The sequence below is a fragment of the Burkholderia sp. MS455 genome (assembly GCF_016899445.1).
GTDB lineage: Bacteria > Pseudomonadota > Gammaproteobacteria > Burkholderiales > Burkholderiaceae > Burkholderia > Burkholderia pyrrocinia_C.
In genome coordinates, this window is sequence record NZ_CP041778.1 from 2,391,352 (window position 1) to 2,622,037 (window position 230,686).

Here is a 230,686-nt window from a genome sequence, read left to right on the forward strand (position 1 = left end):
GGTCCGATTGCCGTGACAACGTCTCGCTCAGGCAGATAGCCGTTGCGCACGATCGCCCGCCGGCCGTCCAGCGTCTTCACGTTCGAATATTGCTCGAGCAATGCCTTCAATTCCGCCTCGATCGCTTGCTGGATAATCTGCCGCGCGCCTTGCTGGATCAACTCGTCCAGGCCGACGGGCCCCTTGAATTCTGTTTCCGTTGCTTGACTGTCGTTCGCTTCCCGATTACGTTTCGCCATGGTGGTGGATTGGTTGCTGGGTTCGTTACCTTGGAAAGCAACATTCTCCTGCAATCGCCACCGCCTCCCGCCGATTCCGCTCCACACCGCCGTACACCACTTCCGACATTAGCTCTTCGAGGCCGTCGTGGTTGGCTAGACCTTCAACGCATGACTCTTTCATTCACACACAACACCTTGCCGGTTTTGACCGGCGCACGGACGCGTTCATTTCATTTCGACTGGGGGCGAGAATTATGCCGGACCTGGCTGGCCAAAGCCCCAATTATCGGGACGTGAAGATAGTATCGAGGGCGAAGCGACAGGTCCCAAGCCGACGGATCGGGCAAGCTCGGGAGCAAACGACACCTTGTCGTAAACGCTCGTGGCATTGCGCTGGCGATCACGGTCACAGGCGCCAATCAGCATGACTCGATGACGTTCGAAGCAACGCTCGATGCCATTCCGGCGGTGCCGGGCCTGGATGGCCGACCGCGCAAGCGTCCCGATAAGCTGCATGCGGACAAAGGATATGGCTGCCGCCGGTGCCGGCGTTACCTGAAGAAGCGCGGCATCACGGCAAGAATTGCCCACAAAGGTATTGAGAGCAAAGAACGTCTGGGGCGTCATCGATGGGTTGTCGAGCGCACGCATTCCTGGTTTGCCGGCTTCGGCAAGCTTCGTATCCGCGTCGAGCATCGACTCGACATTCATCCGCGGTCCTTTCACTGGCCGCATCCATCATCTGTTCTCGCTTCGTTGAAGACGGCTCTTATTGACGGATACGGCTCAGGATCTGCCGATAGATCCCGGGCGCATTCCGATTCGTTGCACGTGCAGCCATAGCGAGTTGCTCCCCCAGGAACCGCCACCCTTGGCCGGGAATCCGTGCATCCCATGGCGCGCCCCAGCCATCGAGATTGGCGATTCCCGTCGAGGCCTCCACATAGCCGGCGTGAAAATCGCCGGCCTCCAGCCGCAAGGCAGCTAACAGTAACCTCGGCTCCGCGCATTCGGGCACGAGCTGAATGCAGGCCCTGAGCGCTTGCGGCGCGTGGCTGGAGGGCGCGGTGAGCGCCTGCTCATACAGCGTGGATAACCGCCGCTCCTGTACGTCGCCGATGTTGGGAGCGCGGATGAACGAGCGGGGCACGAAGCCAATGCTTCGAAAGCCTTCGCACATTCCAGACAACCAAGGCGTGTCGATCCGGAACAGGCTTCTTCGCTGCTCGGCTTCGTTGGCGAGATCGAGCAGCCGCAATGCCCGGCACTGCGCGACCGACACACGCATTTCTCCGTCGCCCGTGTGCGTCCGTATGCGCAAGGGTCTGCGCACCGGCTCGAGGTCGAGGCGTGCGGACACCCGACGAAGGGCGTCCCGATTGAGGGCGCAAAATGCATGGGCGAGTGCTTCGACGCGTTGGCCGACCACGAGCGCAACCCTGACGCGTTCGCCCAGCGCCACGACGCGATGGCGGAAGTACTGGGTCGAGTAGATGCTGTGAATCAGGCCGGCGAGACGGGTGTCGGGATCGGCGCCCCATCCCGACAGCACCTCGTAAGTTCCCAGCAGGTGATCCCAGAGCGTCGAGCCGGAATGCGCAATGCGTATCGCATCCGCGACGAGCGAAAGCGTGGCGTTCAGACGATCGGGTTCGATGGGCGCGTCGCGCATCGCGGGTCACTCGCTCAGGTACGTCCGGTCTTGTCCGCGACGCTTGCCAGGCGCGACGCGACGTGCTTGCCGTCGAGCGATGCCAGCGTGTCTTGCAGCGCGGCGATACAGGTTGCGATATGCGGTTCCAGCTCGGCAGCGCCGGTACGGCTCGCGCCGATGACGAACGGCCGCATGGCGTCGGGCATGCCGGCCAGTGACGCTTTCAGCGCATCCACCAGGACGTCGCCAATCGTCGCGCCACTGTGATTGAATGCCATGTTCAGCGCGAGCGATCCACCGTCGCCCGCCCGCGCCTTGTGCCAGACACCGGGTGGCAGGCAGAGCAGGTCGCCAGGATAAAGCGTGACCTTTCGGGTTGCCTGCCGCGCGACGGCTCGGTGCACGGCGGCCATGTCGGTGCGTGCCGAATTCTCGATCGGAAACTGCGTATGAGGTGACGTGGCGTACCACCAGGTCTTCTCCCCATCGAGTTGCAACGTGGTGGCGGTCCTCGCGTCGTAATGAAAGTCGAAGCCCGAGGACGGCGGCGAAAGATACGCGCGGAAATCCACCCGCCCGGCGAAGCCGATTTCCCGCCGGACGTTGCGGGCCGCCGTCCGCAGCGAACGGTGCGCGAGCTGAATGTCCGTCACGCAGATAGTGGCGCCAGCCTCGTACATCTCCCGGATATCGGCGGGGTCGATGGTCGCCTGCTTCAAGCCGCCGAACACGCAGCGTATCTCGGTGACCTTGTCCAATCCGAAGATCATGCGTGACGGTTTCATCAGGAAATCGAATTTCCCCGGTTGCCCGCGAATCAGGAGCGGGCGCTTGCCGAACGACTCGCGCAGGAATGCATCGACCGATATGGGATCGAGAATTTTCGCGAGGGTCCCACGCGGATTCGCTTGTGCTTTCACGTCATGTATTCCTTGATTCGGCGCACGAGCGCACCGGTGTCCAGGCCATGCGCGCGTCTCAGGTCGGCGATCGCGCCCGATTCGCCATGCCATCCCGACGGCCACGACAGCGCGTGCACGGTCACGCCCGACGGTGCGATCCTGCGAACGGTGTCGGCCAGGCCGCCGGCCGGCCCATGGTCTTCGAGAACCACGATGCGCTGCAGGCGCGGCTCGCTCGTGATCCACCGGGCGAGCACGGCTTCGCACACATGCGCGACGTGCCGCCATGGAATCGGTACGCCGTCGGCCGCCAGCGCCTGCGCGGCCTCCTGCGCCCAGTGCGATGCGTATCCGCAGGAGAGCAGCACGGTCTCGCCGGCCACGCCGTTGCCGCGGACGATGCCCGGCGGCAGCCGCAGTTCACCGACCGGTTCCCGGCTCGTTCTCACGTAGGCCGGCCGCGGTGAAGCGACCAGTGTTCCGACGATCAGTTCGATGTCGGCGGCATCTGCGGGCGCCCAGAGATCGACGCCGCCGATCGATGCGAGGACACCGAGGTCCGACACGCTGGCATGGCTTGCGCCGTTGGTGCCGCTCGCCGCGCCCGCATGCGAGCCGATCATCACGACGGGCAACCCCTGCGATGCGACGCAGGTGCGGATCTGATCCGCGCCCCGATGGCACAGGAATGCGCTGAACGAGAACACCCAGGGCCATTGGCCGCTCGCGGCCAGGCCGGCCGCGACACCGATGAGCGCCTGTTCCGCGATGCCGGCCTGAACGAAGCGGGAGAACACGGGCCGCCCCTGTGCATCGTACAAGCCGTAGGAGTCGCCCAGGTCGCCGTCGAGCACCCAGAGACGGTCGCGCTGTTCCGCCCTCCTTCGCAGCGCGTCGACAATCGAAATCGCCAGTCGTTTCATGCTGCAAGCCTCTCATCGATCCGGACCGTGGCCGGAGCCCGCGATGCGCGCCCACTCGTCCCCGGACAATTGGGTGCAGTGTCGACGAAACCGATCGAGCTGGAGCGCGAGGCCGTGGCCCTTGATGGTACGCGCCAGCAGGACGGTCGGCCCATGCCGTGGCCCTTCGGCATGGGCATGCACGAAGTCGATCAATGCGTCGATGTCGTGCCCGTCCACCTCATCCGCGCGCCAGCCGAATGCGCGCCACTTGGCGAGGGCATCGGGCAACGGCGTGGAATCCAGTCGAGCATCGTGCGCCCAGCCGCATTCCTGTTCGCCGTTGAGATCCACGATCACGTGCAGATTCGGCACGCCGTAGCGTGCCGCCAACATCGCCGCTTCCCACACCATGCCTTCCTGGCATTCCCCATCGCCCACCACCACCCACACGTGGCGTGCGTCGCTCGCGAGCGCCATGCCGAGCCCGACGGCGACGCCCTGCCCCAGCGCGCCCGACGAGAAGTCGATGCAGGCCAGCCGCGTACGATCGGGATGACCCTGCAACGGCGAGCCGGCGGTACCGAACCTGCCGAGTGGACCGAGGTCGACGCCGGCCTGCTGCAACACGGCGTAGAGCGCCATGCTCGCATGACCTTTCGACAGCAACAGGGCATCGCCTGTCGCATCGAGCGCGGACATTGCACGAACGGCGAACAGCGCGAGCAGGATGTCGACGCAGCTCAAGGTGCCGCCCAGGTGGCCGCCGCCGTTGGCGCGCAATCCCGCCAATATCGCATCCCGCACCCGCGGTGCTACACTGGGATCGGCCAGTTCTGGCCGCACCAGCTGTTTGTTGAACGTCGCACGCTTGCCGGTAGTGTTATTCATTTCGGATGCGATTCCCTTTGCCGGATGGGGATCGAGACTGCCCTGACATTAAGGATTCTCAAGGAAAGCCAATATGTCAACTCTCGAGCCGCTTAGCCTGGATATCGTCGTCACCTGGAGAGGGCGGCACGAGCTGCAACGGGCGCTTCCCTCCTTGTGCCAACTCGCCGCCCGGCATGAGGGCGGTGTCACCGTAGTCAATTACGGCGGAGACGCCGATCAACTCCACGACCTGATGGCCGCACACGCGGCGAACGTCCAGGTGGTCCATGTGGACGAATCCGGCTGGTTCAACAAGGCCCGCGCCCAGAATATCGGCGCCGCGCACACACGTCGTCCGCTCCTGTTCTTCTGCGATTGCGACATCGTCGTTCCGGACGGGCAACTCGACGCACTGGTCCGACAGCTGGAAGCCGAACCCGGCGCCTTCGGAACTGTCGCGGGCGTGACGGAGACCGTACGCAACGCGCGCAAGGCCGGTCAGGTCGCGATGTTCGGCTATCAGCTGAAGCTGCGGCTGGCCAACGGACGTGCACTCGAGATCATCGACAACGAAGAGGATGCAGCGGATGGCACACGCCAGGCGCCCGGCTTGCTGATGGTGCGTCGCGTCGGCTTCGAATGCATCGGCGGCTACAACGGATACCTGGTGGGCTGGGGTTGGGAGGACCAGGACATGATCGCGCGGCTGACGCTGAGCGCCGGGCTCACGCGGCGCCAGAGCGGCGCCGTGCTGCATGTATCCCACGACGACGACGCGCGCATTCGTCACTATCCACCCGTTCAGGATCGTTGGGAAAGCCGCGACCGTATGTTCCGGCAAGCCCTGGCCAACTACGATCGCGGGGATTGGCTCGGGACCTATGAGGAAGACGCCCTGCGTGCGACCACGCGCAGCCCGGTGTCAGCCAACTGAGACTTCCGTTGCATCGATGATCGCGCGCAAGCGCACCAGCAACGCGACCTGTTCGTCGAGTGCGTCGGCCCGCCACGCAGCAAGCGCCGCCGGCAAGCGGATCTCCAGCGCGCGTTCCGCATCGTCGAGCGAGCGGGTCAATACGTAGCGTCCGTCCTCGACGGTCACGCCGTCGTGCAACGCATACGAGCTGTTCAATTGCTCTGCCCGCTCGGGCGTCATACCGGGCGGCAGCGCGAGATGGAGGTCGATGGCGTCCGCACGCACCGGATAGCCGCCGGGCCGTCCGTGCAGTCCCGGTACGTGACCCTGCCATGCGTTGCCGCGACCTGACAGGGCGAGCAGCATCGGCGCGGCGAGCGCACCTGTGAGGCGATTCAGCGTGTCGTCGGCGGGCAGGCGCACGGGCGTGGTCAATGCGGCGGCTTCATGTTCCGGCAGACGACGGCCCTCCAGCCATACCGCCGGCGCGGGCAGTCCGTCCCATGCGCCGCGGATCATTGCGCTGACGTGTGCGTGATGCGCGAGCAACGAGAGAGGCGTGTGACCGGTGCGAATGCGCAACATCGACGCGACAATGGCGATATTGCCAATCCCTCCCGCGACCGGAATGCCGCGCGCGGCCAGCACGTGATTGGTCAGGTCCGGATAGCAGCCGTTCAAGAGATGGGCGCCGGGATGCGCGGCCGTCGCTGCCCGCATGACCCGGTCCGCGAGCGCGGCCTGCAACGGCAGCGTGCAGCCGTAGCCCAGCCGCGCGACAAGTTCTCGCCACCGGCGCGTCATCGCCCACGGCGACTGCATCGACGCCAGGGTCAACACGATGCGCGGTCGATACGCGTCGAACAGGCGCCCCATCGATTCGGCCGAATAGTCGCAGACGACGGGAGTCGCGACGAGGCGGCCCGTGCTTGCGCCGCCAAGCGCATTGGCGAGCGTCGCCATGTGACGCACGGCCGTCTCGTTGCGCGCTGCGACAATCACGTCCATCGGCGTGTCGCCGCATCCGGCGAGACTCATCAACACCGCGTGAGCCAGCGAGCCGGAGCCCACCATGATCAGATCGACGTCGCGCATGACGGATTCACTCCCCTATCTCGATGCCGAATAGCGATTGATCCAGCCACACAGAACCAGGATCGCCCATAGCTGTTCGTGCCACCGGCCGTCGTCTCCGACATGGTCATAGGTGCGCAGCCTCGACAGCAAGGTGGTCCGGAATCGCGTGGTCAGCGGTGCGATTCTCCACAGATCGGAGTCGGCGACCTCATCGAGGACCCGGGTGCGAAACCGCACGTCCAGCAGCCAATGCGCGATCGGCGCGAGCAGGACTTGCCGCTTGCGCATCACGAGCTCCGGCGGCAAGTAACGGGCGGCGACCTGACGCAGCAGGCGCTTGGCCCACCAGGCATCCGCCTCGTACCAGTAGCTCAGGCCGGGATCGATCGCCGACGCCCAGCCGTAGACATCCTCGCGCAGGAACGGGAAATCGAGGTGCGTGCCGTGCATGAGCGCATTGTCCGCGAGCGCCGGCAGCAGCAACTCGCCGATCCGGAACACATACTCGTGCGCGGACATCGCCTCCGTCGGCAGCGCCCCGGGTTTGACCGCGAGCAACTGCCGATAGAACGCGACGTCGTCCGCGAGCAACCCGTCGACGGCCTGCGGATCCCGGCTCAGGCGCCGCATCTCGTCGAGGGAAAAGAATTCCGCAATGCCGAGGAACAACACGTCGTCGAGACCAAGCAGGCGCGCGGTCGGCAGGTTGTACAAACCGGGAAGGTCGACACCGAGCCGGCGCTGATGATGCATCTGCGCCGCGAGACACGTCAGGGGCTTGTGGTAGCCGCCGAAGCATTCGTCCGCGCCCAGGCCGGAAACCGCAACGGCGTGTCCGTCCGCGACGGTCGCCTCGATCAGCGCCGCATGGGTCACGGCGGCGGGCGCCGTGAGCGGCAACGGGGCGGCCAGGACGCGATCCAGCAGTTGCCGGGCATGATCGACGTCAAGATGGACGATCCGGTGGCGGATGCCGGTGATGCGCGCCACCCCAGCCGCGTAGTCGGTTTCGTTGAGACCGTAGTCGTCGTCGAAGGCGATCGTATAGCCGGTGACGGCATGGCGCTCGCGCAGGAGCGCAGCAAGCAATCCCGAGTCGAGGCCGCCGGAAAGGAACAGCGCGATGTCGCGCGCCGCGTCGGCGACGCGATCGACGGACGCGCGAAGACGCGACAGCACCTCTTCCTGAACGCAGGACGGATCGTGCGATACCGAAGCGATTTGAAGGGGCCACGCGAAGCGCCGGACGACAGGCGGCGCACCCGGTGCGCAGATCAGTGCCTCGCCGACCTGCAGCGCCCGGATGCCGTTCAGGAGCGCATGCCCCGCCCTCGGCCGGCCGCGCCACAGTAGGTGCAGCAGCGAGCCGGCGTCGGGTTCGCACTCGATCCCGAGCGTCCGGACCAGCCTCAGCGGATCCTGATCCCATTCGACCCTGTCGCGCTCCACGCAAAAATAGAGCGGGCGACGCGCGCGCAATCCGCGCCGGACGATCAGCGCATCTTGTTCGTCACGCGAGACGTCGACGTCTTCGTCGACCGGCAATGCCGCCCCCCAGGCGATGCGTTCATCACGCGAGTCGAGGCGCCAGTCGGTCTGCCCGCAGCCGATCGGCGCAGTGTCCCGTGCACGCGCACGCAGCGCGGCGCAGCCCGCGTCGGTTAACGCCGCAACGCCTTGCATCGACAGGAGGTGCTTGCGCGCGCCGGGTCAGGTCTTGGCTTTCGCGGAACGCTTCTTCGCAGCGGTTTTTTTCGCCGCGGCCTTTTTCGCAGCTGTCTTGATGCGCTCCTCACCGGGCCGGATGATGATGCCGCCTTTCGTATCGCCGTCGGCGCGCCGGATCGATCCGCCTTTCGTGTCTCCACCATCCAGCGTGATTTCATAGCGCCGCTTGTAGAGCTGTTCAAGCGCCTCGAGATCGATGGAAATGGTTAGTGCCCTTTTGCCGCGCTTGGCGGCGGGCCCGGTGGATTTAACGGCGGAAACTTTGTTGGATTTCTTGGTAGTTGCCACGTCTGCTCCTTTCCATGACGATGTGGAGGGAACCCCGGTCAACACACGACGCGCCGCAATATCAAGGTAATCATCGCACGATGACTGCGTGCAACGATTATAGGAGATATAACTTGAAATTACGTTATTTCGCATAACTCAAGCAATGCTGACCGCCTGCCTGATCGTCCACAACGAAGCCCGCGTATTGGCGCGGTGCCTGACGTCCCTGACGCCATGGGTCGATGCATGCAGCGTCGTCGATAGCGGTTCCACCGACGAGACAGTCGATCTCGCGCGGCAATTCGGCGCCCGCGTACAGGTGATGCCGTCTCTCGCGGACGCGCACGGCAGATTGATCGACTTTGCCGCCGCGCGCAACGCGGCGCTGGCGATGGTGCGCGATGGCTGGGTCCTGTCGATCGATGCTGACGAGGTGCTTTCGATACACGATCGCGTCGAGTGGCGGCGCTTGATCCGCAGGCGCGATTTGCAGGCGATCGAGCTGGTGATCCTGTCGGGCGGCACGCGCTGGTATTTACCGAGAGTGTTCCGGAAGCAGCCGTGGTCGATGTGGCACGGGATCGTGCACGAATGGATCGCGCTGCGGGAACCAACCTGCCGGACGGACTGCGCCACGCTCACCAACCAGCCAGACAAGACGGGTAAGGAATCGGCGGTCGAGCGCGATCTACGTCTTTGCGCGTTGGCATTGCGAGACGATCCCGACGATTTGCGCGCAGTGTTCTATCACGCGCGCGCCCTGAGGCTCGCAATGCGCCACGCCGAGGCCATTCCCCTCTATCTGCGCTATTGGCGGCAGGCGGAGTTCCAGGGGGGGCGCTACGCAGCCGTGCTGGGTGCCGCCGCCTGTGCGCTGTTGATGCGCGACCTCGAGGCATCCCGCCGCTATGCGATGGCCGCATATCGCCTCGATCCCGCCCTTGCCGACGCGTGCTGCGTGCTGGGTGACGTCGCGCTCGGCATGGGGCGCGCCGATCTTGCCATCGGCTGGTTCGAAAAAGCGCTGAACAAGCGGCTGCCCGGGATCGCGCAGGCGCTGTTCGTCGACGAGAGCTGTTACGGGCCCTATCCGCGCGAGCGTCTGCGCTGGATCCGCGAGCGGATGCAGGCACGGTAGCGTGCGTTCATGCCTGCACGATATCGAGTCGCCCCGCAAATTCAATCCACTCATCGAAGGTCGTTCGACGCCAACACTCGGCCCAGAGAGATGGCCTCGCAAACTCGGACAGTCGGATAAGTAAAACGGCCGGGGCCTGAGCCAGCGAGAATGCGGCGTGACGAAAAATCATGGCGAACAGGTGAAGCTTTCATGTCGTGGTTTCACCACCCGGATTGCGAGTGCTAGCTTCTTGCTGGAAACGACATTTTTCAACTATAACTGGACAACATTCCTCGAACACAATCCGTTGCCCGTTTGCCTTTAACGAGGATATAACCAAGTCGCACGTATCGCCGATGGCCTTAGCGCCACAAAAACATCGACGATCGTAAAGGTGGGATCGTGGCCAATCTTCAGGGGCACAGTGAAGACGATCGGCGTGCGACAGCCAATACCCGCGGTGTCGGCACGCCTACAATAACGCTTCCCAAAGGCGGCGGCGCCATCCGCGGCATTGGCGAGAAGTTCGCCGCCAATCCGGTGACCGGCACGGGATCGATGTCGGTGCCGATCGCCACCAGCCCAGGCCGTTCCGGTTTCGGACCTCAACTGTCACTCTCTTACGACTCCGGCGCCGGGAACGGCCCGTTCGGTTTCGGCTGGAGCCTTTCCCTGCCGTCGGTCACGCGCAAGACCGACAAGGGTTTGCCGCAGTATTGCGACGCGGTCGATTCGGACGTTTTCATCGTTTCCGGCGCGGAAGACCTGGTGCCTGTCCTGGTGCAGGATTCCAATGGACAATGGGGGCGAGAAGAGCTTCCCCCCAGAACGGTAAATGGCCAGATCTTTCGCATCCGTCGCTATCGACCGCGCATCGAGGGCCTGTTTGCGCACATCGAGCGATGGACAAACACGACTGACGCGACCGATGTGTTCTGGCGGTCCATCACGCATGACAACATCACCGCTTGGTACGGGAAGACGGCCGATAGCCGTATTGCGGATCCTGCAGACCCAAGCCGCATCTTCAGTTGGCTGATCTGCCAAAGTCACGATGACAAGGGCAACGTCGTCGTCTACGGCTACAAGGCGGAGGACTCGGCGAACGTTTTCGGGGATTCGGCCGGGACCAACCTGCCCAAGGCCCACGAACGTAACCGCACCCATCAGTCCCGTTCAGCGCAGCGTTATCTGAAGCGCATTCGTTACGGCAATCGCTCGCCCTACTTTCCAGAATTGAAGGCCGACGCGGCCTGGCCGGAACCTCCGGATGCCGGCGCGCCTGACGGCAGCGATGCGTGGCACTTCGAGGTGGTCTTCGACTACGGCGAACACGACGCCAAAGCGCCGGCCCCCTACAACGCAGCGCATTGGCCCTCGCGACCGGATCCGTTCTCCTCTTATCGCGCCGGGTTTGAGGTTCGTACCTATCGGCTCTGCCAACACGTCCTGATGTTCCACCATTTTCCAGGCGAAGTCGGCGTCGAGCGCAATTGCCTCGTGCGCTCGACCGACTTCACTTACCCGGACGAAGTCGACCTCACCGATGCCCTCGATCCCGTCTACACTTTTTTGGAAGCCGTCGCGCAGACCGGCTATCGCCGCCACAATGGCAGCTACGACAGTCGCAGCCTGCCGCCGGTACAGTTCGAATACAGCAAGCCCACCGTGCAGGAGACCGTCGAGGAAGTCGATCCGTCGAGTCTCGACAATCTTCCCATTGGCGTAGACGGCAGCGCCTACCGTTGGACTGATCTGCACGGCGAAGGTATCCCCGGCATCCTCACCGAGCAGGCCGATGCCTGGTTTTACAAGCGCAACTTGAGCCCGCTGACCAGCACGGCAGCGTTCGCGCCGCTCGAAAACGTCGCGCTCAAGCCCAATGTGGCCCTGAGCAGCGGGGCGGATTTCATGGACCTCGCGGGCGACGGCCAGCCCGACGTCGTCGTCATGGACGGCCCCGTCCCCGGCTTGTACGAGCATGACGACGCAGAGGGCTGGCAGCCCTTCCGCCCGTTCACCTCGCACCCGAACTTCGACCCGCGCGACCCGAACCTCAAGTTCGTCGATCTGGACGGCGATGGCCGCGCCGACGTGCTCATCACCGAAGACGACGCCTTCGTCTGGCATGCGTCACTCGCCGACGAGGGCTTCAGCCCCGCCCGCCGCGTTGCACAGGAATGGGACGAGGAAAGAGGCCCGCGCATCGTCTTTGCCGACGGCACCCAGTCCATCTACCTGGCCGACCTCTCCGGCGACGGCCTCACCGACCTCTGCCGCATTCGCAACGGCGAAGCCTGCTACTGGCCCAACCTGGGCTATGGCCGTTTCGGCGCCAAGGTCACGATGGACAACGCGCCCTGGTTCGACAACCCGGACCAGTTCGACCACGCGCGTATTCTCCTGGCCGACATCGACGGCAGTGGCACCACCGACATCATCTATCTCCACCGCGACGGCGTGCGCCTGTACTTCAACCAGTCCGGCAACGGCTGGAGCCAGCCGCACACGCTGAAGGTGTTTCCACGCATCGATGACCTCGCAAGCATCGTCCCGACCGACCTGCTCGGCAACGGCACTGCCTGCCTGGTCTGGTCCTCCCCGTTGCCGGGCGAGGCGCGACGGCCGATGCGCTATGTCAACCTGATGGGTGGCCTCAAGGCCCATCTGCTGGTCAAGATCGTCAACAACCTTGGCGCGCAAACGCACGTCGCTTACGCCCCCTCGACCCAGTTCTACCTGCAGGACAAGCGCGACGGCAAACCGTGGATCACCCGGCTGCCCTTCCCGGTGCACGTGGTCGAGCGCGTGGATACCTACGACCACATCAGCCGTAACCACTTCGCCACGCGCTACGCCTACCACCATGGCTATTTCGACGGCGAGGAGCGCGAGTTCCGCGGCTTCGGCATGGTGGAGCAATGGGACACGGAACAGTTCGCCGCCGTCGCCGACGGCAGCGCCCTGGCAGACAACGTCGCCGCTGCATCGCATGTGCCGCCAGTGCACACCAAGACCTGGTTCCATACCGGCGTCTCCCTCGGTTGCGAACGCCTCTCGCGCCACCTCGAAAGCGAGTATTTCCGGGAGCCCGGACTGACCGTCGAAGCCGCGCGGCCGCTCTTGCTCGATGACTCCACTGTCCCGGCGGACCTGACGCCGGACGAAGCGCGCGAGGCTTGCCGTGCCCTCAAAGGCTCCATGCTGCGCCAGGAGGTCTACGCCGACGACGCGGATCACCCTGGCGCGACGCCACAACAGATCCAGCGCGCCCGCACGCCCTACACCGTCACCGAGCAGAACTTCACCATCCGCGCCCTGCAGAAACGCGGCGCGAACCTCCACGCGGTCTTTTTCAGCCACGTGAACGAGGCGCTAAGTTATCACTACGAGCGCAATCCAGCAGATCCGCGCATCCAGCACGCGCTGACTCTGGAAGTCGACGACTTCGGCAACGTACTCAAGCAGGCCGCAATCGGCTATGGACGCCGGATCTCGCCGCTGGGGACGCAATGGGATCGCGACCGCCAGACAACGGCGCTGCTCACCTACACGGAGAACTGCGTCACCAACGCCATCGGATCGTCCGACGCCCATCGCAATCCGTTGTCCTGCGAGGCGATCACTTTCGAGCTGACGGGCTACACGGCCACCGGCCCGGCCGGTCGCTACCGGGCCGCCGATTTCGTCGAGCCCGATCCCGCCGCTCCCGGCCGCCTGCGTCACAAGTTCACCGCCCCGGAAGTCGGTTACGAGGCCACTGCCGCCGGGAGCCGGCGCCGTCGCCCTATCGAAGCGCGACGCACGCTTTATCGGCGCGACGACCTCAGCGGCCTCCTGCCGCTTGGCGAGCTGCAACCGCGTGCCTTGCCCGGCGAAAGCTACAAGCTTTCCTGCACCGACGGCTTGCTCAACCAGGTCTTCCGGCGTCCCCGCCAGGGGCAGGCCGACGAGCCCCTGCTTCCCGATCCCGAGGCGGTGCTGGGTGGCCAGGCCGGCAACCGGGGCGGTTACCTGCGAAGCCGGATGCTCAAGGCGGATGGCCGCTTCCCGGCGAGCGATGCGGATGATCGCTGGTGGGTGCCCTCGGGGCAATCCTTCTACAGCGCGAATCCCGCCGACAGCGCCTCTACCGAACTGGCGCACGCCCGGGACCACTTCTTCTTGGCGCGCCGCTACCGCGACCCGTTCGGCCAGCACGCTTTCGTCGACTTCGACGCCCACGACCTGCTGATGACGCAGACCCGCGATGCCCTTGGCAACCGCGTGACCGTCCACGCCAACGACTATCGCGTCCTGCAGCCGCGTCTGGTCAGCGACCCGAACTGGAACCAGACCGAAGTCGCGTTCGATACGCTGGGCATGGTGGCAGGCACCGCGGTCATGGGCAAACCGGCGCCCGCGCCGGTGGAAGGCGACACGCTCGCCGGCTTCGTTGCAAACCTCACGCAAGCTCAGCTCGACGGCTACTTCGATGCGGACGATCCGCATGCCGCCGCTGTAGGGCTGCTGAAAGATGCGACCACTCGCATCGTCTACGACCTGGACCGCTTCCGTCGTACTCGCCAGGCCTACCCCAACAATCCGGATCAGTGGCAGCCGGCCTGCGCTGCCACGCTCGCCCGCGAAACGCATGTCAGCGCACCGCTGCCGCCGCAGGGCCTGAAGATCCAGCTCAGCTTTTCGTACTCCGACGGTTTCGGGCGCGAGATCCAGAAGAAGATCCAAGCCGAACCCGGTCCGGTGCCCCAGCGTGACGCTACCGGCAGGATCGTCATCGGCGCGAATGGTCAGCCCGTGACGACACCGAATGACGTGAGCCCGAGCTGGGCCGGCAGTGGCTGGACGGTTTTCAACAACAAGGGCAAGCCGGTTCGCCAGTTCGAGCCCTTCTTCACCGACACCCACCGCTTCGAGTTCGCGGTCAGCATCGGCGTCAGCCCAGTGCTGTTCTACGACCCGGCCGAGCGCGTCATCGCCACGCTGCACCCGAACCACACCTATGGGAAGGTGGTGTTCGACCCGTGGCAGCAGACCACCTACGACGTCAACGACACGTGCGCGCCGCGCAACGTGCAGACCGGCGACCCGCGCACCGACGCCGACATCAGCGGCTACGTCGCCGAATACTTCAGGACCCAACCGGCCACTTGGCAGACCTGGCGCGCGCAGCGAATGGACGGTGCCATGGGCGTGGACGAACGCAACGCCGCCTTGCGCGCCGAAGTACATGCCGACACACCTCACACGACCCATTTCGATGTGCTGGGCCGCCCCTTCATGACCGTGGTGCGCAACCGCGTCGTTTGCCCCGGCCACGACCTCGACGGCAGCGAAGAAAGTTTCGCCACCCGCATCGAGCTCGACATCGAAGGCAACCAGCGCGCCGTGCGCGATGCCATCCAGCAGGCCGGCGACGCGCTCGGCCGCATCGTCATGCGTGACGCCTATGACATGCTGAGCAACCGCATCCACCAGCTCAGCATGGAGGCCGGTGCACGCTGGATGCTCAACGACGTGGCCGGCAAACCCATCCGCGCCTGGGACAGCCGCGGCCATGACTTCACCACCCGCTACGACGCGCTGCGCCGCCCGACGGCGCAAACCGTGCGCGGCACGACCAGCGAGTCCGACCCACGCACGCTCGACCTCGACATCCTGGTCGACAAGATCGAGTACGGCGAGACACTGCCGAACGCCGAAGTGCTCAACCTGCGCACCCGCATCTATCGGCACGCCGATTCCGCGGGCGTGGCAATCAACGCGCGGCTCGATGTCGATGGCAACCCGACCCAGGCTTTCGACTTCAAGGGCAACCTGCTGCACGGCACGCGGCGGCTGGTCAGCGATTACATCGCGATCCCCGACTGGCAGCGGAATCCCAAGCTGGACGACGAATGCTTCGAGGGCAGCACCCGCTACGACGCACTCGACCGCCCGGTCCAGTCCATCCCGCCGCACAGCAGTCTGGGACGCGGCCAGTTCAACGTCATCCAGCCGGTGTTCAACGAGGCCAACCTGCTGGAACGGGTGGACGTGTGGCTGGAGCGCGCGGCAGAACCCGTCGAACTGTTGGACACCGCCAACGAAGCCCCATCGCCGGTGGGCGTCGCCAACATCGACTATGACGCCAAAGGCCAGCGCCTGCGCATCGACTACAAGAACGGCACCAGTACCTTCTATCGCTACGACCCGCTCACCTTCCGACTTGATCAACTGCTGACCAAGCGCAAGGCGGCGGACTTCCCCGGCGACGATCCACGGCCGTCCGTTGCCGGCTGGCCGGGCAAGCAAGTGCAGAAGCTGTACTACACCTACGACCCGGTCGGCAACATCACCCATATCCAGGACGACGCGCAGCAGACGATCTACTTCAGGAACAAGCGCGTCGAGCCGAGCAACGACTACGTCTATGACGCCCTATACCGGCTGATCCAAGCCACTGGCCGCGAACACCTGGGCCGGGGCGGCCCCCCCATCGCCCATTCGCACAATGACGCCGGCCGCGTGGGCCTCGTCAGTGCCGACGCGGCGGGACGCTTCGCCCCCAACGACGGCAATGCGATGGGGACGTACATCGAGCGCTACGTGTACGACGCTGTCGGCAACTTCCTGCAGATGCAGCACCGCGGCAGCGGTCCGGCAAATGCGGGCTGGACGCGCGCCTACGACTACCTTGATCCAAGCCTGATCGAGGACGGTCACGGCGCAGCGCTGCTCAAGGCCGGCAACCGCCTGACCCGCACGACGCTGAACCCGGCAGGCAACACGCCGCAGCCGGAAAGTTATCTGCACGATGCCCACGGCAACATGCTGCGCATGCCGCACCTGGGCGGCGGCCTGCCTGGGCCGAACATGCACTGGGACTCCAAGGATCAATTGCGACAGGTCAATCTGGGGGGCGGCGGCACGGCCTACTACGTGCATGACGCCTCAGGCCAGCGCGTGCGCAAGGTGTGGGAGAAGGCGCCGGGTCTCACCGAAGAGCGCATCTACCTCGGCGGTTTCGAGATATTCCGCAGGCACGGCGGTTCCATCGGTACCAACACCGCCACGCTCGAGCGCACGACGCTGCACGTGATGGACGACAAGCAACGCATTGCCTTGGTGGAGACGCGTACGCTCGACACGGCGGGCGACGACCCGGCGCCACGACAACTCGTCCGCTACCAGTTCGGCAATCACCTGGGGTCGAGTTACGTGGAACTGGACGAGCAGGCGCAGATCATCTCTTACGAGGAATACGCGCCCTACGGCAGTTCGACTTATCAGGCGGTGCGCAGCCAGACGGAGACGGCGAAGCGGTATCGGTATACGGGGAAGGAGCGGGATGAGGAAAGCGGGTTGTATGACCACGGGGCGAGGTACTACGCGCCGTGGCTCGGGCGATGGACGGCCTGCGATCCGGCAGGCGTGGAGGAAGGTCCCAACCTCTACCCATACTGCTTCGATAATCCGACGGGCTTCGTCGATCCTGACGGCCAGAGCGGCAAAAAACTCGCCATCGTCATGCACAATGAATCCAGGCCGGCGGGAAAGGAACTCCCCAAACCCAAGGAACCCGTCAAGCCGCATAAGACGAAGGTCAAAGCTCCCGGAAAGAAAGCTTCAGACAAAGAGAAGGCGCAATACGAAAAAGATAAGAATAAAGCCGAGAAAGAATTCTCGGAAAGCATGAAAACGTATGAGGCAGCGAAAAAGAAATACGCTTCCGATTTGAAAGCATACGAAGCAAACAAGAAGGAGTGGAGTGCTTATAATCAGTCGCAATCCGAGTATGAGGCGTCTGAGCGCGCGCTGAAAGCCGCGGGCTATGACGTCGTGAAAGTCGATTCAGGCAAAGCGTTACTCGATGCACTCCAGAACGCTGGGGCGATCAAGGAACTCGTGATCCTGCACCATGGCACGCCCTTTGGCGTGGGCGGTGAAGGACCTGGCGCCGGCCTGTACACCGACAAACCGGCCCCCGGGACCACGCTCGACGCCCAGCGCGGGGCCAAACTAGCGGACTTGGAAAAATTGATCAACGCCAAGAAGATCGTGTTCGACGAGGCCGCGACGATTGTCCTGGCAGGGTGCAGAACCGCTGGCGGTAAGGAAGGTACGCATGTCGGTCAGTCCACATGGACCGGACCGATTGAGGATACCTTCGCTTATCGACTCGCAAAAATTACCGGCCTCGAAGTCTTCGGCAGCGAAGGTGTCACATCATACGGCGCCGACCAGCGAAAATCGACGCCGTGGCGCCATAGCGACATTGGCTGGCATCGATTCACGCAACAGGGAAACTCGATCAAAACGGAAAGTTTGAAAGGAAAATATTTGAATGTCGTGAAGCGAAAAGCGAGCGCGAATCCGGATTGAAACGTCGGCTATTTCTCGCATCCCGATTGATACAGATTGGCGAACGGACATGTATGAAACCAGTTCTCGGCGTTCATATCGAGACCGGTGCTGCTGAATCAACGTCTGAAACCCCTCCCGATGCGGCGCCGGGAGGGTGAGCGCATGCGAGCCGCTACTGCTGAGCAACGTCGACTTCGACGAAACAAGACTCCGGGCGACAGCTCGATTTGTGCCGAGGAGATAGACCATGCCGCAAATACTCGTGATCCGGCTCCACCCGGACACACCCATCGGTGGCACGCGGTTCAGCGATTTTCTGACCGGCTTGAAAATCTCGGCCTTCGATCTGAGCGTCGGCGATCCCAAAATGGGCCAGCATATCGGTGATGCCGCATTCGTGGCGCCGACCGCGCCACCGATCCCCGACCCAGGCACGACCATCGTCCAGCATTACACACCGCCGATTCCACCGCTGCCTCTCACGATTCACGCCGAATCCGAAGCAACGGCGGTGATCCCGATCACGCTGCCCGCCGGATACAAGGAATACGTGACGCCCGACGTCCGGCTCGAAATCAGCCGCGGTGGCACGAAGATCGCGAGCAGGCTCGTCTACTATGACGTCAACGTCGTGACCGTTGGCGCGTTGCCTGCGCCGGCAACGTATCCTGCCATCCCGGCCAGCGAGGTCGGGATCTATCTGCCCCTCCCTCGCCCGCTGTCGCCCGGTCTCGCCCAAATCGATTTGAGCCAAGGCCAGGCACCCGATTTCGAATCGCTCAAGACCGCCGTGCAAACGGTGTTGGCTGCGGATCAGGGGCCCGTGCCCGCCATCGCCGACATCACGCCCGCCCAGGCGTCGCATATCGCCAATGAAATCATCTGGGGCCCGCAAGATCCGCTACCGGCGGCACCTGCAAGTGGCACGACCGGATTCGACGATCTGGGCGCGTTATATACCAATCCGCCGAACGACGGCACGATCGGCAACCAGCTCGAACAGAACCGGCAGCAGTTCGAAGGCAACTTGAACAGCTATTACGCAACGCATAACGCCAACGTCGATCGGCTGGCTCGCTACACGTTTGCGCTCGGTTGCGCGATGGCCTGTGAAAAGATGAGCATCGACGCCGAGATGGCGTTGCTGGTCTTTCCGGTCAACCCCGGTGTACCGAGTCCAACCACATCGATCAGCCGAGCCGATGTCGTGCTGGTCCAAAGCGGCGGCGGTACCCTTACGCCCGCATTCACGGTGCCGGCCGAGTATTTCTATGCGCTCGGCGTCATGCTGCCCATGCAGATGTCGGCGAAGCAGCGATATCAACTCGCCTGCCGCGACAACGAGGAACGTACGCTGCCTGCGCTGACGTCGGCAGTCGATGCCGGCACGATCAGCGATTCGCTTGCCGTCAATCCGGCACAGGCGGCTCGGCGGATTGCGGCGCTCGTGCCCGGCGTGCAATACGACGCGACCGCGCCACACTGCGAAGTCGATGCCACGCTCACGCCGCTCATCAATGATTGGCTTGCGTATCCGTCTGCCGCCAACTGGCGCGACTATCACCCTGGCGACGATACCGTCGGGTTCTGGACACCGGAAATCGCCGCGCAACCGAATGCCTATCTTTCGCTCGACCTCGCGGCTGTGACGAACGACCACCCGCCGTTGATCGCCGCGATTCGTGCCATTCCGGTGACGAGCGTGAGCCAGCTGTCGCTGATGTCCGCCACGGATTGGGATAATCTGTTTGGGATGCCGCCCAATGTCGTGCTGCTGCCGCCCTTCACTGCGCCGGGAACGGCTAAAGCGCGTGTGGCGGCATTCATTCGACACGTCCAAAAATTCTTCGCGGTCGGGTTCGGGATCGCGACAATACCGTCCGCCGCCGCGCCCGCCACACCGATGCTCGATTTGCCCACGGTCGACGTCATCGCCGACTGGGTCAGCGCGTATCAGGCGCTGATAGGCGGCACCTTTTCCTTCGGCGCGGGCGCACTTGTGGAGGCGAACGTGACCGCTGCCGCGCAAACGGCGCTGCCCGGCGACCCATCGGCGCAGGCGTGGCTCGTTCAGCGCGTCACGGTGTTGAACGCTTTGTGTCAACTAGCCGGCGTTGCATCGAATGTGATGCCGCCCGTGCCGAGCCTGGCGTTTTCCATCGCCGAAGCATTGTATGCGCGCGGCTTCACCAGCGCGATGGACATCAACCGGCTGGACCAAACGGATTTTGCCGATGCGATGCGCGGGACCGTCGCGTTCGATCAGGCCAACGCAATCTGGAGCGCGGCAGGCGGTGTCAATCCTCCCGCACCGCCGCCACCCGGCCCATTCCAGCCGGTGAACCCCGGCGGATTGGAGAACTGCGTGCCGCCGTGCTACCTGTCGCCCACGGGCACGGTCGAGTATTTGCATGAACTGCTGCGGCTTTCGGAGAATTCGACCTGCGCGACGCCCGCTGCGCCACCCGATCAAGGCAGGCCGACGCTCGAAGCAGCAATTGCCGCCCGCCGCAATGACCCAGGCTTGCTGGACGTGAGCGCGGCAAACGCAATGACGCCGCTGCCGCTCGTCGACATCGTCATCGAGCAACTCGAAAACCTGGTTGCGCCACCGGCTACCGGCAGCGTTTACAACACGGCCGAACATCACCTGAACGATCATAAGCTGTGCTCCGCCGACGAGTGTGCCGACGTGATCGAGAATACGGACAAATGCCATTCGCCAGCCAGCGTGTTTCGCGCGTTGTCCGGGTTCAATTCGCCGGCTACGCCGGTTGCGAACCGAGCGGCGTATGACGCGCTGAAAACCGATTTTTCGTCACCTGCGCTGCCGTACGCGCAGTCTCTCGATGTCGACCGCGCGTACCTCGATGCGCTTTCATCGTGCCGTTTTGCGGCGATGCGCGGCTTCAGAAAGGAGATCACCGAATTCGCGCTCGACCCGACCGTCGTTGCGCCAACGTTTCAAAGCCATTTATGGCGATACCCGGTCAATATCGATATCGGCATCGAGTATCTCGGCATCGATCCCGAAGAGTATGGGCTTCTGTTCACCCAGGACATTGCGCTTGTATCGACGCCAGGGCAACTGGTTCTATACGAGCTGTACGGTTTCCCCGCAGCGAACCCGGGGGGCTTTAATTGGGTCGACATCGTACTGCGGTTGCCTGAATTCCTGAAGCGTACGGGCCTCACCTATTGCGAACTCGTCGAGCTGCAAAAGTCGAACTGCTTCCGGTTCACCGTCGTGCAGCAGCAAGGGTCGCGCAATACCCACGCGTTTGCCGGCACGGATGCGACGGGCGTGAGCGACAAGTCGGGATTGCTGCCGGATTGCGAGCCTTGCTGCCCCGAGCATTACCGGATCGTTTTCCAGGACCCCAAGAATCCTCTCGATGCATTGAGGTTTCTCGCGGTATACCTGCGACTGTGGCACAAGCTTGAGGCCGTATGCGGAGCGCGCTACACGTTCACCCAGCTTTGCGATATCTGCGAAGTGCTGCAGCTTTTCATCGGCGGCAGCATCAACCCTGATTTCATCCGTCAACTGGTATCGTTCCAGATTCTGCGCGACCAGTTCGGCTTGCGTCTGACCGATGGCACGGCAACGAAAGGCGCACATGGCGCGGACAGGACGCATCTGCTCGCGCTATGGAAGGCGCCGTCCCCGGCAGCAAAGTGGAATTGGGCCATACGCCAGCTTGTCGATCGAATCATGCGCTATGCCCAGACACGCATCGATCATTGCCCGAAACGGCCGCCCCATTTCATCAAGTTACTGGTCGAAAACCTCGATCCGCTGTCGGAACTGGCCGGATTCTCGACGACCGTCGCGAAGGACACGTGGCATGCCGCTCCGACCCATACACTGCGGTTTGCCGAGGTGCTCGCGAAAATCACCGCCTCGCGTTTCGGCATCGGCGAACTGCTGTTCTTGTTTTCGGTAGAGCCGCATCTTGACGGCGACGATCCGTTCCCGCTGCAGGACGCCAACGAATCGCTCGACGCTCCTTTCGATCTGCCCGAGCAAGAGCCACGACAGAACCACGAGCGTAACGAACAGCATGCGCAGGGCCACAGTCTGGATGCACTGCGCAAGAAGCTGCTGGCAGTCGCCGTCGACGAAAGCGAGATTCACGACTGGACGTGGCACCGGATCGAAAGCGCGTTGAAGATGGAGTTCGGTTATGTCGTGCCGCCGGGCGGCACCGACTACTTGACGTCGCTCGGCAAGCACTTCTTTCCCCGCACGCTCGAGCGCGCCGGTATTGCCGTTGGGGCGACGAATCGGCAATACCGCACGCCGTTGATGACGACGTCACCCGATATGTGGAATACGCCGGCCGAAGGCCCATTCAGATTCGACGCGGCGACCAACGAGCTCTATACGCAGCTTCCACTGACCGATCACGCCGTGATCGAAAAACTCGTGCACCTCCGTGACCTGACGCCCGACGAGCAACACGCGGTGCAGAACCTGTATGCGATGCCGCGCGTCGACCTCGCGCCGTTTGCGATGCTGTTCCCCGACTTCGCTGCGGCGGAAAAACATTTGATTGCCGAGCACGACGAAGAACGACGTTGGCACTGGTTTCGCGAGCGGTTTGCGCTGATGGTCAAGCGCTGCCATGTGATTGCCGCGCATTTGGTCGGCCATGTTGGCGCCGTCGCGAGCGCTACGCTATGCGGTTGCACCGACGCGCCGTCGCCGCACGAGACGCAAACGGCATGGTTGATTCTGCGACACCTCTTCGGCGATGAGAACCGCGGTTTGACTTCGTGGGAAGCCGATTCGGGCGCAACACCCGACGTCGTGTGGAAACCGTTGCCGTCTGGCGGGGCGTTTGCGGCGCTGCTGGGGCTCGTCGGCACCGGATTGATGGGCGAGTTTCACACCAAAGGCGGCGAGCTCGTCTGGCGCGAGCTCCGTGCGAGCCTAGGGGCGTTCGATACGGAGAAGAACGAAAAGAACGAGCCATTACCTACGATTCTGCCAGCGCTCGATTTGAGCCTTTCTCCCGAGCAACTGAAGCTCTTCGGCGTGCGTAACGGTTTCGCGATTCAGAACCGCCGCGGCACCGAGCTGGGCGGTGCCGCCGGCTTTCATATCAAGTGGCATGGCGTTCTGATGATCGACGAGGAAGGCCGCTACCAGTTCGAAGCCGACGTGCCGGGCGGGAACGCGGGCAAGGAGAAGATCGACGACGAGCGTGAATGCATTCCGGAACGCCGCTGGCGAGTCACCTTGAGCCGCGGGCAGAAGACGTGGGCGGTGCTGTCACATCATTGGAAGGACGAACCCGCCGAAAGCAATTCGTCACCGCATTTGAAGTCGGGCGCATACACCATCGAAGTCGAATTTTTTCAGAACGAACCGCAGTTTTCGGGCGAAGACGATGTGCATCCGTTGCATACCGGGTTCGAAGTCAAGTATTCGGGCGCCGATACGCATGGGCAACTCGTGGTGCTGCCACTCGACAAGCTGTTTTGCGCGAGCAAGGACGAGCAGCTCATCGGCCAAATGAGCTTTCCGAAAGGCAGCAGCGTTGCGGAGTACTTGTACCTGAGATACACGAGCACGCTGCGCGACATACGTCGTACTTACCAACGCGCGTTCAAGGCGCTGCTGTTCGCGCATCGTTTCGCGCTCACGGGCCATCCAACGAAGCCGTTCGGGCAGTCCGAGCTAGGCTATATGTTCGCGCATGCGGACTTGTTCGCGGGCATCAGCTATTACCGCAATCCGGGTTTTGTCAGGCACACCGCCAATTTTGACATGAACCTGCTGCCGCTCCTCGACTACTATCATCCACCGGCAGCGAGCCAGGATCAGCGCACCCTTCCGAGCAGCCAGCGCAAGCAGGCGCTGTTCGACTGGTGGGAGCGGATGTTCGATTACTCGCGAATGTGTCGGACCACGGACGAACGGGAAGACGAGAGCGGAAAGAAGACGTGGGCGCGTGCAAGACCCGTCTGGTTGTTGTTCGAAGAAGCGGCCGAGAAGCAGCCCGACGACCCCGCTCAACTGCTGCGCCATCTCGACGTCGACCTGAATCACGCACCCTGCGTGCTGTCGTATTTCTCGACGCAGACGACACCCGTCTACAAGATCGTCAGCGACGACCTGAAGGACGATCGATGGGCGGTCAGGGTCTGGCATGCCAACCACTGGATCGACGAACTGATCGAACGTTGCCCGCCGAATGACATTCGCCTCGCGCGGCCGGACTTATGGGCGTCGGACGACCCTGGCGCTCCGGTGCCCGGCGAAGCGCAAACCGGCAATGTCAATTTGGTGCGCCTTGTCGAAAACGCGATGATCGAGCCCGACGAACCCGATCTGCGCCGCTACGACGATCTGCGAAAGATCAACGATTGCCTGCGCGAGCATGCCCGAGCGCATTTGCTCGCGTATTTGTGCGGAATGAATCGGGTGCCGCTGCCGCGGGGTGGTCACGCGAAGTCACCGGATGCGTTGAGCGCCCTACTCCTCATCGACGTCGAAGCCGGCTTCTGCGAAATGGCCAGCCGTATCGAAGAAGGTATCACGGCGGTGCAGACGTTCGTGCAGCGCGCACGGCTGGGGTTGGAAGACTGGGCGATCGGACCGTCGTTCCTGAGTCTGTGGAAGGATATTTTTGCCAGCTATAAGGTCTGGGAGCGTTGCCGCTGCCGGACACTCTACCGAGAGAATTGGATCGCGTGGGACGAGCTGAAAAAAGCGCGCAGAATTGAAGCGTTCCAGTTTCTCGAAGATCAATTGCGCCGCTCGACGCTGACGTTGGCCGCACCCGGCGGCCTCGAATACTGGGCGGCGTCGCCGCCGCCATCGCATCCGGCGGTCGAGCTGCTGCAACAGTGCACGCCTTGCGCACTGCGCTTGCTGACACCGCCGAGGGAAGGGCTCGGCATGCTGGGGACGTCCGAGCGCGATGCCCGGCCCTCGTGGCTCGCGCCTGACTCCGGTGCGCCTCAAGGGACGCCCCAAGGCCCGAACAATCCACCGTCGCCCACCATCGCTCGCATCGCGGACACGAATGCCGCGGGCGTTGTCGTCGCGACGTCGGCCTCGAGCGCATCACCGGCAACCGCGTCCGGCAAGCTACCGTTCTGGATCGAGGCGGCCATCCGTCTTGGCGTGCGCTTCATCCGCGTTGCCGCGGGTGGCGTGCCGCCTGCCGAGGCGGAGTTCGTTCCGAGCGACTTTCATTCCGAACCGGGTTGCTGCGCCGAATGCGGCTGCGTGCATCCGCCACTCGTCGACGAATACTATTTCTGGCTCGTGCCGGCGCAGACATTCGATGAGCCGTTCCAGGACGAGTATTACGACCCATCGGAACAAATCTCCCATTACTGGCACGACCCGCAGCAGATCCCGACGCTTCTCGACTGGAAACCGGAATCGGCCGTGCGGCTTGCGTGGTGCCGGGTGCATAACGGCGAATTCAAGCAGCCGCGTCATTCCAGTGGGCTGGTCAAGCTGTCTACCGGCGCGACGCCTGACCTGACCTACGTCGGGAGGCTGGACGACTCGCTGACTTTCGCTGTAACCGGAGGCATTGCGCCCACGCCTCTCGGGTACAACGGCACGGACGCCCCGGGCTTCCGCTATAACATGGCCGTGGACAAGTGCGTGGCGCTACCGCTCGTGCAGGATCCGACGCCCGTCGCGAGTCCCTACCCCGCCGGGTTGCCGGCCTATCCCTATTTCGTTTTCGTCGAGCCCGGCGAGCGGCTCTTCATCGAATCGATGTTCAGTCCGTCGATTGCCATTGCCGATGTGCTGCGCTGCCGTTGTCATTTCGAACCGGCGCTGAAGTGGTACGAACTCGTGCGTAATCCGCTGCAATCCGACAATATGTGGGTGCATTGCGGCACGGACAGCCGGCCGGGCGGCGACACCCTCGGAACGGTAGACGTGGTCGAGCGACCGGCCGACGTTGCGGTGGCCGAGCCGCCGCCGGCGACGCATTTGCCCTCGGTCGACAGCGTGGAGGTGCCCGGCCAAGGACGTGCGGCACTCGACACGTGCTGCGACAGCACGAAGATCTCGGCACAGACGGCGCGCGATCGGGCGATCGTGCTCGCTTACGCGGAAACGCTCGTCGAATGGGCGCGCGCGCTGCTGCGGAAGAATTCGCGCGAGTCGGCGCAAGAGGCCAGGCTAATTCTCGACACCGCTTCGGCCATTCTCGGCCCCTGTCCACCGACCGTGCGCAATCCGTCAAGGCCAGACAAGGGGACCGTGGCGACGTTCGTGCCATTGAACCCGCCGCTCAATCCGCGGCTGATGCAGTTGTATTGCCATGTGCGGGACGGCCTTTCGCTCGTGCATCGTTGCCTGAGCGACAAGCGTCTGCGCAACCCGGATGTGGCGGGTATGTACGGTTCGCAGTACTGGGGGCAGGATCCATGCTGCTGCGATCCGGCTCCCCACCGGCCGTGCGACGAACCCGTCTGTTGCGAGGACGGCGCCTGGTGTCACCCGCTCACGCAGTATCGCTTCGTCGTGTTGATGCAGAAAGCACGAGAATGCGTGGGTCGTCTGCGCGAAATGGGCACGGCGCTCCTGGGCGCATTCGAACGCGGCGACGGCGAGTATTTGGCGCAGATGCACGCGCGGCACGAGACAGAGTTGGCCGATATGACGGTCGATATCCGGCAGCAGCAATGGCGCGAGGCGGACTGGCAGGTGCAGGCGCTGCGCAAGGGCAAGGAAGTGCAGCAGACGAACCGCCGGTACACCAAGCGACTGATCGATGTGGGCTTGATCAATGGGGAGCTCGACTATCAGGACAATATGAACAACGAGATCGGGCTGCGCAGCACGGCAACCGAGATCGAGGCCGTGGCGGAGGCCATGGAGCTGATTCCGGACCTTTTCGTCGGCTTCCCCTGCGAAGAGACCTGGCTTCCGCTCGGCACCAAGCTCGCCGGCATGTTCAAGACGATCGCTCGCATTACCAACGAGATCGGCGAGATCGCCGGCCTCAATGCGCAGCTCGATCTGACGCAAGCAGGCTGGCAGCGCAGGCTTGACGAGTGGGTGCATCAGGTCGAGGTCCTCGATCTGGAGATCGAACAGATGGAGATCCAGATCCTCGCCGCGGAGACAAAGGCCCGCGAAACCTTGCTCGAATTGAATCTACACCAGCAGTCGCTCGAGCAATCGCGCGAAAGGCTGAACCTCTTGCGCGACAAGTTTACGAGTCACGAGCTATGGCTATACCTACAGAAGGAAGGCATGGCCATGTACTGGCAAATGTACGAGCTGGCGCAACATGTCGTGCGGCAGGCACAGCGGGCGTTCAATTTCGAGCTCGGTTTTACCGACCACAATTACCTACCGTGTGAAAGCTGGAACGGCCTGCACGAAGGCTTGCTCGCGGGAGACAAACTGCAACTCGCGCTCGACCGGATGGAAAAGGAATATCTGCAACGCCATCAGCGCGAGTACGAGCTCACCAAGCATGTGTCGCTCGCGTTGCATTTTCCATTGCAGTTCCTGCAACTCAGATTGACCGGCTACTGCGAAATCGAGATACCCGAGTGGATGTTCGATATGGACTATCCGGGGCAGTATATGCGGCGCCTCAAAAGTGTCAGCGTGACAATACCGTGTGTAACCGGACCCTATACGGGCGTGCATTGCAAGCTGACGCTCCTGCATAGCTGGACGCGTATCGACCCGTGTCTACCCTGCCCCGTGACGCATTGCTGCAATGACAAGCCGAAGGGCGCCTGCGGTTGCCGTCATCCCTTGCCCGAGCATTACGAGGCGAAATGTTGCGATCCGCGTGGCGCGAAGCTGTATGGTGCGCGCGAGGCGATTGCGACGTCGAGTGGCCGCAACGATGCGGGGTTGTTCGAATTGAATTTCCATGACGATCGGCATTTGCCGTTCGAATACGCCGGCGCCGTCAGCTGCTGGCGCATCGAACTGCCGCAAGAAAGCAACTACTTCGATCTCGATACGGTCGCCGACACGATACTGCATCTGAACTATACGTCGCGCGAGGGCGGCACGGCATTGCGCGATGCGGCTCGCGCGGCCATGCGGGAGAGGCTGCCCGGCAATGGATGGGTCTATCTCGACGTGCATCGCGATTTTCCCGATGCGTGGGAACAGCTGCGTCGCTCGCGCAGCGCGATGCAGAGCGGTGTGCGGAGGGACAGCGTTGATGAGGCGAATCCGGGAGGCGTCATGACGCTGCCTATCTCGAGGAGGCTGTTTCCGTATTTGCCAGGCGATCCGTCGATCAAAGTCACCAAGGTCGCCTTGCTCTTCGACAGCAGTCATTGCTGCGAGCAGGAATGTTCGTGCATCAACGAGTGCTCCTGCGCGCATGAGGCGAGGCGCGGCAGCCACCTCGTCGAAGTGACAGTCGCCCCCCCAGACAGCGAATGTTCGCCGGACGAGTTCGAAATCGAATGCAAGAGCACCGTCGATTGGCCGGGGCTGTATCACGGCAGCGGAGAGATTCGTATCGCTCCGCTGGACAGCTGCAATCCGGACCATACAATGACGTTGAGCTTTGCCGATAGCATTTGCGGGCTGGAGCGGGTTTTCGTGCTGTGCCGTTACGAAGTCACCGAACGTTGTTGCGAGACCGTGCGGCCGAGTTCGTCTTTCGACGTTCATGAGGGAGGCTGCCATGACTGCGCGTAAGCCGACTGTGCAAATCCAAGAGGGGAAGGTGAAGCACCCCGCCCACGACTCCGCCGAAACGGACCGCCAAAAGAAAGGGAAGTACCAATTTGTCACGGGCGCGACGTTGGTGGCGCTTGAGGACCGGGTCAATCAGCTGATTGATGAACATCCAAATTTGACGCTGAAGCAAGTATTGTTTGCGCAGGGAACCGGATTCGTGGCCGTGCTTGAGCGGCCGGCGTGAGACTCGCGTCGGACCGCTCCTGGACTCCGTAATCGGTCAAAAAAAACAAGCGTCCGGTCGGCCTGCGAGCTGTTACCTTACCCGATTCGCGCAGGCTCCAAGGCGCAAGCCAGCGCATGCCGACGGCGGCCGGGGCTCGGCGGAGAGGTGTTGAGGAACGATGGAAACACCAGTCAGGAAGTTGTATTGAGCCAATTGCTTCCAAGCATCGATAAAACGGCGCTTCCGGCGCAACGAGTTGTTCGCCATGCAGGACGAGCACGCGCTCGATCACGTCGCACTCCGGGTCAAGCAGCAGCCAGAGCACTTCTTGCTCGGCTCGCTTGAGACCTGGTTTGAGCACGGCCTCGGCGTGGCGAAACCAATCGACATCCGCGCCCGCCGGAGTGAGATCCCGCATGAATATCGCGAAGTAGACCACCTTGACCAAACAACTGATTAGGTCGTTGTTGCCGTGAGCGCTGCGCAGCGCGGCCAGCACATGCTGGTGCTCCAGCGACAACGACCGGACATTCCCGGTCGGCAACGGCGGCGGCCGTGACTTAGTTAGCTCTGGCCATTTCCGGCAACGCGAGGCGTGTCTTTTTCACAAGCGGTGCTGCCTGCGCTGCTATTTACCATGGATACCGGAATCGATTTCTGTCCAGATACCGTCGCCAACCACGCCTGGAAGAAACGAACCTGCGCAGCCATGCTTCCGCAGTCCGCGCAAGTTCGCGTCAACACATATTATTTTGCCAAGTTCTTGTCGACCTTATTACCGGTATCCGCATTGAACCGATCCACATATTCCTCCATCAGCTTGCGCAGCGCGCGGCCGATCTGCCGGTAGTCGGATTCGTTCAGGTTCGCGAGCGACACGCGCCCCGACGGATGCGGCGTGCCGAAGCCGCGTCCCGGCAACAGCACGACGCGCGCCTCGCTCGCCAGCCGGAACAGCAGTTCGGACGGCTCGGTGTGCTTGAGCAGCCAATCGACGAATTCGCGACCAAACGCGCGCTTGCCGAGATACTCGAGATCGAGAATCGTATAGTAATCGACCTGGTTCGGATCGCCGTCGTCGAACGCAATGCCGATCTCCTCGTACAAGGCCCGCTTGCGGCTGCGGATCAGGCGCTTCAACGCGTTCTTGTACGCATCCGGCGTATCCATCAGCGAGAACAGCGAGAACAGCACCATCTGCACCTGCTGCGGCGTCGACAGCCCCGCCGTATGATTCAGCGCGACCGTGCGGCTATCGGCAACGAGCCGGTCGATGAACTTCAGCGAATCCGGATCGGTGGTGATCGATTCGTAGCGCACGTGCAACTCGCGCTTCACGTCCTGCGGCAATTCGGCAATCAGCCGGTCGAGCACGTTGTCGCGATGGGTCGCTATGGTGCCGAGCCGCCAGCCCGTCGCGCCAAAGTACTTCGAATATGAATAGACGAGGATCGTGTTCTTCGGCGCGAGCGCGAATAGCGATACAAAGTCGTCGGCAAACGTGCCGTAAACGTCGTCGGTCAGCAGCACGAGGTCCGGGCGCGCTTCGACGATCTCCGCGATGTATTCGAGGCTTTCATCGCTGATCCGCACCGACGGCGGGTTGCTCGGATTCACGAGGAAGAACGCCTTGACCTTCGGATCGCGCAATTTGTCGAGCTCGTCCTTCGAATACTGCCAGTTGTTCTCGACCGTCGCGTTCAGGTTCACGACGTTGAGCTGGTAATCGTTCAGCTTCGGAATCTCGATGTACGGTGTAAAGATCGGCATACCGAGCGCGATCGTGTCACCCGGCTTGATCAGGTGATTCTCGCGCATCGTGTTGAAGATGTACGTCATCGCCGCCGTGCCGCCCTCGACCGCGAATACATCGAACTCGCCGACAAACGGGCGCTTGCCGATCATTTCGCGGCGCAGGTACTGGCCGACGATGATCTCGGACAGCTTCAGCATCCGATCCGGCACCGGATAGTTCGAGCCGAGAATGCCTTCGCACATCTCGTACAGGAAATCGGTCGCCGACAGGCCGAGCTGGTCGCGCACATACGATACGGCGCCGCGCAGGAAATCGATGCCCGGCGTGCCCGCCTGCTCGCGCAGAAACAGTTCGAAACGCTCGACGAGGCCTTCGCGCTTCGGAAACCCTCCGACGCCTTCCGGCAGGTACGCGAACGAGCGTTCCGACTCACGCATCGCGAATAGGCCGAGTTGCCAGAAGCCATGACGCGGAATCGTCGCGAGGAAATTCGGATTGCCGCGGCCAGCGTTCAGCATCGCGGCGTTCGCCGGACGGGCGATCGCACCGCCGCCCGCCGCCTTGATCAATTCGTCCTTCAGCTCGAACGGGCTCAATGCAGCGAATTTCGCATGCCCGGTCACGGTATCGTTGTCGTTTGCCATGATTTGCTCTCCATCGAAAGTGGAAGTTGCCGCCGCTCCCACTCTGCCCGGCGGCACGGAAGAAATGCGGATGCGAAAACGCGGACCGTCAGACGAGCCCGACCACGAGCGGCCCGAGCAGTGTGAGCAGTACGTTCGCGATCGCATAGGTAATCGCGAACGGCACCGTCGGCACCGCGCTTTCCGCTTTGTCGAGCACACCGCCGAACGCCGGGTTCGCGCTACGCGAACCCGACAGTGCACCGGCCAATACCGCCGCATTGTCGTAACGCAGCACATAACGCCCGAACAGCATCGTCAACAGCAGGGGGAACGTCGTCACGAACACACCGAGCAGAAAAATCGTCATCCCGCTCTGCTTGACCGTGACGACCGCCTGTAACCCGGAGTTGAGGCCAACGACGGCGACGAACGCAGCCAAGCCGAAGTCTTTCAACAGCTGCGACGCGGCGGATGGCATCACCCCGTACATCGGATGCTTGCCGCGCATCCAGCCGAACAGCAGGCCGGCGAGCAGACAGCCGCCTCCCGAGCCAAGCGTGAGAGGAATACCGGCAACGTTCACGACGATAAGCCCAACCAGCAGGCCGAGCACAAGTCCGACGCCCATGTAGATGAAATCGGTCTTGATCGTGAACGGCAGTTCATAGCCAGCTGCGTCGGCCGCGCGCTTCGTGTCTTTTGGCGAGCCGTAGAACGTCACGACGTCGCCATGCAGCAACTCGGTTTCGGGTAGTACCGGCACCGGCTGCCCGGCACGCGTGACGCTGTCGATATAGACGCCATGACGCAGATCGCGGTCGACGTTCTCCCGTACCTGCGCAAGCGTTGTGTGATTCATGCCCTTGCGCGCAAACACGGCCTGGCGGGTCTGCATCACGACACCCATGCCGTCGTTCTCGGACAACTCGACGCCGATCCTGGCAGCCGCATCGACTATCCCTTCGCGGCGCCCAACGACGAGCACCACATCATCCGCGTTCAGCACGGTGGCCGGCGTCGGCTCGATCGACTTGCCGCCACGACGGATTTTCTCGATCGTCACGAAATCGCTGTGCGCGACCTCGAGATCCTTCACCGCGCGCCCCGCCGCGCCCGTGACGCGATAGACGCGGCCGACCATCTCCGGCAGCGCCACAATCTGCCCCGGTGCACGTGCCGGTTCGCCGCCCGCGAGCTTTCGCTCGACGTCGGCCGACGCTTCCTTGAGCCCTTGCCCCATGAACTTCGGCAGAAGATTCACACAAACGATGATTGCACCGAGCGACCCGAACACGTAGGTCACCGCATAGGCGATCGCGACGTCCGCCTGCAGCGACTTGACTTGATCGGCCGGCAGCCCGAGCCGCGCAATCGCGTCGCCGGCCGTGCCGATGATAGCCGACTGGGTCAGCGCACCGCCCGCGAGACCTGCAGCGAGCCCCTTGTTCAAATGGAACAGCTTCGCGCACACGACGACGGTGACGAGCGCGGACACCGCGAGGAACACCGCCATTGCAATCTCGCGCAGCGACCTACGATTCAGCGAGTTGAAGAAGCCCGGGCCTGAGTCGTAGCCTACGGCATAGATGAAGACCGCGAACATCACAGCCTTCACGCCGTTGTCGATCGTCACGCCAGCCTGGCTGATCACCACGGCCGCGAGCAGTGAACCGCCGACGCCGCCGAGTTGGAACTTGCCGAAATTGATCTGGCCGATGAAATAGCCGATCGCCAGCGACAGGAACAGCGCGATCTCCGGTGATTTCTGAAAGATATCGTGGATCCAGTCCATCGTGCCCTCGTTTCAAATAAGCGTTGTTATGATCTGGCGCAAGCCACCGCTCGCGCCGGGTGTTCAGCTGAGCTTCGCAGCCAGTCCGACGACAACTGGCCCCATCAGCGGCAACAGCACATTCGACAGCGCGTACGTGATCGTGTAGCCGATCACCGGCACCGAATTGCCGGTGACGCCGACAAGCGCACTGATAGCCGGCGTGCTGCACTGTTGCCCTGCGATCGCGCCGAGCAGTATCGGCGCGTCGAGCTTAAGGAATGTACGGCCGATCCACAGCGACAGCAGCCCCGGCACCAGAACCAGCACGATGCCGGCGAGCGGAAGTGCGAGGCCGTATTCGCGTACGAGCCGGATCGCATCGGGCCCGGCGGACAATCCGACCGCCGCGATGAACGTCGCGAGCCCGAAATCCTTCAGAATCTGCGCAGCTGCCGAGGGTAACGAACCCACCAGCGGCAGGCGCGCGCGCAGCCAGCCAAACAGCAGCCCCGCGAGCAGACAACCTCCGCCCGTGCCGAGCGCGATCGATACCCCGCCGACGTGCACGCCGAGCCGCCCGATCGCCATCCCGGCCAGGACGCCGAGGCCGAGATAGACGAAGTCGGTTTTCTCGGTTGCGCGCACGACGTAGCCGAGCGCGCGTGCGCCACGCTGCACGTCGGTCAGCGCGCCGACCAGCGTCAGCACGTCGCCGCGATGCAGTTCGGTGCCGGGTAGTGCGGGAATCGTCGCGTCCATCCGCGTCACCGCCGAGACGTAAACACCGCGCCCCTCTTCGGGAGACGCCCGCTCGCGTACTTCGCGCAGCGTCACGCCGTCGGCATCGCCCCGCGTCAGCAGCACGTCGACGCGCTCGGCGAACAGCGTGCCCAGGCCGTCGCCCGCCACTTCGGCGCCGATGCCCGGCGCCGCCGACACGATGGCGTCGCGCCGGCCGGCAACCAGCGCGACATCGCCTTCCGCCAGCGCCAGCGCAGGATGCGCGGGCAACCGTTCACCTTCGCGCAGCACCTGGGCGACGGTCAGGTTGCCGCCATGGCGCGCCTCGAGATCGCCCACGGTCGTGCCGGCGGCTGGACCGACCCGGAACACGCGGCCGACGAGCCCGGGAACGGCCGCCTGCTGCCCGTCGTCGAGCCCGCCGTCACCGCCGAGCTCGCGCCATGCGCGCAGTGCTTCCGCCCTGAGGTCGATGCGCAACAGCAGCGGCGCGAGCTGGCTCGTGAACAGCACGATCGTGACCAGGCCGAACAGGTAGCTGACGCTGTACGCAGTGACGATGTTCGCCTGCAGGCGCGTGACGTCCGGCGCAGCAAGCCCGAGCTTCGCGATGGCCTCCGACGCGGTACCGATCACGGCCGACTCTGTCGCCGCCCCCGCCAGCAGGCCAGCGGCCGTGCCGGCGTCGAGCCGCAGCAACACCGCCGCACCCAGCACGAGCGCCAGCACCGACAGCACTTCCACGAGGGAGAGGAGACCGTAACGCCAGCCGCGCCCGACGTTCGCGAAGAATTGCGGGCCGCCGGTGAATCCGAGCGCGAAGATAAAAAGCGCGAACGCGATGTTCTTCAGGTCGGGGGCAAGCCGCGCGCCGCTTTGGCCGAGCACGAGCGACACGAGGAGCGTCCCGCAAACGCCGCCGAGCGCGATCGGGCCGACACGGATCGAACCGATCAGGTAGCCGAGCGCAAGACTGGCGAACAACGCGATTTCAGGTTGGGACTGTAGCAAATCCGTGATCATGCAAGCGCTCTCGCACAGAATTGTAATAATTCATCTGTTCGATTGCCGATCCAGCAACGTCGAATCAGGAGCATTTTGCGGCCGCAATCGAAAAGTTGAGTATTTGTGGATACTGATTGCAATTCATTCAGTTTGTCAATCGCCGCCATATAATTGGCGGGGAATGGTTTAACCAGGGCAACCGATGACAAATTTTTGACAAATGCTAAGGCGTTGCTTACTGGAACTTGGCCAAACCTGATTCCGCACGACGCAACGGAATCCATTTGACCTAGGGAACGTTGAAGAACGAATTGGTCTATCATCAACGCTTCGGCACGCGCGAGCAAGCATGGCACTTGATCAGCAAATACTTCGGGATCTTCTATAACCGGCAACGCACGCAGGTGCGTCACAATTATGAGTCGCCGGTCGCATCTACGCAGCGCCTCTGTCTGAATCAGATCACTGCTTAGCCCGTTGGCCCCCACGAATTCCGTCCGACCTCACTCCACTTATATCCGCCTGGACACGTTGGGCCATCTGCTGGCGGTGCATATCACGCCGGCTAACGAACAGGAGCGCGCTCAAGTTGCAACAATGTAAGCGTCATTTCGTGGCCGCATGGACAGAGCTGAAGCCGGTGTTCAAAGTGATGCCCGCTACTTCAAGTGATGGGGACTACTTTGGACACACGGAATGCGCGATTATCGAACCGCAAGGGCCGACCGAACTACACACCAGAGTACCGACGGCAAGTTGCCGTCGCGGCGTGCGAGCCAGGTATTTCGGTGGCCAAGCTGGCGCAGGCGCACGGACTGAATCCGAATATGGTGTTCAAGTGGCGCCGGCAACTGCGGGCGGGCCTGCTTGAAGGGGGGGTGCACAGCACAGCGGTGTTGCTGCCCGTAGCGCTACCAGATGCACCGATCGGCGAGACCGCAGAACCGGCGTCGCTCGCTCTACAGCCTGTCGAGCCACATCGCGAGAGCTTGCCGGCAGCGTCGGGCATCGAGATCGAACTGAACGGTGCCCGTGTACGCGTCACATCAACCGCATCGACGAGTTGCTGCCGTGGCGCCTGATGCCGGCTGCACACATCGAGCAGCAAGCCGCCTGACAATCAATCCAATGGCCCAACCCCGCAAACCTGCCGTGCGCCTGGTCAAGGCGCCAGTGCCCGATTACGTACTGCGCGTTGAGCTGAAGTACATGAAGCCGGCGATCTGGCGACGAATCATCGTTCCCGGCTCGATCCGGCTGGGCAAGCTGCATGTCGTGCTGCAACTGGCCATGGGCTGGGAAGGCGGGCACCTGCACGAGTTCGTCTTCGGCGAAACCAACTATGGTGAACCTGATGACTTCGGATTCCAGAGCGATCCACCGATGCTCAATGAAGCACGGGTCACGCTGTCGAAGGCGCTCGGCGGGCTGAAGTCATTCACCTACTTCTACGACTACGGTGACAACTGGCAGCATCGGATCAAGGTCGAGAAGGCGCTGGTGCCTGATCCAGACATGCGCCGGCCGCTGTGTTTGGACGGGCAGAATGCGTGTCCACCGGAAGACGTCGGTGGAGTGCCAGGATATGCCGACTTCCTCGAAGCGATCACCGATCCGACGCACGAGGAGCACGACCACTTCCTCGAGTGGTGTGGCGGCAGCTTCGATCCCGCCGCCTTCGATGTCGCGCTCGCGAATCAGCGGCTCTCAGAGGTCAAGTTCTGATCGTCAAGACGGCCTCAGATTGACGCTTACGCAACAATTGGCGCGGCAGGTTCAGCAGGCTACGGGCCAGACGGTGAAGCTCGCCTTTGCTGACCAGAGTTATACCGGCGAAGCCGCAGCGCAGGCCGCGCGTGACGAAAGCATCGCGTTGCAGGTCATTAAATTGTCCGAGGCAAAAAAGGGCTTCGTGCTGTTGTCGCGGCGCTGGGTAGTCGAACGCAGCTTCGGCTAGGTCAACCGTGTTCGCAGGCTCGCGCGCGACTACGAGCACTTGCCCGAAACCCTCGCCGGCTTGCATTTCGTCGTCTTCGTCACTTTGATGCTCAATCATGCCGTTCCGTATTTTTGAAAGTGCATAACACACCATAGCAACTTCAATCTAAAGCATCTTTGCAAAAATCAGATTCTCAATATATTCCACAACAACCCTCTTTCTACTAGGCAGCCTAAGCTCCATTGCATCAAGCGATGCAAGATCAGAAATATCATCAACAGCTTCCGCCACATCGCTCCTTAGATCACTAACATGAATCATTCTGCGCTGCCTCATATCATCCAGAACAGACTCGGAGATATGGACATCACCAATCCTTGAGACGATTTGTTCACCAAACTGGGTTCGACTTCTCGATTAATTATTCTATCAATCGAATATCGCGATCCAATTGGGAAGAGAACCTCATCCTCTCTCGCCACTGCCGCAGACGTGGCAATGTGTCGTCCGTCAGCCCAATTCCGTGGGGCATCTACAATAAACAGATCTTTCGTAAGAAACGGCCTGCTTAACGAGGCACTTAGAAACGCTCGATCCGTAACAGTCGCACCCTCTGTTCGAAACAACTTTCCCATATCTTCACCCACGACAGCCGGATTCGTATCCACACCTCGCAACGCCATTCGCCCGCTCGGCGGGCTGGGATGTAATTTCCTACCAGTTTCGACCAAGCGGACGATTGCATCCATCGCACCGCCATAGTCCGCCTTGGCTTCACGCCGTCCAATTCCAAAAATCCCGCGTTTCGGTTTCTGAAAAAAATCAGACAGCCGAAATAGCCCTAGCTCCTCGGCACGCGAACCAATTGTATTTTCACGCCGAAAATATTGATCAACCAACTTCCTCGCGTACTCATCCACCACACCATTTCTCAAATATTTATTAATCGATCGATACGCAACTGTGGTATATAGGTTCAAGCTATCTCTGGACAAGATATCTTCCTCACTCTCGTATCGAGGCCCCTCCCCCCAATGCCGAGTCCACTTTTGCGATAACGCCTTCTGTATCAAAGGATCCCTATCATAATCGAATGGCATTTTCGCTCCGAACAGCATTTCGATATAAAAACTTTTATTTTACTAGTGCACAACGAGCGCAACACCGCTACTTCAGCAAAGGAAGATATCAAATCGGCAATAGCGGTACAATTTATTTAATCAAGAAGCAAAGCAGGCTGATAATATATACTACCCCGATACGCTCAGCTCGCCATCTTGGCAAGATCGACTAGGTTGATAATACGTTAAGATCATGCAGATTAGTCTGCATTTCTTCAGACAGCAATCGGCGACCTGCCAAGCCAGCTTGAATTTGATCACGACACGTGGGAATACCATGCCGTAAGCAACGGAGCGAATGCATTCACCTTAAATAACCGCATCGACGTGCTGGAATGGACGGATCGTCAACTGCGAGGCAAGTAAGATCGCCATCCACAAAGGGCATTACCGCAATCGGAACTGCCCTTGGTTGTTCCGATACAGGTTGCGGCATCCAGGGGTCCTTTTGAAAACACCTCTTAAATGATGCTTACCCGCAGAGCCCGAGGCGATTCAGAGGGTGATTCGTAGAGCCGCTCACAACAAGAGGCGAACCACCAACTACTCCATTTCATCTATGATTCGCATCATATTTTCCGCCCTTTGCGCCGCGAAATCGCTTGCCCCGGACTTCTCGGTACCCGTCCCCGCAACATTCTGAGCCTTCTCGTGCGAGCTTGGCCCCTGGCCAACAGATTGGTATCTTGTGGGCAGGCTCACCGCATCGGGGTCAATTTCGATACCGGTCATATCCAACCAAACCCTCCTGATCATATCTCGGCTCGCCGGCGTATATTGATTCAGTTCGGAGCGTGTAGGAAGGAATAACGTGCCATTATCAAGCTGATTCTTGACCTTTTCTACCTCTCGCTTCCGAACCCCTAACAAAATTGTTGCCTCAAGCTCGGTAACGTGGCCCCCTCGATGCATCCAAGTATCTTCCGGCAAATCGGCCACTCCCACAGGATTGGACTCTTGCAGAACACGTGTGACAGGTTGAGATGTTGAGGCAGGCGCCAACCCCAGACTGGCAGCCTGTTTGCGAATATTTGCCAGGAACATGAGTCCGTTTTGCCTTACCTCCCGGCGGGCAAGATAGTCTTGCGCTCGCCGATGCCGGGCTTCCGGGTAGCTGGAAAGCTCCCCATCCTCAGCTTCAGCTTCATCGCGACGGTGTCCACGCGTCGCAGCCAGATTCGAAAGTGATAGCTTCTTGTACATGACCGCTCCTCCATTTCGTGGATTGATACCCTGCTTCAAGACCGGATCGCCCTGCGTTGTCATGCCGACCGAGTGTTGCATTTCTTGTACTCGCCAAGTATCTCCTCCGCTTCTAGAATCGCGCACATAGCACATCATTGTCAATGTATACGATGACTACCGCATCGGCTAACACACCCCGATCCCGCGAACGTTTACAGCAATGCACGACGCACGCTCAAGCCCTTTTATACGAGTAATTGCCTACAAATACTGACTAGCACACCATAAAAACGGGGTAATTTGGGATGGTGGATTTATGTTCAAACTCAGCCCACCACTTTCGAGCATGCTCTTGTAGAACATTCGCCAGACCATCGATTTTAGATCGCGATGCGCAATCAATATGTTTTTAATATTGATTGGACCTGATCCAACACATCCCGATTTGTTAGCAGATCGTTATGCTTCAAGCACGCTGTTTGCGTATTGATTCCACCACTTAGCGCGGTACTGCTCGGGGGAGCAATCTGTTCATCACAACTCGACCAAAATGTCCAGTACTGAGTTGGCCCGGGAGTAGGCGGTTCTTGATTCAAATGCGAGATGACATATGAACCAGGCGTCATGTCTCGACAACCCTGATCCCACAATGCGCATAACCAAGCCGCCTGAGTACCGTGGTTGGGACCAGCAATTGAAATCCAGTTTCGCACACTCCCGACGCCGTTTCCGAATTTAATATACCATCTTGTCGGTAGACTACCGAGTGAGTGAGCGACCACATTGATCTGAAAAGCGCCGGTTTTCTGAATCACACTTTCAACATACCGAGAAAATTGCCCCGCCAACACCTCGTTAGTTGATTGAGATGTATCGTATTCCCAGACAAATAGCCGATCCGCGGCGAACCCATTTTCCTCGAGATTTTCGATCATGGGACCCCATACGCCGACACCTGCATTACGTCCATGCACAAATACAATAGGGATCGACGTATCACAACGTGCAATCGTCACAGTCGACACCAATATAAAACACCCGAGCACGACCAAACGAATCAAGTGGATCACCGCTTAACCCCGATTGATGATTATTGACAAAGTAACTCGCGAGATCCAAGATCGACTCGCCCTTCACCGACGATCAAAGCGAATTTATCTGCATGGCAAATCCATCGAGATCAAGGGACATATTAATCCCATCAACATATAGAATATTTGGAAACAGCTCATGCGTACAAGCCGGCAGCAATTGAGTACGCAGTGCAGCATTCGCGGTCGATGCCATCTCCAACAAAGACGGAGCCAGACCAAGTGGGCACGTCACCTGCTGCAACCCTTCTTGAGTCAACGTCCACGACAGCACAAAACAAGGTGCCTCCGCGCTAGCGCGCTGCGCTCTCATCTTGGCCAGCTGATCCGTGATCATTCGTTCGAGCTGGTTTGTATTCGCATAGCTGTCGTAAACAGGATAGGCACGCGATGAGTAAAATCCACGATAAGCGGCATCATCGATCTCGATTCCTGCGCCAGAAGGCTTGACGATCACGACGACAGCCGAACGACCATTTCCGATGTAGCGATTTAATGGCAGCGCCGTCAAATCCGGCGAATCGGCCAAATCAACAACAAAGAGATCGCGTAACTCCTCTAACATGAGCGCCAAAAGTCCATTCCACTGCCCCTGGGAGAATGGCGAATAATTTTGATTCCCAACATCAGTATCAAGATCATGAGACAAGGAAATAAAAATAAGCTCGCCCTGATCTATCGTAAAATTATTAACATCATCAATAATAGACAGAATAGATTGACCATTTGCTCCCTGCCAAGAGTGAAGACCCTCCACCCAAGTATAGTGTCCAGCGACGTATTGCCCAGCACTGATCACGGGGCGAATGTCAAAATATCGCGCCCCGGCGCACAATTGCGCGAAAACACTCATCTCCTGCGTGACTGTATTGCAAGCGCTAGCAAATGCCGTTCCCGAATGAAAAACATTCATGCCCGCATTGTGCGCCCCCGGCATACAAAGCTGCCGTAACACGCGCGTCCCCAATCGCGACAAATTCGATTGCATCCATCCCGCACCTGTTGATTGCGTAGCTCGCACGGCACTGACATCAGCCGACGGCCACATACCCACCATCCCACCCAACGCACAAGCAGCGGTCCGCAGGAATTGACGCCGGAATAACACATTCATATTCCCTCCCGAAAAGGCAGTGTCACACTGACCCCAAATTCACCACGGCAACTCATCTGAAAAATCCAAATAACTGCCCCACGACCAGCATGCAAGTAACAACGACTGTCATACAAAAAAGATGGTCGCGAACAACGCGACCATTTAAACAGAGATGACGAATCATCAACCCTCAACCGTGGATCGATGATTCGCTTTCATACTACTTCATCACTTTCAGCACGACTGCAAGAATAGTCTCCCATTTTCATCTTGATCCTCTTCGATCCAAATTATTCCATTACGCAAAAACACTTCACAATGACAACAATTCCAAATAAGATGACAAAATACCGCATCGCAATCTTTAAAATCAATACACTAGTCGACGTATCTGACACGACACGTCACACATTCATCCTGGAATATCCAGGTCGATTGCAGTGTAAAGTGGGCCTCTCTTGGGAACCAATCAGATTAATCCGGACGCTTGAGAGCGGCAATACTTCCGCTGGGCTTGATGCAACCGGGGTTTACCGCCTCCCGCGTACTCGCTTTTTGGAAGCCCACGCCACGTAAAGTCTCTCCGAACTTTGCACCTCTCTTGACCTCTTTCGCCGGACCAGGCCCAGCGTGTCGGGCCAACATCTGGGACACAGCCAAACTTCGGAGCGAAGTTGCCCACAATCCACATCTGTCGAGCTGGACACCACTGACACCCCCGTTCGCCAAGCTGCATACGGCCCTCTCTATCAACCCAAGCCAACCGCTAACGCTCGACTGGATATGACAAGAGGGCCTCCCTCGATTCCTCAAATCGACTCAATTTGCCTCATCAATCATTCGCAACAGTACAAATACACGTCGCCCGCTTACTCTAGATGCTGGCCACCATTAATTGCAATATTTGCTCCAGTCACGAAAGCAGCCTCTTCAGTACACAGATACGAAATTAATGAAGCCACTTCATCTGGCTCTCCCAATCGCCCCATCGGTATTTGCGGCAATATTTTTGTATTAAGAATATCCACAGGAATTTCGCTTACCATTTTTGTCTCAAGATACCCCGGCGATACCGTGTTGACCGTCACCCCCTTTCGCGCCACCTCAAGAGCCAGCGACTTCGTAAAACCGTGCATTCCCGCCTTCGCGGCAGCATAATTTGTCTGCCCAATGGCTCCTTTTGAACCGTTGACCGACGAGATATTGATAATTCTCCCCCAACCGCGCTCCACCATTCCTTCGCAAATCAGCTTTGTCATATTAAAAACGGAATCGAGATTCGTCCGAATTACCGCATCCCAGTTTGGCTTATCAAGGCGCCGAAGTGTCATATCACGCGTGATACCGGCATTGTTAATCAAAATATCAACACTCCCAATCTCACGCGTGACGCTCTCGACACATGCCTGACAGGCGCCATAATCCGAAACATCAACAGGAAACGCACGAAATTCGCGTCCTTCTGCATAACGTGCGGTCAACCAGTCATCAACACCATGATTTCGCGGCGAATACGTTACCGCCACGCGATGACCGGCATCGTGCAACCGGACACTGATCGCCTCGCCAAGGCCGCCGAGCCCTCCCGTCACCAATGCAATTCGCTTCGTCATAGCATTTCCCTCATTTGCTCACACATTACATATTGTGTAACGCCAATCTAAATTGGCCCTATCCGCTTGAGCCACCTCAATTGCGCTCGACCGCGAGCGCGACGCCCATCCCACCGCCGATGCACAGCGACGCCAGCCCGCGCTTCGCATCGCGCTTGGCCATCTCGTGCAGCAGCGTCACCAGGATCCGGCAGCCCGACGCGCCGATCGGGTGGCCGATCGCGATCGCCCCGCCGTTCACGTTCACCTTCGACGTGTCCCAGCCCATCTGCTTGTGCACCGCCAGCGCCTGCGCCGCGAACGCCTCGTTGATCTCCATCAGGTCCAGGTCGCCCGGCGTCCAGCCCGCGCGCTCCAGGCACCGGCGCGATGCCGGCACCGGACCCATGCCCATCACGCTCGGATCCACGCCCGCGTTCGCATACGCCTTGATCCGCGCCAGCGGCGTCAGGCCGAGTGCCGCCGCCTTCTGCGCCGACATCACCAGCACCGCCGCCGCGCCGTCGTTCAGCCCCGACGCGTTCGCCGCCGTCACCGAGCCGTCCTTCGAGAACGCCGGCTTCAGCCCGGCCAGCGATTCCGCCGTCACGCCGTGACGCACGAATTCATCGGTGGCGAACTGCAGCGGCTCGCCCTTGCGTTGCGGAATCGCCACCGGCACGATCTCGTCGTCGAAGCGGCCGGCCTTCTGCGCGGCTTCCGCCTTGTTCTGCGACAGCGCCGCGAACGCGTCCTGCTCTTCGCGCGTGATCCCGTACTCCTTCGCGACGTTCTCCGCCGTGATGCCCATGTGGTACTGGTTGTACACGTCCCACAGGCCGTCGACGATCATCGTGTCGACCAGCTTCGCGTCGCCCATCCGGAACCCGTCGCGCGAACCCGGCAGCACGTGCGGCGACGCGCTCATGTTCTCCTGGCCGCCCGCGATCACGATCTCCGCATCGCCCGCGACGATCGCGTTCGCCGCCAGCATCACGGCCTTCAGGCCCGAGCCGCACACCTTGTTGATCGTCATCCCCGGCACGGCATTCGGCAGCCCGGCCTTGATCAGCGACTGCCGTGCCGGGTTCTGCCCGGAACCGGCCGTCAGCACCTGGCCCATGATCACTTCGCTGACCTGCTCGGGCTTCACGCCCGCACGCTCCAGCACCGCGCGGATCACCGTCGCGCCCAGCTCGGGCGCCGCAATCTTCGCAAGCGAGCCGCCGAATTTGCCGACCGCGGTCCGCGCGGCCGATACGATCACGACCTCGTTCATGCTTCGCAACAGCGACATACGTACCTCTCCATTGATGGAGCCGCTCCCCGGCCCCCACCGACCTCGATTAAGCTTTGGCGTGTTGCGCAGAAGATGACGTCTTACCGTTTCGATACGATGCGTCCCCCCCACTTTGCGACGGTCTATTGGCGGCTGCGCGCGTCATTTCGACAGGAGACGTGGCTGGGACGCTGAACAAGGCCCACGGCCATGAACCGAGTGCCACCGAGCTCGCCCACGCCCGCTCCCAATCTGCTGCACGTTCGCGCGATCTCTCATTGGCATCATGCATAACCTGAGCCCACTCGCACTGCATGCGAGCGACGATGTCAAACACATGACTAGCGTAGGTCGCCAGTTGATCAACCGCTCGCAAGGGCGCCCCCCCTTGTTGCCCGTTGCCGTCACTGACCCGAGTCGCATTAGCCTCGTGCCAAGTGGGACTCCCCCATCCCGTCGCTAATGCTTTGGCCGCCGTAAAATTGAGTTCGTGTAGCGCACCGGCGCCTCGCCAGGCCGGCTCCACCACGGCCATCCAATGATTAAATCCTTCCTGACACGCCGGCTTGCCCCATCGATCAAAATCGAGATACATATCAATTTTCCTCACAGTTCAACATCTGGAATGCGCCGTTTCCCGCTACAACATCGAAGCCCACTTGATATTTTTTCCTCCTGCACTTGAACGCATTCGACACCCAACAAAGTTTCTCAGTACTTCACTACGAGTCAACACTACACCTCAACAAATTGATACGCAGCAAGAATACTCCGCAAACTTCACCACCCCCGCAATACTGACAGGATTAATTTCCCCACCATTTAAATAGTTATTCACCGCCCATATCAAACGCAATCATTAGTCAAAATTCACAGTTCTCGTCTTTAGTTAAGGGAAGTTAATTATCCAAGTTAAATGTCGATGATGCGTCGCATCCTACTCCGCATCACGGCCTTACCTGGGGCGTGTACCGCTAGCTCGCGCGTGCCCACTTCGGGTACCAGGCGGCTGCCTCGCCTATCTGACGAAGAACAGCCAATTCGGCTAGCGGTGACGGATTCAATATGTGGTGGCGGCTGGGCAACCACAACGCCTGACGCCCGGCATCCACGTCGTACGATCTTTCTTACGACGACGCCAAAGCGGGTACCGCTAACGATCCACAAACGTAATGGTGAAACGCCCAAGAACACGTAACCGCACAGTCCTGCCTCGTAGATGACATGCACACACCGCCCCTTGGAACACAGACGCTTACACAAACGATCGATATCGCCCTTGGTAATGTCGATCTTGCCCAGCAGTTCCACGTCGCCCATTCCAACCGCGTAGGCGATCGTGATCGACTCTTTCTGGACATCCAACCCAATGTACACCGTGCTAATGCGGTGCATTGCGCTGTCGGCGGGCAGTCGAATCCTGCTGGATGGATCTGGTTTCGACTGTCAATGACGTTCATCCACCTGGCGAATCCTCTCACCTGAAAGAGGCCTCGCCCCCGGGTGGCGCATTCGACGAGTACGGGCGTCGTCGCCCAATGCAAAGCCAGATCGGTAGTAATGAACTCGGCATCTTCATGTTTCAGAAGATCAACAAAATGGCCGAGTGCCAATGCCGGTTCATAGAACGACGCCCCGAGAGAGCGGCGGACCGCTACGTACCGAGCGCGAGATTCGCGGATCGCAGTCATATCGCACCTCCCCGCCGTGGGCCACGAGCGCGCGACCTTTGCATAGATCGCGGGACTGTCCGGTGAACGGTGTCGCAAGACCTCGGCTATTTCGCGATCAAGACACCGTGGCGAATCATTGTCGTCGCCAGACGGTGACAAAATAGACGGGCGGCGCCCCGGCTCGTGGGGCTGAAACTGGCACGCGCGACGGCCAGATGAACAATCTTGCCAATTGTCGCCGGGCCAGCCAAACACTCCACCGAGTGCCCAGAGCGCGTTCAAAGCCCAAGCAGGACAGCCAGGCGAAAGGATACAGGCGATGTTCCAGCGCGACACCGGCCACGGTGACGCCCAGCTGCCCAAATCCGGCGCGCAGCCGCTGGAGCTGGTCCTTCCTTGAGCCTGTACTTCATGAGCTAATGTCGGAAGTGGTGTACGGCGGTGTGGAGCGGAATCGGCGGGAGGCGGTGGCGATTGCAGGAGAATGTTGCTTTCCAAGGTAACGAACCCAGCAACCAATCCACCACCATGGCGAAACGTAATCGGGAAGCGAACGACAGTCAAGCAACGGAAACAGAATTCAAGGGGCCCGTCGGCCTGGACGAGTTGATCCAGCAAGGCGCGCGGCAGATTATCCAGCAAGCGATCGAGGCGGAATTGAAGGCATTGCTCGAGCAATATTCGAACGTGAAGACGCTGGACGGCCGGCGGGCGATCGTGCGCAACGGCTATCTGCCTGAGCGAGACGTTGTCACGGCAATCGGACCGGTAACGGTCCAGGTGCCGAAGGTCCGCGATCGCTCGGGCTCGGGGGTAAAGTTCAACTCGGAGATCGTGCCGCCCTACGTGCGCAAGTCGCCGCGTGTGTCGTCGGCGCTGCCGTGGCTGTATCTGCGCGGCGTCTCGACCGGCGACATGAGCGAAGCGCTCAGCGTATTGCTCGGCGACCAGGCGAAAGGCCTGTCGGCAAATACCGTCATTCGTCTCAAAGCGATCTGGGCGGACGAATTCGCGCAATGGAACAATCGGGACTTGTCGGCGGCCCGCTGGGTCTACTGGTGGGCCGACGGCATTCATACTGGGGCGCGCAGCGAGGATTCCGACGGGCAATGTCTGCTGGTGATCATCGGCGTGAAGCCAGACGGCAGCAAGGAACGCGTCGCGCTCGCCGACGGCTACCGCGAGTCGAAGGATTCGTGGGTCGAGCTACTGCTCGATCTGAAGGCTCGCGGTCTACAAGCCGGCCCACTGCTAGCCGTCGGCGACGGCGCGATGGGCTTGTGGGCGGCACTCGAGGAAGTGTTCCCGCAGACGCGGCACCAGCGCTGCTGGTTTCACAAGATCGGCAACGTGCTCAACGCGTTGCCGAAGTCGCAGCAGGGCAAGGCCAAGGCCGCGCTCGCGGAGATCTGGAACGCCGCGACGCGCGCCGATGCGATCGTCGCCTACGATCAGTTCGTCGCGACCTATACGGCCAAATATCCGAAAGCTGTCGAGAAGGTCACGAAGGATCGCGACGAGCTGCTCGCGTTTTATGTATTAGCCGGGACTTGATCTGACAGGTAGTCGGGCCGACAAAGAACGAGTCATCAATGGGGGATGAGTTTCTCCTTGGCGAGATCGAGCGAATCGAGGAAAGTGCGCATCGGCGTCTTGCCGTAACACCAGCGCCCCTGATGCTCTCGTTCATTGTTGTACTGGTCGAGCCACGCATCAAGGTCCGTCTGCAAGGTGGTGATCGAGTCGTAGATCTTCTTGCGGAAGACGATGCGATAGAACTCGTTGAGCATGGTCTTGTGCAGCCGTTCGACGATCCCGTTGGTTTGCGGCGACTTGGCCTTTGTTCGGGTGTGGTCGATGTCCTCCAAGGCCAGATACAGCTCGTATTCGTGATGCTCGGGGTTGCCGCAGTATTCGGTGCCGCGGTCTGTCAGCACGCGTAGCAGCGGAATGCCGAAGCCGTCGAAGAACGGGACAACGCGATCGTTGAGCAGGTCCGCCGCCGGCAAGGGTGTCTTGCGATCGTAGAGCTTGGCGAACGCAACCTTCGAGTAGGTATCGACGAAAGTTTGCTGGTAGACACGGCCGACGCCCTTGAGGCTGCCGACATAGAACGTATCCTGCGCGCCGCAGTAGCCCGGACATTCGGACTCGAATTCGCCGTGCACTTCCTTCTCGTGCTTGGCTCGTTCGAGCGCGACGAGCTGCGCCTCGGTCAGCACCAACCCCTCCTGGGCGGACTTGGCTTCCAAGGCCTTCAGGCGCTTCGGCATGGTCTCCAGATCGTGGCGCAACCAGATGCTACGGACGCCTTGGGGCGAGACGGACAGCGCATGCCGTTTGAGGACCTCGTTGGCGATACGCACCTGACCGTAGGCTGGCAATTCGAGGGCCAGTTCGACAACGGCGGCCTCGACCTGCGGATCCACGCGGTTCTTGAGCAGTGGCCGGTGGTGGGAAATCTCCTGCAGCGCAGCTTCACCGCCTCGATCGTACAGTTCCTTAAATCGGTAGAAGCTGTCGCGCGAGTAACCCATCACGCGACAGGCCTGGCTGACGTTGCCGAGCTGTCGGGCCAACTCGAGTATGCCGACCTTGGCACGAATTACCTTCTGCTCCTGAGTCATGGTGGACTCCTTGCTGTTCGCGGCGCGCATTGCCGCTACGGGCTACGCCCTTCGCGCCAATGCGCGCCAGCATGAAAAACCAACCACTGTCAGATTTAGTCTAGTCCACCGCACGTTTTACGACTTCCCGGCCGAGCACTGGCAGCATGTGCGCACGACGAATCCGATCGAGTCGACCTTCGCGACGGTCCGCCACCGCACGACCCGCACGCGAAACTGTCTGTCGCGCGCGACCTTCCTCGGCATGGCCTTCAAGCTCATCGAAGCAGCAGAGGAATCATGGCGCCGCATTCGCGGTGTCGACAAAATCGAACAGATCTTGAACGGCGTGCCCTTCAAGGACGGAACACCGGTGACCGAGAGCACACCGGCTCCTGCTCAACCGCTTGCCGCTTGATCATGCTGCTCGACTGTCGTACACCACATTTGACATTAGCTCGTACTTCATCATGTCGAACCTCATCTGATGATCGTTGATGTGTCGTCCAGGCACTGCGTCTCCCTTAACATGAAAGACTCAGTTCATACCCGATCGACCGCGACCACCGATAAGTCCCTCCAATGACGGGAGCCCCTCGACGTGATTGCCAACTCAGCATGCTTTCGACGCCACAATATTTCACCTACCTTTCTGGCACAACATATCAAATTTATGCCGAGCCCTACTCCCCCGTCTCCAATTTTTCGGGTTGCGATCGCGACAAAAACAAGGTTCTAGAAATACCCGTCAACTCACAGGCTCTCGAAACACCAATATGGTAATGTTGGATCAGCCAGGTCACCATAGAGCAGCGCGTGCTGACATCAAGATTTTGGTGTTGCAGAATCACCATTAAGATGTCTCGATCTTTTTCATATCGATTCAGCCGCTGGCGCATCACCGCGTTCTCTCGGCGCAAATCCTCGAGGCGTGAAACTGCTTCAAACGGCATGCCTCGGTAAAGATTACGCCATTCGTAGAGCGTCGACAGACTAATTTTCCACTGTGCACAGACAACATGGGCAGACTCCCCACGGTCCATCATTTGCAAAGCTTCGACGATATCAGCCGCGCCATGCTTGCGGTTACGCACGCTTGACGATTTCCATCGGATTTGACGCTTGCACCTTGGCCGCGCTTCGCTTCCGGCAACGTCTCATATGCATAGATAGCCAAGACAGTTAGGCCAAGTGGCCGGAACCAATCAGACGAGTCCGATGCAGAACATACGGAATGCGAACCCAGATGATCGTGATTCTTTGTTGTTTACGCACCCCATGAATCCCGTCTCAGTCGGCATTGCGATGTCAAGCGATTATAGCGAAGGAAGGCACCATTCCGATATGTAGGAATACTGATCTGTGACGTACCGTATCAGTTGACTTTTCAGCAGGAAGCCTGCCCGATGGAGGGTCCGCGAATCCGGACTGCAGTCGCTAGATGCCGGCATCCCCGCTCGCGAGCGCCTCCCCCGCGACCGTACCAAATGATGTTGGAACAAGTTCCACTGGTTCGCGGTTCACTTCTAGCAAATCAGTTTGCGCACGCCTCAGCAGAAATTCTGAGGCTCTGATGGCAGAGGGGGGATTGGGGGTGGGAGATGAGCGCCTCACCAACATCGAAAACTGACGACCATTGATCGCTCAATGCTTCAACCTACAGAATCTTATCGACGTGACATGGATCCGGCGGCTCGAACCCAAGAACATGTCCCTATAACGATTTTTTTGGCGAAACATTGCGAAACGGTCAATAGGAAAAAACACTCACGGTGTTCACGTTTCGTTGGCATACCATCCACCTTGTGACGACCACCGCGCCGAGAATCTTCTGGCGCAATGCCCCATCTGTGGGATCGGCTCCCGTCAGCTGGCGCTGAAGCTACACCGATCTGCATGCTTGCTATCGTCCAGAACGTCAATCCGTTTCGGACCGAGTCTGGGAGGACGCCCTCGCTAGCGCTTGACCCGCCCACCGTCAAGACCCGCCATCGCATACGCACGCGCCCAGAATTTTCTCGATTACGAAAAGGCATTGAGATTGGCGACAAGAATCAGGTTAAGCCGCTTATGCAAGAGAACGAATTGCAATCCCTCGCGGCTATCCCATACCACATTGTTCGGTTGACATGCAGCCTGAGCCTGCACAGACTTACCGATCGCAATTGGATATCAGCAAGCCACCAAGTCGCAGTTTTCGACACCCGATATTCTCGCAGACCAAGGTTGGTTGGCCGTGGCCACGGGTCCGATCTATCACTGGACCAGTTCCAGACCTCCGATTGATCGACGACTTGCACTCAATGCCCGTGGTGACGGCTCTTTGAGTAGACGCCTTCAAGGGACAAACATTCTGGCCAGGAATATCAATAGGGAAGCGTCGACTGACGGAGTTTCCGCCAAACTAAACGCGTCAATCCCGACGTCAATCGACATGGGAAATTGCGCGGGCAACGCTATCGCGATGTCCGTTTTTGGCGAGCTGGAGGAGAAAACATATGACGAATTGGGTCGACAAAAGCAGTTCCGCAACTGTCGAAGATGTCTGGAATTACATCAAAAATTTCTACCGTTAGATTTGACAGAAGATGAAGTTTCCCCTGCAACCCTCGGCACTACGTTACGCCAAAGTTGAGGAATCCCTCGAACACGAAACTTGACGAGGTGAGTAGAATTTGAGCGCACGATAAGATGCGTCGCTTTGTAACGCTCAGACACACCAGCCAAGTTACGGGCAGCGGTCGCTGCATCCGACTTCGGCATGAACGCGCCGCAGTCACGTTTCGTTTGTATTAGCCCAGACTTGATCTGACAGATAGTCTTGCAAGTTAATTCAAGGACTCCTGATATGGGATGAGTTTCTCCTTGGCCAGGTCAAGCAAAGCGCTGAAAAACCCAGCAATTGGCTGGACACCGTATCACATCACCGAATACGACACGCGCGCCGACATATCCGGTTGCGACCCGCCGAGCACTTCACAATCCGCCCTCTGTGACCGGCCCACCAGCGACGGATGCGCCATTGCTCACCTGCTTCGCAGTGTGTATCTTCTCCATGGGCTTCAGGCCAAGCACTCCTAGCAACGCACGAATCTGCATGAGCGCGTCACCCCACGTCAACATGCCCCCTCGCCAGCCTCGATCGCTGACCAACTTCCGACGAATTCAGCTTGCACCAACGGAGCAACAACCGCGGACTCGCACCATCCTGGCCCACCCATCCACCCCCGACTTCTGCAGCTCGAAGCCGCCTTGCGCCGCCACTATTTCGTACCATCGCATCTCGCAAACGTCCGCAATGAAATATGTGCGAATTGTGCGCGGCAAACTAAACAACGGGCGCAAGAATTCTCTTAATCTACATGGGGTCGACACGCACAGTGTCATGCCGATTCAGTTTGAGCACATGCAGCGTTTAGATGACCCTGGCTCGACATCACGTACAGCATCTCGTGCAGTGATACGCAGGACTTCGTAGCCGACGAAACTGCGATTGGTGTCGCCAGAACACCTTCTTGAACTTGTGCAGTGACGCTCGCACGCCAGCTCAGCTTCGACGTGCGGCGCGTTCGTTTTCACAAGTTACGGAATTGACGGAAGTCAAACCCTGGAAAGCCGAAGCGCGTCTTGTATCGTAGATCCACGGTGCAACTGTTCTCCCCGCTTACCTCGAAGTGCATGCTATCGTACTCCTCGCACAGCCCCTGCTTACCGCCCCCAAAGCAACCCGTCATGGCTCCGGTGGGCGTCGATCAGCACGACGAGATCGTCAGCGAAGCGGGCCAACTCGACGCTGGCAAGACTAGAACCGCTTGCACCGCACGGGAATCGTCAGTCACTCCACTAAAGAGCCCCCCCCCCCCCCCGAGACGAATAGCAACGGAAATAAGGGAGATTCTGATTTCGAACAGACCTGATGGTGGAACACGACCTGGAGTGGTCCGCCGAATCTCATGACACGAGAGGCATGCCGCATCGCGATAGTCATCTTCAAAGAAAAATCTCAAATTTACGCGCACGCTCCCACCACCCAATCGGCTCCTCTAGAATTACCGGAACCCGCCATCAAAGTCACTCATGGCATCGATGGACACCCACCATTTCGGCCACCGTTCAAGGTCCTGCCGCTGTCATACACAATACCCAAAACGACCGAATATCGCACTCCCACATCCCGCCAGTTGGGATGTCCACTGATTCGCTCGCCGCGATTTTTAGGTCTTCAACCGAGACTCCGCCGTCCGACCCGCCCCCTCAATATCACCTTACGGAATTGAAGAAATTGATTGCCTCATTATTTCGCCGCAAAAGCATCGAGTCCATGATAGCGGGAGCCGGCACCGCGCACACTCCCCGACTTCAAAAGGCCCTTGGTGCCCTCGACCTGACCTTTCTTGGCATCGGAGCGATCGTTGGGACCGGCATCTTTGTGCTCACCGGCATAGGCGCAGCTCAAGCCGGACCCGCCCTGATTGTATCGATCCTGATTGCCGCCGCGGCGTGCTGCCTGACTGCGCTCGCCTATGCCGAGTTTGCGTCGACGATTCCCGTTGCCGGCTCGATCTACACCTACTCCTATGCGACACTGGGAGAACTCCCGGCCTGGATAATTGGCTGGCAATTAATGCTCGAGTATGGCCTCGGCACATCCGCCGTTTCAGTTGGATGGTCCGGCTATTTGCAATCGCTGCTTGCCGGATGGGGACTGAGACTACCCACGCTACTCACAGCAGCACCAGGATCCATACCTCATGCTTTCACGCTCTTAAACTTGCCCGCGCTATTGATCATCATGATCATCGCCGCGCTCCTGTCGATCGGCGTTCGGGAATCAGCGCGAGTCAACGGATTAATGGTTGCCCTGAAGATAGCTGCCGTATTGATCGTGATCGGAGTCGGCGCCTTCCATGTCACGCCCGCCCATTGGCACCCATTCATGCCCCACGGTTCAAGCGGGGTCGTCGGGGCCGCTGCCATCATGTTCTTCGCATTCATCGGTTTCGATGCCGTTTCATCTGCGGCCGAAGAGGTCAAGCGCCCAGGGCGCGACCTACCCCTCGGCATCATTGGCTCACTTTTCGTTTGCGCTGCACTATACATTGCTGTTGCCGCAGTCGCCACCGGCATTGTGCCGTCTCAACAATTCGCCGGCATCGCCCACCCCGTCTCCTATGCGCTCCAAACCGTTGGGCAATTCCGCATTGCGAGTTTCATTGATCTGGGTGCGGTGATCGGCATGCTGACTGGCATGTTTGTCATGAGCTACGGTCAAACGCGCATTATCTTTGCCATGTCCCGCGATGGTTTGATGCCCCGCGTCTTTTCTCGCATCCATCCACGTTTTGCCACGCCGTATTTCACAACATGGAGCGTGGGCCTGTTCTTCGGGCTCGTGGCCGCCCTAGTCCCGCTCAATGTTTTAGCCGAACTCATTAACCTCGGCACCCTAAGCGCGTTCTCCATGGTTTCCATTGCCGTTCTGGTGCTACGCCACACGCACCCAACGCTGCCACGCGCCTTTCGTTGCCCCGGCACCCCAATCGTGCCATTCCTGGCGGTCGCATCTTGCGTATTTCTGATGGCCAATGTCGGGCGCATCACCTGGATCGCATTCACGCTCTGGCTGCTCTCCGGTTTGATCATTTATTTTAGTTATAGCCGAAAACGCTCCGCTTTGCAGTGCCGAACTGAAACATACAACTAGTCCGGCCTCGGGTCCAATGCGCGGAGCGATGAAACTTGCGCCTCCTTGTACGCGCCCCAATCACCTACGGCGGGTTTACACAAATTACACTTCCCGCCCCTCTTTATTTCGCCTCAACCGTGAACACGTCGCCAATGAGATAATTCTGCAATCAATCCCACCAACACATCCGACCTTGACAGAAATCGCCCCTCCAACGTAATCTTGATTCGTCATTTTCAATTACCTCAATTAACGAATGGCATTTTTGCAATTCATCAACAAGAGATACCATGGTTGAGCAAAATCAATTCGCCCTCAAAGAAGACGAAAAGCAAATCGACGTAAGTCAGGTGTCGAGCCAAGAACCGACGCTGACACTTAGCCCCTGCCTTTCCGACAAGGAATGGAAAGAATAAGTTCGCCCAAACCCCATTGAACAGGGCAAGCGCACGTAGTGGCGTCTGCGTACGGGCCCCACCAATTCGATTCGATGCGGCGGCACAATCAATGCTACGCATCAGCATTCATCTGATACGTCATCCGTCAGCACGGGGCGATCATTACAATGCCATCAAAAATATTCAACGAATATCCGACGACGATTCGCCAGATGGCGCGAGATATTCCCGTCGAAGCAGCGCAAACTTTCTTGAAAGAATCAGTGCCATTTTTCGACGCCCCAGACGGCATTATCGACCACGACCGTGTCGATCTCGGGAACCTGCAACGTCAAGTTATTTATAGCGTCGGCGACATCGGCAAGTTGAAGACCAGCGCCCCCGCGGACGCACTCCGACGCGTGAATCCCGAGATTCACGTCCAGGCATTTGCCGAACGCCTCGCTACCACCAGCGCTTCTCGTATCTGTTCGTCATTCGATATCTTGGTGGACGGCACCGATAGCTTCACCGCGCGTTACCTGATCAACGATACGGCTGTCGCCATCCATCGCCCCGTCGTCCAAGGAGCGGTTTTCCGATTCGAGGCCCATGTCGACCTGCTCAACTATCATGGCGGTCCCTGCTACCGCTGTTTGTATCCGGAGTCTCCCCCAACGGATATCGCCCCAACCTGCTCAGAAGCTGCCGTCATCGGTGTCGTGCCCGGTCTGATGGGTGTATTTCAGGCAGCCAAGATCATCAAGCTCATCTTGGGTATCGACACCAATGGCAATACGGCACTCGTCTATCACGCACTTGACGATCAATTCTACGAGCGAAAACTGCAGCGTCGCGCCTCCTGCGCATGCACAGGCATTCATCCGGCAATGCAAATTCATCCCGCCAGCGTTCATATGAAGCCGAACCACTGATGAAAGCACGCTCCACCTTAATCATCGACGACTTCTACGACGACCCCATCATCATTCGGAGTCTCGCCCTCAGTCTCAAGTTTCACCCCAAGGACAATGCCATGTACCCAGGCGCCGAAGCATGGACCGACCTTCGAGACTGGGAATCGGTACGTCAGGGCATCATGACCGAACTCGGTATGGGGAATCGCGAAACCCCAATCCCGGGTAGAAACTTCAAGCAAGGTAAATTCCGTCTCGCCTTGAAGGAATACGAATCGACCCGTCCCGATGCCGTTCATCATGATGCGCAACGTTACTCAGCAAGCGTTTATCTCACACCCAATCAGTATTGCACTGGCGGAATCGGACTTTATCAGTGCAAATTGAGTAGGCAGACCGTCATGAATCGCATCTGGCTGGCTTCACTCAGCGAGCGATTCAATATGGCAACCAACGATTCCGCCTTCCCCAATCTGGTCCACCGCTATTGTGCAGACTGGTCAAACTGGGAGCAAATCGGTGAACTGCCGATGCGATTCAATCGACTCATCATCTTGATGGCACGCTGCTTTCATGCCTCTACCGGAATTTTCGGCACTGAACCGGCAAGCGGCCGACTCACTCAGCATTTCGAAATTTATCTGTAAATGGCGAAGATTACCGTTACCCTGCCGAGTTCGATGATCAATGCCACATTACATTTTGAGGCAAGCGATCTGCAACAAGCATTTCAACACATTCGATCAATCGGCAATCAAACCTTCAATGTTCCGTCCCGGAAAAATGAAGTCGGGATACAGCCAAAATCCTTCGTCGCTCTTTTTGTGAACGATACCCATATTTTTGATATCAATGTCCACCTGCATGACGGTCATCAGGTAACATTTGCGACTGCCATTGCGGGAGGTTAACCATGGATGCATCAACCATCCAGCGCCTTTATCTGCGCGCGCTTTACACCGGAATCGCCGAACCTATTGGATCCGATGAGCAGAGGATTTTGCTTGCGCATATGGCTATCAAGCGCCTGCCTGTCGAGCAAGCTGCGCGAATACGCAACCTCCGAACTGTACTGCACAATGATATGCGGCTACTCAATCGGGTGCTGGACAAGGGCGAACTCCTGCCTTACGTCCGGGAATACGCCTGCTCGGACCTGTTCTGGATGCACCGTGGTCGCTCACTGATCGAAGATTTCTGCCTGCATTTCGTTCAATTTTCGAACGCTTCTCCCGTTTTCAAGCTGATCGCCCGCATCGAGGGCGTCTACTCTGGATTGTCCACCTCAGTTCGAAGCGATAGCCCATGGCCCACCCACGTCACGTCACATGACGGCGACGTGACCAGCGAGTGTTTCGCGGCGCCATTTGCCCTGTCCTTCGAAACCCTGTTCAACAAGCCATCCTCCTACCAGCCCCATGCGCGAGACGTCAACTGCGTCGTCCAGCGACATGAGCAAGCCATCCACGTCAAATTTCACAACGCCACGACATGCAAGCAATCGGCCTAGGTCTCGACTTCCAGCATCGCCACGGCTACGGCCAACCATTGGCCCCCCTGCTCGAATCGTTGACATCTCGTCTGTCCCATCTGTCAATTGTCGGACTGCTCACCTACTCCGAGGCGCGACAATTTCGGGGCATGACTTCGCTGCCGCTTGTGCATCACTTTACCGGCGTCGCACCGGCAGGCGCAGTCGGAATCAATCTGGACGCTTTGCATGCACAGTGTGCAATTAGTGATACACTCGACGCGGTCTGGTGCTTGGAAGACATTGGTATCTGGAATATCGGCCCCTACCACATCCCCTATTTTGCCCCACCCGTGCTGTGCCAGGCCGTACTGGATCAGACCGTCAGTGGCATAGCCACCATCCAGCATGAAAGCGCGATACCGTTCCTGGCTGGACTTCCGTCTTGCAGTTTCGTTGCGGGCGACTTGACGCTGGATGCATTTTTCAACCAACTGACCGATCGCACCGGTTGTGGCATCGTGCTCGATGTTAGCCATGTATTCTCTTATGCACGCTATTGCGCACGAGAGCCGTTCGATTTGCTCAACGCGCTCCCCCTTGAGCATGCCGTCGAAATCCGCGTGGCTGGCGGCAGTATCCATCCTCAGTATGCGTGGCGCTATCGCGACACTCACTCCGAACCTATCGCCGCACCCGTGCTGGCGCTACTTGACACGGCCATTGGCCGTTGCCCCAATCTTCGAGCAATCACCTATGAGATCGGCTCAGGCATTGCACCCGAGCTGGTCAGCGAGGAAATCACCCGGCTTCAGGAAATCGCCAATCGACATCGCTTTGTACCGCGCGTTACAACGGATAACTAAGCTATGCTCCCCTCGGGAATCCATGCCCACCTTCTCCACGAACCATTTTGATGGTACGGGATATTGCGTGGCGGCCTATGACAACACTCCTCGCAGCAACGTTCGCCGCTTCGACCAAATCGACGACATGGGCGAGCATGTCCGTTTGTTCCGCAATGGGCGCAGCCAGACTGCATCGATCCCACGCGATTTCGACCTCTCGGTCGCGGAAACCATCAGCCATCGGGATAACGGACGCTTGATCAGCGAACCCGTGCAAACCGCATCGTTGTCCGAGCTGTTCGCGCACTGGCCCCCATTGGACGAAGCTTTTCCCGAGATCGATTGCCTGCCGGCAGAACCGGTCGACATCAAATGACGCAGTTATATCTGCTTGCAACTGGAAGCGGCGCAGCCCCGCATTATAAAATGCGCCGCCCCGCTATCACCTTTGATATTATTCGAATTACTAAAACGAGAGAGCGATCTCACAATCGCCGCCGCCTCTTGACAACCCGCGAGGCCTGTCGATCCATATCTTCTTGACAAACCTCATTTTTTTCGTCAGCCGACATTCTTGCCTTCCTTGACCCGATCTCTTCGGCGTCACGAATGCATGCGTTGACACGAATATCATTCAACACCATTTGCGCATGCTGACACTCCCGAAAAAACTTGACCACCGAATTCCAGATACGCCGGACAACACCACATTTTGAACATCGCATCTCGCGCCCTCCATTAAATATCAAATTCCAATCTCCATACTACACATTTTCAGCACACACACCACCCCCATCACAAAAACCAGAATATTCTTGCTCCGCCACCAAAGCAACAGGGAAATAGTGAGATAACCACTACCTAACAGCCAATCAGATACGCAGAACTCAACGCATGCGCAATCGAATATAGCCAAACATTGTCAGAAACTGAAATACCCGAACATTACCGACATGAACAACCATATTTGTCGTCACGTGGCCCGGCACAACTATCATCGGCTGATGGAACCACTCGGCTATATCCCGCCCGTTGAGGCTGAGGCCAACGACTACAGGCAACTCAGTAATGCCTGTGCTCGAGAGGCGTGCAGCGAAAGTCGCACGCTCCGCTCTTCGAGGTCCCGCATTCGAGATGGCGCGGGGCTATCCGCTCAACATAGATGGGATCGCCCCCTCGTTCTGACCATCCAACGATATGTCGTCATATCAGTCCAAGGGACTTGGCGCGGCACAATCTTCCCCTTCAGTAAACGATGCCCTTTCTATCAGGGGAGCAACGCGTCTGAGGATCTGTCGCGCCACATCTACAACCCGCCGGGACAGCAATTCCATACTGGGAGATTGAACTTTCCACGCGTGCCAGTAGAGGTTAACATCGAAGGGATTATTTGGGGCAAGATCAATCAGCCCCTGTTCGGCGAGTGATTGACTGCCAAAACCAAGTTCCGGCACCATCGCATAACCTAGGCCGCTGCGTACTGCGGCGAAGTGCGCATGCGTTCCTGGCACATAGTGACAAGGATAAGCCCCGTCGGGCAAACCCAGTTTCTTGAGGAGAATTGCCGACTGCAGCATGTCTCGACGCGAGTATGCAACGACCGGCGCACGCCGAGCATCGTCACGACACAGCCCGTTGGGAAACCATTTCTCAGCAAATTGGCGAGTGGCGATCAACCGATAGCGCATCGCCCCAAGCGCCGCAGCAAAACAGCCGCGCATCGGCGCTTCCTCCGACGTGACGCATCCGACCGCCATACCACTTTCCAATAGACTAAAAGTATGGTCCTGATCATCGACGATCAGCTCAAACAGTAATCGATCGCTGGTAAGAATTGAGGACAAAGCGGGCAAAAACCACGTGCCGAGACTGTCGGAATTGACCGCAATAATCACCGACACCGGCAATGGCCGTCCGGTAGAAAGTTCTGCTTGCAAGTCTGCTTGCAAAAGCAGGAGACGATTGAGGTGCTGGAGCACCCGCTGACCGAGCCCGGTCGCTCGACAGGGACGGGTGCGCAAGACCAATGGAGCCCCAAGTGATGCTTCAAGCGCGCGCACACGCTGCGTGACAGCTGACGGAGTAATATGCAGCCGCATCGCCGCCTTCTCAAAACTGCCTGCTTCTATCACAGCTCGAAAGGCCGCACTTTGCTTCGGGTCGAGATCCATAGAACAGTTCCGTCAAGAAGACGCAATTATTTTAATCCTGGCTTACCCATATGGGTAAGCCAGCCCCCTCTATTCATCGTGCATCGCAGCCTGGAAGGCACGAAATCCCCGATTCGGATAAAACGCGGTTCCAAAGGGATCTGCACTTATTGGCGGCCTACCGTGGTGTACTACCATACCCGGCGCTCACTCACCAACGGGTATAACCGGTAGCGGCGAATCCAGACGCGAGGATTCGGATCATGCGATCAACCGCACACCCGCGCATTGCACTAGGCACGAATGTCATCAGACACCTTACCGACTAGCGCGTCACTCGACGTGCCCCACGCGCTCCCCCAAAGCCGTCGGCCAGCCACACAAAGCATAGACCCCGCGCGTAACATGCGCCAAAATCGGCGTCGTCGTCATAGTTGCGGCAATTGCGTCAAACCGGACATGACCTTCGCTCACCAGCCAATTGACCAACTCGGCGCGACCAGCAACGCCGCCACGATCCCTGGAAACTTCCCAGATTTTGCGCTCCGTTGCCGAGAGGGATTGCAGCAGGTCACATGGCTCCTTGGCCTGATAGCGATTGTGCTGCATTCGATGCAGCCATGGTAACCGCGCCAAGACCGCCTCGATTATCGAAACCGGGGGTAGCGTTCGCGTTCCGAACTGGTAATGACGTAGCCTCCACGCACTTTTCTTCGCATATCGTCGCATACCCCGCAAAACGTCCTCGCCACTGAGCGGCATCACCGCTACGGCAAACATTTTTTCAGCCACTAGCACGGCCATATTCGTGCACCCCGATGCCTCGCGAATCCAAAACCACTCATGAGCAGCGTCCAACCATTCAAATCCTTTGGTCAATTCGATCCGCTTACGCAATACCGCCACCTCAGAAGCACATTCCGAATGAAGTTGTGTCATCATGGTCGGCATATGAACCGCCCCCGCCGTGCGAATCATCCGCTGAATCTGCCGCGACACTGCTTGACCAGTCGATGCAAGGTCACCTTGCGAACTACGCAGCGCCATAACCAGGCTCCCCTGCGAAGCATTGGTTGGCTTGCTGATCCGCAAAAAGGGATCGGCCAGAATATCACGCGCGAACCGATGGGCATCGACAAGGCTAAGCATCGCGCCTAACGATGGCTTGAGCGCCAAGTCGAGCGTCTCGAGTGTATCTGGAACGAACGACAGACACGTTTCGCGCAACGCCACAATAGCCGGAATATCAAAATGGCATCGCCGTGCCCGCAGGAGCATTTGATGCAAGATTTGGCGGACTCTCTCACGCGTCAGACCGACGTGAATTCCAATCATTGCAAGCGTCGAATTCGCGTGACCGCATACACCGAAGCGCCGCGCAAAGATTTCCGCATCACGCCTGGCCCACCTCCGCTCCGCGGCCCCGCAGCCGTTAGAAACGAGGTAATGTGCGACGCCCCAAATCACATCAGCAACGGTTTGCCCATCGATTCTTTTAGAAGGTACCGAGAGGATGCTTTGAAAGGGTTGAATGCCGGGAGGCATCAGCTCACCTTGAGACAGGTCAAGGCAGCGCTCCCACTGCGTTAGCACGTTACCGCACAGTTGTTGAGGCAAATGCCCCCGCTCCCATCGCATCAACGACGCAGCCGATACACCAATGTTCTCCGCCACCTCAACAATGGTCAGACCTAACGTCTCGCGGCGTCGCATCGCACGGGTACCGCATTCTCGCAGCCATTCCAAAGGCATACGGACGCGAAGCGGCATAACTGACCCACCACGCGCAATACTTTCCCCCTGAACAATTTCGCTCATCTCTCCCCCCCCCTGACATTGCTTTGCTCGCTGACCACCCACCCAACTCAATCGGCGATTCATGTCTCTTGCGATCACTACGCCCGCCGGAATCCTGTTGCATCGCTACGACGCATCAGCCCGCTTCGCAAACGATTGCGCAATACGTTCGATTACTGCAAGTTACCGTCATGCCCCTGAGCTTCTCAAAACTTGAGCTAATGTCAAATGTGGTGTACGACAGTCGAGCAGCATGATCAAGCGGCAAGCGGTTGAGCAGGAGCCGGTGTGCTCTCGGTCACCGGTGTTCCGTCCTTGAAGGGCACGCCGTTCAAGATCTGTTCGATTTTGTCGACACCGCGAATGCGGCGCCATGATTCCTCTGCTGCTTCGATGAGCTTGAAGGCCATGCCGAGGAAGGTCGCGCGCGACAGACAGTTTCGCGTGCGGGTCGTGCGGTGGCGGACCGTCGCGAAGGTCGACTCGATCGGATTCGTCGTGCGCACATGCTGCCAGTGCTCGGCCGGGAAGTCGTAAAACGCGAGCAGCTCGTCGCGATCCTTCGTGACCTTCTCGACAGCTTTCGGATATTTGGCCGTATAGGTCGCGACGAACTGATCGTAGGCGACGATCGCATCGGCGCGCGTCGCGGCGTTCCAGATCTCCGCGAGCGCGGCCTTGGCCTTGCCCTGCTGCGACTTCGGCAACGCGTTGAGCACGTTGCCGATCTTGTGAAACCAGCAGCGCTGGTGCCGCGTCTGCGGGAACACTTCCTCGAGTGCCGCCCACAAGCCCATCGCGCCGTCGCCGACGGCTAGCAGTGGGCCGGCTTGTAGACCGCGAGCCTTCAGATCGAGCAGTAGCTCGACCCACGAATCCTTCGACTCGCGGTAGCCGTCGGCGAGCGCGACGCGTTCCTTGCTGCCGTCTGGCTTCACGCCGATGATCACCAGCAGACATTGCCCGTCGGAATCCTCGCTGCGCGCCCCAGTATGAATGCCGTCGGCCCACCAGTAGACCCAGCGGGCCGCCGACAAGTCCCGATTGTTCCATTGCGCGAATTCGTCCGCCCAGATCGCTTTGAGACGAATGACGGTATTTGCCGACAGGCCTTTCGCCTGGTCGCCGAGCAATACGCTGAGCGCTTCGCTCATGTCGCCGGTCGAGACGCCGCGCAGATACAGCCACGGCAGCGCCGACGACACACGCGGCGACTTGCGCACGTAGGGCGGCACGATCTCCGAGTTGAACTTTACCCCCGAGCCCGAGCGATCGCGGACCTTCGGCACCTGGACCGTTACCGGTCCGATTGCCGTGACAACGTCTCGCTCAGGCAGATAGCCGTTGCGCACGATCGCCCGCCGGCCGTCCAGCGTCTTCACGTTCGAATATTGCTCGAGCAATGCCTTCAATTCCGCCTCGATCGCTTGCTGGATAATCTGCCGCGCGCCTTGCTGGATCAACTCGTCCAGGCCGACGGGCCCCTTGAATTCTGTTTCCGTTGCTTGACTGTCGTTCGCTTCCCGATTACGTTTCGCCATGGTGGTGGATTGGTTGCTGGGTTCGTTACCTTGGAAAGCAACATTCTCCTGCAATCGCCACCGCCTCCCGCCGATTCCGCTCCACACCGCCGTACACCACTTCCGACATTAGCTCTCAAAACTTTGCGGCTGCGCCAATCCGGCATAAGTGCCAGCAAAACACTGAAGGCTAGCAAAACGTCGCTCCATCGAATCGCACGATGTCGAGCGCCCCATCTCGATATCCGAAACACACCAAGGGAAATACATCGATCCGACAGCCCAATTCCCCCATGAGCTTCACTCACCCGTAGACGCCTTCCATTCCTTGCTCGCCACCGCAGACACTCACGACCTCGGCCAGGCAATACAATTGCCGTCAACTCATTTTTTTGGCTAGATAGCACACGCATCGAAGCTTACTGACTTATACTGACTGGGATTGAACCTTTGCGATCACACAATTTTGTCTTACGACACTCATCCGATCTGAAAAAGCACTGGAATCAACACTTCACGCCACCTGGAACGCGCATCTCACCTCGCACAATCAGATGCCAGATCACTGGCTCGATTATTGTGCAATTCAACGGAGAAAATTCATGACGAACTACCTGAAACTCAAGGCTCAAGCCGAGGAAATCCTTCGCCAAGCAGAAGTCGCCCGCCAAGAGGAATTGACGTCCATACTGCAAGATATCCGCGCCCGCGTGGCCGAATATGGGCTGACGGTGGAGCAAGTATTTGGCCGCCAACGCGCGGCCAGGCGCCAAGCAAACCACTCTGCCGCCACCCCCAAGTATCAGGACCCGAAAACCGGGGCGACGTGGAGCGGACGCGGGCGCGAGCCGGCGTGGATCAAGGGAAAACGACGCGAGCGGTTTCTCATTCACCCCGAGCAACAATAACGATACATCCGACTTAACGGTGCGTTGTTTGTGCCATTGTTCCAGAGAAGCCATTCTCGCTCCGCTCGGAATTCCCAACCACACCCATCGCCGAATGTGCATCGACCACCGGGGCCGTCCTCCAATACCACGCCGACGTTCCCGGTGGACTTGCACCGCCACCTCGCTTCGTATATTACAATACCGCCATTTCACCCATACACGCGACACAGGTCAACCCAACCGCCCCTGCCAAACAACGCCCTAGCGACGACGGAAAAGCCATCGAACTGAGTATCCAGTACCGAGAAGCGCAAAAAACACCCCTCCCTTGACATACCACGCATCCCACCAAATCGAATTAGATGAATTGAAATCCGACGACGTAGATCCCAACGCACGAAATACATCAGATTGCGTCGCCCAAAAATCGAGGGCGGGCCACCAACACACCCAAAATAGAGCCAGCGCGATTGGACCAATATATTTTATACAAGAAATATTCAGCCGCCCAAACACCCAGCATGCGACAGCGACACTGATCGCAAGCGCAGAAACACGAAGGAAAATCGACACCGCTGCCAGAAAATCCACGCCTAACGCCGCGGAGAATTTCCACATCAAACCCGCTATGACCAGAACGATAAAAGTCGTCAACACAACCACACCAGATTCATCGTATTCCATCTGCCTCTTTCCCATCTGCGTTTTTCCATTACTTGAGATGGCACTGCTTTACCCGCCAGTTAAGAAGTGTACGCATGCCGCATCCCTGTAATGCAAGAAAAGTCTTGCTTTTGAGCATTTCAATGCTCGTCCCCCTGCCCGTCGCACGACGAAGCCAAACTCCGCCCCCTCCGCCGACGCCAAGCACGTAAGCACCTACTGGAAAACTGGACAATCGAATCGACCAACGGTAAGGTCTGCTGCATTGTCGAAAGGAAAAATTAGCAACGTCCATCGCGATGTTCGTTCCCTATCTCGAGTACGGCGGCTAGGTCGATCGGCCTCGAACCAACATGGGCGACGCCCTCCGTTGCGAGTTCCCGGGGCGGCGAAACGACAGGCCCCTAACCTGGACGTATCGAGCTAAGCTCACCGGCAATTGGCACTTTGTCGGTGGCACGCGCGACATCCCGTTAGCGATCGCGATCATGGGCGCTGATTGGTTTGACTCGATAGCCAGCCGACCAGTGCTGAGCGAGTATGCAAGCATCCCGCCAAACCTATACGTACCCAAGGTATGGCTGGCGCCGGCGCCCATCTTGCCTGGAAAAGCACCGCATCACAGCACACCTCTCCCGCAAAGGTGTCAATCAAGGGCAAAGTGCGCCCAGGACGTCATCGATGAATTGTCGATCGCATACATTCCTGACTTGCCGGCTTAGGCAAGCTTCATCCCCGACTCGAGCGTCGACTCGATTTTGTTCCGCACTTATTTCACTGGCCACCGTCACTAACTGCTCGCGCTTCGTTGAGGAATGTGTTAAAAGCCTACATGGAACACGAAAATCAGACAGGAAGCATTTTTTCGGCGTATGCATGGAACCATATCTCCGTACTGGGGCCCATCAACTGACGCAGAGATCTGCCCTCGACGACTTGCGCGGAACCATATATATTCACTTTGTCAAAATGCGAACGAATTCGTTACACTTTGTTCAACGAAGGACGAATTGCCACAATGTGTTCGCCGATTCCCGCATTCGTTGAAGCAACGAGCCTTAAGACGACGAGATCAACACCGTGCCATGCTATACTTTCGATCCGACGTCGCTAGGCAACTGACGTCAAGTCGACGCGAGGTGTGTATGCCCATCCCTAGGAAGGGCGGCATCAAAGGCCTGCCGCTAACGAGTTCATATTCACAATGCATCCCGCCTGCGATCATTGAAACGCTGACTGCGCAAGTTCAGAAGATGGTTGATGAATCCGGGAGTTCGGATAATTTTGACGCACGATCCTGGCTCCTCGACTGGCTTCTTTCACCAGTCCCGGCTCTCGCCGGCAAACGCCCAGTGGACTATCTTCACACTCCCGAGGGCATAGATCTAATCTCAAGGCTATTGGCAAGCGCCCAAACTGGGACATACTGGTAGACCGTTTCGTGGCCAGTAACCACCAAATTCCGTCCGCGACTCCGACTCCAATTTCCCCTTTTCACTCTGTCAGATGGGCGCTGGCAAGTGCAACGTTCGCAATCGGCGCTTGGAAATACCTTTTCTCCATCTTGGCCGGATTCCTCCCCCAGCTTCGCAAGAATTTGAGTATGCGCTGCTTGACTGACGTGTTGACAAAGGATTAGAGCTGCACCCCATCCTGTCCGTCGAAACACAGAACACCCGTTCATATAGAGGAGTTTGAAGTGACCCCATCCGAAGGAATTTGACAGACGGCCGAACGTTCGAACGCATGGAAATCGATACGTACTGAGAAATTTCCGACGAAATATCGGTTTGACCTCATTATGGAAGGATGTATCGCCATATTCGAGAACTTCCGCCGCGGCGATATCGGAGCAGGAACACCGCGCTATATGGCTTCAGCAGCTGCCACGAGAATCCTTCAGAAGGGTATGGATTTCGACCGTTGAACATCGAGCACTGATTCAATTCTCGATGAGAACAGCGCTCCCGCGCCTTTTCTGCGAGCAGCTGGACGTTCGGGACAACAACTTTCCAGATGGATAACGGCTCTGTAGAACGCAAATTGCTCGAGACTAGTTGCGCCATCGGTAGGGGTGAATTGCGCGCCACAAGTGGATCAACAATGACTTTGATATTGAAGCCAATATGGCACACCTCCAATTCCATCCAGATCCGCAGGAATTCCGCATATAGAAAATGCGGCACCAACTCAGCAGGAATCCCTCCTCCGTTTGCGATAGGTAACCGCAGCTTCCAACGCTGGCTCGATGGGACTGAATCACGCACGTCTGATATAGCTCGAAAATCTGTCAAATTCGAATTTGGGTTTAACGTGCGGAATGAATATGTCTCACCTCTCGGAAGTGCCGCATCAGTCTTCAGGACCGAATCGAGTGCTCGCACAGTCATCTCATCACATTGTTCCAGCGCCTTCCTCCATGCAATGAATGCGATGCAGACGGTACATGCATGCTCGCGATCGAGATAGTACAAGTCCGCCTGTTCTCCAGACGTTAGAATTGATAGACAACGCCGATGAGGGCGAACGAATCTGCGAAATATATGCCGACGCACTGAGCGATAGCGCTGTACATCAAGCATTCCCCGCGTGTCGCCTTCGTTCACATGATCATCCTTGCTCGCCCGCCAACGAAGAACAGTAGCCGGCGTTCCACTATGATTCATCCCAAAGTCCGGGGGCCGGGCCAGCGCAAACATCGCACCCCATTTTAGCTGATTCATATCCTTCTGGATTTTCGTACCATCCGAACCCAGCACATCCCCAAACAGCTCATCGGCATCCGGTTCCCTGCTACAGACTGACCGCCACCACTCTACAATTTTGCCACAGCAATTTTCGGATTCCTGAATGATTTTTAAATCCGTAACTCCTGACAACCGCCAAGCCGGATCAACAACACAAGAACCACATGCAGGACAAATCGCCGCATCTCGAAGCGTGCGTCGTCCCGCTGTTCGTATAGTTTTGGCACATGTTACACAACCACGCGTAAGTCTCGTTTGATGCCATGGACAGTGCGTCAAGGCTTTAATCGAAAATAACGTACAATGATAACCAGCCCTCGCACACGCCTCGCAACGACGAATCCCTCGTGTATTCAACACTGCCGCCGGGAAGCCCAATGTGTCCAGAAATCCCGTTTCGATAATCGACTGGTTCTCGCCCAAAAGATCGGCGTAGGTTTCCAGTGCAATGCCTTGCGCCGAGACAAACTCGGCTCCTCGCGCGGCTACCTTGCCTTGAGGTGGAGACAGCAATCGGCGGAATTCACCCCAAGACAAATAGTTCGTCGCCATCACCCTTGCAAACACCGACCATGCTGCTTCATATGGTGCGATGCTCCCTGCTAGCCAAGTTAGTCGGGCGCTAAAGAATTGGCCGCTACCCGCTCCAATTTCCCTACCCACTACACGCCCCAGCCATAATCTGATGCTCGGATGGCATTCTGAACATCGCTCGGCTTCAACACAAATACCTCATCGTCGTCCTGATGAAGAGACAGGAATAACCATTCGATAGTCATTGAGACGGCCTCCATGCAAATACCGCCTTCCGGCCCTCGCATCACCGCATCCAATTCATTCCATATAATATCAGAATACCTATAGAAGCGAAATCCCTTCCGAAATGCCATCGGAAAAAAGAATTCCGTATAGCTCCAACCAGAGCCTTCCGGCCACTCACTTTTTTCATCCAGATAGCGAAGAACAATTTCGAGCATCTTTTGTGTTGTGCAGCCATCAAATGATTTTGGCCGCCGAAAGAAGCGAGCAATCAATTGATTCAAATTCTGCTTCTGAAGACTGGTAATTAGCTGCTCAACATCTGGCTGGGCAAACGATATCACTGTCATTGTGATATTTTGCTTTTGAAGCGCGTTGCCAAGCTCGAGAAGCTTGACTATATCCTGCTGCTTGAATAAATTAATCTCATCCAGTATCATCACAAATTGATCCCCACCCTTTGCATATAAAGCAACCTCAATCTCCGAAACCAAATTATCAAATAGCGCGTCTGGATCCGTGCGTCCGGCACAGATATGATGCTCGCTCTTCAGGATGACTCTGTATGCGTGACCGTCGTTAGTACGTTGCGTAGATCGTGCAGGAACAAAGATGGCGTGGATTGTTGGAAACTCCTGTAGCAGATACTGTAGTGCGGCATATGCGCAGGTCGTCTTTCCGTAACGAGTCTTACCGATGAAAACAAGACCCGTGCGCCGGGCATATACCCGCTCCCTGATGGCCTGGTACGCATACTGAACCATCGGCGTAGGAATCGTATAGCGCCTGCACGCCAAGGGATGTCGTCCAAGCAGTTCAATACGATGTGCCTCCGTCCACCCACCCGGCGGTTTTTCAGGCTGCCTATCGTCAGGCTCCACCATATCCCCCTCCTTACCGACGTCTGGTTTCGTTCTTCACCGTAAAAAAATCCTCAGGCAAAGGCTTGAGTACCGAGAGCTTCAGTGGCGCAGATACGGGCTCTATGTCGATGGAAGAAGCGTGCGCGGCATCAACCTCTTGCCCGAATCGCGGAACCATGCCCGCGTCGTTTGCAACTCGTACGGCCTCGGTCGCAGCTTTCGGCGCAGGCCCCGCGTGCTTGCCTTTCCTAACCGCCTTGCCAGCAAGATAATTCAAATAATCGGCGACCGGGTCGCAGGTTTGGCTGAGCACAATGACGCGCCTGTAAACAAGGCTGAAGATCGCTTTTCGCGTCGTCAAACTGTGCTTCGTCATACCCCACTTACCGTCTGCCACCAGGACCCCATATTCCTCTCCAGTCGCGAGGTACGCCCAGACCTGCCTTAAATCGTCATCATCGACGTAAATTATGATTTCCTTCCCAATGAGCCAAGCAGAGTTTGCGAGCAGCGGATTCGTATAACGTACGTTTTCCAGCTGAATATATGGCCGCCGCCCTGATGTGACCGATCCTCTGACAGTTTTGACAACCCTACGGTATGCCAGCCTGGGCCGCCCCATCACATCGGTTGGCACTCTTCGAAGCATACACTTAGGATTATCTCCACATAGAAATTGCTGCATCGTCTCTAACGGAGATCTGAAATAATTGCGCTCACCTGGAGTAGCATTGTGCTCCGCCCAATGGACGTCAACAAGTTGCTCCACCTCATCCGCTCGGACGGAATATTTAGTCGCACTCTCGATAGCATCCTTCGCCCTGCCGTGCTTCGGATCCTTGCCGGTCGTTGACGGAAGCCGCTTGAACACGTTACTTGCAATCTTGCTGAATGTCTTTTCGACGTTTGGACGATGTTCAAAATGACCTGGTGGTCCCCAATTGATCATAAACCCCGCACTCCTACGAACAACGTCATGAATCTTCGTAGCTAGATTTGCCAGCGCTCCGTCCAACATCGTCAGCGTCCAAACTGCATTCGCAGCATCAGGAATAACGCCGCTTGGCAGCCCGCTTCCGGGGAGATATTCAACGGGTATAGTTAGTTTTTTTGGTTTCCAAATGTTCACGATGGCACGACGCATCACTGCGACGACATCATCGGCCGTCACCTCGCTCGAAAAGACAACGCTGTAGGCGAGAATCGCTGTCGTTAGTCGGTCGACTACCGCAAGCAACCATAGTCGCTGCAATGTTACTTCGGTGGTTGTCCCATCAGGCGTCTCAAACAGAACCGACAGAAAGGCATCAACATGGTATGCATCAATCTCAACGATATCGAACGGTTCCTCGCACGGAATTGTGAGCGAATACCCTTTCCCAGTCGCGGCGAGCGCCTTTGCATCTGAATTACCCTTGTGCTCCACGATATCGTCAAATGACCCATACAGCAGCGACCGCATGTAACGTGCGATCGAGCGCCTGCCTCCATACTTTGTGTTGAATGGCCACTCATTCGGTCCGACTTTTCTATTACGCAGTGCGCTATGAAAAAAACGAACCAACGCCATACCGGTCGGGTGATAGCCGGTTGGCTTACCGCTCTTGTCTCGTTTAATCTTTTCGGAGAGGCTTCCACTAAGGTCTGGAAATCGTGCCAGTATTGCGCCAAGAGCGCCCGACATACCGCCATGCTGTTCTGGCCGCTTGGCTCCAATCGAGGTTTGTCGAACATTCGGTCGGAGGTGTACATAGGGCACCAGTGCCCGATACCCCTGGATCCGACCATCTTCCGCGACTTCAAGGCATTTTGTCATCAATCGACGTACCGTAGATCGATGCAGACCTGTGAGCAGCCTAATCTGCCGATACGTTTTTCCTGCCGTCAACATCTTGATTGCCACGACTCTTTTATCAATCTCCTCGGCATCTTTATTCTCGCCATGCACCGCATCGAGCGATGGCCACATCTCAAGCGGTGGCGCCGCTGCCAGCAATTCGCCACGGCTTCTCAGACCATTCATGAAACGACTCACGTCGCCCCCTCCCACTGCCATTGAGTGTCTGATGTATACCCGCGGTGCGACACATCGAGACTCAACCAGCCTGTGAGTGCCAAACGCGCAATCAGCCCCTTAGCTACTGGGTCATCAACGCTCGGCACTTCGCGAAGCAACTGACCAACGGTGCCGCTACTCATCGAACGGGCAACCTCCGTCACCAGCATCGTCTGGGATTCCAGTCGTTGATCTCTCAAGGCGGTACCAAAACAGACGATTTTCGCGTATCGCATGGCGAGAACCGACTTTGTACGAAGATCAGATTGCAGAATGATCCTCGTTTCGACCTCAAGACACGCATGGTCTGACAATTCAGAACGCTCTGCCGCCGCGCGTTCATCTGCAAGGATTCGATGGCCGATAATATGACGGTCTCGCGTCGTCACCCATGCATCGACACTCCCCTTGATCACGGCCACCTTTTCCGCTGAGGCTTCGTCGCAAATCTCGAACGTCATCACATTGTGATCTGCCTCTAGATAAAGCAGCCAATGTAGGAAACGATAATTTGAGGACAGAATACAGTCGCGATCCATCTTAACGCTGTAAGTGAGATACAGTTGCCTATCCCGCCTACCGCGATACCGGTACGCCTTCAAAACGTTCGCGCGCTGCTGCGATGACAGCGTGGAATGGGATGCCATGAATACCTCCGACGATCCAGAGACCAAAGCGTCTGCCAAGCACGTCTCAACCAACTTTAGTTCATTCGCGGCCTTTCTTCACTCCTCCGGCGATCAAAATTCCAAGAGGGGCCACAAGTCTGTCATCGCAGAAGTCGGGCGAACAGGAAGCTTCGCAGCAATCTGGCAATGGCATACGCCTCAGCGTCATCCGTCATCGCGCCGCCTCGAACGCACGAAGCTCTGGAATCGAACAACTTTAGTTCACGCGGCAGTATTGGCGAAACTTTAGTTCCATTTTTTGGGAAGAAAACATACTTCCAAAGTTTGAGTGCCGCCCCCAAGAATCTGTCGCGTCGGCGTCTAGCCGCAGCCCGGAGTGAAGCAACTTTAGTTCGTCGGACTTCAGTCCGAGGAACTAAACATGATCATGCGATGGGAGACGTTCTCGCACGCTGTTGCAGTTGCGTGCTCAAGCAGCGTGAGGACTGCGACGATCGCAAGCTGCCCGAGCAGCCTGTAGCGCCCCATTCGTCCATGCCCTCCGTCCGGTTGCAAACCGCAACCGGACGGTCGACAGGTCGATCAACCTCAATTGCTATAGATCAGGCCGCGAGCGGCGCCGTTGACGTAAATCCTGCCATACGTGTTCCAGTCGCCGGCCATCACGCCGGAGTCGCCGAATTGGTGCATGTCATCGTTGAAGCGCGCCCACGTGGCACCACCGTCGTCGGAATGGTAAATGCCCCAGACGCCGTTCAGCGTGCCTTCCACGTAGACCGCGGCCGAGTACGGCGAACCGGTCCGTGCCTTGCCCAAGGCGATCACGGTGGCGCCCAGCGTGCCGTTGGCCGACGCAAAGGCGCCGAGCTTCGTCCAGGTCGCCCCCGAGTCCACCGAGTGGTACACGGCCGTGCCGTCGGCCAGCCAGAGGTCGCCCTCGGCGTTCGGGTTCACCGCGATCGACGTATCCCGCCAGGCATTCCAGGCAAGGTTCGCATTCACGGAGCCCGTGCTCAGCGCGAACGTATGGCCGCCATCGGTCGACACGTAAACCTTGCCGCCCTGCCAACTCCACGACGCGCCGCCCGAATCGTACGCATAGACTTTATTGGGGTTCTTGCGGTCAGCGGCCAGGCGATAGGCCCGAGGGAAGCCGCTCCAGGTGGCGGTGAACGCAGGAAGGTTGGTTGAGGTCCAGCTCGTACCGTTGTTTGTGGTGTACGACGGCACCGAGTCGGGCGGTGCCCAGGTCACGTTGCTGCGGGACGGGACCACCAGGTTCCCCACGTTGCTCTGGCTCGCCGCTGCGCCGGCAGGCAGGGACGCGAACGTCCCCCAGCTATTGCCGCTGTCGCCTGACCAGAAGCCCTTGGTGGCATGGCCGTTGGCGTTGTCGACGCCAGCGGCGGCGATGTACGTCGGATCGGACCACGACATGTCGGCCGAATTGCCGCTGCTCCATGTGCTCAAGGGGCCTTTCGTCGGCCTCGTCGAGAGGTCCGTATTGACCCACGTGCCGATGTCGCCCGCGCTGTTGATGAAGTTGTACGACGCACCGGGCGGCGCCGTGACGAGAGCCAGGGTGACGGTCTCCTCGAGGTTGTTGACTTTCGGACTCCAGATCGGCGTGGCCGACGAGGCGTTCATGGTTTCACAGATGCCGCCGCCGTGGACGTGCATGATGTGGTCACGATTGGCGGGGTCGATCGTGACGCCCTCGACCCAGCCGGCGCAGCCACCCGCGGCAATGCCCGTATGCGGCATGCCGGCCTCGATCTCGTGCCACGTATTGCCACCGTCGTCGGATAGCTGCACGGTCTTGCTGGTGTCGTTCCAGCCGGTCATGCCCAGGGCGATACGGGCGGTCGAGCCGAGACCGGAGACGGACAGGCCGCCAAAGCCGTTGCCGGTGGAACTGTTGAGCAGCGTCCAGGTGCTGTTGTTACTGGCTCCGTACTTGTAGAGGTAGCTGGGACCGCCGATGCCCTGGCCGACACCCGAGTTGAACACCACGTAGAAATTGCCGTCGGGCGTGCGCACGACGTGCGGGATGTAGTATCCGGACACCGTGGACGGGACCTGCACCGGCGTCCACGAGGCCCCGCCGTTGGTGGACTTGTACAAGGGCGACGTCAGGCCCGCCGCGTGGGCGTAGTCCGGGGCGACGGTAGCCCACATGATCCAGGTCGGCTGGCCGCTACCTTTGCCCGACGTATCGAAGACGACCTGCTCGACGCCGATCGGGGAATTGCCGCCGCTGACCGTGGTGGCGGACAGCCCCGTGACCTGGGCCCAGGTGCGGCCCGAATCGACACTCTTCCACAGGCCGGCCGTGCGCGATCCGTAGAACAGCGTCGAGGGATTGTTGGGGTCGACCTGCAGGCGCTCGCCGGTGGCCCGGCCGTTGTCGTTGCCGCCCACCGGGAACGGCAGGTCATAGTGTGTCCAGGTGTTGCCACGGTCGCTCGAGATATAGATGCGGCCATTACGACCCTGCGTCACGGTTATGCCTGTCGTCATGTAGACGAGCTGGTCGTTGTTCGGGTCGAGCGCGAGGCTTTCGACACCATGGAAATCGCCCTCGCCTCCACCGAAACCGATGCCGTCGGTGATGGGTGTCCATGTCGAGTTGGTCGCGTTCCAGCGGTACGCGCCACCAACATCGGTGCGTGCATACAGCAGGCCCGCGTTGGTCGGATGGTAGATCAGGCCGGTGACATAGCCGCCGCCGCCCCACTTGACGCTGGTCCAGCTGGCCGCTGGCCCGTCGATCTGGCCACGATTGGTGCCTACATAGGCGCCCACATTGGTCGCGCCCATGGCGCCGCCTTGTGTCCCGGTGCCGCTGCCTGCGCCTGTCGTGCCCTCGGATCCGCCGCCACAGCCCCATAGCGCACACGCCATCGCCATAGCGGCCATCCATCGTTGAGAAAACATGGTCATCAGAGAATCCCTTAAAGGAAGAGGTCCATCGCCGGGCCAGCCATCGGGCCCGGCGACAATCAAATCGCCATGAGCGATGCAATCTGCGCAGCGCTGAGCGCACCGCGATAGATGCGGAAATCGTCGATCAGGCCGTTGAACGTGGCGTCGTGGTATTGCGATTTGCCCAGCCAGTTCTGCGTGGTACTGCCAAGGCGGAACGGCGCCTGGAACATCGCCGTGTTGGTACTGACGGGCGTGCCGTCCACGTACATCGTGCCGGTCGAACCCGATAGCGTGACGGCCACATGCACCCATCGCTTGCTCGGCAGCTCGGTGGGGGCGTCGATGATCTGTTCCGGAGGGCCATCGCCGGGGCCGTTGGCCGTCATGGCAAAGCGCGCCCCCGCCCAGCCGTTGCGCAACTGCGCGCGCGGCGTGAACATCATGTAACGGTGAAAGCCCGTTCCGAAATCGAACAGGCGTGCCCACGTTTGCGAGCCGTTCCAGAACACCCAGGCCGCGATGGTGAAGTCCGACACTTCGGTCAGCAGATCGTCGGGCAACGCCACGTAGGCGCCCGAGCCGTTGAGCGAGACCGCGTTGCCGCTGCGCCCCGCTGCCCACGTTGCGCCGTTGAGCGTGCCATTGCGCCCGTTGCCCGAGCTATCGGCGGCCGTGATGCCGCCACCTTCATCAAACGCGAGGTGCGCGAGCAGCTGCTGCGCCGTGATCACTTTCACTTCGTTGGAGAGCGCCGATTCGCCCGCAATCGTTTGCGCTGTCACGACATAAAAATACGTGCCGGCACCGGCCGGCATATCGGTATAGGTCAGCAGATCGGTGATACCGCTCCGGATGGTGCTGTACGGTCCGCCGGCAATGGTGGCGCGCTTGACGTCGTAGCTGGTGGCATTGCTCGCGCCCCACCACGACAGCACCACCTTGCCCGCGCTTGCATAGCCGGTCAGGCCGGTCGGCGTTGCGGCGGGGGTGCCGGGGTCCAGCGTGCAGGTGAGCGTGCCATAGCCAAGCTGGTCGAACCCGCCACTGTTGGGCCCGTAGTTGCCGCCCCCACCCTCCGGTGCCACCGAGTCCGCCGCGCGCTTGGTGTACGGCGCCGCCAGGCCTTTGCGGTTGATGTAATGATTGGCCACCAGCGCCCAGCAGGGCCGCCCCAGGGCGCCGCCTTGCCCACCGGTGGAGAACTGCGTCTGGATGACGCCTGCGCTGTTCTCGTACGTGACAAAAGGCACCGGGTAGAACGTGCCGTCCGCCTGCGTCAGGTTGGCCTTGGCCACGTATTCCGCGCCTGCGAGGAAGCGGTTGTTGTCATCGCCGTACAGGTCGATGCCCTGATTCCAGGCCATCTCGCAAATGGCGCCGGTCAATGCAATGCCGAGCACACTGTGGCCCTGATCGCGGCCGGCTTCCTGCCATTGTCCGAGGTTGCCGGGGTGCATGTAGTACACGGCTTGCCGGATGCAGCCGTTGCTGCCGCCCGTCTTGAAATGGGTAACGGCCTCGTTGACGAGTTCGGCATCGTCGCACAGCACGCCGATGGCCAGGACGCACGCGATGTTGGCCAGGCCCCAGTTGGCCCAGTAGTGCGTGTCCATGGCGGTGTCGATACGGGTCAGGAAAGCATGGCTGACCGGGTAGAAGACATTGCGCATCATCGCCTGAAACGCGGCGAGGCCGGACGGACTCCAGCCGCTGTAGCTGCGCATGATTTCGGCTGCGTTGGCGAATTCGTAGCCGTAGATGCCGGCGGCGAGCGCCACGTCGCTGCCGCCAAGCGTCGTCAGCGTCGAGGCCCATCGGTCCAGATATTCCACGGCCTTGTCGGCGTAGCGCTTGTCGTCCGACACCTTCCAGCGCAGCGCGTCGCCATAGGCGGCGGCGATGTCGTTATAGAGGGCGCCGTAATTCTGACCATGCGTGGGGTCGTTGCCACGATAGATGCCGACCTGCGGGTTCGGCTTGTTCGTCAGGCGCGTGTGACCGTTGGCGACGAGTACGTTCCAGCTATCGATCCAGGGTGAGGCCTTGGCACCCACCTTGGCGCGCATGCGCGCGAAATCCGCCTCGGTATGCAACAGACCCGGATGCGTGAAGCCCTGGATCTGCACGGTGCTCTCCCGCAGCGCGACAGGCGTCTTCTCCGGTGAAGGTGCGTCGAGCAATGTTGGCGTGGTCGCGCTCGGCTGACCGCCGCTGCGCGTCGTTGCTTGCGCGACATTCACGGCGCTGTCGCCGTCGCCCCCGCAACCGGCCAGCAAAGACGCCCCCAGCCCCACCATGAAGTGCCGGCGCGAAGGACTCCTGATATCGTCCGCTTCGCACGCATTGTCCGACAGCGCTGCCCCCTTTACCTGATTGCTGTTCATATATCCATTCACTCCATGTTGTCGCTAATGATGAAAGCGCCCGGGTTCAATGTGCGCCGGAGGCGATCTGGCGCGCCAGACCTTCGACAACTGCAGCCTTGCCGACACCGGCCTGCCCGCCCGGTCACCCGATGCGATCCAGATTCGCGTGTTCCGCGGGAGGTTTGTCGATGGCAACTCTTTCAGCTACCGCTGCCGCCATTCGCAAACCATATCGACGTTCAGGCCGTTCTCACGAGCAATCCGCGAGGTCGATGCATTCGGTCGTTTCGGTTCCACCGCAATGACTTTGTCAGGTCTGTTAACTATCGTGCCAGCGATATATTTCGCGGGCGTTATCCTTGCCGTTTTTCGTCATGGATTCAAGACTGCGTGCAACTGACCTGCGAATAAACTTTCGGCCCGGTCGCCGCGCTGTTCCGGCTCGATCACGAGGACGAAGCCGTCGACGACCCGAACGACACGCCGCCTGGCATCAGTGCGGTGACGCTGTGGGCCGCGCGAAGCGAAGTCGTCGAGCATGCGCACGAGACGTCCCGCAACGTCGCCGCCGTCCTGGTCAGCGAGATCGCGCGGACCGTCGAAACGCCCAACAATGCACTCGTTGCACTCGCCGCCGATCTCGTCAACCCCGAGGTCGCGCGCATGGACGCCGGCCGCCGGCGCGCGTGCGTGGCGGGGCCCATGGCCGACGCGACTGCTGCGGCAACCGGCATCGACGTCCAGGACCTGCCGTGCGGGCCGCTCGACGAAGCACAGGCGAAGGCGCTGTTCGCGCGCTTCGGCGTGTCGCCGGTGCGCGAGTGCGTCGTGCGCAACGCAGCGGACGCCGGGCGGGCCGCACGATGCGAAAGCCCGCGACGTGACGGAGTGCGAACGGCCTACCGCCCGGCCGGCGGCTGCAGGATGCCGCGCGGAATCAACGCGATCAGCACGCAACTGACCAGCAGGCAGGCGCCCAGTGCGTAAGTTCCGTTGTTGATGTTGCCGGTCATTTCCTTCGCGATGCCGGTGATCATCGAACCCGTGAAGCCGGACAGGTTCCCCACCGAGTTGATCAACGCAATGCCGGCGGCCGCGGCCGTGCCGGACAGGATCTGCCCGGGAAAGGTCCAGTAGATCGGCATCAACGCAAGGATCCCGCACGTCGCGATGGTCAGGAACAGGATCGACAGCGCCACGTTATGTGCGCACGCCGCGCTCGAGATCAGGCCGACACCGCCGATCAGCGCGGGAATCGCCGCATGCAGGCGACGTTCGCCGGTCTTGCGCGAGTGCGAGGCGTTCCACACCATCGCGAAGATTGCCGTCAGGTACGGAATGGCGGTCAGCAGGCCGATGTGCAGCGGGCTGCGCACGCCCGAAGCACGGATGATCGACGGCAGCCAGAAGGCGAGCCCGTAGAAGCCGGTATTGAACGTGAGAAGGATGAAGGTGAGCAGCCAGACACGCGGGCTGCGCAGCGCGGCGCCGATGCTGTGCGACTTGTGCGCTGCCTCGGATTCGAGGTTGCGCGACAGCACCGCCTTTTCGTCGGCGGACAGCCACTTCGCCGACTGCGGCCCGTCGCCGAGGCAGGCCAGCACGATGAACGCCACCACGATCGACGGCAGCCCTTCGAGCAGCAGCATCCATTGCCAGCCGCTCATGCCCGACAAACCGTGCGTCTGCTCCATCAGCCACCCGGAAACCACGCTGCCCAGCGTCAGGCTCAACGGGATCGCGACCAGGAAACCCGACATGGCCACGCTCTGGCGACGCGCCGGGAACCAGTAGTTCATGTACAGGATGACGCCCGGGAAAAAGCCGGCTTCGCACAGGCCCAGCAGGAAGCGCAGCGTGTAGAACATGGTGGACGTCTGCACGTGGAAGAACTGTGCGAGCGGCACGATGAAGGCCATCGACGACGACACGATGCCCCATGTGATCATGATCCGCGCGATCCAGAAGCGCGCGCCGTAGCGGTGCAGCAACAGGTTGCTGGGCATCTCGAACAGGAAATAACCCCAGAAGAAAACGCTGGCGCCGAGCGCATAGACGCTGTCGCTCAGGCCCAGGTCGTCGAGCATCTGCAGCTTCGCGAAGCCCACGTTGACGCGGTCCAGGTAGGCCACGACATAGCAGAGCAGCAGCAACGGAAGGATGTGCCGCATGACCTTGCGATAGAGGGCGTCCTCGGACGAATCGGCCGCGGCCGGTGCGGCAGCGGTCTGCGTGATGGATGGCATCGGTTTGTCTCCTGATCGTGTAGGTCTTCTTCGTACCGGCGTGTTCCGGATGCACGGATGTTACCGATAACATCCCGTCGCAAAAAAAACGCCTGCGAGGCGACGGGAGCGGCCGGTGATCTGATACCGGTAACAAAACAAAGGTAGCATGCTGCGACAGGCGCGTTCAAGCCCCGACGAACGAGTGGTTACCCTAGTGCGCCGCAGGCGGCCAGCGCGGTATGCCGCACCGGTATGATGTAGCCTTTACAGGCTTTCCCGATCGCGATTCCGATGCCCAGCCCCACCGCCGTCCGGCCTGCCGGACCGCCCCGCATGTCCGATGTAGCGCGCCTCGCCGGCGTATCGAAGATGACCGTGTCGCGCGTGCTTGCCGGCCACGGCGTGGCCGCCGAGACGCGCGAACGGGTCTGCCGCGCGATCGATCAGCTCGGCTACGTGGCCGATGCTGCCGCCGGGGCGCTGTCGTCAGGGCGGTCGGAATTCGTCGCGGTGCTGGTGCCGTCGCTGTCGAGCTCCAACTTCTCGGACACCGTGCGCGGCCTGACCGACGCACTCGAACCGCACGGCCTGCAACTGCTGCTCGGCGACACCGACTACGACCTGGAGCGCGAGGAACGGCTGGTGCGTTCGATGCTGCGTCACCAGCCGCGCTGCATCGCGCTGACCGGTGCACAGCACACCGATGCGACGCACAAGGTGCTCGAGCGCTCGGACATTCCCGTGGTCGAGATGTGGGACCTGCCCACGCGCCCCATCGACACCGCCGTGGGCTTCTCCAACGTACGCGCCGCGCGTGCGATGGTGCGGCATCTGGCCGATCGCGGTTACCGGCGCATCGGCTTTCTCGGCGGCGCGAGCGAACTGGATCGGCGCGGCCTCGATCGCCTCAAGGGCTACCAGGCGGAAATCAAGGCATCGCGGCTGGGCGAGCCGCGCATCGTCCGGCTCGGTGAATCGCCGATCACCATGAGCCACGGCGGGCCCGCGATGGCCGCGCTGCTGGCGCAGTGGCCGGACACCGATGCCGTGATGTGCGTGAGCGACATGTCGGCGTTCGGCGCGATCATGGAATGCCACCGGCGCGGCCTGTCCGTGCCCGCGGACATCGCAGTGGCCGGCTTCGGGAACTTCGAAGTGGCGACGTGCTGCCACCCGACCATCACCACCGTGTCGGTCGACGCATACGGCATCGGGCTGCGCACCGGCCAGGCGTTGCTGGAGGCGCTGCAGGCGCGCGACGACGGCGAACGCGCCGAGCCTCACCGCATCCGCATCGACTACACGATCGTCGCGCGGCAAAGCGCGTGACACACTGACCGGGCGCATCGCACCGTCGCACGCATCGGCGTGCGCCGATGCCGGACGGACGCGCCGCCGCGGCAGCACGCGCCCCCCGCCCCTTCCGCTGCTCGCACGCAAAATTCCCTTCCGCCACGCAAAATCCCCGTGCTAACATCCATTGAAATGTTACCGGTAACTATCCGGCACGCATAACCGAAAACGGCCCCCTTCGGAGACAGCCCGCCATGTCACAAATCCCTCGCCGCCTGCGCAGCCAGGAGTGGTTCGACGATCCTGCGCACGCAGACATGACCGCGCTCTACGTCGAGCGCTTCATGAACTACGGGCTGACGCGCGAGGAACTGCAGTCGGGCCGCCCCGTCATCGGCATTGCGCAGACGGGCAGCGACCTGGCGCCGTGCAACCGCCACCACATCGAACTGGCCGAGCGCACCAAGGCAGGCATTCGCGACGCGGGCGGCATTCCGATGGAATTCCCCGTGCATCCGCTGGCCGAGCAAAGCCGCCGGCCCACGGCCGCGCTCGACCGCAACCTGGCGTACCTCGGGCTCGTGGAAGTGCTGCATGGCTTTCCGCTGGACGGTGTGGTGCTCACGACCGGCTGCGACAAGACCACCCCCGCCTGCCTGATGGCCGCAGCCACCGTCGACATGCCCGCCATCGTGCTGTCGGGCGGACCGATGCTCGACGGCTGGCACGCGGGCAAGCGCGTCGGCTCGGGCACCGTGATCTGGCATGCCCGCAACCTGCTCGCTGCCGGCGAGATCGACTACGAAGGGTTCATGCAGCTGACCACGGCATCGTCGCCGTCGATCGGCCACTGCAATACCATGGGCACGGCACTGTCGATGAACAGTCTGGCCGAGGCGCTGGGCATGTCGCTGCCGGGCTGCGCGAGCATTCCCGCCGCCTATCGCGAGCGTGGGCAAATGGCTTACGCCACCGGCAAGCGCGCGGTCGAACTCGTTCGCGACGATCTGCGCCCGTCGAGGATCATGACGCGCGCGGCGTTCGAGAATGCCGTCGTCGTCGCCTCCGCGCTCGGCGCATCGACCAACTGCCCGCCGCACCTGATCGCCATTGCCCGCCACATGGGCGTGGAACTGAACCTGGACGACTGGCAGCGCCTGGGTGAATCCGTGCCGCTACTCGTCAACTGCATGCCGGCCGGCGAATACCTCGGGGAGAGCTTTCACCGCGCCGGCGGCGTACCCGCCGTGTTGCGCCAGCTCGATGCGGCCGGCCTGCTGCGGCGCGACTGCCTGACCGTGTCCGGCCGCGCGATCGGCGAGATCGCCGACGCCGCGCAGGACGCCGACCGCGACGTGATCCGTACGCCCGACGCGCCGCTCAAGCATGGCGCGGGCTTCATGGTGCTGTCGGGCAACTTCTTCGACAGCGCCATCATGAAGATGTCGGTGGTGGGCGACGCCTTCCGCCAGACCTATCTTGCCGACCCGGGCGCGGAGAACACGTTCGAGGCGCGCGCGATCGTGTTCGACGGCCCCGAGGACTACCATGCCCGCATCAACGACCCCGCGCTCAACATCGACGAGCGCTGCATCCTGGTGATCCGCGGCTGCGGCACGGTCGGCTACCCGGGCAGTTCGGAAGTCGTCAACATGGCGCCACCTGCCGACCTGGTGAAGCGCGGCGTGACGTCGCTGCCCTGCATGGGCGACGGGCGCCAGAGCGGCACGTCGGCCAGCCCGTCGATCCTGAACATGTCGCCCGAAGCTGCGGTCGGCGGCGGCCTGGCCCTGCTGCGCACGAACGACCGCATTCGCGTGGACCTGAATCGCCGCAGCGTCGACGTGCTCGTCGACGAAGGCGAACTCGCGCGCCGCCGCGAGACGGCAAGCTTCACGGTGCCGCAGGCGCAAACGCCCTGGCAGGAACTCTACCGCCGGTTCGTGGGCCAGTTGTCCACCGGCGGCTGCCTCGAACCGGCCACGCTGTACCTGAAGGTGATCGAGCAACGCGGCAACCCGCGCCATTCGCACTGATCCAACCGACCACGACTCCTGCCGAGCTGACCATGCGTACTCCTTCCGTTTCCGACTGCCTGCCGCACGACCTTGCGCAGGCCCTGCTGATCGGCCGTGTGTGGCGGCACGATGGTACCCATGCGGGGCCGAGCGTCGTCGCCGTGCGCGGCGGCGAGATGTTCGACATCACGCGCACCGTGCCGACCACCGCGGACCTGTTCGACCGCCCCGACGCGATCGCCATCGCGGGCACCGCCCCCGGCGAGTCGCTCGGCCGCGTCAAACCGCTGCTGCAGGCGGCGCTCGACGGCGCGTCCGGCGCCACGCATCTGCTCGCCCCTTGCGACGTGCAGGCCATCAAGGCTTGCGGCGTCACCTTCGCCGTCAGCCTGATCGAACGCGTGATCGAGGAACAGGCCGGCGGCGATCCTGCCAAAGCGCGGGTCGTGCGCGAAACCATCGCCGCGACCATCGGTACCGACCTGTCCAGGATCGTGCCCGGTTCGGAAGCCGCCATGCGCCTGAAGGCCGAACTCGAGCGCCGCGGCGCGTGGTCGCAATACATGGAAGTCGGAATCGGCCCGGATGCCGAGGTGTTTTCCAAATCCCAGCCGATGTCCGCAGTGGGCTTCGGCGCGGACGTGGGTCTGTTGCCCGTGTCGGTCTGGAACAACCCGGAGCCGGAAATCGTGCTGGCGGTGGACAGCAACGGCAGGCCGGTGGGCGCCACGCTCGGCAACGACGTGAACCTGCGCGACATCGAAGGCCGCTCGGCACTGTTGCTCGGCAAATGCAAGGACAACAACGGCTCGTGCGCGATCGGCCCGTTCGTGCGGCTGTTCGACGACGGCTTCACGCTGGACAGCATACGGCAGGCCAGCGTGTCGCTGCGCGTCGAAGGCGCGGACGACGGCTTCGTCCTCGACGGCATCAGCCACATGCGCGAGATCAGCCGCGACCCGGCCGACCTCGTCGCGCAGACCAGCGGCGCGCATCACCAGTATCCGGACGGCTTCATGCTGTTTCTCGGCACGATGTTCTCGCCGATCCAGGATCGCGACGCGCCCGGCGGCGGATTCACGCATCACCTGGGCGACCGCGTGACCATCTCCACGCCCGCGCTCGGCGCGCTCGTCAATACCGTGCGGCTTTGCACGGAGATCGCGCCGTGGACCTTCGGCGTGCGCGCGCTGTATGCGAATCTGGCCGCGCGCGGGCTGCTTGCTGCTTGAGGCCGGGCGCTCGACAACCTGAAGGCGTACGCGTACTGCATCGACGGACTACAGGCCGGCGGCAAGCTTCGCCGATATCCTCGCGGCCGGCTGCGATGCCGGCATTCGCTACGACGAACGCCTCGAACAGGACATGATCGCCGTGCCGATCGGCCCGCGCCCGCAACGCCGCGCAACCGCCGCGGCACCGGCCTATCTCGACCGGCGCGGCCGGCCGGCCCATCCGCGCGAACTGCCCGATCATGCGTGCCTGCGCGGCCGCTTGCCAAGGCACGCCCAGCAGCCCATCGATCATGAAACACCGTCTAACCGGGACGATACTGTTCACGGAAGTACGCCACAGGCGCGGCTTTCCGCGAGTGCCGAACGGCATCCTCAGGAACTTGAAGAGCCCCCCACTTTGTTTCGCTCTCCGTGTTGATTTGCACGTAAGCACTTCGCACCCCAAGGGGTGAGCCAACGTAACGTACAATTTTTTCCGGATTCTGAAGCAACAGTCATGTTTCCTGTTTTCGTCTGTCGCCGACCCAAATTTTTACCCTCGTCAAAATTTTGGCCGGAGAGAATGACACGCTGAAACAGCGCATCACCCATCCAGGCACGACCCCCGCAAACCCTTTCAGGCCCAGCCAATCGCTGACCGGGAGACAAAGATGCCCACGAACCAGGATTCACGCCCGACGGACGAATCGGATCACGGAGAATTCTCGCTAAGCGAAGTCCCGCTCGAGAAACGCACGGGATTCCTGTCCATCACGATGGTGTTGTTGAGTTTCACGTTCTTCACGGGAACGATGTTTGCCGGCGGCAAGATCGGCGTCGCCTTCGACGTCGTCGGCATGATCCAGATCGCCGTGATCGGAAACCTGTTGCTCGCCGCCTATGCGGCGTCGCTCGCGCTGATTGCCGCGCGCAGCGGCCTGAATGCCGTGCTGATGGGGCGATTCTGCTTCGGGGAAATCGGCAGCAAGCTGTCCGATTTTCTGCTCGGCTTCGCCGAACTCGGCTGGTACGCATGGGGAACCGCCACGGTGGCCATCGTATTGGTCAAGCTGCTCGGGTGGCCGGCCTCCGTTACCACGCCGCTGATGATCCTCTTCGGCTTCGGATTTTCCATCACGGCCATCATTGGATATCGCGGCATGGACGTGCTGTCGCGCGTCTCCGTGCCGTTGATGTTCGTGCTTCTGACGACGTCGATGTGGATCGCCACCCGCGATATCGGCGGCTGGGCCGGCCTCACGCACGTCGTGCCGTCTCATCCGATGCAGTTCTCGGCGGCCGTGACGATGGTCATCGGCACCTTTGCCAGCGGCGCCACCCAGGCAACCAACTGGACTCGCCTCGCACGCAGCGCGCGCAGCGCCGTGTGGGCAAGCATGATCGGATTCTTCGCGGGCAACGGCCTGATGATCGTCGCGGGCGCATACTGTGCAATCGTCTATCAGCAAGCCGACATCGTCGAGGTGATGATGCTGCAAGGCCTGTCGATCGCAGCGGTCGTGATGCTGTGCCTCAATCTCTGGACCATCCAGGGGCCGACGATGTACAACGTGGCGGCCGCCGGATGCCATCTGCTGCGCACCGAACGGCGCCGCACGCTCGTACTGGTGGGCGCGGCGATCGGCATCGTGCTCGCGGTCGGCGGGATGTACGAGTTGCTGATCCCGTTCCTGGTGCTGCTCGGCTCGATCATTCCTCCCGTCGGCGGCGTGATCATGGCGGACTACTGGTACCGCCATCGCGGGACATACCCGTCGCTTGCCACCGCCCGCCTGCCGCGCTTCAATCCGGTCGGTCTGGCCGCGTATGCGATCGGCGCCATACTCGCCTATACATCGCCGTGGATCGCACCGATCGTCGGCATCGCGGCGTCCGCCGCCGCCTACATCGCGCTGCTGCAGATTTCCCGTGCGTTCTCCCGCGAACCGTCCGTCCAGGGTGAATGATTTCGCTTCACGCCCGCCCGGCCCTCACGAACAAAAGGAATCCTCATGAAAATCGTCAACGCCAGATTGCGCGGCCATAGCGGCCTCTTCACGATAGACATCGATACGGACACGATTCGCGGCATCGACCTCCAGCCGTCGCAGCTGACGCAGCCAGGAGACGACGTCATCGATGCAGGCAGCAATCTCGTCATCCCTCCGCTGGTCGAGCCGCATATCCATCTGGATGCGACGCTGACCGCCGGCGAGCCCGAGTGGAACATGAGCGGCACGCTGTTCGAAGGCATCGAGCGGTGGGGCCAGCGCAAGGCCACCATTACGCATGACGATACGAAAGCCCGCGCCCACACCACGATCGGGATGCTGCGCGACAACGGCATCCAGCACGTGCGCACGCACGTGGACGTCACCGATCACACGCTTGCCGCATTGAAGGCGATGCTCGAGGTCAGGGACGAGGCGCGCGATCTGATCGACCTGCAGATCGTCGCCTTCCCTCAGGAAGGCATCGAATCGTTCGAGAACGGACGTGCGCTGATGGAGCGCGCGATCGAAATGGGCGCCGACGTCGTCGGCGGTATTCCGCATTTCGAGAACACCCGCGATCAGGGTGTGAGTTCCATCAAGTTCCTGATGGATCTCGCGGAACGCAAGGGCTGTCTGGTCGATGTCCATTGCGACGAGACCGACGATCCGCATTCGCGCTTCCTGGAGGTGCTCGCCGAGGAAGCGCGGGTTCGCGGGATGGGCGCGCGCGTCACCGCCAGCCACACGACCGCCATGGGTTCCTACGACAACGCTTACTGCTCGAAGCTGTTCCGCTTGCTGAAACGGTCGGGAATCCATTTTGTATCGTGTCCGACCGAAAGCATCCACCTGCAGGGACGTTTCGACACCTTCCCGAAACGACGCGGCATTACGCGGGTGGCGGAACTCGATCGCGCCGGCATCAACGTGTGCTTCGGACAGGATTCGATCAAGGATCCGTGGTATCCCGTCGGCAACGGCAACATCCTGCGCATCCTCGACGTCGGCCTGCACGTGTGTCACATGCTCGGTTATGACGACCTGCAGCGATGCCTCGACTTCGTCACGGAGCACAGCGCACATGCGATGTCGCTGGGCGATCGTTATGGCATCGCCGTCGGGCGGCCGGCCAATCTGCTGATCCTCGATGCCGATTGCGACTATGAAGTGATACGCAAGCAGGCAAAGGTGCGAATGTCGCTCCGCGCCGGGAAGGTCATCATGCAGCGCGCGCCGGAACGCATCACCTATCCTGAAGCGGGCACGCGTTGAGCGGGCAACGACGACGCTGGTCCGACATGCTGGTGGAAGAAAAGCGATGAACCCGTCCGGGCCGATTGCAGGAACGCCCGCCCGGCCCCACGGCCGGCGGGAAGCGCTGCGTGACACGCTCGAGGCGGCCATTCTCGCCGCTGCCGAAGAATCGTTTTCCACGTACGGCTTCGAGGGGAGTTCCGTTGCGACGATCGCGGCGGCCGCCGGCTTGTCGAAGCAGAACCTGATGTACTACTTCCCCACGAAACTGGCGCTCTACAAACGCGTGCTGGACGACGTATTGCGCGACTGGCTGGGCAGGATGCGGGAGTTTGCGGCGCCCGATCGCGAGCCCGCGGAAGCGATGTCGGCCTATATCCGGGCCAAGCTCGAATTCTCCAGAAATCGCCCGCATGGATCGCGGGTTTTTGCGCTGGAAATCATCGGCGGGGCAAAGACCTGCGGCAAGGAAATCCGCAAGCAACTGATTCCGGTGTTGCGCGACGACATCCGGGTGCTCGAACGCTGGATCGACGAAGGCAAGGTCAGGCAGGTCGAAACGGAGCACCTGTTCTTCCTGATCTGGGCAGCCACGCAAGCGTATGCGGATTTCGCTCCCCAGATGCTGCTGGTGCTCGGCAAGCGCACGCTGGGAAGCGACGATTTCGACGCGGCTTACCGCACCATCTCGAGCCTGGTGCTCAACGCGCTGATCACCGAAGACGGAATGACCGCTTGACCGCCTCCGTCGCCACATGCGCGGCGATCACGGAGGCATGCCCTGCCCCGGCACCATCAGCGCTCGCCGGGGAGGTGCGGGTCGACGTCGCGCGATGTGCGCTTCGCCGTCGTGCGCTCGCCGCTCGCCCCGCTGCGGCTTGCCGGCGAACCGCCGGTCAGTCGTCGTGCTTGTAGCGCTTCTTGTTCTTGTGCTTGTTGCCGTGGTAATGATCGTTGGAGCGCGAGTTGTTGCGCGACACGTGGCCGCCCAGCGCCGCACCCGCGCCGCCGCCCACCGCGGCGCCGACGAGGCTGCCGGCCGTGCCGCCCATCGCGTTGCCCGCAGCGGCGCCCGCGCCACCGCCCAGTGCGCCGCCGACGACGGCACCCGTGCGTTCGCGTTTGTTCGACGTCACCGCACCGCCCGCGCCACCGCCCACGGCCCCGCCGATGATCGCGCCCGTGCTTCCGCCAACCGCGTTGCCGACCGCCGCGCCCGCGACGCCACCCAGCGCGCCGCCCAGTGCATTGTTCGCGTCGCCTGCCACGGCAGGCAGCGACGCCATCGCCGTCGCACCAACCACCACTGCCATCCCCGCCAATTTCTTCAGCATCTGCCTGCCCTTTCCGCTTTATGAGATATCGATGGGCGAATCTAGCATCTTTCCGTTAAGCCCATCGTAATGAAGCGTTAAATCGAGCTTTTCCTGACCGGAATCGCCGCCAAGCGGAATCCGGCCGGCACGTTCGCCCCCGCCACGACGCGACGGACGTTCCGCATCGGCTCCCCGGATGCCCCCGGCGTTCTTCCTTCCCACGCCCGCGATCCTGCATTACCATCTTGCGTCCGCCGCGCCTGCCCGCCTCAGGCAAGCGAGCCCAGCCACCTCCCCGTTTCCGCACCGATGCTCGCCCTCGTCATCCTCGCCGGCCTTTGGGCCGGCCTGCAGAACACCCTCGCCGGCGGCGGTTCGTTCGTCACGCTGCCCGCGCTGATCGTGTCGGGCATGTCGCCGCTCGCGGCGAACATCACGTCGACGGTCGCGCTGTTTCCCGCGCAGGTCACGACGGGCTGGGCGAGCCGAAACATGGTGCGCGGCGCGGGCAAGCTGTCGTTTCGCGCGCTGTTCGCGATCAGTGTCGTCGGCGGCGCGCTCGGCGGGCTGCTATTGCTGAAGACGCCTTCGTCGATCTTCTCGCGCCTCGTGCCGTGGCTCGTGCTGTTCGCGACGATCGTGTTCGCGTGGGGCAGCTTTTTCCGCAAGCCGAGCGAAGGCACCGCACACCTCGGTACCGTCCCCGCCGCGATCTCGCAGTTCATGATCGCGATCTACGGCGGCTACTTCGGCGGCGGGCTCGGCTTCCTGATGATGGCCACGCTGACGATGGCCGGCCTGTCGCCGCGTCACGCGATGTCGACGAAGAACGCGCTCGCGGGCGTGATGAACGCATCGGCCGTCGTGCTGTTCCTGACGTCACCGCAGTTGCATTGGGGCGCGGCACTCGCGCTCGGCGGCGGCGCGATCGTCGGCGGGCTGCTCGGCACGTGGGCGCTGCATCGCGTGAACGAACGCGTGCTGCGGATCGGGATCGTCTGCATCGGCGCGTTGCTCACCGTCGGGTTGTTCGTCAAGCCGATCTGATACACGCACACCGTTGCCGCCGCTGCGGCAGTCATTCCGGTTCAACGCCCGCGGCCCGGCACAAAGCGATCCTGCTCAGCGCGATGCTCGACGATTTCCTGCCGTGGCTGCCGGTCCGGGCCGGCGCGGGCGTTCAGCCGAACGGCCGCACGCCGATCAGCGGGCCATGCAGGAACAGCGCGAACACGGCCCACACGACGAGCCCGGCCACGATCGTCACCGCGTCGCCCGACAGCTTGCCAGCCGGATAACGAACGCCGTCGCGGCGATCGCGCGTACGCGACACGACGAAATCGACGAGCGCCCACACGAAGAACGCGCCGAACAGCACGACCGCGTGCACCGTGCCGTTCATGAGCAGGTGCGCAACCGCCCAGACCATCACGCCGGCCAGCATCGGATGCCCGACGAGCGTCTTGACGCGGTTCGCAGGCACATACGACGCGGCGATCAGCACGAACGCGACTGCGGTCAGCATGCCGGTGAGGTGGCGCACGCCGACGGGCGACACCCACAAGAGCGCCGCGCCCTCGCGCGCGATGCCGTAACCGCGGACGATCAGCACGAAGCCGACGATCGACGCGACCGCATAGCCGGCCTTCCAGCCTTTCTCGCCGATTCGCGCGATCATCGCGGAGCGCCAGCCGTCGGCGACGATCCGGATCGAGTGCACACCGAGGAAGATCGCTAAACCGAGAATCAGGACGAGCATCGGCTGTCTCCGTCTGGAATGATGAGTGGGGGAGCGTGCCGCGCGGCGTACGATGCGCCGTTCGCGGAGCCGGCGGCGAGGCCGGCGCGGGTCGCGCGCGGGCACGAGCGCGATCCGCGCCGATCATAAACGCCGGGGCCGCCGTTGTGAAGCATGCAGAAATCGCGAAGCCGTTGCTTCACGCGATCGGCACTAGGATTTCTTACGTGTCGGTGACGATTTCGAAGCCGGTTTGGGTGCCGTTTCCGGTGACGGCTTTGCAGTCCGTGGCGATGCCGACTTCGATTTCCGCGCCGTCGTCGGTTTCGACACGGGTTTCGGCGCTGTCTTCGATACCGTCTTCGTCACCGCCCTCGCCTTGCGCTTCGGCGGCCCCGCCAGCAGTGCCGCGCGATACGCGCCGCGACACCAGTCGAACAGCGCGCCCGCATCCTCGAGCACGTCGGCCGGCGTCTCGTAGTAGCCCTCGAGCGCGACGGTACGCGTGCGTCCCGAATACGAGAACGGCCCCATCCCCGCCGCGACGAACGCCGGACGGTTCACGTCGTCCACACGCAGGAACAGCGACCCGCGCGCCAGGAAGCCGAACATCACGCCGTCGAGCCGCAGCGCAGCACCGCTGAAAAAACGCGTGACTTCGATATGGCCGAGGCTCGCGATCTGGTACGCGATCTCCTCGCCATGCGCCTTGTCCGCCTGCCAGCTCATCGGCCGCCCTTGTCCATCAAGCGGCGCCGATACAGCGCTGCGTCCACGCATCGAGCGCCGCGTCGTCGAAGCCGACCGCCGCCGCACTGCTACGAATCTGCCGCCACGTCGCGCGATCGACCGGAATGCCGCCGGCGCCGCGCGCGGCGCGGCTCGCCTCTTCCGGCTCGCCGGGCACCTGCACCGGCGCATCGCCCGCCTGCGGCGACGCCTTCGCCCATGCGACGAACGCATCGGCTTCGCGCTCGGCATCGGCCGCGTCGAACGCTTTCGGGTCGATCAGCACCGACAGCATCCCGTTCACGATCGCGCTCGTCTTCTGCAGCGTGCCGCCGTACGTCGTATGCCCGCCGACGAGCGCACCGCCAAAGATCTCGCACATCGCCGCGAGCGCATAGCCCTTGTGCAGCCCGAACGGCAGCAGCGCGCCGAACGGCTGCTCGTGCATCACGGCCGGATCGTCGGTCGGCTGGCCGCGATGGTCGATCAGCGACCCGGCCGGCACGCGCTTGCCCTGGTTGTGCGCGACGCGCGTCTTGCCGTACGCGATCGCGCTCGTCGCGAAATCGAGCAGCAGCGGCGGCCGGCCCGCACGCGGATACGCGGCGCAGAACGGATTCGTGCCGAAGCGCGGATCGGTGCCGTGCAGCGGCGCGACCAGCAGGTCGCCCGGCACGTTGACGAAATGGAACGACACGAGCCCCGAGCGCGCGCACTGCTCGGCCCAGTGCCCGATGCGGCCGAGGTGATGCACGTCGCGCAGCCCGATCGCGCAGATGCCCATGCGCCGCGCGCGCTCGATTCCCTCGACCATCGCCTCGAACGCGATCACCTGGCCGAAACCGCGCCCGCCGTCGATCGTCAGCACCGCGCCGCCGTCGCGGACGATCGACGCGTGCCCGTTCAGCTGCAACTGCCCTTCCCGCCACGACGCGACGTAGTTCGGGATCATCCCGATCCCGTGCGAATCGTGGCCCGCGAGATTCGCGCCGACCAGATGATCGGCGACGAGCCGCGCTTCGCGCTCGCTGCTGCCGGCCCGTTCCCAGAGTGCCGCGACGAATGCATGCAGCGGTTCGGCGCGCATGCGCAGCGGTTCGGTATCGGGCGTCGGCAGTGCGGTCATCGGCAGGGTTCCGTCAGGTCGGATCGGGTTGGGCAATCGGGACATCGAACGGCCGCGACGATCAACGCGCGGTCGCGATCACGTCGGCGACCGCCGCGGTCAGCTTCTTCGCGTACGGCACGTGCAGGAACTCGTTCGGCCCGTGCGCGTTCGACTTCGGCCCGAGCACGCCGCACACCATGAACTGCGCGGACGGGAAGCCTTCCTGCAGCACGTTCATCAGCGGGATCGTGCCGCCGAGGCCCATGTACGCGCAGTCCGCGCCGAAATGGCGGCGCGACGCGGCGTCGAGCGACGACGCGAGCCACGGCGCGAGATCCGGCGCGCTCCAGCCCGTCGCGGCGCCCGCGTCCGGCTTGAACGTGACCTTCGCGTTGTACGGCGGATCGAGTTCGAGCAGTTCCTTCAGCTGCTGCACGGCCTGCGCGGCGTCGACGAGCGGCGGCAGGCGCAGCGACAGCTTGAACGCGGTGCGCGGACGCAGCACGTTGCCCGCATCGGCGAGCGCCGGCATGCCGGCCGCGCCCGTCACCGACAGCGACGGACGCCACGTCGAATTCAGCAGCGCCTCGCGCGGATCGGTCGTGGTCGGCAGCACCGGCTTGCCGTCCGCGCCGCACGCCCACGGCAGCCCCTTCCATACAGCATCGCCGAGGATCGCGGCGGCCGCGTCGGCTTCGCGCACGCGGCTCGACGGGATCTCGCAATGGAACACGCCCGGCAGCAGGTTGCCGTTCTTCGCGTCCTCGAGACGCTCGAACAACTGGCGCATCACGCGGAAGCTCGACGGCGCGATGCCGCCGTAGACGCCCGAGTGGATGCCTTCTTCCAGCACCTCGACCTGCAGGTCGCCGGACACGAGCCCGCGCAGCGACGTGGTGAGCCACATCTGGTCGTAGTTGCCGGCGCCCGAATCGAGACACACCACGAGCGACACCTGGCCGAGCCGGCCGCGCAGCGCGTCGACATACGGCAGCAGGTCGTAGCTGCCCGATTCCTCGCAGGTCTCGATCAGGCCGACGCAGCGCGGCCGTTCGATGCCCTGCTCGTCGAGCGCGCCGAGCGCCGCGAGGCTCGCGTAGATCGCATAACCGTCGTCCGCGCCGCCGCGGCCGTAAAGCTTGCCGTTCTCGAACTTCGGCGTCCACGGGCCGAGGTCCGCGCGCCAGCCGTCGAATTCGGGCTGCTTGTCGAGGTGGCCGTACAGCAGGATCGTGTCGGTACTGCCCGAGCGCGTGGCCGGCGATTCGAAGAAGATCACCGGCGTGCGGCCCGGCAAGCGCACGATCTCGAGCTTCAGGCCCTTCACGGGCTGGCGTTCGGCCCACTGCGCGGCATCGGTGACGACGCGCTCGAGATAACCGCGCTTCTCCCAGTCGGGATCGAACGCGGGGCTCTTCGCGGGGATCGCGATGTAGTCGGTCAGTGCGTGGAGGATTTCATCGTTCCACTTGCGCTCGATGAAGGTAACGAGCTTGTCATGGTCGAGGACGGGGGTAGTGTCGACGGAGGTCATGGTGGGGGCCTGGATCGGGCTGACGAAAATCCAGATCATACGCCGTTGATCCGCCGTCCGCGCCCCTTCCACGTGCGTTCAGATGGCCTGCGGGAACGCGTCGCGCAGCCCCGCCGCGCATGCGAGCGCGTCGTCCCACAGGCGCCGCGTCAGTTCGCCGGCATCCTCTTCGCGCGCGAGCGCCGCGGCCTCGCCCGACCACAGCAGCGAGAAATCATCGCGGCCCTACCGCTCGAACGCACCGCGCAGCGGATCGACCGCGGCCGTCGCGAGCGGGAACGCGGGTGCGAGCGCGCTCATCGGCCCCTGCTCGCGCATGAAGCGCGTCAGCAGCCCGCGCGCGGGGCGGCCCGTGTACAGGTTGGTCATGCGCGTGCCGTCGTCGCGCGCGGCACGTATCGCCGCGCGATGCTGCGCCGAGCGGCCGGCCTGCGGTGTCAGCAGGAAGCCGGTGCCGATCTGCACCGCACGCGCGCCGAGCGCGAACGCGGCCGCGATGCACCGCCCGTCGGCGATCGCGCCGGCCGCGATCACCGGCGCGCGCACCGCGTCGACGATCTGCGGCAGCAACGCGAACAGGCCCGGTTGCGCGTGGATGTCGTCGGTCAGGAACATCCCGCGATGGCCGCCAGCCTCCGCGCCCTGCGCGACGATCGCGTCGACGCCGCGCGCATCGAGCCAGCGCGCTTCCTCGACTGTCGTTGCGGACGAAACGACCAGCGCGCCGGTACGCCGCACGCGGTCGAGCAGCATGTCGTCCGGCAGCCCGAAATGGAAGCTCACGACGGCCGGCCGCAACTCCTCGACGACCGCGCACATCGCATCGTCGAACGGCGCGCGGCCTGGGCCGCTCTTCACGTCGGCCGGATCGAGCCCGGCTTCCGCGTAGTAGCCGGCGAGCGATGCGCGCCAGCGCGCGTCGACCTCCGCGTCGGGCATCGGCGGCGTGTGGCAGAAGAAGTTCACGTTGAACGGCGCGGGCGTACGCGCCCGGATCGCCGCGATCTCGTCGCGCAGTTGCTGCGGGCCGAGCGCCGCGCACGCGAGCGAACCGAGCCCGCCGGCTTCGCACACCGCGATCGCGAGCGGACTCAGCGAACCAACCATCGGGGCCTGGATCAGCGGCAAACGGGAAGGCAGCATCGTCATTGAAATCCCCCTTCGGAAAAAATTGTTGTCGCGCGCGCCGGCGGCGCACTTCCAATGCACCCCAGTATGACTTGTGCTTCTCCGGCTTCGCGCACGACACGCACGGCGACGAAGTCGAGGACGGTGTTTACCTGATCGCGTGGATCCGGCAAGCCAGGCGCGATACGAACACGCGCCGAGCGTGCTCGGTCGGGCGCCCGCTATCTTCCGCCGCGATCCATCCCGCGCCGGTACGCGGCCGGGCTCGTCGCCGCGACGCGCCGGAAATGCCGGCGCAATGATTCCTCGGAGCCGAACCCCGCGCGCGCCGCGACCTGCGCGAGCGGCAGCGCGGGTTGCGCTTCGAGCATGTCCTTCGCGACGTTCACGCGTTCGCGGATCAGCCACGCGAGCGGCGACATTCCCGTCGCATCCGCGAACTGCCGCTGCAGCGTACGCGTGCTCATCGCGGCCTGCGCGGCGAGCGACGCGAGCGTGTGCGGCTCGGCCGCGTGCGCGCGCATCCAGTCGATCAGCTTCGCGAGCCGGTCGCTGCCGCCCGGCGCGACCGGACGCGGCACGAACTGCGCCTGGCCGCCGTCGCGATGCGGCGGCAGCACGAGGCGTTGCGCGACACGGTTCGCGATGGCGCCGCCGTGATCGCGGCGCACCAGATGCAGCAGCATGTCGAGCCCCGCCGCCGAACCGGCCGACGTAACGATCTGCCCTTCGTCGACGTACAGCGCATCGGGATTCACGCGCAGCGCCGGGTAACGCGCCTGCAGGCGCTGCGCGTAACGCCAGTGCGTCGTCACGGTGAGCCCGTCGAGCACGCCGGCCGCCGCCAGCACGAACACGCCCGAACAGATCGAACAGAGCCGCGCGCCGCGCCGATGCGCGGCCCGCAGCTTCTTCAGCAGCGGCTCCGGCGGCAGTTCGTCCGGATCGCGCCAGCCGGGAATCACGATGGTGTCCGCGCGATCGAGCGTCGCGAGCCGGTACGGCGCGGCGACCGTGATGCCGCCCGCCGCGCGCACGGGCCCCGGCTCGCTCGCGCACACCGCGAAGCGATACCAGTCGACCCCGAGTTCGGGGCGTTCGAGTGCGAACAGTTCGACCACGCATCCGAATTCGAACGTGCAGAGGCGATCGTAGGCGAGCGCGACGACGAGATGATTGTGCATGGCGCGATGTTACCGGAACTTGTCGATCGCGCCACTGCCGCGAACCGCGCCGAACCGCGATACTGCCCTCCATCCCGGCGCATTCCGCGCCCGTTCATCCAGGAGAGCCTGCCCATGTCCTTCGTCACCGACGTGCCCGCCGCCGACAGCCCCGCCGCCCTCGCGCATTTCGAGGCATCGCTGCGATTCGAGACCGATTGCTGGGACGTGCATGACGCGCTCGCGTCCGGTTCGCCCGATTTCGTGCTGCTCGACGTACGCGGCCCCGACCAGTTCGCCGCCGGCCACGTGCCCGGCGCACGCAACCTGCCGCGTCGCAAGATCGTCGCGGGCAAGCTCGCCGGTTATCCGGCCGGCACGCTGTTCGTCGTCTACTGCGCGGGCCCGCACTGCAACGGCGCCGCGCGCGCGGCGATCGAACTCGCGCGCCTCGGCCGCCCCGTCAAGCTGATGATCGGCGGCGTGACGGGCTGGCTCGACGAAGGTTTCGCGTTGAGCAACGAACTGCAGCCAGCGGACGCCGAAGTCCGCTGATCGTTATTAAAAACGCAACAATCAATTGCCGGCACACAAACGGAAAAAGCGCGACAATCGGCCACATTGCAGTTCGGACGGAGCAGCACAATGAATGATGCAGTCCTGATTCAAGTGGCCGGTTCGGTCGTCGCGATCGCGCTCTATTTCCTGCCGGCCGTCATTGCCGACCGGCGCGGCCGGCACGACAAGCTGACGATCGCGATGTTCAACGCGCTGTTCGGGTGGACCGGCATCGGCTGGCTGATGACGCTGTACTGGGCGTGCCAGCCGAACCCGCGCACCGATGTCGCGCAAACGATCCTCGCGAAGCGCCGCGGCATCAGCATGCGGACCTTCTCGACCGGCCTCGTCGAACGCGTGCAGCGCCGCGTCGCCGCCCAGGAGCAATGGGCGGAGAAGCAAGGCTGCCGCTAGGTCCCTCTTTCCCCTTCACCGTGCCACGTCGAACTTCGGCATTCTGACGTTGGTCGACGCGCGGTAATTCCACGTCAGCCCGTCGCGCGGCGGCCAGCCGCCCGCGCGCAACCACGCCGCGAACGCCCCCGCCGTCACCGCCCGCGCGATCCGCTCGCCCGGGCACCCATGCGGCCCCGTGCCGAAGCCGAAATTCGGCCCGGCGGCACGGCCGGGCATCAACCGGTGCGGATCGCGATGCACGACCGGGTCGCGGTTCGCCGCAGCGAGCACGACGAGGATCGCGTCGCCGGCTTCGACGGTCACGCCCTCGATCGTCGTGCGCGACGCGACGAAGCGGCGCGTGTTCTGCACCGGCGCATCGAAGCGCCCGACTTCGGCGACGAACGCGTCGAGCGCGACGTCGTCCGGTGCGTCGCGCACGGTTTCCGCTTCCCCGTTCCATGCCGCCAGCGTGTTGCCGAGCCACGCGGCCGTCGCCTCGCAGGTCTGCGACAACAACCCGACGAGATTCGCGACCAGCGCGCCGCTCGCCTGCCAGCCCGACGCGCGGGCCGCTTGCTGCACCGCAGCGACGAGCGTGCCGTCGTGCGCGTGCGTCTGCGCGACGCGCTCGGTCATCCGCTCGAGCAGTTGCCGCGCGCCGTCGCTCGCGCGGGCCAGCGCGGCCGCGTCCGACAGCGGCGACAGCGCGGCGACGAAGTCGACGACCCGCGCCGCGATGTCGTCGAGCTGCGTCTCGTCGAAGCCGAGCAGATCGGCGACCGCGCAGACGGGCACCGTCATGCACCACGCATTCAGCGCGTCGGCATCGCCCGGCGCCGGCAGCCGCCGCGCGGCAAGCTGCGCGGCACGGTCACGCAGCGCACCGGTGTCGATCGGCGCGAATGCCGTGCGCAGCGCCTGCTTCGGCACGTCGTGCCGCAACGCGCCGTCGTTCATGCGCACCAGTTCGCCGAACAGCGCGCCGGCCGTCGTGCCGCGCAGCGCGGGCGGCACGGGCGCGTCCAGCGGACGCACGCGGCAGGCCGGATGGCCGAGCACGGCCGTCACGGCCGCCGCGCGGCTCGCGACCCACAGGCCGAGCACGGCGTCGAATGCGAGCGGCGGCCCGTCGACGAGCGCCGCATAGTAGGGATAGGGATCGCGGTGCGTCACCGCGGCAATGGGATCGGTCGGGTTCGGGTTCATGCGAGCAGTATCGGCGCAGTGCGCTGCCGCATGTTTCGGGCTCGCGTGAAATGTCGTCGCGCCGGCGCTGCGTATCGCATGCATTGCAGCATCGCAACGGCAGGCCGGCTTCAGGCAGCCGATCGGTAGCGTTGCGACTGCATGCGCATCCGGACGCGCCCGGCCGAAATCGCGCGCGGCTCGAGCACCACCGTGTCGTGATGGAACATTTCCTGCCGGAACTCGCCGTTTTCGTCGAACCACTGGCAGATGAGCCAGTCGGCGTCGTCGAACACGACCGGCCCGGCATAGGTGACGGTCATGCGCGGCCCGCCCGTTTTCAGCGTCACGACATCGCCGACGCGAAACCTGACGCGCTGATTTTCTCGGATCGTCATCGCTCTCTCGATTTTTTATATATTGAATATATTGATATTCCCGGCGGCCCGCACAACCGGTCGTTTGAATTTGCCGCAGATTAACAATCAAAAAAATAAACGGCAACTCCCGCGTACGAAAATTCGCTGATTGTAAAAATGCAACAATGCGCGGTATCGGCGCACGCCGCGGAAGGCTGACCGCCAGATTCGGCGCGGCTTGCGTGCTAAATCCGGTCGAACGGGCGGAATGCGGAGAATAAATGATGATTTTCGCGTCGTCATCGGCCTTTAAACCCGACGCGAAATCGGTTGATTATTGTCAATCAATGCTTCGACTGGAAACGATCCCACGTTTTACTTGTGATCATTCCCCGAATGAAACCGGCGAATTATCGGGCGCCGCAAACCAGCGATTGATATCGCGCCCCGGCACGGCCGCCTGGGTGAACGTGAACGTGCCGTCGCGCGCCATCTCCGTCGCGGCGCGCAGGAACGCGCCGAGCGCGGCCCGCGCCAGCGCGCCGCCGACGCTGACGCGCTTCACGCCGAGCGCCGCCAGCTCGGCGAGGCTCAGCAACCCGCCCTGCAGCCCCATCACGACGTTGACTGGCGCGCCGACCGCCTGCGTCACCGCCGCGATCTCGGCGGCGTCGGTGATGCCCGGCGCATACAGCACGTCGGCGCCCGCGTCGCGATAGGCGACGAGCCGCGCGATCGTGTCGGCGAGGTCGCGACGGCCGTGCAGGTAGTTTTCGCAACGCGCGGTCAGCGTGAACGGAAACGGCAGCGCGCGCGCCGCGTCGACGGCCGCCGCGATGCGCTCGACTGCCGCGTCGCGCGCGTAGATCGGCGCATCGGCGCGGCCCGTCGCATCCTCGATCGAACCGCCGACCGCGCCGGCCTCGGCCGCCAGCCGGATCGTTTCGGCCACCGTGTCGGGCGCGTCGCCGAAACCGTTCTCGAGATCGGCGCTCACCGGCAGACCGCCCGCGGCGACGAGATCGGCGATGTGATCGAGCATCGCGTCGCGGTCGATCGCGTTGTCGGGCCGCCCTTTCGAAAATGCGTAGCCGGCACTCGTGGTGGCGAGCGCCTCGAAACCGGCCATCGCGAGCAAGCGGGCGGTGCCGGCGTCCCACGGGTTCGGAATGATGAAGGCGCCGGGGCGCGTGTGCAGCGTGCGGAAAATTTCTGCTTGGCGGGCCTGAAGGTCGGAACGGGTCATCGCGGACTCCCGGAAGGTGTTGACGGGTGAGCTTACGCCGGCCGCGCGCTCGACGTTTCAGCGATGGCCGAAATGTCGCCGTGCGACAGGAAAAAGTCGGCGACGCGCCGACAGCCGGCAGCGAGCGGGTAGGCACCGCTGCCCTCCCGCCTTCGTTCATGTCGATGCGGACTGCCCGCCGTCGATGCCGAGCAACGCGTCGGTGACGGCCTCGGAGAACCGCATCGCGCGACCGTCGATCAGCACGCGGTCCGGATTCGACGGGTCGCGCACCGCTTGCGGCACGCCGTACGCGATCAGCACGCGCGCGCAGGCTTCCCAGTCGGGATGGCCGACGCCCTCCGGTTCGTTGACGGACGCCCACGACAACACGCCGAGCGCGTCGCTCCCGAACCCGTGCGTCTCGCGCCAGCTTGCGCCGTGCGCGAGCAGGAACGTCAGCAGATCGGCATCGCCGCGGAACACCGCGTGGTTCAGCGCGCTCGCGTCCCAGTCGCCGCCGCGCGCGGCCACCGGCCAGCCCAGTTCGACCATGACCTTCACCGCGTCGCCCGAGCCCCATGCGGCGGCGTCCGGCAACAGCCGCAGCCGGTCCTCGGGCAGCGCACCGGGCAAGTCGGGATGCCGCGCCTGGATGCGCCGTGCGTCGTCGGCGTCGGCACGCGCACAGGCCGCCACGAACGCGTCTGCCGCGCCGAGCGCCTCTTCCGCGCCGGCCGCGCGCAACAACGCTGCGACATCGGACAACCCGGTCTGCATGGCCAGCCGGTACGCACTGACGCCCGCTACCGTCCGCGCGCCGGGATCGGCGCCGGCCGCCAGCAGCGCGGCGACATGGCTCGCCGGGCAGCGCACGGCAATCGCCCGCAACAACGGCGCGCCCCACCTATTCGTCGGCCCCTCTCCGGCCGGTTCGTTCGGGTCGCCGCCATGCGCGAGCAGCAATTCGAGCGCGGCAGCGTCGCGCATGTCGAGCGCCCGCCGCAACGCATTCGTCCCGCTCACCCGCGCGCCGTGTTCGAGCAGCAGGCGCGTGCACGCCGGGTTCTCCAGCGAGTGATACAGCGATTCGCCGTCGTTCGGGTCGGCGCCGGCTTCCAGCAGCATCGCCGTGAGAACCGGATCGCGATTGACGCCCGCGGCACCGTACAGCGCCGACAGCGGGCCCGACTCGTCAGGCGCGGCGAGTGAGGCCGGCGGAAACCGGTTGCCGATCCGCTGGTTGGGGTCGGCGCCGGCATCGAGCAGATGACGCATGCAGGCGCGCAGCCTCGCGGCAAACTCGGGCATCTGCCCGAGCCGCGAATGCGTGACGGCGACGAGCGGCGGCAGGTTCAGCGCGCCGCCGGCGCGCGCGATCCATCCGGGATCGGCAGCCAGGGCAGCCTTCACGGTGTCGAGATCGCCCGCCGCGCACGCGATGGTCAGATATTCCGAAACAAGATCGGGCTGGTCGCGCAGCAGTTGCGCGGCGACACGCGGCCGGGCCGTGTCGAAACTGCCGGTCACGTCGCCGCCGTATGCGAGGCCGAGCCAGCGCCGGATCAGCAGCGATCGCTGTTGCCGCGCGAGCGCCTGCGTTTCAACGAACACGCCGAGATCGTCCCACGACGCGAAGCCGTACTCGCGGGCAATGCACGACTGCGCGTCGTGCAGGCGCAACCCGAGCGCGATCGCTTCGTCGTGCGTGCGGTTTGCGGCGGCGGGAAGAAACCGGACAAAGCGTGCGATGGCCTGCGCGTCGCCCTGCCGGTACAGGCGCAACAATGCCTTGGCCTGCTTTTTCAGATGATCGGGATTGGCCTTGGGAGGCAGCTTGTTCATGCGGATCCTCGTGCAGAAATGGCCGAAGGTCCGCAATACCGCCAGCACAAAGGACAGGGGAAGACTGGATTTGCTGCGACAGGTGGGTTCAACCCTTTCCGCGGACCCGGAAGCGACCTGCATCACTGACCGGTATGCTAGGCGACAGCCGGCGGCATCGTCAACCGTGCCGCGCGTCGCCTGCATGCGGCGTCGCCGCTCAACCCGCGAGTTTCTTCGTCAGGAAAATGCGCGTGTGCCCGACCGGATAATCCGGCAGTTCGCCAAAGCGGACATAGCCGCGCTTCTCGTAGAAAGGCCGCGCCTGGAAATCGAACGTATCGAGCCATGCACTGTGACATCCGCGCGCGACGGCCTCCGCTTCGGCCAGATCCATGATGCGCGTGCCTGCGCCCCGACCGCGCGCTTCCTCGGGCACCACGAGCAGGTCGACGTGCAGCCAGCCGAACGCCGTGCCGCCCCACAGGCCGCCGACCACCGCGCCTTGCGCATCGGTCGCGAGCACGGCCAGCGGACGGAAGTCGGCCGGGCCGGCCTGGCGTTCGTTGAAGCGGACGAGCGGCGCGACGATCTGCTTGCGCGCGTTCGCATCGCCCGCGTCCGTCACCTCGTATGTGAACGTCATCGGTTGCGTCGGGTTGAAGTCGGGTTGAACCGTGAATGACGGACGGCCGAAGCCGCACGTGCCGCGTCAGACGACGTAAGCGCCCTTCGCGTGCAATTCGGCTTCGGTGCGCTCGAGCGCGGCGATCGCATCGCTGCCTTCGAGCGCGAGCAACTGCGCGACCAGCGCCTCGGCCATCGCATGCGCGGCCACCAGCGACGGAAAGAACGACGGGCTGTCGTGCGTGAAGATCAGTTGCGCGTCCGCGTGCAGCGCGATCGGCGACACCGCGCTGTCGGTGATCGCGACGATCCGGCTGCCCTGCGCCTTCGCGGCCTGCGCAACGCGCGTCGCTTCCGCCGAATACGGCGCGAAGCTGACGACCACGGTCACGCTCTGCTTCGCGATCGTCCGCAGCTCCATTTCGAGCGAACCGGCGACGCCGTTGAGCAGCGACACGGTCGGACGGAACAGCCGGTAGCCGTACACGAAACCGAACGCGACCGGATAACACGAGCGGAACCCCGCGACATGCACGTGCGACGCCTTGCGAATCAGCCTGGCCGCATCCGCGAGCGCGTGCTCGTTCTGCGCGGCGGTGGCCGACAGGTTGTGCTGCTGCGCGGCGAGCAGATCGTGCGCGAGCGACGCCTTCGCGTCGGGCCGCACGAGCGAGCGCGCACGCTGCGTGAGCGGCTCGGGGCGCGTGCGCACACGCGCGACGCACAGGTCGCGCAGCTCGTTCCAGCCGGGGAAACCGAATTGCTGCGCGAGCCGCACGAGCGACGCAGGCTGCACCTGCGCACGCTGCGCGACCTTGCGCATCGACGCGGTGGCGACCTCGTCGGGATGATCGAGCAGGAATGCGGCGCCCGCCTGGAATTGCGGGCTCAGCTCGGAAAATTGCGCCCGGATCCGGGACGCGAGTTCGTCGAAATTGGCGGCCATCTTGGTGGGAACGGGAACCGGTCGTTCATGGTATCACCGGCCCCGCACGCACCGGTCAGTGCAGCACTTCGACGTGGTCGGCGTCGACCTTCACCTTGCCCGACCACTTGCGCTCGAATTCGCCGGTCAGCTTCACTTCGCTCTTGTCGCTGACGGGCTGGCCGGCCGCCCACAGCTTGTTGTCGATCTCGACGCGGATCGTGCCGGTCGCGTCGGCGAACTCGTAGTCCTCGCCGCCGGCATGCTTGACGATGCGGCCCTGCAATTGCACGTGCTGGTCGTCCTTGCCGTTCGCGAGCAGTTCCTTCACGGTTGTCGTCGTCAGCACGGACGGCCCCGTGTATTGAGCGTAGACGGCGGCAGGCAGCGTGGCGAGCGCGACCGTCAGGATTCTGGCCAGGTGTTTCATGATGTCGTTCCTCTTCTTCGATGTGACGCCGCGCTCCGTTGAACGCGACGGCACCAGATTACGGACCGTAAGATTAAGCAAACCTGAAGGTCGCGCCGAGGCGACACGGTGCCGCATCGGGCGGGGTCGAAAGCCCGCCACGCGGCGCCCGCATTTAAGCTCGGCCTAAGATGCGTGCGCTTATCATGGGAACCCCGGGCGCCGCGGCGCCCTGCTGAAGAGACAGGAATCCATGCGCGTACTGCTCGTCGAGGACGATCCGCTGATCGGCAGCGGGCTCGAACAGGGCCTCAAACAGGAAGGTTTCGCGGTCGACTGGGTGAAGGACGGCGACGCCGCGTCGCTCGCGCTGCGCTCGACCGGCTACGGCCTGCTGCTGCTCGATCTCGGGCTGCCGAACCGCGACGGCCTGTCGGTGCTCGCCGCGCTGCGCCGCCGCGACGAAACCCTGCCTGCAATCATCATCACCGCGCGCGACGGCGTGCCGGACCGCATCGCGGGCCTCGACAGCGGCGCGGACGACTATCTCGTCAAGCCGTTCGCGCTCGACGAACTGCTCGCCCGCATCCGCGCGGTCAACCGCCGCCATGCGGGCCGTGCGCAGACGACGCTCGCGATCGGCCCGCTGCGGCTCGATCCCGTCAAGCACCTCGTCTGGCTCGACGACGAAGAAGTGCCGCTGTCGCCGAAGGAGTTCGTGCTGCTGCACGAGCTGATGCGCGAGCCGGGCGCGGTGATTTCGCGCGAGCAGTTCGAGGAGCGGCTGTACAGCTGGGGCGAGGAAATCGAAAGCAACGCGGTGCAGGTACACATCCACAACCTGCGCAAGAAGCTCGGCCACGACATGATCCGCACGGTGCGCGGCGTAGGCTACCGGATCGGTGACGGCGCATGATGCGCGTGCAACGCGCGATCGAGCGCTGGCGCAGCGCGTCGCTGCGGCGGCGCCTGCTGATGTGGCTGCTGCCGGCCGCGTGCGTGATCGGCCTGGTCGCGAGCGCGGGCACCTACTGGGGCGCGCTGCGCGAACTCGACGACCTGCTCGACGACCAGATGCGCAGCATGTCGAAACAGATCGTCGTCGGCCCGAACGGCGAACTGTCGTTCAGCAACCGCGCCAACGGCAAGCACGGCTTCGAGGCGAGCGATCCCGATGCCGTGCTGCTGCAGGTCTGGCGCAACGGCACGCTCGTGTATTCGACCGACCGCGATTCGACGCTGCCGCCGCCCGCGCAGACGGGCATCGCGAGCATCGACGTCGGCGGCCAGCCGTGGCGCACCTACGTGACCGAGCGCGGCGGCACGACGATCCGGCTCGCGCAGGCGCGTCACGCACGATGGGAAGCGATTGCGGGCATCGCCGTGCACCTGCTGTGGCCGGTGTTCTCGATGCTGCCGGTGCTGGCGATCGGCCTGTGGTTCGGCATCGGCGCGGGGCTGCGGCCGCTGCGCACGATCGCATCCGGCCTGAAGAGAAGGAATGCGAACAATCTCGAACCGGTCGATGTCGCATCGATGCCGAACGAGGTCCGTCCGCTCGCCGAAGCGATCAACGATCTGCTCGCGCGGCTCGACCGCTCGTTCACGCTGCAGCGGCACTTCATCGCCGATGCCGCGCACGAGTTGCGCACGCCGATCATGGGGCTGTCGATTCAGTCGCAATTGCTGCGGCGCGCGGCGACCGACGACGAGCGCGAGCGCATTCTCGCGCAGATCCATGCGGGCACGACGCGCCTCGGCCACCTCGCCGAACAGCTGCTGACGCTCGCGCGCCTCGAACCCGATGCGCAAGCGGCCACGTCCGCGTCAGCGCCCGTCGATCTCGCCGCGCTGTGCCGGTCGGTGGTCGCGGACCGCGCGCGCGTCGCCGACGCGCACCGGATCGATCTCGGCGCGATCGTCGCAGCACCCGTGATCGCCGCGGGCAATACCGACACGCTGCGCGTGCTGCTGAACAACCTCGTCGACAACGCGATCCGCTATGCGGGCGACGGCGCGCGCGTCGACGTGTCCGCGCGCATCGACGGCACGACGCCCGTGCTCGAAGTCGCCGACGACGGCCCCGGGATCCCGGAAGCCGAGCGCACCGACGTGTGGGAACGCTTCTATCGCGGCGAGGGCGCGCAGGCGGCCACGTCGTCGGGCAGCGGGCTCGGGCTGTCGATCGTCAAGCGGATCGCCGAACAGCATCGCGCGACGGTCGCGCTCGGCACCACGCGCGGCGGGCGCGGGCTGACCGTCACGGTGCGCTTCCCTGCACCAGTCTGATGCGCGCGTGACGGGCGGCTTTTCCACAGATTATGTTGGCAAGCTTGTGGACAACCTTCCACTAACGGCACCAAGCCATTGATCGGAAAGGGTTTGTCACGCGTGCGCGGCAAATGCGCCACGCGGTCGCGAATATACGCACATTCGACAACCAGTTGTCGTTTACGTAAAGCAGTTGTCAATTCATCACGCGGATCGAATATGACGAAATCCGAAAAGTTGACCGCCGTCGCGCTGTCCGTATTCCGCTTGAACGGCCTGCTGATCGAATGGGGCAACGCCTTTGCCGGGCCGCACGGCTTGACCAGTGCGCGCTGGCAAGTGCTGGGCGCGATCTCGATGGCGCCGGAAGCCCCGAACATCCCGCAGATCGCCGACGCGATGGGCATCACCCGGCAGGCCGTGCTGAAACAGATCAACGTGCTGGTCGACGAAGGGCTGGTCCGGTCGCTGCCGAACCCGGCGCACAAGCGCTCGCCGCTGTATGCGCTGACCCCTCGCGGCGATGCGGCCTATCAGGCCGTGGTCGGGCAATGGCAACAGCACGTTCGCGACATCGCCGGCGACTTCAGTTCGGCCGACCTGGATGCGGCGATTCGCGTGCTGTCGGCGATGTCCAGCGCGCATGGCCAGGATGGCCGCGCGTGATCGCTCGATTGACCCATGAACCACAGGAGGTTCCCATGCCTCAGTTCAAGCCGATGGATCCGGCCTTTCCGATCCAGCAACAGATCGCCGTCGACGCGGAGCCCGTCGTCCTCGTCAACGTGTTCACGCTGGATCCCCAGAAAGTCGGCGTGGCCGGTATTTGCACCGCGTGAGCTCCCGCGCGAATCGAGGCAACCCGTGGCATCGGTCGGTATCGTGCCCGCAGATCGCGAACGCGCAGTTCTCCACAGAAAATGTTGGCAAGCTTGTGGATATCCTGCGCACCGCAACGCTAAACCCTTGATCCGATGGACTTTGGCACGCGTGATGCAGACGAGGCGCGTGCGATGGCATTCGCGCGCACCGCTTCGCCGCACTTCGCATCACGACGCCACGGCGATGCACGTCTCGATCGCCGCACGCGTGCTGGCCATGCGCCGCGCCACTTACCCACAGATTTTGTTGGCAAGCTTGTGGATATCCTGCGCAAGCATGCGCTAACCCGTTGATCGGCCAACGGTTCATGCGCTGCGTCGTCATTTCGGCAACATGCGGCTCGAGCATGAACGAATACGGAATGATCCGGCGCAACAGCAACGCACCGCCCGCGCCTTGACGCCCGCGCATGCCAAGCGTCAAGATCACGCGAGCCGCACGCGGCCGCGCATCGTCGGCTTCGCGCGTCGGCGCAACGTGCCGGCCGCTCCGCCGGCGCCGCACCACGACACATCACTCCGAGGAAGGCCATGGAACACTTCACCGCGTGGCAGTTGCTCGTCTCGCTCGTGCTTGTCGCCGTCGTCGTCTATCCGTATGTCCGCATCGTCCGGCGCACCGGGCATTCGGGCTGGTGGATCCTGGCGATGTTCGTCCCGGTCCTGAACTTCATCATGTTGTGGGTGTTCGCGTTCGCGCGCTGGCCCGCCGTCGACGATCGGCAAGGCTGAACGCCGCGACGGCGGACGCTAGGGCTTGTCCACAGATTTTGTTGGCAAGCATGTGGATAGCCTGCGCATACCGCGACCAAGCGCTTGATCCGTAAGACTTTGTCCGCACCGCTTCGAATACGGCACGCGGCCGGCAAATCGCCGCTCGTGCATCGCCTCGACGCGTGACGGGCAGCCTGCCGCGCCGGCGTACCCGCTTTGTCCACAGATTTTGTTGGCAAGCGTGTGGATAGCCTGCGCATACCGAGGCCAACCGCTTGATCCGTAAGACTTTGTCCGCACCGCTTCAAACGCGGCACGACGGCGCGCGTCACGACGAACGCGGCCGCCCGCGGGCTTGTCCACAATTTTTGTTGGCAAGTATGTGGATATCCTGAGCATGTGCGACCTAAGTCGTTGATCGCACAACGTTTGATCGCGCGGGTCACGACTGCGGCACGGCGTGCATGCGCATCCCGTCGCGCACGCCGCACCGCCCTGCTCAACCGAATGCCGCAACCACGACGCGCGCGACGTCGGCGATCACATCGTCCTTCGCCCGCGCATCGGCACGCGCCTGCGTGTAATACACGGCCAGCACGATCGGCGCACGCGACGGCGCCCACACGACGCCCGCGTCGTTCGTCGTCCCGTAGTCGCCGGTGCCCGTCTTGTCGCCGACCGTCCACCCGGCCGGCACGCCCGCACGAATCCGCTTGTCGCCGACCTTGTTGCCGCGCAGCCACGTGACGAGCTGCGCACGCTGCGCGGCCGGCAGCGCATCGCCGAGCGCCAGCACGCGCATGCTCGCGGCCATCGCGGCCGGCGTCGTCGTGTCGCGCAGGTCGCCCGGCAGTGCGGTATTCAGTTCGGTCTCCCATCGATCGAGCCGGAACGTGTCGTCACCGATCGAGCGCGCATATGCGGTCACCGCCGACGGGCCGCCGATCAGCTTCATCAGCAGGTTCGCGGCCGAGTTGTCGCTGTACTGGATCGTGGCCTCGCACAGTTCGGCGACCGTCATGCCCGCGCCGACATGCTTCTCCGTCACCGGCGAATAGTTGACGAGATCGGGCTTTCCGTACGTCACGCGCTGTTGCAGCAATCCCGGACGCGCGACGCTCTGCGCGAGCACCGCCGCACTCAGCATCGCCTTGAACGTGCTGCAGAACGGGAAGCGTTCGGCGGCGCGATGCTCCACGCGCCGGCCGCTCGCGGTGTCGATCGCGCACACGCCGAGACGGCCGCCCGCGTCGCGTTCGAGATGGGCGAGCGTCGCCGCGGCTGCGATGTCCGGCATCGCAGCCTCGTCCGGCGCTGCGGCCTGCGACGACGCGCACGCCGCGACGGTCAGGGCGAGCGGCGCCGTCGCGGCGGCCAGCAACAGGGTTCGACGTTTCGATGAGTAGGTCATGTCGGTTGTCTCGTGATGGAATGGACGCGAAATGGTGTTGAAAACGGCCGGCCGCCGAGACAGCACTATCGGGACTTTACGGTTGCCTGACAAGCAACGATAATTGAGCGCTGACAAAAGAAAATCTTATGACCAAGCTCCGCCCTCATCTTCCGCTCAATGCGCTGCGCGCGTTCGAATCGTCCGCGCGCCACCTGAACTTCACGCGCGCCGGCCTCGAGCTGAGCGTGACCCAGGCCGCGGTCAGCCAGCAGGTGCGCTCGCTCGAGGAACGGCTCGGCTGCACACTGTTCACGCGGCTGCCGCGCGGGCTCGGGCTCACCGACGAGGGGCGCGCGCTGCTGCCCGTGCTGAGCGATGCGTTCAGCCGCATCGAGACGGTGCTCAAGCAGTTCGACGGCGGGCGTTTCCACGAGGTGCTGACGCTCGGTGTCGTCGGCACCTTTGCCATAGGCTGGCTAATGCCACGGCTGAAACAGTTCGGCGATACGCACCCGTTCGTCGAGCTGCGGCTGCGGACCAACAACAACGTCGTCGACCTCGCCGCCGAGGGCCTCGACTTCGCAATCCGTTTCGGTGAAGGCAACTGGCCGGCGACGCGCAACGAGCGCCTGCTCGATGCGCCGCTCACCGCGCTGTGCGCGCCGGAAATCGCGCGGCGCCTCGCGCAGCCGGCCGATCTCGCGAATGAAACGCTGCTGCGCTCGTACCGCACCGACGAATGGCTCGGCTGGTTCGACGCCGCGCAGCTCGAATCGTGGACGGTCAACGGGCCGGTGTTCGATTCTTCGCGGCTGATGGTCGAGGCCGCGATGCAGGGCGCGGGTGTCGCGCTCGCGCCGGCCTGCATGTTCGCGCGCGAACTGCAGCTCGGCCTGCTCGCGCGGCCGCTCGACGTCGACGTGCATGCCGGCGGCTACTGGCTCACGTCGCTGAAGTCGAAACCGCTCACGCCCGCGATGACGCTCTTTCGCGACTGGATCGCGGCTGAAGCGGCCGACACGGCGCAGGCCGCGTAACGCGGCTGCGCTTGTCCACAGAAAGTGTTGGCAAGGATGTGGATATCCTGGGTACCCGGGACCTAAGCCCTTGATCACGCACGAATTACCGCCGCGACGCAGACATCGGGCAGCCCGTACGCACGGGCCTCGCACGCCGATCGCGTTCAGGCCGGATCCTCAACCATTGCGACGCAATCGATTGCGAGTTGTCCACAGATTTTGTTGGCAAGCCTGTGGATATCCGCCAGACCAGACGCGTAACATATTGATACACAAGGGGATTCGATTTACGGACCTTGACGGGTCAATGATGCGGCAGCGCAAGGTCATTCGAACCGCACGCCGGGCGCGTGCCGTGCACCCGGCCGGTTCTCCACAGATTGTGTTGGCAAGCTTGTGGATATCCTGCGCATCGGCCACCTAACTTATTGAGCGCAAGGGAGTTTGTGCTTCGTCTGCAGAATCGGGCAGCGCCGGCGCCGCCCGTGCGGCGGGCGCCGGCGCAATCCGCGCGTCAATGCCGGTCGAGCCCGCCGCGCAATTCGCTCGCCTTGTCGCGCAATGCCTCGTAACCCGAACGCGCATGCTCGGGCAGGTCGGGATCCCCGATCAGTGCGCCGAGCGTTTCGATCAGGCTGAACAGGATGCCCTTCGCCGCGCCGACCGCGATGCTCTGCGATTCGATCGACTTGTGCAGGTGGTCGACCGCCGCCTCCAGATTCTCGAGCTTCTGTTCGCCGTCGTCGGGCCGGTTGTCGGTCGTCATCGTCTACCTCCGCCATCGTTCAAGGGTCATGTCACGATTCTATGCCGCTGCGTGCAAACGTGGCGCGACATCGCGCAACGTTTGCACGTCGCCGCACTACAGCACCGCGACCACCTTCACGCGGCCCGGCTGCTCGGCCGACGCGACGACATGGCCGTCGACGCGGCGGAACGTCAGCGACACGGTTTCGTCGCCGACGCGCAGCGCATCGATCCGCAGCCAGTCGACACCTTCCGGCAGCGTCGGACGCTCGACGCGCACCTCGTGGCGCGATGCATCGATGCTCACGCCGAGGCACGCCTGCAGCATCATGAACGGCGCACCGGCCGCCCACGCCTGCGGCAGGCACGCGACCGGATACGCGGTCGGCGGTTCGCCGCGCCGGCGCGGGAACCCGCAGAACAGCTCGGGCAGCCGCATCTCGAAGCTCACCGCCGCCTCGAACAGCGCGCGCAGCAGGTTCACCGCGGCCGTCTTGTCGCCGTAGCGCGCGAGGCCGCGGGCGATCAGCGCATTGTCGTGCGGCCACACCGAGCCGTTGTGATACGCCATCGGGTTGAAACGCGGCTGGCCGGCCGCCAGCGTGCGGATGCCCCAGCCCGTCTGGAACAGCGCCGAGCCGAGCACGCCGGCAACCGCCGCGCCGCGCTCGGCATCGGGCAGCCCGAACGCGAGCAGGTGGCCCGCGTTCGATGCGAACACGCGGCACAGGTCGCCATGACCGTCGAGCGCGATCCCGTAGAAATCGCCTTCCGGCATCCAGAACAGCGCGTCGACCTGCTCGCGCAGTGCCTTCGCGCGCAGCGCGTAGCGCGTGGCGTCGGCCGCGTGGCCGCGCCGGTGCGAGCATGCCGACATCGCATCGAGCGCCGCGCACGCATAGGCCTGCACTTCGACGAGCGCGATCGGCCCGTCCGGGAAGCGGCCGTCCTCATGAAACACCGAATCGTGACTGTCCTTCCAGCCCTGGTTCGCGAGGCCGCGCTCCGACGTGCGCTGATAATCGAGCAGTCCGTAAGGATTGCGGTCGCACTTGTCGATCACCCATTGTGCGGCGCGCTCGAGCGCGGGCCACAGCTCGTCGATCAGCGCATCGTCGCCGGTGCGTTCGACATACGCGCCGGCCAGCACGATGAACAGCGGAGTCGTGTCGACGCCGCCGTAGTACAGCGCGAACGGCACCTCGCCCGTCGCGGCCATCTCGCTGCGGCGGAACTCGTGCATGATCTTGCCGGGCTCCGCGTCGCGGAACGCGGACGTCTCGCGCGCCTGATGCTCGGCCAGGAAACGCAGCACGCCGCGCGCGAGCGACGGCTGCAGCCACAGCATCTGCAGCGACGTGATCACCGCGTCGCGGCCGAACGGCGTCGAGAACCACGGAATGCCCGCATACGGGTACGGCCCCGTGTCGAGCTGCGTCGTGAGCAGCCCGAGATCCGCGAGCGAACGATCGAGCCATGCGTCGAACAGCGGATTGCCGGTGTTCACGCGCGCCATCGACTCGCGCCGCGCGCGCATCTCGCGGTGCACGCCGACAAGCGCGGTGCGCAGCGCGACGCGGCCGCACCCGGGCCCTTCGATGTGCGCCGGGCCAAGCGTCGCGTCAACGGTCAGGTAGATCGACACGCACGCCTGCGCGGCGATCGTCAGCGTGTAGTCGGCGCGATCGACCGACAGTGCGTCGGGCGCCGGCGAGAAATGCACGGTCACATTGCGCTCGACGCCGTCGAGGCCGTCGTAGCGCAGCCGCACCGCGCCCGCGTCGACGCGCGGGGCAGCCACCGTGCCGCGCTTCGGGCGCTGCGTGCCGCGCACCTCGAACATGTCCTTGAAATCGGCCGCGAACGACAGCGACAGCGGCACCTCGGCTTCGCTCGCGCCGTAGTTCGTCAGCGTCAGCGCTTCGTACAGTATGTCGCCCGCGAGCACGCGCATCCGTTCGATATGGATCACGCCCTCGGGTGTCTCGCGGCCGCCGAGCGGCGGCAGCGGGCGGTTGGTCAGGTGTGCGGTAAACGATGCGTTGTCGGCGCTCGTCGCGCCCGACAGCAGCGACGGCGCACGGCCGCCGAACGTCAGGCGCCATTTCGACAGCACGCGCATGTCGTCGACGAACAGGCCGTCGTCGTGGCCGCCGATGTCGCCGAGCGCATCGCCGACCACGAATGCGTCGCCGGATTTCAGCACGTACTGGTTGCCGCGCGCGAGCGCCTGCGGATCGGCTTCGGGTGCGATGAATGCAGGGCCCGACACTGGGGTCGGGGCAACAGGCGCGACTTGCGGCGCCTGCGTCGTCGTGGCTTCGGCGTGATTCGGCATCGATGCTCCTGTGTCGAGGCGCAACGCGCGGCGCGCGTCGCGTGTTTCGCACAGGATAGGCCAGAACGGGGAACGCGCGCAGCGACGAAACGGCCGCGACGCCGTGCGACGTTTCCGTCGCCGCATGGCGTCGCGAGCGGGCGCCGAGGCCGGCGCCGACGTGGGCGTGTTACGCGCCGGTCAGAACTTCCACAGGATGTTGCCGAGCACCGCGTTGTCGCGCACGCCGCTGCCGTACTGGCCGCTGTACGTGAGGCCGAGCGTCAGGCGCTTCGTGATGTTCGCGTCGATGCCGGCCTCGAGCACTGCGCTGTCGCGAGCAATCGGCACGCCCGACACCTGGAACGACGTGCCGCCGTTCGCGAACGTGAACGCCGACGACGGCCGCACGTTGCCGAACGCATGGCGCCAGCCGACCGTCCCGCGCGCGGTGAACGTGCCGCCCGCGATCGAGCCGAGCTGCGACGCCGCGCGCAGGCCGAGCGTCGAGAAGCCGACGTGGGTCGTCTCGCCGCCGGCTCGCAGCGCTGCCGCGCCGCCGCTTTCCGTATAGCCGTCGGTATGCAGGTTCACGTACGCGATGCCCGCGAACGGTTCGAGCGCGACGGGCCCGACCGGCAGCGCATAGCCGACTTCGCCGAACACCTGCGCCGAATTCGCGTTGTAGCCGGCCGAGTCGTGATCGGAAAAGCCCGCGAAGCCCGGATAACGGTCGCTGTTGATCCGGTACCACGTGTACGACGCGCCGCCGCGCACGCCGAGCGCACCGTACTGCGCACCGCCGTACAGCGACAGGTAGTAGCTGTTCACCGACGCCGACGAACTCTGGTCGTTGTCGAGCGAGCCGTGCGTGACGCCCGCGGCCAGGCCCGCACGCCACTTGTCGTTGAGCGCCATGTCGGCACCGGCGATGAAGCCCGTCATGCTGCGCTTGATCGTCGATGCGTTGCCGTCGCCGGCAAGCCGGCTGCGGCCGCCGAACGCCTGCCCCCAGACGACCGGCTGGTAAGGCGTGCCGCCGTAGCAGCCGTCGCGCGAACCGATCCGGCGTTCCGGCGGCAGCGTCGGGTCGACCGCGCCGGCCGTGTTGTCGCCGCACAGCGCGGCACCGCCCGACGACAGCGCCGCGAGCGGGCCCGATCCGGGCGCGAGACCCTGGCGGACGCGATCGGTCACCGCGTCGCGCACATAGCGGCTGTCGAGCAGCAGCATGCTCTTCAGGCTCGCCTGCAGTTCGCCGTCGAGCAGCCCGTATGCGCGGCGCGCGGTGCCCGCGTCGGTCGTCAGCACCGCGTCGTACAGCGGGTTGCCGGCGCCGAGCCCGCCGAGCGCGGTCGCGACCGCGCGCTGGTTCGGCGTCGTCGCGACGTCGGGCAGCGCGGTGCCGTTCCCGACCAGTTGCAGGTACACGTGATCCGGATCGTAGCTGAGCGTCGGCATCAGGAACGCGTAGTTCGCAGTCACCTGGTTGAATGCGCCCTGCACGCCCGACGAGGCGGTGAGGATCGTGTAAGTCGTGCCCGGCTGATAGCCCGTCTGGTTCGCGAGCACCTGCACGGTGCCGCCGTTCAGCGTCGCCGTGCCCGTCGCGGCGACGCTGCCGCTTTGCTGCGGCGTGGCCGCGACCTGGAACGTCGAACCCGGCTGGAACGTGACGTTGCCGGCCACGTTCAGCGCCGCGCCCGGCTGCGATGCAGCCGCCGTCGCGCCGCCCTGCACCACGAGGCCGCCGATCGTGCCGGTGCCCGTCAGCGTCGCGCCGTTCTGCACGGTCACGGCCGACTGGGCGAGCGAACCGTTGACGGCGAGCGTCCCGGCGCTGACGGTGGTCGAACCGCTCAGCGTGTTCGTGCCCGTCAGCGTCAGTTGCCCGCTGCCGGCCTGCGTCAGCGAACCGGTGCCGGACAGCACGCTTGCAACCGTCACGCTGCCGGACTGATTGAACACCAGCGCGCCGTTGTCGACGACGTTGCCGGCGACGCTGCCCGACGTGCCGCCGTTGCCGAGTTGCAGCGTGCCGCCGGCCGCGATCGTGGTGCCGCCCGTGTACGTGTTGCTGCCGGTCAGCACCTGCGTGCCGCTCGCCACCGTGACGCCGCCCGTGCCGGCGATCGCGCCGCCGAACGCGGTGCCGGCGCCGTTCAGCGTCAGCGCATTCGCGCCGAGATTCACGTTCGTGCCGGCCGCGCCCGACAGCGTGCCGATCGTCTGCGCGCCTGTCGCACCGCTCACGTCGAACGTCGCGCCCGCGCCGGCCAGGTTCACCGCGCCCGTCGACGCGAGGCTGCCGCCCGCGCCCAGCGCCAGCGTGCCCGCGTTGATCGTCGTGCCGCCGGTGTAGGTGTTCGCAGCGGTCAGCGTGGTGGTCGCCGCGCCGTTCTTCACGAGTGCGCCCGCGCCGGAAATCGCACCGCTCAGCCCGAGCGCGTTGCTGCCGCCCAGCGTGAGCGCCGCACCCGTGCCGAGATTGACCCCGTTGCTCACCGTCAGGCTCGCGTTCGTATCGAGCGTCGCCGCGCCGCCGACGTTCAGCGCGCCGGTGCCGAGTGCCGCGGCGTTGCCGAGCACGACGCTGCCGCTGTTCAGGTTCGTGCCGCCGGTATAGGTATTCGCACTGTTCAGCGTCTGCGTGCCGGTGCCGGCCAGCGTCAGGCTGCCCGCGCCGCCGATCGTCCCGCTGAACGTGCCGCTGGCGGTCCCGCCGAGCGTCAGTGCGTTGCCGCCAAGGCTGATGTTCGTTCCCGCGACGCCCGACAGCGCGCCGAGCGACTGCGCACCCGTTGCACCGCTCAGGTCGAGCGCCGCGCCCGCGCCGGCCAGGTTCACCGCGCCGGTCGACGCGAAGCTGCCGCCCGCGCCGAGCGCGAGCGTGCCGCTGTTGATCGTCGTGGTGCCCGAGTACGTGTTTGCGCCGGTCAGTGTCGTCGTCGTCGCGCCGTTCTTCACGAGGCTGCCGGCGCCGGATATCCCGCCGCTCAGCGCGAGGGCGTTGCCGCCGCCGAGTGTCAGTGTCGAGCCGGTGCCGGCGAGATTGACCGCATTGGTGAGCGTCACGCTCGTATTCGTATCGAGCGTCGCCGCGCCGCCGACGGTCAGCGCGCCGGTGCCGAGCGCACTGTTGTTGCCGAGCACGAGGCCGCCGCTGTTCAGGTTCGTGCCGCCCGTATAGGTGCTCGCGCCGTTCAGCGTCTGCGTGCCGGTGCCGGCCAGCGTCAGGCCGCCGGTGCCGGAAATCGCGCCGCCGAAGGTGCCGCTGGCCGTACCGCCGAGCGTCAGCACGTTGCCGCCGAGGCTCACGTTCGTGCCCGCCACGCCCGACAGCGCACCGATCGCCTGCGCACCGCCCGCGCCGATGTCGAGCGCCGCACCGGCGTTGGCGAGATTCACCGTGCCCGTTGCCGCGAGACTGCCGCCCGCGCCCAGCGCCAGCGTGCCCGCGTTGATCGTCGTGCCGCCTGTATACGTGTTCGCGCCCGTCAGCGTGGTGGTCGCCGCGCCGTCCTTCACGAGGCTGCCCGCACCGGAAATCGCACCGCTCAACCCGAGGGCGTTGCTGCCGCCCAGCGTCAGCGTGGTGGCCGTTCCGAGGTCGATTGCGTTGCCGACCGTCAGGCTCGTGGTCGTATCGAGCGTCGCCGCGCCGCCGACGGTCAGCGCGCCGGTGCCGAGCGCCGAGCCGTTGCCGAGCACCAGGCCGCCGGCGTTCAGCGTCGTACCGCCCGTATAGGTGTTCGCGCCGGACAGCGTCACCGCCGCCGCGCCGTTCTTCACGAGCCCGCCCCCACCGGCGATCACGCCGCCCAGGCCGATTCCGGTGCTACCGACGAGCGTCAGCGTCGTGCCCGTCGCGATATTGACGCCGTTCGTGAGCGACACGTTGGTGGTCGCATCGAGCGTCGACGAACCGTTCACGTTCACCGCGCCGAAGCCGAGCGACGTATTGCTGCCGACGGCGAGGTTGCCGCCATTCAGGTTCGTGCCGCCCGTATACGTGTTCGTGCCCGTCAGCGTTTGCGTGCCGGCGCCTGACAGCGTCACGCTGCCCGCCCCGCCGATCGTGCCGGCATAGGTCGCATTGGCGCTGCCGTTGAGCGTCAGCGAATTGCCGCCGAGGTTCACGTTCGTGCCGGCCGCGCCGGCCAGCGAGCCGATGGTCTGCGCGCCCGATGCGTTGCTCACGTCGAACGTCGCGCCCGCGCCGGTCAGGTTGACCGTGCCCGTCGCCGCCAGGCTGCCGCCCGCGCCCAGCGCGAGCGTCCCGCTGTTGATCGTCGTGCCGCCGGTATACGTATTCGCGCCGGTCAGCGTGGTGATCGCCGCGCCGTTCTTCACGAGGCCGCCGGCTCCGCCGATCGAGCCGGCCAGCCCGAGATCGTTGCTGCCGCCGATCGTCAGCGTCGTGCCGGTGGCGAGATTGACCATGTTGTCGAGCGTCACGTTTGCGCTCGTGTCGAGCGACGCGTTCGCGTTGACGTTCAGCGCGCCCGTGCCGAGCGACGTATTGTTGCCGACGACCAGGCCGCCGCCGTTCAGGTTCGTGCCGCCCGCATACGTGCTCGCACCCGACAGCGTCAGCGTGCCGCTGTCGTTCTTCGTCAGCGCGCCTGCGCCCGTCACCGTGCCCGACAGCGTGAGCCCGGTCGTACCCTGCACCGTCAAGCCGCCGCCGTTGAGCGTCACGTTGTTGGAGACGTTGAGCCCTGCCGTGCCCGCCTGCAGCGCGCCGCCATTGGCCGTGACGTTGCCGGTGCCGAGCGACGCATTGTCGTTGATGATCGCGACGCCGCCGCTCAGTGTCGCGTCCTGCGCGGTAGACGCACCGTTGATCGTCCAGTTGCCGCTGTTGACGTCGAGGTGGTTGAAGTTGATGTAGTTGTTGACCGCGATCGTACCGTTCGCGGTGGCGCCCTGCTGCAGATTGAGCGTGTTGTTGCCACCCGCGCCGCCGTCGACAACGCCCGTCGCCGCGACGCCGAGCGTGACCGGGCCGACCGTGATGTTAAACGCGCCGCCGGTGCCGCCCGCCGTGTTGACCGACGAGCCCGTCACGGCATTGAACGTGTTGGTGCTGTTCGCGCCCATCGACACGCCGCCGTTGATCGTGCCCGAGTTGGTAAACGTATTGCCCTGACCGGGCGTGCCGCTCGAGCCGAACGATACGCGGCCGGTGATCGTTCCGCTGTTTGACATATTGACCTGACCGCCGCCGTATGCAGCGACCACGGGCGCGTCCGCGCCGACGAGGGTCGCGCCGACCAGCGGGCTGGAGCCGATCGTGCCGGTGTTCGTGATGTCCGACGTACCGCCCGTGCCGTTCTGCACTGACAGCGCCATGCCCGTCACGCCGCTAATCGCCACCCCCGTCGAACCGTTCATCGTGCCGTTATTGACGACGGTCGTGTGGCTCGCCGCCGCGTTGCCGACCACGGCTCCGCTCGACAGCACGCCGAGCCCCGAGCCGAGCGCGGAAGGATCGATCGTGCCGTTGTTGGTCAGCGTGACGCCGTTGCCGGTCAGCGACATCGCCGTGCCGCCGACGCCGAGCAGCACGCCGACGGTCGCGCCGGGGTTGACCGTCGCGTTCAGGTTGTTCGCGCTGTTCGCGTAACTGGGAGCCAGCGGGTTCGCAACGCCGGAACAGGTCACCGTGGTGCCTGCCGTGCTGCAGGTCGCATGGGCGGGAACGACGCCGGCGCCGGACAGCGCCAGGAAAACACCCGTCGGCAACAGCAGTCTCGGAAACGGCTCGCCGGCTTTTTTCGAACGCGCAAGATTCATGCTTTCCCTCATTTTTTCTTTGATATTGGTATTGCGCCTACGCCGAACGGCATGCAGCAGAAAATCCGCGGTCAAAAGCGTGCCCGCCGGCGGTCGCGATGCGACGTCGGTTTATTCGTGATGAATTTTTGATAAGCCCCGGACTGCGGATGCGCAACTAGTCGAATGGCATGATGGCGGCCCCTGGTTTTATGCAGCGACTTTCTGGTTGATTTGACTACTGCCCTGCTTTTTGTCAGACAAGGCTATATCAAACTCACGCCATTTTCCAGTTGCTGCTGTTTACCCATCGGGTCAAGGGCGGAATGAGCATGTGTTTTTTACCCGCCAACGCGTACCCGGAAGCAGAATCCCGTGTTTTCACCGGCTTATTTTGATCTTTCTCAAAAACACCGGAATCGCCGTATACGTGGAAACGCTGATATACGACCTCGATTCATGGAACACGATTTTTGCAGCGCAATATTTTCATTCTGGCGAATCGCTTACGCGGATAATAACTATCCGTTTAATAAACAATACAAGCCGGATTTTCACAAACCCGCCAAAATTGCCTCATTTCCGTCTCGCATCAAACCTTAAACGCGAATCGTTATCGCTTGTCCGGCGCCCATGACATTCGTACAGCCGGCGAGAATGAAAGAACGCCGTATTCGGCGTGAAACGGCAGGAAACCCGAAGGAAGGAGAAAATCATGCGCCGGGGGCGTTCGCCCCCGGGCGTCGCGTTACGAAAACAGGCTCATCAGGTAAAGCATCGGCCGGAACGAGAACGGCCGCGCGTCGGGATTCGCCCACAGACGCATCGCATACACCGCGTAGGCCGGCACCTCGCGCCAGCTCGAATAGACATCGCGCAACTGGAAGCGGCGCGGATACGCGGCGGAGATGTTCGCCCGCGCGATACCGACGCGCTCGAACGCAAGTCGCGCCCGCGCAAGATGGTAGTACTGGCTGACGATCAGCACGCGCGACAGGCGGTGCGCCTGCAGGTACGCAAGCGTGTGCCGGGCGGTCGCGAGCGTGTTGTCGCCCTGGTCGTCGACGGCGATCCGGTCGGCCGGCACGCCGCGCGCCACGAGATAGTCGCGCATGGCCGTCGCCTCGTTCAGCCCGGGGCCGTCGATCGCGCCGCTGACCAGAAACGCCGGGCACTGCCCGGTGCGGTAGCAGCGCACGCCGACGTCGAGCCGGGCCGCGAGCACGGGCTTCGGCGCACCCGTATCGTCGAGCGCGTTGCCGAAAATCACGGCGACGTCGGCCGGTTCGCTCGGCATCCGCATTCCGTACGCGACGAGCGCGACGGCCGCGGCAACCCAGATGCCCGCGACGACGGCCAGCAGGCGGCCCGCCCGGGCCGCAAAGCCCCGTTTGGTTTGGTAATTCAAGGTTTTCGGTCTCTCAGGTCGTCGGGCGTATCGGCTGGCCCGGCCCGGCATGGGCGCGTAACGCTAGCACGGCGCGCTCGCGCGTGTCCACGCGGACGGCCGATGCCGGGCCGTTACCGACCTGTTGGAAAGAAGACCGACTCGCTTTGCGCTGGAGGGCAGGCTGGCGCTATGGAGATCGAAAGAATGTGAATGGCTGCATTGCGCCGTGATGCCCGGCCCGAACCGAATCGGACCGCGTCAATCGGCCGGACACATCGCCAGCCGCCCCATCGCCTCGCCGGCGCCGCGCACCGCGCAGGTGGCCGGCTCGTCGGCGATCCGTGCGATCACCCCCGTCTCGTCGTACAGCAGGCGTTCGAGATCCGCGAGCAGCGCGCCGCCGCCCGTCAGCACCACGCCGCGATTCGCGATGTCGGTCACGAGCTCGGCCGGCGCGTTTTCCAGCACCGACTTCACCGCGCCGATCACCTGCTTGAGCGGCGCGGCCAGCGCGTCCGCGACGTCGTGGTTGGACAGCTCGACCGAGCGCGGCAGGCCGTCGCTGATGCTGCGCCCGACCGCGCGCGTCGTCGTGCGCGGCACCGCGCTGGTGGCCGAGCCGATCGTCTTCTTCACGTGCTCGGCCGTCTGCTCGCCGAGCAGCACGCCGTACAGGCTGCGGATGTGGTTCACGATCGCCGCGTCGAACTGGCTGCCGCCGACGCGGATCGCTTCGCGGTAGACGATGCCGCCGAGCGCGATCACCGCGACTTCGGTCGTCCCGCCGCCGATGTCGATGACCATCGAGCCGACCGGCTCGGTCACCGGCAGGCCCGCGCCGAGCCCGGCAGCCAGCGATTCCTCGATCAGTGCGACCTCCGACACGCCGGCCGCGAACGCGGCCTCGCGGATCGCGCGGCGCTCGACGGCCGTCGCATCGGACGGCACGCACAGCGTGACCTCGACGCGGCGGCCGAAGCGCGAACGCGTGCGCGACATGTCGATGAAGCTGCGGATCATCTGCTCGGCCGCGTGCGCGTCGGCGATCACGCCGTGCCGCATCGGCCGCACGGCTTCGAGATGCCCCGGTTCGCGGCCGAGCAGCGCCTTCGCACGCTCGCCGACGGCCTCGAGCGTCGGCCGCGCGTCGTTCGCGCCGGCCTTGCGGAAGCAGATGACCGACGGCTGGTTCAGCACCACGCCGCGCTCGTGCGTATAGATCTGCGTACTCGCCGTCCCAGGATCGATCGCAACGGGTTGCGCAAACAACTTTCCGAACAGCGGTGTCGACATATCAAGCCTTTTTGAACGATCGGGCCGGGACGGCCCCGCCGCATCCCCGCGGCGCGCCTGCCGCCCCATCATGAAGTTAGCGGCAAATCGTGCCGATACTTTAGCCAATTCCGATGATTATTTCGCGACGAAATTGCCGAAAACAGCACTTCGAGGGTGTCGGACTCCGAAACGGTCTCTCGCGCTGCGCCTGTAAAACACGGTAATCTCTCGGTCTTGCCTGCTCCCGGCAGGCTTCAGACGCCCGATCACGCCAGGTATTTCCTCAATGACAGCGACCGTTTCCTCCCGCTGGGCGCGGGTGCGCCCGCTCTGCACGACGCTCGTCGCCTTCTGGTGCTGCACGGTCGCCGCGCAGCCGCTGCCGGCCACCGCCACCGCGCCCGCCCCCGCTGCGGCCGGCACGCCGGTGGCCGCTGCCCCCGCCGCAACGCCCACGGCCACGCACGACTGCACGGCCGACGGCGGCCCGGCCGGCCGCCCGTCGATCGGCCTCGTGCTGTCCGGCGGCGGCGCGCGCGGCTATGCGCACCTCGGCGTGCTGAAGGTGCTCGAGGAAAACCGCATTCCGATCGACTGCATCGCGGGCACCAGCATGGGTGCGGTGGTCGGCGGCCTGTATGCGAGCGGGATGGCTGCTGCCGACATGCAGAAGCGGCTGTCGGAGGTCAACCTCGCGGATATCGCGTTCGACGTGGTCGAGCGCGCGGATCTGCCGCAAACCAGCCGGGAAGACGAACGCCTGTACATCAACGGCCTGACGCTCGGCTTCGGCAAGAGCGGCGTGAAGGCGCCGGTCGGCCTCGTGCAGGGCAACCGGCTGCAGGCGCTGCTCGCCGACTGGACCGCTGCCGTGCCGACCAACCAGCCGTTCGACCGGCTGCCGATCCCGTACCGCGCGGTCGCGACCGACCTGCAGACGGGCCAGATGGTCGTGCTCGACCACGGCTCGCTGCCGCTCGCGATTCGCGCGAGCATGGCGATGCCCGGCCTGTTCGCGCCGGCCGAGATCAATGGCCGCGCGCTGGTGGACGGCGGCCTCGTCAGCAACCTGCCGGTCGACACCGCACGACAGATGGGCGCGAACGTCGTGATCGCCGTCGACATCGGCTCGCAACTGCGCCCGCTCGACGCGCTCGCGTCGCCCGCCGACGTGATGCAGCAGATGGTCGGCATCCTGATTCGGCAGAACGTGTCGGCGCAGCGCAAGCAGACCACCGCGGACGACGTGCTGCTCACGCCGGAGCTCGGTTCGCTCGGCTTCACCGATTTCCAGAACGCGCGCCAGGCGATCTCCGCGGGCGAAGCGGCGGCAACCGCCGCGCTGCCGCGCCTGAAGCGCTACGCGCTCACGCCCGAGGAATACGCGGCCTACCGCTCCGCGCACGCGCAACCGCTGCCGCCGCCGGTCCGGATCACGCGCATCGAGATCAAGACGAGCGGCGGCGTGCCGAAGCGCGTCGTCAGCGACGCGCTGCACGTGAAACCCGGCGACCTCTACGATCCGCAGACCGTCAGCCAGGATCTGCTCGGGCTGACGACGGGCGGCAATTTCGAGAGCGTCACGCAGCAGGTCGTGAGCCACGGCAACGACAACGTGCTCGTGATCGATGCGCGCGAGAAATACTGGGGGCCGAATTTCCTGCTGTTCGGCCTGGGCATGTCGAGCAGCTCGACCGACGAGGGCGGCTTCCGCCTGCACGTCGGCTACCGGCGGCCCTGGCTCACCGAATCGGGGCTCGAGTTCCGCGCGGATACGACGATCGGCAGCGACCTGCAGTCGGCGCGCGTCGAATTGCGCCAGCCGTTATCGGGAGCATACGGCTTCTACCTGTCGCCTTACGCGGAATATCAGCGTCGCTACGTCAGCCTGTACGACGACAGCGGCGACATCAAACAGAACCAGTACCTGATGCAGACAACGCGCACCGGGATCGACTTCGGCTTGCCGATCGCCCGGCTCGGCGACTTCCGGATCGGCATCGGCTACGCGACCGGGCACGGCTCGCCGAACTACAACCTGCCGCTCGAGCTCGACGACGGCACCTCGACCCTGATATGGCCGAGCTTTACGTCGCAGGCGCTGACCGCGCGCGCACGGCTCGTGATCGATCAGCTCGACGATCCGATGTTCCCGCGCCGGGGTTACTACACCGAATTCCGCGTCGAACGCTCGCTGTGGTCGCACAACAGCGAGTCCGCGCGGGACTTCGGCGATGCGTCCGACACGCCTTACACCGAGATCTACGGCAAGGCGATGATCGCACAGCAGTTCGGCCGGCACAGCGTCAGCGCGACGATCGAGGGCGGCAAGAGCATCGGCGGCACCAACCTGATCAACGCGTTCAACTTCACGCTCGGCGGGTTTCAGCATCTGGCCGCGTATGCGGCCGACCAACTGACCGGCAACGAGCTCGCATACGGAAACGTGACCTACATGAACCAGTTGATGACGTTCAACGCGTCGCCTGTCAAGGCGCTGTCGATCGGCGCCAGCGCGGAAATCGGCAACGTGTGGTCGAGCGGCGTGAAGGTCGGCGGCGGCGTGCTCAAGCAGAGCTATACGTTCTTCACGAGCCTGTCGACCGCGTTCGGCCCTCTGTACATGGGGGTCGCGCTCGCGCCGGGCGGCCGGCGCAACATCTACCTGCAGCTCGGCCGCACGTACTGATGCGCGCGTCGCGCGCAACGGTCCGGCATGCCCGCCGTCAGTGCGCCGGCCCGGCCGCGGCGCGCGCCGTGCCGATCGGCCAGCTGATCTCGAAGCGCGCGCCGCCGAGCTCGACCGGCTCGACGACCGCGATCCGGCCGTTGTGCGCATGGAGCACCTGCCGCGTGATCGACAGGCCGAGCCCGTAGCCGCCGGTGCGGCGGTCGAGGCGCACGAACGCGTCGAAGATCCGTTCGCGCTCCTGCTCCGGCACGCCGGGGCCGTCGTCCTCGACGAAGATCCCGATGTTGCCGTGCTCCATCGCGATGCCGACGACGATCCGCGAGTGCGCATACTTGCTCGCGTTGCGCAGCAGGTTGCGCATCGCGTACGACATCAGCCGCCGGTCCATCTTCACGCGCAGGTTCGACTCGAGCGCGACGCGCGATTCGATCGTGCACTCCGGATACAGCAGTTGCGCGTCGTTGACCTGGTGCTCGAACCACGCGACCGGCGCGGTCATCTCCAGGTTCGACTGCAGCGAGCTGTATTCGAGCCGCGCGAACGTGAGGCTCATGTCGATCAATTCCTCGAGCTCGGTCACGTCCTGCGCGATGCTCTCGAGCGCGCCCTGGTATTCCGCGGCAGAAGCAGGCTCGCGCAGCATCTCCAGCGCGAAGCGCACGCGTGCGAGCGGCGTGCGCAGCTCGTGCGAGATGCCGTTCGTGAGATCGCGCTGCGCGGCGATCAGCCGCTCCATGCGCATCGCGAGCGCGTTCAGCGTGCGCGCGAGCGGGCCGATGATCACGCTGTGCGATTCGCGTGCGCGCGTGTTGAAGCGCCCGCCCGTGAAATCGATCGCGCGTTCGCGCACCATCACGAGATCCGACCAGACCGGCCGCATCCATCGGTACGCGGCGAGCGCGGGCGCGACGAACACGAACGCGAGCACGATCCAGATATCGCCCGGCAGCGCGTCGAATGCATGCCACACGACCTGCGGCGACAATTCGACGCACAGCGCGAGCGCCGGCACAAGCGCGGTCAACAGCACGAGGCCGAGCAGATGCAGGTAGGTCCGCACGTAAAGGCGCGACCAGCTCGGAATGCGGTCGGCGCGCGTATCGGTCCACGCGCGGCGGAAATGCAGCCAGCGCCATCTGACATAGCGCAGCGTCGACAACGGCGGTGCATCGGGGTGCGAACGGGTTCGTCGGATCATCGCGGCTCCCGGCTGGCGGGCGGATTGCCCGCGCGGAACGTGACGGCGTCGCCTGACGGCGGCGTCATTCCCACGCGTGCTTGCTGAATTGATAACCCTTGCTGCGGATCGTCTTGATCCGCTGCGGGTTGCTCGCGTCATCGCGCAGCTTGCGGCGCAGCTTCGAAATGCGCCCGTCGATCGTACGGTCGAGGCCGTCGAATTCGACGCCGCGCAACTGCAGCATCAGGTCGTCCCGGCTGACGACTTCGCCCGCATGGCACACCAGCGCCCACAGCAGGTCGAATTCGGCCGACGTCAGATCGGGCGTGCTGCCGTCGGGCAGCACGACGGTGCGGTCGGTGCGGTCGATCGAGAACTTGCCGAACGCGTAGCGCTCGGGCTGCGACGCGGCGCTCTCGACCGTGCGCGCGGGCGCGCGGCGAAGCTGCGCCTTGATCCGCGCGAGCAGGATGCGCGGCTCGACCGGCTTGTGCACGTAGTCGTCCGCGCCGAATTCCAGGCCCAGCAATTCGTCGAACGGCTCGTCGCGCGCCGTCACCATGATGATCACGCCGTCGTACTGCTTGCGCGCCTCGCGGCAGATTTCGAAGCCGTCCTTGCCCGGCAGGTTCACGTCGAGAATAACGAGATCGGGACGAATGGACAGGATCGCCGGCACCGCGGCGTCACCATGCAGCACAGTGTCGACTTCGTAGTCGTTCTTGCGCAGGTAGCCTGCGATCAGCGTGGACAGGCGGGTGTCGTCTTCGACGAGCAGGATGCGAAAAGACATGGGCAACGGTCGGGTCATCGGGGAGGCCGCGGCGGCGCCGGTCATTCCCGACGCCGGCCATCGGCCGAAACGTACCGCATGATACTGCGCCCGCCGATTGCCCGTTTGCCAGTCTCAAAAATAAGGGCATGATGCTGGCCGTGCTTGACGAATCGGCGCCGGGACGGTTCCATACGGGCTCGCCGGAATCCGGGCCACGCACCTACCCTGCCTGACGTGATGAATTACCAGACGATCCTCGAACGCATCCACACCGAACTCGCCCCCTGGATTGGCCAGGGACGGGTTGCCGACTATATTCCCGAACTCGCGAAAATCCCCGCCGACAAGTTCGGGATGGCCGTCGTGACGCTCGACGGAAACGTTTACACAGTCGGCGACGCGTACGAGCGCTTCTCGATCCAGAGCATCTCGAAGCTGTTCGCGTGCACGCTCGCGTTCCAGCTGCTGGGCGATGCGCTGTGGGAGCGGGTCGGCCGCGAGCCGTCCGGCACCGCGTTCAATTCGCTGGTGCAGCTCGAAAGCGAGCGCGGCAAGCCGCGCAATCCGTTCATCAACGCCGGCGCGCTGGTCGTCACCGACGTGCTGTGCCGCCGCTTCGTGAGGGCCGAGACGGCGCTCGTCGAATTCGTGCGGCGGCTGATCGGCGCGACCGATATCGACTACGATTCGCGCGTCGCGCTGTCGGAGCTGCAGCACGCGGAGCGCAACCGCGCGATGGCGCATTTCATGGCGAGCTTCGGCAACATGCAGATGCCGCCCGACACGGTGATCGACGCGTATTGCCGACAGTGCGCGATCACGATGAACTGCGTCGAGCTGGCGCGCGCCGCGCTGTTCCTCGCGAACGGCGGCGTCGCGCCGGTGACCGGCGAGCGCATCGTCGATTCGAGTTCCGCGAAGCGGCTGTCGGCGCTGATGCTGACCTGCGGCACCTACGACGCGGCCGGCGATTTCGTGTATCGCGTCGGGCTGCCCGCGAAAAGCGGCGTCGGCGGCGGGATCGTCGCGGTGCTGCCCGGCGAGATGGCTGTGTGCGTGTGGGCGCCGGGGCTCGATGCTAACGGGAACTCGCTGGCGGGGACGTTGGCGTTGGAGTGGTTGACAACTTATACGGGAAGGTCGATTTTTTGAAGTGGCGAAGTCAGGCGTGCCTCATCTGGCGCGACGGCGGCAGGTGAATTTCGGCACACTCAATGGAGAATTCGTCATTCGACAGCGATCGACCCGGAGCGAACCTTCAGATTTTCGGAAAGCAGCCATTAGAGGCGTTGACCACCAGTGCTAGAGATGGGAAAGAACTTATGAACAAAAAAGTGCCCGGCTTACACGCGCGTGATTTCGGTAAGGCCTATGTTTTGATGATCGCCACTGTCCTCGCAGTAGGCTCAATGCCTGCTGCCCAAGCGAACGAAAATACAGTAACGGTCGGTGTTGAGAAAATCGCCATTCCCGCTATCCCGGGCCTGGATGATTACACGACCGATCCCAAGAGCCAGCGGATCGCGGCATCGTTAATTGAATCCAGTGCGCAATTGCTGAATTTTCAGGCGCAACTCGCCCCCGTCCCTCGATACCTTATCGTCAAGGTACCCAAGGCGATCGTGTCGAAGTCCATGTCGACTCTTGAGTTTCGCACTTTTACCGCGTATAGCCGCTCTAATCTCAAGAATCTGGAGCAACACAGCGATCTGGCGACCCAGCAGGCAACCGAGCGAAGCGCGCAACTGAATCACACTCTTGCACCAGGGCATGTTGTTGAGGAAATCAAATTTGATGCTCCCACGTTGGTTGGCATTGATCGCGATGACGACGTCGCATTCACACGGACGGAGGTCGTCCCTATGAAATTTCAGATTGACGGACAGCCAAAGACCTCGATGGTCGTTATGTGCGCGAGCGCAATCCTAGTGAAGGGCAAGTTCGTCATCGCGCAGTTGTTTGGGCCAATTAAGGAAATCGAGTGGACCCGATCCACATGTAACAAGTTCGTTACGGACCTCGCAATGCAAAACAAGTGACCAAAATCTTAGTAGGCCGCCAATCCTTGACGCGTAAACGGTACGTCAAGAATATTCAAGACAGCCAGCAGCGAACTGCGTGTTGATGCAGACTGTCCGCTCGTGGCCGCACAGAGCCCAACGGCGGTCGGCTCAGGGCAACCCGAAGCGGCTCCCAGCGTTGCTTTCAAGGGCTACTCGTCGGGTACCGTAGTACGCATCCGGCTAGCACTTACGCTTCATCGAACCACTTCACCAAAGTACCAACATTCATAGCTGAACAGGCGACCGTCGTCGTCAAGGACCTTAACCGCAATACCCGACTCGGACATGCCTGGTGGCACGTACAACGCCCATTCACGGGAGAGGTTCCGGTCCCGGATGAATTTTCTTTCACCGAAAATATTTGTACCCTCGCCAACGTGGGCTCTGAAGTAGTCCTCGTCCAGATAGACGCATACCTCGCTCGCGAACATGTCTGGAAGGCAAATTACGCAGGTCACTCGAACCGACCTACAGCCGAAGGGCTTGCGAGCGAGAAGCAGCGCCGATGCGTCGATAAGGCCTTGCGCACACGCGCGACGGGTCGCAGCGGTAGCATATCGCCCCTGAACGAGGCTAGACGGCACCGGGATTTTCCAATTCCAGTAACGCTCACTCGACCTCCAAACGTCGGGGGAAACGTAGCTTGAAAGTTGTTCCGGCCATCGTCGGATAGCACGGAGCCTACGAGGAATGCCACGGAGTTTCTTTTCAGGCATGACGACTGTGTTGGATGCGGTATGCTATTGCACTCATTGAGCGCTGCATTATCGGTGTCAGATCATATCCGACAGTAAGGCAGTGTGCTGGTTTCATTCCGCAATTGCTAACGAGCACTGTAAACATAGAACCATTCTTGTCGGATTGTCGACGATTCAGGTAGCGATGTCGAATGTCCGTTTCTGGCGGCGGATTCAACCGGTCATTGAAGGCGGCGTAACACTTGTCCGCGCGAGGGATTACGTGTCAGTTTATATTGCCGGAGTTCCAGCACGCTGGCGCTGGAGTGGTTGACGACGTATATGGGAAGGTCGATTTTTGAGGCGGGGAAGAACCGGTCAACTGGACGCCCCGCCAGGCAAGACCTCCATCTTCCCGCCGACGGAATACGCGTTGAATTACCGATAAATCGGGTATTTCCAAATCCGCGCAAATCGGTAACCTACGAAGTCTCGGTGAACGAAAAAGCCTCGCTGCCTGAATGCAACCATTCGGATCGCACCATGACTGAGCCTCGTCTGACATTCCGTGACCAGAACGAATGGGAAGGCTGGTTGACGCAAAACGGCGATACCTCGACCGGGATATGGCTGCGCCTTGCCAAAAAAGGCGCCGGGCAACCCACCTTGACTTACGAACAGGCGCTGGAAAGTGCCCTTTGTCATGGCTGGATCGACGGTCAAAAGCAAACTGAAAGCGAAGCATACTGGCTGCAACGCTTCACTCGACGCTCCGCAAAAAGCATCTGGTCCAGGCTCAACAAAGACCGGGCCGAAGCGCTGATCGCAGCAGGCAGAATGCTGCCTTCGGGCATGCGGGAAATCGAGAAAGCCAAACAGGATGGCCGCTGGGAGGCTGCCTATACGTCCGCCAGCAACTCGGTCGTGCCGGACGACCTGCAGGCCGCACTGGATGCCAATCCCAAGGCCAGCGCGTTCTTTGCGACGCTGAACGGCCGAAACCGCTACGCCATCCTGTTTCGGATACAGAACGCCAAAAAGCCCGCGACACGGGTGCGCAAGATCGAAGAGTTCATCGACATGCTGAATCGCGGCGAAACCATTCATTCGTAGACCGGGAAGTCGACAGCCAACGAAGGTCACCGGCCGATGCCGCGCTCAAGGCGGGCAATCCGCAGCGCTCTCCCCGCCTCGGCGCTGGCGAGCGTCGATCAATGCCGGCTGACGGTTATTTATCGCTTTGGCTGCTATTCCGGCGTGGCCGGTCGTTATGACAATCCGGCCGAGCGTTGGATTTTGGCCGCATGCCGCCACACGTGAGCCCAGAAGCCGATCGCCTCTCGCCACTAGAAATCAACGATGGGGCGTTCCTACCGTTAGGCTCGGCCGGTTTCAGTCGTCCTGGATCGGTCGGCACACGGTGAGAGCGCCGTGGCGGGCGTACGAGAGCGGAAAGCCGTGCACAATACCGCATGCGAGTTCCAGACCTTGAATGCCTTGTCACCGTCACCATGCCCTTCGGAAAATACAAAGGCCGACTCATCGCCGATCTACCCGGGCATTACCTCAATTGGTTGGCCCGCGAAGGGTTCCCCCGGGGCGAGCTCGGCCGGCAGCTCGCGCTGATGCACGAAATGGACCATAACGGCCTGAGAGGCTTACTCGAGCCGCTGCGCAAACGCGGATAGCGCCACTCACGTTCTATTGCCCCGGTGCGCCACACCGGCCCCGCATCGATTCAGTGGTTGTCGCCGATCGTGTGACAAAACACTCAGCGAAAACCGGACGTCCACCGTACGACTAGATCACGAGTTCAATGTCAGGCAGATTGGCAAGTACTTCGTCGTAACTTCCGTAGCGCTCCAGCGCCTCGACTACGACCGGCAGCGGTTCAGCCCAGAGTTCTGGCAAATTCCGTTCTTGCGGTTCTCGAGTGGGAAATGCCAGGGCTTCTGCGGGCGGGCAGAATTGTGCGTTCACTCCCGGCTTGTTTCCGCGAGCATCGAGGCGATACCAGCCGAAATCTTGAAGGTAGACGGCGTTCAATCCATGCAAACAGTATGGTGCTCCGCTGCCGCCAATGGACAATCTCTGATAGCACAAGCCGGCAGGAATGGCATTGGCTCGCAAGAGCGCGGCCAAAAGATGACTCTTCGCGTAGCAATAACCTGTTCTGTGCCGAATCACATCTGAGGCTTTGCAAGTGACTGGATTGAGCTTGAAATCAGAGCTGTGACGGATTTCATCTCGGACGAACTCGAAGCAGCGGCGCACCAGATCGTGTTCTGAAATGGCGCTGCGCGCCAAAGCTTCAGCGCTCGACTTGACTTCGGTGTCTTCGAAATCGATGTACTTGCTGGGGATCAAATAGCGCTGCATGCTGTTCTCGTGGTCCAAGGAGGCTGCTTAATTATGAGTCTAGTGGTCATGCGACAGTCGAAAGCTTCCCACCTACGGTACCGGAACTGCCCGCTGCGTCATCGGCCACCAGTGCAGATTGACGATCTGCACTACGCTGTCGTGGCCGGGAAATCCGCAATCGCGATTGCTGAGTCGAACGGTCGTCCGGATTGCACCAAGAGTTGCTCAAGATAAACTATCTGCCCGATCACTGAACTGCGAGATCCTTAATGTTAATCCGAATTGCGACGTTTGCCGATGTAATTCCGCTTGCCGAGTTGAAGCGCGACACGTTTCGCGAAACCTTTCTTCAAGATGGATATGGCATCGGCTACCCGCCGAGCGATCTTGCTGCGTACGAGACCAATAGTTACTCGGTGGAAACGGTCGCTGACCAACTCAACAATCCCCAGCATCGAACGTGGGTAGTTGAAAGCGACGACGGCCGCCTGGTTGGTTACGCACAGGTGGGGCCGTGCAAGCTTCCGCACCCGGAAGTCGCCGACGGTTCGGGGGAAATACATCAAATCTACCTTCGGCGGAGTACTCAAGGCACTGGCGTCGGACGAGCATTGTTTGACTCCGCGCTCGATTATCTGGCGGTGGAACGCCCCGGCCCGGTATGGCTTGGCGTGTGGTCGGGTAACACGAAGGCCATCGACTTCTACGAGAAGGCGGGCTTCAAGCGTGTCGGCACGTACGATTTCAAGGTCGGTGAATCGACCGATCTAGAGTTTATTTACCGTCGCTGACTCGTACGATCGCGTCCGACCGGTTGCAGCGGCCCTGCGGGGACGTTGCTCGTGCGGCGGTTTTCTTGCGATTTGCATGATCTGACTTCTAGACCACCGCGCTGATCGTAAGTAAAGGTTGGAATTATCACAGTAGATCGTCGACGATTTAGCTGCGAGTATTGGACGGCCGCTTCTGGCCGAGGCTGTGTCAAAACGCGAAATTCCTCGGTTTTCGGGTATCACTTTACCCCTCCCGAAGTGCCACGACGCCGATACAGAGCGTTCTGGTGGGTCGCCTTCTCCGCTGACCTGCAGCGGCGCACGTTTTGACACAGCCTCGGCCGACCTCAGCCGGAATGATTAGTCAGGCACATGGAGAGACCACCGCGTCTCGAATGCTATCATCGTCATTTCCAATGCTTCGAACTGCGGATCGGCATTTTTTACGGTCAACGCTGGCACCGGCAGCAATCCAAGTTGTGTGCCCAACACCGACCTCTTTTTGTCCGCAAATCCAACTCGCTCGTCGCGAAAGACACTAAACTTCGATACACCGGCTGAGCGATTTCATCAATTCGTTGCATCGACGGGTTGAATCCGCACATGCATATCGGACGCCAACGCCCAAGTTTGCGAGCGTCGAATGGCGTTACGATTCGGCAATCGGCTCGAATGTCTTACGGACAACGTCCACGATGAAGTCAATGACCGCGCGAATCATCGCGGAATACCTCAGATCGGAGTGCACAACTAGCCAGATTTCGCGATGGAAAGGCTCACCGTCGAATGGCAGGCGCTGCAGTGCGGGATCACAATCGCCCATGAACACCGGCAGGCCTGCAACACCAACTCCCGTGCGGGCGGCCGCCTGCTGTGTGGTGATATCACTCACCTCGCAGACGATTCGGCGACCTTGAGCGATCGACTGAAGCCACTTCTGATGCGGCATCTCTGCGTATTGCGCTTCATAGCCGATGAATGCCCAATTGTCCGATTCCGACGCCTGCACGTATTCACGGCTTGCATATAGCCCAAAGGACATTTCGCCGAGTTTGCGGATGACGCTTCGTGGCTCCTCGGGACGAAACAAGCGCACCGCGATGTCTGCTTCGCGACGCCCCAGCGACACGCTTTGCGCTTGACTGGCGATCGCCAACCGAATGCCGGGATGCGATTGCGCGAACGCATGCAGGTGGTTCGCGAAGAGATTATTCGCGAGGACCGGCGGCGTGCTAATCGTCACTGTACCCTGCATGGGCGCCTGCTCTGCCAGTGCCAGCCGTTCGATGGCGAAGGCGTCCTCCTCCATCTTCGCGGCGAACCCGAGAATCTGCCTGCCCGTGGCGGTCAGTCGACAGGCGCGTGGCAACCGATCGACGAGGCGCATGTTCAACTCGGCTTCGAGTGCGCTCAAGCGTCGGCTGACCGTTGCGTGGTCGACCTTCAGCCGCCGGGCTGCGGCCGAGAGGCTGCCCGATTGTGCGATGGCGACGAAGAAGCGAAGGTTTTCCCAGTCGAACATCAGTGCATTTTCTCCGGGTTGATGTGCGATTTTACGGAATATCCGCACAGAGGGCGATCCTTTACGCTGCACCTTCCAAATTCGAAGGATCGCCAATGCAGACACCCTCAAAACTCCATCCTGGACTGGTTCAGATCGCGACATGCCTCGGTTTCGTCGTCGTGCTGGTCGACGTCAGCGTCGTCAATGTCGCGCTCGACGCGTTGCGATCCGCCTTCCGAGCAGACATCACGGGTCTGCAATGGGTCGTTAATGCGTATGCTCTCGTCTTCGCGTCGTCGCTGCTGTTGGCGGGGGCGCTCGGCGACCGGTTCGGAGCAAAGCGCGCATTCATGGTCGGCTACGCAATCTTTACGTTTGCGTCGATCGGCTGCGGCATTGCATGGTCCCTGCCGGAACTGATCGCCTGGCGTCTTGTCCAGGGTGTGGGCGCGTCACTGCTGGTTCCGAATTCGCTCGTCATCCTGCGATTGGCATTTCAGGACACTGCGGCGCGCAGCCGGGCGATCGGATGGTGGGGAGCAGGCGGCGGCATCGCGCTGGCCGCCGGCCCGGTGATCGGTGGATTGCTTGTCACTGCACTCGGATGGCGCAGCATCTTCTTGGTGAACGTGCCCCTCGGCGTCGCCGGCATCTGGATGACGTGGCGCTTTGCGCCCGACACCAGCCCACAACGCGGCCGCAATCTGGATGTTCGCGGGCAACTGACGGGCGCCCTCACACTGGCTGCGCTCACGTTCGCGCTGACTGAAGCCAGCACCCTGGGTTGGGGGAGTCCGGTCATTCTCGGCGCATTCGCACTGTGCGTGTCATCGGGCATCGCATTCATCCGGTTGCAAGCGGGCAATCCCGCCGCAATGCTACCGCTCGCGTTGTGGCGGGACAGGACGGTTCGCAGCACGACCGTGATCGGCATGATCGCGAATCTCGTCTTCTATGGCATCGTCTTTACATTGAGCCTGCTCTTTCAGTGGGGCTGGCATATGACGCCCGTACGCACGGGCGTTGCGTTCATGCCGATGATGGGTATTCTCATGATCGTTAATGTCGTCGCCGGGCGACTGGCGAGCCGGATCGGCGCACGCACACTGGCAACGGCCGGCATGCTGATTTCTGCTGTCGGTTATCTGGCGATGCTGCCGGCGCTTGCCGCGCAGTCCCACTGGCTACTCGCGTTGCCCATGCTGCTGGCTGGCAGCGGCATCGCCCTGACGATACCGACCATTACCGATGCGATGCTTGCTGCGGTATGCAGTGCGCAATCGGGTATTGCGTCCGGTTTGCTGAACGCGGCCCGCCAGGTCGGAGGCGTGATGGGCGTAGCGTTGTTCGGCTTCTTGGTTCGCCATACCGAGATGATCGCATTCATGCGCGGCATGGAGCAGGCGCTAATCGCTTCCGTCGTGTTGTTGGTTGTGGGTGCAGTGACCGCCTTCCGATACCTGAGTGCGACAACGGAGCGGTGCATTCAAACCCGTCGACGGAGTACGACCGTTATCCGCTCCGAAGCGGACGTTTAAGTGCCGTTGCGTCGCAGCGCACGAGCGGCTGGTTGTGGCCGATAACGAACAGACGCGATGTATCGAACTCAATGGGACAATGATCTGCCTTAGATAAATATTGCGGCCGGTAGCGCACGCTCCATCACGATTGCTTGGGCGGCGAAATCCATCGCTGGTTTGCGAAGCAACTCAATGAAGCCTTCGCGTTTCCAGAATTCGAACGCTCTCGGATTTGTATCGATGACTGCAATGCGTAATGCGCGACATTGCCAGCCCATTCCGATTGCTTCGGCGAGACGCAGAACCTGCGGGCCAAAGCCCCGTCCCTGCGAACTTTCCCGGAACAACAGCAGGCCGATGAAAGCGATGTCGACCTCTGGATAGCCCCGCACCATTTCCATACATCCAACCGCCTCGACATCGTGAGAGATTTCGTAGACGAATTTGTCCGAGTGGCTTTTGCCGGGCGGTAGCGCATCAAGTACCTCGATGGCGGCGTTCGGAGGGGGCAGCTTGCCTTCCACGGCAAGGCTATAGCCTGGAGCACCTTCGAGCACGGCTTGCAGACGTTCTATGTCGTTCGACGACTGGCGGTCGATCAGGCGTAGCGTGGGCGTGTACATGGTCATGGCGGTTCAGGCGAGAATGTGCGATGCCGATTGTGGACGATCTGGGCGTCGAAGTCGAAGGACCGCTTCTGGTCGCATCTAGACAGTCGCGACCTCCGATTCACCGCACGGGATGTATCGACGCGATTTGACTCGCTCACGTTATGCATTTCCGTCTCAAGGTGCACGCGTTGCCGACTCAGCATTCCGCAGCATGACGGGCGCAACGGTTGTCGCTCACACTCTCGGGGATGCGTCGACCAAGCCTAGCGCCTGAAAGCCAGCGGCCGCGTGCGAGAGAACGTCTTGATTCCAGTTGGACCGGAAGGACGGGTGCGGGAGCGCCAGAAAAGGGATCGACCGGTCGGCCACCATGTAGCGCGAAGGCACGCCCATCGCTTCCTTGGCGTGGCACATGATGCTTTGGCGCTTGAACCGCGCGTCGAGCTTGGGCTTAACCGCGTTCCATGTGTTAGCCCCCCAAGATACGATCGAGACCCTCTCGTAAACACGGCAGACGGAACGCAGCACTGCGTCGAAACCGCACAGCCAGTCGTCGTAGCCCCTAAGGGTGCCCGTGGTTTTGGCCCCGACCGGTCGGAAATCCGGCACAAGGTTGAGGAACAGTACCACTGGCGTCTTGCTAAGGACCGCAGGCGGGATACCGACTCGATATCTCGGCGGAGCTTCATGCAAGCTGCCGTATCGCCAAAGCGGCGAATCCGGATCGTGTAGCCTGCCGTCCTTTTTGAGTGAGACGATCGGATACCAGTCGTGTCCTAAGACAATAACGGCCTCGCGCTTTGACGCGTCCCACGTGTCCAGAAGCGCATCATCGGTCCAAGGCGACAGACCAATCGAGAGCCCCACGCCTGCGCGCCGCGAAGCATCCATCAACTCGGCCGCCCTCTCTTGAAGCGAGAGGTCCTGTCGCATGCCTTCGATATGTCGATGCAGCGACAGGTACTGACCGTAATGCGCTTCGAGGAAGTTGCTCGTCAGGAAGGGCAGCAAGCCATGGCGCGGTGTCCGCGCGAAGTTCCAATAGGAGTTTAACTCGGGCGTGATCTCTGGAAAGAGATGGCAATACGCGCGGAGGATGCGATCGACCGTGGCCTCGTCTCGCACAATGGGAATGTTTCCTTCCAATTACCTCTCCTCCGTCACTGCGGCCTTCGCCGTCACACATTGGTTATCACAAAGGCGCTCCAAGCGGCGATGCATTTTGTCGCAAGTTCGAACGCGTCTACCAGCCGCCCGAGCGCGACGCGGCTTCCTTCGCGCAGGCTGTCAGCAGAGAGTTCACGAACGTTCGACGCCATCTGAAGTCTCGTCCGGATCGCCCAGATTTCCAGGAGCTCTAGCGGCGGCTTCTGCCCGGTGAGCTTGCCCTTGTTCCACGGCACACGGTGGACAACGACGACATTCTCGGATTTCATGACAATCTCCTTACAATCGAAGGGGAGATTGAGTGTGCGCCTCTTCCGGCGGGCGCTATCCGACCCGGAACAGCCGCTCGTATGTTCTCGACGCGGTCGCTGGATCAGGCCGGGGAATCTGGATCGGGACCGTCAACTGGAACGTCAGTCGAAATCGATCCTCAAGACACTCTCGTCTACGTATTGCAGCTTCAAATCAATCAAGACCGCACTAGACAGTGCGGTCGTCAACGCGATCTTCAATTCCGGCGCGATGCTATTGAGATGAAAGGAAAACTCCCATCCCGGCATCGCATTGATCCAAGACACCAATAGGTCATCGCTGTCGGACTGCCAAAACTGAACGTTCTTTATTCCACCTATCGATGCTTCATCAACAATCTCGGCTCGGGACGCCGCCATCTGCCGGCCGCCATCAGTCCAGTGAGTTATCTGTCCGCTATTAGGATTGGCAAGCAGAAATCCAAGAGGTTGGAGCAAAGTCTCGACATAGCGAAAGGCTTTCGGAAATGGCTCTTTCAGCAATACGACCAAGATAGGTTTTGCCATTGCGCCTCTGAACCTGAGTGTTGGATGCCTGCCACCATCGTGACAAGAGAGCAGTCGATTGTCGACGATTTCGATGACGGCGTCGAACGACTGCTTCTGGCGCCGGTTGCCGCCCGACGCGGTAGGCTGCAGCCGACCCGTTGCTGCCGGTCGCCATCGCGTGACCCACGCGGCGCGTTCCGATGGAGAGCGGCCATTCCCGGGACGAATATGGGTAGCAATGGCGACAAACTGGAGCGGTTGATGTGCCGCGAGAGCTCTATTTCAGTGGCCAACCCGATATATGCGGCCGCTATGCACGCCCTCCACGCTGCGCCGATAGGCAATTGCCACACGTGTCGCCGGCACGCCTTCGTAACCGGGAAAGAAGGGACCAAACCGTTCCACGGATTCGATCAGCATGGTTGGGCTGACGGCATTGATTCGGATACCCCGACGAAAATCGCACGCAGCTGCACGCACGAACCCTTCAATTCCGGCATTCGACGCTGCGGCGTGAGAACCCTGCGCAATCGGATCATCGACGGCGATGCCGGACGTCAGCGTGATTGAGCCGCCATCGCTCAGGTAATGCTGACCAACCAGCGCGACGCGCACCTGACCGAGCAGCTTGTCCTGCAGGCCTTGATGGAAATCGGCCGCCGTCATCTTTTCGATGGGAGCCAGTATGACGTTGCCTGCGGCGACAACGATGGCATCGACGCGCCCGATCTGCTCGAACAGCAAACCGACACTGTCGTCACGGGTGATGTCGACCTGATGGTCTCCGCGGGTGCGGCCAACACGAACGATTTCGTGCTTGCCATCACGCGCAAGCTCATCTGCCGCGGCACGACCGACGTCCCCGCCGGCACCGATTACGACGATCTTCATCGAACACTCCTTTTCGCGTTCAGGTTGGAACGTCGCCATTCTTCACCGAACCAACGATCCGATAAATGTGCTCTAATTTCCGACACTACTAATCTACAGTTCGCAATATGGACAGACTGCGTGCCATGGAAACCTTTGTTGCCGTCGTCGAAGGCGGCAACTTCACCGAGGCAGCGCGGCGGCTGGAAATCTCGGCGGTCATGGTTGGCAAGTATGTGCGCGAACTGGAGGAGCGTCTCGCTGCGCGCCTGCTCGAGCGCACTACCCGGCGCCAGAGTCTGACTGATGCCGGTCGCGTGTTCTACGAAGACGCCAAGCGTGCACTCGAACACATGCGTATCGCCGAAACGTCGGTCGAACGGCTACGCGCGTCACCCTCCGGTACGTTGCGAATCAGCGCGCCGATCACCTTTGGCGCCTGTGTCATTGCGCCGCTAGCCGCGACTTTCCGGCAGATGTATCCGCTCGTGCGTGTCGAGCTGGAATTGAGCAATCGCAACGTCGACCTGATCGACGAGGGTTTTGATCTAGCGATCCGCATTGGCGAATTGGGTGATGCCGACCTCGTCGCAAGGCCGTTGACCCGGTATCGCATGGTGATCTGTGCATCGCCGGGCTATCTGGCTCAGTACGGGTGTCCGGAGACGCCACAGGACCTGAGCGCGCATCACTGCCTGTCTCACACGGTGTGGAACAGTCGAAACGGCTGGAAGCTCGGGGACGATGACAGCACGCACTTTACGGCTGAATCGGTGTTCACTTGCAATGACGGCAACGGCCTGCGGATGGCCGCAATCGCAGGCGCGGGATTGCTGCTGCAACCGGAAGTCCTGGTGAGCCACGATCTGGCAAGCGGCGCGTTGGTACAGGTGCTGCAAGGTTACTCGCCGAAGCCACGCCCCGTTCATATCGTGTATCGACATGACCGGCGCCCGCTGCCCAAGCTCACCCGCTTTGTAGCGCATTTGCTCGAGCATGTGACGGAGCGCGAGGCGTCGTAGTGTGCTTTTCGGCTCGGTGACATGCGCGAAGAATAGCGCCTTGGTTTCGGCTGAGGCCCCTCGGGACACAACGTAAACGCTCGCTTTCAAAGACACAACAGGCGCTCACGCAAACGACACAAGATGCGAGGTGGCCCCGCCGACCGAATGACGGCTTGCGGAGTGGCGCAGTCATGTGAATGTCCGACCGACGCATCCGACGAGGGCCGCTCCTGGCCGATCCCCGACACCCAATGCAGCGTAGCGCTCACCCGCCCGCTCGGTACCAAAGCAACCACATACGGGTTTATATTCCGGAATCCAATCACGCTGGCGCTGGAGTAGTTGACGACGTAAACGGAACGATCGATTTTCTGAAACCCCGCAGCGGTTACTGGAGGAGAACATCACGCATGAATCCGGACAACGTATCGAATGTCGCAATGGCGGCCCACGCGAACCCCGGCGGCAGCGCTTCCGCACCGGTTCCCGCCATCAATCCGTCGCAAACCGCGCTGCTCGTCATGCATTACCAGACCGACATCCTGGGACTCTTTCCGTCGGTCGCCCCCGAATTGCTCGCCAATACGCGCAAGCTGTGCGACGCGGCGCGAGCCGGCGGCGTCGGCGTCTGGTTCGCGAACCTCCGGTTCAGCCCCGGCTATCCGGAAGTCAGCCCGCGCAACAAGAACGGCCAAGGCATCAAGCAGCTCGGCCTGTTCGTCGACGACGGCACGTGCCCGGAGCTGGGCCGGCAGCCCGACGAACCGCTGATCGTCGCGCACCGCGCGAGCGTATTCTTCGGCACCGATCTGCAGGCGCGGCTGGTCGCGCAAGGCGTCGATTCGCTGATCATGGTCGGCATCGCGTCGACCGGCGTGATGCTGTCGTCGATCGCCTACGCGAGCGACGCGGACTTCCGCCTGTATACGGTCAAGGACTGCTGTTATGACCCGGACCCGATCGTCCATGAGCATCTGTTCTCCACCGCGTTCGAATCGCGCACGACGGTGCTGTCGCTCGCGGATGCATTGCGGCTGCTCGGATAACGGACCCGGTTGTTCGTCGCGTGGAGCGCGCTGCCGGCGGTACTGACCACCGGCCAGCAGCGCGTCGCGGATGCCGCATGGAGCGGCGCCGTAGGATGCGCAGCCCGACACGGTCGACGACCACGAGCACCCGTTCGACACGCCGGAACCAGCCCGGCTACGGTGATTGCACATCCCGCCGAAGCCATGACGGGCGACGACGTGCGCGATGCCGCGCACGTCGACCGCCCCCCCTTACTTCGCGATAAACACACCCGACGTAGGGCACGTGCCCTGCGTATTGCCGTCCGTCACGAGCGACGCGGCGCTCGGGAACTGCGTGGTCGCATTCGTCTTCACCGCGATCCACGCTTCGGTGAAATAGCTGACGCCATTGGTCTTCATGCACTTCAGCGACACCGCGCTGCGCGTATTGCTGCCGAACGCGCCTTCGAATGCGGACAGCAACTGGTTACGCGTGACCGTCTTGCCCGCGTTCGCCTGCAGGTACGCATTGAACGACGTGTTGCCGAGCCGGCTGATCATGCCCGACGCCTCGTTCCAGTACGCATCGGGCGACGCTGAATTCGAGCAGGTGCCGTGCTTGAACCACTCGTGCTTGTCGAGACACGATGCAACGCCAGGCATATACGTCGACAACGTGTTGCGGGTCGCGCTGCTGATCGGGTAGGCATCCATGCTGCACCACTGATGCGCGTTGTCGAGGTCGACGTCGTTCTGCGGCACGCCGCAGTAGAACGGCTGGTTGCCGTCGTACCGGTTCGGCCACAGGCCATGCAGCGACAGGCTCGTCGCCGCATACGAGCCGGCGAGGTTCGTGCATTCGGGTGTGTCGTGCGACGCGCAGAAACCGGGCTCCCACGACGCGGCGAGCAACAGGTAGTCGTAGCTGGTCTGCGCGGTGGCGGGCAGCGAGGCGGAAGCGACGGCGAGTGCGACAGCGGCGCGGGCGAGCGTCTTGAGCATGGCGTTTCCTCGGAAAAGGCTTGCGGTCGCGGGATGCGCCGCAAGATTGTCGAATGTCTGCCTGCGATTGTTGCTACCGCAACGTGGCACGAATGTGAAGGTGGCCGAATTATGTGCGGTGGCGCGGGCGTGTGCCGTCGCACCGCGCGATACCCGAGCGGAACGCGGACGCAAGCTCGGCGGCTTGCTCCGCGCCCTGCCCGATACCGCACACGGCCGACGCGTGCCGCCACTCCGGCGGCACGCCGTTGCTCACGATCCGGCACCCAGTTGCTTGCATGCGCGCGCAACCGATTCGGGACCTTCGAGCACGAGGATCTGCCACACGCCGACGCTGACGCGCCGGCGCGCCGCCGTCGACGAATCGGCCAGCAGCGCCTCGACGCGCGGCGCGGCGGCAGGCGCCTGCTGCTTCAGCGCCGCGTGATGCCGCGCACGCGACGCCGGCCCGGATTCGTACACGTCGCACAGGCGCACCATGCCGGCGAGGCCGGCCGCGTCGTCGTCCTTGTCGATCGCGGCCGGCTCGACCGGTGCGAGCCCGTTGCGCTCGTCTGCCGGCAGCTTGCTGCGCGCGCCTTCGTCGATCGATGTGGCGGACGCCGGCGGCAGCCCGCCCATCGCCGCAACGATCCGGCTGCCTGAGGCGATCATGTCGCCCTGGCACTCGATCTTCTCGGCGGCCGCGACATTCGAGCAGAACGACACCGAAACCCGGTACACGTCGTTGCTCATGCGCGGCACGTCGTCCGTGCTCGCCTGCGCGAGGCCGGCGCTTGCCAGCGCCAGCACAGCGGGAATCAGGATGCGGAAAGCGCTCGTCTTGTTCATTGTCGTTTGTTGTTTGTCGGGTTCTGACGGCGGGCAACTTCGCCGGGCCGCACGGTGGCGGCTCCTGCGGCGCCGGGCCCTCATCCGGCGCCACGCGATTACTTCACCGACGCAGCCTCCGATCCGCCGGACGACAGCGCCGCGCTGTCCTGCTCGCGCCACGCGCGGCGCGACGCCACGATCGCCTTCACCGCCGAGCGCGCGACCTTCCACCACGCGAACGGCCGCGGGTCGGCCAGCATGCTGAGCGCGCGTGCATAGTCGAGCGTGAGGCCGGGCGTCCACGCCATCGTCACCGCGCGCTTGCGGATCTGCGCGGCAACCCACAGCTCGGGCGTGAGCAGCAGCCGGACGAACGCGCCCCACCCGGCCCGCGTGCCCTTGAGCCGCCACACCGCGCCGTCGAGCGCGGCTTCGAGCGCGTTCGACACGGTGCTCGAGCAGTTGCGGTGCGTGAGGTTGTACGTCACGTTCTGCCGGTATGCCGACCAGAATGCATCCAGCTTCGCCGGATCGTAGTTGCGGATCCGCACGCGCACGGTCGACGGGCACCACGCCTTCGACTCGGTCGCGTAGTCGGGCTGGAACAGGCCCGGCACATCGTTTTCGCGCGTGGCGCGCAGGATGCGCGTGAATTCGTCCGGAGAACGATCGATTTCGACGCCCGGATACAGGCTGATATAAATGCCCTCCGGCGACTCCAGCGCCGCGTGCCCGGTCGAGATCACGCCGTTGACGTCCACCGCCGCGATATAGCGGTCGATCACCGGATAGCGCTGCGCTTCGGCCTTCGACGTGCCGGTCGGCGTCCACACGTGCACGGTGAGCGCGCGCTCGCCGTCGGCCGGCGGGCCGTCCCATTCGGATTGCGCGAAATGCGGCCGGTCGCGCGCATCGTCGAGGTCGGGCGCGAGCGCCGGCGCGGGTGACGTCGCGAACGCGGGATTGCGCGTGAGCCGGCGCACGCGCGCGGCGAGGCTCAGCATGTGCATCCCGCCGAAGATCAGCAGCAGGCCGAGGCAGTACGGCACGGTGCCCACATAGTGCGTCGGGTACGGCTGGAAGAAGAAGATCGCCAGCAGGATTTCGACGACACCCCACGCGAACGCGACGTTCCAGCGGCGGTAGCGCACCATCCATGCGGACGTGCATTGCAGCAGCCCGTCGACGAGGAACAGCGTGCCGAAGATCATCGACAGCAGGAAATGGCCGTGGTGATGGCCGGCAAACACGAGCCCCGCGGCCGCCACGACCACGATGCCCTTCACGTAGCGCAGGATGCGCTGCCCGCCGACGCCGCTGCCAGCCACCGCGAGCGTTGCGAGCCCTTCGATCAGAAACAGCCACGCAAACAGCTCGATCGGGAAATGCAGCGCGCCGTCGAACGCGTCGACGAAGATGACGACGCCCGCGACGACCCACACCCAGCCAAGCACGGTCAGCCCGCGCCAGCGGGTTCGCAGATATTCGATGCCCAGCAGCAGCAAGATCAGTCGTACCATCGCGCCCTCGTGTCATTTTTCTGGAAACGCGCGGCCACGCGTTTCCTGTCATTCCGACCGTACGCCGCGCCACGCGCCGGTCGGAAAGCGGCAATCGTTGCCGGCGCGTCATGCCGTCGACATGACCGATGGCGGCCGGCACGCGCCGCTCTGGCCGAATAATAAGATATGGCGACGCAGGTTGAAAGGCTGGCGAAAACGTCTTCGGTGCGACGCTGAAGGGTCCGACGGCCCGCTGCCACGGCAGGTTTCCCGTTCGACAACGCGCGGCGGATACGCGAGAATCCTGCTTCCGAGGGCGAAAGCCACTGAACTGAACCGCACCAGACGGGACAACAAGAAATGAGCATATCGATCACGCGCCGGCGCCTGCTGGCCGCCAGCATGGCCGCGAGCAGCCTCGCGCTGTCGGGCTGTTTCACGCCGAAGCTGTACAAGGACGACGCATACAGCGAAAACGTATCCGGATTCATGATGACCGAGGACGGCAAGAAGCTGGTCGTCCTCGGCACGCGCTATCACTACATCTTCGATCTGCCGGCCCAATTGCGGCCGGTACTGCAATCCGGCTACCGGAAATCGCTGCGCACGACGTTTGCCGGCTTTCATGCGAGCGGCGGCAGCGTCACCGGCCACTACCGGATCGTGTTGCCGAAGGACGCATCGGAAGACGATCGACAGGCCGCCGCCGACGACGGATTCACCAGCGCGCCGGCCGGTCTCGTGCTCGAAGGCGACATCGACGGCAAGCGCTATTCGACGGAAGGCTTCGCCGAGAAGGACAAGGGTGTCGCGCAGCCGTTCAACCGGCGGTATTCGGTGTATATCAGGGAATCGCCGTCCGTTGTCGGCATGGGTCTGCGGATTCTCGCCACGCCGATCACGGTTGCCGCCGACGGCGTGCTCGTGCTGGGCGGCATCGTGCTCGTGCCGTTCGCGGCCATCGCGATCCAGGCAAACGGCGGCATCCGGATCATGTAAGGAGGCGCGCGCGGCGCCCTGCAGCGCCGATGGCAGCGGCCCGCGACACGCGAGCGCTCACGACGACCGCAACCGGAGCATCGCCATGACCGCCTCACCGCTTTACACGCCACCGCTCGGCCCGCAGCTCAGGCGCTGGCGCGCGCTGCACCGCGTGAAGCAAAGCCACGCCGCAGAATTGTTCGGCGTCGCGCAATCGACGATCTCGCGCTGGGAAGCCGGCATCCAGCAGATGTCGCCCGACGAGCGCGCGACGGCCGAGCGGCTGCTCGCCGCGCGCCTCGATTCCGCAGGCGACCACGCGCTCGCGCGGCTCATCGCGGGCAGCGCGGGCCGCATGCATCTGGTGTGCGACCTCACGCACCGCCTGCTCGCCAGTTCACCGGCGCGTGCGGCCGAGTTCTCGCAGCCGCTGCCGATGCTGCTCGGCACGTCGCTGTGGCGCTACGCGACGCCGGAAATCGTCCGCATGGAAGCCGCGCTCGACACGCTCGGCTGGCACGATCGCGCGGGGCCGCCGAGCGTCGAATTCGACACCGGCGCGAATGCGTCGCGCGTCGTGCCGATCCGCGGCAGCACGTGCCGGTGGACGCGGATGACGCTGTCGGACGGCTCGGCCGCGCGGCTGGTCGAAACGCTCTAGCACGCCGCGCATATTTCATGCGTGGACGAACCGCGCGCGGCCGCCTTACGCTTGATGGCTCACCGCAAGGACTCCGACCATGAACCCCGACACGATCCACGCGCGCCTCGATTTCCTGCGCGAAGCCGAACGCCTGAAGAACGTGCTGCGCAGCGGCCACACGTCGGCCGGGCGCGCGGAAAGCACGGCCGAGCATAGCTGGCGGCTGTGCCTGATGGCGCTCGTGTTCGCCGACGCGCTGCCCGGCATCGATACGCTGAAGCTGCTGAAGCTGTGCGTCGTCCACGATCTCGGCGAGGCGCTGCACGGCGACATCCCCGCGATCGAGCAGGCCGCGCACCCGGACAAAAGCGCGCACGAACGCGACGACCTGCTGACCCTGACGGCGTCGCTCGATCGCACGCTGCGCGACGAGATCGTCGCGCTGTGGGATGAATACGAAGCAGCCGCGTCGCCGGAAGCGCGCTCGGCGAAGGCGCTCGACAAGCTCGAGACGATCCTGCAGCACAACCAGGGCAGCAATCCGCCCGATTTCGACTACGCGTTCAATCTCGGCTACGGCCGGCGCTATACCGACGCCGCACCGCTGTTCAGTGCGATCCGCGATATCGTCGACGCGGATACGCGACGCCGGATCGACGCGGGCGGGCAGCGCGTGTAATCTCGCGGAATCGCGCGTTCGGCACACTCGTGAACCTGCTGATCGGCAGCGGCTTCACGCTCACGCATCTCGACGAATGGGGGCCGACGCAGGAACAGGTCGAGGCAATGCCCGCACTCGACGAGGAACGCGACCGGCCGATGACGGCAATCGTCGCCGCACAGCGGTAACAACGCGCCACGGCCTTCCCCGCCCCTTTCACAGATCGCAACAATGTCACCGCCCGGCCCCCACTCTGGCGCAACGCTCGCACAATTCAGCACAATTTCCACACGATTTGGCGCGAAATCCTCGCTTACCATGAGCGCCTGATTCGAATCGGCACGCCCGCGCGATGCGTACGCGGATGCCGTCGCGGGCAACACGCCCGGCATGCGACGCCGACCGGATCGTCCCGCCCGGTCGCACGCATCGCCGGCGCCCGCTTCATCCTCGCCGCATTCTCATGACTCAGAAACCCCATCGCCGTCGGCGCATCGTGCTGGCCATCATCGCGGTCGTTGCGATCGTCACCGGCGTCTCGCTCACGGTATTCGCGCCCGACAAGCATCCGCAGTACCTGTCCGCGCCGGTCACGCGCGGCGATCTCGAGAACGCGGTGCTCGCGACCGGCGCGCTGCAGGCGTTCAAGCAGGTCGACGTCGGCGCACAGGTATCGGGGCAATTGAAGACGCTGAAGGTGAAGCTCGGCGACAAGGTCGCGAAGGGCCAATGGCTCGCCGAAATCGATCCCGTGATCTCCGAAAACGCGCTGCGCCAGGCGCGCGCCAGCGAAGAAAGCCTGCGCGCGCAGCACCAGTCGACCGCCGCGCAACTGACGCAGGCGGAACTCGCATTCCGGCGCCAGCAGGCGATGCTGCCCGACGATGCGACGTCGCGCGAGTCGTTCGAGGCCGCGCGCGCGACGCTCGACATGCAGCGCGCGACGCTCGCGTCGCTCGCCGCGCAGATCCGCTCGGCCCGCATCCAGATCGAGACCGCGCAGGCCAACCTCGGCTACACCCGCATCGTCGCGCCGATCGACGGCGAGGTCGTCGCGATCGTCACGCAGGAAGGCCAGACCGTGATCGCGCAGCAGCAGGCGCCGGTGATCCTGAAGCTTGCGGATCTCGACACGATGACCGTGAAGGCGCAAGTGTCGGAAGCCGACGTGATCCGCGTGAGCGCCGGCCAGACCGCGTATTTCACGATCCTCGGCGAACCGGACAAGCGCCACTACGGCAGGCTGCGCGCGATCGAGCCGGCGCCGCAGAACTTCGCCGACGCGCAGAGCGCGCTCGGCGGCGGCGCGGGCGGCGGCACGAAACCGAACGCCGCCGTGTTCTACAACGCGCTGTTCGAAGTACCGAATCCCGAGCACCGGCTGCGTATCTCGATGACCGCGCAGGTCGGCATCGTGCTCGGCAACGCGCGCAACGCGCTCAACATCCCGGCCGCCGCGCTCGGCGAAAAGCGCAAGGACGGCAGCTATGCGGTCCGCGTGCTGCGCGCCGACGGCAGCACGGTCACGCGCAACATCCGCATCGGCATCAACAACAACGTACGCGTCGAAGTGCTGGCCGGCCTGAAGGACGGCGAGCGCGTCGTGATCGGCGAAGCCGCCACGGACGAGCACGCGCCGCTGGCGGACGTGGTATGACGATGAGCCGGCCCCTGCTGAAACTCTCGAGCGTCACGCGGCGCTTTCCGGCCGGCGACAAGGATGTCGTCGTCCTGAACAACGTCAACCTGTCGATCGACGCGGGCGAGATCGTCGCGATCGTCGGCGCGTCGGGCTCCGGCAAGTCGACGCTGATGAACATCCTCGGCTGCCTCGATCATCCGAGCGAAGGCATCTACACGGTCGGCGGACGCGACACGCACATGCTCGACAGCGACGAGCTCGCGCAGCTGCGCCGCGAGCACTTCGGCTTCGTGTTCCAGCGCTATCACCTGCTGCCGCACGTCGACGCGGCCGCGAACCTCGAAATGCCGGCGATCTATGCGGGCACCCCGCGCGCGGAGCGGCACGAACGCGCACGCGAGCTGCTCGCGCGCCTCGGGCTCGCGGATCGCGCGCACCACCGGCCCGGGCAACTGTCCGGCGGCCAGCAGCAGCGCGTGAGCATTGCGCGCGCGCTGATGAACGGCGGCCAGGTGATCCTCGCCGACGAGCCGACCGGCGCGCTCGACACGAAAAGCGGCCAGGACGTGATCCGCATCCTGCACGAGCTGAACGCGCTCGGCCATACGATCGTCATCGTCACGCACGACAAGGACGTCGCGCGCCATGCGCGGCGCATCATCGAGATCTGCGACGGCGAGATCGTCGCCGACCGGCGGAATCGCCACTATGCGGAAGCGCTCGCGGAAGCCGGCATCGATGCGGCCGAAGCGGCAGCCGGCACGCCGGCCACGCGCGATCGGCACGACGACCCGCCGCCCGCCGACGCCGAAACCGGCACGCGCGCGCGCCGCTTCGCGGCCGGCTCCGGCCGCTTCGCCGAGGCGTGCCGGATGGCGTGGATCGCGCTCGTGTCGCACCGGCTGCGCACGCTGCTGACGATGCTCGGCATCATCATCGGCATCACATCGGTCGTGTCGATCGTCGCGATCGGCGAAGGCGCGAAGCGCTACATGCTCGACGAGATCGGCAGCATCGGCACGAACACGATCAACGTCTATCCGGGCACCGACTGGGGCGACAGCCGCGCGGACGCGATCCAGACGCTCGTACCCGCCGATGTCGCCGCGCTTGCCGAGCAGCCGTACGTCGACAGCGCCACGCCCGAGACGTCGCGCACGCTGCTGCTGCGCTACCGCAACATCGACGTCAACGCGCTCGTGAGCGGCGTCGGCGACCGCTTCTTCCAGGCGCGCGGAATGCGTTTCGCGCTGGGTGTCGCGTTCGACGAGGACGCCGTGCGCCGCCAGGCGCAGGTGGCCGTGATCGACCAGAACACGCGCCGCAAGCTGTTCGGCGCGACGCGCAATCCGGTCGGCGAAGCGATCCTGGTCGACAACGTGCCGTGCGTCGTGATCGGCGTCACGGCCGACAAGAAGAGCGCGTTCGGCAGCGTGAAGAGCCTGAACGTATGGGTGCCATACACGACCGCGAGCGGGCGCCTGTTCGGCCAGCGCCATCTCGACAGCATCACCGTGCGCGTGCGCGACGGGCAGCCAAGCGCCGCCGCCGAGAAAAGCCTCGAAAAGCTGATGATCCAGCGCCACGGCCGCAAGGACTTCTTCACGTACAACATGGACAGCGTGGTCAAGACCGTCGAGAAGACCGGGCAGTCGCTGACGCTGCTGCTGTCGCTGATCGCGGTGATCTCGCTCGTCGTCGGCGGGATCGGCGTGATGAACATCATGCTCGTGTCGGTCACCGAGCGCACGCGCGAAATCGGCATCCGGATGGCGGTCGGCGCACGCCAGTCCGACATCCTGCAGCAGTTCCTCGTCGAGGCCGTGCTCGTCTGTCTGCTCGGCGGTACGATCGGCATCGTGCTGTCGTTCGGGCTCGGCGCGGTGTTCTCGATGTTCGTCGCGCAATGGAAGATGGTGTTCTCCGCCGGCGCGATCGTGACGGCGTTCGTCTGCTCGACGCTCACCGGCGTGATATTCGGTTTCATGCCCGCGCGCAACGCGTCGCGGCTCGATCCGATCGATGCGCTCGCGCGCGACTGACGAAAGCCCTGCCATGACGCATTCCTCACCGCTTCGCCGCCTCGGCGCATTCGCCTGCGCGGCCGCGCTGCTGGCCGGCTGCACATCCGCGCGCCACGAACCGCTGCCGGCCGTCGCGATGCCCGCGAACTGGGCCGCGCCGGTCGCGGCCGACGCGCCGGCCACCACGCGCGACTGGTGGCGCAGCTTCGGCGATACGCAACTCGACCGGCTGATCGACGACGCGCTGCGCGCCAACAACGACCTCGCGATCGCGGCGATCCGCGTGTACCGCTCGCAATTGCAGGCCGGGCTCGTCGACACGAACCTGACGCCCGCCGTATCGCTCGGCGCGAACGGCGCCGTGTCGCGCACGCTCGATACGCACCGGATGAGCCGGTCGAGCGGCATCAACGGTTCGCTCAGCTATGAAATCGACCTGTGGGGCCGGCTGGCCGCGCTGCGCGATGCCGCGCACTGGGAAGCCGACGCAACGGCCGCCGATCTCGAAGCCGCGCGGCTGTCGCTGATCGGCACGACGGCGTCGCTGTACTGGCAGATCGGCTATCTGAACCGGCAGATCGCGCTCGGCGACTCGAATATCGCGTATGCGGTACGCACGCTCGCGATCGTCCGGTCGCGGCACGCGGCCGGCGCCGTGTCGGGGCTCGATCTCGCGCAGGCCGAGCAGAGCCTGTCCGCGCAACGCGCCGCGCAGACCCAACTGATCCAGCAGCGCACCGAGAAGCGCCACGCGCTCGCGCTCCTGTTCGACCGGCCGCCGCAGCAGCTCGCGGCCGAACCGGCGGCGCTGCCCGACGCGCCGCCGCCGGAAGTAGCCGCCGGCCTTCCGGCCAGCCTGCTCGGCCGGCGCCCGGACCTGCGCGCGGCGGAATTCCGGCTGCGCGAATCGCTCGCGCAGGTCGACGCGACGCGCACGAGCTTTTATCCGACCTTCACGCTGACCGGCAGCGCCGGTACGACGAGCACCAGCCTCGAGCGCGTGCTGACGAATCCGGTCGGCACGCTCGGGCTCGGCCTTGCGCTGCCGTTCATCCAGTGGAACACGATGCAACTGCAGATCAAGGTGTCGAAGTCGCAGTACGAGGAAGCGGTAGTCGGGTTCCGCCAGCGGCTCTACACGGCGCTCGCGGAAGTCGAGAATGCGCTGTCGGCGCGCGTGCAACTCGAACGCGAGGCCGAACAGCGGGCGCTATCGCTGGCCCAGGCGCAGCGCGCCGAGCAGCTTGCCGCCGCGCGGTTCGCGGCCGGCGCGACCGCCGTGCAGCCGTGGCTCGACCAGCAGCAGCGGCTGCGCGACGCGCAAAGCGCCGACGAACTGACGCGCCTGAACCGGCTCAACAACCAGATGACGCTGTATCGCGCGCTCGGCGGCGGCACGTCCTGACCGGCGTGCCGCCGCAATGGATACGCCGAGTCATTCGCACACGGTCGCCCCGCGCCGAGCCGGCGCGAACGCCACCGCGCTCGCGGTGGCGAGCACGGCCACGCCGGCCGCGGCGTACACCATCACCCAGCCGAACCCGTGCACGAGCGCCGCGTGCAGCGCCGCGCCGCTCGGGTCGGCCTGCGCGAGCGCCGGTGCGATCTGCTGCAGCCCGTCGGTGCGGCCCGACGCGATCTCCTGCGCGAGCCGGCGCAGCGCCGCGTCGCCGATCGCGCCCGCGACGCCGCCCTTCAGGCTCGCGACGATCCCCGCGACCAGCACGAAGCCCATCGCCGCGATGTTCAGCGCGAGCGAGATCATCCGCGCGCTCATGTCGATGCCCGATGCCATCCCGGCCCGCGAACTCGGCACCGCGCCCGTCGTCGTGTTGGTGACCGGCGTGTTCGTGAGTCCGAGCCCGATGCCGGCGATCACGCAGCCGGGCAGCATCGTGAGCCAGCTCGCGTGGTCGGCCGCGCTGCCGACCCGCATCAGCGCGAAGCCGGCCGCGATCGTGAACAAGCCGCCCGGGATCACGACGCCCGGCCCGTAGCGCAACGCGAGCCGTTCGCCGAACGGCGGCACGACCAGCGTCGGCAGCGTGTATGCGAGCAGCGCGAGGCCGGCCGTCACGCTGTCGTAGCCGAGCGCGACCTGGAACCAGATCGGCAGATAGATCATGAACGGCCAGAAGCTGAAGTTCATCCCCATCGAGCCGAAGATCGCACCGGTGAACGCGCGGATCCGGAACACCGAGAAATCGAACATCGGCCGCGCGCTGGCGCGTTCCGCGACGAAAAAGCCCGCGAGCGCCAGCACGGTCGCGCCGAGCACGCCGAGGCCGGCCGCGCTCGTGAGCCCGAGTTCCGCGCTCTGCGTGATATAGAACGCGAGGCCGAGCACCGCGAACGACAGCGTGACGATGCCCGCGACGTCGAGCGTGCCCGCGTGCGGATCGCGCGACTCCTGCACCGCGCCGCCGATCAGCACGAGCGCGATGGCCGCGAGCGGCGCATGGACGAGGAACACCCACGGCCAGCTCGCCAGCGCGACGATCGCGCCGCCGACGATCGGCCCGAAGCCGAGCCCGATCCCGAACACGATCCCCCAGATCCCGAACGCGCGGCCGCGCTCGCGGCCCTCGCGGAACTGGTGCGACAGCACGGCGATCTGGCAGATCAGCATCGCGCCGCCGCTCGCGCCCTGCAGCAGCCGGCCCGCGACGAGCACCGGCACGTTCGGCGCGAGCCCGCACAGCAGCGACGTCGCGCCGAACAGCACGGTGCCGATCACGTACACGCGCTTGCGGCCGAACCGGTCCGCGAGCGTGCCGGCCGCCATCAGCACCGTCGTACATGCGATCGTGTACGCGTTCATGATCCACTGCATGCCGTTGAAATCGCCATGCAGCACGTGTTCGAGCGTCGGCAGGATCACCGGCACGCTCGAGATTTCGAGGCCGAACATCAGCGACGTGAGACAGACGGCCGCGAGCGCGACCGCATTCCTGCGGGAGTCGGATAGCGTCATGCGTATTGCGCGGCGGCCCGGCAACAGGCCGCGCGCCTCCAGTGAGAAGGGTTCGCCGCGTGCGGCCGGCGGCGCACGCTGAACGGGAATCGGTACTATAGTGAGAATTTCGATCCCCATTGACGCACCCATTTCTCCGAACTGGGGAATCACAGGACTCAATCAGCACACCCTGCCATGACCGACAGACTCGACGGCGTAACGACCTTCGTCCAGGTGGTGGAATCGGGCAGCTTCGCGCTCGCCGCGGAGCGGCTCGACATGACGCGCTCGGCCGTCGGCAAGGCGGTCGCGCGGCTCGAGAAGCGGCTCGGCGCGCGGCTGTTGCAACGCACGACGCGCAGCCAGAGCCTGACCGACGACGGCCAGGCGTACTACGACCGCTGCGTGCGCGCGCTCGCGGAACTGGAGGCCGCGGAAGCCGATCTCGACTGCGGCCGCAACGAAGCGCGCGGCAAGCTGCGGCTGAGCGTGCCGCTCGCGTTCGGGCATCACTGCGTGACGCCGATCGTGCTCGACCTCGCGCGCACCTATCCGCATCTGCGGATCGACGTGTCGATCACCGACCGCTTCGTCGATCTCGTCGAGGAAGGCATCGATCTCGCGGTGCGGATCGGCACGCTCGCGGACAGCACGAGCCTCGCGGTGCGCCGGCTCGGCACGCAATACGGCAGCCTCGGCGCGGCGCCGTCGTATCTCGCCCGCTACGGGATGCCGAAGTCGCTCGACGATCTGAAGCACCACCGGACGATCGCGTATTCGCGCTCGGGCGTGCCGCAGCCGTGGGACCTGCGTGCGCCGGACGGCTCGACGGTGCGCGTCGACATGCAGCACCAGTTGAGTTTCGACGACGTGCAGGCGATCGCGGCGGCCGGTGCGTCGGGGTTCGGTGTCGCTTGGCTGCCGAGCTGGCTGCTGGATTACTACGTGAAGCGCGGCGAAATGGTGGTCGTGCTCGACCGCTGCTTCGTCTGCGAAGGCGACATTCACGCGATCTGGCCGAAGACACGCTACCTGCCGCGCAAGACGCGCTGCGTGATCGACGCGCTCGCAGAGGCGGTGCCGCCGATGATCGAGCGCCGGGATGAGTTCACTGCGATGAAATGAAACCGACGCGCCGCACGGCGCGTCGGGTGCGTCATGCGGCGCCGAGATCGGCGAGCGGATGGGCAAACAGCTTCCACGGCGACGTCAGGAAATGCCGCACGCGTTCGGCGCGCAGCTCGACGAGCGATGCGGGCGCCCAGCGCGGCTTGCGATCCTTGTCGACGAGATGCGCGCGCACGCCTTCGCAGAAATCGCCTTCCTCGATCGCGCGCGCGACGATGCCGAGCTCCATCCGGAACGATTCGGCAAGCGTCATCTGCCGGCCGCGCAGCAGCGCTTCGCGCGTCACGTGCAGCATCGTCGGCGAATGGCCGGCGAGTGCATCGAGGGTCGCCTGCAGCCATTGACGGTGCTCGCGCGTCAGCTCGTCGCGTGCGAGTTCCTGCGTCAGCGTCGCGACGATCCGCTCGACGGTCGAACGCTTGTCGAAGTGACGGACGATCCACGGCATCTGGCTGTCGAGCGCCGCATGCGGCACGACGTTGCACGGCGGTTCGAACACCTTGCGCAGCGCCGGCAGCACGTCGCCGTCCCACTTGACGCTTTCGATGCGCGTCTCGAACGTGTCGAGCCACGCGGACGGCACACACAGATCGGCCAGCTTCGCGGTCAGCGCGTCGGCGCCCGACAGCATCGCGCCGGTCAGCCCCACGTACAGCTCGAGCTCGACCGGCATGCGCGACAGGAAATGCGTCGCGCCGACGTCAGGCACGAGGCCGATGCGCGTCTCCGGCATCGCGATCTTGCTGCGCTCGGTCGCGACGCGCAGCGCCGCGCCTTGCGCGAGGCCCATGCCGCCGCCCATCGTCACGCCGTCCATCAGCGCGACCACCGGCTTCGGGAACGTGTGGATCGCATGGTCGAGCCGGTATTCGTCGACGAAGAACGGCAGCCAGGTTTCGCGCTGCGCCACCATCCGGTACAGCGCACGCACGTCGCCGCCCGCGCAGAAACCCTTCTCGCCCGCGCCGCGCAACACGACCGCGACGATCTGGTCGTCGCGACGGCAGCGCTCGAAGAGCGCGGCCAGCTCGCCGATCATCGCGTACGACAGCGCGTTGAGCGCGGACGGGCGGTTCAGCGTGATCAGCGCCACGCGGTTCACCACGCGGAACAGCACCTCGGGCGCGTGCTCCGCGAACGCGTCGTGATTCATGACCGGCGTGCTCATCGTTGCGGCTCTCCGTCGGTGCTCCATTGCGGCGCGCGCTTGCCGAGAAACGCGGCCACGCCTTCGCGCGGATCGTTCGTGTCGAACAGGTCGACGAAGCGTTCGCGCTCGACCGCGAGCGCCGCGCCGCGCGGCACGCCGCGACGCGCGAGGCCGATCAGCTCCTTGCTGTATGCAACCGCGTGCGGGCTCTGCCGCGCGACATTGCGCGCCAGCGCCAGCGCCGCGTCGCGTGCGGCCCCGCTCTCGACCACGTCTTCGACGAGGCCGATCCTGAGCGCCGTCGCCGCGTCGACGCGCGCGCCGGTCAGGATGATCTTCTTCGCCCAGCCTTCGCCGACGAGCCAGGGCAGCGTCTGCGTGCCGAGCCCGCACGGCAGCAGGCCGACCGACGGCTCGGGCAGCGCCATCTGCGCATGCGTCTCGGCGATCCGCAGGTCGCACGCGAGCGCGCATTCCAAGCCGCCGCCCATCGCATAACCGTTGATCGCCGCGATCGTCACGACGCGCGCATCGTGCAGCGCCTCGAACGCCGCGCCGAAGCGCGACGCCATCGCGCGCGCGACCGCGCGGTCGCCGTCGGCGAACGTGTTGAGGTCGGCGCCCGCGCTGAAGAACTTCGGGCCGTCGCCCGTGATCACCAGCGCGCGCACGCGCGGGTTCGCATTCAGCTCGGCGACGGTTTCCTGCAGTTGCTGCAGCCCGTCGGCGGTAAAGGCGTTCGCGGGCGGACGCTTGAGCGTCGCGCACGCGATCGCGCCGTCGTCGACGTAGTCCAGTTCGATCATCATGCGTCCTTCTTCGTTGCCGGTTGGTACAGGCGGATCACCGCCGAGAAATCGAGCTGTCCGTCGCCGCGGCTGCTCATCGTCTGGTAAAGCTGCTGCGCGAGCGCGCCGAGATAGACGGGCTGGCGCGCCTGCTTCGCCGCGTCGTTCGCGAGGCCGAGATCCTTCAGCATCAGGTCGGTGCCGAAGCCGCCCGAGTAGCCGCGCGACGACGGCGCGGTGTCGATCACGCCCGGGTACGGGTTGTACGTGTCCGAGCTCCAGCAGCGGCCGGTCGACGTGTTGACGATGCCGGCCAGCACCTTCGGGTCGATGCCGAGCGCGACGCCGAGCGACATCGCCTCCGACACGGCCGCCATCGAGATGCCGAGCACGAGGTTGTTGCAGACCTTCGCAACCTGCCCCATGCCCGTCGCGCCGCAATGGACGATGTTCTTGCCCATACCGGCGAGCACGGGCTTCACGCGCTCGAAATCCGCGTCGCTGCCGCCGACCATGAAGGTCAGCGTGCCGGCCGCCGCGCCGCCGGTGCCGCCCGATACCGGCGCATCGACGAATGCGCCGCCGTGCTCGCGCACCAGCGCGCCGAACGCCTGCGCGCTCGCCGGGTCGATGGTGCTCGAATCGATCACGGTCGCGCCCGCGCCGAGGCCGGCCAGCACGCCGTTCTCGCCGGACAGCACCGAGCGCACGTGCGGCGCGGCCGGCAGCATCGTGATCACGAACGTCGCGCCCGACGCGGCGTCGCGCGGCGACGCGGCAACCTGCGCGCCGGCGTCCTGCAGCGCGCGCAATGCATCGGCGCTCAGGTCGAACGCATGCACTTCATGGCCGGCTTTCAACAGGTTCAGCGCCATCGGCGCACCCATGTGGCCGAGGCCGATAAATCCGATTTTCATGTTCGTGTCCTCCGCCGCTCAATGCAGCCGAATCGTCGTATTCACCGGGCCGGCCGTCGTGTCGTCGTCGAACCAGCGCGCGGTGACCGTCTTCGTCTGCGTGTAGAACTGCACGACCTGCTTGCCGTACGGGCCGAGATCGCCGAGCTTCGAGCCGCGCGATCCGGTGAAGCTGAAGAACGGCACGGGCACCGGAATCGGGATGTTGATGCCGACCTGGCCGATGTCGATCTCGCTCTGGAACTTGCGCGCGGCCGCGCCGCTCTGCGTGAACAGGCCCACGCCGTTGCCGAACGGGTTCGCGTTGACGAGCGCGATCGCGTCGTCGAGCGAGTCGGCTTCGAGCACGACGAGCACCGGGCCGAAGATTTCATGCGTGTAGATCGACATGTCGGTCTTCACGCCCGAGAAGATCGTCGGGCCGATGAAGTTGCCGCTTTCGTAGCCGGCCACCTTCACGTCGCGGCCGTCGAGTTCGAGCTTCGCGCCTTCCTTCACGCCCGCCTCGATCAGCGACAGGATGCGTTCCTTGGCGGTCTTCGACACGACCGGGCCGACGTCGGTGCCGGCTTCCGCGCCCGCGTTCACCTTCAACAGCTTCGCCTTTGCGACGAGATCGGGCAGCCAGTCGCGCGCTTCGCCAACCAGCACCGCGACCGACGTCGCCATGCAGCGCTGCCCAGCCGCGCCGAAGCCGGCGCCGACGAGCGCATTGATCGTCTGCTCGCGGTTCGCATCGGGCAACACCACCGCGTGGTTCTTCGCGCCCATCATCGACTGCACGCGCTTGCCGTGCGCGCTGCCGAGCTGGTACACGTGCGTGCCGACGCGCGTCGAGCCGACGAACGAGATCGCCTTCACGAGCGGATGCGTGCAGATCGCATCGACGACTTCCTTGCCGCCGTGCACGACGTTCAGTACCCCTTTCGGTATGCCGGCCTCGATCGCGAGCTGAACGAGCTCCATGGTCGACATCGGGTCCTGCTCGGACGGCTTCAGCACGAACGTGTTGCCGCACACGATCGCCATCGGGAACATCCACAGCGGAATCATCGCGGGGAAGTTGAACGGCGTGATGCCCGCGCACACGCCGAGCGGCTGGCGCAGCGTGTAGGTATCGACGCCGCCCGCGACGTTCTCCGCGAATTCGCCGAGCTGCAGCGAGCCGATCGAGCACGCGTGCTCGACCACTTCGAGGCCGCGGAAGATGTCGCCTTCGGCATCGGGAATCGTCTTGCCCTGCTCGGCCGTCAGCGTCTTCGCGATGCGCTGCTGGTTCGTGCGCACGAGATCCTGGAACTTCAGCATGATGCGCATGCGCGCGGCGATCGGCGTGTTCTTCCACGTCGCATATGCGGCGTGCGCGACCTGCACGGCCGCGTCGACTTCCGCGACGGTCGCGAACGGCACGCGCGCGAGCACCTGCTGCGTCGCCGGGTTGACGATATCGCGCCACTCTTTCGTGGCGGACTCGACGAAGGCGCCATCGATCAGCAGCTTGACCGTCGGCACGTCTTGCCCCGTTTGGGGCGTCGGATTCGCGTTCATCGATCGTTTCTCCTTGCAGAGGGCCGCGAAGCGCAATACCGCCGCGCGGCCGGTTCAATTCGGCTGCGGGCGGCGGCCGCGGAATGCGGCGCGCGCGGCCCGCGGTCGGTCATTTCATTTCAATTCGGCGGCGAAATCTTCTTCCCAGTATTCGCCGGGCATTCGCGCGGCCGCGTCGTCGCCGCGCTCGATCTCGCGGCGGCGCAGCTCGACGCGGCGGATCTTCCCCGAGATCGTCTTCGGCAGCTCCGCGAACTGCAGGCGGCGAATGCGCTTGTACGGCGCGAGCTTGTCGCGCGAGAAGCGGAAGATTTCCAGCGCGAGCGCGGGGCTCTCCTCGTAGCCCTGCCGCAGCGTGATGAAGGTCTTCGGCACCGACAGCCGCACGGGGTCGGGGCTCGGCACGACGGCCGCCTCGGCGATCGCCGGATGCTCGATCAGCACGCTCTCGAGTTCGAACGGGCTCAACCGGTAGTCGGACGACTTGAACACGTCGTCCGCACGGCCGATATACACGTAGTAACCGTCGTCGCCGCGCATCGCGATGTCCGACGTGCGGTAGTGGCCGTCGCGCATCGCGTAGGCGGTCGCGTCGGGGTTGTTCGCATAGCCGTTCATCAGCCCGACCGGGCGCGCGACGTCCGGGCCGATCGGCAGCGCGACCTCGCCTTCGGTCACGGGCACGCCGTCCGGATCGAGCAGCGCGATCCGGTAGCCGGGCAGCGGCCGGCCCATCGAGCCCGCGACGACCGGCTGGCCCGGCGAGTTGCCGATCAGGCAGGTCGTCTCGGTCTGGCCGTAGCCGTCGCGGATCGTGATGCCCCACGCCTTCTTCACGCGCTCGATGATCTCGGGATTCAGCGGCTCGCCCGCACCGACGATCTCGCGCAGCTTCACGTCGAACGACGCGAGCGGCTGCTGCACGAGCATGCGCCATACGGTCGGCGGCGCGCATAGCGTCGTCACCTGGTATTTGACGAGCGCATCGAGCACGACCTTCGGCTCGAAGCGCGCGTAGTTGAATGCGAACACGCACGCCTGCGCGTTCCACGGCGCGAAGAAGCAGCTCCACGCATGCTTCGCCCAGCCGGGCGAGCTGATGTTCCAGTGGATGTCGCCCGGCTGCAGGCCGACCCAGTACATCGTCGACAGATGGCCGACCGGATAGGTGCGGTGCGTATGCTCGACGAGCTTCGGCTTCGACGTCGTGCCCGACGTGAAGTACAGCAGCATCGGATCGTTTGCATGCGTGACGGCGTCCGGCTCGAACACGGCACTCGCCGCGTAGCCGTCGTTCATCGCGAGCCAGCCCGCGCGCGGCGCGCCGGCGACGATCTTCCGCGCGAGGCCAAGGTCGGGCTGTTCGAATTTGGCGGTTTCGTTCTCGTCGACGATCGCGTATTTCGCGCCGCCGATCTGCACGCGGTCGCGCACGTCGTCGGCCGACAGTTGCGTGGTCGCGGGCAGCACGATCGCGCCGAGCTTCATCGCGGCGAGCATCGCGTCCCACAGTTCGACACGGTTCGGCAGCATCAGCAGGATGCGATCGCCGCGCACGACGCCGATCGAGCGCAGCCAGTTCGCGATCCGCGACGAACGCTCGGACATCTGCGCGAACGAATACGGATCGCCCGTACCGGTCGCCGCGTCGACGATCCACAGCGCGGGCCGGTCGTTGCCGCGCGCCATCGGGTCGAAGTAGTCGAGCGCCCAGTTGAACGCATCGAGCACCGGCCACTCGAAATCGCGGTACGCGGTTTCGTAGTCGGTGCGATGGCGCAGCAGAAAGTCGCGTGCGTCCAGGAATGCCTGTACCGTCATCGTTTCCTCCAGTCTCCATGCCTCGCGGTCAACCGGTGCATGCGCTGCAGCCCATGCCCGATTCCCTGTGGCGCGGCGCACGGTCACGTCGTTGCGTGCCGCGTTTACCGCGCTGCCCTCGTGCCCTGCGTGATGCTTTTGCTGACGCGACCGCCGCGGCTCAAAGCTGCCGTGCGATCACCATCCGTTGCACTTCGCTGGTGCCTTCGTAAATCTGCGTGATGCGCGCGTCGCGATAATGACGCTCGACTTCGTAATCGACCAGGTAGCCGTAGCCGCCGTGGATCTGGATCGCGTCCGAGCACACGCGCTCGGCCATCTCCGATGCGAACAGCTTCGCCTGCGACGCTTCCGACAGGCACGGCAGCCCGGCCGTGCGCAGCTTCGCCGCGTGATGCACGAGCAGGCGCGCGGCGTTGATCTGCGTGGCCATGTCGGCGAGCTTCTGCTGGATCGCCTGATGCTCGGCGATCGGCTTGCCGAACTGCACGCGCTCGCCCGCATAACGGCGCGCCTTGTCGAACGCGGCGCGCGCGATGCCGAGCGCCTGCGCGGCGATGCCGATGCGCCCGCCCTCGAGATTCGACAGTGCGATCTTCAGCCCTTCGCCGCGATTGCCGAGCAGGTTCTCCTCCGGAATCGCGCAGTTCTCGAACGTGATCGCGCACGTGTCCGATGCGCGGATGCCCATCTTCTTCTCCGGCTTGCCGACGATGAAGCCCGGCGTGTCGGTCGGCACCAGGAACGCGGAAATGCCGCGCTTGCCGGCTTCCGGGTCGGTCATGGCAAAAACGATCGCGACACCGGCGCGCTGGCCGTTGGTCACGAACTGCTTCGCGCCGTTCAGCACCCATTTGCCGTCGCGCAGCTCCGCGCGCGTGCGCAGGTTGTTCGCCTCGGAGCCGGCTTGCGGCTCGGTCAGGCAGAACGCGCCGATCACGCGGCCGGCCGCCATGTCGGCCAGCCAGCGCTCTTTCTGCGCCGGCGTGCCGAAGCCGAGGATCGGGCCGCAGCCGACCGAGTTGTGCACGCTCATCAGCGTCGCGCACGCGGCGTCGCCGGCGGCGATTTCCTCCATCGCCAGCGCATACGCGACGTAGTCCGTATACGAGCCGCCCAGCTCCTGCGGCACGATCATCCCGAGCAGGCCGAGTTCGCCGAGCTGCGCGACGATGGCGTCGGGCAACTGCGCATCGTGGTCCCACTGCGCGGCGTTCGGCGCCAGCATCTCGGTGGCAAAAGCGCGCGCGGCGTCGCGGATCATCCGCTGGTCTTCGGTGTAAAGCTCGTCCATGGTGCTGCTGTCTCCCGCGGCCGCCGGGCGCGACCGTCCTTGTGTTTCGATGCAACAAGTGTAGGCAAGCGCGCGCGACTGTTCGATGCTCGCGTCGCTCATTTACACTGAGCGTTTTTGCCATACCGGCGGCACGATGAAGCAGGAAGACAAGGGAACCGTCGCGATCAGCCTCGTCGCTTACAGCGTGGCGCTCGCGACCCGGCGCGGCATCGCGGCCGAGCCGCTGCTCGCGCAGGCCGGCATCGCGCCCGCGCTGCTCGGACAGCCGCGCGCACGTGTATCCGCGCAGCAATACGGCGCGCTATGGAACGCGATCGCGCGCGCGCTCGACGACGAGTTTTTCGGGCAGGATCGCCACCCGATGCGCAGCGGCAGCTTCATCGCGATGAGCCAGGCCGCGCTGTCCGCGCGCGACGGGCTGCACGCGATGGCGCGCGCGGTGAATTTCATGCACTGCGTGCTCGACGACCTGCACGCGGAGCTCGACGCGAACCCGCAGCGCGTGCGGCTGCGCTTCGTGCACCGCAACAACGGTGCGACACCCGCGATGTTCACGTACGCAACCTATTTCATCATCGTCTACGGGCTCACCTGCTGGCTGATCGGGCGGCGCATCCCGCTGCTGCACGCGAGCTTCCGCTGCGACACACCGCCCGCCGATCACGAATACCCGTCGATGTTCTGCGACGACATGCGCTTCAACGAGCCCGATTCGTATGTCGATTTCGATCCCGAATTCGCGACGCTGCCGGTCGTGCAGAACGCGAAGACGCTGAAGACGTTCCTGCGCAACGCGCCGGCCAGTTTCATCGTCAAGTACCGCAACCCGAACGCGCTCGCGCAGCGGGTGCGCGCGGTGCTGCGCGGGATGCCGCCCGCCGCGTGGCCGGGCGCGGGCGGGATGGCCGCGCGGCTGCACGTGGCCGAGGCGACGCTGCGCCGCAAGCTGCACCAGGAAGGCCATGCGTACCAGTCGATCAAGGACGCGCTGCGGCGCGATCTCGCGTTCGAGGCGCTGGCCGACCCTGCTCGCACGATCGCCGACGTCGCGGCCGCGACCGGCTTCGCGGAACCGAGCGCGTTCTACCGCGCGTTTCGCAAATGGAGCGGGCGCAGTCCGGCCGACTATCGCGACGAAGTGCTGGCGCGGGGCGGCGGCGCAGGCTGAATCCGGCCACGGCTTCGCGCTTTGCGCCGAAACCGCCTAATCTTTAAGCATCGGGCCAACGCCCTTTCCGCGAGCCGGACGGCGTGCGACTGTGCGCCGCCCGGACGCCCCGATGCGCCTCCACCGTCACGGGCCGCCGCCGGCGCCTGCCGCGCCAGACGGCCGCCCCCGTCACCCGCTGTCCGCGCGGGTCGCGCGCGCCGCGCTGTTCGCGGCGCTGCTTGTCGTATGTGCGGCCGTCGCCGCAGCGCCGCCCGCCGCTGCACCCGCAGCCGCGCGCCCGGTCGTCGTGATCCCCATCAACGGCGCGATCGGGCCGGCCAGCGCCGACTTCATCGTTCGCTCGCTCGATCGCGCCGCGCGCGACCACGCGCCGCTCGCGATCCTGCAGCTCGACACGCCCGGCGGCCTCGACACGTCGATGCGGCAGATCATCAAGGCCATCCTCGGCTCGCCGGTGCCGGTCGCCGCATTCGTCGCGCCGGGCGGCGCGCGGGCCGCGAGCGCGGGCACCTACATCGTCTATGCGAGCCACTTCGCGGCAATGGCGCCCGGCACCAATCTCGGCGCGGCGTCGCCCGTGCAGTTCGGCATCGGCGGCGGCGGCGGCGCGCCGGCGCCGGGCACCAACCCCGCTGCGCCGCGAGCACCGCCGGCCGGGACGCCGGGTGCATCGGGAGCCTCGGGTACGTCGCCGGCCGCGCTGCCGACCGACACGCAATCGACCGAAATCCGCAAGGCGATGCAGGACTCCGCCGCCTACATCCGCGGCCTCGCGCAGTTGCGCGGGCGCAATGCCGAATGGGCCGAGCGCGCGGTGCGCGAGGCCGTCAGCCTGTCGGCGACCGAGGCGCGCGCGCAGCACGTCGTCGACCTGATCGCGCAGGATCCGGCCGACCTCGCGCGCCAGCTCGACGGCCACAGCGCGACGACCACCGCCGGCACGCTGCGGCTCGCGACCGCACATGCGCCGCTCGTCGTGGTCCTGCCCGACTGGCGCAGCCGCTTCCTGTCGATCATCACCGATCCGAATGTCGCGCTGATCCTGCTGACGATCGGCATCTACGGCCTCTTCTTCGAGTTCGCGAACCCCGGCTTCGTGCTGCCGGGCGTCGCCGGCACGATCTGCCTGCTGATCGGGCTGTTCGCGATGCAGTTGCTGCCGATCAGCTATGCGGGCCTCGGCCTCGTGCTGCTCGGTCTGGGTTGCCTGGTCGCGGAGGCGTTCCTGCCGACCTTCGGCGTGCTCGGTTTCGGCGGAATCGTGTCGTTCACGATCGGCGCGCTGATGCTGATCGATACCGAGGTGCCCGGCTACGGGATTCCGTGGCCCGTGATCGCGAGCCTCGCGCTCGGCGGCGGGCTGCTCGTCGCGGGCGTGTCGAGCGTTGCGCTGCGCGCGCGGCGGCGCCCGGTCGTGACGGGCGCCGAGGCGATGGTCGGCAGCATCGGCGAAGTGCTCGACGACGGCCTGTGCGCCGACCAGCCGCGCGGCGCGGCCGGCCCCGCGCCATCGGCCGCGGGTTGGGCGCGCGTGCATGGCGAGCGCTGGCGCGTCGCGAGCAGCGTGCCGCTCGCCGCGGGCTCCCGCGTGCGCGTCACCGGCCGCCAGGGATTGCTGCTCACCGTCTCACCGCTCTACGACGTGCCGGTTCAGGAACAACAACACCACGGAGAACCAACATGATGGGCTACACCTTCGGCTTCAGCAGCGTCCTGATCGTCTTTGTCGTGGTGCTCGTCGCGTCGTCGATCCGCATCTTCCGCGAGTACGAGCGCGGCGTGGTGTTCATGCTCGGCCGGTTCTGGAAAGTGAAGGGCCCGGGGCTCGTGCTGATCATCCCGATCGTCCAGCAGGTCGTGCGGATCGACCTGCGCACCGTCGTGTTCGACGTGCCGCCGCAGGACGTGATCACGCGCGACAACGTGTCGGTGAAGGTGAATGCGGTGGTGTATTTCCGCGTCGTCGATCCGGAGAAGGCCGTGATCCAGGTCGCGCGCTTCTTCGACGCGACGAGCCAGCTCTCGCAGACGACGCTGCGCTCGGTGCTCGGCAAGCACGAGCTCGATGCGCTGCTGGCCGAGCGCGAACAACTGAATGCCGACATCCAGAAGACGCTCGACGCGCAGACCGATGCGTGGGGGATCAAGGTGTCGACGGTCGAGATCAAGCACGTCGACTTGAACGAGACGATGGTGCGCGCGATCGCGCGGCAGGCCGAGGCCGAGCGCGAGCGGCGCGCGAAGGTGATTCATGCGGAAGGCGAATTGCAGGCGTCCGAGAAGCTGCTGCAGGCCGCGCAGCGGCTCGCACAGGAGCCGCAGGCGATGCAACTGCGCTATCTGCAGACGCTGACGACGATCGCGGCGGACAAGAACTCGACGATCGTGTTCCCGCTGCCGATCGATCTGCTGGGGGCGCTGCTGGACCGCTTGGGGCCGCCGCGCGCGCGCTGAGACGCGCGTCTCCCGGCCCGCGCGACGCCAACATCGATCCCGACGGACGCCGGGCCGCGACGGCCCGGCGTCCGGCGTACGTCAAGCCAGCAGCTTGCGCTCGGTCTTGCCGTACTTGATCGACTTCTCGTCCGGGATCATCAGGCCCGTGTGCTCGTCGCGGCCCTGCAGCAGGAAGCGCGCGTCCGGCTTGCCGATCTGCTCGGCCGCGAGCTTGCTGTCCGCGCCGATTTCGCCCTTCTTCATCCGATTGACGATCACGCCGGCCGCGGTGTCCTTGAAGTCGCGCAGCATCCACGCGTCGCCGTCGCTGTCGCCGAACACCAGCAGCGGGCCATAGCCCTTCTTCGATTCGAGAACATTGCGGATGCCGACCGTCTTGCCGGGGCCGTAGTTGAAGTGCCAGCCGTCCGGGTAGCGGCTTTCATACTTGCCATCGCGCATGTCGAGGCGCAGGCCGATCACGTTCCCGGGCGGCACGCCGTAGCCATAGTTCGGATTGCCGGCGAACACGCGCACGACATCGTCGAGCGACGCCGTGCTCACGTACACGTCGATGCCGTTCGCGCGCAGCGTGTGCATCACTGCGCGGATTTCCTCATGAATGCGGATGCCGTGGAAATGCGTGTCGGCCACTACACCGGCCTTGCCCGGCAGCGACTTCGGGCTTTCGTAGCGGACCTTGCGCAGCGCGTCGCCGATGCCGTAGTTGTTCGACGCTTCCGCCATCGCCTGCAGCTCGGCGGTCGTCATGTTCCTGTAGAAATAGATGATCCACTTGTAGCCGATCTCGAGCGGGTGCGTGTCGCAGATCGCGTCGTACATGAAGTACAGCTTCGCGCGGAAATCCTTGAACTGATCGGTCTCGCGAATCTCGTCGAGGCTCTTGCTGCCGCCGAATCCCTGGTAGTTCGCGTAGAGCCAGCGATAGTCGGATTCGACGTCGGCGGCGAGGTCTTCCATCGTCACCGGCTTGCCGTCGATCGTCGTGTAGTCCTTCACGAACGCGCCCTTCGGCACGTCCTTCCACATCACGTCGACGAATTCGTCCGGCGTCAGCTTGTACTGCAGATGGTTGATCTGGTACATCAGCAACGCCTCTTCGCAGTCGTTCATGATGCACGTGTTGTCCCAGTCGAACACCGCGTACGGGCGGCGCTTTTCGTCGTAGCGCGCGCTCGCGACGCCATGCCGGTCGAGCACCGCCTGCAGGCGCGCGGCGTTGAACGGCGACCAGCGGCCCGGGTCCAGCGCGTCCGGCGCGGTTGCGCTCTTCGCGCCGGCCGTGCCGGCCTTGAGCATCAGCGACGTCGCAGCGGTCGCCGCGGCAAGGGTATTCATGAACTTGCGGCGTTGCATGGTCTCTCTCCGTGGAAATGTCGAATCTCGAATCGGCTCGGTCGCTACCCTGCGCGGCGCACCGCGCACCGGCGGCTCATCGGCGCGTCGAAGCCGGGACGGCTCCGAACTGGGGGCGGATGATGTGACGAAATTATTTCGGCAATATGACGGCGTCACGTCGCGACGCGACGCGAAGTTGATCCGGCGCGACATGCCGGCCATCGCAAGGCGGCCGCACGCGGCCATCCAGGCCGGCGCCGGGACCGCTCGTGACAAGCTCCAACCGGTTCCCGGTCCGTACGCGTGTGCGCCCACAGCCATCCGGCCCCGACCGCCGGAAACCTAGAGTCTCCCCTCCATTTCGGCCTTTCATTAGGACAAATCCTCACCCCAGGGGGCTGGCGCGCCATGCCGAACCGGCTATCATCATTACATCAATCAATGGCACATTTAATGCTGACTGAATAATTCGCGACGGGAACACCGGCGGATGCATTCCGGATCAGCGCCCCGCTTTGCACAGGACCGGAGCGCGCTTTGCGTGGGACCGGAGTCAGTACCGAAGCACCAACACCGGTCGACAAGCGCTGAAGCGCCCGCTCTGGCCGACATATGGAGACGCATCATGGCCGACCACCACCCGCTGCCGGAAGTCCACCTCGACGAGTTGCCGCAATTCCGCGCGGTCCAGCAGCTTGCCTACCGCTGCGTCGAAACCGTCGGCGCGATGCTCTACCCCGGCATCACCGAGAAGGAAGCCGCGCGCCTGCTGACCGAATGGCTGCAGGACAACGGCGTGCACGACTGGCTGCACAAGCCGTTCGCGTGGTTCGGCGACCGCACCGCGTTCGAGGGGTTCTCGGGCCTCAAGCACATGGGCGGCTTCAATCTCGCGTTCTTCCCGAGCAACCGGCAGCTCGAAACCGACATGCCGGTGATCCTCGACGTCGCGCCCGTGCTCGACGGCATCGTGGCCGACGTGGGCTACGCGCACTGCCTCGGCGAGAACCCGATCCTCGAACAGTTGCGGGACGACCTGATGGACCATCGCGACATGATCGTGCGGCTCGTGAAGGCGCGCCGATCGATGGCCGAGGTCGCGCAGGAAGTCGATGCGCTGTGCCGCCGCCAGGGCGTCGAGCCGCGCCACAAGGCCTATCCGTTCAAGGTGCTCGCGCATCGCGTCGCAAAGATCCACAAGCTGTCGAAGCCGCGCTTCGTCGCGCGTTTCGGGCTGAACGCGACGCGCAACCTGCTGCTCGACCAGGGCCGCGCGGCAAAGCAGCAGGGCTGGTCGCCGCTGTGGTCGATCGATCGCCGCTCCGAGCATGCGCCCGTGCCGGGCCTGTGGGCCGTCGAGCCGCACCTCGGCTTCGCCGGCGTCGGCGCGAAATTCGAAGAGCTGCTCGTGATCACCGACGACGACGCGTACTGGCTCGACGACGACCTGCCGCACGTGCGCCGCTGGCAGCGCCGCCAGGCCGAACGCGCGCGGGCCGCCGCCTGACGTGCCCGCGCCTTTCCTCCCGAATCCCTGAACGACGGACTCACGATGCAGCCTCTTTCCGACGAAGCGCCGCTGGCCCTGTTCGAATCGGTTCATAACGAGACGGCGGTCGCCTCGGGCGACCTGACGCTCGCGGTCAAAACCTGGGGCGAACCGGCCCGTTCGCCGGTCGTGCTCGTGCACGGTTATCCCGACGACAGCAGCGTCTGGCGGCACGTCGCACCGCTGCTCGCGCGCAAGCACTACGTGATCGCTTACGACGTGCGCGGCGCGGGCCTGTCCGGCGTGCCGAAGCGCACGGCCGACTATCACCTCGCGAAGCTGACCGACGATTTCATCGCGGTGATCGATGCACTCTGCCCCGGCCGCGCCGTCCATCTGATCGCGCACGACTGGGGCTCGATCCAGGGCTGGGAATTCGTCACCGATCCGCGCCTTTCCGGCCGCATCGCGTCGTACACGTCGTGCTCGGGGCCGTGCCTCGACCACGTCGGCTTCTGGCTGCGCGAACGCGTGCTGCGCCCGACGCCCGCGTCGCTGGCCAGGCTCGGCGGCCAGCTCGTGCGGTCGTGGTACGTGTACCTGTTCCACCTGCCGTTCATCCCCGAGCTTGGCTGGCGGCTGTGGCTCGGCCGCGCATGGCCGCGCCTGCTGCGCCGCCTCGAAAAGACGCCCGCCGCGCCGCGCCCGACGCAGGCCGACGACGGCGCGCGCGGCGTGCGCCTCTATCGCGCGAACTTCATCCGCTGCCTGTTCGCGCCGCGCGAACGCTACGCGCATGCGCCCGTGCAGACGATCGTGCCGCTCGGCGACAAGTACGTGAGCCCCGCGCTGTCCGAGAACCTGTCGCGCTGGGTGCCGCAGTACTACCGGCGCGAAGTTGCGGCCGGCCACTGGCTGCCGCTCGCCGATCCCGCGCGCTTCGCGGATCTCGCCGGGCAACTGATCGACGCGGTCGAATCGGGCCACGAACCGCCCGCGCTCGCGAACGCGCGCCGCCGCGCAACCAGCGGGCGCTTCAGCGGCAAGGTCGCGGTCGTCACCGGCGCGGGCAGCGGCATCGGCCGCTGCGCGGCCCTCGCGTTCGCCCGCGAAGGCGCGACGGTCGTCGCCTGCGACATCGATGTCGCGAGCGCGGAGCGCACTGCGCTGCTGATCGGGCTGACCGGCGCGCAGGCACACGCGAAGCGCGTCGACGTCGGGTCCGCCGACGAGATGGAAGCGCTCGCGGCGTGGGTCGGCAGCGAACTCGGCGGCGCGGACGTCGTGATCAACAACGCGGGCATCGGCATGGCCGGCGGCATCCTCGACACGAGCACGCGACACTGGGAGCGCATCCTGCACGTGAACCTGTGGGGCGTGATCCACGGCTCGCGGCTGTTCGCGCGGCAGATGGCCGCGCGCGGCACCGGCGGCCACATCGTCAACACCGCGTCGGCCGCCGCGTTCGGGCCGTCGCGCGACCTGCCCGCGTATGCGACGACGAAGGCCGCCGTGCTGATGCTCAGCGAATGCATGCGCGCGGAACTCGCGGAGCAACGCATCGGCGTGACGGCCGTGTGCCCCGGTTTCGCGGAAACCGGAATCATGGCGTCGACGCAATACGCCGGCGCCAACGCGCAGGACGAAGCGCGGCTGCGCAAGCGCGCGACGAAGCTGTACCAGATGCGCGGCCTGAAACCCGAAACCGTCGCGCAGGCGATGGTCGACGGCGTGCTGCGCAACCGCCCCGTCGTCGCGGTCGGCGGCGAAGCGCACGCGATGCGCTTGGTCGGCCGCTTCATGCCGTGGCTCGGCCGGATGATCGCCCGCGTCGGCATGGCATCGCATTGACGGCGCATGACGCCGCACAGGGAGACAGACGCAAATGACCGCTACCGCCGACTACCACAAGATCAAGGCCCGGCACGTGAAGTTCGACTTCAGCGACACGCCGATCACCTGGGTGCCGAACGATCCGGGCAGCACCCACATCATCAACACGCTGAACCTGCTGTTCCCGGAAGGCGAACTGTGGTTCTGCCGCGTGTACAACAAGGCGCTGCCGCTGATCACCGATGCGCGCCTGCGCGACGAGGCCGAAGGCTTCCTGCGGCAGGAAGCCGTGCACTCGCGTTCGCACGGCGGCGTGCTCAAGCACTATTACGACCGGCACGGGATCGACACGAAACCGTTCACGCAGAAGCTCAACCGGCTGTTCACGCGCGTGCTCGGCGAACAGCCGCTCGGGCTGAAGATCGGCCATACGCGTTTCTGGCTGCGGCAGCAGCTCGCCGTGATCGCGTCGCTCGAACACTTCTTCGGCTATCTCGGCAACTGGGTGCTCAACGCGCACGGGCTCGACGAAGGCCATGCCGACCCGACGATGGTCGACCTGCTGCGCTGGCACGGCGCCGAGGAAGTCGAGCACCGCACCGTCGCGTTCGACATCTACCGGCACCTGGGCGGCACCTATCCGGAGCGCTGCGTGCACATGGCGTTCGTGATCCTGCTGCTGCTCTACTACATCACGACCGGCGCGAAGTTCATGTACAGGCGCGACCCGGACGCCGGCCGCTACCCGGGCTTCGTGCTCGCGTGGTGGCAGGGCTCGCGGCGCGGGCACCTGCCGTCGTTCTGGAAGGTGATCGGCGCGGCACTGCGCTATTTCAAGCCGGGCTATACACCGCATCACGAAGGCTCGACCGAGCAGGCGCTCGAATACCTCGCGCGCTCGCCGGCCGCCCAGGCGGCCGCGCACGGCGGCAACTGGGGCACCACGAAGGGTGCGTAACCGGGTTTCCGGCGGGCGCGGCGGGCGGCGCCCGCCGAAATGCGTACAATCGCGGCTTCATTTCCCGGAGGTGCCGCGATGGCCATGAAGAAAACCGATCTCGAAAAGAACAAGGCGCTCAAGCTGACGCATGCGATGAAGCAGTCGGGCGCCACCCGTTTCGGCAAGGGCGCCGAAGACGCGGCAAAGCTCGACCGCCGCGCGCAGCGCAAGCTCGACCAGGAACAGGGCCTCGTGCCGTTCGCGTGCAAGCTCAACGCCGAGCTCGTCGAACAGCTGAAGGCGCGCGCGGCCACGCATCCCGAAGGGATGACGGGCCTGCTGTCCGAATTGCTCGTGAACGGGCTCGCGCAACGCGACGCGTAACCGCCACGCATCTCGAAAATGTCGTTGACAGCGCCGCGCCGCCACGACACACTCGTTCGCATGCCTACGTTCAAGCTCATCGCCATCGCGAATCATTGCCCGGTGAACATTCGAAAGAATGGATCACGGGAGGCGCTTGTGCGTTAGCAATCGAGCAGTACCGCATGTCACACAAGGCCTCGCCGGAAACGGATGAGGCCTTTTTGTTCTGGTGCGCGTCATCCGTCCGGCTCACTGAATGGAGAAGACGATGGACCAGGCAAGCCCGCTGTTTGACCGTCCCGACCGGCGCCGCGCCGGCATGATCGCGTTACCGACCGTCGTGATCCGTTTCGCGGTCGCGCCGCGCACGACGATGACCTGGCGCGCGCCGCAAGACGCGGAGATCCGCGCACATGGCGCGGCGCTATGGATCACGCGCCCGCCGAGCGTCGACGACTACTGGGTGCAGCCCGGCGACGTGCTGCGCATCGCACGCGGCGACCGCATCTGGATCGGCACCGATGCCGACCGATCGGCCGAAGCGTCGATCACGACCGCCTATGTGCGGCGCGGCGAGCGCTTCAGGCGCACGCTCGCGCAAGTGCAACGTTTGCTCGTCGGGGTATGGAGAAGGAGTGGATGATTGACGCGCCGTCACGCACGCGAGACGCGGAACGGCCGCGACCGCAAACAGACGCACCTGCGGCGCTAACCGCCGCAGGTGCGCATCGAATGACGCGGCACGCCAATGCGTGCCGCGAGCGATCGCGCGCCGTGCGCAGCAACCGGATGCAGCAGGTGCATCAGGTGCTGGCGGCGAGACGCGGGCCCGTGCTTCGGGGAGTCGAATCGAGCTCGGGGCGTAGCGCAGCCTGCGAAGTCACCCACGGATCGATGCCCTGCTTCTGCACCTCTTCGAGGAATGACACACGTGTACGCCAGTAATCCGCCTGTAATTTCGCATCGATGACGCGCTGTTCCGCAGTGAACAGTTCCATGCGCGCCGTCACGAGCATCGACGCAGCGGTTTTTTCCGGCGTGGGGGCGTGTCGCATCGCCCAACGGCTGATCCAGTTCAACATGCTGACCTCCGTGATTACGGACGAACCCGCATCGGGCAATCGCAATCGGCCATGCCTGCCCAAACGCGCAACGGCCTTGACCGCCATTCACCGCCTGGCCTGCACGGACTGCGACTCCCCCGCGTCGGCAATTACCGGCCGGCGTGTGCATGCGCGGTGTATCTATCCTAGAAAGACTTGCCGGTTTATGCGATGGGGTCTTGCAATCTTTTACACAGAAACCACAGTCGCCCACGCGTCGCGAAATGACAGTTGCGGGCGGAACGGCTTCGGCGCAGGATAGCTCGTTATCTGCAACCGCCTGGGCTGACGAATGGCCGCTGCACGCCGCAGCGCTCTCGCACCGGCCACGCACGCGCGTTCGCGCGCACGTCATGCCTGCACCGTATTCGTGCAGCATGCAGACGCTTCGTTTCAGTCGAATGTCATCGCGTACCGGCCGCGCGCAATGTGGTCGGTGTGCCGTTGCGCACGCATCGGCCGCCCCCTGTTCGTCACGCTCCCGTTTTTACCCTTTCCGCCCGCCCGTTCCGACCGAACCGGTAAAATGCGCGCCTTCGTCGCGCGGCCGGGCTGCCAGACCGTTCGCGCACCGGCAGCCGATCGTGCCCTCCAACTATATCGTCCGAGCTATCCGCGCTATTACAATCCGCCGATAGCCGGGCAATAGTGGCTGGTTACATTAAGCCCGCCGCTGCCTTTACAACAATTCGGCACAACAAGCAACACGACAACCCGACCGGAGAAACGCCCTAATGGAATCCATCAAGCGGTATTTCGGCTTCGCTGAAGCCGGCACCGACTTCCGCACCGAAATACTCGCGGGCGTCACCACGTTCCTGACGATGGCCTACATCATCTTCGTCAACCCCGCGATCCTCGGCGACGCCGGCATGCCGAAGGAATCCGTGTTCGTCGCGACCTGCCTCGTCGCGGCGCTGGCTTCGATCATCATGGGGCTGTACGCGAACTACCCGATCGCATGTGCGCCGGGCATGGGCCTGAACGCGTATTTCGCGTACACGGTCGTCAAGGGGATGGGCTTCACGTGGCAGGCCGCGCTCGGCGCGGTGTTCATCTCCGGCTGCCTGTTCCTGCTCGTCACGCTGTTCCGCGTGCGCGAAGCGATCGTCAACGGCATTCCGAAATCGCTGCGGATCTCGATCACGGCCGGCATCGGCCTGTTCCTCGGCATCATCTCGCTGAAGACGTCGGGCGTGATCGTCGGCAGCCCGGCCACGCTCGTCACGCTCGGCGACCTGCACAAGCACGACACGATCCTCGCGATCGTCGGCTTCTTCACGATCGTCACGCTCGACCACCTGCGCGTGCGCGGCGCGATCCTGATCGGCATCATCGGCGTCACGATCCTGTCGTTCTTCTTCGGCGACAACCAGTTCCACGGCGTGTTCTCCGCGCCGCCGTCGATCGACGCGACGCTGTTCAAGCTCGACATCCGCGCCGCGCTGTCGACCGGCATCATCAACGTGATCCTGGTGTTCTTCCTCGTCGAGCTGTTCGATGCGACGGGCACGCTGATGGGCGTCGCGAACCGCGCGGGCCTGCTCGTCGAAGGCAAGATGAACCGCCTGAACAAGGCGCTGCTCGCCGACAGCACGGCGATCGTCGCGGGCTCGGTGCTCGGCACGTCGTCGACTACCGCGTATATCGAAAGCGCATCGGGCGTGCAGGCCGGCGGCCGCACGGGCATGACGGCGGTCACCGTCGCGGTGCTGTTCCTCGCGTGCCTGTTCATCGCGCCGCTCGCCGGCGTCGTGCCGGGCTACGCAACCGCTCCGGCGCTGCTGTACGTGTCGTGCCTGATGCTGCGCGAGATGGTCGACGTGCCCTGGGACGATGCGACGGAAGCCGTGCCGGCCGCGCTGACCGCGCTGCTGATGCCGTTCACGTACTCGATCGCGAACGGCGTCGCGTTCGGCTTCATCGCATACGGCGGCCTCAAGCTGCTGACGGGCCAGGCCCGCACGGTCAAGCCGATCGTGTGGATCATCGCGGCCGTGTTCCTGTTCCGCTACTTCTATCTCGGCAGCGAATGACGGATGCGCTTCGGCGCGATGCATGACGGGAAACGCCGCCTTCGGGCGGCGTTTTTGTTCGGGCATGCGCCCGGCGCGAACGACGCCACGTCATGCATCCGCTTCCCCGAGCACCCAGCGTGCAAAGGTCTGCAGCGGCCCGTCGCCAAGATCCAGCGCTTCGGGCAACACGAGACAGAAGCGCTTGACCACGCCCCGACCATCCGGCCAGGGCGCGGCGAGCAACCCTTGCGCAATCTCGGTGTCGACATACAGCCGCGGCACCAGCGCGACGCCGAGCCCGGCCAGGGCTGCCGCGATCAGCATCGAGTAAAGATCGTAGCGCGCACCGGCGGCCGGATTGCTCACCGGCAACCCCGTTTCCTGCACGTACGCCGACCACGCGTCGGGCGTCTGGCGCTTGTGAAGGCGCGGCAGCCTGCCCAGCAACGCGTCCGGATGCCCGCTCGCGAGCAGCGACGGGTGGCAAACCGGCACCAGCACCTCCTCGCATAGCCGGTACGTATGCATGCCGGCCCAGGCAGGATGCTCGAAGTGAATCGCTGCGTCGAATCCGCTGCCGGCCAGCACGAACGGATCCGCGCGATCCGCGAAATGCACCGTGATGTTCGGATGCTGCGCCTGGAACCGCTTGAGCCGCGGAATCAGCCAGCGCGTCGCAAACGTCGGCGTCACGGCGATATCGACGCTGCCGCCGTCGCCGGGCTGCCCCATCATGTACTGGCTGTCGCGCTCGAGCCGGTCCAGCACTTCGCGAACCTGCGCCGCATAGCGCGCGCCGTTCGGCGCAACCCGAACGCGGTTGCCGACACGCTCGAACAGCGCCACGCCGAGAAACGTCTCCAGCCGGCCGATCTGCCGGCTGATCGCCCCTTCCGTCAATGCCAGTTCGTCGGCGGCGCGCGCGAAGCTGCCGTGCCGCGCCGCGGCCTCGAATGCCATCAATGCCGAATTGCTCGGAATCCTGCGTCGCGTCACGATTGCTCCCGGTCCGACGATCGTCGGTCAAAGCTTGATTAAATATCAATGAACGGTGACGAATTATCGTTTTTCGCCGCTACAACGCCTGATTATCATGACAAAAACTCAACCAGTCGAGCGGCGATCAATCCTGAAAGCCGCTTGCTCCCCGTGGAGGCGTGATGATCTATACCGTTGAATGCAGCTTCGCCGACCGTGCCACCGAAGCCGAGTGGAACGATTTCTACAGCAGGATCAAACTTCCGGCGCTGATCTCCGTATCCGGCTTCCGCACGTCGCAACGCTTTCGCGCCCTCGGCGGCGACGGCCCCATCTACCTCGCGCTTCACACGATCGAGAGCCCCGACGTGCTGACGTCGGCCGAGTATCGCGACAAAGGCGGCGGCAATTTCGCGCGCTGGCAGCCGCATATCGTCGAGTGGAGACGCAACGTGTACGACGGCGCGGCACCCGCGCCGACCGTGTCCGGCCATCAGTGGCTGGCCGCGTGCGACGACGTTGCCCCATTCGCGCGAGCGGGCATCGCAGCCAGCGCGATTCACGCGATCGCGCTGGACCGCCAGCCGGCCCATCGCTGGCTGGCCGTCCTGACACACGATCAGGCGCGGCTCGCGTCCGAGCCGTCCGACACCGCGATCCGGCTCTACGCGCCGATGGGCGACCAACTCGTCGGCGCGCCGGCGTCGACGTCCGCACGCTGACGGGAGCCCTGTCATGCCCAGCGTCACGATTTTCATCCCCGAGGCGAGCATGCCGTCGAACGCCGCACTCGACGCGCTCTCGTCGGCCTGCGCGACCCTCTGCACCGACGTGTTGCGGGCCGCACCCGGCACGGTCCATGTCGTTCATGTCCCGGTCAGGCACGGCTGCGGACATCCCGTCAGCGCGGAGATCCGCTATCGCCTCGAATCATTTCGCACCACTGAGTTAATGAACCGATTCATGACCGATCTGGATCGCGAAATTCTCCGCCACACCGGATTCGTCGCACGCATCCGCTGCTTCGGCTACGACACGATCCACCTTCACGCCCGACATTGATCCATGAGCGAACCACTTCCCTGCTTCCCGTTCCGCCGGATCGGCGATTTCTCGGTCACCGCGATAAGCGACGGCACGCTGACGGCCGGCCTCGACTTGCTTTCGAACATCGCGCTCGACGACGCGACCGGCATCATGCACCGGGCGGGCATCCACACGCCGTCCAGCGTGAACATCAACTGTTACGTGATACGCGGGAACGGCCGCACCGTGCTTGTCGATGCCGGCGCCGGCGGCATCCGGAACTGGGGCGGCCGCCTGATTCCGTCGCTGTCGCGAGCCGGCATCGATACGCGCGACATCGACACGATCCTGCTGACGCACGCGCATCCCGACCACATCGGCGGCCTGCTCGACGCGAGCGGGCAGCCGGCCTTTCCGGATGCGGAGGTGCTCATTCACGAACGGGAACGCTCGTTCTGGCTGGACGGTGAATCGTACGATCGAGCGAATGAGCGAGCTCGCGTCAATTTCCGGATCGCGCGGCACACTTTCAACGTCTATCGGGCAAAGCTGCGCACCATCGATGCAGGCGGCGTGCTGCCCGGCATCGTAGCCGTGCCGCTGCCGGGGCATACGCCCGGTCACACCGGCTATCGCATCGAATCGCGTGGCGAGTGCCTGCTGATCTGGGGCGATCTCGTGCATTTCGCGCCGATTCAGGTGGCTCGCCCGGACGTCTCGATCGCGTTCGATCACAATCCGTCGCAGGCGTTTGCGACGCGCGCGGCAACACTCGCCGAGGCCGCTTCGGACAACCTGCTGATTGCGGGAATGCACCTCGCCGAAGCCGGCTTCGCACGCATTACGCGAACGAACGGCGAAACAGGCGGCGCGTATGCGCTCACCGGGGCGGACTGAGCGAAACGGAACAACGGGCACGCCATCGCGCCGCACGACGATCGGATCGGCCGCGCATCAGGCGGCGTCAGCGTGCGGTCGAACGAGCGTGCGCCGATACGACACGGGCGCCGGTATTCGGCGCCCGCTCAGTCGCTGTCCGGTCGTCCGGTTCAGCGCCAGTTCGCCTCGTAGAAGCGCACATAACCGCTGCGCAGCGTCACGCATTGCGCGCGCGTCTCCGACAGCAGGCGCCGTGCGGCCGCCTCGATGCGATCGCGGTGCTGGTCGAATGCGCCGACCATGTCCTCGAAGCGCGGCGATGCCGCGCCGAAGTGGTCTTCCAGCGCCTCGGCAGTGATCTGACACTGGACGCGCTCGCCATTGACCAGCGCGGTGAACCCCAGCATCAGGTCGCGCCCCGAATATTCAGGCTTCTCGTTCGTGAAATGGATCTGCATGAAGCCGCCTCGACCGGTAGAAAACGAATGACCGCGTGCGTCGTCCGCCACCGGCCGGACGAAATGTACGCGGGCTCGCCAGCGGAAGCACCGTCCGCGGGGTATGGCGCGGACAATGCCTGCTGGTTGCTTTCCACTTTAGACGGTTTCGCGCAGGAGACAAATTTTCCGGCATGCGTCGTTCCGACGCGCATTTCATCAGATCAGCGCGGCTTGCGGCACCGTTTCGGAAACGGGCATCAGTGCGGATCGGTGGGCCAGACGTTGAGCGCGATCGCGGCCGTCGCGACGCCCACCGCAATCGCGGCCGCCCCGTATCGCACCGCATCGGTCAGATCGAACAGCAACCCGTGGATCGCCACGGCAATGCCGCCCAGCATGATGAAGGTGGCAATGGCCGCCAGCACGACTCTCAGTTCCGTCCGAACCATGATGCGTCTCCCGAACGGATGCATGTCGCGTCGCATGCATGTTGCAATGCGGAACACGGCGCGTGCGTGTTCCATTTCCATCATTGCATGCGGCCATTTAAAAGCAAGTGGATTTTGTCCGCGGTCGCATATCGCACGTGGCGCTTGTATGATGATGCGTACCCGGATGGTCGGCCTTCGTGCCCGATGGTGCGCCGCAAGCGAAACGTGGAATCCGCAGATGATTTCGGCGATATGGCTTCGGCAAGTACCGCGGCACAGGATTGGCCGATCAAGGAGCATGAGGCCCGAGTAAGCGCTGAAGCGCTAAAGCGCTAACTGGGGCCGACCGCGAAGCATGGGACCAGAGTAAGCGCTGAAGCGCTAACTCTGGCCGACAGGAGACAAGTCATGCCGCAACCCTTCGTGCTGCCCGCCACCGCGGGTCGCACCGACCTGCTTGCGCAGGCGCATGCGCGTTCGACCGCGGTCGGCCTGCGCGCGCACGAGCGCCCCGATTTCTCGGCGCTGTCGCGCACCGCGCTGCGCGAACTGCTCGACACGAATCATGCACTGTTCTCGCACGCCCGCCCGGTGATGGAGAACCTCCACGCGCAAATCGCCGATACGCAAAGCCTCGTGCTGCTGACCGACGCCGACGGCGTGATCCTGCACAGCATCGGCGACGCGGACTTCATCGAGAAAGCCAACCGCGTCGCGCTGTGCACCGGCGTGTCGTGGGCCGAAGGCGCGCGCGGCACCAACGCGATCGGCACCGCGCTCGCATCGGGCCAGGCCGTCGCGGTGCACGGCGCCGAACATTTCCTGCGCGCCAATCACATCCTCACCTGCTCGTGCGCACCGATCTTCGATCCGTTCGGCCGCACGCTCGGCACGCTCGACGTCAGCGGCGACCCGCGCGGCTCGAGTCCGCATACGCTCGCGCTCGTGCGGATGTCCGCACAGTTGATCGAAAACCACTTGTTCGCGAACCAGTGTGCGGAAGCGTTGCGGCTGCGCTTTCACGCGCACGAGGATTGCGTCGACTCGCTGTTTGCGGGGCTCGTCGCGTTCGGCCCCGACGGCGGGCTGATCGCCGCGAACCGCAGCGCACAATTCCAGCTCGGCGCGCCGTTCGATGCATTGCAGCACCAAGGCTGCGACGCGCTGTTCGGCATGCGCTTCGGCCAGCTCGCGCAGCAGGCGGCGCGCGCGCCCGGCGCGACGTTCCGTCTCACGCTGTCGACCGGCGTACGCGTACTCGCGCGCTGCGAATTCGCGGAAGCGCAGCGCACGACCGTCGCCGTCACGCCGCCCGCACCGGCCGCGCGCGTGCGCGCGCCGGACCCCGACGCGATCACGTTCGCGACGCTCGACACCGGCGACGCACGCATGGCCGCCGTGCTCGAGCGCGTCGCGAAGATCCGCGGGCGCGACCTGCCGCTGCTGATCCTCGGCCAGACCGGCACCGGCAAGGAATGGCTCGCCCGCGCGCTGCACCAGGCATCGCCGCGCGCGGACGGTCCGTTCGTCGCGGTCAACTGCGCGGCACTGCCCGATTCGCTGATCGAGGCCGAACTGTTCGGCTATGAGGACGGCGCGTTCACGGGCGCGCGCAAGCGCGGCAGCCCCGGCAAGATCGCGCAGGCCGACGGCGGCACGCTGTTTCTCGACGAGATCGGCGACATGCCGCTCGCGCAGCAGGTCAGGCTGATGCGCGTGCTCCAGGAACGCGCGGTGATGCCGCTCGGCGGCGCGCGCGCGGTGCCGGTCGACGTGCGCGTGGTCTGCGCGACCCATCGCGACCTGCGCGCGATGATCGCCGAAGGCACGTTCCGCGAAGACCTGTTCTACCGGATCAACGGGCTCGCGGTCACGCTGCCGGCGCTCGCCGCGCGTACCGACCTGCCCGCGCTCGTCGACCGGATTCTCGCGCGGCTCGCCCGCAGCGAGCCGATGCCGCGCCGCATCGCGGCCGACGTGCTCGACGCGTTCACGCGCCACCGCTGGCCCGGCAACCTGCGGCAGATGACCAACGTGCTGCGCACGGCCGGCATGCTCGCCGAAGACGAAGCCGAAATCACGCTCGTGCATTTGCCCGACGATTTCTGGCTCGACTGCGACGATGCGACGGCGGCACCTGCTGCTGCGGCCGCGACAGCACCGGCCGACCCGCGCGAAGGAACGACGCTGCAAAGCCATCAGGCCGCGGTGATCGACGCGGTTCTCGCGCGGCACGGCGGCAACGTGTCGGCGGCCGCGCGCGAGCTCGGCCTCGCGCGCAATACCGTGTACCGGTACCTGCGCCGGCACTGATACCCGCGGCCGGCGGGCGCCGGCCGCACGCGGCTTCGGGTATGCTTGGCGCGTTGCCGCCGATCCGCCGCCCACTTCCCATGACCACCCCGGAACACCCTCCCCTCGTGCGTATCGAGCCGCTCGGCACGACCTTCGATGCGCCCGATTCGCTGACGCTGCTCGAGGCCGCCGCGTTCGCGCGCGTGTCGCTGCCGCGCTCGTGCCGCAACGGCACGTGCCGAAGCTGCCTTTGCCGGATCGTCAGCGGCAGCGTACGCTATACGATCGAATGGCCGGGGTTGAGCCGCGAGGAAAAGGCCGACGGCTATACGCTGCCGTGCGTGGCCATCGCGACATCCGACCTCGTGCTCGACGTGCCCGACGCGGTCATGCTCGACTAGACATGGCGCGCAGTCGCGCGCGCCGTCCTGCAACGGTTGATCCTGCATGGAGAACGTGATGACCCAGCAAACCGATCGCATCGAAAAGCAGACCCTGCTCGCGGCATCGCCCGACCGCGCGTGGGAAGCCGTCAGCAATTCCGGGGAATTCGGCCACTGGTTCGGCGTCACGTTCGACGGGCCGTTCGCGGCCGACCAGCCGCTGTTCGGCCGCATCACGCCGACGCGCGTCGACGACGACATCGCCAAGGCACAGGAGCCCTATGCGGGCACCGTGTTCGAAATCGTCGTCGACCGCATCGAGCCGAAGCAACTGTTCTCGTTTCGCTGGCATCCGTTCGCGATCGATCCGAACTTCGATTACACATCCGAGCCGATGACGCTCGTCACGTTCACGCTCACCCCGCAGGCCGGCGGCACGCTGCTGACAGTCACCGAAACGGGTTTCGACCAGTTGATCGAAGCGCGTCGCGCGAAGGCGCGCGAGATGAACGATCAGGGCTGGGCCGCGCAGATGATGCTGATCACGAAATATCTGGCGAAGCACGCATAACGTGCCGCGATGCCGCACACCCCTGCCGACATGCGAATCGACGTGCGTGGCATAATCCGCTCCATCGTCGCCCATACGCCGCCGCGCATCGCATGCTGAGTCGTCGTCTCCGGAAGATCGGCAGTCTGATCGGGATGCTCGCCATCCTGATGACGGCGCTCGCGCCGACGATCTCGCAGGCGCTGACGACGCAAGGCCGCGTCGATGCATTGCTGGCCGGCTACTGCACGGCCGCGCCGGCCACCGGCGACCGCTCCGCCGATTCGTCGTCGAAGAGCCTGCAGGCCCACCTCCAGGCATGCGGCTACTGCAGCCTGCTTGCCCATACACCCGCACTGCCCGCGCCCGAACTGACGTTCGCGGCCAACGTACGCGTCATCCAGCACCGCGAAGCGACCCGCTTCGACAGCCTGCGCCGCGCGCTGCCGCTCACGGCCGCGCAGCCGCGCGCCCCTCCGCTCGCGTCCTGAACCGTCGTCATCGCGCGTGATGCCGTAGCGCATCGCGCGGTCCGCGCACGCCACCGGCGTGCGAGACGTGTCACGTTTCGAAGGACGATCATGTGTCACCGTGTTGCGCGCGGCGTCGTGCCGTGCGTGCGGTCGGCCGCTTCCGGTGCGTACTGTCGCGCCGACCGCAGCCGGCATCGGTGCCGCTGCGATGCCGCTCGCGCATCCGTCCGTCGAATCCGTGTGTCCATCCGATTCGCCACTCGCACAACCAGCCATGAAAACCACCCCGTTCGTTCGCGGCGCACTCGCCGCACTCGGCTTCGTCGTCATCCAGGCCGCCCAGGCCCACGCACTCCCGAAGACGCAGGAACCGGCCGCCGGCGCCACGCTCTCGAACGCGCCGCACGCGGTCACGATCGATTTCAGCGAAGCGCTCGAGCCGGCCTTCAGCTCGATCGCCGTCACCGACAGCCACGGGCAGTCGGTCGCCGACGGGAAATCGGCCGTCGACGCCGGCAACCGGAAGCGGATGCACGTCGCGCTGGCCAGCCTGACGGCCGGCACGTACACGGTCGCGTGGATCGCCGTAGCCAGCGACGGCCATCGCACGAAAGGCGGCTACACGTTCACGCTGAAGTGATGCACGCGATGCGCATCGGCGTTCCGCGCCGATCGCATTGCCATCGATGCCCCATGCAGCACCCCCGATAAGGAGAACAAACGATGAAACGCTCGATTCCGACCGGCCTGCTCTTCGCGCTGCTGGCGCTGCAAGCCCCCGCCACGTTCGCCGCACCGGCCGTGCAGGCTGACAACTGCTGGATCCGCGCGATGCCGGCGACGGTGCCGTCGTCCGGTTACTTCACGCTGAAGAACGACGGCGATGCGCCCGCCAGGCTGACAGGCATCGACACCCCCGCGTACGGGATGGCGATGGTGCATGAAACGCAGACGAACGGCAGCACCGCGAAGATGGTTCATGTCGACGCGGTCGAGGTGCCCGCGCACGGCGCCGTGACGTTCAAGCCGAAGAGCTATCACGTGATGCTGGAACAACCGCGCCAGCCCGTCGCGCCCGGCGCGAAGGTGCCGTTCCGGCTGCATTTCGCGGACGGCTCGACGGTGTCCGTGACCTGCGACGCGAAGGCGCCGGCGTACACCGGCCAGTAACGTTGCATGCGCAACTACCGATGGAGACGAACATGAAGCACCGCCTGCCGCTGGCCGACCTGATCGTCCGCTACCGGACGCCGCTGAATATCGCCGTCCTGATCGCCTGCGGGTTATGGGCCGCGTGGATCGCATGGATGACGCGGCCCGCCGCGATCGATACGCCGCCGTCGATCCCCGCGTACTGCATGCGCGACGCGCGCTGACGCACCGCGCCGGTTCCGGCGAATGCCTGCGCCATTTTGGCGTGGCATCATCGCTTCACCCCTACCGCCGGAACCGCCTTTCGGAGCGACGCATGGCCATTCAGACCTGGATGCTGTTTGCCGCAGCCTATCTCGCCACGACGCTGTCGCCGGGGCCCAACGTGCTGCTCGTCATCCGCAACACGGTGCGCTACGGCACGCGCGGCACCGCCGCGACGATCGCAGGCAACCTCGTCGCGCAGGGCGTGGTCGTGCTGCTGGTCGCGCTCGGCGTCGGCGCGGTGCTCGCCGCGATGCCGCCGCTGTTCGTCGCGATGAAGGTCGTCGGCGCAGCGTACCTGATGGTGCTGGGCGTCCGGCAACTGCGCGGCGACCGCAAGGCAGCCGGGGCGACCGGCGCAGCGGAGGTTGCCGTGCCCGACCGCGGGAAGCTGTTCCGCGAAGCGCTGTTCGTGTCGGGCAGCAATCCGAAGACGATGATCTTCCTGTCGGCGTTCATGCCGCAGTTCATCGTGCACGACCGACCGCTCGCACTGCAGTTCGTCGTGATGTACGTGACGATCGCGTGCACCGTCGTGGTCGTTCACAGCGTCTATTCGGCCGGCGTGCGCCGGTTCCATCGCGGCTTCGGCATGAGCCGCGCGGTGCGTACGCTCAAGCGCGTCAGCGGGCTGCTGTTCGTCGGGCTCGGGATCAAGCTGCTGACTGCACGGCAGGTCTAATAAGCGTACGCACGCCGGGCAACGGACGGCACGGCGGGCAGCCCATCCCCGTCAGACCTTCCACGCGGCCAGCGCGTCCACGATCCCGTCGAACGACGGCCGGGTGTCGATGTCCTCGCTCACGCACGCCGCCGCGAGCGCTTTCAGGTCACTCGCCCCACCCCATGTGTGCGGCGCGCAGTGCGCGAGCAATTCGCCGAGCAGATGGCCGAACGCGCGGACTTCCAGCCGTTCGAGCCGGGCGCCATGCCGCACGTCGCTCGCGTCGTAGAACGATGCCGCACCGAAATCGCCCAGCAGCGCGCCGCCCTCGCCGTCGTGCAGGATGTTGTGCGCATACAGGTCACCGTGCATGATGCCGCGCGCGTGCAGATGGCGTGCGGCCGACGCGATGCCGTGTGCGATCCGCACCGCCTCCGCCGGCTCGAATCGTGTGTCGGACGCATACACGTCGCGCGTGCAGGTTGCGAAGCTCGGCGGCCCGGCCAGGTTCGCGAGCGCAGGGGCGACCAGTTCCATCACGAGGCCGTGCGTGCCGTCCGGATGACCGCGCACCTTGCCGATCACCGGAATCACGTTCGGGTGGCGGCCGGCGTGCAGGCACGCGGCCATTTCACAATCGGGCAGCCCGTCGCTCGTCACCGCGCCCTTGAACAGCTTGACCGCGACCGCGCGCGGCGCATGACCGTCCGCGCGCCATTGCGCGCGGTAAATGACGCCCGACGCGCCTTCGCCCAGCTTCTGCTCGCACGAGAGCGACGCCCAGTCGACGTCCGCGACCTCCGGCCCGGCCGATGCCGCGGCTTCCGGCGCGGCGCTGAACGGATTGCCGGAGTAGGCGAGCCACGCAAGGCGCGGCAGGCGCGGCAACCAGCCGGGCAGTTCGTCCAGCCGGTTCGCCGACAGACGCACCAGTTCGAGCGCACGGCATGCGGCCATTTCGGCAGGCAGCGCGCGCAGCCGGTTGCCCGCGAGCATCAGCTTCTGCAATCGCGAGCAGTCGCCGATCTCGGCGGGCAGCGCGTCGATTTCGTTGTCGGTCAGGATCAGCCAGCGCAGCGCACGCGGCAGCGATCCGCGCGGCACCGTGCGGATCCGGTTCGCCTTGAAGCCGATCATGTCGAGTTGCGCGCACGCGCCGAGCACCTCGGGGAAGACGGTGAAGCGGTTGCCGGACGCGAACAGGATGCGCAGGCGGTGCAGCCGCGACAGGTCATCCGGCAGCGCGGCGAGCGCATTGCCGGACAGGTCGAGCACTTCAAGCGTGTCGGCCAGATCGAAAATCTCGCGAGGAAACTCGGTCAGCCCGCACGCGAGCTTGAGTTGCCGGGCGCCCGACAGTTGTCCGGCCTGCAGTTGTTCGAGGGTGGTGGTCACGGGGAGAAAGCGGATGGCAGTAGCGATGGTCGTCGGACCGATCGCACGAATTCTACCGGGATCGCCCTCAGGCACACCGCAATCGTGTCACACCCCCTTCACAAACGCGCAATGTGACGCTAGAATTGCGCCCCTTGCAGTGCAGTGCCGACGTGGTGAAATTGGTAGACACGCTATCTTGAGGGGGTAGTGGCGAAAGCTGTGCGAGTTCGAGTCTCGCCGTCGGCACCAGATGCGGTTTCTCCGCGTTTCGAGCATTTTCAACAACCCGCGACAGCGCATGGCCTCGCGGGTTTTTTGTTTTTATCGCGTTCGACGACACGATGCCGATGCAAGCCCGGCGCGCACCGGGAGATTCAAGCGCGGGACGGATCTGCCCCAAGCACCTCGGCACACCCCGCTAGGCCAGCAAAAGAAAATTGCGAACGACCGCCGACGGCTCGTCGCATCGCGACGCAATGGCAAGCCTTGCACGAAGCGCATTACCGGCGAACGGCCGATAGACGCCCCCGGCAACCTGCACCTGCGTAATCGCCTTCGGCACGACCGACACGCCCAGCCCGGCCGCGACCAGCGTCACCGCAGACGTGATTTGCGGCGCGGGTTGCGCCATGCGCGGCTCGAATCCGGCGGCATTGCATGCGGCGACGATGTCGTCGAACAGCGCGCTGCCGGCCTCCCGCGGCACCTGCACGAACGACTCGCCGGCCAGCTCGGCCAGATCGATGCGCCGACGCTGCGCCAGCCGATGCGCGACGGGCAGCGCGACGAACATCGGTTCCTCGTCCCAGTCGAATACCCGCAACGTCGCGGCGACACGACGTTCCGGCCGCACGATCGCGACGTCGAGATGCCCGGCATCCAGCGCCTCCAGCAGGACGCGCGAGGTCGCTTCCTGCAACGTCAGCTCCGCATCCGGAAACGCCTCCCGAAAGCGGCGAATCAGATCCGACACTTTCGAATTGAACGCCGCCGTCCCGGTGAAGCCCACCCGCAGATGCCCGGTTTCCCCGCGTGCGGCCCGCCTTGCCGCCCGCGCCGCCCGCTCGGCATCGTCGAGCACGCGGCGCGCCTCTTCCGCGAAGACCTCACCAGCCAGCGTCAGCTCGGCACCGCGCGCGGTCCGCTTGAACAGCTCCACGCCGAGTTCGCTCTCGAGCGCCTTGATCTGCTGGCTCAACGGCGGCTGACCGATGCCGAGCGTTTCGGCAGCCTTGGTGAAATTCGACGTGGCCGCCACGGCCAGAAAGTATCGGAGATGCCTGAGTTCCATTCGCTAGTGACCTCACGGTGAGCCGGGCCGGCTCGTCAGCCAGTGGTTAAACATATCGCTACGGTTTCTTTCATATATTGGACATATACATGACGGTGCGCAAGAATTCCGGCATTCCATCGCACATCGAGTGCACCCATGTCCTCCGCTTCGATTTCCCGATCCATGCCCAGTACGCGGAACGCCGCGCCCGATGCGCTGCCTGCCGGCGTGTCCCCGCGCTCGGCCGCGTACAAGCGCATCGCGCTGGCGCTCTTCCTCGCCGGCTTTTCCACCTTCTCGCTGCTGTACTGCGTCCAGCCGCTGCTTCCCGCGTTCGCACGGGAGTTCGGGCTGGGCGCGGCGTCGAGTTCGCTGTCGTTGTCGCTGTCGACCGGGATGCTGGCGGTCTCGATTTTGTGCGCCGGCGCACTGTCCGAACGCGTCGGACGACGCGGGCTGATGTTCGCGTCGATGACGCTGGCTGCCCTGTTCAATGTGCTCGCCGCGCTGTCGCCCAACTGGAACCTGCTGCTGGTCTGGCGTGCGCTCGAAGGTTTCGCGCTGGGCGGCGTCCCGGCGGTCGCAATGGCCTATCTCGCCGAAGAAATCGCGTCCGACGGGCTCGGTTTCTCGATGGGGCTCTATGTCGGCGGAACCGCGTTCGGCGGCATGGTCGGACGGATCGGCATGAGCGCGCTGGAAGAGCACTTCTCGTGGCGGACGGCGATGCTGACGATCGGCGTCGTCGATCTCTTCGCGGCAGTTGCCTTCGTGATGCTGCTGCCGCAATCGCGACGCTTCGTGAAGCGCACCGATCTGACGCTGCGCCACCATTTTCGGCTGTGGAACGCGCAACTGCGTCACGCCCGGCTCCCGTTCGTGTTCGCGATCGGCTTCCTGGTGATGGGCGCGTTCGTGACGATATACAACTATGCGGGGTTCCGGCTCACGGCGGCCCCTTTCAACCTGAGTTCGACCGAGTGCGGCCTGATCTTCGGCGCCTACCTGTTCGGGATGGTGTCTTCATCGAGCGCCGGCGCGCTCGCCGACCGCGTCGGACGGGCACCGGTGCTGGTCAGCGGCATGCTCGTATTCGCGGCGGGCCTCGCGCTGACGCTGTCGCATTCGCTCGCCGCGATCGTCGTCGGCATCGTGCTCGTCACGATCGGCTTCTTCGTCGCCCATGCGGTCGCGAGCGGCTGGGTCGGCCATCTCGCGGGATCGGCGAAAGGGCACGCCGCATCGCTGTACCTGCTTGCGTACTATCTCGGGTCGAGCGTGCTCGGCTCGGTCGGCGGGTCGTTCTGGCAACACGGCGCGTGGGCGGGCGTCGCCGCGTATGTCGCGGTGCTGCTCGCTCTCGGGTTGCTGGCTGCACGGCGATTGACCCGCGCGTAACGGGTGCGGCGGACGCCCCGCGTTTTTCGGTCAATCACCGTCTGCCGCATCGTCGCCGATTCCGATCCGGTCAATCAATATCAGGAAATCGAACTAAATCTGCCGGACATGCGGGCGAAGATCCGGATGCGTAATGCGGTAGTGGATATGCATGGCCGCGCGCCGGCACAAACCTCGTCGATGGTCGACTGATTCGAAGCCGCGACAAACGGCGGCGCGGCGGTCATACGCGCAGGCGCCAATCGCCGTGCCTCGCCCATCACAACAGCGGCAGCGTCAGCCGGATATGCTCGGCGAACGCCGCCGTCAGATGCGACGGCCGTTTCCGGTCGAACCTCAGCGTGATACCCACGGCCGGCAACGGCGGCAACCGCGGATCGCCGTTGACGATCGCCAGGTCGGCCGGCACCGCCGTCTGCGTCATCACCGCGAACGCCTGCCCCGAGCGCACCAGCGCGATCAGCCCCGCGAGACTGCTGCTCGCATACGCGACGCGGTAAGCGCGGCCGGCGCGATGCAACGCTTCGCAAGCCGCGATGTGATCGAGCGTATCGCGATCGGAGAGCGCGAGCGGAAGCGGATCGAAATGCGCGGGTTCCAGCCCCGGATAGCCGATCCAGACCAGTTGCTCGCGGCGAATGATGTCGTCGTTCGCCCCGTCGTCCGGCAGCGAAATCATCGCGAGATCGACCGCGCGTTTCTCCAGCTGTTCGAGCAGCCGCGGCGTCGGCCCGCATACGATTTCAACGATCGCCTGCGGATGCTGGCTCGAAAACTGTCGCAGCAGCGACGGCAGAAACACCTCCGCGTAATCGTCCGGGCACCCGAACCGGATCGTCCCCGACAACCCCGTGCCGCACAGGTCGGCCATCGCCTCGTCGTGCAGCCGCAGGATGCGCTGCGCATGCACGAGCAGCCGCTCGCCCGGGTGGGTCAGCACCACGCCGCGGCCGGTGCGCTGGAACAGCGGCTGGTCGACGATATCCTCGAGCCGCTTCATCTGCTGGCTGAGCGCGGACTGGGTCCGGCCGACGCGCGCGGCCGCGCGGCTGAGCGCGCGCACCTCGGCGATCACGACGAACGAACGCAGCAGGTCGATGTCGAGCGAAAGTCCCAAGGTATTAGCTCCTTTTCTACCTTGCATAAGAACTATTCGTTTCCATCAAACCAGACGCGCGCCTAGACTGCAAGCGATCCCTGCCCCCTTGCCCGGAGAAGCCCGATGTCCCTGAACGACGACGCAACCTTCTGGCGCAACGCCAGGCAGCATCTGGTCCGCTACGGCGGCACGTTCGAGCCGATGATCATCGAGCGCGCGAAAGGCAGCTTCGTCTACGACGCGGACGGCCGCGCGATCCTCGATTTCACGTCGGGGCAGATGAGCGCGGTGCTCGGCCACTGCCATCCGGAGATCGTCTCCGTCATCGGCGAATACGCGGGCAAGCTCGACCATCTGTTCAGCGGGATGCTGTCGCGGCCGGTCGTCGATCTCGCGACGCGCCTCGCCGACATCACGCCCGACGGGCTCGACCGCGCGCTGCTGCTCAGCACCGGCGCGGAATCGAACGAAGCGGCGATCCGGATGGCGAAGCTCGTCACCGGCAAGTACGAGATCGTCGGCTTCGCGCAGTCGTGGCACGGGATGACGGGCGCGGCCGCGTCGGCCACGTACAGCGCGGGCCGCAAGGGCGTCGGCCCGGCCGCCGTCGGCTCGTTCGCGATTCCGGCGCCGTTCACGTACCGGCCGCGCTTCGAGCGCAACGCCGCCTACGACCATCTCGCCGAACTCGACTACGCGTTCGACCTGATCGACCGCCAGTCGAGCGGCAACCTCGCCGCATTCATCGCGGAGCCGATCCTCAGTTCGGGCGGGATCATCGAACTGCCGGAAGGCTATATGGCAGCGCTCAAGCGCAAGTGCGAGGAGCGCGGGATGCTGCTGATCCTCGACGAGGCGCAGACGGGCGTCGGGCGCACCGGCACGATGTTCGCGTGCCAGCGCGACGGCGTGACGCCCGACATCCTGACGCTGTCGAAGACGCTCGGCGCCGGGCTGCCGCTCGCGGCCATCGTGACGTCCGCGGCGATCGAGGAACGCGCGCACGAACTCGGCTACCTGTTCTACACGACGCACGTGTCCGACCCGCTGCCCGCGGCCGTCGGCCTGCGCGTGCTGGACGTCGTGCAGCGCGACGGGCTCGTCGCACGGGCCAACGCGATGGGCGATCGTCTCAGGCGCGGCCTGCTCGACCTGATGGAACGGTTCGACTGCATCGGCGACGTGCGCGGACGCGGGCTGCTGCTCGGCGTCGAGATCGTCAAGGATCGCCGGACGAAAGAACCGGCGGACGGGCTCGGCGCGAAGATCACGCGCGAATGCATGAACCTCGGGCTCAGCATGAACATCGTGCAGTTGCCGGGCATGGGCGGTGTGTTCCGGATCGCGCCGCCGCTGACCGTCAGCGACGAAGAGATCGATCTTGGATTGTCGCTGCTCGGTCAGGCGATCGAACGCGCGGTGTAACGCCGCCGCGCGGTAACGCCCTTCTCCGCATCGTGCGATCCGTCGCGCCGGTTCGACCGGCCGGCGCGACGCATTCCCGATCGATCAACGCGTTTCGGCCGCCCACGCTTCGGCATCCGCGCCGGCCGGAATGCGCATCGGGCTCGACGGATCCGTCGCCGCGCGCCACACGGCTTCGGCAACATCCTGCGCATGGGTGATCGGCCCCGACGCATCGAGCATCCTCGCGACGGCCTTTCCGACGAACTCCGCATAAGCCTCGTGTTCGAAGCCATGCATGTGCGCACGCGCGTTGTCGCCGAAACGCGTGTCGGGTGCACGGCCCGGCAGCACGAGATGCGCGCGCACGCCGAACGGTTCGAGTTCGACCGCCATCGATTCGGTGAACGCATTGACCGCCGCCTTGCTGGCGCGGTATGCCCCGACCAGCGGCAGCGCCTTCAGCGTGACGCTCGACGTGACGTTCACGATCACGCCGGCCCCACGCTGGCGAAACTGCGGCAGCACGGCCTGCATAACCGCAATCGTGCCGATCGTGTTGGTTTCGAACAGCGCACGCACCGTGTCGAGCGGCGTGAGCTCCGCCGGCGCGGCCGCGCCGAAGCCTGCGTTATTGACGAGCACGTCGATCGGGCCGGCCGCGTCGATGGCGGCGCGGATGCTGTCGGCGTTCGTCACGTCGAGCGCCAGTACGCGCAGACGTTCCGACGGCGGCATCACGTCCTCGCGCGGCGCGCGCATCGTCGCGACGACCTGCCAGTCGCGGGCCAGGAAATGGCGGGCAATCTCGAGGCCGAAGCCGGAGGAACAGCCGGTGATCAGTACGGTCTTCATGCGAACTCCTGGGTTGTGTTGGGCACGTGTCCGTACAATAGATGGCCGGATCCGTATTCGCTACAATCGAAAATCCGTTTTTCTTTTGCGAGAGTCCGACGATGATCGACCCGTTGACCGAAGTCGTGACGCTGCTGCAACCGGGTGCGCGATACTCCAAGTCCGTTCACGGTGCGAGCCCGTGGTCGATCAACCGCACGGTCGCCGGCGAGCCGTTCTATTGCGCGATCCTCGACGGCGGATGCCGGATCGCGATCGACGGGCACGCGCCGATCGAGCTGCTGCCCGGCGATTTCGTGCTGATTCCGGCGGCCCACGGCGTCGCGATGTCCAGCCTCGAACCGCCGCCGCCGGGCGTCGAAACCGCGCCGCCGGTCGCACTCGACAACGGCGAATACCGGATCGGCGATCCGGGCAACCCGGTCGACACGCGGATGATGGCCGGCAACTGCAGCTTCGGTTCGCCGGATGCAGCGCTGCTGGTGTCGCTGCTGCCGCAATTCGTGCATGTGCGCGGCGAACCCCGGCTGACCACGCTCGTGCAACTGGTGCGCGACGAATCGCGCGCGCAGCGGCCCGCTCGCGAGATCGTGCTGGCGCGCCTGCTCGAGGTGCTGCTGATCGAGGCATTGCGGTTCACGGCCGAAACGAACGCGTCGCCCGGCCTCGTGCGCGGGCTCGCCGACAATCGACTGGCGGCCGCGATCCGTGGAATGCACGCCCGCCCCGCCTATCCGTGGACGGTCGTCGAGCTCGCGAAGGAAGCCGCGCTGTCGCGCTCGACGTTCTTCGAACGCTTCAACCGTGCGGTCGGCGTCGCGCCGATGGAATACCTGCTCACGTGGCGCATGGCGCTCGCGAAGGACCTGCTCCGCCGCAACGAAAGTCGCATCGCAGAGATCGCGGGGCGCGTCGGCTACAGTTCCGCGAGCACGTTCAGCGTCGCGTTCACGCGGCATGTCGGGCGACCGCCGGCGCAATATGCGCGCGACGAACAGGCGGTGGCGAACGAGGAATGAACCGCGCATGCCCGCCACTGCGCGTATCGCGATGCGCGCCGGGGTCTCGCCCCGCTTCTCGCGCGATTGCCGAACGAACGGCCCGCGTTTGCCACCGGCATCACGCGATCTGCGTACACTGCCCGACACGCAACAACGACGCGCGAGGCATTCGATGACGACAACGGGCAAGGACATCGGCACGACCGACCACTGGCTCGTCGCGCGCCGCGATCCGGAAACCGGCATCGAAAGCCTGCACGCGCATTTCAACGGCCATGCGTACGACGCGCACGATCACGACGACATGCTGGTCGGCTTCACCGAACAGGGCGTGCAGCGTTTCCAGTGCCACCGGTCGCTGCATACGAGCGTGCCCGGCCGCGCGATCCTGATCGAGCCGGGTGCGATGCACGACGGCTATGCGCCCGAAGCGAGCGGCTTCACCTACGGCATGCTGTACCTGCCGCAAGCATGGGTCGAGCGCGCGGCGCGCCGGCTGGATCTGCCGGGCCTGGGCGGCGTCGAGGCCACGTTCGGCCATACGCTCGTCGACGACCGCGGCCTCGTCGACGCGATCCGGCAAGCGTTTCTGGCGATCCACGGCAACGAAGGCAGGCTCGCGCGCGACCAGACGCTCGACCGTCTGCTGACGCGGCTCGGCGGCGAACTGCGCGGCCCGCTCGTGCTGGAAAGCGGCGTCGTGCCGCCCGCGATCGCGCGCGTGCGCGATCTGCTGCATGCGCAGATGGACGGCAACATCGGACTCGACGAACGCGCCAGCGTCGCCGGGATCGACCGGTTCCGGCTGACGCGGCTGTTCCAGCGCGCGTTCGGCACGTCGCCGCACGCGTATCTGGTGCGCTTGCGGCTGCGCGCCGCGCGCCGGCTGCTGGCGGCCGGTCGTACGCCTGCGCAGGCGGCCGCGGACGTCGGCTTCGCCGACCAGAGCCACCTGGGCCGCTGGTTTCGCCGCGCTTACCGGATCACGCCGGCTGCGTACCGGCAAATGTGCACAAACGTTCCAGACTGATCGCGCGCGACATCCGATCATGAGTGCTTCAACGAGGAGCAAGCATGTTCGATACGAAAGTGGCACTGATCGTGCGCGACGATCTCGCGGCGTGGCAGAAACTCAATGTCGTCGCGTTTCTCGCGACGGGCGTCGCGGCCGGCGCGCCCGAAGCGCTCGGCGAGCCTTATGAGGATGCGGCCGGAAATCGCTACGGCCGGATGCTCGGCCAACCGATGCTGGTGTTCGCGGCCGATTTGAACGGCCTGCAGGCCGCGCACCGGCAGGCGCTGTCGCGCGAACTCCGGATCGTGCCGTACGTGCGCGCGATGTTCTCGACCGGGCATGATGCGGCCAACCGCGCAGTGTTTCGCGCCGAGGACGCGGCGAATCCCGATTTGGTCGGACTGGCGTTGCACGGGCCGAAGAAGGCTGTGGACAAGGCGGTGAAGGGGCTGGCGTTGCATGCGTGAACGCCGGTGCTGGTTCGTCGTTTTGGGTCAGCGATGCGCCAGCACGTTGACGAGCTTGCCGAACGGATCTCGCACATAAAAACGCCGGACGCCCCACGGCTCGTCGGCCGGGCCGTATTCGACGGGAATGCCCGCTGCATGAACACGCGCGAGCGCTTCGTCGAGATCGTCGACTTCGATCGACAGGTCGGGCGTCGGCGTGCCCGACCCGCCCTGCGAAGCAAAGCTGATCTGCACATCCATCTGCTCGGCGTTACCGTAGGTTGCGATCCAGCCGTGATCCATCAGCAGGTCGAGACCGAAGATCTGTTGATAGAAACGCTTCGCGTCGTCGACCGATTGCGTGTCGACATTGGCGACGATTCGTTTGACTTTCATCGGGTTCCTCCGCGGGCCGGGTCGTATCGCGAAGCTACACCGGAACCGCGCGCGCAACCAGCGGCTCAGCGGCCGGCCGTCTCCATTTCCGCGCGCCGGGCCCGGGCGGTTCGCTCGCCTTGCTTGCTGGCCAGCCACACGCCGATCGCGACGACAACGATGCCGAGGTAAGTCGAAACGTGGATGCTGTCGCCGAACATCCACGCGGCCCAGGTCAGCGTCACGGGCGGTTCGAGATAGACGAGGGTCGCCACGCGCGTCGCGGGCATGCGCTTGAGCAGTGCCCACAACGTCAGGTAGGCCATGAACGTCGAGAATACCGTCAGCCACACGACGGACACCCACACATTCGGCTGGGTCGGCACGTGCAGGTCGCCCGTGACGATCCCGCACACCGCGAACAGGATCAGGCTGACGCCTCCCTGCACGAACAGCGGCAGAAACAGCCCGTCCTCGTTGCTGCGCGCGGCCGTCAGCGCGCGCCGCCGCTGATAGATCGTCGCGACCGACAACCCCAGCGCGGAAACCAGCGGCAGGATGTACATGACGATGCCGACCGACTCGGTCGGCAGCGCGTATTGCCCGCCGATCACGATGCCGACGCCGACGAATCCGGCGACGAGCCCGGCCCACTGTCGCGCCCCGCTGCGCTCGCTGCCTTCCAGGGTCGTCATCGCCGCGGTGATGAGTGGCTGCAACGCGGCGATGACCGCCGCGATGCCCGGCGACAGGCCGTGCTGAATGGCCACGTAGACGCAGCTCAGGTACAGGAACTGCGACAGGAAGCCGATCACCGCGTGATAGCGGATTTTTTCCAGCGTCAGTCGCCCAAGCTGCCGGTTGAGGACGATCGCCAGGCACAGCGTCACGAGCAGAAAACGCCAGAACAGCAGGTTGAACGCGCCAGCCGTCTCCGCGCCGAGCTTGGCGCCAATGAAGCCCGAACTCCACGACAATACGAAAACAAGCTGGATCAGGAATAGCTGCATGGGCGAAGGCGCTCAGAGTGTTGCCATGGACAAGCGGGTGTCTTTCAGATCCTCGGCCCGGATGGGTGCGAGCCCGAGGCGGTGGTACTGCATGTCGGCGTCGTCCCTGAGGCTGCGTTGCAGCGCCAGCCAGTTGACGATGGTGCGCGGAATGCCGTCGTCCGACGCGAGATGCCAGAAGCCGTTATCGTCCTCGCGCGTATACGGGCAATGGAACGACAGCACCAGCGACATGCGTCGCCCCGCCTCGACCGGTTCGACGCCATGGAACAGCTTGCTGCCGTAGATGAGCAGCGCGTCGCCCGCTTGGTCCAGGCTCGCCGTCTTCACATGCGTGCGTGCCCGGTCATGCCGGTCGAACGTCTCGGCGGTCGATTCGTAGAACAGAAAATCGCCGCCGGCATAATCGGATCGATCCGACAGCACGATATTCAGCACGAAACTGGTGCCGTCCGTGTGCCACATGCCCAGCTGTTCCTTGCCGTCGTGCCGCGCCGACGGATAGTAATAATTGAACTGCGACCGCGCATTGACCATCGGATACGGAATCAGCGGCGCGCCGGCGAGACGGGACACCCTCAACAGGAACGCGCGGTCGTGCATCATGTCGTCGATGAACCGCGAGCGCTGCGTCACCGCGCGCACCCGCTTCGAGATGATCCAGTTGCTGCTCGACGCGCTGCCTTCCAGCACCCGGCCGATCTCGCGCAACGCGTCGATCGCTTCGTCGGTGAACAGGCCGCGCAGGCTGCACACCGCGTTGAGCGCGCTGGTGCGCGTGCCGCGCATCGGCTCGTCGCGGTAACCGAGATCGTCGAGGTTGCGGCGATATCGCACCTCGTAGCCATCGCGCAGGCAATCGCTTGTCCAGCGCATCGGCTCCGTCGACGCGTCCAGCGTGCCGTCGACATTCGCGCCGCCGGACAGCGAGGTCTGCAACGCAAGCCTCACCCGGTCGAACCCGCGCGCAAACACCGGCAATGCAGTCCCCTTGTTCATCGCGTGCCTCGCTTTCGCCGTTGCGGCATTCAGCCCTTGAACTGGGCAATCTGGTACACGACGCTGCCGTCCCCGCTGCGCAGCTCGTCGATCACGCGGCAATTGCCGTGACTGGCACGCACGTGGCGGAATTGCTCCGGTGTGTATTTCAGGCAGACGTTGGTGATCAGATGCCCGTCGGCGCCGGCTTTCGACACCGGCTGCAACGTAACTGCAACATGGAACTGGTCGCCGAGCAGGTTGAGCCGGACGATGGAAACATGATGCTTGCCGAGCGGCTCGAAGCCCTGCTGCCGGCTGACGATTTCGGAGAACCGCACCATGTTCTCGTTCTGGTAGAAGTTGTAGATCGGCTCTTCGCGGCCCTCGACGAGCAGTTGCATCTCCGATACGACGTAGGTCGACTTGCCGCCGAGATTGCGAATCAGCCGGCCGATCGTCACGGGCAATTCGTTGCCCTCCTGGAAACCGAGCATCGTGATGAAGGTCACGTCCTGGCCCAGGTCGATATGGTTCCACTGCACGTTCCGATAATCGTCGGCGATGTAGTTGAAACAGCCGGGCGTCTTCAGGAACGGCATGATCGCGTGCCGCATCGCGTCTTCCGACGACTCGTTGATGTCGACGCGGAACGGCATGATCGCGTGCCGCATCGCGTCTTCCGACGACTCGTTGATGTCGACGGCCGTGTAACGTAAGTGATTCGGCTCGCCGCCGCTGACGGCCTTCATCAGTTCGGTCGTCTTGACCGGCTCCGGCCCGAGTTCGATGTAGTGCACATGACGGCCGCGCGACAACGTCGCAAGACGTTCGCTCAACGCGCCGATCGCTTCCCTGAGCGATCCGTTGCCGTCGCGGTCCGCGCACAGCGCCGGACTCCGCACGCCCAGTTCGTTCAGGTTCCGCATCAGCGAAAAGACTTCGCGCCCCGCCTCCCTGCGCCGCGCGCCATCGTCACGCCCCGTCAGCGTCGAATACTTTTCGTGATTCTCGACCGTCCATACCGACTCCGCCTTCAGCTTCCTGTCCCGCACCAGCGCATCTACGACAAAATCATTGATAGACATGAAATCGTTCCCCGGATACGTGTCACGCTCGATCGACCTGCCTGCCTGCCTGCCTGCCTGCCTGCCTGCCTGCCTGCCTGCCTGCCTGCCTGCCTGCATTAGTCTGCCTGTTGACCCGAGGATAGGGAGGCTTAATAATTCCGTCAATCGAGATTACGTGAATCACTAATTCGGAAAATCAAAATCATGCCGCGCACCCTGGACGTCGATTTGCTGCGTACCTTCCACGCCGTCGCGAAGCTCGGCCGCTTCAAGGACGCGGCCGTCTATGTGAACCGCAGCCCGTCGTCGGTCACGGCCCAGATTCAGAAGCTGGAAGAGATGGTCGCGCAACGCTTGTTTACGCGAAACAACCAGGCGGTCGAACTCACGCAGTACGGCCATAAACTGTTGAGCGACACCACGGAGTTCCTGTTGAGCCACGACCGGCTCGTCGAATCGCTGTCGCCGCAGATGCTGACCGGCAAGCTGCGGCTCGGCATCCCCGACTCCTACGCGGCGCACTTCATGGCCGAGTTCCTGCCGCGCTTTGCCGCCGACCGGCCGTTGCTCGAACTGACGGTCGAAGCGCGCTCCAGCGAGGAACTGCAGCTCCTGTTCGCGCGCGGCCAACTGGACATCACGATCGCCGTGGTGCCGAAAGCGCTGCCGCATGGCGAGCTTCTCAGCAAGACCCATCCGGTCTGGGTGGCCGCGCGAACGTTCAAGTTCAACCCCGACGCACCGCTGCCGATCGCGGTTCAATTGCAGGGATGCCCGTACCGGGACACCGCGCTGAACGCGCTGAAGAAGGAGCGGATCGCGCACCGGATGCTGCTCGAGAGCGCGAGTTCGCCGGCGGTCGAAGCCTGTATCGCCAACGGCCTCGCGGTCGGCCTCATCGAGCACGATCGCGTCTCGGGCAATTTGACGAGCAACGTCGCGGGGATCGTGCTGCCCGATCTCCCGCCGCACCTGATCTATATCCTGACGGACGACAGCAATCGCGCCGCGCTGCATCTGCACGACGTGCTGAAAAGCACGTTCAGGATCGGTTAGGAAAGAGAAGACAAGGCCGCGACCGGCCTTGCATGCGGAAGCGACCAGGCAAGCAGAAGCGCCGCCGGCCCGTTGCGGGCCGGCGGCTTCCGGCCTCAACCGCCGAGATAAGCCTGCTTGATCCGATCGTTCGCGAGCAGGTTCGCGCCCGTATCGGCAAGCACCACACGCCCCGTTTCGAGCACATACCCGCGATCAGCCACACCCAGCGCCTTGTTCGCGTTCTGCTCGACGAGGAACACCGTGACACCTTCGTCGCGAATCGTCCGGATGATGTCGAAGATCTGCGCGATCACGAGCGGCGCGAGGCCGAGCGTCGGCTCATCGAGCAACAGCAGACGCGGCTTGCTCATCAGCGCACGGCCGATCGCGAGCATCTGCTGCTCGCCGCCCGACATCGTGCCGGCCCGCTGCGTCGCACGCTCCTTCAGGCGCGGAAACAGCTTGAACACGTGCTCGATGCCGTCGTCGATCTCGTGACGGCTCGCGAAGAACCCGCCCATCTTCAGGTTCTCGAGCACCGTCAAACTCGGAAACACGCGCCGCCCTTCCGGCGAGATCGCCATTCCCTGCCGCATGATCTGGTGCGTCGACATCGCGGTGATATCGTTGCCCTCGAACAGCACGCGGCCCGACGATGCGCGCGGCGTGCCGCACACGGTCATCATCAGCGTCGTCTTGCCGGCGCCGTTGCTGCCGATCAGCGTGACGATCTCGCCCTTGTTCACCTCGATCGACACGCCCGCGAGCGCCTCGACCGCGCCGTAGTGCGTATGGACCTGTTCCAGCTTCAGCATCACTCTTCCCCCAGATACGCCTTGATCACGCGCGGGTCGTTGCGGACCGCTTCCGGCGTGCCGATCACGATCGGCCGGCCGTGCTCCATCACGAGGATGCGGTCCGACACGCCCATCACGAGGCTCATGTCGTGTTCGATCAGCAGCACCGACACGCCGAACTCGCGGCGCAGCTTGTCGATCAGGTGCTGCAGCTCGATCTTTTCCTGCGGGTTGAGGCCGGCCGCCGGCTCGTCGAGCATCAGCAAACGCGGCTCGGTGATCATGCAGCGCGCGATCTCCAGACGCCGCTGGTGCCCGTACGACAGCGTGCCGGCCGGCCGGTTGGCGACCGACGTCAGCCCCATCCGTTCGAGCCACACGGCCGCGCGCTCCAGCGCTTCCTTCTCGGCGCGGCGATACGCGGGCGTCGAGAACAGGCCGGGCAGCAGCCCCGCCTTCACCTTGCGATGCTGCGCGACGAGCAGGTTCTCGACCACCGTCAGCGACTTGAACAGGCGGATGTTCTGGAACGTGCGCACGAGGCCCTTCACCGCGATCTTGTGACTCGGCAGTCCCGCGATCTGGTGGCCGTCGAGTTCGACCGCGCCGGAGGTCGGCTTGTAGAAGCCGCCGACGCAGTTGAACACCGTGGTCTTGCCCGCGCCGTTCGGCCCGATGATCGCGAACACCTCGTCGCGGCGCACGTCGAAATCGATCCCGTCCACCGCGAGCAACCCGCCGAAGCGCATCTGCAGCCCGGCGACCTTCAACAGTTCTGCATTCATGCTCATTGCGGCAGCTCCACGTGCGGACGGCTCGCGGGCAGCAGGCCCTGCGGACGCCACATCATCATCAACACCATCACCAGACCGAAGATCAGCATCCGGTACTCGGCAAAGCCACGCGCGACTTCCGGCAGCACGGTCAGCAGGATCGCCGCGAGAATCACGCCGAGCTGCGAACCCATTCCGCCGAGCACGACGATCGCGAGGATCAGCGCCGATTCGATGAAGGTGAACGATTCAGGATTCACGAGGCCCTGGCGCGCCGCGAAGAACGCGCCGCCGATCCCCGCGAACGATGCGCCGAGCGTGAACGCCGACAGCTTGATGCGCGTCGGGTTCAGGCCCAGCGACCGGCACGCGATCTCGTCGTCGCGCAGCGCTTCCCACGCGCGGCCCATCGGCATGCGGATCAGGCGGCTCGTCACGAACAGCGTGAAGCCGACCAGCACCAGCGCGATCAGGTACAGGAAGATCACCATGTGCTCGCCGCTGTATTCCAGCCCGATCAGCTCATGGAAAGTCTTCGCGCCTTCGACGCTCGCCGAGCGCGCCATCTCGAAGCCGAACACCGTCGGCTTCGCGATGCCCGAGATGCCGTCCGGGCCGCCGGTGAGGCTCGTCAGGTTGTTCGCGAGCAGGCGGATGATTTCGCCGAAGCCGAGCGTAACGATCGCGAGATAGTCGCCGCGCAGCCGCAGCACCGGGAAGCCGAGCAGGAAACCGAACGTCGCCGCCGCGATCGCGGCGAGCGGCAGGCATTCCCAGAACGACAGCCCGAAGTACTGGTTCAGCATCGCGTACGTATAGCCGCCGACCGCATAGAACCCGACATAGCCGAGATCGAGCAGCCCCGCGAAACCCACCACGATGTTCAGCCCGAGGCCGAGGATCACGTAGATCAGCGCGAGCGTCGCGACGTCCACCGCGCCGCGCGAACCGAAGAACGGCCACACGAGCCCGACCGCGAGCAGCACCCACACGACCACGCGCTGCTGCTGCGCGCCCATCGCGGGCAGCGCCGGCAGCTTCACCGCCGATTTCGCGCGCACGAGCCACGGCTTGAACAACTGGAACAGGAACACGGCCGCGACCGCGATCCACACCGGCCGCCAGTGCGGCGTGAGCACGACCTGATAGCCGTCGAGCTTCAGCTGCAGCCCGAGCACGGGGATCGTGAGGATCGCCGTCAGGAATGCGGCGGCCATGGCATTTTTCAGCGCCTGGCCGAACGACGCGTCGGCGGCCGGGCGGCGAACGGAAATGACTGTACTCATCTGCGTCTCCCTTAAACCTTTTCGATGTCCGACTTGCCGAGCAGGCCGGTCGGGCGGAAGAGCAGGATCAGCACGAGCAGGCCGAACGCGACGACGTCCTTGTACTCGGCCGGCATGTAGCCTGCGGCGAAGGTTTCAGCGAGGCCGAGCAGCACGCCGCCGAGCATCGCGCCCGGGATGCTGCCGATCCCGCCGAGCACTGCGGCGGTAAACGCCTTGATACCCGCGACGAAGCCGATATACGGATTCAGCTTGCCGATCGTCAGCCCGATCAGCACGCCGCCGACGGCGGCCAGCATCGCGCCGAGCACGAACGTGAACGAGATCACGCGGTTCGTATCGATGCCGAGCAGGTTCGCCATCTTCATGTCCTCGGCGCACGCGCGGCACGCCCGGCCCATCCTCGAATGCGAGATGAACAGCGTGAGCGCGATCATCAGCACGACCGTCACGCAGACGATCATCAGCCGCGAATACGGAATGGTCACGTCGAAGTCGCCGCCGAGGTGAATGTCGAACGCGCCGGAGATCAGCACCGGCACGGACACGTCGCGCGCGCCCTGGCCGATCTGCACGTAGTTCTGCAGGAAGATCGACATGCCGATCGCGGAGATCAGCGGCACGAGGCGCGGGCCGCCGCGCAGCGGCCGATACGCGACGCGCTCGACCGCGAAGCCGTACAGGCCCGTGACGATCACCGACACGATCAGGGCGGCGCCGAGCACGAGCGGCAGCGGATAACCGGCGGAAACGCCGATCGCGGTCAGGGTCACGAGGCCCACGTACGCGCCGATCATATAGATCTCGCCGTGGGCGAAGTTGATCATGCCGATGATGCCGTAGACCATCGAATAGCCGATGGCGATCAGCGCATAGATCGCACCCAGCGTCAGGCCGTTGACCAGCTGCTGGGCGAATTGCGGAAAGAAGTCAGTCATGTGCGGGAAGCTCCCGTTGGCGCTGTGCAGCTCGCCACGGCCGGATCACGGCTGCGGCCGCGCGCAACGCACGGTGTCGTCTCGGGCCGCCCGTTGGCCGCGGAACGGCCAAATGCGCACGCGCTCCGCCCGGGTGACGGGCAGAGCGGGTGCGCGGGGCGGGTACTCCGTATTACTTGGCGGCGGTCTTCGTCGCGTCCTTGTGCCACGTGTACACGACGAATTTGAACGCCTTCAGGTCGCCCTGTGCGTCATACGCGACCTTGCCGATCGGCGTGTCGAACGTCGTCTTGTGCATGTACGCGGCGACCTTGGTCGGATCGGTCGTCTTCGCTCCCGCGATCGAGTCGGCGATGATCTTCACCGCTGCGTACGCAGGCATCTGGAACGGGCCGTTCGGGTCGCGCTTCTTGTCCGCGAACGCCTTCACGAGCGCTGCGTTGGCCGGGTCGGCCGAGAAGTCGGCCGGCAGCGTGACGAGCATGCCTTCCGAAGCCGGGCCGGCGATGGCCGTCACGTCCTTGTTGCCCACGCCTTCAGGGCCCATGAACGTTGCCTTCACGCCCTGCTCGCGCGCCTGGCGCATCAGCAGGCCCATTTCCGGGTGATAGCCGCCGAAGTAGACGAAATCGACGCCTTGCGACTTCAGCTTCGTGATGATCGCCGAGTAGTCGGAATCGCCGGCGTTGACGCCTTCGAACAGCACGACCGGGATCTTCGCGGCTTCGAGGTCCTTCTTCACCGACGACGCGATGCCCTGGCCGTACGACTGCTTGTCGTGCAGGACGGCGACCTTCTTCGGCTTCACGTTGTTGATGATGTAATGCGCGGCGGCCGGGCCTTGCTGGTCGTCACGGCCGATCGTGCGGAAGATGAAGTGGCGCTTCTTGCCTTCGGTCAGCTGCGGCGCGGTGGCCGACGGCGTGACCATCACGATGCCTTCGTTCTCGTAGATGTCGGACGCGGGAATCGTCGAACCCGAGCACACGTGGCCGATCACGTACTTGATCTTCTGGCTGACGATCTTGTTGGCGACGGCGACGGCCTGCTTCGGTTCGCATGCGTCGTCCATCATCACCACTTCGAACTTGTTGCCGCCCGCGCCGCCTGCCGCGTTGATCTGCTCGATCGCGGTCAGCGCGCCGGCCTTCACCATGTCGCCATACTGGGCGACCGAGCCGCTCATCGGACCAGCGATGGCGATCTTCACGGTTTCCGCTTGCGCGGCGGCGGCGCCCGCGGCGAACAGCACGGCGGCGACGGAAATGGACGTAAGACGGGACAGCGTCATCTGGGAGCTCCTCGATGTTGTTTAGTCATACGGGCAAAGGCGGCATGACTTGCGCAATCGAACAGCACCCGGGGCGAGGACATGGGACACGCCCGAGACACATAGAAGACGGAACTCCGGCGGAATGTTGCGTAGCGGGGCCCGGCTCTTGCAGTCCCCGAAGGGGACGTCTGGTTCGGAAAGACATCGTGATGCGTCTTGCATTGCGCAAGCGTTTCGCCTGCCCCGCTTGCCAAATCGCTTGATCGGAGGGATGGTCCGACAGCCATTGGCAAGGCAGCCGAAATTATATGGGCGTTTTTAAATCGTCTGTCAAAAATGCCGGTCGAGTGAGGGAAAACACGTAGGGATGAGGTGGCAGTCGGTAGCAATGACGGCGCAACCTTTTGGTGTCGACAACGTTTGCTGGCGGTGCAATCTGGTTGCTATCGGGGTGGCTTTTCTGGCGCTGTGCCTTGTCTGGATTGAGATTGGGGGATAGGCGATCTTGTGCGGCTTGCGTCGGGGTGGGTAAAGGGTCGCATCGCCGTGGTTCAATCGACTGATGATTGGTTTGGTGGGCACCATCGCAGTGCGTCGGGTGGAGTGTCTCAAACATTCTGTTTGCCGACGGTTATCGCTACCACGAAAGGCAATTGTTAATATTGTGAAATAATACGGATTCGCCTCCGCAATCCAGCCAGCCTTCCTCCGAGCCGCGTCCGCCGCGCCTCGTAGCCGCTTCAGAGCCGCTTCGACGGCCGTCCGTTGCTCAGCCGCCAGCCAGTGATCTGCCGTTTTTTTTCATTGCACATCACCTGATTTGGATCGCTGATGAATCATCCCTTCCGTCTTTCTTCCGCCGCCGCGTTTGCTTGTGCGCTTTCTGTTTCCACCGCCGATGCGTCGGGCCGCGATACGCTGGCCGATCGGTCGGCCGGGGCCAATGTGTTTCGCTCGGAGCGGCGTGCTGCTGCTCGTGATGATGGGCATGCGGCACGTATGAGCCGACGCCGCGTGCAGTACGCCGCGCCCGTGGAGCGTAGTCCATTCGATACGCCGGATACGCGGCCGCTGCGTGTGTCGGGCGATACGCTCGTGGCACCGCAGCCTTCGTCGGAGCACGAACCCGATTTGGCATTGCCAGCGAATCGCGTCGCGCTCGGCGCGGGTGGTAGCGATAGTCTTGGTCGTGCGTTGCCTGGATACGAACAGCGCGAGCAGAACTGGAATGAATATCTGCGGGCTAACGGATCGCGACCGGCCGGAAGTGGCGGTTCGTATGCGCCGGCTCGTCCGTACGATGCTGCGCGGGGCCCGCATCGTGCGCCTAATCCGTTTGATCCGTCTGTGCCTCAACCTGAGACGCGCACGTTCTACGACAACGGCGCGGGCACGCATTGCACGGCAACAGGCGGTGCGGGGACTTCGCGGTCGTCTTGCAATATCGCCTGGTGATGCGCTGGGGCGGCTGGTAGCAGTTGCCCCTACCCGGCGCGCTGCGCGACGTCGCGCAGCGCGGCCGCATCTTGCGGCGTTGCCTTTTACAACTGCGTGATGATCAGCCGGCCAGGCTCAATATCGATTCGCGCCTTTCGGCCCGGGACAAAACACGCATCGCTGATCAGCCACATTCCACCAATCTTCATGTACGGGTAGAACTTCTCCGGCTTGAGGTCCGTTTTCGGCGTACCCCACATTTCCTGGATCGTTACGAAACGTTCCGTCTTCGGTGGTCGTGCTTTATGATTCGCCTTAGCCATGGGCAACTCCTTGGAAGTTGGCTGTGGTTAGCGGGTCGTGAGTGTTGGTAGCACTTGCGGCCCGCGCTTGTTTACTGCGGCGTTTTGATGGTTCGGATTCCTCCTTTGTTGGTGGTTCGATGAAACAGGGCTTCGACGTTTGAATCAGGGCGGCGGCGTATCCATCCACGCGCGCGATCATCATCGCTGGACATTGCCTATTAGACAGTGTTCGTCGCATGAGCACACGTTAGCCGTTGGTTATAGGCACGCACAAGATCAATGTTCCGGCCGTTGCGAGCGCTGATGGCGAACGTCGATCTGTCACAGTAATCGATTGATCAGAACTTGACGATTCGAAACAGTTCGATTGAATCGGACGAACTGTATGAGTTCGTCTCGATACGGATGCGACTGCTACCCAATCTTTGTTGTCGTTCGGGGGGCACAGGAAATTGCCGCGGGTGATGTCCGGTTTCAGCATCTCAATCGGACCGATATCGACGCACAACGACCCGTCGATTCAGCGTATCCAGAACAGCGGCTTCCAAGGCACAACGGTCGTCCGTGCATTAATGTCGGTCTGCGGCTCTGCGACTTTAGGCCTCGGGGATACGCAAGAGGTGGTAAGATTTTCAACGCGTCTGCCTAGAGGGCTATGGCAACTGCATAGATAGAGGTGGCGCAGTTGAAACGCGCCCAATCATGATTCAAAGATATCCGCATCAAAATTACTAATTATTTATCGGCCGGGGCTGCCTGTATGAACTGGATTGATGACTTTGTTGCCAAACTCTTCCCGCTGGATATATCTGCGCAGGAACTGGAATCTGCATTTTTGCTTAAATATCAAAATATTCCAAATAGGTTATTCAAATATCGCGAGGCAAATGAATATTCGATAAAAAACCTTGTCGACGACACTGTTTGGCTGGCAGACCCCGCAACATTCAACGATCCGTATGATTGCCATCATTTCATCAACTACGACAAGTTATCAAATAATTTTCTAAGGCTGATGCCGCAGGAATTGCGCGATCGCCTTCCACAAGACAAACTTGAAGAGATCGAAAATTCGATCTCACTTGCGGAAGACCCAAATTCTGCAATGATAGACATTCTTTTGCGCGACGTAGCCCCCGAAAAAGCCGCCATAATGAAGGCGGCTCTACTTGGAGCAATGTCGGCCATGTTTGAGAAAATGGGCACAGATGGTGCCAATCGAATGAAAGACGGATTCAAAGTCTGCTCGTTTTCGGAGCGTGTCGACTCGACATTGATGTGGTCACACTATGCGAATTATCACAAAGGATTTTGCATTGAGTATGATATAAAATCGGTGCGTCCAGACGATTATGTCTCTAGATTCATGTATCCGGTAATTTATAGCGAGCATCCGTTCGATGCAACGCCAAATATGTTGCAAGCCGGAAAAGATGGATTTAATAATTTGTATTTGAATCTTGCCGGGCTTATTAAATCGATGGATTGGGGATACGAGAAAGAATGGCGTCTTATTTTTGCAAATGGCGTACTCGACAAGGCGCAGCCCTGGAAAATGCCCTTGCCAAAAGCAGTATATATCGGATCACATATTTCGCCTGATGATCAGACGAGGCTCACCGATATTTGCATGAGTAAAGGAATTTCCATTTTAAAGATGCATCACTCGCGGGGTGCTTTCGTTATGGAGGCTCGGCCTATAGTTGCGTAGCGTCTAGTGTGTACTGCTGTCAGACGAGAATTTGGCTGACCCCGTTTTAGCTTTGCGAGCTTTGTGGTCAAAAAACTGGGGGCAACGAATCTCGGCCATCTCGATCGGAGTCTCCTTTCGACCTCCTCATGCCCCGCGCATCGTGGTCTGCGCGCTGCTTGCGCCGAGATATGTGCAAGCGGTCATCCGCTTGGTGCGAATGACCGCTGTCGCCGGCGGAACCGCTGCTCAAGGGTCCTTGTTAGTCGAGAACAAACGCCTCTCGATGGCCGACCTCTGTCCGATGCGCGCCAAAGACAGGAGCGCGATCGCGTTCGGCTCGTAACGCAGAACAATCCATACTTGACATTGTTCTCTACGCTGCCGACACAGTGTGCGGCACCTCGCCCCATGCCGGCGTCGATCGCTTCGGTGCCCGCGTGACCCATTCCTCCTGCACCGCGTTGCCCCACACTTTGTAACGGGCCCTGCCGGGCCATCTCGCCGTCGGCGTCGGGCAGTTTCTGAGGCAGCCCAGACACGTCGTTATGGAAATAATTGACAGTGTCCTGCGCGTCGGCATCATTGGCAGTTGGTGCATTCTGGTCGATCCGCGCCAGCGGTACATAACTGCCCGACTCGTACAGGTAGGTCAGCGCCTCTTCGACGCTCCTGTCGTGGTACATCTCCTGTACAAGCAGCACACCATCTCACAGACAATCCGTGCTCGCGCCCGGACTTCGTTGCTGTCGGTCGCTTCGGCTAGATCACTGCGAATTTAGTCCAGTTAACCCAAGGAGCAACCAAATCTAAGTTATCTATCAAACTTCCCTGCGACAAGCGGCTTGTCTTTCTTGCCACCCCACGGATCATCTCGCAAATAGATTGCTTGACGACGCCCCGTTCCTGAAGCAAACGTGAATTTGTAGAAAACCTCTTCCCCCTCACAAACCTCGTAATACACGTCGTATGAATTGAGCGGAAGTTCCAGCGCAATCTTGAATTTTTCGGTCGCCGAGACGACTTCAAGCGAATTGCGATCCTCAATACGAAACGGCGCAACGATGCACCGTGCGGCCTGCTCGTCCATCTCGAACTTGTCCACCACCCGCAAGTACACTTTTGCCCCGAAGGCATCGTCCGGAAGCGGATCGAAAATGAGGTAGTCGGCGTGCAGCACCGCGCCCTGATCAATGTTGCCCGTTCCCCATTGGCTCAAACCCTCATCGTGCGGCCTGGATCGAACTACGATTTGACTATGGGAGATCAACAGGTCAATCGTTTGCATGCTTGTTTCTTGATCTCATGATTCAGGGAGTACCAAGATTGAGTAACCACTCGTGGTATTTCATCTTGTCATGATCAGTCAAGGTACCTGCAACGAGTTCACGAGCAAATTTCTTCTGCACGCTCATCTCATGATCGACTGGATTCGCAACATGACATCCAATCAACTCAAAGCTCTCCAAGTAATCGATTCGGTTTATCATAACCTCGGCACACGCAACCAGTCTCTCCACCTTATGTTCAGCACACCATTTTGCTAAAAACGATAGACCTGCCAGCAAATCTGTCGCTCCCTGTGCCGCAGCTTCATCGTCTATTTCAACGACATCAGGATCCCAATCAAGTTGCTCTAGATCTATTAATGGATTGGAGTTTTCTCCTCCATTCCAAATTTGATCCAAATAATCACCCACTCGCCCCTTGATATGTGCACCAGCATTTCCTGTCTGCTTGGCAAGAAACCTGAATACCGATTCATCATTCGCAAGTCCAATACAACACCACACCCCGAATCGAGTAACACCCTCAATCTCACCTGCTATGAGAATTGATTCGAGATATTGATTATGCAACTCAATATTCTTGGCCCCGGACATTGGCCTATTCACTTCAAAACTGAAGATCTATCTTAACGGCACGAGGCGAATTCTCTGGCGGATTCTCAGGTGTGAGACGGTTAACGAAATCCTGCAAGGAACTGGCAACTTTCGTTAGGCCATCACCACTTGGCGGCAAGCCCGGGCCAACCTCGCTTTCATGATCCCAGAATTCGACCGATTGAGAACTGCCCGACGGATATATCCTCAGACAAATCTGGTTACCCCCCGGCGCCTCTCCTATCGGAATCCAACCTGCCGGAATCCGCCCCTTATATGTCGCAACCATTCGGAGCATCGACAAACCGTACTTGCTCTTCAACCCGTAGAGGATCTCTAAAGAATCTGTGCGATCCTCAGCGGCCCAAGGCGACGGTTCATCTGCATGAAATTTAATGGATGAATGGAACTCAATATCTCCGCCGAAATGCATCAACAGGTTTCTATAGTCGTCCGGAAGTCGGCCAACCTCGGCCTCTAGATCAACCAACATTTGCATCTTCGCCTTTAGTGGCTGATCGATCGGGGTGGCTCCAAGTTGTGAAAGTTTGTCCATCATCACTTCACCTCTGCTTCCAATACCCATGCCCTTCGCGGACGATCTCAAAAAAAATTCTTGAATGCGGAGTCCAGCTAGTGAAACGTACGACCCTTACTCCAAAAAGTCATCGCTCTTCAGATAGTGAATTGCTGCGTTCGCAAAGTCCTCTATGGTCGGGTCTTTAAGGTTCTTCCCACATACGTCTAGAACGGCGAGAAATGTCGGCACTTCCAGCCACGACGCAAGATGATCTTCACCGTAAAACTCGTCATCCTCATCTTCAGAAATTTGAAACGTTGCGGTCATCAACGCATCGACAGAACTTTTGTTGAATCCCTTATCTACGAATATCCAACCGACCTTCGGCAAGCCCGATCTTGCAAAAATAAGCGCATTCAAACCATTCACAATCTTCAAATTTTTCTCTTTTCAAATAATCTCACCGACATTATTTGACGAGTCGCACACAATGAGCAATGCGATGACTACGGACGAATACAATCCCCGCTCAAATCAAAACAACAACACTCAAATGACAACATTAAATATAATCCCTTTTCGAAGTTTGAGTAACCTTTCTCGCAGGATCGAAACCATCACCATATACCACAATATCACCAAGAAACAAATGGTTGACAAAAAAATCAACCAACTTCACATCCACAAATTCATCGAGCAGAATTGAAATAGCAGAGTACTCGCCGAGGAAATAATCACCCTCCCGAAACCCCACCTCCACCTCGCGAGGAAAAAAAACAATATGGGCCAGCCCACCACATTGCGAGCTTCCCTGATCGTTTAATTCAACTGTAGGCTCATTCAATCGTTCGTCGTCTTCGAGGTAGACACATGTCTGAATCGAAAGATACCCATCCTTCAGCTTGAACGTGACCGCATTTGTATCCAATTCATCATATACAAAATCAACTTCAATCGGATGTATCGTTAGTTTCACAGAAAACTCCTTATCGTGAGCAACCGCTTGAACCGAGCCCCTTTCTTGCATTTCTTCGGGCGACAGCTTTCGCCCCCTTGTCTGCGTCGGTGAACCACGAGCCTGACTGCCCTTTGCCATCGGCCCAATGGTATTCGACCGTCAGATTCTTCGACGCTGCAGCTACGTTCATGTTGCCTCGACATCCCGAACACGGCGGCAAGGTTGCATCTGTAAAGACCACCCGGTCACCTGATTGAATTCGGGGGTCAATAATGCCCTTCGATTCCGTGTGCGATGCGATTTGCTCTGGCCAGGAAGTCCCCGTCGCACCACCACTTTTTAGTGCTTCCGTAAATCTCATTGTCCCATCCGGCGCGTATACGGTCATCGTGGCTTGGTGAGGCGCCCAACCCAATGGATCGGCCCACATAAGCGGATTCGCGGCATAGCGATACAAATTCTCCCCGCCGTACAACCCGATTGGATCGCGCGTAATGAACCGCCCGACGTCCGGATCGTAGAACCGGAAGGTGTTGTAGTGCAGGCCGGTCTCTCGATCCAGATATTGCCCCTGGAAGCGCAGGTTTTGCGGTCGTGGTGTGTGAGCCAGCGTTGATGCCGCTGCCTGCGCTTCACTCCACGATGGTGGCGGCCGCTGCGGCACTCGCTCGATCCATTCCTCCTGTACCGCGTTGCCCCATACCTTATAGCGGGCCTGCCAGACCAGTTCGCCGTCAGTGTCGGTCAGCTCTTCCGGCAACCCTGACACGTCGTTATGGAAATAGTAGACAGTGTTCCGCGCGTCGGCGTCGTTCGCCGCTTGAGCGCCTTGGTCGATACGTGCCAGAGGCACATAGCTATTCGGTTCATACAGGTAAGTCAGTGCCTCTTCGCCGCTTCGATCGTGGTACGTCTCCTGTACGAGCCGCATGCCATCCCATAGGAAATCCGTACTAGCGTAGCCGCCATTGCGCTTACGAATCCGGCGACCGAACGCGTCGTATTCGAAATGCGTAGTCGAAATGCCAAGTCGGTCCTTCGTCACGACGGTCTTCAACTGGTGCCAATCGTCGTATTCAAGGGCCAACTCTTTGGCAGGTCCACGACCGCTCAGTTTGCGAACGAGTCGTCCGTACGCGTCATACTCGAAGCGCTTGTCCTCGAACATTTTCAGTCGATTGTGCTCGATGTACCCGCCAGGATGGTCGCTTGACACCAAGTTCGCGGCTGCATCCCAACGGAACACCTCGGACGGCAACCCCGACCCCATCGCTTGCTCGATGCGGCCTGTCGGGTCGTAGTCATAGCTGACTGTGCCGTAGCGCTGATCGCGTTTCTGGATCATCTCTCCCACTGCATCGTACTGCCACTGTTTGCTCAACAGCGTGTCCGCGAGCGCACCACGCTGCGCAGCAAATCGCGCGCGGCGGCCGACCGCGTCATATCCAAACTGACTGGTCAGTCTGCCCTGCGTGCGCAGCACTTCTCGATGCAGGTCGTCGCGTTCGATGTCGGTGATCGCCGCACCATCGACACGGATCTGGTGCACGTGACCGGAGCCGTAATGCAGCCAGTCGATCGTGCGCTCGCCGGAAATCGTGGTGCTGACGCGATTGCCGAGCTCGTCATAAGTGTGCGCGAGCCAGCCAGTCGGCGTGTACTCCTCGAGCACCTCGCCGCGCGCGTCGTATTTCAGGTTGACCCGGTTTTTCAGGGACGGGCCACGCGCAGTGAGCGTATGCAGCTCACCGGACGTGATTCGGCTTGCCTTGTCGTACAGGTATTCGCAACGTTCACTTCCAGAGACCTTCGCCGCTAACCGCCCGAGCACATCGCGCTCATAGGTGGTCTGAAGTTTCCCCTCTCTAAGCGCGATGCCCAGTCCACGAGCATCGTACTCATACGAGCGCACGCTGCCGTCCAGCCCAACATCCTCAGTCAGCAGATCACGTCGGTCGTAACGGAAGCGATAGGTCTCACGGTTCTCGTTGGTCAGGCTCGCCAACCGGAATGCATCGTCGTAGCCGAACCGCACGACACGATTAGCCGCGTCCGTCCGCGACAGCAGCAAGCCGCGCGGATTGAGTTCGTAGCGCGTGCTGCGCTGATTCGCGTCAACGACCTCGACAAGGCGCCCGGCCGCATCGTATCGGAACATCTGACGCGCGCCATCGGCCGTTTCGATCCCCGTAACACGCCCCATCGCATCCGCTTCGTACACGGTAGACTGGCCCGCCGCATCGGTCACACGAGCAAGCGCGCCACGTGCGTCATACCCGAACCGCGTGACCTTGCCGGAACAATCGGTGTACGAGGTCAACTGCGCACGGCCATTCCATTCGAGGAACTTGTAACCACCCCGCGCATCGCGGATCGTGTGCACAAGCCCGCGCTCGTCCCGGTGATACTCGGTCGCGAAGCCGGCCGGATCGCGCGTCATCGTCAGGTTGCCTCGATCGTCGTAGCGGTAGATCCAGCGCGAGTTGGCCGGATCGGTTTCCGCAACAGGCAGATCGTAGTAAGCGTTCCACTCGGTCCGCTCAACCTGCCCGAGCGCATCGATACGCTGCGTCTGGCGCCCCCGCTCGTCATATTCGAAGCGGGTCGTATGCCCGGCCGGATCGGTCGTACTGACCAACTGCCGCATCGCGTTCCACTCGAATTGCCAAACGTGGCCATCGGCATCCGTATGGCTCGTCGGCTGCTGATCCTCGTTCCACGTCCACTGCGTCACGCGACCGATCTGGTCGGTGATCGTCACCGTACGCTGAACAAGGTCCGCATTGAACGTGTATGCCTCACCGTCATCGGTCCAATGGCGCACGACACGCGCGTCGCGGCCAACGCCCTGCCACGCATAAAAGCACTGCAGGCCGCCGCGCAACGTGTGCTGGGCCATCAGTCCGTGTTCGTATGCGAAGCGTCGCCCGGTGTGGCCACTGCGATCGGTAACGGCCACCAGCTCGCCGGCATCGTTGTACGCATAACGCACCAGCGTGTCGGGTTGCTCACCGTCCACGCCACGAGTCAGTTCGATCGTGGCAACACGTCGAGGGTGCGATTTATCGTACGCCAGCGTCAGCATGCGCCCGGCGCTGTCGTGCAGCCGCGCAGGCCGCAAAACCGCATCGGCCGCTTCTTGCTCCACCTCGATCCAATTCCCGTTGCGATCCTCGAGACGCCACAGCTTGAGCGTCTCGCTGTCCGCATCGCTGCGGGCACGACCGAAATCGCGATACATACCGTCGACCGTCTCGACCACGTAGTGGCCGCCGGCAGTACAGATCAGGTAAATGCCTTCGGGAACGCTGAAATGGCTCTCGCCCGGCGGCACGGCCGGGAACACGATGTCGCGGCCTTGCTCGTCCCAATACGTGATCGATGTGACCTCGCCATGTTCACGCGCAATCCGCAACTCGACACTGATCGGCACGCTCCAGCCCGGCCCGAACAAACTGTCAGCACGATCATCATGGCTGCTGTAAAAACGTCGCCACACGATAGGCAACGGGCCGGGCAATGTGAAGTCGGTATCGTCCGTGCCATCGAGAAACTTGCCGCCAGTAATGACGTTGACCGGGTGACCGGCTGACGGCCTCGCCAAACTGCCGAGCCACGTCCCGAAAGCACCGGCCGCAAAATTGATCGCAAGGCAAGGCAGCTTGCCTTTCAGAAACTGCCCCCAACTCATCTTCCCGCGGCCACACACCGCCAGCGCAATCCCGAGCGCCGCACCCAACCACCCGAGCCGACTTGCCGACTTGACGTCCCTTACCCGCTGCGTGCCGCCGCCGATGAAAACGTTATCGGAACCCTCAGCAATCGTCCCGTCGCAAGTCGTCTTGTCGCCGACGCGAGCGGCCGGATGATCGTTGATATAAACGCTCCCCGACCCATCGGCAATCATCTGCGGGCTGGAGTGATCCAGGCATGCGACGGTATCGAGATCCCCCGGCCGGGCCGCCCGCGCAGCGGCCTTGTTATTGACATAAACGTTCCCCGAACCGCTGGCGATCTTGCCTTTGATCTCGGGTGGCGCGATCGAGTCAGCCAGCGCCTTGGCGCCGTCGTCGATGGCCTCGTTCATACCACTCGCTTCCATCAGCGCGCCCGAGCCGACCGCCACGCCCACACCGATCGCGATCACGAGCGGCGTCGCCAGCCCTGCCGTGCCGATTTCGAGCGCGGCCAGGCCGACGAACACGAGCCCCTCCATCGCCTCCGCCACCAATGCGCCGACAACGGCACCGCCGATCACCGACCCGACCGTGCCTACAAGCTCACCCCAGAACGACGTGTGCTGGATCGGGTCTTCGAAGCGCGCGGCCGCGAAGTGTTCCGCGCTCACGACGCGTCACCCGGTCCGAGCAGGGTCGGTCGAGCCGCGCGCGGCTGGAAACTGGCGAGCATGCGATCGGCGATCGCCTGCTGCTCTTCGGTCAGCGGTGCCGCGCTGGTCAACGTCATCACCAGCACGCGGCCGGCGTCGTCCGACGGAAACATGGTCTGCAGTTGATGCCAGAGCCTGCCGTCCCGCTCGAGCGTGGAATCGATCTGGATGCCCGAACGGCCCGCCACCGTCACAGGCCGGCGCGCCTTCTCGGTGAGCATCTTCGCATCGCGCGACGCCACTTCCCATTCGCGCGCGACAAACGCATCGATATCTTCCCCGTCGCGCAGCCGCCCACGGGCGATCACGAGGTTGAGGCCGCCGGGGCCGGCGTTCATCACGAGGATGTTGACGGTGCGGTCGAGCGCCGCGTCCGGCAGTTCGAACGTGCCTTCGTGGATAGCGTAGTGCATGGTTGTGTTCGTGTTATTTGTTGAGATCGATGCGCTGGCCGTTGACCATCACGCCGTCGTCGGTCATCAGGATCACGGAGCCCTTGTGCTCGAGGCGAATGCCTTCGGGCGCGAGCGAGATCGAGCTGTCCTGCACCTTCAGCAGGATGCCGCGCTCGGCCACGTAGACCTGCGTGCCGCCGCCCCCGTCCTTGGCAGGCGTCGTCACCTCGACGGTGGTCGCGGTCGTACTGCGCTTCTCGGCGATCGTCTCGGTCAGGTTGCCCTGCGGAATCTGCTTTTCTTCGCTCCCCGTCGCCACCAGGACGGTACGCATCGGCCCGAGCACCTTGTGCGTCTCGTTGTTCTCGACGACGGTGTTCATGTCCTTCTGCGCGTGCATGAAGAATTCCTGCATGCCGTTCGTGTCGGTCATGCGGATCTCGTTCGACCCCTGCCCCTTGTGCGTCTGGCTCTTGATCCCCATCGTCTGGCCGGCGGCCCCGTGGTACGGGTTGCCCTGCTCGCCGTTGAACACGCGGCCCACGATCACGGGGTTGTCCGGATCGCCCTGATTGAACGCCACGAGCACTTCCTGCTTGATCCGCGGAATCGCAGCCGCCCCCCAACCATCGCCCGCCCACGGTTGCGACACGCGCACCCACATCGAGTCGGAGCCATCCTTCTTGCCGCGCCGGTCCCACGGGAAGTTCACCTTCACCGCGCTCCCGTTGGTGTAGATTTCCTCGCCCTTGGGACCGACGACGATCGCCGACTGCGTGCCATGAATCACCGGCTTCGGCGTCCCGCGCGGCGCACGATACGGAATCTTCTTCGGCAGCAACGCGAAGCTGTTGCGGTACGGCAGTTTTGCGCTGTGCTGCGTGTAGTCGTTCACCGCCTCGTGACGCACGTGCAGGATCACGTATTCCTGGTTGTTCTCGAGGACCGGGTGATTCGCCACGTTGACGGCGCCGGCGGTGGTCATGCGCCACGCGTAGCCGCCGCCGGTATAGCGATGGGCCTGCGCCTCCTCGGCCTCCATCGCGAAACGCGCATAGCGGTTGCCGTCGTCGCCGTGGTCGTACAGCGACTGGTGCTCGAACCGCTCGGTCGAGTCGAGCCGCGCGTGCTTGAGGTTCTGCGGGCCGGCTTCCACCAGCATCAGCGGCGACGACGGATTCTGATGATTGAAGTCGCGGAACGTGACCTTGCCGACGCCAAACCGCCGGCCTTCGTGCAACTGATCGATGCCGCTGTCCTCGCTCGCCTCGGTGGCGGCGAACGGCACGGTCGCCAGCCCGTCGATCGGGCGGAACAGCAAATTCGTGTCGCCGATCACGAGAAAGTGCTTGTCCTTCTCGTAGCGGTGCGTCCAGACCAGCCCTTCCTGCTCCATCAACCGCGCGCAGAAGTTGTAGTAGCTCTCCTGGTACATCACCACGTATTCGAGCGGTTTCTGGCTCGTGCGGATGTCGAACACGAAATCGGAAAACCCGTGTTCCTGGAAAATCTCGGTGAGGATGTCCTGCGCGGTCTTGTTCTGGAAAATCCGGCAGTCGGTGGAGCGCGTCAGGAACCAGAACCACGGCACGGCCGTCAGGTGGTACTGCGTGACATTGCCGGGATTGCCGGCCCGGTCGAACGACGCGACGTAGCCGTCGAAGTAACGGTCGTTCTCGCCGGCGCCCGATGCAACGACGCGTTCAAGCGTCGACAAGCGCGCCTGCTGATCGAACCGGATCTTGACCTGCTGGCCGATCAGGTCGTCGGGGCGAAGGTCGTGGCGATGCGACAGCAGGTCGAGGTGGATTTCCGGCAACCGATTCACATACTCGTCGACGACGGCGGCGCTGACCAGCAGCACGTCCGGGCCGAGCGGCGTGTCGAGCGTGACGTAGCGATTGAGCTGGGTCAGGCGCGCGGGGTTGGCGGCGCCGTTGATCGCTTCGGCAACCGCGCCGGGCGTCTTGTCCATCAGCGAGAAGCCGGTTTGCGCGAGTTGCATCGCACGCTGGACGGTGTCGACGTGCCCGGCCAGGCCCGCGAGCGGCCCGAGGCTCCCGGCAACACTCGAGGCGACCGGGCCTGCCAGGCCGCCGAGCGCGCTCAAGGAGCCGAGCGCGCTGCCGCCCAAACCATTGGGAATACCCCCGTTCGGAGCGAAACTCATTCTTGTTCCTTGCGTGTGATCTCAGGTTCCGTGGGCCGGCTGGCCGGCCCAAAGCCCCGTTAATGTAGGACAAAATCCGACCGCGCGAAAGACGCCCGCAAACGTTTCCGTTCGAGCCCCGAAAATCGAAAAACTAGGCCAGCGGCTGGGCGCCGGGGCACGGTTGGCCGCGACGAAGCAGTGCACCGGTATGCGCTGAAAACAGCACAATCTGCACGAAACTTGTTACAGGCACGTGCGGTGCGAAGCATCTCTCCATGACGTGCGCGAGCCCGCCAAGACTGAAGCCGGCGAAACGCTGTTCGTCGACCACCAACCGCACTTCGAGCCCCTGTACGAACGCCGACGCAGGCTTGCCGGGCAGCCAGCGCCGAACGCGCGCGGCCGACAACGAGACGAGCGCATCGAAGCGCCGCCCGCCGTCGACCGAGGATTCCGCCCAGCGGGCGCAGAGCCGCGTCAGTTGGGCCAGACCGCCGTTGTCCAGGCGAATCGCCTGCGGCACGAGCAAAGACAATACATTCCACAGCTCTCCGTAGCGGAAAGCGGGCGGCCGGCTCCGGGTCGGCCGGTTCAGCAGCGCGATCGTCCCCACCGGATCGCCCGCACACAACGCCAGTTCGCGTTCCCGCATTCCGGACAAGTCGCCCTGGGTACAGGACAGCCGGATCGCCAGTTTGCGACGCCCGGGATCGGCAGGTTGGCCGTCCCGGTCGATCAGTCCCAGTTCGACGCCATGGAGGAGGTCGGCAATCTCGTCCGGGGACGGTTTCTTGCCCGCCTCTTTGGCCTGGGGATCGACGGGCTTCTTCGGCGCCCGCCGGGCCTCGTCGCGCAACACGGTCCAGTACAGCCCCGGACGGGTGCCCATGCCGTGCTGCAGCGAATGGAACGGTGCCAGGATCGACGTGTCCGCGTCGGAAGTCTGACGAACCGTGTCGATCGACCAGATGTTCGTCTGCGACGCGTTTTTCTGCGCAAGCGGCTTCACCGGGTAATACGCGCAACCGGGACGAGTCTCGATCGGCTCGGCGGCATCCGGGAAAAGGTTGATCACGGGCGTACAAAACAAACGGACATGCTCTGCCGTCGCGGCGGCCAGGTGTTGCGCGCGATGAGAGTCCGGATGCACGCCCGCGATCGCCAGGTGCAGCGCGACGCGACGACTGCCGCCTGCGGCCCGCTTGAGTGGGCGCATGTCGAGGTCGACAAAGTCGAAACGTTCCGGAACGGCGCAGTACTCCATCAGCAGGTGAAATGGCCCGAGGGCATCGTCATGCGGCATATCGAGCAGCGCGTCGATCGGCTCGAGGCCGACGGCCGTGAACGGCATGGTCGGGAGACGCTTCCAGCGCCCGGAATCGTCCGTCTCGACGAAACCTCGCACGGCAAGAAGCAAGGCGGCGTCCGTGAGTGCCGCGACGATCTCGCGCGCGCCCGTGAAGTGCAGACGCAACCGGTCCGGCACGACCGCGAACGTGGCTTCCGTCGAAGTCAGCGCGAACGTGACGGTCAGCAAACCGGAAGTTTCGGCGGGTAACGCGGCGTCTCGCGGCGCGATCGCCGATGTCGCGTAACGCACCGCCGAGACGGTCAGCGGCACAATCGTGACTTCGTCCGTCATGCGAAATACTTCCCGGCCGACCGGTGCGATCAGTTGCTCGCCGCGCGGGATGACATGGGGCCCGGTCCGTTTGCCGGTCAGGTCGCCATGAAATTGCGCAATCGCGCAGGAAGGAAATGAACGCAGGAACGCACCGTGCAGTGTCTCGAGAAGGCCGTGCGTAAACGCGGGAACATCATCCTCGAGGCGGACGTCGTGAGACGACGACATCAATGCGAACGACTGCAACAGACGTTCCACGTGCGGATCGTCGGAATACTCGCCCGTGATCGCCAGGCGAGCGGCGATTTTAGGAAAACGCTGCGAGAACGTCTGCATCGAACGACGCAGTAGCGCCATCTCGCGTTCGAAGTGCGGAAGCAAATCCTTGGGGTCGATGGCCATACACGTTCCGGTCGTCGCCGCGTTCGCCAAACCGCGATGCGGCGTTCAAAAAATCGAGCGGAACGATTCTATTCGGGCAACTGAAAATCTCGTTTCGAATTTATCCAGCGGCCTCCGGTCTTCAATCGACGCTTCATCCAATGATCCGCCCCACATGCCGCGAACATAAAGGCCAGCTGCTTGTGGGCAAGCGCTCGGGTGTCTGCGTGTCAATGATGGCAAACAGTTACAACTGACCGCACCATGAAGTACCGATATCCGTGCTTTCAGCAACATGGCTGAGCAGCTTGCATGTCGGCAGACGACCCACGCGCAATCGTTGCGTACCAGTGTGCGACGCCCCTCTCCTCACCGCGGCGAAACCACAATCGCCGCCCGCCGATTCTGTGCCCTCCCCGCCGGTGTCCGGTTATCCCCCACCGGATCGCGCTTCCCTTTCCCGACGATCGCAATGCGCTTCGCATCGAGCCCGACATCGACAAGCTCGATCGCCACGACCTCGGCTCGCCGCCTCGACAACTCGAAGTCGTAATCATCCGCCCCCTCCCGATCCGAGTACCCATAAACCCGAACCCCGTTGATCTCCGCCGACCTGAGCGTGCGCCCGATCCGCTCGACGATCCGCCGCACATCCGGCTTGAGGTTATAGCGATCGAAATCGAACAGGATCGGCCCGGCCGAGCCGAACTCGAAACCCTGTTCGGTCTCCTGGAAACCGGCCGACTTGAGCGTCGTGACTTGCGTCTGCGTCAGCCCACGATGAAGCGGCGGTGTCTTGCAGCCCCCCAGCAGCAAACACAGCAGCAGCGCGCTCGCGACGCACATCCGCCCCGTGCTCACAGGAAACGAGTTGTTCATTTCGCATCCCCTTCGAGTGCGCCCGCATTGGGCGCGCTTTTTGTCATCCGCTGCCGCGGCCTCGCCCGCAGCGCGAAGCGATCAATCAAACCGGTCCCGCAACTCCTTCGGCCAACTGCCACGATCCTGGCCGAGCACGCTTGGCCCGGTACATTGCCGCATCCGCCGTGCGCAGCAAGCCGCTCGCGTCCGACGCATGGTCGGGATACAGCGCAATGCCGACACTCATCATGGTGGCCACCATGCGGCCGTCGGACAACTCGATCGACGGCGCCATGCCGGACAATATCTCGTCGGCGATGCGACACATGCTGCCCGCATCGCGCACAGACGACAGCATCACCGCGAATTCGTCGCCGCCCAGGCGGGCGACCAGATCGGCCTCGCGCACCTGTGCGCGCAGTCGCTCGGCGATGCCGATCAGCACCGCGTCGCCGGCGTCGTGGCCGAGACAATCGTTAATCTCCTTGAAGCGGTCGCAGTCCAGATACAGGATGCCGACCCGCTGGCCCGTCGTCCGGGCTTCGCCGAGCGCAAGCGCCAGGCGCGACTCGAACTGCACGCGGTTGGGCAGGCCCGTGAGCGCATCGTGCGTCGCCTTGTATTCGAGCAACGCGTTTTCGTCGCGCAGCATGTTCTGCCAGTCTTCGAGTTCGTCGAGCAACGCGTTGAAGTCGTCGCCGAGTTCGTTCAGCTCGGCGATCGCCACGGGCTCGACCCGCTGCGCGAACGCGCGCTCGCGCCGCACGGCGTGCGCCACGCTGACCAGCGCGCGCAGCGGCGAAACGATGTTGCGCAGCAGACGCTTCGAGCTGACGTACGCGCCGATCACGCTGACCGCCAGGCAACCGAGAATGCCGCCCACGCCACCGAGCAGGAAGCCGAAGAACTGGTGCCCGCGGCCGCGCACGACGACGTGACCGACGATGATGCCGTCGTGCATCACCGGAACCGTCACGGGCCCCGGCAGCGCAAGGTCGGCGACGCCGCGCTCGAGCCGGGCGACCCCGTTTCCGGCAGGCAACTGCCACGTCGCGAACGGCTGGCCCCTGCTGTCCGTGACCACCACCTGCGCGACGTCCTCATCGCGGGCAATCATCGCGATCGCCTCGTTCGCCGCGACGCGGTCGCCGAACACGAGCGCCGCCTCGACCGTATAACCGAGCGAGCGCGCCAGCAGGTTCAGGTTGTTGCCGGCATACGCGCGCAATGCGATCACGGCGACCACGATCAACGACACGGCGGCCATCGCGACGGCAACGAACGCGAGGCGCAGATGTGCGCGACGCAACACGCTTTGCAGCGTCGGGCGCGGCACGCGCGAAGGAGAAAAGTGAGGCGCGAACCGTGTCATGGCGCCCCCGGCCGTCGCGCGAGATTGAGCACGTTCGGGTGCACGCGCACGCCGCTGCGCGCCACGGCGTCGAGATTGATGTCGAACGACACGCGTTCGCCGTCGACATTGAGACAGAACATGCCGCCTGCGGTGCAGGACGGATCGTGTTCCGAGATCGTCAGTACCGGATGGCCGGCCACCGCGGCTCTCACCCGCGTCCTCTCGTCGTCGCTCAGGGTGCCGAGATAGACGACGTCGCAGGCCATGCCCAGCGAGGGATCGTCGAAGCGGACGCGCTGCACGTCGAGCAGCGTCGAGCCGGCCTGCAGCGTGTCGGTCAGGCCGCGCGCGTAGTCGGGCCGGCCGGTGACGCACAGGTGCAGGCGGACGGGCGTCGTCGGCCAGTGCGTGAAGCTGATGATGCCCAGCACGACCTGACGCACGGCGGAGTCGTGTGACGAAATGACGGAATCGGCGGGGCTCGCGGCAGCGACGATGCGCACGGCGTCAGGCGAGCCGCCCGCATCGGCGGGAGCCCCGGCGAGCACGGCGGATGCCGCGCCGAGAACGCAAACGATTGCGATCAGCGCATGGCGCAGCGAAGCAACCCGGCCGGGCCGGCCGGACGTCGTCCGCGCGGCGATTGCCGCCGCGCCCGTTGGCGTCGTTGCAGTCGCAAGACTGGCAGCCGCCGCGCACACTCTCGCATCCATGATGGAAACATCCGCTGGCGTTGCCCCCCGGCGTTACCCTCTGCCTTCAACCATGCGCGCGCAGGCACCGTATCACGCGCATGATTCCTTCATCTTAGGTACAAAGTCGCGCGACCAACCAGTGGGAAACACCCGCGAGAATCGTCGGAACGTATGGAGAATTTTCGCTGCGTGCGACGATGGTGATAAGCACGGCATCCATTGTCGGTTCGGCATGGTCGGCAGCGAATTGATCAGCAGATTGGGCGCGCGGCTAGCTCACACACTACCCCGCCCTCATCCCGGCGGAGCAGAGACTTTGCATCCGCGCTGCAACGCCAACCGGCGGCCGCGCGCGACATACCACCCTTGTTCGGGCGTTGCATCGATCAGAACCGCCAATCCTGCTGGTGCATGAATTCCTCGAGATCGATACATGGAATCTCGAAATGCGCGCAGACATTGGGTATCTTCGCCGCATGAGGTTTGACGACAAGCCCTTCATTCGCGTGCTGCCATCCTTCCTCGGTCACGACCGTCCCCTGGCGGATCTTCGCGCAGGCGATGACGAATGGATCGGCAACCGGTGTTCCCTTAAGACGCTGCTGTTGGCCAATCAGCGCCTGAAAATGCTTGACCCGCAAAATCGCGGCGACAAACCGCAGCTCATCCGCGTTCGGCATCGTGAACAATGATCGATGGCCTTTCACCCACGCCAACACATCTGCACTGACGGCCTGTCGCTCGATCTCGTTCAAGACTTCTCTGGTCGAAATCAAACGCCGTTGGCCAACGAGTTTTTCGATGCCGTCCCAGATGCTTCTGAAAACACGTGGATAGAAATGCTGAAGTGATCGAATGGAGCTGGTGTCGAACACATAGATCATGCACCGGCCCCGTGAAGAACATGCTCTTCAAATCCGGCAAAGCTTTTCGGCTTGATGCCAAGAAAATCGGCAGCCTGCTCTAGCGTGATCTGATGCCGATAGTGACGGCCGACGACCTCCCGGGCAAAGCGGTCGCTCAGATAGGCACCTTGATTTGCATAGTAGCTCCCGCCCGTTGCCTCTCTCTGCTGGGCTGACCAGATCCCGGCCTTATGTTCATAGAAAGCCTGGCCAACTCGGCCCTGATCCAGCAATCGCCGCAGCACAGCCTCCCGGCTCACGCCAAAATGGCTCGCCAGCTCGGCGAACGCCTCGTCGGAGGCAGACTCGACATCGACGGGAAGCCGTACCACGAACGTGTCAAAAGCTGCGTGCGGGATCAGTACCTCCGCCGCTATCGCGTTGCAGAATCGCTCGATCTTCCTCTCGGTTTGAGGAAGCGCATCGATGTAGCCGGGAGCGAGCTTGCTCAAGCCGTTCATGTTCAAGAGCAAGTGCGCGAGTTCATGCAGCAGACTGAATATCTGGCGCGTCTTCGTCGTGCCGTTGTTCAGATAGATGATCGGGAATGCATCGTCCATCAAGCAGAAACCCGAGATCTCGCGCTGCTTGAATGACGACTTGAAGACAAAGACGCCTGCTTCCTCTACGGCCCTTCTCCATTGCTTGAGAGCAAGCTCGTCGTTGCGCCAGGATGTCTGCTCGACCAGCTTGATGCCGAGCGCATCGCGAACGCGCCCGGCTTGTAAGGGCACGGGCTCCGACAACGACAGGGCCAGTGATTTCCAGATCATGTCACGCGCGGGATTGCGCCCATCGAACACCTCCCGCAGCGATAGCTGGAATGCCTGCGCCTGTCGGATCTGCAGATAGGTATCGCGGGCAAGCGACCGCATGTCCGCTTCGGGAAGTGTCCGAAATTCGCGCTGCGGTACTTTCTCGTCGGGCGGAGCGGGAAGGAAAAAAACGGCGAGCGGCCGCTTGAAAACCTGATACGCGAGCTTCTCGAGCTGGGTGTATGTCGGTGCGCCTGTTCCCGCCTCCCAATCGGCCACTTCGCTCGACGGAATCCGAAGCATGGTCGCGACTTCGTCGATCGACAGTCCGACCGTTTCCCTCGCCCAACTCAACACTTCCGGCTGCACGCCTGCCACGGGTTCTCGTTTCATCCCTGTTTCTCTATCAATTCAAGAGGCCAATATCGTCAGCATGACAGATGCAGCCCCCGCTCACCGCCGGTGCGTCCAACGCGTACGAAACGCCCGCGCCGGCCGCGGCTTGGGACGCCGCCCTCTACAGAACAGGCGAACCCATTCTAAATCATGGAGTTACGCGTTTGCGAGACGACTGTCCATCGTCGACATACGCCAGAAAGACAAGAATTCCGCCAGGAACGCCGCGCCTTGGCGCGTTCCACAATGTCGCGAATCGTGAAGCACCAATCCGGTAAGCCATGACCTGGTTCTGCAGATCGAACGGCATCGAGAGTATCCTGACGGACAGTCGCACGTCGGCGTAACCTTTGGGCATGGGTCTCGCCCATTCATTAACGTACAACCTCCATCAATCGCCATCTCCACCCCATGGATTTCGACGTCATCGTTCTCGGCGCCGGCATCGTCGGCGTCTCCGCCGCGCTGCACCTGCAGGATCGCGGCCGCAAGGTCGCCCTCGTCGATCGCGGCGCGCCCGGCGAAGGCACGAGCTTCGGCAACGCGGGGCTGATCGAGCGCTCGTCGATCGAACCGTATCCGTTCCCGCGCAGCCCGTTCACGCTGATGCGCTATGCGCTGAACCGCTCGACCGATCTCTACTGGCACAGTGCGTCGCTGCCCGCGTTCGCGCCGTGGCTCGCGCGGTTCTGGTGGGAATCGGCGCCGCTGCGTCACGCGGCAGCCTCGCGCGACATGCTGCCGCTGATCGAGCGCTGCGTCGTCGAACACGACGCGCTGATCGCGCGGGCCGGTGCAGGGGAACTCGTGCGCGCGAGCGGCTGGCTCGAAGCCTTTCGCACGCCGGCCGCGTTCGAACGCAGCGTGGCAGAGGCAGGACTCACCGCGCGCCGCCACGGGCTCGGCATCACGCCGCTCGATGCCGCCGCGCTGCTCGCGCACGAACCGAGCCTCGCACCGGGCTTCTGCGGCGCGCTGCACTGGCTCGATCCGAAAAGCGTCGTCGATCCGTCCGCGCTCGTCAAAGCGTACGCGCAGCTCTTCGTGCAAGGCGGCGGCACGCTGCTGACCGGCGACGCCGCGAGCCTCGACGCGCTGTCGCCCGGCTGGCAGGTCAGCACGCAGGACGGCACGGCTGCCGCACCGGCCGTCGTCGTCGCGCTCGGCCCGTGGTCCGACACGGTGTTCGGCAAGTTCGGCTACAAGATTCCGCTGCGCGAGAAGCGCGGCTATCACATGCACTACGCGCCGTCCGCGCGCGGCGTGCCGTCGGCGCCGATCGTCGATCGCGAATACGGCTACGTGATCGCGCCGATGCGGCGCGGGCTGCGGCTGACGACCGGCGTCGAGATCGCGCGGCGCGGCGTGCCGCCGACCGGCGTGCAGCTCGAACGCGCGGAACGCGTCGCGCGGCCCGTGTTCGGCTTCGGCGAGCGGCTCGACCCGCAGCCGTGGCTCGGCTTCCGGCCATGCACGCCCGACATGCGCCCGGTGATAGGCCCCGCGCCCGCGCATCGCGGGCTGTGGTTCTCGTTCGGGCACAACCATCACGGGCTGACGCTCGGCCCCGTCACCGGCCGGCTGCTGGCCGAGATGATGACGGGCGAGACGCCCTTCACCGATCCGGCGCCCTATCGCGCCGACCGCTTCTGATTCCGAGCGCGTAGAAGATCAACGCACGCGCTCAGTCGAGCGCGCGGCCGAAGATGCGGATCACTTCGTCGAGATGGTCGGCCATCGCGCGGCGCGCGGCCTCCGGGTCGCGCGCGCGGATCGCGTCGAGGATCGCGCGGTGTTCCAGTTCCGACCGGTGCGGCATGTCGTTCGGCATGTACAGCGACTGCAGCCGCTGGAACATCAGGTCGTACTTGTGCGCGAGCAACTGCTTGATCATCAACGCATATGCGGGGTTGTCGCTCGCCTCCGCGATGCGGATATGGAACAGCCGGTCGCCCGGATGCGTGAGCGAACCGCTGCGGTTGTCGTCCTGATTGCGCAGGAACGCTTCGTGGATCCCTTCGATCTGCTCGTCCGAACCGTGCTGCGCGGCGAGCGACGCGGCTTCCGGTTCGATCAGGCGGCGCGCCTGCAATAGCGCGAACGGCGGGATTTCGGTGTCGAGGTCGAGCGCGATGCCGAGTTCGGGATCGATCTCGACGATCGTGAAAGGCGCGGCCTTCGTTTCGGGTTCGGGCTCGGGCGAGGGTACGATGGCCGCTTCGGGGTGGCGCACCTTCACGCCGTCGCCGACGCGCACGCTGACGAGCCCGCTCACTTCGAGCGCGATCAGCGCTTCGCGCACCGACGTGCGCGACACGCCGAACCGTTCGGCCAGTTCGCGCTCGGGCGGCAGATAGCTGCCCGGCGGAAAATCACCGGACTCGATCATCGCACTGAGCTTGTCGGCGATCTGCTGGTAGAGGCGGCGGTTCTGAATCGGCTGGATGGACATACGTTTGACGCTGGTAATCGGTTTCGGTCCGACGAATCGCGCAGACCGTTCGCGCCTATTTTATATGCCGGGGCCCGTGCGCCGGCCTGCGCATCGATGCGGCTGCAACCATCGATACGCCACCGTGCCCACCGGCAGTTGTCCGACGAAGCCGCGCACTCACGCCGGCACCCCGTAACACTGCGCGGCCGTGCCGCCCCACAGCGCGTTGCGCTCGGCCGCCGACAGCCGCGATTCGGCCCAGCGCTCGACGATCGACGCGACTTCGTCATACGACGCGGCAAGCAGGCACACGGGCCAGTCCGACCCGAACATCAGCCGCTGCGGCCCGAACGCGTCGAGCGCCGCATCGAGGCACTGCTCGATATGCCGGATGTCCTGCGCGCGCAGGCCGCGCCGCCAGTCGGTCTCGGTCACGAGCCCCGACAGCTTGCACGCGACATGCGGCATCGCGCCCAGTTCGCGCAACGCAGCGCGCCAGCGCGCGAACGCGGTTTCGTCGCGCTCGAACTCGGCCAGCGCCGGCTTGCCGACGTGATCGAGCACGAGCCAGTGCGCATCCTGCCGCGCGCAAAACGCGCGCACGGCCGGCAACTGGCGCTCGAACACGAGCACGTCGTACACATAGCCGTTCGCCTGCAGCCACGCGATGCCGCGATTGAAGCCGGGATCCGCGACGAACGCGCCCGCATCGGCTTCGTCCTGCACCTGGTGACGAAAACCGCGCAGCTTCGGGCTGCGCCATTCGGCGATACGGTCGGCAAGCTGCGGTGCACCGAGATCCTCCCAGCCGACCACCGCCGCGATGCGTGCGTCGTCGCGCGCGAGATCGAGCAGGAACGCCGTCTCGTCGCGCCCCGCGCGCGCCTGCACCGCGATCGACGCGCCGAGCGCCTGCGCATGCATCAGCGGCCACAGCGCGTCGGGCAGGTAGTCGTGCGCGAGCACGCCCATGCCGGCGCCGATCCACGGATAGTCGGCCGCGCGATAACGCCAGAAGTGCTGATGGGAATCGATACGCACTGCGCCCATGGTGTCCTCGTGTTCCGCCGTCACATGCCGCCACTCGCCGCCGCGTTCGCCGCGCCCGCTACCCGCCGCGGGCGGCGACGCCATGACACGGCAATCAGTCGTACAACGCCGCCGCGACCTTCGGATCGTCGATATTTGTCTTGTCGTACCAATAGAAACCGGTATCGATGACCTTCGGCAGCTTCTCGCCCTTGATCGCCTTCACGGCCGCCTCGACCGTCTTGTAGCCGATCCCGACCGGGTTCTGCGTGATCGCGCCGGCCATCAGCCCGCTGCGGATCGCGTCCTTCTGCTGCTTGCCGGAATCGTAGCCGACGATCACGACCTTGCGCTTCATCTCGCGCACGCCGTTGACCACGCCGATCGCCGAGCCTTCGTTGGTGCCGAACAGGCCCTTGAGCTTCGGATACCCCTGCAGGATCGACTTCGTCACCTCGGTCGACTTCAGCTGGTCGCCTTCGCCGTACTGCACGGTCACGACCTTCACCTTCGGGTGCGCCGACTTCATGCGTTCGAGAAAGCCGTCGCGGCGGTCGATGCCGGTGCGGCTCGTCTGGTCATGCGCGACCACGGCCACCTCGCCTTCGTCGCCGATCAGCGCGGCGAGCTTGTCGGCAGCCAACGACGCGGCGGCCTTGTTGTTGGTCGCGGCGGTCGTCACCGGGATGTCGCTGTCGACGCCCGAGTCGAACGCGATCACCGGAATCTTCTCGGCCTGCGCCTTCTTCAGCAACGGCAGCGCGGCCTTGCTGTCGAGCGCCGCGAAACCGAGCGCGGCCGGCTTCTTCGCGATCGCGGCCGACAGCATGTCGATCTGCTTGTCGACCATCGCCTCGGTCTCGGGCCCTTCGAACGTCACCTTCACCTTGTAGTCCTTCGCGGCCTGCATCGCGCCCGATTTCACGGCCTGCCAGAATTGATGCTGGAAGCCCTTCGAGATCAGCGGGATGTAGGTTTCCTGCGCCTGCGCGCCGGCCGTCACGCCGACGGCGAACGTCAGCCCGACGATCGCGTTCAACACCTTGCTCCTGATCACTTCGCGTCTCCTTGGTTGGTATCTGCTGGGATGCCGGCCGGGCCGGCGGTGAAGCGGATGCTCTTGCGCGTCAGCGGCGGCGCCGGCGCAGGATGTCGACGTAGACGGCGAGGATGATGATCACGCCCGTCACGACCGTCTGCCATTCCTGCGCGACCGACATGATGCGCAGGCCGTTGGTCAGCACGCTCATGATGAACGCGCCGATGATGGTGCCGACGATGCTGCCCGCGCCGCCCGACAGCGACGTGCCGCCGATCACGACGGCCGCGATCGCATCGAGCTCGTAGCCCTGCCCGAGCGCGGGCTGCGCGGAATTCAGCCGCGACGCGATCAGGAGCCCGGCGATCCCGCACACCGCGCCGCTGAATGTGTAGACCGCGATCTTCCACGCGTCGACGTTCACGCCGGACAACCGCAGCGCTTCCTCGTTGCTGCCGAGCGCGAACGTGTAGCGGCCGAAGATCGTCCGGTTCAGCACGATCGATGCGCCGACCGCGACGAGAAACAGGATCAGCACCGCGTTCGGAATCGGCAGCGCGGGAATCAGGTTGCCGATCAGCGAATCCTGCGCAATCGACGTGAAGCCCGGCGTGTCGTTGAAATAGATCGGCCGCGTGCCCGAGATCACGAGCGACAGCCCCTTGAGCAGCATCATCATGCCGAGCGTCGCGATGAACGGCGGCACCTTCATCTTCGCGATCACGAAGCCCGACACGCAGCCGGACAGCGCGCCGAAGCACAGCGCGGCCAGGATCCCGAGCGGCAGCGGCATCCCCCACTTCGTCAGCACGACGCCGGCCATCACCGCGCAGAACGTCATCAGCGTGCCGACCGACAGGTCGATGCCAGACGTGATGATCACGTACGTACAGGCGACGGCCAGCACGCCGTTCACGGCGGTTGCCTGCAGGATCGTGACGAGGTTGTCGACTTCGAGGAAGTTCGGCGACGCGATGCTGAAGAACACGATCAGCAGCACGAGGCTCGCGAACGCGAGCAGCTTCTGCCGCGCGGCCGGGTTGAAGAAGCGGGCGCGGAAGCCGGATGCGCCGGCCGGCGAATCGCCGGAAGCGAGGGGCGGAACGGGATGCGTATCGTTGGACATGATCGGGTAAGCGTCTGAATCAGGACAATACGGTCGACTCGCGCTGCGTCGCGAGCTGCATGATCTTTTCCTGCGTGGCGTCGGCCGCGCGCAATTCGCCGGTCACGCGGCCTTCGCACATCACGAGAATCCGGTGGCTCATGCGCAGCACCTCGGGCAGTTCCGACGAGATCATCACGATCGCCTTGCCGTCGGCGGCGAGCGCGTCGAGCAGCTTGTAGATCTCGCTTTTCGCGCCGACGTCGATGCCGCGCGTCGGCTCGTCGAAGAACAGGATGTCGCAGTCGCGCAGCAGCCACTTCGCGATCACGATCTTCTGCTGGTTGCCGCCCGACAGCAGCCGCGCGGGCTGCGCGACCGACGGCGTGCGGATCGCGAGCTGCCGCACGTACGCCTGTGCGGTGTCGCGCATCTTGCGCGCATCGAGAAACAAGCCGCGGCGCACGAAGCGCCGCATGCTCGACAGCGCGATGTTGTTCTGCACGTCCATCCCGACCGCGAGCCCGAAGTGCTTGCGATCCTCGGACAGGTAGCCGATCCCGTGCGCGACCGCGTCGGCCGGCGTGCGGATCGTCACGGTCTTGCCGTGCACGCGGATCTCGCCCGCGTCGACCGGGTCCGCACCGAACACCGCGCGCGCGACCTCGGTGCGGCCCGCGCCCATCAGCCCCGCGAAGCCGAGGATCTCGCCGCGCCGCAGCGTGAAGCCGACGTCGCGAATCGCGCGGCCGCGCGACAACCCGCGCACTTCGAGCGCGACGTCGTTCGCGGACGTATCGGGCGGCGTGCGGTGCTCCGCATCGAGCTGGCGGCCGACCATCATCGCGATGATCGCGTCCATCGACGTTTCCGCCATCGGCACGGTCGCGACGTACTTGCCGTCGCGCATCACGGTCACGCGATCGGCGATCTGGCGCAGTTCGTCCATCTTGTGCGAGATGTAGACGATGCCGACGCCGTGCGCGCGCAAATCGCGGATGATGCGGAACAGCTCGGCGATCTCCGCGTTGTTGAGCGCGGCGGTCGGCTCGTCCATGATCAGCACGCGCGAGTCGAACGACAGCGCCTTCGCGATCTCGACCATCTGCTGCTTCGCGACCGTCAGCCGGCCGACCGGCGTGCGCGGGTCGAGATCGAGCCGCATCCGCGCGAAGATCGCGGCCGCGTCGCGATTCAATTTGTCTTCGTCGACGAACACGCCGAAGCGGCCGCGCGGCTCGCGGCCGATGAAGATGTTCTGCGCGACGCTCAGGTGGTTCATCAGGTTCAGTTCCTGATGGATGATGCCGATCCCGAGCGCCTGTGCAGCGCGCGGATCGGCGATCTCCACCGCGCGGCCCTCCATCAGGATTTCGCCGTCGTCGCGCTGATACACGCCCGCGAGGATCTTCATCAGCGTCGATTTGCCGGCGCCGTTCTCGCCCATCAGCGCATGCACTTCGCCGGCATGCAGGTCGAAACGGCAGTCGTCGAGCGCCTGTACGCCCGGAAAGCGCTTGCCGATGCCGCTCAACGCAATCAGCGGCGGTGCGGCGTTCAGGTTCGGGTCGGGTTGCATGGGGTCGGGGTTCCGGTGCATTCAGCCGATCGCGCGGTCGAGATGCGTATAACCGCCATCGACGAACAGCCACTGGCCCGTCGTGTGCGATGCGCGCGCCGACAGCAGGAACACGGTCGTATCGGCGATCTCGTCGGCCGTCGTGAAGCGCTTGCCGAGCGGCACCTTGCCGGCGATTTCGGCGAGCTTCGCATCGGGATCGTCGAAGCC

Annotated in this window: 185 protein-coding genes, 1 tRNA gene and 13 pseudogenes (2 of these 199 running past the window's edge); 88 read left to right on the forward strand and 111 right to left on the reverse strand. The window is 63.6% G+C overall.

Annotated features, from left to right (window positions below):
* A protein-coding gene (locus FPJ27_RS15135) for an IS256 family transposase (protein WP_204420906.1) crosses the window boundary here: on the reverse strand, positions 1-239 show its start. 1,045 nt of this gene lie to the left of the window's left edge; 239 of the gene's 1,284 nt are visible here — the first part of the coding sequence; it begins with the start codon at positions 237-239; its stop codon lies beyond the left edge, outside the window.
* Positions 240-531: 292 nt separating this feature from the next.
* Between FPJ27_RS15135 and FPJ27_RS15140 the strand changes: the two are divergent.
* A pseudogene (locus tag FPJ27_RS15140) lies at positions 532-997 on the forward strand (IS5 family transposase); the annotation flags it as partial.
* Here FPJ27_RS15140 and FPJ27_RS15145 read toward each other — a convergent pair.
* From FPJ27_RS15145 to FPJ27_RS15160, 4 genes are read right to left on the reverse strand one after another with little or no spacing between them, the layout of a single operon-like run.
* The gene (locus tag FPJ27_RS15145) at positions 991-1,893 is read right to left on the reverse strand and encodes a DUF6817 domain-containing protein (RefSeq protein WP_204421663.1); all 903 of its coding nucleotides are present in this window, start codon (positions 1,891-1,893) and stop codon (positions 991-993) included. The pseudogene FPJ27_RS15140 and the gene FPJ27_RS15145 overlap by 7 nt on opposite strands.
* Positions 1,894-1,907: 14 nt before the next feature.
* Entirely contained in the window at positions 1,908-2,795 is an 888-nt protein-coding gene (locus FPJ27_RS15150; RefSeq protein WP_204421664.1) for a cupin domain-containing protein, read from the reverse strand.
* A complete protein-coding gene (locus FPJ27_RS15155; protein WP_204421665.1) occupies positions 2,792-3,700 on the reverse strand; it encodes a transketolase in 909 nt (302 codons plus the stop codon). Before FPJ27_RS15155 ends, FPJ27_RS15150 begins: the two co-directional genes overlap by 4 nt.
* A 12-nt stretch (positions 3,701-3,712) precedes the next feature.
* On the reverse strand, positions 3,713-4,570 hold the full coding sequence (locus tag FPJ27_RS15160; protein ID WP_204421666.1) for a 1-deoxy-D-xylulose-5-phosphate synthase N-terminal domain-containing protein: 858 nt from the start codon (positions 4,568-4,570) through the stop codon (positions 3,713-3,715).
* Between the two features lie 73 nt (positions 4,571-4,643).
* Here FPJ27_RS15160 and FPJ27_RS15165 point away from each other — a divergent pair, with 73 nt between their 5' ends.
* Complete coding sequence (locus FPJ27_RS15165; RefSeq protein WP_204421667.1) at positions 4,644-5,486, forward strand: galactosyltransferase-related protein; 843 nt, start codon at positions 4,644-4,646, stop codon at positions 5,484-5,486.
* Here the strand turns inward: FPJ27_RS15165 and FPJ27_RS15170 are convergent.
* From FPJ27_RS15170 to FPJ27_RS15180, 3 genes are read right to left on the reverse strand one after another with little or no spacing between them, the layout of a single operon-like run.
* Positions 5,475-6,563 carry a hypothetical protein gene (locus FPJ27_RS15170; RefSeq protein WP_204421668.1) on the reverse strand — a complete coding sequence of 363 codons (1,089 nt, stop codon included), beginning with the start codon at positions 6,561-6,563 and terminating at the stop codon, positions 5,475-5,477. The genes FPJ27_RS15165 and FPJ27_RS15170 overlap by 12 nt on opposite strands.
* 15 nt (positions 6,564-6,578) lie before the next feature.
* On the reverse strand, positions 6,579-8,228 hold the full coding sequence (locus tag FPJ27_RS15175; protein ID WP_204421669.1) for an asparagine synthase C-terminal domain-containing protein: 1,650 nt from the start codon (positions 8,226-8,228) through the stop codon (positions 6,579-6,581).
* A gap of 27 nt (positions 8,229-8,255) precedes the next feature.
* Positions 8,256-8,561 carry a hypothetical protein gene (locus tag FPJ27_RS15180; RefSeq protein ID WP_204421670.1) on the reverse strand — a complete coding sequence of 102 codons (306 nt, stop codon included), beginning with the start codon at positions 8,559-8,561 and terminating at the stop codon, positions 8,256-8,258.
* Positions 8,562-8,706: 145 nt separating this feature from the next.
* On the opposite strand from FPJ27_RS15180, the gene FPJ27_RS15185 reads away from it, so the two are divergent.
* From FPJ27_RS15185 to FPJ27_RS15205, 5 genes are all read left to right on the forward strand, one after another.
* Positions 8,707-9,681 (forward strand): glycosyltransferase, encoded by a 975-nt coding sequence (locus FPJ27_RS15185; RefSeq protein WP_204421671.1) that lies wholly within the window; start codon positions 8,707-8,709, stop codon positions 9,679-9,681.
* 384 nt (positions 9,682-10,065) lie between these two features.
* The gene (locus FPJ27_RS15190; RefSeq protein WP_204421672.1) at positions 10,066-18,027 is read left to right on the forward strand and encodes a SpvB/TcaC N-terminal domain-containing protein; all 7,962 of its coding nucleotides are present in this window, start codon (positions 10,066-10,068) and stop codon (positions 18,025-18,027) included.
* 229 nt (positions 18,028-18,256) lie between these two features.
* Entirely contained in the window at positions 18,257-28,678 is a 10,422-nt protein-coding gene (locus FPJ27_RS15195; protein ID WP_204421673.1) for a neuraminidase-like domain-containing protein, read from the forward strand.
* A complete protein-coding gene (locus FPJ27_RS15200; RefSeq protein ID WP_204421674.1) occupies positions 28,665-28,904 on the forward strand; it encodes a hypothetical protein in 240 nt (79 codons plus the stop codon). Before FPJ27_RS15195 ends, FPJ27_RS15200 begins: the two co-directional genes overlap by 14 nt.
* Before the next feature lie 247 nt (positions 28,905-29,151).
* A complete protein-coding gene (locus FPJ27_RS15205) occupies positions 29,152-29,346 on the forward strand; it encodes a hypothetical protein (RefSeq protein ID WP_204421675.1) in 195 nt (64 codons plus the stop codon).
* 287 nt (positions 29,347-29,633) lie between these two features.
* On the opposite strand, the gene FPJ27_RS15210 is transcribed toward FPJ27_RS15205, so the two are convergent.
* The 3 genes from FPJ27_RS15210 to aspT (FPJ27_RS15220) all read right to left on the reverse strand — a co-directional run bounded on the left by FPJ27_RS15210 (position 29,634) and on the right by aspT (FPJ27_RS15220) (position 34,806).
* On the reverse strand, positions 29,634-31,286 hold the full coding sequence (locus FPJ27_RS15210; RefSeq protein ID WP_204421676.1) for a bifunctional aspartate transaminase/aspartate 4-decarboxylase: 1,653 nt from the start codon (positions 31,284-31,286) through the stop codon (positions 29,634-29,636).
* 88 nt (positions 31,287-31,374) lie between these two features.
* The gene (gene aspT / locus FPJ27_RS15215) at positions 31,375-33,060 is read right to left on the reverse strand and encodes an aspartate-alanine antiporter (RefSeq protein ID WP_204421677.1); all 1,686 of its coding nucleotides are present in this window, start codon (positions 33,058-33,060) and stop codon (positions 31,375-31,377) included.
* A gap of 63 nt (positions 33,061-33,123) precedes the next feature.
* The gene (aspT, locus tag FPJ27_RS15220) at positions 33,124-34,806 is read right to left on the reverse strand and encodes an aspartate-alanine antiporter (RefSeq protein WP_204421678.1); all 1,683 of its coding nucleotides are present in this window, start codon (positions 34,804-34,806) and stop codon (positions 33,124-33,126) included.
* A 275-nt stretch (positions 34,807-35,081) separates the two neighbouring features.
* Here aspT (FPJ27_RS15220) and FPJ27_RS15225 point away from each other — a divergent pair.
* The 5 genes and pseudogenes from FPJ27_RS15225 to FPJ27_RS36530 all read left to right on the forward strand — a co-directional run.
* Positions 35,082-35,261 (forward strand): annotated as a pseudogene (locus FPJ27_RS15225) (IS3 family transposase); the annotation flags it as partial.
* 40 nt (positions 35,262-35,301) lie between these two features.
* Positions 35,302-35,388, forward strand: a pseudogene (locus FPJ27_RS36525) (IS5/IS1182 family transposase); the annotation flags it as partial.
* Positions 35,389-35,459: 71 nt separating this feature from the next.
* On the forward strand, positions 35,460-35,870 hold the full coding sequence (locus FPJ27_RS15230; protein ID WP_239483313.1) for a transposase: 411 nt from the start codon (positions 35,460-35,462) through the stop codon (positions 35,868-35,870).
* Positions 35,871-35,916: 46 nt separating this feature from the next.
* Positions 35,917-36,513: a plasmid pRiA4b ORF-3 family protein gene (locus tag FPJ27_RS15235; protein WP_204421680.1), complete on the forward strand. Its 597-nt coding sequence runs from the start codon at positions 35,917-35,919 to the stop codon at positions 36,511-36,513.
* A gap of 49 nt (positions 36,514-36,562) precedes the next feature.
* Positions 36,563-36,862: pseudogene (locus FPJ27_RS36530) on the forward strand (transposase); the annotation flags it as partial.
* Positions 36,863-37,059: 197 nt separating this feature from the next.
* On the opposite strand, the gene FPJ27_RS15245 reads toward FPJ27_RS36530, so the two are convergent.
* The 7 genes and pseudogenes from FPJ27_RS15245 to FPJ27_RS36535 form a co-directional block, all read right to left on the reverse strand.
* Positions 37,060-37,722 carry a hypothetical protein gene (locus tag FPJ27_RS15245; RefSeq protein WP_204421682.1) on the reverse strand — a complete coding sequence of 221 codons (663 nt, stop codon included), beginning with the start codon at positions 37,720-37,722 and terminating at the stop codon, positions 37,060-37,062.
* 669 nt (positions 37,723-38,391) lie between these two features.
* On the reverse strand, positions 38,392-39,051 hold the full coding sequence (locus tag FPJ27_RS15250; RefSeq protein WP_204421683.1) for a hypothetical protein: 660 nt from the start codon (positions 39,049-39,051) through the stop codon (positions 38,392-38,394).
* Positions 39,052-39,431: 380 nt separating this feature from the next.
* Positions 39,432-39,968 (reverse strand): hypothetical protein, encoded by a 537-nt coding sequence (locus FPJ27_RS15255; RefSeq protein ID WP_239483209.1) that lies wholly within the window; start codon positions 39,966-39,968, stop codon positions 39,432-39,434.
* A 208-nt stretch (positions 39,969-40,176) separates the two neighbouring features.
* On the reverse strand, positions 40,177-41,112 hold the full coding sequence (locus FPJ27_RS15260) for a hypothetical protein (protein ID WP_204421685.1): 936 nt from the start codon (positions 41,110-41,112) through the stop codon (positions 40,177-40,179).
* A 977-nt stretch (positions 41,113-42,089) separates the two neighbouring features.
* Positions 42,090-42,833 (reverse strand): acetoacetyl-CoA reductase, encoded by a 744-nt coding sequence (gene phbB, locus FPJ27_RS15265; RefSeq protein WP_204421686.1) that lies wholly within the window; start codon positions 42,831-42,833, stop codon positions 42,090-42,092.
* A gap of 76 nt (positions 42,834-42,909) precedes the next feature.
* Complete coding sequence (locus FPJ27_RS15270) at positions 42,910-44,091, reverse strand: acetyl-CoA C-acetyltransferase (RefSeq protein ID WP_204423221.1); 1,182 nt, start codon at positions 44,089-44,091, stop codon at positions 42,910-42,912.
* 1,194 nt (positions 44,092-45,285) lie between these two features.
* Positions 45,286-45,486, reverse strand: a pseudogene (locus FPJ27_RS36535) (IS110 family transposase); the annotation flags it as partial.
* A gap of 806 nt (positions 45,487-46,292) precedes the next feature.
* Between FPJ27_RS36535 and FPJ27_RS15275 the strand changes: the two are divergent.
* A pseudogene (locus FPJ27_RS15275) lies at positions 46,293-47,300 on the forward strand (IS256 family transposase); the annotation flags it as partial.
* 53 nt (positions 47,301-47,353) lie between these two features.
* Here FPJ27_RS15275 and FPJ27_RS15280 read toward each other — a convergent pair.
* Positions 47,354-48,391, reverse strand: coding sequence for an IS481 family transposase (locus FPJ27_RS15280; protein WP_048985688.1), 1,038 nt, complete (start codon positions 48,389-48,391; stop codon positions 47,354-47,356).
* Positions 48,392-48,506: 115 nt separating this feature from the next.
* On the opposite strand from FPJ27_RS15280, the pseudogene FPJ27_RS15285 reads away from it, so the two are divergent.
* Positions 48,507-48,788, forward strand: a pseudogene (locus tag FPJ27_RS15285) (transposase); the annotation flags it as partial.
* A 265-nt stretch (positions 48,789-49,053) separates the two neighbouring features.
* Here FPJ27_RS15285 and FPJ27_RS15290 read toward each other — a convergent pair.
* The gene (locus FPJ27_RS15290) at positions 49,054-49,464 is read right to left on the reverse strand and encodes a transposase (RefSeq protein ID WP_204421687.1); all 411 of its coding nucleotides are present in this window, start codon (positions 49,462-49,464) and stop codon (positions 49,054-49,056) included.
* Between the two features lie 1,526 nt (positions 49,465-50,990).
* A pseudogene (locus FPJ27_RS36540) lies at positions 50,991-51,154 on the reverse strand (IS3 family transposase); the annotation flags it as partial.
* A 1,537-nt stretch (positions 51,155-52,691) separates the two neighbouring features.
* Here FPJ27_RS36540 and FPJ27_RS15295 point away from each other — a divergent pair.
* The 8 genes from FPJ27_RS15295 to FPJ27_RS15325 all read left to right on the forward strand — a co-directional run bounded on the left by FPJ27_RS15295 (position 52,692) and on the right by FPJ27_RS15325 (position 58,045).
* Positions 52,692-54,074, forward strand: coding sequence for an amino acid permease (locus FPJ27_RS15295; protein ID WP_275557393.1), 1,383 nt, complete (start codon positions 52,692-52,694; stop codon positions 54,072-54,074).
* Positions 54,075-54,346: 272 nt separating this feature from the next.
* A complete protein-coding gene (locus FPJ27_RS36820; protein ID WP_275557386.1) occupies positions 54,347-54,472 on the forward strand; it encodes a hypothetical protein in 126 nt (41 codons plus the stop codon).
* A gap of 149 nt (positions 54,473-54,621) precedes the next feature.
* Positions 54,622-55,368: a ThiF family adenylyltransferase gene (locus FPJ27_RS15300; RefSeq protein ID WP_204421688.1), complete on the forward strand. Its 747-nt coding sequence runs from the start codon at positions 54,622-54,624 to the stop codon at positions 55,366-55,368.
* Complete coding sequence (locus FPJ27_RS15305) at positions 55,368-55,997, forward strand: DUF6445 family protein (protein ID WP_204421689.1); 630 nt, start codon at positions 55,368-55,370, stop codon at positions 55,995-55,997. The genes FPJ27_RS15300 and FPJ27_RS15305 overlap by 1 nt, the downstream gene beginning before the upstream one ends.
* A complete protein-coding gene (locus FPJ27_RS15310; protein WP_204421690.1) occupies positions 55,998-56,261 on the forward strand; it encodes a MoaD/ThiS family protein in 264 nt (87 codons plus the stop codon).
* 2 nt (positions 56,262-56,263) lie between these two features.
* Complete coding sequence (locus tag FPJ27_RS15315) at positions 56,264-56,860, forward strand: hypothetical protein (RefSeq protein WP_204421691.1); 597 nt, start codon at positions 56,264-56,266, stop codon at positions 56,858-56,860.
* On the forward strand, positions 56,842-57,687 hold the full coding sequence (locus FPJ27_RS15320; RefSeq protein ID WP_204421692.1) for a DUF692 family multinuclear iron-containing protein: 846 nt from the start codon (positions 56,842-56,844) through the stop codon (positions 57,685-57,687). The genes FPJ27_RS15315 and FPJ27_RS15320 overlap by 19 nt, the downstream gene beginning before the upstream one ends.
* A 22-nt stretch (positions 57,688-57,709) precedes the next feature.
* Complete coding sequence (locus tag FPJ27_RS15325) at positions 57,710-58,045, forward strand: hypothetical protein (protein WP_239483210.1); 336 nt, start codon at positions 57,710-57,712, stop codon at positions 58,043-58,045.
* Between the two features lie 832 nt (positions 58,046-58,877).
* Here the strand turns inward: FPJ27_RS15325 and argP are convergent.
* The 3 genes from argP to FPJ27_RS15340 form a co-directional block, all read right to left on the reverse strand.
* Positions 58,878-59,840 carry an HTH-type transcriptional regulator ArgP gene (gene argP, locus FPJ27_RS15330; RefSeq protein WP_204421693.1) on the reverse strand — a complete coding sequence of 321 codons (963 nt, stop codon included), beginning with the start codon at positions 59,838-59,840 and terminating at the stop codon, positions 58,878-58,880.
* Between the two features lie 312 nt (positions 59,841-60,152).
* Positions 60,153-61,637, reverse strand: a complete 1,485-nt coding sequence (locus FPJ27_RS15335; protein ID WP_239483211.1) for a helix-turn-helix transcriptional regulator — start codon at positions 61,635-61,637, stop codon at positions 60,153-60,155.
* Between the two features lie 236 nt (positions 61,638-61,873).
* Positions 61,874-63,157: an IS256 family transposase gene (locus tag FPJ27_RS15340; protein ID WP_204420906.1), complete on the reverse strand. Its 1,284-nt coding sequence runs from the start codon at positions 63,155-63,157 to the stop codon at positions 61,874-61,876.
* 581 nt (positions 63,158-63,738) lie between these two features.
* Here FPJ27_RS15340 and FPJ27_RS15345 point away from each other — a divergent pair.
* Positions 63,739-64,044, forward strand: coding sequence for an H-NS histone family protein (locus FPJ27_RS15345; protein WP_204421695.1), 306 nt, complete (start codon positions 63,739-63,741; stop codon positions 64,042-64,044).
* Positions 64,045-64,287: 243 nt separating this feature from the next.
* Here FPJ27_RS15345 and FPJ27_RS15350 read toward each other — a convergent pair whose 3' ends face one another.
* A complete protein-coding gene (locus FPJ27_RS15350) occupies positions 64,288-64,710 on the reverse strand; it encodes a hypothetical protein (protein ID WP_204421696.1) in 423 nt (140 codons plus the stop codon).
* 1,232 nt (positions 64,711-65,942) lie between these two features.
* On the opposite strand from FPJ27_RS15350, the gene FPJ27_RS36545 reads away from it, so the two are divergent.
* The gene (locus FPJ27_RS36545; protein ID WP_239483314.1) at positions 65,943-66,122 is read left to right on the forward strand and encodes an MbcA/ParS/Xre antitoxin family protein; all 180 of its coding nucleotides are present in this window, start codon (positions 65,943-65,945) and stop codon (positions 66,120-66,122) included.
* A 366-nt stretch (positions 66,123-66,488) separates the two neighbouring features.
* On the opposite strand, the gene FPJ27_RS15360 is transcribed toward FPJ27_RS36545, so the two are convergent.
* The 6 genes from FPJ27_RS15360 to FPJ27_RS15385 all read right to left on the reverse strand — a co-directional run bounded on the left by FPJ27_RS15360 (position 66,489) and on the right by FPJ27_RS15385 (position 76,968).
* The gene (locus FPJ27_RS15360; RefSeq protein WP_204421698.1) at positions 66,489-67,988 is read right to left on the reverse strand and encodes a hypothetical protein; all 1,500 of its coding nucleotides are present in this window, start codon (positions 67,986-67,988) and stop codon (positions 66,489-66,491) included.
* A 110-nt stretch (positions 67,989-68,098) separates the two neighbouring features.
* Positions 68,099-69,079, reverse strand: coding sequence for an ATP-binding protein (locus FPJ27_RS15365; protein ID WP_204421699.1), 981 nt, complete (start codon positions 69,077-69,079; stop codon positions 68,099-68,101).
* A gap of 10 nt (positions 69,080-69,089) precedes the next feature.
* The gene (locus FPJ27_RS15370) at positions 69,090-71,081 is read right to left on the reverse strand and encodes a Mu transposase C-terminal domain-containing protein (RefSeq protein ID WP_239483212.1); all 1,992 of its coding nucleotides are present in this window, start codon (positions 71,079-71,081) and stop codon (positions 69,090-69,092) included.
* A gap of 8 nt (positions 71,082-71,089) precedes the next feature.
* Positions 71,090-71,761, reverse strand: coding sequence for a hypothetical protein (locus FPJ27_RS15375; RefSeq protein ID WP_204421700.1), 672 nt, complete (start codon positions 71,759-71,761; stop codon positions 71,090-71,092).
* A gap of 570 nt (positions 71,762-72,331) precedes the next feature.
* Positions 72,332-74,686, reverse strand: a complete 2,355-nt coding sequence (locus FPJ27_RS15380; RefSeq protein ID WP_204421701.1) for a dockerin — start codon at positions 74,684-74,686, stop codon at positions 72,332-72,334.
* A gap of 59 nt (positions 74,687-74,745) precedes the next feature.
* Positions 74,746-76,968, reverse strand: a complete 2,223-nt coding sequence (locus tag FPJ27_RS15385; RefSeq protein ID WP_204423228.1) for a LamG-like jellyroll fold domain-containing protein — start codon at positions 76,966-76,968, stop codon at positions 74,746-74,748.
* A gap of 558 nt (positions 76,969-77,526) precedes the next feature.
* Between FPJ27_RS15385 and FPJ27_RS15390 the strand changes: the two are divergent.
* Positions 77,527-77,868, forward strand: a pseudogene (locus FPJ27_RS15390) (hypothetical protein); the annotation flags it as partial.
* A 68-nt stretch (positions 77,869-77,936) separates the two neighbouring features.
* On the opposite strand, the gene FPJ27_RS15395 reads toward FPJ27_RS15390, so the two are convergent.
* Positions 77,937-79,283, reverse strand: a complete 1,347-nt coding sequence (locus FPJ27_RS15395) for an MFS transporter (protein ID WP_204421702.1) — start codon at positions 79,281-79,283, stop codon at positions 77,937-77,939.
* Positions 79,284-79,556: 273 nt separating this feature from the next.
* Between FPJ27_RS15395 and FPJ27_RS15400 the strand changes: the two genes are divergently transcribed.
* From FPJ27_RS15400 to FPJ27_RS15425, 7 genes and pseudogenes are all read left to right on the forward strand, one after another.
* On the forward strand, positions 79,557-80,594 hold the full coding sequence (locus tag FPJ27_RS15400) for a LacI family DNA-binding transcriptional regulator (protein ID WP_204421703.1): 1,038 nt from the start codon (positions 79,557-79,559) through the stop codon (positions 80,592-80,594).
* Positions 80,595-80,812: 218 nt separating this feature from the next.
* A complete protein-coding gene (locus FPJ27_RS15405; RefSeq protein WP_204421704.1) occupies positions 80,813-82,594 on the forward strand; it encodes an IlvD/Edd family dehydratase in 1,782 nt (593 codons plus the stop codon).
* A 32-nt stretch (positions 82,595-82,626) separates the two neighbouring features.
* Entirely contained in the window at positions 82,627-83,808 is a 1,182-nt protein-coding gene (locus tag FPJ27_RS15410) for a fumarylacetoacetate hydrolase family protein (protein ID WP_204421705.1), read from the forward strand.
* 64 nt (positions 83,809-83,872) lie between these two features.
* A pseudogene (locus tag FPJ27_RS36550) lies at positions 83,873-84,070 on the forward strand (LysR family transcriptional regulator); the annotation flags it as partial.
* Positions 84,071-84,461: 391 nt separating this feature from the next.
* On the forward strand, positions 84,462-85,757 hold the full coding sequence (gene codB / locus FPJ27_RS15415; RefSeq protein ID WP_204421706.1) for a cytosine permease: 1,296 nt from the start codon (positions 84,462-84,464) through the stop codon (positions 85,755-85,757).
* Positions 85,758-85,802: 45 nt separating this feature from the next.
* Positions 85,803-87,056: a cytosine deaminase gene (gene codA / locus FPJ27_RS15420; protein ID WP_204421707.1), complete on the forward strand. Its 1,254-nt coding sequence runs from the start codon at positions 85,803-85,805 to the stop codon at positions 87,054-87,056.
* A 46-nt stretch (positions 87,057-87,102) separates the two neighbouring features.
* Positions 87,103-87,777 carry a TetR/AcrR family transcriptional regulator gene (locus FPJ27_RS15425; RefSeq protein WP_204421708.1) on the forward strand — a complete coding sequence of 225 codons (675 nt, stop codon included), beginning with the start codon at positions 87,103-87,105 and terminating at the stop codon, positions 87,775-87,777.
* 157 nt (positions 87,778-87,934) lie between these two features.
* Here the strand turns inward: FPJ27_RS15425 and FPJ27_RS15430 are convergent, their stop codons facing one another.
* Positions 87,935-88,372 (reverse strand): hypothetical protein, encoded by a 438-nt coding sequence (locus tag FPJ27_RS15430; protein ID WP_175959618.1) that lies wholly within the window; start codon positions 88,370-88,372, stop codon positions 87,935-87,937.
* A gap of 291 nt (positions 88,373-88,663) precedes the next feature.
* Here FPJ27_RS15430 and FPJ27_RS15435 point away from each other — a divergent pair, with 291 nt between their 5' ends.
* Positions 88,664-89,401 carry a sulfite exporter TauE/SafE family protein gene (locus FPJ27_RS15435; protein WP_175959619.1) on the forward strand — a complete coding sequence of 246 codons (738 nt, stop codon included), beginning with the start codon at positions 88,664-88,666 and terminating at the stop codon, positions 89,399-89,401.
* A gap of 133 nt (positions 89,402-89,534) precedes the next feature.
* Here the strand turns inward: FPJ27_RS15435 and FPJ27_RS15440 are convergent, their stop codons facing one another.
* From FPJ27_RS15440 to ftrA, 6 genes and pseudogenes are all read right to left on the reverse strand, one after another.
* Positions 89,535-90,113 carry an NnrU family protein gene (locus FPJ27_RS15440; RefSeq protein WP_072444251.1) on the reverse strand — a complete coding sequence of 193 codons (579 nt, stop codon included), beginning with the start codon at positions 90,111-90,113 and terminating at the stop codon, positions 89,535-89,537.
* Between the two features lie 192 nt (positions 90,114-90,305).
* Complete coding sequence (locus FPJ27_RS15445) at positions 90,306-90,821, reverse strand: TfoX/Sxy family protein (RefSeq protein WP_072444253.1); 516 nt, start codon at positions 90,819-90,821, stop codon at positions 90,306-90,308.
* 16 nt (positions 90,822-90,837) lie between these two features.
* On the reverse strand, positions 90,838-91,947 hold the full coding sequence (locus tag FPJ27_RS15450; protein WP_072444255.1) for a malate/lactate/ureidoglycolate dehydrogenase: 1,110 nt from the start codon (positions 91,945-91,947) through the stop codon (positions 90,838-90,840).
* Between the two features lie 61 nt (positions 91,948-92,008).
* On the reverse strand, positions 92,009-93,463 hold the full coding sequence (locus FPJ27_RS15455; protein WP_175959622.1) for a M20 family metallopeptidase: 1,455 nt from the start codon (positions 93,461-93,463) through the stop codon (positions 92,009-92,011).
* 78 nt (positions 93,464-93,541) lie between these two features.
* Positions 93,542-94,612, reverse strand: a pseudogene (locus FPJ27_RS15460) (nitronate monooxygenase).
* A 200-nt stretch (positions 94,613-94,812) separates the two neighbouring features.
* Positions 94,813-95,775 carry a transcriptional regulator FtrA gene (ftrA, locus tag FPJ27_RS15465; protein WP_072444261.1) on the reverse strand — a complete coding sequence of 321 codons (963 nt, stop codon included), beginning with the start codon at positions 95,773-95,775 and terminating at the stop codon, positions 94,813-94,815.
* A 114-nt stretch (positions 95,776-95,889) separates the two neighbouring features.
* Between ftrA and FPJ27_RS15470 the strand changes: the two genes are divergently transcribed.
* Both FPJ27_RS15470 and FPJ27_RS15475 read left to right on the forward strand, forming a co-directional pair.
* On the forward strand, positions 95,890-96,309 hold the full coding sequence (locus FPJ27_RS15470; RefSeq protein WP_204421709.1) for a rhodanese-like domain-containing protein: 420 nt from the start codon (positions 95,890-95,892) through the stop codon (positions 96,307-96,309).
* Positions 96,310-96,399: 90 nt separating this feature from the next.
* Positions 96,400-96,726 carry a superinfection immunity protein gene (locus FPJ27_RS15475; protein WP_034180582.1) on the forward strand — a complete coding sequence of 109 codons (327 nt, stop codon included), beginning with the start codon at positions 96,400-96,402 and terminating at the stop codon, positions 96,724-96,726.
* Between the two features lie 15 nt (positions 96,727-96,741).
* Here the strand turns inward: FPJ27_RS15475 and FPJ27_RS15480 are convergent, their stop codons facing one another.
* The 7 genes from FPJ27_RS15480 to FPJ27_RS15510 form a co-directional block, all read right to left on the reverse strand.
* Positions 96,742-97,917 (reverse strand): cytochrome P450, encoded by a 1,176-nt coding sequence (locus tag FPJ27_RS15480; protein ID WP_072444265.1) that lies wholly within the window; start codon positions 97,915-97,917, stop codon positions 96,742-96,744.
* A gap of 110 nt (positions 97,918-98,027) precedes the next feature.
* The gene (locus tag FPJ27_RS15485) at positions 98,028-98,294 is read right to left on the reverse strand and encodes a YodC family protein (protein WP_072444266.1); all 267 of its coding nucleotides are present in this window, start codon (positions 98,292-98,294) and stop codon (positions 98,028-98,030) included.
* Between the two features lie 346 nt (positions 98,295-98,640).
* The gene (locus tag FPJ27_RS15490) at positions 98,641-99,501 is read right to left on the reverse strand and encodes an isocitrate lyase/phosphoenolpyruvate mutase family protein (RefSeq protein WP_072444267.1); all 861 of its coding nucleotides are present in this window, start codon (positions 99,499-99,501) and stop codon (positions 98,641-98,643) included.
* Positions 99,502-99,657: 156 nt separating this feature from the next.
* A complete protein-coding gene (locus FPJ27_RS15495; RefSeq protein WP_204421710.1) occupies positions 99,658-101,325 on the reverse strand; it encodes an ankyrin repeat domain-containing protein in 1,668 nt (555 codons plus the stop codon).
* Positions 101,326-101,524: 199 nt separating this feature from the next.
* Positions 101,525-101,950, reverse strand: coding sequence for a GNAT family N-acetyltransferase (locus tag FPJ27_RS15500; RefSeq protein ID WP_204421711.1), 426 nt, complete (start codon positions 101,948-101,950; stop codon positions 101,525-101,527).
* 66 nt (positions 101,951-102,016) lie between these two features.
* Positions 102,017-102,877 (reverse strand): MurR/RpiR family transcriptional regulator, encoded by an 861-nt coding sequence (locus FPJ27_RS15505; protein WP_204421712.1) that lies wholly within the window; start codon positions 102,875-102,877, stop codon positions 102,017-102,019.
* Positions 102,878-102,932: 55 nt separating this feature from the next.
* The gene (locus tag FPJ27_RS15510) at positions 102,933-103,286 is read right to left on the reverse strand and encodes a NirD/YgiW/YdeI family stress tolerance protein (RefSeq protein WP_204421713.1); all 354 of its coding nucleotides are present in this window, start codon (positions 103,284-103,286) and stop codon (positions 102,933-102,935) included.
* Positions 103,287-103,518: 232 nt separating this feature from the next.
* On the opposite strand from FPJ27_RS15510, the gene FPJ27_RS15515 reads away from it, so the two are divergent.
* The 5 genes and pseudogenes from FPJ27_RS15515 to FPJ27_RS15535 all read left to right on the forward strand — a co-directional run bounded on the left by FPJ27_RS15515 (position 103,519) and on the right by FPJ27_RS15535 (position 107,149).
* Entirely contained in the window at positions 103,519-104,181 is a 663-nt protein-coding gene (locus FPJ27_RS15515) for a response regulator (protein WP_175959630.1), read from the forward strand.
* Positions 104,178-105,554, forward strand: a complete 1,377-nt coding sequence (locus FPJ27_RS15520; protein ID WP_072444277.1) for an ATP-binding protein — start codon at positions 104,178-104,180, stop codon at positions 105,552-105,554. The genes FPJ27_RS15515 and FPJ27_RS15520 overlap by 4 nt, the downstream gene beginning before the upstream one ends.
* A 201-nt stretch (positions 105,555-105,755) precedes the next feature.
* Entirely contained in the window at positions 105,756-106,202 is a 447-nt protein-coding gene (locus FPJ27_RS15525; protein WP_204421714.1) for a MarR family winged helix-turn-helix transcriptional regulator, read from the forward strand.
* A gap of 35 nt (positions 106,203-106,237) precedes the next feature.
* Positions 106,238-106,339 (forward strand): annotated as a pseudogene (locus FPJ27_RS15530) (antibiotic biosynthesis monooxygenase); the annotation flags it as partial.
* A 609-nt stretch (positions 106,340-106,948) separates the two neighbouring features.
* Positions 106,949-107,149, forward strand: coding sequence for a membrane protein (locus FPJ27_RS15535; RefSeq protein ID WP_034180593.1), 201 nt, complete (start codon positions 106,949-106,951; stop codon positions 107,147-107,149).
* Positions 107,150-107,630: 481 nt separating this feature from the next.
* On the opposite strand, the gene blaPEN-bcc is transcribed toward FPJ27_RS15535, so the two are convergent.
* Positions 107,631-108,542: a PEN family class A beta-lactamase, Bcc-type gene (gene blaPEN-bcc / locus FPJ27_RS15540; RefSeq protein WP_204421715.1), complete on the reverse strand. Its 912-nt coding sequence runs from the start codon at positions 108,540-108,542 to the stop codon at positions 107,631-107,633.
* Positions 108,543-108,670: 128 nt separating this feature from the next.
* Here blaPEN-bcc and penR point away from each other — a divergent pair, with 128 nt between their 5' ends.
* Complete coding sequence (penR, locus tag FPJ27_RS15545) at positions 108,671-109,561, forward strand: beta-lactamase transcriptional regulator PenR (RefSeq protein ID WP_204421716.1); 891 nt, start codon at positions 108,671-108,673, stop codon at positions 109,559-109,561.
* 496 nt (positions 109,562-110,057) lie between these two features.
* Here the strand turns inward: penR and FPJ27_RS15550 are convergent, their stop codons facing one another.
* The 5 genes from FPJ27_RS15550 to FPJ27_RS15570 all read right to left on the reverse strand — a co-directional run bounded on the left by FPJ27_RS15550 (position 110,058) and on the right by FPJ27_RS15570 (position 121,068).
* Complete coding sequence (locus FPJ27_RS15550; protein ID WP_034180596.1) at positions 110,058-110,309, reverse strand: hypothetical protein; 252 nt, start codon at positions 110,307-110,309, stop codon at positions 110,058-110,060.
* A 96-nt stretch (positions 110,310-110,405) separates the two neighbouring features.
* Positions 110,406-112,628, reverse strand: coding sequence for an amylo-alpha-1,6-glucosidase (locus tag FPJ27_RS15555; RefSeq protein WP_072444298.1), 2,223 nt, complete (start codon positions 112,626-112,628; stop codon positions 110,406-110,408).
* A 180-nt stretch (positions 112,629-112,808) separates the two neighbouring features.
* Entirely contained in the window at positions 112,809-118,406 is a 5,598-nt protein-coding gene (locus tag FPJ27_RS15560) for an autotransporter domain-containing protein (RefSeq protein WP_204421717.1), read from the reverse strand.
* 727 nt (positions 118,407-119,133) lie between these two features.
* Positions 119,134-119,793 (reverse strand): YdcF family protein, encoded by a 660-nt coding sequence (locus FPJ27_RS15565; protein ID WP_204421718.1) that lies wholly within the window; start codon positions 119,791-119,793, stop codon positions 119,134-119,136.
* A gap of 240 nt (positions 119,794-120,033) precedes the next feature.
* Entirely contained in the window at positions 120,034-121,068 is a 1,035-nt protein-coding gene (locus FPJ27_RS15570) for a rod shape-determining protein (RefSeq protein WP_072444284.1), read from the reverse strand.
* 268 nt (positions 121,069-121,336) lie between these two features.
* Here FPJ27_RS15570 and FPJ27_RS15575 point away from each other — a divergent pair, with 268 nt between their 5' ends.
* The gene (locus tag FPJ27_RS15575; RefSeq protein ID WP_204421719.1) at positions 121,337-123,739 is read left to right on the forward strand and encodes a patatin-like phospholipase family protein; all 2,403 of its coding nucleotides are present in this window, start codon (positions 121,337-121,339) and stop codon (positions 123,737-123,739) included.
* Positions 123,740-123,776: 37 nt separating this feature from the next.
* Here the strand turns inward: FPJ27_RS15575 and FPJ27_RS15580 are convergent, their stop codons facing one another.
* Positions 123,777-124,940, reverse strand: coding sequence for an ATP-binding protein (locus FPJ27_RS15580; protein WP_204421720.1), 1,164 nt, complete (start codon positions 124,938-124,940; stop codon positions 123,777-123,779).
* A gap of 64 nt (positions 124,941-125,004) precedes the next feature.
* Positions 125,005-125,715, reverse strand: coding sequence for a response regulator (locus FPJ27_RS15585; RefSeq protein WP_072444290.1), 711 nt, complete (start codon positions 125,713-125,715; stop codon positions 125,005-125,007).
* A gap of 219 nt (positions 125,716-125,934) precedes the next feature.
* Between FPJ27_RS15585 and FPJ27_RS15590 the strand changes: the two genes are divergently transcribed.
* Positions 125,935-126,849 carry a glutaminase gene (locus FPJ27_RS15590; RefSeq protein ID WP_072444292.1) on the forward strand — a complete coding sequence of 305 codons (915 nt, stop codon included), beginning with the start codon at positions 125,935-125,937 and terminating at the stop codon, positions 126,847-126,849.
* A gap of 170 nt (positions 126,850-127,019) precedes the next feature.
* The gene (locus FPJ27_RS15595) at positions 127,020-127,736 is read left to right on the forward strand and encodes a hypothetical protein (protein WP_204421721.1); all 717 of its coding nucleotides are present in this window, start codon (positions 127,020-127,022) and stop codon (positions 127,734-127,736) included.
* A 218-nt stretch (positions 127,737-127,954) separates the two neighbouring features.
* Here FPJ27_RS15595 and FPJ27_RS15600 read toward each other — a convergent pair whose 3' ends face one another.
* Positions 127,955-128,476, reverse strand: a complete 522-nt coding sequence (locus FPJ27_RS15600; protein ID WP_072444295.1) for a DUF3916 domain-containing protein — start codon at positions 128,474-128,476, stop codon at positions 127,955-127,957.
* 504 nt (positions 128,477-128,980) lie between these two features.
* Between FPJ27_RS15600 and FPJ27_RS15605 the strand changes: the two genes are divergently transcribed.
* Together FPJ27_RS15605 and FPJ27_RS15610 are read left to right on the forward strand one after the other, a co-directional pair.
* The gene (locus tag FPJ27_RS15605; protein ID WP_204423229.1) at positions 128,981-129,550 is read left to right on the forward strand and encodes a YdeI/OmpD-associated family protein; all 570 of its coding nucleotides are present in this window, start codon (positions 128,981-128,983) and stop codon (positions 129,548-129,550) included.
* A 359-nt stretch (positions 129,551-129,909) separates the two neighbouring features.
* Positions 129,910-130,125, forward strand: a complete 216-nt coding sequence (locus tag FPJ27_RS15610; RefSeq protein ID WP_174417466.1) for a DUF3820 family protein — start codon at positions 129,910-129,912, stop codon at positions 130,123-130,125.
* A 112-nt stretch (positions 130,126-130,237) separates the two neighbouring features.
* Here FPJ27_RS15610 and FPJ27_RS15615 read toward each other — a convergent pair whose 3' ends face one another.
* Positions 130,238-130,816 (reverse strand): transglutaminase family protein, encoded by a 579-nt coding sequence (locus tag FPJ27_RS15615; protein WP_072445439.1) that lies wholly within the window; start codon positions 130,814-130,816, stop codon positions 130,238-130,240.
* 251 nt (positions 130,817-131,067) lie between these two features.
* On the opposite strand from FPJ27_RS15615, the gene FPJ27_RS15620 reads away from it, so the two are divergent.
* The gene (locus tag FPJ27_RS15620) at positions 131,068-131,589 is read left to right on the forward strand and encodes a GNAT family N-acetyltransferase (RefSeq protein ID WP_072445434.1); all 522 of its coding nucleotides are present in this window, start codon (positions 131,068-131,070) and stop codon (positions 131,587-131,589) included.
* A 631-nt stretch (positions 131,590-132,220) separates the two neighbouring features.
* Here the strand turns inward: FPJ27_RS15620 and FPJ27_RS15625 are convergent.
* Entirely contained in the window at positions 132,221-133,093 is an 873-nt protein-coding gene (locus FPJ27_RS15625; RefSeq protein ID WP_204421722.1) for a LysR family transcriptional regulator, read from the reverse strand.
* Positions 133,094-133,188: 95 nt separating this feature from the next.
* Between FPJ27_RS15625 and FPJ27_RS15630 the strand changes: the two genes are divergently transcribed.
* Positions 133,189-134,613: an MFS transporter gene (locus tag FPJ27_RS15630; protein WP_072445436.1), complete on the forward strand. Its 1,425-nt coding sequence runs from the start codon at positions 133,189-133,191 to the stop codon at positions 134,611-134,613.
* Positions 134,614-134,702: 89 nt separating this feature from the next.
* Here FPJ27_RS15630 and FPJ27_RS15635 read toward each other — a convergent pair whose 3' ends face one another.
* The 5 genes and pseudogenes from FPJ27_RS15635 to FPJ27_RS15655 all read right to left on the reverse strand — a co-directional run bounded on the left by FPJ27_RS15635 (position 134,703) and on the right by FPJ27_RS15655 (position 138,064).
* A complete protein-coding gene (locus tag FPJ27_RS15635; protein ID WP_239483213.1) occupies positions 134,703-135,224 on the reverse strand; it encodes a GNAT family N-acetyltransferase in 522 nt (173 codons plus the stop codon).
* 216 nt (positions 135,225-135,440) lie between these two features.
* A complete protein-coding gene (locus FPJ27_RS15640; protein WP_204421723.1) occupies positions 135,441-136,352 on the reverse strand; it encodes a hypothetical protein in 912 nt (303 codons plus the stop codon).
* Between the two features lie 134 nt (positions 136,353-136,486).
* Positions 136,487-136,642, reverse strand: a pseudogene (locus tag FPJ27_RS36920) (integrase); the annotation flags it as partial.
* 144 nt (positions 136,643-136,786) lie between these two features.
* Positions 136,787-137,191 carry a hypothetical protein gene (locus FPJ27_RS15650; RefSeq protein ID WP_072441779.1) on the reverse strand — a complete coding sequence of 135 codons (405 nt, stop codon included), beginning with the start codon at positions 137,189-137,191 and terminating at the stop codon, positions 136,787-136,789.
* Positions 137,192-137,455: 264 nt separating this feature from the next.
* Positions 137,456-138,064 (reverse strand): short chain dehydrogenase, encoded by a 609-nt coding sequence (locus FPJ27_RS15655; RefSeq protein ID WP_204421724.1) that lies wholly within the window; start codon positions 138,062-138,064, stop codon positions 137,456-137,458.
* A 107-nt stretch (positions 138,065-138,171) separates the two neighbouring features.
* Here FPJ27_RS15655 and FPJ27_RS15660 point away from each other — a divergent pair, with 107 nt between their 5' ends.
* The gene (locus tag FPJ27_RS15660) at positions 138,172-139,065 is read left to right on the forward strand and encodes a LysR family transcriptional regulator (protein ID WP_204421725.1); all 894 of its coding nucleotides are present in this window, start codon (positions 138,172-138,174) and stop codon (positions 139,063-139,065) included.
* Between the two features lie 392 nt (positions 139,066-139,457).
* Positions 139,458-140,093 carry an isochorismatase family cysteine hydrolase gene (locus FPJ27_RS15665; RefSeq protein WP_204421726.1) on the forward strand — a complete coding sequence of 212 codons (636 nt, stop codon included), beginning with the start codon at positions 139,458-139,460 and terminating at the stop codon, positions 140,091-140,093.
* 234 nt (positions 140,094-140,327) lie between these two features.
* Here the strand turns inward: FPJ27_RS15665 and FPJ27_RS15670 are convergent, their stop codons facing one another.
* From FPJ27_RS15670 to FPJ27_RS15680, 3 genes are all read right to left on the reverse strand, one after another.
* Complete coding sequence (locus FPJ27_RS15670; RefSeq protein WP_204421727.1) at positions 140,328-141,059, reverse strand: ribonuclease T2; 732 nt, start codon at positions 141,057-141,059, stop codon at positions 140,328-140,330.
* Positions 141,060-141,311: 252 nt separating this feature from the next.
* Complete coding sequence (locus tag FPJ27_RS15675) at positions 141,312-141,890, reverse strand: hypothetical protein (RefSeq protein WP_204421728.1); 579 nt, start codon at positions 141,888-141,890, stop codon at positions 141,312-141,314.
* A gap of 98 nt (positions 141,891-141,988) precedes the next feature.
* Positions 141,989-143,392, reverse strand: coding sequence for a DUF308 domain-containing protein (locus FPJ27_RS15680; protein WP_204421729.1), 1,404 nt, complete (start codon positions 143,390-143,392; stop codon positions 141,989-141,991).
* Between the two features lie 342 nt (positions 143,393-143,734).
* Between FPJ27_RS15680 and FPJ27_RS15685 the strand changes: the two genes are divergently transcribed.
* From FPJ27_RS15685 to FPJ27_RS15715, 7 genes are all read left to right on the forward strand, one after another.
* The gene (locus tag FPJ27_RS15685) at positions 143,735-144,373 is read left to right on the forward strand and encodes a hypothetical protein (RefSeq protein WP_204421730.1); all 639 of its coding nucleotides are present in this window, start codon (positions 143,735-143,737) and stop codon (positions 144,371-144,373) included.
* A gap of 85 nt (positions 144,374-144,458) precedes the next feature.
* Entirely contained in the window at positions 144,459-145,016 is a 558-nt protein-coding gene (locus FPJ27_RS15690; protein WP_072441793.1) for a helix-turn-helix transcriptional regulator, read from the forward strand.
* 79 nt (positions 145,017-145,095) lie between these two features.
* The gene (locus FPJ27_RS15695) at positions 145,096-145,677 is read left to right on the forward strand and encodes an HD domain-containing protein (RefSeq protein WP_204421731.1); all 582 of its coding nucleotides are present in this window, start codon (positions 145,096-145,098) and stop codon (positions 145,675-145,677) included.
* Positions 145,678-145,706: 29 nt separating this feature from the next.
* Complete coding sequence (locus FPJ27_RS15700; RefSeq protein WP_239483215.1) at positions 145,707-145,847, forward strand: hypothetical protein; 141 nt, start codon at positions 145,707-145,709, stop codon at positions 145,845-145,847.
* 275 nt (positions 145,848-146,122) lie between these two features.
* Positions 146,123-147,316, forward strand: a complete 1,194-nt coding sequence (locus FPJ27_RS15705; RefSeq protein WP_204421732.1) for an efflux RND transporter periplasmic adaptor subunit — start codon at positions 146,123-146,125, stop codon at positions 147,314-147,316.
* Between the two features lie 2 nt (positions 147,317-147,318).
* Positions 147,319-149,343, forward strand: coding sequence for a MacB family efflux pump subunit (locus FPJ27_RS15710; protein ID WP_204421733.1), 2,025 nt, complete (start codon positions 147,319-147,321; stop codon positions 149,341-149,343).
* 13 nt (positions 149,344-149,356) lie between these two features.
* Entirely contained in the window at positions 149,357-150,730 is a 1,374-nt protein-coding gene (locus FPJ27_RS15715; RefSeq protein ID WP_204421734.1) for an efflux transporter outer membrane subunit, read from the forward strand.
* 30 nt (positions 150,731-150,760) lie between these two features.
* Here the strand turns inward: FPJ27_RS15715 and FPJ27_RS15720 are convergent, their stop codons facing one another.
* The gene (locus FPJ27_RS15720) at positions 150,761-152,299 is read right to left on the reverse strand and encodes an MFS transporter (RefSeq protein WP_204421735.1); all 1,539 of its coding nucleotides are present in this window, start codon (positions 152,297-152,299) and stop codon (positions 150,761-150,763) included.
* Between the two features lie 177 nt (positions 152,300-152,476).
* On the opposite strand from FPJ27_RS15720, the gene FPJ27_RS15725 reads away from it, so the two are divergent.
* A complete protein-coding gene (locus tag FPJ27_RS15725; RefSeq protein WP_072441802.1) occupies positions 152,477-153,406 on the forward strand; it encodes a LysR family transcriptional regulator in 930 nt (309 codons plus the stop codon).
* 31 nt (positions 153,407-153,437) lie between these two features.
* Here the strand turns inward: FPJ27_RS15725 and FPJ27_RS15730 are convergent, their stop codons facing one another.
* The 6 genes from FPJ27_RS15730 to FPJ27_RS15755 form a co-directional block, all read right to left on the reverse strand.
* Positions 153,438-154,577 carry an enoyl-CoA hydratase/isomerase family protein gene (locus FPJ27_RS15730; protein WP_072441804.1) on the reverse strand — a complete coding sequence of 380 codons (1,140 nt, stop codon included), beginning with the start codon at positions 154,575-154,577 and terminating at the stop codon, positions 153,438-153,440.
* On the reverse strand, positions 154,574-155,365 hold the full coding sequence (locus FPJ27_RS15735) for an enoyl-CoA hydratase (RefSeq protein ID WP_072442055.1): 792 nt from the start codon (positions 155,363-155,365) through the stop codon (positions 154,574-154,576). Before FPJ27_RS15735 ends, FPJ27_RS15730 begins: the two co-directional genes overlap by 4 nt.
* Positions 155,365-156,264, reverse strand: coding sequence for a 3-hydroxyisobutyrate dehydrogenase (mmsB, locus tag FPJ27_RS15740; protein ID WP_011354325.1), 900 nt, complete (start codon positions 156,262-156,264; stop codon positions 155,365-155,367). Before mmsB ends, FPJ27_RS15735 begins: the two co-directional genes overlap by 1 nt.
* 18 nt (positions 156,265-156,282) lie before the next feature.
* On the reverse strand, positions 156,283-157,812 hold the full coding sequence (locus FPJ27_RS15745; RefSeq protein ID WP_204421736.1) for a CoA-acylating methylmalonate-semialdehyde dehydrogenase: 1,530 nt from the start codon (positions 157,810-157,812) through the stop codon (positions 156,283-156,285).
* A 114-nt stretch (positions 157,813-157,926) separates the two neighbouring features.
* Positions 157,927-159,633, reverse strand: coding sequence for an AMP-binding protein (locus FPJ27_RS15750; RefSeq protein WP_204421737.1), 1,707 nt, complete (start codon positions 159,631-159,633; stop codon positions 157,927-157,929).
* Between the two features lie 160 nt (positions 159,634-159,793).
* On the reverse strand, positions 159,794-160,927 hold the full coding sequence (locus FPJ27_RS15755) for an acyl-CoA dehydrogenase family protein (RefSeq protein WP_204421738.1): 1,134 nt from the start codon (positions 160,925-160,927) through the stop codon (positions 159,794-159,796).
* Between the two features lie 136 nt (positions 160,928-161,063).
* Between FPJ27_RS15755 and FPJ27_RS15760 the strand changes: the two genes are divergently transcribed.
* From FPJ27_RS15760 to FPJ27_RS15770, 3 genes are all read left to right on the forward strand, one after another.
* Positions 161,064-162,098 (forward strand): AraC family transcriptional regulator, encoded by a 1,035-nt coding sequence (locus FPJ27_RS15760; RefSeq protein ID WP_162631713.1) that lies wholly within the window; start codon positions 161,064-161,066, stop codon positions 162,096-162,098.
* Between the two features lie 112 nt (positions 162,099-162,210).
* On the forward strand, positions 162,211-163,785 hold the full coding sequence (locus tag FPJ27_RS15765) for a nodulation protein NfeD (protein WP_204421739.1): 1,575 nt from the start codon (positions 162,211-162,213) through the stop codon (positions 163,783-163,785).
* Complete coding sequence (locus FPJ27_RS15770) at positions 163,782-164,555, forward strand: slipin family protein (protein ID WP_072441817.1); 774 nt, start codon at positions 163,782-163,784, stop codon at positions 164,553-164,555. The genes FPJ27_RS15765 and FPJ27_RS15770 overlap by 4 nt, the downstream gene beginning before the upstream one ends.
* 81 nt (positions 164,556-164,636) lie before the next feature.
* On the opposite strand, the gene FPJ27_RS15775 is transcribed toward FPJ27_RS15770, so the two are convergent.
* Complete coding sequence (locus FPJ27_RS15775; RefSeq protein ID WP_204421740.1) at positions 164,637-165,914, reverse strand: HAD family hydrolase; 1,278 nt, start codon at positions 165,912-165,914, stop codon at positions 164,637-164,639.
* 607 nt (positions 165,915-166,521) lie between these two features.
* Here FPJ27_RS15775 and FPJ27_RS15780 point away from each other — a divergent pair.
* The 5 genes from FPJ27_RS15780 (at position 166,522) to FPJ27_RS15800 (ending at position 171,167) form a co-directional block, all read left to right on the forward strand.
* Complete coding sequence (locus FPJ27_RS15780; protein ID WP_204421741.1) at positions 166,522-167,403, forward strand: M24 family metallopeptidase; 882 nt, start codon at positions 166,522-166,524, stop codon at positions 167,401-167,403.
* Positions 167,404-167,448: 45 nt separating this feature from the next.
* On the forward strand, positions 167,449-169,236 hold the full coding sequence (locus tag FPJ27_RS15785) for an SDR family oxidoreductase (protein WP_072441823.1): 1,788 nt from the start codon (positions 167,449-167,451) through the stop codon (positions 169,234-169,236).
* 34 nt (positions 169,237-169,270) lie between these two features.
* A complete protein-coding gene (locus tag FPJ27_RS15790) occupies positions 169,271-170,176 on the forward strand; it encodes a metal-dependent hydrolase (protein ID WP_204421742.1) in 906 nt (301 codons plus the stop codon).
* 78 nt (positions 170,177-170,254) lie between these two features.
* A complete protein-coding gene (locus tag FPJ27_RS15795; protein ID WP_034180641.1) occupies positions 170,255-170,542 on the forward strand; it encodes a hypothetical protein in 288 nt (95 codons plus the stop codon).
* Positions 170,543-170,792: 250 nt separating this feature from the next.
* Positions 170,793-171,167 (forward strand): DUF2917 domain-containing protein, encoded by a 375-nt coding sequence (locus FPJ27_RS15800; protein ID WP_204421743.1) that lies wholly within the window; start codon positions 170,793-170,795, stop codon positions 171,165-171,167.
* A gap of 160 nt (positions 171,168-171,327) precedes the next feature.
* On the opposite strand, the gene FPJ27_RS15805 is transcribed toward FPJ27_RS15800, so the two are convergent.
* Positions 171,328-171,606 carry a hypothetical protein gene (locus FPJ27_RS15805; protein WP_072441829.1) on the reverse strand — a complete coding sequence of 93 codons (279 nt, stop codon included), beginning with the start codon at positions 171,604-171,606 and terminating at the stop codon, positions 171,328-171,330.
* Positions 171,607-172,361: 755 nt separating this feature from the next.
* Here FPJ27_RS15805 and FPJ27_RS15810 point away from each other — a divergent pair.
* On the forward strand, positions 172,362-173,663 hold the full coding sequence (locus tag FPJ27_RS15810) for an NCS2 family permease (RefSeq protein WP_204421744.1): 1,302 nt from the start codon (positions 172,362-172,364) through the stop codon (positions 173,661-173,663).
* A gap of 90 nt (positions 173,664-173,753) precedes the next feature.
* On the opposite strand, the gene FPJ27_RS15815 is transcribed toward FPJ27_RS15810, so the two are convergent.
* Complete coding sequence (locus tag FPJ27_RS15815) at positions 173,754-174,605, reverse strand: LysR substrate-binding domain-containing protein (protein WP_204421745.1); 852 nt, start codon at positions 174,603-174,605, stop codon at positions 173,754-173,756.
* 200 nt (positions 174,606-174,805) lie between these two features.
* On the opposite strand from FPJ27_RS15815, the gene FPJ27_RS15820 reads away from it, so the two are divergent.
* The 3 genes from FPJ27_RS15820 to FPJ27_RS15830 are packed head-to-tail and all read left to right on the forward strand — an operon-like array spanning position 174,806 to position 176,546.
* On the forward strand, positions 174,806-175,345 hold the full coding sequence (locus FPJ27_RS15820) for a sugar ABC transporter (protein ID WP_204421746.1): 540 nt from the start codon (positions 174,806-174,808) through the stop codon (positions 175,343-175,345).
* A 13-nt stretch (positions 175,346-175,358) separates the two neighbouring features.
* Positions 175,359-175,685: a hypothetical protein gene (locus FPJ27_RS15825; protein ID WP_175959675.1), complete on the forward strand. Its 327-nt coding sequence runs from the start codon at positions 175,359-175,361 to the stop codon at positions 175,683-175,685.
* Between the two features lie 3 nt (positions 175,686-175,688).
* Positions 175,689-176,546, forward strand: coding sequence for an MBL fold metallo-hydrolase (locus FPJ27_RS15830; protein ID WP_204421747.1), 858 nt, complete (start codon positions 175,689-175,691; stop codon positions 176,544-176,546).
* A gap of 152 nt (positions 176,547-176,698) precedes the next feature.
* Here FPJ27_RS15830 and FPJ27_RS15835 read toward each other — a convergent pair whose 3' ends face one another.
* Both FPJ27_RS15835 and FPJ27_RS15840 read right to left on the reverse strand, forming a co-directional pair.
* Positions 176,699-176,986, reverse strand: a complete 288-nt coding sequence (locus FPJ27_RS15835) for a DUF1488 domain-containing protein (protein ID WP_034180648.1) — start codon at positions 176,984-176,986, stop codon at positions 176,699-176,701.
* Positions 176,987-177,225: 239 nt separating this feature from the next.
* On the reverse strand, positions 177,226-177,501 hold the full coding sequence (locus tag FPJ27_RS15840; protein WP_239483216.1) for a DUF2964 family protein: 276 nt from the start codon (positions 177,499-177,501) through the stop codon (positions 177,226-177,228).
* Between the two features lie 306 nt (positions 177,502-177,807).
* Between FPJ27_RS15840 and FPJ27_RS15845 the strand changes: the two genes are divergently transcribed.
* The 8 genes from FPJ27_RS15845 to FPJ27_RS15880 all read left to right on the forward strand — a co-directional run bounded on the left by FPJ27_RS15845 (position 177,808) and on the right by FPJ27_RS15880 (position 183,198).
* Complete coding sequence (locus FPJ27_RS15845; RefSeq protein WP_204421748.1) at positions 177,808-179,712, forward strand: sigma-54-dependent Fis family transcriptional regulator; 1,905 nt, start codon at positions 177,808-177,810, stop codon at positions 179,710-179,712.
* Positions 179,713-179,792: 80 nt separating this feature from the next.
* On the forward strand, positions 179,793-180,095 hold the full coding sequence (locus FPJ27_RS15850) for a 2Fe-2S iron-sulfur cluster-binding protein (RefSeq protein ID WP_204421749.1): 303 nt from the start codon (positions 179,793-179,795) through the stop codon (positions 180,093-180,095).
* Between the two features lie 58 nt (positions 180,096-180,153).
* Positions 180,154-180,648, forward strand: a complete 495-nt coding sequence (locus tag FPJ27_RS15855) for an SRPBCC family protein (RefSeq protein ID WP_204421750.1) — start codon at positions 180,154-180,156, stop codon at positions 180,646-180,648.
* A 92-nt stretch (positions 180,649-180,740) separates the two neighbouring features.
* Positions 180,741-181,118 (forward strand): DUF2946 domain-containing protein, encoded by a 378-nt coding sequence (locus tag FPJ27_RS15860; RefSeq protein WP_204421751.1) that lies wholly within the window; start codon positions 180,741-180,743, stop codon positions 181,116-181,118.
* Positions 181,119-181,374: 256 nt separating this feature from the next.
* A complete protein-coding gene (gene copC / locus FPJ27_RS15865; protein WP_204421752.1) occupies positions 181,375-181,740 on the forward strand; it encodes a copper homeostasis periplasmic binding protein CopC in 366 nt (121 codons plus the stop codon).
* An 83-nt stretch (positions 181,741-181,823) separates the two neighbouring features.
* On the forward strand, positions 181,824-182,270 hold the full coding sequence (locus FPJ27_RS15870; RefSeq protein ID WP_072441851.1) for a copper chaperone PCu(A)C: 447 nt from the start codon (positions 181,824-181,826) through the stop codon (positions 182,268-182,270).
* 32 nt (positions 182,271-182,302) lie between these two features.
* On the forward strand, positions 182,303-182,476 hold the full coding sequence (locus tag FPJ27_RS15875) for a hypothetical protein (RefSeq protein WP_204421753.1): 174 nt from the start codon (positions 182,303-182,305) through the stop codon (positions 182,474-182,476).
* Positions 182,477-182,568: 92 nt separating this feature from the next.
* The gene (locus tag FPJ27_RS15880) at positions 182,569-183,198 is read left to right on the forward strand and encodes a LysE family translocator (RefSeq protein ID WP_204421754.1); all 630 of its coding nucleotides are present in this window, start codon (positions 182,569-182,571) and stop codon (positions 183,196-183,198) included.
* Positions 183,199-183,249: 51 nt separating this feature from the next.
* On the opposite strand, the gene FPJ27_RS15885 is transcribed toward FPJ27_RS15880, so the two are convergent.
* Entirely contained in the window at positions 183,250-184,575 is a 1,326-nt protein-coding gene (locus tag FPJ27_RS15885; protein ID WP_204421755.1) for a protein kinase, read from the reverse strand.
* Positions 184,576-184,721: 146 nt separating this feature from the next.
* On the opposite strand from FPJ27_RS15885, the gene FPJ27_RS15890 reads away from it, so the two are divergent.
* A tRNA-Leu gene (locus FPJ27_RS15890) sits at positions 184,722-184,806 on the forward strand.
* Between the two features lie 169 nt (positions 184,807-184,975).
* Here the strand turns inward: FPJ27_RS15890 and FPJ27_RS15895 are convergent.
* Entirely contained in the window at positions 184,976-185,848 is an 873-nt protein-coding gene (locus FPJ27_RS15895; RefSeq protein WP_204421756.1) for a LysR family transcriptional regulator, read from the reverse strand.
* A 138-nt stretch (positions 185,849-185,986) separates the two neighbouring features.
* Here FPJ27_RS15895 and FPJ27_RS15900 point away from each other — a divergent pair, with 138 nt between their 5' ends.
* Positions 185,987-187,228 carry an MFS transporter gene (locus FPJ27_RS15900; RefSeq protein ID WP_204421757.1) on the forward strand — a complete coding sequence of 414 codons (1,242 nt, stop codon included), beginning with the start codon at positions 185,987-185,989 and terminating at the stop codon, positions 187,226-187,228.
* Between the two features lie 259 nt (positions 187,229-187,487).
* Here the strand turns inward: FPJ27_RS15900 and FPJ27_RS15905 are convergent, their stop codons facing one another.
* Complete coding sequence (locus FPJ27_RS15905) at positions 187,488-188,372, reverse strand: LysR family transcriptional regulator (RefSeq protein ID WP_204421758.1); 885 nt, start codon at positions 188,370-188,372, stop codon at positions 187,488-187,490.
* A gap of 78 nt (positions 188,373-188,450) precedes the next feature.
* On the opposite strand from FPJ27_RS15905, the gene FPJ27_RS15910 reads away from it, so the two are divergent.
* Entirely contained in the window at positions 188,451-189,752 is a 1,302-nt protein-coding gene (locus FPJ27_RS15910; RefSeq protein WP_204421759.1) for an aspartate aminotransferase family protein, read from the forward strand.
* 84 nt (positions 189,753-189,836) lie between these two features.
* Here the strand turns inward: FPJ27_RS15910 and FPJ27_RS15915 are convergent, their stop codons facing one another.
* Positions 189,837-190,586, reverse strand: coding sequence for an SDR family oxidoreductase (locus FPJ27_RS15915; RefSeq protein ID WP_204421760.1), 750 nt, complete (start codon positions 190,584-190,586; stop codon positions 189,837-189,839).
* 41 nt (positions 190,587-190,627) lie between these two features.
* On the opposite strand from FPJ27_RS15915, the gene FPJ27_RS15920 reads away from it, so the two are divergent.
* The 3 genes from FPJ27_RS15920 (at position 190,628) to FPJ27_RS15930 (ending at position 193,069) form a co-directional block, all read left to right on the forward strand.
* Entirely contained in the window at positions 190,628-191,605 is a 978-nt protein-coding gene (locus FPJ27_RS15920) for an AraC family transcriptional regulator (RefSeq protein WP_204421761.1), read from the forward strand.
* A 154-nt stretch (positions 191,606-191,759) separates the two neighbouring features.
* Positions 191,760-192,617, forward strand: coding sequence for an AraC family transcriptional regulator (locus FPJ27_RS15925; protein ID WP_204421762.1), 858 nt, complete (start codon positions 191,760-191,762; stop codon positions 192,615-192,617).
* 44 nt (positions 192,618-192,661) lie between these two features.
* Complete coding sequence (locus tag FPJ27_RS15930) at positions 192,662-193,069, forward strand: DUF2000 family protein (RefSeq protein WP_204421763.1); 408 nt, start codon at positions 192,662-192,664, stop codon at positions 193,067-193,069.
* Between the two features lie 27 nt (positions 193,070-193,096).
* Here the strand turns inward: FPJ27_RS15930 and FPJ27_RS15935 are convergent, their stop codons facing one another.
* From FPJ27_RS15935 to FPJ27_RS15950, 4 genes are all read right to left on the reverse strand, one after another.
* Positions 193,097-193,447 (reverse strand): VOC family protein, encoded by a 351-nt coding sequence (locus FPJ27_RS15935; RefSeq protein ID WP_204421764.1) that lies wholly within the window; start codon positions 193,445-193,447, stop codon positions 193,097-193,099.
* Between the two features lie 65 nt (positions 193,448-193,512).
* On the reverse strand, positions 193,513-194,436 hold the full coding sequence (locus FPJ27_RS15940) for a DMT family transporter (RefSeq protein ID WP_204421765.1): 924 nt from the start codon (positions 194,434-194,436) through the stop codon (positions 193,513-193,515).
* 12 nt (positions 194,437-194,448) lie between these two features.
* Positions 194,449-195,435, reverse strand: coding sequence for a 2OG-Fe(II) oxygenase (locus FPJ27_RS15945; protein ID WP_204423231.1), 987 nt, complete (start codon positions 195,433-195,435; stop codon positions 194,449-194,451).
* 29 nt (positions 195,436-195,464) lie between these two features.
* Complete coding sequence (locus FPJ27_RS15950; protein ID WP_204421766.1) at positions 195,465-196,502, reverse strand: hypothetical protein; 1,038 nt, start codon at positions 196,500-196,502, stop codon at positions 195,465-195,467.
* A gap of 186 nt (positions 196,503-196,688) precedes the next feature.
* On the opposite strand from FPJ27_RS15950, the gene FPJ27_RS15955 reads away from it, so the two are divergent.
* Positions 196,689-197,540 (forward strand): LysR substrate-binding domain-containing protein, encoded by an 852-nt coding sequence (locus FPJ27_RS15955; RefSeq protein ID WP_204421767.1) that lies wholly within the window; start codon positions 196,689-196,691, stop codon positions 197,538-197,540.
* Positions 197,541-197,635: 95 nt separating this feature from the next.
* On the opposite strand, the gene FPJ27_RS15960 is transcribed toward FPJ27_RS15955, so the two are convergent.
* From FPJ27_RS15960 to FPJ27_RS15980, 5 genes are all read right to left on the reverse strand, one after another.
* A complete protein-coding gene (locus FPJ27_RS15960; RefSeq protein ID WP_011694813.1) occupies positions 197,636-198,337 on the reverse strand; it encodes an ABC transporter ATP-binding protein in 702 nt (233 codons plus the stop codon).
* A complete protein-coding gene (livG, locus tag FPJ27_RS15965; protein ID WP_072441876.1) occupies positions 198,337-199,110 on the reverse strand; it encodes a high-affinity branched-chain amino acid ABC transporter ATP-binding protein LivG in 774 nt (257 codons plus the stop codon). The genes FPJ27_RS15960 and livG overlap by 1 nt, the downstream gene beginning before the upstream one ends.
* On the reverse strand, positions 199,107-200,378 hold the full coding sequence (locus tag FPJ27_RS15970; RefSeq protein ID WP_175918448.1) for a high-affinity branched-chain amino acid ABC transporter permease LivM: 1,272 nt from the start codon (positions 200,376-200,378) through the stop codon (positions 199,107-199,109). Before FPJ27_RS15970 ends, livG begins: the two co-directional genes overlap by 4 nt.
* Before the next feature lie 11 nt (positions 200,379-200,389).
* On the reverse strand, positions 200,390-201,316 hold the full coding sequence (gene livH, locus FPJ27_RS15975; RefSeq protein ID WP_072441879.1) for a high-affinity branched-chain amino acid ABC transporter permease LivH: 927 nt from the start codon (positions 201,314-201,316) through the stop codon (positions 200,390-200,392).
* 172 nt (positions 201,317-201,488) lie between these two features.
* The gene (locus FPJ27_RS15980; protein WP_072441880.1) at positions 201,489-202,607 is read right to left on the reverse strand and encodes a branched-chain amino acid ABC transporter substrate-binding protein; all 1,119 of its coding nucleotides are present in this window, start codon (positions 202,605-202,607) and stop codon (positions 201,489-201,491) included.
* Between the two features lie 813 nt (positions 202,608-203,420).
* Between FPJ27_RS15980 and FPJ27_RS15985 the strand changes: the two genes are divergently transcribed.
* Positions 203,421-204,044, forward strand: a complete 624-nt coding sequence (locus FPJ27_RS15985) for a hypothetical protein (RefSeq protein ID WP_204421768.1) — start codon at positions 203,421-203,423, stop codon at positions 204,042-204,044.
* Positions 204,045-204,130: 86 nt separating this feature from the next.
* Here FPJ27_RS15985 and FPJ27_RS15990 read toward each other — a convergent pair whose 3' ends face one another.
* Complete coding sequence (locus FPJ27_RS15990) at positions 204,131-204,349, reverse strand: hypothetical protein (RefSeq protein ID WP_051983704.1); 219 nt, start codon at positions 204,347-204,349, stop codon at positions 204,131-204,133.
* A 742-nt stretch (positions 204,350-205,091) separates the two neighbouring features.
* On the opposite strand from FPJ27_RS15990, the gene FPJ27_RS15995 reads away from it, so the two are divergent.
* Entirely contained in the window at positions 205,092-206,042 is a 951-nt protein-coding gene (locus FPJ27_RS15995; protein WP_204421769.1) for a DUF2971 domain-containing protein, read from the forward strand.
* Between the two features lie 793 nt (positions 206,043-206,835).
* Here FPJ27_RS15995 and comJ read toward each other — a convergent pair.
* From comJ to FPJ27_RS16065, 14 genes are all read right to left on the reverse strand, one after another.
* Complete coding sequence (gene comJ, locus FPJ27_RS16000; protein ID WP_204421770.1) at positions 206,836-207,309, reverse strand: competence protein ComJ; 474 nt, start codon at positions 207,307-207,309, stop codon at positions 206,836-206,838.
* Positions 207,310-207,331: 22 nt separating this feature from the next.
* Complete coding sequence (locus tag FPJ27_RS16005) at positions 207,332-207,904, reverse strand: hypothetical protein (RefSeq protein WP_204421771.1); 573 nt, start codon at positions 207,902-207,904, stop codon at positions 207,332-207,334.
* Between the two features lie 13 nt (positions 207,905-207,917).
* Positions 207,918-208,463 carry an SMI1/KNR4 family protein gene (locus tag FPJ27_RS16010; protein WP_204421772.1) on the reverse strand — a complete coding sequence of 182 codons (546 nt, stop codon included), beginning with the start codon at positions 208,461-208,463 and terminating at the stop codon, positions 207,918-207,920.
* 93 nt (positions 208,464-208,556) lie between these two features.
* Positions 208,557-208,862 carry a hypothetical protein gene (locus tag FPJ27_RS16015; RefSeq protein ID WP_204421773.1) on the reverse strand — a complete coding sequence of 102 codons (306 nt, stop codon included), beginning with the start codon at positions 208,860-208,862 and terminating at the stop codon, positions 208,557-208,559.
* A 124-nt stretch (positions 208,863-208,986) separates the two neighbouring features.
* The gene (locus tag FPJ27_RS16020) at positions 208,987-209,400 is read right to left on the reverse strand and encodes a hypothetical protein (protein ID WP_204421774.1); all 414 of its coding nucleotides are present in this window, start codon (positions 209,398-209,400) and stop codon (positions 208,987-208,989) included.
* 10 nt (positions 209,401-209,410) lie between these two features.
* The gene (locus FPJ27_RS16025; protein WP_204421775.1) at positions 209,411-213,730 is read right to left on the reverse strand and encodes an RHS repeat-associated core domain-containing protein; all 4,320 of its coding nucleotides are present in this window, start codon (positions 213,728-213,730) and stop codon (positions 209,411-209,413) included.
* Positions 213,727-214,185 (reverse strand): DUF1795 domain-containing protein, encoded by a 459-nt coding sequence (locus FPJ27_RS16030; protein ID WP_174417547.1) that lies wholly within the window; start codon positions 214,183-214,185, stop codon positions 213,727-213,729. The genes FPJ27_RS16025 and FPJ27_RS16030 overlap by 4 nt, the downstream gene beginning before the upstream one ends.
* 13 nt (positions 214,186-214,198) lie before the next feature.
* The gene (gene tssI / locus FPJ27_RS16035; RefSeq protein ID WP_204421776.1) at positions 214,199-216,337 is read right to left on the reverse strand and encodes a type VI secretion system tip protein TssI/VgrG; all 2,139 of its coding nucleotides are present in this window, start codon (positions 216,335-216,337) and stop codon (positions 214,199-214,201) included.
* Positions 216,338-216,470: 133 nt separating this feature from the next.
* Complete coding sequence (gene tssF, locus FPJ27_RS16040) at positions 216,471-218,345, reverse strand: type VI secretion system baseplate subunit TssF (protein WP_204421777.1); 1,875 nt, start codon at positions 218,343-218,345, stop codon at positions 216,471-216,473.
* Between the two features lie 348 nt (positions 218,346-218,693).
* Entirely contained in the window at positions 218,694-219,203 is a 510-nt protein-coding gene (locus tag FPJ27_RS16045; protein ID WP_204421778.1) for an OmpA family protein, read from the reverse strand.
* An 85-nt stretch (positions 219,204-219,288) separates the two neighbouring features.
* Positions 219,289-220,557, reverse strand: coding sequence for a diguanylate cyclase (locus tag FPJ27_RS16050; protein ID WP_204421779.1), 1,269 nt, complete (start codon positions 220,555-220,557; stop codon positions 219,289-219,291).
* Positions 220,554-221,252, reverse strand: coding sequence for a YfiR family protein (locus FPJ27_RS16055; protein WP_204421780.1), 699 nt, complete (start codon positions 221,250-221,252; stop codon positions 220,554-220,556). The genes FPJ27_RS16050 and FPJ27_RS16055 overlap by 4 nt, the downstream gene beginning before the upstream one ends.
* Before the next feature lie 368 nt (positions 221,253-221,620).
* Positions 221,621-222,118, reverse strand: coding sequence for a PIN domain-containing protein (locus tag FPJ27_RS16060; RefSeq protein ID WP_072441897.1), 498 nt, complete (start codon positions 222,116-222,118; stop codon positions 221,621-221,623).
* The gene (locus FPJ27_RS16065; RefSeq protein ID WP_204421781.1) at positions 222,115-223,287 is read right to left on the reverse strand and encodes an XRE family transcriptional regulator; all 1,173 of its coding nucleotides are present in this window, start codon (positions 223,285-223,287) and stop codon (positions 222,115-222,117) included. Before FPJ27_RS16065 ends, FPJ27_RS16060 begins: the two co-directional genes overlap by 4 nt.
* Positions 223,288-223,701: 414 nt before the next feature.
* Here FPJ27_RS16065 and FPJ27_RS16070 point away from each other — a divergent pair, with 414 nt between their 5' ends.
* Positions 223,702-224,943, forward strand: coding sequence for an FAD-binding oxidoreductase (locus FPJ27_RS16070; protein ID WP_204421782.1), 1,242 nt, complete (start codon positions 223,702-223,704; stop codon positions 224,941-224,943).
* A 31-nt stretch (positions 224,944-224,974) separates the two neighbouring features.
* On the opposite strand, the gene FPJ27_RS16075 is transcribed toward FPJ27_RS16070, so the two are convergent.
* The 6 genes from FPJ27_RS16075 to FPJ27_RS16100 form a co-directional block, all read right to left on the reverse strand.
* Positions 224,975-225,742: a FadR/GntR family transcriptional regulator gene (locus tag FPJ27_RS16075; protein ID WP_204421783.1), complete on the reverse strand. Its 768-nt coding sequence runs from the start codon at positions 225,740-225,742 to the stop codon at positions 224,975-224,977.
* A gap of 159 nt (positions 225,743-225,901) precedes the next feature.
* Entirely contained in the window at positions 225,902-226,774 is an 873-nt protein-coding gene (locus tag FPJ27_RS16080) for an amidohydrolase family protein (protein WP_204421784.1), read from the reverse strand.
* Positions 226,775-226,868: 94 nt separating this feature from the next.
* Positions 226,869-227,810, reverse strand: coding sequence for an ABC transporter substrate-binding protein (locus FPJ27_RS16085; RefSeq protein ID WP_204421785.1), 942 nt, complete (start codon positions 227,808-227,810; stop codon positions 226,869-226,871).
* 70 nt (positions 227,811-227,880) lie between these two features.
* Complete coding sequence (locus tag FPJ27_RS16090; protein ID WP_175962260.1) at positions 227,881-228,918, reverse strand: ABC transporter permease; 1,038 nt, start codon at positions 228,916-228,918, stop codon at positions 227,881-227,883.
* A 19-nt stretch (positions 228,919-228,937) separates the two neighbouring features.
* Positions 228,938-230,476 (reverse strand): sugar ABC transporter ATP-binding protein, encoded by a 1,539-nt coding sequence (locus tag FPJ27_RS16095; protein ID WP_204421786.1) that lies wholly within the window; start codon positions 230,474-230,476, stop codon positions 228,938-228,940.
* 21 nt (positions 230,477-230,497) lie between these two features.
* A protein-coding gene (locus FPJ27_RS16100) for an SDR family oxidoreductase (protein ID WP_204421787.1) crosses the window boundary here: on the reverse strand, positions 230,498-230,686 show its end. It continues 588 nt past the right edge of the window; the window shows 189 of its 777 coding nt (coding positions 589-777); its start codon lies off the right edge, out of view — the gene reads right to left on this strand; its stop codon occupies positions 230,498-230,500.

Excerpts from the sequence above, each read along its gene's own strand:
- FPJ27_RS15145 (WP_204421663.1), bottom strand. The coding sequence starts at position 1,893 with ATGCGCGACGCGCCCATCGAACCCGATCGTCTGAACGCCACGCTTTCG.
- FPJ27_RS15155 (WP_204421665.1), bottom strand. The coding sequence starts at position 3,700 with ATGAAACGACTGGCGATTTCGATTGTCGACGCGCTGCGAAGGAGGGCG.
- FPJ27_RS15160 (WP_204421666.1), bottom strand. The coding sequence starts at position 4,570 with ATGAATAACACTACCGGCAAGCGTGCGACGTTCAACAAACAGCTGGTG.
- FPJ27_RS15165 (WP_204421667.1), top strand. The coding sequence starts at position 4,644 with ATGTCAACTCTCGAGCCGCTTAGCCTGGATATCGTCGTCACCTGGAGA.
- FPJ27_RS15170 (WP_204421668.1), bottom strand. The coding sequence starts at position 6,563 with ATGCGCGACGTCGATCTGATCATGGTGGGCTCCGGCTCGCTGGCTCAC.
- FPJ27_RS15175 (WP_204421669.1), bottom strand. The coding sequence starts at position 8,228 with ATGCAAGGCGTTGCGGCGTTAACCGACGCGGGCTGCGCCGCGCTGCGT.
- FPJ27_RS15185 (WP_204421671.1), top strand. The coding sequence starts at position 8,707 with ATGCTGACCGCCTGCCTGATCGTCCACAACGAAGCCCGCGTATTGGCG.
- FPJ27_RS15195 (WP_204421673.1), top strand. The coding sequence starts at position 18,257 with ATGCCGCAAATACTCGTGATCCGGCTCCACCCGGACACACCCATCGGT.
- FPJ27_RS15200 (WP_204421674.1), top strand. The coding sequence starts at position 28,665 with ATGACTGCGCGTAAGCCGACTGTGCAAATCCAAGAGGGGAAGGTGAAG.
- FPJ27_RS15205 (WP_204421675.1), top strand. The coding sequence starts at position 29,152 with ATGCAGGACGAGCACGCGCTCGATCACGTCGCACTCCGGGTCAAGCAG.
- FPJ27_RS15210 (WP_204421676.1), bottom strand. The coding sequence starts at position 31,286 with ATGGCAAACGACAACGATACCGTGACCGGGCATGCGAAATTCGCTGCA.
- aspT (WP_204421677.1), bottom strand. The coding sequence starts at position 33,060 with ATGGACTGGATCCACGATATCTTTCAGAAATCACCGGAGATCGCGCTG.
- aspT (WP_204421678.1), bottom strand. The coding sequence starts at position 34,806 with ATGATCACGGATTTGCTACAGTCCCAACCTGAAATCGCGTTGTTCGCC.
- FPJ27_RS15230 (WP_239483313.1), top strand. The coding sequence starts at position 35,460 with ATGGGGACTACTTTGGACACACGGAATGCGCGATTATCGAACCGCAAG.
- FPJ27_RS15235 (WP_204421680.1), top strand. The coding sequence starts at position 35,917 with ATGGCCCAACCCCGCAAACCTGCCGTGCGCCTGGTCAAGGCGCCAGTG.
- FPJ27_RS15250 (WP_204421683.1), bottom strand. The coding sequence starts at position 39,051 with ATGTACAAGAAGCTATCACTTTCGAATCTGGCTGCGACGCGTGGACAC.
- FPJ27_RS15255 (WP_239483209.1), bottom strand. The coding sequence starts at position 39,968 with ATGATCGAAAATCTCGAGGAAAATGGGTTCGCCGCGGATCGGCTATTT.
- FPJ27_RS15260 (WP_204421685.1), bottom strand. The coding sequence starts at position 41,112 with ATGCAATCGAATTTGTCGCGATTGGGGACGCGCGTGTTACGGCAGCTT.
- phbB (WP_204421686.1), bottom strand. The coding sequence starts at position 42,833 with ATGACGAAGCGAATTGCATTGGTGACGGGAGGGCTCGGCGGCCTTGGC.
- FPJ27_RS15270 (WP_204423221.1), bottom strand. The coding sequence starts at position 44,091 with ATGAACGAGGTCGTGATCGTATCGGCCGCGCGGACCGCGGTCGGCAAA.
- FPJ27_RS15280 (WP_048985688.1), bottom strand. The coding sequence starts at position 48,391 with ATGACTCAGGAGCAGAAGGTAATTCGTGCCAAGGTCGGCATACTCGAG.
- FPJ27_RS15295 (WP_275557393.1), top strand. The coding sequence starts at position 52,692 with ATGATAGCGGGAGCCGGCACCGCGCACACTCCCCGACTTCAAAAGGCC.
- FPJ27_RS36820 (WP_275557386.1), top strand. The coding sequence starts at position 54,347 with ATGGTTGAGCAAAATCAATTCGCCCTCAAAGAAGACGAAAAGCAAATC.
- FPJ27_RS15300 (WP_204421688.1), top strand. The coding sequence starts at position 54,622 with ATGCCATCAAAAATATTCAACGAATATCCGACGACGATTCGCCAGATG.
- FPJ27_RS15305 (WP_204421689.1), top strand. The coding sequence starts at position 55,368 with ATGAAAGCACGCTCCACCTTAATCATCGACGACTTCTACGACGACCCC.
- FPJ27_RS15310 (WP_204421690.1), top strand. The coding sequence starts at position 55,998 with ATGGCGAAGATTACCGTTACCCTGCCGAGTTCGATGATCAATGCCACA.
- FPJ27_RS15315 (WP_204421691.1), top strand. The coding sequence starts at position 56,264 with ATGGATGCATCAACCATCCAGCGCCTTTATCTGCGCGCGCTTTACACC.
- FPJ27_RS15320 (WP_204421692.1), top strand. The coding sequence starts at position 56,842 with ATGCAAGCAATCGGCCTAGGTCTCGACTTCCAGCATCGCCACGGCTAC.
- FPJ27_RS15325 (WP_239483210.1), top strand. The coding sequence starts at position 57,710 with ATGCCCACCTTCTCCACGAACCATTTTGATGGTACGGGATATTGCGTG.
- argP (WP_204421693.1), bottom strand. The coding sequence starts at position 59,840 with ATGGATCTCGACCCGAAGCAAAGTGCGGCCTTTCGAGCTGTGATAGAA.
- FPJ27_RS15335 (WP_239483211.1), bottom strand. The coding sequence starts at position 61,637 with ATGAGCGAAATTGTTCAGGGGGAAAGTATTGCGCGTGGTGGGTCAGTT.
- FPJ27_RS15340 (WP_204420906.1), bottom strand. The coding sequence starts at position 63,157 with ATGGCGAAACGTAATCGGGAAGCGAACGACAGTCAAGCAACGGAAACA.
- FPJ27_RS15345 (WP_204421695.1), top strand. The coding sequence starts at position 63,739 with ATGACGAACTACCTGAAACTCAAGGCTCAAGCCGAGGAAATCCTTCGC.
- FPJ27_RS15350 (WP_204421696.1), bottom strand. The coding sequence starts at position 64,710 with ATGGAATACGATGAATCTGGTGTGGTTGTGTTGACGACTTTTATCGTT.
- FPJ27_RS36545 (WP_239483314.1), top strand. The coding sequence starts at position 65,943 with ATGGTTGATGAATCCGGGAGTTCGGATAATTTTGACGCACGATCCTGG.
- FPJ27_RS15360 (WP_204421698.1), bottom strand. The coding sequence starts at position 67,988 with ATGGCGACGAACTATTTGTCTTGGGGTGAATTCCGCCGATTGCTGTCT.
- FPJ27_RS15365 (WP_204421699.1), bottom strand. The coding sequence starts at position 69,079 with ATGGTGGAGCCTGACGATAGGCAGCCTGAAAAACCGCCGGGTGGGTGG.
- FPJ27_RS15370 (WP_239483212.1), bottom strand. The coding sequence starts at position 71,081 with ATGAATGGTCTGAGAAGCCGTGGCGAATTGCTGGCAGCGGCGCCACCG.
- FPJ27_RS15375 (WP_204421700.1), bottom strand. The coding sequence starts at position 71,761 with ATGGCATCCCATTCCACGCTGTCATCGCAGCAGCGCGCGAACGTTTTG.
- FPJ27_RS15380 (WP_204421701.1), bottom strand. The coding sequence starts at position 74,686 with ATGACCATGTTTTCTCAACGATGGATGGCCGCTATGGCGATGGCGTGT.
- FPJ27_RS15385 (WP_204423228.1), bottom strand. The coding sequence starts at position 76,968 with ATGGTGGGGCTGGGGGCGTCTTTGCTGGCCGGTTGCGGGGGCGACGGC.
- FPJ27_RS15395 (WP_204421702.1), bottom strand. The coding sequence starts at position 79,283 with ATGCCATCCATCACGCAGACCGCTGCCGCACCGGCCGCGGCCGATTCG.
- FPJ27_RS15400 (WP_204421703.1), top strand. The coding sequence starts at position 79,557 with ATGCCCAGCCCCACCGCCGTCCGGCCTGCCGGACCGCCCCGCATGTCC.
- FPJ27_RS15405 (WP_204421704.1), top strand. The coding sequence starts at position 80,813 with ATGTCACAAATCCCTCGCCGCCTGCGCAGCCAGGAGTGGTTCGACGAT.
- FPJ27_RS15410 (WP_204421705.1), top strand. The coding sequence starts at position 82,627 with ATGCGTACTCCTTCCGTTTCCGACTGCCTGCCGCACGACCTTGCGCAG.
- codB (WP_204421706.1), top strand. The coding sequence starts at position 84,462 with ATGCCCACGAACCAGGATTCACGCCCGACGGACGAATCGGATCACGGA.
- codA (WP_204421707.1), top strand. The coding sequence starts at position 85,803 with ATGAAAATCGTCAACGCCAGATTGCGCGGCCATAGCGGCCTCTTCACG.
- FPJ27_RS15425 (WP_204421708.1), top strand. The coding sequence starts at position 87,103 with ATGAACCCGTCCGGGCCGATTGCAGGAACGCCCGCCCGGCCCCACGGC.
- FPJ27_RS15430 (WP_175959618.1), bottom strand. The coding sequence starts at position 88,372 with ATGCTGAAGAAATTGGCGGGGATGGCAGTGGTGGTTGGTGCGACGGCG.
- FPJ27_RS15435 (WP_175959619.1), top strand. The coding sequence starts at position 88,664 with ATGCTCGCCCTCGTCATCCTCGCCGGCCTTTGGGCCGGCCTGCAGAAC.
- FPJ27_RS15440 (WP_072444251.1), bottom strand. The coding sequence starts at position 90,113 with ATGCTCGTCCTGATTCTCGGTTTAGCGATCTTCCTCGGTGTGCACTCG.
- FPJ27_RS15445 (WP_072444253.1), bottom strand. The coding sequence starts at position 90,821 with ATGAGCTGGCAGGCGGACAAGGCGCATGGCGAGGAGATCGCGTACCAG.
- FPJ27_RS15450 (WP_072444255.1), bottom strand. The coding sequence starts at position 91,947 with ATGACCGCACTGCCGACGCCCGATACCGAACCGCTGCGCATGCGCGCC.
- FPJ27_RS15455 (WP_175959622.1), bottom strand. The coding sequence starts at position 93,463 with ATGACCTCCGTCGACACTACCCCCGTCCTCGACCATGACAAGCTCGTT.
- ftrA (WP_072444261.1), bottom strand. The coding sequence starts at position 95,775 with ATGCACAATCATCTCGTCGTCGCGCTCGCCTACGATCGCCTCTGCACG.
- FPJ27_RS15470 (WP_204421709.1), top strand. The coding sequence starts at position 95,890 with ATGTCCTTCGTCACCGACGTGCCCGCCGCCGACAGCCCCGCCGCCCTC.
- FPJ27_RS15475 (WP_034180582.1), top strand. The coding sequence starts at position 96,400 with ATGAATGATGCAGTCCTGATTCAAGTGGCCGGTTCGGTCGTCGCGATC.
- FPJ27_RS15480 (WP_072444265.1), bottom strand. The coding sequence starts at position 97,917 with ATGAACCCGAACCCGACCGATCCCATTGCCGCGGTGACGCACCGCGAT.
- FPJ27_RS15485 (WP_072444266.1), bottom strand. The coding sequence starts at position 98,294 with ATGACGATCCGAGAAAATCAGCGCGTCAGGTTTCGCGTCGGCGATGTC.
- FPJ27_RS15490 (WP_072444267.1), bottom strand. The coding sequence starts at position 99,501 with ATGACCCGTTCCGACCTTCAGGCCCGCCAAGCAGAAATTTTCCGCACG.
- FPJ27_RS15495 (WP_204421710.1), bottom strand. The coding sequence starts at position 101,325 with ATGAACAAGCTGCCTCCCAAGGCCAATCCCGATCATCTGAAAAAGCAG.
- FPJ27_RS15500 (WP_204421711.1), bottom strand. The coding sequence starts at position 101,950 with ATGACGTTCACATACGAGGTGACGGACGCGGGCGATGCGAACGCGCGC.
- FPJ27_RS15505 (WP_204421712.1), bottom strand. The coding sequence starts at position 102,877 with ATGGCCGCCAATTTCGACGAACTCGCGTCCCGGATCCGGGCGCAATTT.
- FPJ27_RS15510 (WP_204421713.1), bottom strand. The coding sequence starts at position 103,286 with ATGAAACACCTGGCCAGAATCCTGACGGTCGCGCTCGCCACGCTGCCT.
- FPJ27_RS15515 (WP_175959630.1), top strand. The coding sequence starts at position 103,519 with ATGCGCGTACTGCTCGTCGAGGACGATCCGCTGATCGGCAGCGGGCTC.
- FPJ27_RS15520 (WP_072444277.1), top strand. The coding sequence starts at position 104,178 with ATGATGCGCGTGCAACGCGCGATCGAGCGCTGGCGCAGCGCGTCGCTG.
- FPJ27_RS15525 (WP_204421714.1), top strand. The coding sequence starts at position 105,756 with ATGACGAAATCCGAAAAGTTGACCGCCGTCGCGCTGTCCGTATTCCGC.
- FPJ27_RS15535 (WP_034180593.1), top strand. The coding sequence starts at position 106,949 with ATGGAACACTTCACCGCGTGGCAGTTGCTCGTCTCGCTCGTGCTTGTC.
- blaPEN-bcc (WP_204421715.1), bottom strand. The coding sequence starts at position 108,542 with ATGACCTACTCATCGAAACGTCGAACCCTGTTGCTGGCCGCCGCGACG.
- penR (WP_204421716.1), top strand. The coding sequence starts at position 108,671 with ATGACCAAGCTCCGCCCTCATCTTCCGCTCAATGCGCTGCGCGCGTTC.
- FPJ27_RS15550 (WP_034180596.1), bottom strand. The coding sequence starts at position 110,309 with ATGACGACCGACAACCGGCCCGACGACGGCGAACAGAAGCTCGAGAAT.
- FPJ27_RS15555 (WP_072444298.1), bottom strand. The coding sequence starts at position 112,628 with ATGCCGAATCACGCCGAAGCCACGACGACGCAGGCGCCGCAAGTCGCG.
- FPJ27_RS15560 (WP_204421717.1), bottom strand. The coding sequence starts at position 118,406 with ATGAATCTTGCGCGTTCGAAAAAAGCCGGCGAGCCGTTTCCGAGACTG.
- FPJ27_RS15570 (WP_072444284.1), bottom strand. The coding sequence starts at position 121,068 with ATGTCGACACCGCTGTTCGGAAAGTTGTTTGCGCAACCCGTTGCGATC.
- FPJ27_RS15575 (WP_204421719.1), top strand. The coding sequence starts at position 121,337 with ATGACAGCGACCGTTTCCTCCCGCTGGGCGCGGGTGCGCCCGCTCTGC.
- FPJ27_RS15580 (WP_204421720.1), bottom strand. The coding sequence starts at position 124,940 with ATGATCCGACGAACCCGTTCGCACCCCGATGCACCGCCGTTGTCGACG.
- FPJ27_RS15585 (WP_072444290.1), bottom strand. The coding sequence starts at position 125,715 with ATGTCTTTTCGCATCCTGCTCGTCGAAGACGACACCCGCCTGTCCACG.
- FPJ27_RS15590 (WP_072444292.1), top strand. The coding sequence starts at position 125,935 with ATGAATTACCAGACGATCCTCGAACGCATCCACACCGAACTCGCCCCC.
- FPJ27_RS15595 (WP_204421721.1), top strand. The coding sequence starts at position 127,020 with ATGAACAAAAAAGTGCCCGGCTTACACGCGCGTGATTTCGGTAAGGCC.
- FPJ27_RS15600 (WP_072444295.1), bottom strand. The coding sequence starts at position 128,476 with ATGCCTGAAAAGAAACTCCGTGGCATTCCTCGTAGGCTCCGTGCTATC.
- FPJ27_RS15605 (WP_204423229.1), top strand. The coding sequence starts at position 128,981 with ATGACTGAGCCTCGTCTGACATTCCGTGACCAGAACGAATGGGAAGGC.
- FPJ27_RS15610 (WP_174417466.1), top strand. The coding sequence starts at position 129,910 with ATGCGAGTTCCAGACCTTGAATGCCTTGTCACCGTCACCATGCCCTTC.
- FPJ27_RS15615 (WP_072445439.1), bottom strand. The coding sequence starts at position 130,816 with ATGCAGCGCTATTTGATCCCCAGCAAGTACATCGATTTCGAAGACACC.
- FPJ27_RS15620 (WP_072445434.1), top strand. The coding sequence starts at position 131,068 with ATGTTAATCCGAATTGCGACGTTTGCCGATGTAATTCCGCTTGCCGAG.
- FPJ27_RS15625 (WP_204421722.1), bottom strand. The coding sequence starts at position 133,093 with ATGTTCGACTGGGAAAACCTTCGCTTCTTCGTCGCCATCGCACAATCG.
- FPJ27_RS15630 (WP_072445436.1), top strand. The coding sequence starts at position 133,189 with ATGCAGACACCCTCAAAACTCCATCCTGGACTGGTTCAGATCGCGACA.
- FPJ27_RS15635 (WP_239483213.1), bottom strand. The coding sequence starts at position 135,224 with ATGACCATGTACACGCCCACGCTACGCCTGATCGACCGCCAGTCGTCG.
- FPJ27_RS15650 (WP_072441779.1), bottom strand. The coding sequence starts at position 137,191 with ATGGCAAAACCTATCTTGGTCGTATTGCTGAAAGAGCCATTTCCGAAA.
- FPJ27_RS15655 (WP_204421724.1), bottom strand. The coding sequence starts at position 138,064 with ATGAAGATCGTCGTAATCGGTGCCGGCGGGGACGTCGGTCGTGCCGCG.
- FPJ27_RS15660 (WP_204421725.1), top strand. The coding sequence starts at position 138,172 with ATGGACAGACTGCGTGCCATGGAAACCTTTGTTGCCGTCGTCGAAGGC.
- FPJ27_RS15665 (WP_204421726.1), top strand. The coding sequence starts at position 139,458 with ATGAATCCGGACAACGTATCGAATGTCGCAATGGCGGCCCACGCGAAC.
- FPJ27_RS15670 (WP_204421727.1), bottom strand. The coding sequence starts at position 141,059 with ATGCTCAAGACGCTCGCCCGCGCCGCTGTCGCACTCGCCGTCGCTTCC.
- FPJ27_RS15675 (WP_204421728.1), bottom strand. The coding sequence starts at position 141,890 with ATGAACAAGACGAGCGCTTTCCGCATCCTGATTCCCGCTGTGCTGGCG.
- FPJ27_RS15680 (WP_204421729.1), bottom strand. The coding sequence starts at position 143,392 with ATGGTACGACTGATCTTGCTGCTGCTGGGCATCGAATATCTGCGAACC.
- FPJ27_RS15685 (WP_204421730.1), top strand. The coding sequence starts at position 143,735 with ATGAGCATATCGATCACGCGCCGGCGCCTGCTGGCCGCCAGCATGGCC.
- FPJ27_RS15690 (WP_072441793.1), top strand. The coding sequence starts at position 144,459 with ATGACCGCCTCACCGCTTTACACGCCACCGCTCGGCCCGCAGCTCAGG.
- FPJ27_RS15695 (WP_204421731.1), top strand. The coding sequence starts at position 145,096 with ATGAACCCCGACACGATCCACGCGCGCCTCGATTTCCTGCGCGAAGCC.
- FPJ27_RS15705 (WP_204421732.1), top strand. The coding sequence starts at position 146,123 with ATGACTCAGAAACCCCATCGCCGTCGGCGCATCGTGCTGGCCATCATC.
- FPJ27_RS15710 (WP_204421733.1), top strand. The coding sequence starts at position 147,319 with ATGAGCCGGCCCCTGCTGAAACTCTCGAGCGTCACGCGGCGCTTTCCG.
- FPJ27_RS15715 (WP_204421734.1), top strand. The coding sequence starts at position 149,357 with ATGACGCATTCCTCACCGCTTCGCCGCCTCGGCGCATTCGCCTGCGCG.
- FPJ27_RS15720 (WP_204421735.1), bottom strand. The coding sequence starts at position 152,299 with ATGACGCTATCCGACTCCCGCAGGAATGCGGTCGCGCTCGCGGCCGTC.
- FPJ27_RS15725 (WP_072441802.1), top strand. The coding sequence starts at position 152,477 with ATGACCGACAGACTCGACGGCGTAACGACCTTCGTCCAGGTGGTGGAA.
- FPJ27_RS15730 (WP_072441804.1), bottom strand. The coding sequence starts at position 154,577 with ATGAGCACGCCGGTCATGAATCACGACGCGTTCGCGGAGCACGCGCCC.
- FPJ27_RS15735 (WP_072442055.1), bottom strand. The coding sequence starts at position 155,365 with ATGATCGAACTGGACTACGTCGACGACGGCGCGATCGCGTGCGCGACG.
- mmsB (WP_011354325.1), bottom strand. The coding sequence starts at position 156,264 with ATGAAAATCGGATTTATCGGCCTCGGCCACATGGGTGCGCCGATGGCG.
- FPJ27_RS15745 (WP_204421736.1), bottom strand. The coding sequence starts at position 157,812 with ATGAACGCGAATCCGACGCCCCAAACGGGGCAAGACGTGCCGACGGTC.
- FPJ27_RS15750 (WP_204421737.1), bottom strand. The coding sequence starts at position 159,633 with ATGACGGTACAGGCATTCCTGGACGCACGCGACTTTCTGCTGCGCCAT.
- FPJ27_RS15755 (WP_204421738.1), bottom strand. The coding sequence starts at position 160,927 with ATGGACGAGCTTTACACCGAAGACCAGCGGATGATCCGCGACGCCGCG.
- FPJ27_RS15760 (WP_162631713.1), top strand. The coding sequence starts at position 161,064 with ATGAAGCAGGAAGACAAGGGAACCGTCGCGATCAGCCTCGTCGCTTAC.
- FPJ27_RS15765 (WP_204421739.1), top strand. The coding sequence starts at position 162,211 with ATGCGCCTCCACCGTCACGGGCCGCCGCCGGCGCCTGCCGCGCCAGAC.
- FPJ27_RS15770 (WP_072441817.1), top strand. The coding sequence starts at position 163,782 with ATGATGGGCTACACCTTCGGCTTCAGCAGCGTCCTGATCGTCTTTGTC.
- FPJ27_RS15775 (WP_204421740.1), bottom strand. The coding sequence starts at position 165,914 with ATGCAACGCCGCAAGTTCATGAATACCCTTGCCGCGGCGACCGCTGCG.
- FPJ27_RS15780 (WP_204421741.1), top strand. The coding sequence starts at position 166,522 with ATGGCCGACCACCACCCGCTGCCGGAAGTCCACCTCGACGAGTTGCCG.
- FPJ27_RS15785 (WP_072441823.1), top strand. The coding sequence starts at position 167,449 with ATGCAGCCTCTTTCCGACGAAGCGCCGCTGGCCCTGTTCGAATCGGTT.
- FPJ27_RS15790 (WP_204421742.1), top strand. The coding sequence starts at position 169,271 with ATGACCGCTACCGCCGACTACCACAAGATCAAGGCCCGGCACGTGAAG.
- FPJ27_RS15795 (WP_034180641.1), top strand. The coding sequence starts at position 170,255 with ATGGCCATGAAGAAAACCGATCTCGAAAAGAACAAGGCGCTCAAGCTG.
- FPJ27_RS15800 (WP_204421743.1), top strand. The coding sequence starts at position 170,793 with ATGGACCAGGCAAGCCCGCTGTTTGACCGTCCCGACCGGCGCCGCGCC.
- FPJ27_RS15805 (WP_072441829.1), bottom strand. The coding sequence starts at position 171,606 with ATGTTGAACTGGATCAGCCGTTGGGCGATGCGACACGCCCCCACGCCG.
- FPJ27_RS15810 (WP_204421744.1), top strand. The coding sequence starts at position 172,362 with ATGGAATCCATCAAGCGGTATTTCGGCTTCGCTGAAGCCGGCACCGAC.
- FPJ27_RS15815 (WP_204421745.1), bottom strand. The coding sequence starts at position 174,605 with ATGGCATTCGAGGCCGCGGCGCGGCACGGCAGCTTCGCGCGCGCCGCC.
- FPJ27_RS15820 (WP_204421746.1), top strand. The coding sequence starts at position 174,806 with ATGATCTATACCGTTGAATGCAGCTTCGCCGACCGTGCCACCGAAGCC.
- FPJ27_RS15825 (WP_175959675.1), top strand. The coding sequence starts at position 175,359 with ATGCCCAGCGTCACGATTTTCATCCCCGAGGCGAGCATGCCGTCGAAC.
- FPJ27_RS15830 (WP_204421747.1), top strand. The coding sequence starts at position 175,689 with ATGAGCGAACCACTTCCCTGCTTCCCGTTCCGCCGGATCGGCGATTTC.
- FPJ27_RS15835 (WP_034180648.1), bottom strand. The coding sequence starts at position 176,986 with ATGCAGATCCATTTCACGAACGAGAAGCCTGAATATTCGGGGCGCGAC.
- FPJ27_RS15840 (WP_239483216.1), bottom strand. The coding sequence starts at position 177,501 with ATGATGGAAATGGAACACGCACGCGCCGTGTTCCGCATTGCAACATGC.
- FPJ27_RS15845 (WP_204421748.1), top strand. The coding sequence starts at position 177,808 with ATGCCGCAACCCTTCGTGCTGCCCGCCACCGCGGGTCGCACCGACCTG.
- FPJ27_RS15850 (WP_204421749.1), top strand. The coding sequence starts at position 179,793 with ATGACCACCCCGGAACACCCTCCCCTCGTGCGTATCGAGCCGCTCGGC.
- FPJ27_RS15855 (WP_204421750.1), top strand. The coding sequence starts at position 180,154 with ATGACCCAGCAAACCGATCGCATCGAAAAGCAGACCCTGCTCGCGGCA.
- FPJ27_RS15860 (WP_204421751.1), top strand. The coding sequence starts at position 180,741 with ATGCTGAGTCGTCGTCTCCGGAAGATCGGCAGTCTGATCGGGATGCTC.
- copC (WP_204421752.1), top strand. The coding sequence starts at position 181,375 with ATGAAAACCACCCCGTTCGTTCGCGGCGCACTCGCCGCACTCGGCTTC.
- FPJ27_RS15870 (WP_072441851.1), top strand. The coding sequence starts at position 181,824 with ATGAAACGCTCGATTCCGACCGGCCTGCTCTTCGCGCTGCTGGCGCTG.
- FPJ27_RS15875 (WP_204421753.1), top strand. The coding sequence starts at position 182,303 with ATGAAGCACCGCCTGCCGCTGGCCGACCTGATCGTCCGCTACCGGACG.
- FPJ27_RS15880 (WP_204421754.1), top strand. The coding sequence starts at position 182,569 with ATGGCCATTCAGACCTGGATGCTGTTTGCCGCAGCCTATCTCGCCACG.
- FPJ27_RS15895 (WP_204421756.1), bottom strand. The coding sequence starts at position 185,848 with ATGGAACTCAGGCATCTCCGATACTTTCTGGCCGTGGCGGCCACGTCG.
- FPJ27_RS15900 (WP_204421757.1), top strand. The coding sequence starts at position 185,987 with ATGTCCTCCGCTTCGATTTCCCGATCCATGCCCAGTACGCGGAACGCC.
- FPJ27_RS15905 (WP_204421758.1), bottom strand. The coding sequence starts at position 188,372 with ATGCAAGGTAGAAAAGGAGCTAATACCTTGGGACTTTCGCTCGACATC.
- FPJ27_RS15910 (WP_204421759.1), top strand. The coding sequence starts at position 188,451 with ATGTCCCTGAACGACGACGCAACCTTCTGGCGCAACGCCAGGCAGCAT.
- FPJ27_RS15915 (WP_204421760.1), bottom strand. The coding sequence starts at position 190,586 with ATGAAGACCGTACTGATCACCGGCTGTTCCTCCGGCTTCGGCCTCGAG.
- FPJ27_RS15920 (WP_204421761.1), top strand. The coding sequence starts at position 190,628 with ATGGCCGGATCCGTATTCGCTACAATCGAAAATCCGTTTTTCTTTTGC.
- FPJ27_RS15925 (WP_204421762.1), top strand. The coding sequence starts at position 191,760 with ATGACGACAACGGGCAAGGACATCGGCACGACCGACCACTGGCTCGTC.
- FPJ27_RS15930 (WP_204421763.1), top strand. The coding sequence starts at position 192,662 with ATGTTCGATACGAAAGTGGCACTGATCGTGCGCGACGATCTCGCGGCG.
- FPJ27_RS15935 (WP_204421764.1), bottom strand. The coding sequence starts at position 193,447 with ATGAAAGTCAAACGAATCGTCGCCAATGTCGACACGCAATCGGTCGAC.
- FPJ27_RS15940 (WP_204421765.1), bottom strand. The coding sequence starts at position 194,436 with ATGCAGCTATTCCTGATCCAGCTTGTTTTCGTATTGTCGTGGAGTTCG.
- FPJ27_RS15945 (WP_204423231.1), bottom strand. The coding sequence starts at position 195,435 with ATGAACAAGGGGACTGCATTGCCGGTGTTTGCGCGCGGGTTCGACCGG.
- FPJ27_RS15950 (WP_204421766.1), bottom strand. The coding sequence starts at position 196,502 with ATGTCTATCAATGATTTTGTCGTAGATGCGCTGGTGCGGGACAGGAAG.
- FPJ27_RS15955 (WP_204421767.1), top strand. The coding sequence starts at position 196,689 with ATGCCGCGCACCCTGGACGTCGATTTGCTGCGTACCTTCCACGCCGTC.
- FPJ27_RS15960 (WP_011694813.1), bottom strand. The coding sequence starts at position 198,337 with ATGCTGAAGCTGGAACAGGTCCATACGCACTACGGCGCGGTCGAGGCG.
- livG (WP_072441876.1), bottom strand. The coding sequence starts at position 199,110 with ATGAGCATGAATGCAGAACTGTTGAAGGTCGCCGGGCTGCAGATGCGC.
- FPJ27_RS15970 (WP_175918448.1), bottom strand. The coding sequence starts at position 200,378 with ATGAGTACAGTCATTTCCGTTCGCCGCCCGGCCGCCGACGCGTCGTTC.
- livH (WP_072441879.1), bottom strand. The coding sequence starts at position 201,316 with ATGACTGACTTCTTTCCGCAATTCGCCCAGCAGCTGGTCAACGGCCTG.
- FPJ27_RS15980 (WP_072441880.1), bottom strand. The coding sequence starts at position 202,607 with ATGACGCTGTCCCGTCTTACGTCCATTTCCGTCGCCGCCGTGCTGTTC.
- FPJ27_RS15985 (WP_204421768.1), top strand. The coding sequence starts at position 203,421 with ATGAATCATCCCTTCCGTCTTTCTTCCGCCGCCGCGTTTGCTTGTGCG.
- FPJ27_RS15990 (WP_051983704.1), bottom strand. The coding sequence starts at position 204,349 with ATGGCTAAGGCGAATCATAAAGCACGACCACCGAAGACGGAACGTTTC.
- FPJ27_RS15995 (WP_204421769.1), top strand. The coding sequence starts at position 205,092 with ATGAACTGGATTGATGACTTTGTTGCCAAACTCTTCCCGCTGGATATA.
- comJ (WP_204421770.1), bottom strand. The coding sequence starts at position 207,309 with ATGCAAACGATTGACCTGTTGATCTCCCATAGTCAAATCGTAGTTCGA.
- FPJ27_RS16005 (WP_204421771.1), bottom strand. The coding sequence starts at position 207,904 with ATGTCCGGGGCCAAGAATATTGAGTTGCATAATCAATATCTCGAATCA.
- FPJ27_RS16010 (WP_204421772.1), bottom strand. The coding sequence starts at position 208,463 with ATGATGGACAAACTTTCACAACTTGGAGCCACCCCGATCGATCAGCCA.
- FPJ27_RS16030 (WP_174417547.1), bottom strand. The coding sequence starts at position 214,185 with ATGCACTACGCTATCCACGAAGGCACGTTCGAACTGCCGGACGCGGCG.
- tssI (WP_204421776.1), bottom strand. The coding sequence starts at position 216,337 with ATGAGTTTCGCTCCGAACGGGGGTATTCCCAATGGTTTGGGCGGCAGC.
- tssF (WP_204421777.1), bottom strand. The coding sequence starts at position 218,345 with ATGGCCATCGACCCCAAGGATTTGCTTCCGCACTTCGAACGCGAGATG.
- FPJ27_RS16045 (WP_204421778.1), bottom strand. The coding sequence starts at position 219,203 with ATGAACAACTCGTTTCCTGTGAGCACGGGGCGGATGTGCGTCGCGAGC.
- FPJ27_RS16050 (WP_204421779.1), bottom strand. The coding sequence starts at position 220,557 with ATGACACGGTTCGCGCCTCACTTTTCTCCTTCGCGCGTGCCGCGCCCG.
- FPJ27_RS16055 (WP_204421780.1), bottom strand. The coding sequence starts at position 221,252 with ATGGATGCGAGAGTGTGCGCGGCGGCTGCCAGTCTTGCGACTGCAACG.
- FPJ27_RS16060 (WP_072441897.1), bottom strand. The coding sequence starts at position 222,118 with ATGATCTATGTGTTCGACACCAGCTCCATTCGATCACTTCAGCATTTC.
- FPJ27_RS16065 (WP_204421781.1), bottom strand. The coding sequence starts at position 223,287 with ATGAAACGAGAACCCGTGGCAGGCGTGCAGCCGGAAGTGTTGAGTTGG.
- FPJ27_RS16070 (WP_204421782.1), top strand. The coding sequence starts at position 223,702 with ATGGATTTCGACGTCATCGTTCTCGGCGCCGGCATCGTCGGCGTCTCC.
- FPJ27_RS16075 (WP_204421783.1), bottom strand. The coding sequence starts at position 225,742 with ATGTCCATCCAGCCGATTCAGAACCGCCGCCTCTACCAGCAGATCGCC.
- FPJ27_RS16080 (WP_204421784.1), bottom strand. The coding sequence starts at position 226,774 with ATGGGCGCAGTGCGTATCGATTCCCATCAGCACTTCTGGCGTTATCGC.
- FPJ27_RS16090 (WP_175962260.1), bottom strand. The coding sequence starts at position 228,918 with ATGTCCAACGATACGCATCCCGTTCCGCCCCTCGCTTCCGGCGATTCG.
- FPJ27_RS16095 (WP_204421786.1), bottom strand. The coding sequence starts at position 230,476 with ATGCAACCCGACCCGAACCTGAACGCCGCACCGCCGCTGATTGCGTTG.